Annotated in this window: 203 protein-coding genes, 5 tRNA genes and 2 pseudogenes (1 of these 210 running past the window's edge); 114 read left to right on the forward strand and 96 right to left on the reverse strand. The window is 71.8% G+C overall.

What is annotated here, in order from left to right:
* Positions 1–129 precede the first annotated feature (129 nt).
* The 5 genes from gyrA to ACIBAD_RS16660 all read left to right on the forward strand — a co-directional run bounded on the left by gyrA (position 130) and on the right by ACIBAD_RS16660 (position 5,300).
* Positions 130–2,724 carry a DNA gyrase subunit A gene (gene gyrA, locus ACIBAD_RS16640; protein WP_134072842.1) on the forward strand — a complete coding sequence of 865 codons (2,595 nt, stop codon included), beginning with the start codon at positions 130–132 and terminating at the stop codon, positions 2,722–2,724.
* A gap of 3 nt (positions 2,725–2,727) precedes the next feature.
* Complete coding sequence (locus tag ACIBAD_RS16645) at positions 2,728–3,423, forward strand: DUF3566 domain-containing protein (RefSeq protein WP_398907374.1); 696 nt, start codon at positions 2,728–2,730, stop codon at positions 3,421–3,423.
* A gap of 94 nt (positions 3,424–3,517) precedes the next feature.
* Positions 3,518–3,591: transfer RNA gene (locus tag ACIBAD_RS16650), tRNA-Ile, on the forward strand.
* Between the two features lie 145 nt (positions 3,592–3,736).
* Complete coding sequence (locus ACIBAD_RS16655) at positions 3,737–3,871, forward strand: DLW-39 family protein (protein ID WP_208809277.1); 135 nt, start codon at positions 3,737–3,739, stop codon at positions 3,869–3,871.
* A gap of 121 nt (positions 3,872–3,992) precedes the next feature.
* Positions 3,993–5,300, forward strand: coding sequence for a hypothetical protein (locus ACIBAD_RS16660; RefSeq protein WP_398907377.1), 1,308 nt, complete (start codon positions 3,993–3,995; stop codon positions 5,298–5,300).
* A gap of 92 nt (positions 5,301–5,392) precedes the next feature.
* Here the strand turns inward: ACIBAD_RS16660 and ACIBAD_RS16665 are convergent, their stop codons facing one another.
* Both ACIBAD_RS16665 and ACIBAD_RS16670 read right to left on the reverse strand, forming a co-directional pair.
* The gene (locus ACIBAD_RS16665) at positions 5,393–6,646 is read right to left on the reverse strand and encodes a serine/threonine-protein kinase (RefSeq protein ID WP_398907379.1); all 1,254 of its coding nucleotides are present in this window, start codon (positions 6,644–6,646) and stop codon (positions 5,393–5,395) included.
* A gap of 39 nt (positions 6,647–6,685) precedes the next feature.
* The gene (locus tag ACIBAD_RS16670) at positions 6,686–7,234 is read right to left on the reverse strand and encodes a helix-turn-helix domain-containing protein (RefSeq protein ID WP_398907381.1); all 549 of its coding nucleotides are present in this window, start codon (positions 7,232–7,234) and stop codon (positions 6,686–6,688) included.
* 164 nt (positions 7,235–7,398) lie between these two features.
* On the opposite strand from ACIBAD_RS16670, the gene ACIBAD_RS16675 reads away from it, so the two are divergent.
* Positions 7,399–7,471 (forward strand) — tRNA-Ala (locus ACIBAD_RS16675).
* Positions 7,472–7,553: 82 nt separating this feature from the next.
* On the opposite strand, the gene ACIBAD_RS16680 is transcribed toward ACIBAD_RS16675, so the two are convergent.
* On the reverse strand, positions 7,554–8,078 hold the full coding sequence (locus tag ACIBAD_RS16680; protein WP_134072833.1) for a GNAT family N-acetyltransferase: 525 nt from the start codon (positions 8,076–8,078) through the stop codon (positions 7,554–7,556).
* 138 nt (positions 8,079–8,216) lie between these two features.
* Here ACIBAD_RS16680 and ACIBAD_RS16685 point away from each other — a divergent pair, with 138 nt between their 5' ends.
* Positions 8,217–8,627: a LysM domain-containing protein gene (locus tag ACIBAD_RS16685; protein ID WP_134072831.1), complete on the forward strand. Its 411-nt coding sequence runs from the start codon at positions 8,217–8,219 to the stop codon at positions 8,625–8,627.
* Positions 8,628–8,705: 78 nt separating this feature from the next.
* Here ACIBAD_RS16685 and ACIBAD_RS16690 read toward each other — a convergent pair whose 3' ends face one another.
* Positions 8,706–9,389, reverse strand: coding sequence for a DUF5324 family protein (locus ACIBAD_RS16690; protein ID WP_134072829.1), 684 nt, complete (start codon positions 9,387–9,389; stop codon positions 8,706–8,708).
* A gap of 175 nt (positions 9,390–9,564) precedes the next feature.
* On the opposite strand from ACIBAD_RS16690, the gene ACIBAD_RS16695 reads away from it, so the two are divergent.
* Both ACIBAD_RS16695 and ACIBAD_RS16700 read left to right on the forward strand, forming a co-directional pair.
* Positions 9,565–10,092: a peptidylprolyl isomerase gene (locus ACIBAD_RS16695; RefSeq protein WP_134074486.1), complete on the forward strand. Its 528-nt coding sequence runs from the start codon at positions 9,565–9,567 to the stop codon at positions 10,090–10,092.
* A 128-nt stretch (positions 10,093–10,220) separates the two neighbouring features.
* On the forward strand, positions 10,221–11,096 hold the full coding sequence (locus ACIBAD_RS16700; protein WP_134072827.1) for a rhomboid family intramembrane serine protease: 876 nt from the start codon (positions 10,221–10,223) through the stop codon (positions 11,094–11,096).
* A gap of 142 nt (positions 11,097–11,238) precedes the next feature.
* Here ACIBAD_RS16700 and crgA read toward each other — a convergent pair whose 3' ends face one another.
* Complete coding sequence (gene crgA, locus ACIBAD_RS16705) at positions 11,239–11,493, reverse strand: cell division protein CrgA (protein ID WP_030153143.1); 255 nt, start codon at positions 11,491–11,493, stop codon at positions 11,239–11,241.
* A gap of 91 nt (positions 11,494–11,584) precedes the next feature.
* Here crgA and ACIBAD_RS16710 point away from each other — a divergent pair, with 91 nt between their 5' ends.
* The 6 genes from ACIBAD_RS16710 (at position 11,585) to ACIBAD_RS16735 (ending at position 15,582) form a co-directional block, all read left to right on the forward strand.
* Positions 11,585–12,373 (forward strand): DUF881 domain-containing protein, encoded by a 789-nt coding sequence (locus ACIBAD_RS16710; RefSeq protein ID WP_134072825.1) that lies wholly within the window; start codon positions 11,585–11,587, stop codon positions 12,371–12,373.
* The gene (locus ACIBAD_RS16715; protein ID WP_398907386.1) at positions 12,330–13,142 is read left to right on the forward strand and encodes a class E sortase; all 813 of its coding nucleotides are present in this window, start codon (positions 12,330–12,332) and stop codon (positions 13,140–13,142) included. Before ACIBAD_RS16710 ends, ACIBAD_RS16715 begins: the two co-directional genes overlap by 44 nt.
* Positions 13,143–13,231: 89 nt before the next feature.
* Positions 13,232–13,408 (forward strand): hypothetical protein, encoded by a 177-nt coding sequence (locus ACIBAD_RS16720; RefSeq protein WP_166682066.1) that lies wholly within the window; start codon positions 13,232–13,234, stop codon positions 13,406–13,408.
* Positions 13,405–14,043, forward strand: coding sequence for an aminodeoxychorismate/anthranilate synthase component II (locus ACIBAD_RS16725; RefSeq protein ID WP_398907389.1), 639 nt, complete (start codon positions 13,405–13,407; stop codon positions 14,041–14,043). Before ACIBAD_RS16720 ends, ACIBAD_RS16725 begins: the two co-directional genes overlap by 4 nt.
* The gene (locus ACIBAD_RS16730) at positions 14,040–14,852 is read left to right on the forward strand and encodes a class E sortase (protein ID WP_398907391.1); all 813 of its coding nucleotides are present in this window, start codon (positions 14,040–14,042) and stop codon (positions 14,850–14,852) included. The genes ACIBAD_RS16725 and ACIBAD_RS16730 overlap by 4 nt, the downstream gene beginning before the upstream one ends.
* A gap of 13 nt (positions 14,853–14,865) precedes the next feature.
* Positions 14,866–15,582, forward strand: a complete 717-nt coding sequence (locus ACIBAD_RS16735; protein WP_134072817.1) for a class E sortase — start codon at positions 14,866–14,868, stop codon at positions 15,580–15,582.
* 98 nt (positions 15,583–15,680) lie between these two features.
* Here the strand turns inward: ACIBAD_RS16735 and pknB are convergent, their stop codons facing one another.
* The 6 genes from pknB to ACIBAD_RS16765 all read right to left on the reverse strand — a co-directional run bounded on the left by pknB (position 15,681) and on the right by ACIBAD_RS16765 (position 23,783).
* On the reverse strand, positions 15,681–17,708 hold the full coding sequence (gene pknB, locus ACIBAD_RS16740; RefSeq protein WP_134072815.1) for a Stk1 family PASTA domain-containing Ser/Thr kinase: 2,028 nt from the start codon (positions 17,706–17,708) through the stop codon (positions 15,681–15,683).
* A 215-nt stretch (positions 17,709–17,923) separates the two neighbouring features.
* Positions 17,924–19,399, reverse strand: a complete 1,476-nt coding sequence (locus ACIBAD_RS16745; protein WP_134072813.1) for a penicillin-binding transpeptidase domain-containing protein — start codon at positions 19,397–19,399, stop codon at positions 17,924–17,926.
* Positions 19,396–20,820, reverse strand: a complete 1,425-nt coding sequence (locus ACIBAD_RS16750; RefSeq protein ID WP_134072811.1) for an FtsW/RodA/SpoVE family cell cycle protein — start codon at positions 20,818–20,820, stop codon at positions 19,396–19,398. Before ACIBAD_RS16750 ends, ACIBAD_RS16745 begins: the two co-directional genes overlap by 4 nt.
* A 34-nt stretch (positions 20,821–20,854) precedes the next feature.
* Positions 20,855–22,315, reverse strand: a complete 1,461-nt coding sequence (locus ACIBAD_RS16755; RefSeq protein ID WP_398907395.1) for a PP2C family protein-serine/threonine phosphatase — start codon at positions 22,313–22,315, stop codon at positions 20,855–20,857.
* Positions 22,316–22,456: 141 nt separating this feature from the next.
* Positions 22,457–22,960: an FHA domain-containing protein gene (locus ACIBAD_RS16760; protein WP_134072809.1), complete on the reverse strand. Its 504-nt coding sequence runs from the start codon at positions 22,958–22,960 to the stop codon at positions 22,457–22,459.
* A gap of 10 nt (positions 22,961–22,970) precedes the next feature.
* Complete coding sequence (locus ACIBAD_RS16765) at positions 22,971–23,783, reverse strand: DUF3662 and FHA domain-containing protein (RefSeq protein ID WP_134072807.1); 813 nt, start codon at positions 23,781–23,783, stop codon at positions 22,971–22,973.
* A gap of 292 nt (positions 23,784–24,075) precedes the next feature.
* Here ACIBAD_RS16765 and ACIBAD_RS16770 point away from each other — a divergent pair.
* The 6 genes from ACIBAD_RS16770 (at position 24,076) to ACIBAD_RS16795 (ending at position 29,637) form a co-directional block, all read left to right on the forward strand.
* A tRNA-Leu gene (locus tag ACIBAD_RS16770) sits at positions 24,076–24,158 on the forward strand.
* Positions 24,159–24,465: 307 nt separating this feature from the next.
* Entirely contained in the window at positions 24,466–26,136 is a 1,671-nt protein-coding gene (locus tag ACIBAD_RS16775) for a sensor histidine kinase (protein WP_398907668.1), read from the forward strand.
* A gap of 8 nt (positions 26,137–26,144) precedes the next feature.
* Entirely contained in the window at positions 26,145–26,804 is a 660-nt protein-coding gene (locus tag ACIBAD_RS16780) for a response regulator transcription factor (protein WP_134072805.1), read from the forward strand.
* Positions 26,805–26,896: 92 nt separating this feature from the next.
* Positions 26,897–28,342, forward strand: coding sequence for a DUF2252 domain-containing protein (locus tag ACIBAD_RS16785; RefSeq protein ID WP_398907398.1), 1,446 nt, complete (start codon positions 26,897–26,899; stop codon positions 28,340–28,342).
* Between the two features lie 104 nt (positions 28,343–28,446).
* On the forward strand, positions 28,447–29,256 hold the full coding sequence (locus ACIBAD_RS16790) for a J domain-containing protein (protein ID WP_134072801.1): 810 nt from the start codon (positions 28,447–28,449) through the stop codon (positions 29,254–29,256).
* A 36-nt stretch (positions 29,257–29,292) separates the two neighbouring features.
* Positions 29,293–29,637, forward strand: a complete 345-nt coding sequence (locus ACIBAD_RS16795) for a rhodanese-like domain-containing protein (RefSeq protein WP_134072799.1) — start codon at positions 29,293–29,295, stop codon at positions 29,635–29,637.
* Positions 29,638–29,698: 61 nt separating this feature from the next.
* Here the strand turns inward: ACIBAD_RS16795 and ACIBAD_RS16800 are convergent, their stop codons facing one another.
* The 6 genes from ACIBAD_RS16800 to paaA all read right to left on the reverse strand — a co-directional run bounded on the left by ACIBAD_RS16800 (position 29,699) and on the right by paaA (position 34,665).
* Positions 29,699–30,841: an acyl-CoA dehydrogenase family protein gene (locus ACIBAD_RS16800; RefSeq protein WP_398907401.1), complete on the reverse strand. Its 1,143-nt coding sequence runs from the start codon at positions 30,839–30,841 to the stop codon at positions 29,699–29,701.
* A 110-nt stretch (positions 30,842–30,951) separates the two neighbouring features.
* A complete protein-coding gene (locus ACIBAD_RS16805; protein ID WP_134072795.1) occupies positions 30,952–32,079 on the reverse strand; it encodes a 2Fe-2S iron-sulfur cluster-binding protein in 1,128 nt (375 codons plus the stop codon).
* Positions 32,080–32,565: a 1,2-phenylacetyl-CoA epoxidase subunit PaaD gene (gene paaD, locus ACIBAD_RS16810; RefSeq protein ID WP_134074485.1), complete on the reverse strand. Its 486-nt coding sequence runs from the start codon at positions 32,563–32,565 to the stop codon at positions 32,080–32,082.
* 62 nt (positions 32,566–32,627) lie between these two features.
* Positions 32,628–33,368: a 1,2-phenylacetyl-CoA epoxidase subunit PaaC gene (gene paaC, locus ACIBAD_RS16815; protein ID WP_398907403.1), complete on the reverse strand. Its 741-nt coding sequence runs from the start codon at positions 33,366–33,368 to the stop codon at positions 32,628–32,630.
* A complete protein-coding gene (paaB, locus tag ACIBAD_RS16820; protein WP_053687815.1) occupies positions 33,365–33,649 on the reverse strand; it encodes a 1,2-phenylacetyl-CoA epoxidase subunit PaaB in 285 nt (94 codons plus the stop codon). Before paaB ends, paaC begins: the two co-directional genes overlap by 4 nt.
* On the reverse strand, positions 33,646–34,665 hold the full coding sequence (paaA, locus tag ACIBAD_RS16825) for a 1,2-phenylacetyl-CoA epoxidase subunit PaaA (protein ID WP_398907406.1): 1,020 nt from the start codon (positions 34,663–34,665) through the stop codon (positions 33,646–33,648). Before paaA ends, paaB begins: the two co-directional genes overlap by 4 nt.
* Before the next feature lie 135 nt (positions 34,666–34,800).
* Between paaA and ACIBAD_RS16830 the strand changes: the two genes are divergently transcribed.
* From ACIBAD_RS16830 to ACIBAD_RS16840, 3 genes are read left to right on the forward strand one after another with little or no spacing between them, the layout of a single operon-like run.
* A complete protein-coding gene (locus tag ACIBAD_RS16830; protein ID WP_398907408.1) occupies positions 34,801–35,601 on the forward strand; it encodes a DUF5819 family protein in 801 nt (266 codons plus the stop codon).
* A complete protein-coding gene (locus ACIBAD_RS16835) occupies positions 35,586–36,830 on the forward strand; it encodes an HTTM domain-containing protein (protein ID WP_398907410.1) in 1,245 nt (414 codons plus the stop codon). Before ACIBAD_RS16830 ends, ACIBAD_RS16835 begins: the two co-directional genes overlap by 16 nt.
* Positions 36,827–37,609, forward strand: coding sequence for a TrmH family RNA methyltransferase (locus ACIBAD_RS16840; RefSeq protein WP_134072787.1), 783 nt, complete (start codon positions 36,827–36,829; stop codon positions 37,607–37,609). Before ACIBAD_RS16835 ends, ACIBAD_RS16840 begins: the two co-directional genes overlap by 4 nt.
* Here the strand turns inward: ACIBAD_RS16840 and ACIBAD_RS16845 are convergent.
* Together ACIBAD_RS16845 and paaN are read right to left on the reverse strand one after the other, a co-directional pair.
* Entirely contained in the window at positions 37,593–38,618 is a 1,026-nt protein-coding gene (locus ACIBAD_RS16845; protein WP_398907413.1) for a MerR family transcriptional regulator, read from the reverse strand. The genes ACIBAD_RS16840 and ACIBAD_RS16845 overlap by 17 nt on opposite strands.
* A 92-nt stretch (positions 38,619–38,710) precedes the next feature.
* The gene (paaN, locus tag ACIBAD_RS16850) at positions 38,711–40,393 is read right to left on the reverse strand and encodes a phenylacetic acid degradation protein PaaN (protein ID WP_398907415.1); all 1,683 of its coding nucleotides are present in this window, start codon (positions 40,391–40,393) and stop codon (positions 38,711–38,713) included.
* A 167-nt stretch (positions 40,394–40,560) separates the two neighbouring features.
* Here paaN and ACIBAD_RS16855 point away from each other — a divergent pair, with 167 nt between their 5' ends.
* From ACIBAD_RS16855 to ACIBAD_RS16865, 3 genes are all read left to right on the forward strand, one after another.
* Positions 40,561–42,117 carry a 3-hydroxyacyl-CoA dehydrogenase gene (locus ACIBAD_RS16855; RefSeq protein ID WP_398907417.1) on the forward strand — a complete coding sequence of 519 codons (1,557 nt, stop codon included), beginning with the start codon at positions 40,561–40,563 and terminating at the stop codon, positions 42,115–42,117.
* Positions 42,114–42,704, forward strand: a complete 591-nt coding sequence (locus ACIBAD_RS16860; protein ID WP_030153098.1) for a TetR/AcrR family transcriptional regulator — start codon at positions 42,114–42,116, stop codon at positions 42,702–42,704. The genes ACIBAD_RS16855 and ACIBAD_RS16860 overlap by 4 nt, the downstream gene beginning before the upstream one ends.
* A 186-nt stretch (positions 42,705–42,890) precedes the next feature.
* Positions 42,891–44,516 carry a PKD domain-containing protein gene (locus ACIBAD_RS16865; protein WP_134072779.1) on the forward strand — a complete coding sequence of 542 codons (1,626 nt, stop codon included), beginning with the start codon at positions 42,891–42,893 and terminating at the stop codon, positions 44,514–44,516.
* Between the two features lie 92 nt (positions 44,517–44,608).
* On the opposite strand, the gene ACIBAD_RS16870 is transcribed toward ACIBAD_RS16865, so the two are convergent.
* Positions 44,609–45,190, reverse strand: coding sequence for an Lrp/AsnC family transcriptional regulator (locus ACIBAD_RS16870; protein ID WP_398907420.1), 582 nt, complete (start codon positions 45,188–45,190; stop codon positions 44,609–44,611).
* A gap of 176 nt (positions 45,191–45,366) precedes the next feature.
* Between ACIBAD_RS16870 and pdhA (ACIBAD_RS16875) the strand changes: the two genes are divergently transcribed.
* Genes pdhA (ACIBAD_RS16875) through ACIBAD_RS16885 form a run of 3 tightly spaced genes read left to right on the forward strand, consistent with a single transcriptional unit; the run spans position 45,367 to position 48,811 of the window.
* Positions 45,367–46,503: a pyruvate dehydrogenase (acetyl-transferring) E1 component subunit alpha gene (gene pdhA / locus ACIBAD_RS16875; RefSeq protein ID WP_134072777.1), complete on the forward strand. Its 1,137-nt coding sequence runs from the start codon at positions 45,367–45,369 to the stop codon at positions 46,501–46,503.
* Positions 46,504–46,529: 26 nt separating this feature from the next.
* Positions 46,530–47,498 (forward strand): alpha-ketoacid dehydrogenase subunit beta, encoded by a 969-nt coding sequence (locus ACIBAD_RS16880; protein ID WP_234343255.1) that lies wholly within the window; start codon positions 46,530–46,532, stop codon positions 47,496–47,498.
* On the forward strand, positions 47,498–48,811 hold the full coding sequence (locus ACIBAD_RS16885; RefSeq protein ID WP_398907422.1) for a dihydrolipoamide acetyltransferase family protein: 1,314 nt from the start codon (positions 47,498–47,500) through the stop codon (positions 48,809–48,811). Before ACIBAD_RS16880 ends, ACIBAD_RS16885 begins: the two co-directional genes overlap by 1 nt.
* A 62-nt stretch (positions 48,812–48,873) precedes the next feature.
* On the opposite strand, the gene ACIBAD_RS16890 is transcribed toward ACIBAD_RS16885, so the two are convergent.
* The 10 genes from ACIBAD_RS16890 to ACIBAD_RS16935 form a co-directional block, all read right to left on the reverse strand.
* Complete coding sequence (locus ACIBAD_RS16890; RefSeq protein WP_398907424.1) at positions 48,874–49,851, reverse strand: NAD(P)H-quinone oxidoreductase; 978 nt, start codon at positions 49,849–49,851, stop codon at positions 48,874–48,876.
* 60 nt (positions 49,852–49,911) lie between these two features.
* Complete coding sequence (locus ACIBAD_RS16895) at positions 49,912–51,012, reverse strand: potassium channel family protein (RefSeq protein ID WP_398907426.1); 1,101 nt, start codon at positions 51,010–51,012, stop codon at positions 49,912–49,914.
* Positions 51,000–52,313: a molybdopterin molybdotransferase MoeA gene (locus ACIBAD_RS16900; protein ID WP_398907428.1), complete on the reverse strand. Its 1,314-nt coding sequence runs from the start codon at positions 52,311–52,313 to the stop codon at positions 51,000–51,002. The genes ACIBAD_RS16895 and ACIBAD_RS16900 overlap by 13 nt, the downstream gene beginning before the upstream one ends.
* Positions 52,310–53,173: an NTP transferase domain-containing protein gene (locus ACIBAD_RS16905; protein ID WP_398907430.1), complete on the reverse strand. Its 864-nt coding sequence runs from the start codon at positions 53,171–53,173 to the stop codon at positions 52,310–52,312. The genes ACIBAD_RS16900 and ACIBAD_RS16905 overlap by 4 nt, the downstream gene beginning before the upstream one ends.
* 136 nt (positions 53,174–53,309) lie before the next feature.
* Positions 53,310–53,843 carry a bacterial proteasome activator family protein gene (locus ACIBAD_RS16910; protein ID WP_030857605.1) on the reverse strand — a complete coding sequence of 178 codons (534 nt, stop codon included), beginning with the start codon at positions 53,841–53,843 and terminating at the stop codon, positions 53,310–53,312.
* A gap of 93 nt (positions 53,844–53,936) precedes the next feature.
* On the reverse strand, positions 53,937–56,759 hold the full coding sequence (locus ACIBAD_RS16915; protein ID WP_398907433.1) for an FtsX-like permease family protein: 2,823 nt from the start codon (positions 56,757–56,759) through the stop codon (positions 53,937–53,939).
* Entirely contained in the window at positions 56,756–57,523 is a 768-nt protein-coding gene (locus ACIBAD_RS16920) for an ABC transporter ATP-binding protein (protein ID WP_134072763.1), read from the reverse strand. The genes ACIBAD_RS16915 and ACIBAD_RS16920 overlap by 4 nt, the downstream gene beginning before the upstream one ends.
* A 28-nt stretch (positions 57,524–57,551) precedes the next feature.
* Positions 57,552–58,202: a PadR family transcriptional regulator gene (locus ACIBAD_RS16925; protein WP_134072761.1), complete on the reverse strand. Its 651-nt coding sequence runs from the start codon at positions 58,200–58,202 to the stop codon at positions 57,552–57,554.
* A 107-nt stretch (positions 58,203–58,309) separates the two neighbouring features.
* The gene (locus ACIBAD_RS16930; RefSeq protein WP_398907435.1) at positions 58,310–58,855 is read right to left on the reverse strand and encodes a hypothetical protein; all 546 of its coding nucleotides are present in this window, start codon (positions 58,853–58,855) and stop codon (positions 58,310–58,312) included.
* 190 nt (positions 58,856–59,045) lie between these two features.
* Positions 59,046–60,731, reverse strand: coding sequence for a protein kinase (locus tag ACIBAD_RS16935; RefSeq protein ID WP_398907437.1), 1,686 nt, complete (start codon positions 60,729–60,731; stop codon positions 59,046–59,048).
* Between the two features lie 229 nt (positions 60,732–60,960).
* On the opposite strand from ACIBAD_RS16935, the gene ACIBAD_RS16940 reads away from it, so the two are divergent.
* Positions 60,961–62,535, forward strand: coding sequence for a protein kinase (locus ACIBAD_RS16940; protein WP_398907439.1), 1,575 nt, complete (start codon positions 60,961–60,963; stop codon positions 62,533–62,535).
* Positions 62,536–62,548: 13 nt separating this feature from the next.
* On the opposite strand, the gene ACIBAD_RS16945 is transcribed toward ACIBAD_RS16940, so the two are convergent.
* Both ACIBAD_RS16945 and ACIBAD_RS16950 read right to left on the reverse strand, forming a co-directional pair.
* Positions 62,549–62,965: a pyridoxamine 5'-phosphate oxidase family protein gene (locus ACIBAD_RS16945; protein ID WP_398907442.1), complete on the reverse strand. Its 417-nt coding sequence runs from the start codon at positions 62,963–62,965 to the stop codon at positions 62,549–62,551.
* A gap of 97 nt (positions 62,966–63,062) precedes the next feature.
* Positions 63,063–63,725, reverse strand: a complete 663-nt coding sequence (locus tag ACIBAD_RS16950; RefSeq protein WP_134072751.1) for a response regulator transcription factor — start codon at positions 63,723–63,725, stop codon at positions 63,063–63,065.
* A gap of 326 nt (positions 63,726–64,051) precedes the next feature.
* Between ACIBAD_RS16950 and pdhA (ACIBAD_RS16955) the strand changes: the two genes are divergently transcribed.
* From pdhA (ACIBAD_RS16955) to ACIBAD_RS16975, 5 genes are all read left to right on the forward strand, one after another.
* On the forward strand, positions 64,052–65,275 hold the full coding sequence (gene pdhA / locus ACIBAD_RS16955; RefSeq protein WP_134072749.1) for a pyruvate dehydrogenase (acetyl-transferring) E1 component subunit alpha: 1,224 nt from the start codon (positions 64,052–64,054) through the stop codon (positions 65,273–65,275).
* Positions 65,275–66,255, forward strand: a complete 981-nt coding sequence (locus ACIBAD_RS16960; RefSeq protein ID WP_134072747.1) for an alpha-ketoacid dehydrogenase subunit beta — start codon at positions 65,275–65,277, stop codon at positions 66,253–66,255. Before pdhA (ACIBAD_RS16955) ends, ACIBAD_RS16960 begins: the two co-directional genes overlap by 1 nt.
* A 34-nt stretch (positions 66,256–66,289) precedes the next feature.
* A complete protein-coding gene (locus tag ACIBAD_RS16965) occupies positions 66,290–67,708 on the forward strand; it encodes a dihydrolipoamide acetyltransferase family protein (RefSeq protein ID WP_398907669.1) in 1,419 nt (472 codons plus the stop codon).
* A 120-nt stretch (positions 67,709–67,828) separates the two neighbouring features.
* Positions 67,829–68,761 (forward strand): GNAT family N-acetyltransferase, encoded by a 933-nt coding sequence (locus ACIBAD_RS16970; RefSeq protein WP_398907445.1) that lies wholly within the window; start codon positions 67,829–67,831, stop codon positions 68,759–68,761.
* A gap of 175 nt (positions 68,762–68,936) precedes the next feature.
* Positions 68,937–69,701, forward strand: coding sequence for a hypothetical protein (locus tag ACIBAD_RS16975; protein ID WP_134072743.1), 765 nt, complete (start codon positions 68,937–68,939; stop codon positions 69,699–69,701).
* A gap of 18 nt (positions 69,702–69,719) precedes the next feature.
* On the opposite strand, the gene ACIBAD_RS16980 is transcribed toward ACIBAD_RS16975, so the two are convergent.
* Positions 69,720–70,136, reverse strand: coding sequence for a PPOX class F420-dependent oxidoreductase (locus ACIBAD_RS16980; protein ID WP_134072741.1), 417 nt, complete (start codon positions 70,134–70,136; stop codon positions 69,720–69,722).
* An 84-nt stretch (positions 70,137–70,220) separates the two neighbouring features.
* Entirely contained in the window at positions 70,221–71,441 is a 1,221-nt protein-coding gene (locus ACIBAD_RS16985) for a DUF1266 domain-containing protein (RefSeq protein WP_398907448.1), read from the reverse strand.
* A gap of 292 nt (positions 71,442–71,733) precedes the next feature.
* Between ACIBAD_RS16985 and ACIBAD_RS16990 the strand changes: the two genes are divergently transcribed.
* From ACIBAD_RS16990 to ACIBAD_RS17000, 3 genes are all read left to right on the forward strand, one after another.
* A complete protein-coding gene (locus ACIBAD_RS16990; protein ID WP_398907450.1) occupies positions 71,734–72,891 on the forward strand; it encodes a hypothetical protein in 1,158 nt (385 codons plus the stop codon).
* A 166-nt stretch (positions 72,892–73,057) separates the two neighbouring features.
* Positions 73,058–74,947 carry a C1 family peptidase gene (locus tag ACIBAD_RS16995; protein WP_398907452.1) on the forward strand — a complete coding sequence of 630 codons (1,890 nt, stop codon included), beginning with the start codon at positions 73,058–73,060 and terminating at the stop codon, positions 74,945–74,947.
* Positions 74,948–74,965: 18 nt separating this feature from the next.
* Positions 74,966–75,325 (forward strand): protease inhibitor I42 family protein, encoded by a 360-nt coding sequence (locus ACIBAD_RS17000; RefSeq protein WP_134072732.1) that lies wholly within the window; start codon positions 74,966–74,968, stop codon positions 75,323–75,325.
* On the opposite strand, the gene ACIBAD_RS17005 is transcribed toward ACIBAD_RS17000, so the two are convergent.
* Positions 75,264–76,490, reverse strand: coding sequence for a DUF418 domain-containing protein (locus ACIBAD_RS17005; RefSeq protein ID WP_398907454.1), 1,227 nt, complete (start codon positions 76,488–76,490; stop codon positions 75,264–75,266). The genes ACIBAD_RS17000 and ACIBAD_RS17005 overlap by 62 nt on opposite strands.
* A 145-nt stretch (positions 76,491–76,635) precedes the next feature.
* On the opposite strand from ACIBAD_RS17005, the gene ACIBAD_RS17010 reads away from it, so the two are divergent.
* A complete protein-coding gene (locus ACIBAD_RS17010) occupies positions 76,636–77,301 on the forward strand; it encodes a GntR family transcriptional regulator (protein WP_398907456.1) in 666 nt (221 codons plus the stop codon).
* Entirely contained in the window at positions 77,298–78,605 is a 1,308-nt protein-coding gene (locus ACIBAD_RS17015) for a nitrate/nitrite transporter (RefSeq protein WP_398907458.1), read from the forward strand. The genes ACIBAD_RS17010 and ACIBAD_RS17015 overlap by 4 nt, the downstream gene beginning before the upstream one ends.
* 189 nt (positions 78,606–78,794) lie before the next feature.
* Here the strand turns inward: ACIBAD_RS17015 and ACIBAD_RS17020 are convergent, their stop codons facing one another.
* The gene (locus tag ACIBAD_RS17020; RefSeq protein ID WP_398907460.1) at positions 78,795–79,820 is read right to left on the reverse strand and encodes a helix-turn-helix domain-containing protein; all 1,026 of its coding nucleotides are present in this window, start codon (positions 79,818–79,820) and stop codon (positions 78,795–78,797) included.
* Between the two features lie 145 nt (positions 79,821–79,965).
* Positions 79,966–80,796: a maleylpyruvate isomerase family mycothiol-dependent enzyme gene (locus tag ACIBAD_RS17025; RefSeq protein ID WP_134072724.1), complete on the reverse strand. Its 831-nt coding sequence runs from the start codon at positions 80,794–80,796 to the stop codon at positions 79,966–79,968.
* A gap of 149 nt (positions 80,797–80,945) precedes the next feature.
* Here ACIBAD_RS17025 and ACIBAD_RS17030 point away from each other — a divergent pair, with 149 nt between their 5' ends.
* The 5 genes from ACIBAD_RS17030 to ACIBAD_RS17050 all read left to right on the forward strand — a co-directional run bounded on the left by ACIBAD_RS17030 (position 80,946) and on the right by ACIBAD_RS17050 (position 85,419).
* Positions 80,946–81,725, forward strand: a complete 780-nt coding sequence (locus tag ACIBAD_RS17030) for a carbon-nitrogen family hydrolase (RefSeq protein WP_134072722.1) — start codon at positions 80,946–80,948, stop codon at positions 81,723–81,725.
* Positions 81,726–81,795: 70 nt separating this feature from the next.
* On the forward strand, positions 81,796–82,122 hold the full coding sequence (locus ACIBAD_RS17035; protein ID WP_398907463.1) for a hypothetical protein: 327 nt from the start codon (positions 81,796–81,798) through the stop codon (positions 82,120–82,122).
* Positions 82,123–82,165: 43 nt separating this feature from the next.
* Positions 82,166–82,969, forward strand: coding sequence for a hypothetical protein (locus ACIBAD_RS17040; RefSeq protein ID WP_398907465.1), 804 nt, complete (start codon positions 82,166–82,168; stop codon positions 82,967–82,969).
* Positions 82,970–83,009: 40 nt separating this feature from the next.
* Positions 83,010–83,546 carry a DUF4240 domain-containing protein gene (locus ACIBAD_RS17045; protein ID WP_398907467.1) on the forward strand — a complete coding sequence of 179 codons (537 nt, stop codon included), beginning with the start codon at positions 83,010–83,012 and terminating at the stop codon, positions 83,544–83,546.
* Between the two features lie 34 nt (positions 83,547–83,580).
* The gene (locus ACIBAD_RS17050) at positions 83,581–85,419 is read left to right on the forward strand and encodes an NHL domain-containing thioredoxin family protein (RefSeq protein WP_398907469.1); all 1,839 of its coding nucleotides are present in this window, start codon (positions 83,581–83,583) and stop codon (positions 85,417–85,419) included.
* A gap of 63 nt (positions 85,420–85,482) precedes the next feature.
* On the opposite strand, the gene ACIBAD_RS17055 is transcribed toward ACIBAD_RS17050, so the two are convergent.
* From ACIBAD_RS17055 to ACIBAD_RS17070, 4 genes are all read right to left on the reverse strand, one after another.
* Positions 85,483–86,688: a hypothetical protein gene (locus ACIBAD_RS17055; protein WP_398907471.1), complete on the reverse strand. Its 1,206-nt coding sequence runs from the start codon at positions 86,686–86,688 to the stop codon at positions 85,483–85,485.
* Positions 86,689–86,879: 191 nt separating this feature from the next.
* Positions 86,880–88,172, reverse strand: a complete 1,293-nt coding sequence (locus ACIBAD_RS17060; RefSeq protein WP_134072716.1) for a M18 family aminopeptidase — start codon at positions 88,170–88,172, stop codon at positions 86,880–86,882.
* A gap of 100 nt (positions 88,173–88,272) precedes the next feature.
* Positions 88,273–89,013 (reverse strand): hypothetical protein, encoded by a 741-nt coding sequence (locus ACIBAD_RS17065; protein ID WP_134072714.1) that lies wholly within the window; start codon positions 89,011–89,013, stop codon positions 88,273–88,275.
* Positions 89,014–89,108: 95 nt separating this feature from the next.
* The gene (locus ACIBAD_RS17070) at positions 89,109–90,938 is read right to left on the reverse strand and encodes an acyl-CoA dehydrogenase (protein ID WP_134074481.1); all 1,830 of its coding nucleotides are present in this window, start codon (positions 90,936–90,938) and stop codon (positions 89,109–89,111) included.
* 206 nt (positions 90,939–91,144) lie between these two features.
* Between ACIBAD_RS17070 and ACIBAD_RS17075 the strand changes: the two genes are divergently transcribed.
* The 4 genes from ACIBAD_RS17075 to ACIBAD_RS17090 all read left to right on the forward strand — a co-directional run bounded on the left by ACIBAD_RS17075 (position 91,145) and on the right by ACIBAD_RS17090 (position 94,280).
* On the forward strand, positions 91,145–91,606 hold the full coding sequence (locus ACIBAD_RS17075) for an SseB family protein (RefSeq protein WP_099890461.1): 462 nt from the start codon (positions 91,145–91,147) through the stop codon (positions 91,604–91,606).
* A 107-nt stretch (positions 91,607–91,713) separates the two neighbouring features.
* Positions 91,714–92,673: a winged helix-turn-helix domain-containing protein gene (locus ACIBAD_RS17080; protein WP_134072710.1), complete on the forward strand. Its 960-nt coding sequence runs from the start codon at positions 91,714–91,716 to the stop codon at positions 92,671–92,673.
* A gap of 120 nt (positions 92,674–92,793) precedes the next feature.
* Positions 92,794–93,168 carry a hypothetical protein gene (locus ACIBAD_RS17085; protein WP_134072707.1) on the forward strand — a complete coding sequence of 125 codons (375 nt, stop codon included), beginning with the start codon at positions 92,794–92,796 and terminating at the stop codon, positions 93,166–93,168.
* Between the two features lie 125 nt (positions 93,169–93,293).
* On the forward strand, positions 93,294–94,280 hold the full coding sequence (locus ACIBAD_RS17090) for a pirin family protein (RefSeq protein ID WP_398907475.1): 987 nt from the start codon (positions 93,294–93,296) through the stop codon (positions 94,278–94,280).
* 19 nt (positions 94,281–94,299) lie between these two features.
* Here ACIBAD_RS17090 and ACIBAD_RS17095 read toward each other — a convergent pair.
* The 3 genes and pseudogenes from ACIBAD_RS17095 to ACIBAD_RS17105 form a co-directional block, all read right to left on the reverse strand.
* Positions 94,300–94,703 (reverse strand): annotated as a pseudogene (locus ACIBAD_RS17095) (ABC transporter permease); the annotation flags it as partial.
* Between the two features lies 1 nt (position 94,704).
* Positions 94,705–95,748 (reverse strand): AI-2E family transporter, encoded by a 1,044-nt coding sequence (locus ACIBAD_RS17100; protein WP_134074480.1) that lies wholly within the window; start codon positions 95,746–95,748, stop codon positions 94,705–94,707.
* Positions 95,749–95,820: 72 nt separating this feature from the next.
* The gene (locus tag ACIBAD_RS17105) at positions 95,821–97,965 is read right to left on the reverse strand and encodes a SpoIIE family protein phosphatase (RefSeq protein ID WP_134074479.1); all 2,145 of its coding nucleotides are present in this window, start codon (positions 97,963–97,965) and stop codon (positions 95,821–95,823) included.
* A 136-nt stretch (positions 97,966–98,101) separates the two neighbouring features.
* Here ACIBAD_RS17105 and aspS point away from each other — a divergent pair, with 136 nt between their 5' ends.
* A complete protein-coding gene (gene aspS, locus ACIBAD_RS17110) occupies positions 98,102–99,919 on the forward strand; it encodes an aspartate--tRNA ligase (protein ID WP_134072703.1) in 1,818 nt (605 codons plus the stop codon).
* Between the two features lie 76 nt (positions 99,920–99,995).
* On the opposite strand, the gene ACIBAD_RS17115 is transcribed toward aspS, so the two are convergent.
* Positions 99,996–101,465, reverse strand: coding sequence for a VWA domain-containing protein (locus ACIBAD_RS17115; RefSeq protein WP_398907478.1), 1,470 nt, complete (start codon positions 101,463–101,465; stop codon positions 99,996–99,998).
* 354 nt (positions 101,466–101,819) lie between these two features.
* Between ACIBAD_RS17115 and ACIBAD_RS17120 the strand changes: the two genes are divergently transcribed.
* Positions 101,820–103,913, forward strand: coding sequence for a PhoX family phosphatase (locus ACIBAD_RS17120; RefSeq protein WP_134072701.1), 2,094 nt, complete (start codon positions 101,820–101,822; stop codon positions 103,911–103,913).
* Between the two features lie 114 nt (positions 103,914–104,027).
* On the opposite strand, the gene ACIBAD_RS17125 is transcribed toward ACIBAD_RS17120, so the two are convergent.
* From ACIBAD_RS17125 to ACIBAD_RS17140, 4 genes are all read right to left on the reverse strand, one after another.
* On the reverse strand, positions 104,028–105,332 hold the full coding sequence (locus ACIBAD_RS17125) for a sensor histidine kinase (protein ID WP_398907480.1): 1,305 nt from the start codon (positions 105,330–105,332) through the stop codon (positions 104,028–104,030).
* 16 nt (positions 105,333–105,348) lie between these two features.
* Positions 105,349–106,071 carry a hypothetical protein gene (locus ACIBAD_RS17130; protein WP_398907482.1) on the reverse strand — a complete coding sequence of 241 codons (723 nt, stop codon included), beginning with the start codon at positions 106,069–106,071 and terminating at the stop codon, positions 105,349–105,351.
* A 90-nt stretch (positions 106,072–106,161) separates the two neighbouring features.
* Positions 106,162–108,159: an FUSC family protein gene (locus tag ACIBAD_RS17135; protein WP_134072699.1), complete on the reverse strand. Its 1,998-nt coding sequence runs from the start codon at positions 108,157–108,159 to the stop codon at positions 106,162–106,164.
* Between the two features lie 120 nt (positions 108,160–108,279).
* On the reverse strand, positions 108,280–109,107 hold the full coding sequence (locus ACIBAD_RS17140) for a hypothetical protein (protein WP_134072697.1): 828 nt from the start codon (positions 109,105–109,107) through the stop codon (positions 108,280–108,282).
* Positions 109,108–109,254: 147 nt separating this feature from the next.
* On the opposite strand from ACIBAD_RS17140, the gene ACIBAD_RS17145 reads away from it, so the two are divergent.
* A complete protein-coding gene (locus ACIBAD_RS17145) occupies positions 109,255–109,659 on the forward strand; it encodes a hypothetical protein (RefSeq protein ID WP_134072695.1) in 405 nt (134 codons plus the stop codon).
* Between the two features lie 79 nt (positions 109,660–109,738).
* Here the strand turns inward: ACIBAD_RS17145 and ACIBAD_RS17150 are convergent, their stop codons facing one another.
* From ACIBAD_RS17150 to ACIBAD_RS17170, 5 genes are all read right to left on the reverse strand, one after another.
* Positions 109,739–109,909, reverse strand: a complete 171-nt coding sequence (locus ACIBAD_RS17150; protein ID WP_166681899.1) for a hypothetical protein — start codon at positions 109,907–109,909, stop codon at positions 109,739–109,741.
* A 54-nt stretch (positions 109,910–109,963) separates the two neighbouring features.
* Positions 109,964–110,338, reverse strand: coding sequence for a hypothetical protein (locus ACIBAD_RS17155; RefSeq protein WP_134072693.1), 375 nt, complete (start codon positions 110,336–110,338; stop codon positions 109,964–109,966).
* Between the two features lie 113 nt (positions 110,339–110,451).
* Positions 110,452–111,033 (reverse strand): class F sortase, encoded by a 582-nt coding sequence (locus ACIBAD_RS17160; protein ID WP_134072691.1) that lies wholly within the window; start codon positions 111,031–111,033, stop codon positions 110,452–110,454.
* 275 nt (positions 111,034–111,308) lie between these two features.
* Complete coding sequence (locus ACIBAD_RS17165) at positions 111,309–112,064, reverse strand: CbtA family protein (protein WP_134072689.1); 756 nt, start codon at positions 112,062–112,064, stop codon at positions 111,309–111,311.
* A 30-nt stretch (positions 112,065–112,094) separates the two neighbouring features.
* Positions 112,095–112,307, reverse strand: a complete 213-nt coding sequence (locus ACIBAD_RS17170) for a CbtB-domain containing protein (RefSeq protein WP_030857499.1) — start codon at positions 112,305–112,307, stop codon at positions 112,095–112,097.
* Between the two features lie 189 nt (positions 112,308–112,496).
* Here ACIBAD_RS17170 and ACIBAD_RS17175 point away from each other — a divergent pair, with 189 nt between their 5' ends.
* Positions 112,497–112,949 (forward strand): histidine phosphatase family protein, encoded by a 453-nt coding sequence (locus ACIBAD_RS17175; protein ID WP_398907487.1) that lies wholly within the window; start codon positions 112,497–112,499, stop codon positions 112,947–112,949.
* 3 nt (positions 112,950–112,952) lie between these two features.
* On the opposite strand, the gene pucL is transcribed toward ACIBAD_RS17175, so the two are convergent.
* Entirely contained in the window at positions 112,953–113,870 is a 918-nt protein-coding gene (gene pucL / locus ACIBAD_RS17180; protein WP_398907489.1) for a factor-independent urate hydroxylase, read from the reverse strand.
* Between the two features lie 230 nt (positions 113,871–114,100).
* Entirely contained in the window at positions 114,101–115,453 is a 1,353-nt protein-coding gene (locus ACIBAD_RS17185) for an aspartate aminotransferase family protein (RefSeq protein WP_398907491.1), read from the reverse strand.
* Between the two features lie 137 nt (positions 115,454–115,590).
* On the opposite strand from ACIBAD_RS17185, the gene ACIBAD_RS17190 reads away from it, so the two are divergent.
* From ACIBAD_RS17190 to ACIBAD_RS17205, 4 genes are all read left to right on the forward strand, one after another.
* Positions 115,591–116,487: a sigma-70 family RNA polymerase sigma factor gene (locus ACIBAD_RS17190; protein ID WP_398907493.1), complete on the forward strand. Its 897-nt coding sequence runs from the start codon at positions 115,591–115,593 to the stop codon at positions 116,485–116,487.
* Between the two features lie 472 nt (positions 116,488–116,959).
* On the forward strand, positions 116,960–118,330 hold the full coding sequence (locus ACIBAD_RS17195; protein ID WP_398907495.1) for an FAD-binding oxidoreductase: 1,371 nt from the start codon (positions 116,960–116,962) through the stop codon (positions 118,328–118,330).
* A 131-nt stretch (positions 118,331–118,461) separates the two neighbouring features.
* Positions 118,462–120,627, forward strand: a complete 2,166-nt coding sequence (locus ACIBAD_RS17200) for a restriction endonuclease fold toxin-2 domain-containing protein (RefSeq protein WP_398907497.1) — start codon at positions 118,462–118,464, stop codon at positions 120,625–120,627.
* A 28-nt stretch (positions 120,628–120,655) separates the two neighbouring features.
* Positions 120,656–121,093 carry a hypothetical protein gene (locus tag ACIBAD_RS17205; protein ID WP_398907499.1) on the forward strand — a complete coding sequence of 146 codons (438 nt, stop codon included), beginning with the start codon at positions 120,656–120,658 and terminating at the stop codon, positions 121,091–121,093.
* 88 nt (positions 121,094–121,181) lie between these two features.
* Here the strand turns inward: ACIBAD_RS17205 and ACIBAD_RS17210 are convergent.
* Positions 121,182–121,255 (reverse strand) — tRNA-Gly (locus ACIBAD_RS17210).
* Between the two features lie 486 nt (positions 121,256–121,741).
* Here ACIBAD_RS17210 and dcd point away from each other — a divergent pair.
* Positions 121,742–122,329, forward strand: a complete 588-nt coding sequence (gene dcd, locus ACIBAD_RS17215) for a dCTP deaminase (protein WP_030152916.1) — start codon at positions 121,742–121,744, stop codon at positions 122,327–122,329.
* Positions 122,326–122,826: a phosphoribosyltransferase gene (locus ACIBAD_RS17220; RefSeq protein WP_030152914.1), complete on the forward strand. Its 501-nt coding sequence runs from the start codon at positions 122,326–122,328 to the stop codon at positions 122,824–122,826. Before dcd ends, ACIBAD_RS17220 begins: the two co-directional genes overlap by 4 nt.
* Before the next feature lie 84 nt (positions 122,827–122,910).
* Here ACIBAD_RS17220 and ACIBAD_RS17225 read toward each other — a convergent pair whose 3' ends face one another.
* The 3 genes and pseudogenes from ACIBAD_RS17225 to ACIBAD_RS17235 all read right to left on the reverse strand — a co-directional run bounded on the left by ACIBAD_RS17225 (position 122,911) and on the right by ACIBAD_RS17235 (position 128,215).
* Positions 122,911–123,849, reverse strand: a complete 939-nt coding sequence (locus ACIBAD_RS17225) for a Yip1 family protein (protein WP_134072671.1) — start codon at positions 123,847–123,849, stop codon at positions 122,911–122,913.
* A gap of 1,412 nt (positions 123,850–125,261) precedes the next feature.
* Positions 125,262–127,517: pseudogene (locus ACIBAD_RS17230) on the reverse strand ((Fe-S)-binding protein); the annotation flags it as partial.
* Between the two features lie 110 nt (positions 127,518–127,627).
* Positions 127,628–128,215, reverse strand: a complete 588-nt coding sequence (locus tag ACIBAD_RS17235; protein ID WP_398907502.1) for a sugar transferase — start codon at positions 128,213–128,215, stop codon at positions 127,628–127,630.
* Positions 128,216–128,446: 231 nt separating this feature from the next.
* Here ACIBAD_RS17235 and dnaK point away from each other — a divergent pair, with 231 nt between their 5' ends.
* Genes dnaK through ACIBAD_RS17255 form a run of 4 tightly spaced genes read left to right on the forward strand, consistent with a single transcriptional unit; the run spans position 128,447 to position 132,665 of the window.
* Positions 128,447–130,294: a molecular chaperone DnaK gene (gene dnaK / locus ACIBAD_RS17240; RefSeq protein WP_134072662.1), complete on the forward strand. Its 1,848-nt coding sequence runs from the start codon at positions 128,447–128,449 to the stop codon at positions 130,292–130,294.
* A complete protein-coding gene (gene grpE / locus ACIBAD_RS17245) occupies positions 130,294–130,983 on the forward strand; it encodes a nucleotide exchange factor GrpE (protein WP_398907505.1) in 690 nt (229 codons plus the stop codon). Before dnaK ends, grpE begins: the two co-directional genes overlap by 1 nt.
* 39 nt (positions 130,984–131,022) lie before the next feature.
* The gene (gene dnaJ, locus ACIBAD_RS17250; RefSeq protein ID WP_398907507.1) at positions 131,023–132,210 is read left to right on the forward strand and encodes a molecular chaperone DnaJ; all 1,188 of its coding nucleotides are present in this window, start codon (positions 131,023–131,025) and stop codon (positions 132,208–132,210) included.
* Positions 132,211–132,212: 2 nt separating this feature from the next.
* Positions 132,213–132,665, forward strand: a complete 453-nt coding sequence (locus ACIBAD_RS17255; RefSeq protein ID WP_053692746.1) for a heat shock protein transcriptional repressor HspR — start codon at positions 132,213–132,215, stop codon at positions 132,663–132,665.
* Between the two features lie 55 nt (positions 132,666–132,720).
* Here the strand turns inward: ACIBAD_RS17255 and ACIBAD_RS17260 are convergent, their stop codons facing one another.
* Positions 132,721–133,734, reverse strand: a complete 1,014-nt coding sequence (locus ACIBAD_RS17260) for a helix-turn-helix transcriptional regulator (RefSeq protein ID WP_398907509.1) — start codon at positions 133,732–133,734, stop codon at positions 132,721–132,723.
* 326 nt (positions 133,735–134,060) lie between these two features.
* On the opposite strand from ACIBAD_RS17260, the gene ACIBAD_RS17265 reads away from it, so the two are divergent.
* Positions 134,061–134,375, forward strand: a complete 315-nt coding sequence (locus tag ACIBAD_RS17265; RefSeq protein WP_030299141.1) for a hypothetical protein — start codon at positions 134,061–134,063, stop codon at positions 134,373–134,375.
* A 163-nt stretch (positions 134,376–134,538) separates the two neighbouring features.
* Here the strand turns inward: ACIBAD_RS17265 and ACIBAD_RS17270 are convergent, their stop codons facing one another.
* Entirely contained in the window at positions 134,539–134,952 is a 414-nt protein-coding gene (locus ACIBAD_RS17270) for a pyridoxamine 5'-phosphate oxidase family protein (RefSeq protein ID WP_053692745.1), read from the reverse strand.
* 126 nt (positions 134,953–135,078) lie between these two features.
* Between ACIBAD_RS17270 and clpB the strand changes: the two genes are divergently transcribed.
* A complete protein-coding gene (gene clpB, locus ACIBAD_RS17275) occupies positions 135,079–137,679 on the forward strand; it encodes an ATP-dependent chaperone ClpB (RefSeq protein WP_398907512.1) in 2,601 nt (866 codons plus the stop codon).
* Positions 137,680–137,763: 84 nt separating this feature from the next.
* Here clpB and ACIBAD_RS17280 read toward each other — a convergent pair whose 3' ends face one another.
* The gene (locus ACIBAD_RS17280) at positions 137,764–138,267 is read right to left on the reverse strand and encodes a hypothetical protein (protein ID WP_398907514.1); all 504 of its coding nucleotides are present in this window, start codon (positions 138,265–138,267) and stop codon (positions 137,764–137,766) included.
* Positions 138,268–138,393: 126 nt separating this feature from the next.
* Here ACIBAD_RS17280 and ACIBAD_RS17285 point away from each other — a divergent pair, with 126 nt between their 5' ends.
* Positions 138,394–138,939 carry a YbjN domain-containing protein gene (locus tag ACIBAD_RS17285; RefSeq protein WP_134072652.1) on the forward strand — a complete coding sequence of 182 codons (546 nt, stop codon included), beginning with the start codon at positions 138,394–138,396 and terminating at the stop codon, positions 138,937–138,939.
* A 10-nt stretch (positions 138,940–138,949) separates the two neighbouring features.
* Here ACIBAD_RS17285 and ACIBAD_RS17290 read toward each other — a convergent pair whose 3' ends face one another.
* Positions 138,950–140,038 (reverse strand): hypothetical protein, encoded by a 1,089-nt coding sequence (locus tag ACIBAD_RS17290; protein WP_398907517.1) that lies wholly within the window; start codon positions 140,036–140,038, stop codon positions 138,950–138,952.
* Between the two features lie 364 nt (positions 140,039–140,402).
* Positions 140,403–141,593: a pyridoxal phosphate-dependent aminotransferase gene (locus ACIBAD_RS17295; RefSeq protein WP_134072650.1), complete on the reverse strand. Its 1,191-nt coding sequence runs from the start codon at positions 141,591–141,593 to the stop codon at positions 140,403–140,405.
* Between the two features lie 614 nt (positions 141,594–142,207).
* Between ACIBAD_RS17295 and ACIBAD_RS17300 the strand changes: the two genes are divergently transcribed.
* The 10 genes from ACIBAD_RS17300 to ACIBAD_RS17345 all read left to right on the forward strand — a co-directional run bounded on the left by ACIBAD_RS17300 (position 142,208) and on the right by ACIBAD_RS17345 (position 152,023).
* Positions 142,208–142,750 (forward strand): DUF2617 family protein, encoded by a 543-nt coding sequence (locus ACIBAD_RS17300; RefSeq protein WP_134072646.1) that lies wholly within the window; start codon positions 142,208–142,210, stop codon positions 142,748–142,750.
* 139 nt (positions 142,751–142,889) lie between these two features.
* Positions 142,890–144,530, forward strand: a complete 1,641-nt coding sequence (locus ACIBAD_RS17305; protein ID WP_398907519.1) for a polyamine aminopropyltransferase — start codon at positions 142,890–142,892, stop codon at positions 144,528–144,530.
* A 134-nt stretch (positions 144,531–144,664) separates the two neighbouring features.
* Positions 144,665–145,549: an SRPBCC family protein gene (locus tag ACIBAD_RS17310; RefSeq protein WP_134072642.1), complete on the forward strand. Its 885-nt coding sequence runs from the start codon at positions 144,665–144,667 to the stop codon at positions 145,547–145,549.
* 21 nt (positions 145,550–145,570) lie between these two features.
* Entirely contained in the window at positions 145,571–146,356 is a 786-nt protein-coding gene (locus ACIBAD_RS17315) for an aldose 1-epimerase (protein ID WP_134072640.1), read from the forward strand.
* Between the two features lie 21 nt (positions 146,357–146,377).
* Positions 146,378–146,917, forward strand: a complete 540-nt coding sequence (gene pyrE / locus ACIBAD_RS17320; RefSeq protein WP_030152877.1) for an orotate phosphoribosyltransferase — start codon at positions 146,378–146,380, stop codon at positions 146,915–146,917.
* A gap of 271 nt (positions 146,918–147,188) precedes the next feature.
* Positions 147,189–148,211 (forward strand): class II fructose-bisphosphate aldolase, encoded by a 1,023-nt coding sequence (gene fbaA / locus ACIBAD_RS17325; RefSeq protein WP_030152875.1) that lies wholly within the window; start codon positions 147,189–147,191, stop codon positions 148,209–148,211.
* A gap of 100 nt (positions 148,212–148,311) precedes the next feature.
* Complete coding sequence (locus ACIBAD_RS17330; RefSeq protein ID WP_398907523.1) at positions 148,312–148,725, forward strand: DUF3151 domain-containing protein; 414 nt, start codon at positions 148,312–148,314, stop codon at positions 148,723–148,725.
* A 197-nt stretch (positions 148,726–148,922) separates the two neighbouring features.
* Positions 148,923–149,768, forward strand: a complete 846-nt coding sequence (locus tag ACIBAD_RS17335) for a tryptophan 2,3-dioxygenase family protein (protein ID WP_053692731.1) — start codon at positions 148,923–148,925, stop codon at positions 149,766–149,768.
* Positions 149,761–150,972, forward strand: coding sequence for a kynureninase (kynU, locus tag ACIBAD_RS17340; protein ID WP_398907525.1), 1,212 nt, complete (start codon positions 149,761–149,763; stop codon positions 150,970–150,972). The genes ACIBAD_RS17335 and kynU overlap by 8 nt, the downstream gene beginning before the upstream one ends.
* A gap of 166 nt (positions 150,973–151,138) precedes the next feature.
* On the forward strand, positions 151,139–152,023 hold the full coding sequence (locus ACIBAD_RS17345) for an alpha/beta hydrolase family protein (RefSeq protein ID WP_398907527.1): 885 nt from the start codon (positions 151,139–151,141) through the stop codon (positions 152,021–152,023).
* On the opposite strand, the gene ACIBAD_RS17350 is transcribed toward ACIBAD_RS17345, so the two are convergent.
* A complete protein-coding gene (locus tag ACIBAD_RS17350; RefSeq protein ID WP_398907529.1) occupies positions 151,948–152,424 on the reverse strand; it encodes a hypothetical protein in 477 nt (158 codons plus the stop codon). The two genes, ACIBAD_RS17345 and ACIBAD_RS17350, sit on opposite strands and share 76 nt — an antisense overlap.
* Positions 152,425–152,578: 154 nt before the next feature.
* On the opposite strand from ACIBAD_RS17350, the gene ACIBAD_RS17355 reads away from it, so the two are divergent.
* Entirely contained in the window at positions 152,579–155,350 is a 2,772-nt protein-coding gene (locus ACIBAD_RS17355; protein ID WP_398907531.1) for a PKD domain-containing protein, read from the forward strand.
* A 70-nt stretch (positions 155,351–155,420) separates the two neighbouring features.
* Here ACIBAD_RS17355 and wrbA read toward each other — a convergent pair whose 3' ends face one another.
* On the reverse strand, positions 155,421–156,026 hold the full coding sequence (gene wrbA, locus ACIBAD_RS17360; RefSeq protein ID WP_134072630.1) for an NAD(P)H:quinone oxidoreductase: 606 nt from the start codon (positions 156,024–156,026) through the stop codon (positions 155,421–155,423).
* Positions 156,027–156,138: 112 nt separating this feature from the next.
* Here wrbA and ACIBAD_RS17365 point away from each other — a divergent pair, with 112 nt between their 5' ends.
* Both ACIBAD_RS17365 and ACIBAD_RS17370 read left to right on the forward strand, forming a co-directional pair.
* The gene (locus ACIBAD_RS17365; protein WP_134072628.1) at positions 156,139–156,753 is read left to right on the forward strand and encodes a TetR/AcrR family transcriptional regulator; all 615 of its coding nucleotides are present in this window, start codon (positions 156,139–156,141) and stop codon (positions 156,751–156,753) included.
* Positions 156,754–156,819: 66 nt separating this feature from the next.
* Positions 156,820–158,520: a PKD domain-containing protein gene (locus ACIBAD_RS17370; RefSeq protein WP_398907534.1), complete on the forward strand. Its 1,701-nt coding sequence runs from the start codon at positions 156,820–156,822 to the stop codon at positions 158,518–158,520.
* Positions 158,521–158,582: 62 nt separating this feature from the next.
* On the opposite strand, the gene ACIBAD_RS17375 is transcribed toward ACIBAD_RS17370, so the two are convergent.
* Positions 158,583–159,866, reverse strand: a complete 1,284-nt coding sequence (locus ACIBAD_RS17375) for an adenylosuccinate synthase (RefSeq protein WP_134072624.1) — start codon at positions 159,864–159,866, stop codon at positions 158,583–158,585.
* A 184-nt stretch (positions 159,867–160,050) separates the two neighbouring features.
* Here ACIBAD_RS17375 and ACIBAD_RS17380 point away from each other — a divergent pair, with 184 nt between their 5' ends.
* Positions 160,051–160,857 carry a diacylglycerol kinase gene (locus tag ACIBAD_RS17380; protein WP_398907670.1) on the forward strand — a complete coding sequence of 269 codons (807 nt, stop codon included), beginning with the start codon at positions 160,051–160,053 and terminating at the stop codon, positions 160,855–160,857.
* 85 nt (positions 160,858–160,942) lie between these two features.
* On the opposite strand, the gene ACIBAD_RS17385 is transcribed toward ACIBAD_RS17380, so the two are convergent.
* Positions 160,943–161,446, reverse strand: coding sequence for a GbsR/MarR family transcriptional regulator (locus ACIBAD_RS17385; RefSeq protein ID WP_398907671.1), 504 nt, complete (start codon positions 161,444–161,446; stop codon positions 160,943–160,945).
* 75 nt (positions 161,447–161,521) lie between these two features.
* Between ACIBAD_RS17385 and ACIBAD_RS17390 the strand changes: the two genes are divergently transcribed.
* Both ACIBAD_RS17390 and ACIBAD_RS17395 read left to right on the forward strand, forming a co-directional pair.
* Positions 161,522–162,508: an ABC transporter ATP-binding protein gene (locus tag ACIBAD_RS17390; protein ID WP_134072622.1), complete on the forward strand. Its 987-nt coding sequence runs from the start codon at positions 161,522–161,524 to the stop codon at positions 162,506–162,508.
* On the forward strand, positions 162,505–164,079 hold the full coding sequence (locus tag ACIBAD_RS17395; protein WP_398907537.1) for an ABC transporter permease: 1,575 nt from the start codon (positions 162,505–162,507) through the stop codon (positions 164,077–164,079). The genes ACIBAD_RS17390 and ACIBAD_RS17395 overlap by 4 nt, the downstream gene beginning before the upstream one ends.
* A gap of 34 nt (positions 164,080–164,113) precedes the next feature.
* On the opposite strand, the gene ACIBAD_RS17400 is transcribed toward ACIBAD_RS17395, so the two are convergent.
* Positions 164,114–165,310 (reverse strand): cytochrome P450, encoded by a 1,197-nt coding sequence (locus ACIBAD_RS17400; protein WP_134072618.1) that lies wholly within the window; start codon positions 165,308–165,310, stop codon positions 164,114–164,116.
* 72 nt (positions 165,311–165,382) lie between these two features.
* Between ACIBAD_RS17400 and ACIBAD_RS17405 the strand changes: the two genes are divergently transcribed.
* Positions 165,383–165,553 carry a hypothetical protein gene (locus ACIBAD_RS17405; protein ID WP_398907540.1) on the forward strand — a complete coding sequence of 57 codons (171 nt, stop codon included), beginning with the start codon at positions 165,383–165,385 and terminating at the stop codon, positions 165,551–165,553.
* A 14-nt stretch (positions 165,554–165,567) separates the two neighbouring features.
* Here the strand turns inward: ACIBAD_RS17405 and ACIBAD_RS17410 are convergent, their stop codons facing one another.
* The 6 genes from ACIBAD_RS17410 to ACIBAD_RS17435 all read right to left on the reverse strand — a co-directional run bounded on the left by ACIBAD_RS17410 (position 165,568) and on the right by ACIBAD_RS17435 (position 171,913).
* Positions 165,568–166,227: a response regulator transcription factor gene (locus ACIBAD_RS17410; RefSeq protein ID WP_134072614.1), complete on the reverse strand. Its 660-nt coding sequence runs from the start codon at positions 166,225–166,227 to the stop codon at positions 165,568–165,570.
* Positions 166,224–167,576 carry a sensor histidine kinase gene (locus ACIBAD_RS17415; RefSeq protein ID WP_398907543.1) on the reverse strand — a complete coding sequence of 451 codons (1,353 nt, stop codon included), beginning with the start codon at positions 167,574–167,576 and terminating at the stop codon, positions 166,224–166,226. Before ACIBAD_RS17415 ends, ACIBAD_RS17410 begins: the two co-directional genes overlap by 4 nt.
* An 87-nt stretch (positions 167,577–167,663) precedes the next feature.
* On the reverse strand, positions 167,664–168,344 hold the full coding sequence (locus ACIBAD_RS17420; protein ID WP_398907545.1) for a response regulator: 681 nt from the start codon (positions 168,342–168,344) through the stop codon (positions 167,664–167,666).
* Positions 168,345–168,353: 9 nt separating this feature from the next.
* Entirely contained in the window at positions 168,354–169,697 is a 1,344-nt protein-coding gene (locus ACIBAD_RS17425) for a sensor histidine kinase (RefSeq protein WP_398907547.1), read from the reverse strand.
* Entirely contained in the window at positions 169,690–170,913 is a 1,224-nt protein-coding gene (locus tag ACIBAD_RS17430) for an acyltransferase (RefSeq protein ID WP_134072606.1), read from the reverse strand. The genes ACIBAD_RS17425 and ACIBAD_RS17430 overlap by 8 nt, the downstream gene beginning before the upstream one ends.
* The gene (locus ACIBAD_RS17435; RefSeq protein ID WP_398907549.1) at positions 170,906–171,913 is read right to left on the reverse strand and encodes an alpha/beta hydrolase; all 1,008 of its coding nucleotides are present in this window, start codon (positions 171,911–171,913) and stop codon (positions 170,906–170,908) included. The genes ACIBAD_RS17430 and ACIBAD_RS17435 overlap by 8 nt, the downstream gene beginning before the upstream one ends.
* Before the next feature lie 282 nt (positions 171,914–172,195).
* Between ACIBAD_RS17435 and ACIBAD_RS17440 the strand changes: the two genes are divergently transcribed.
* The gene (locus ACIBAD_RS17440) at positions 172,196–172,678 is read left to right on the forward strand and encodes an HIT family protein (protein ID WP_398907551.1); all 483 of its coding nucleotides are present in this window, start codon (positions 172,196–172,198) and stop codon (positions 172,676–172,678) included.
* A 34-nt stretch (positions 172,679–172,712) separates the two neighbouring features.
* Here the strand turns inward: ACIBAD_RS17440 and ACIBAD_RS17445 are convergent, their stop codons facing one another.
* Both ACIBAD_RS17445 and ACIBAD_RS17450 read right to left on the reverse strand, forming a co-directional pair.
* Positions 172,713–173,201, reverse strand: a complete 489-nt coding sequence (locus ACIBAD_RS17445; RefSeq protein WP_134072600.1) for a MarR family winged helix-turn-helix transcriptional regulator — start codon at positions 173,199–173,201, stop codon at positions 172,713–172,715.
* A complete protein-coding gene (locus ACIBAD_RS17450; protein WP_398907672.1) occupies positions 173,194–173,865 on the reverse strand; it encodes a DJ-1/PfpI family protein in 672 nt (223 codons plus the stop codon). The genes ACIBAD_RS17445 and ACIBAD_RS17450 overlap by 8 nt, the downstream gene beginning before the upstream one ends.
* 255 nt (positions 173,866–174,120) lie before the next feature.
* On the opposite strand from ACIBAD_RS17450, the gene ACIBAD_RS17455 reads away from it, so the two are divergent.
* The 4 genes from ACIBAD_RS17455 (at position 174,121) to ACIBAD_RS17470 (ending at position 179,580) form a co-directional block, all read left to right on the forward strand.
* Positions 174,121–175,494: an aspartate aminotransferase family protein gene (locus ACIBAD_RS17455; protein ID WP_398907554.1), complete on the forward strand. Its 1,374-nt coding sequence runs from the start codon at positions 174,121–174,123 to the stop codon at positions 175,492–175,494.
* A gap of 98 nt (positions 175,495–175,592) precedes the next feature.
* Positions 175,593–176,273 carry a GntR family transcriptional regulator gene (locus ACIBAD_RS17460; protein ID WP_134072596.1) on the forward strand — a complete coding sequence of 227 codons (681 nt, stop codon included), beginning with the start codon at positions 175,593–175,595 and terminating at the stop codon, positions 176,271–176,273.
* The gene (locus ACIBAD_RS17465; RefSeq protein ID WP_398907556.1) at positions 176,270–178,777 is read left to right on the forward strand and encodes a glycosyltransferase; all 2,508 of its coding nucleotides are present in this window, start codon (positions 176,270–176,272) and stop codon (positions 178,775–178,777) included. The genes ACIBAD_RS17460 and ACIBAD_RS17465 overlap by 4 nt, the downstream gene beginning before the upstream one ends.
* Positions 178,778–178,929: 152 nt before the next feature.
* Positions 178,930–179,580, forward strand: coding sequence for a hypothetical protein (locus tag ACIBAD_RS17470; protein ID WP_398907558.1), 651 nt, complete (start codon positions 178,930–178,932; stop codon positions 179,578–179,580).
* Between the two features lie 50 nt (positions 179,581–179,630).
* On the opposite strand, the gene ACIBAD_RS17475 is transcribed toward ACIBAD_RS17470, so the two are convergent.
* The gene (locus ACIBAD_RS17475; protein ID WP_398907560.1) at positions 179,631–180,395 is read right to left on the reverse strand and encodes an SLATT domain-containing protein; all 765 of its coding nucleotides are present in this window, start codon (positions 180,393–180,395) and stop codon (positions 179,631–179,633) included.
* 267 nt (positions 180,396–180,662) lie between these two features.
* Here ACIBAD_RS17475 and ACIBAD_RS17480 point away from each other — a divergent pair, with 267 nt between their 5' ends.
* From ACIBAD_RS17480 to ACIBAD_RS17490, 3 genes are read left to right on the forward strand one after another with little or no spacing between them, the layout of a single operon-like run.
* Complete coding sequence (locus tag ACIBAD_RS17480; protein WP_398907562.1) at positions 180,663–181,007, forward strand: YbaB/EbfC family nucleoid-associated protein; 345 nt, start codon at positions 180,663–180,665, stop codon at positions 181,005–181,007.
* Positions 181,008–181,044: 37 nt separating this feature from the next.
* A complete protein-coding gene (gene recR / locus ACIBAD_RS17485; protein WP_030152816.1) occupies positions 181,045–181,644 on the forward strand; it encodes a recombination mediator RecR in 600 nt (199 codons plus the stop codon).
* Positions 181,637–182,311 (forward strand): DUF5063 domain-containing protein, encoded by a 675-nt coding sequence (locus ACIBAD_RS17490; RefSeq protein ID WP_398907565.1) that lies wholly within the window; start codon positions 181,637–181,639, stop codon positions 182,309–182,311. The genes recR and ACIBAD_RS17490 overlap by 8 nt, the downstream gene beginning before the upstream one ends.
* A gap of 101 nt (positions 182,312–182,412) precedes the next feature.
* On the opposite strand, the gene ACIBAD_RS17495 is transcribed toward ACIBAD_RS17490, so the two are convergent.
* Positions 182,413–183,312 (reverse strand): hypothetical protein, encoded by a 900-nt coding sequence (locus tag ACIBAD_RS17495; protein ID WP_134072586.1) that lies wholly within the window; start codon positions 183,310–183,312, stop codon positions 182,413–182,415.
* A 261-nt stretch (positions 183,313–183,573) separates the two neighbouring features.
* On the opposite strand from ACIBAD_RS17495, the gene ACIBAD_RS17500 reads away from it, so the two are divergent.
* From ACIBAD_RS17500 to ACIBAD_RS17515, 4 genes are all read left to right on the forward strand, one after another.
* Complete coding sequence (locus ACIBAD_RS17500; protein WP_030152812.1) at positions 183,574–184,848, forward strand: aspartate kinase; 1,275 nt, start codon at positions 183,574–183,576, stop codon at positions 184,846–184,848.
* A complete protein-coding gene (locus ACIBAD_RS17505) occupies positions 184,845–185,921 on the forward strand; it encodes an aspartate-semialdehyde dehydrogenase (protein ID WP_134072584.1) in 1,077 nt (358 codons plus the stop codon). Before ACIBAD_RS17500 ends, ACIBAD_RS17505 begins: the two co-directional genes overlap by 4 nt.
* A gap of 169 nt (positions 185,922–186,090) precedes the next feature.
* Positions 186,091–186,903, forward strand: coding sequence for a SigE family RNA polymerase sigma factor (locus ACIBAD_RS17510; RefSeq protein ID WP_134072582.1), 813 nt, complete (start codon positions 186,091–186,093; stop codon positions 186,901–186,903).
* Positions 186,900–187,988, forward strand: a complete 1,089-nt coding sequence (locus ACIBAD_RS17515; protein ID WP_398907569.1) for a hypothetical protein — start codon at positions 186,900–186,902, stop codon at positions 187,986–187,988. The genes ACIBAD_RS17510 and ACIBAD_RS17515 overlap by 4 nt, the downstream gene beginning before the upstream one ends.
* Here the strand turns inward: ACIBAD_RS17515 and ACIBAD_RS17520 are convergent.
* Together ACIBAD_RS17520 and ACIBAD_RS17525 are read right to left on the reverse strand one after the other, a co-directional pair.
* Positions 187,960–188,808 (reverse strand): SURF1 family protein, encoded by an 849-nt coding sequence (locus tag ACIBAD_RS17520; RefSeq protein WP_398907571.1) that lies wholly within the window; start codon positions 188,806–188,808, stop codon positions 187,960–187,962. The genes ACIBAD_RS17515 and ACIBAD_RS17520 overlap by 29 nt on opposite strands.
* Positions 188,809–188,864: 56 nt before the next feature.
* The gene (locus ACIBAD_RS17525; RefSeq protein WP_398907573.1) at positions 188,865–190,658 is read right to left on the reverse strand and encodes a prolyl oligopeptidase family serine peptidase; all 1,794 of its coding nucleotides are present in this window, start codon (positions 190,656–190,658) and stop codon (positions 188,865–188,867) included.
* A gap of 108 nt (positions 190,659–190,766) precedes the next feature.
* On the opposite strand from ACIBAD_RS17525, the gene ACIBAD_RS17530 reads away from it, so the two are divergent.
* The 4 genes from ACIBAD_RS17530 to ACIBAD_RS17545 all read left to right on the forward strand — a co-directional run bounded on the left by ACIBAD_RS17530 (position 190,767) and on the right by ACIBAD_RS17545 (position 193,182).
* Positions 190,767–190,934, forward strand: a complete 168-nt coding sequence (locus ACIBAD_RS17530; RefSeq protein ID WP_166682063.1) for a hypothetical protein — start codon at positions 190,767–190,769, stop codon at positions 190,932–190,934.
* 110 nt (positions 190,935–191,044) lie between these two features.
* Positions 191,045–191,212: a hypothetical protein gene (locus ACIBAD_RS17535; RefSeq protein ID WP_166682062.1), complete on the forward strand. Its 168-nt coding sequence runs from the start codon at positions 191,045–191,047 to the stop codon at positions 191,210–191,212.
* Between the two features lie 87 nt (positions 191,213–191,299).
* A complete protein-coding gene (codA, locus tag ACIBAD_RS17540) occupies positions 191,300–192,595 on the forward strand; it encodes a cytosine deaminase (RefSeq protein WP_398907575.1) in 1,296 nt (431 codons plus the stop codon).
* 32 nt (positions 192,596–192,627) lie between these two features.
* A complete protein-coding gene (locus ACIBAD_RS17545) occupies positions 192,628–193,182 on the forward strand; it encodes a DUF5956 family protein (protein WP_398907577.1) in 555 nt (184 codons plus the stop codon).
* Positions 193,183–193,191: 9 nt separating this feature from the next.
* On the opposite strand, the gene ACIBAD_RS17550 is transcribed toward ACIBAD_RS17545, so the two are convergent.
* The 3 genes from ACIBAD_RS17550 to ACIBAD_RS17560 form a co-directional block, all read right to left on the reverse strand.
* The gene (locus tag ACIBAD_RS17550; protein WP_398907579.1) at positions 193,192–193,956 is read right to left on the reverse strand and encodes a metallophosphoesterase; all 765 of its coding nucleotides are present in this window, start codon (positions 193,954–193,956) and stop codon (positions 193,192–193,194) included.
* A gap of 211 nt (positions 193,957–194,167) precedes the next feature.
* Positions 194,168–194,241, reverse strand: a tRNA-Pro gene (locus tag ACIBAD_RS17555).
* A gap of 101 nt (positions 194,242–194,342) precedes the next feature.
* The gene (locus tag ACIBAD_RS17560; protein ID WP_327132974.1) at positions 194,343–195,281 is read right to left on the reverse strand and encodes a metallophosphoesterase; all 939 of its coding nucleotides are present in this window, start codon (positions 195,279–195,281) and stop codon (positions 194,343–194,345) included.
* 67 nt (positions 195,282–195,348) lie between these two features.
* Between ACIBAD_RS17560 and ACIBAD_RS17565 the strand changes: the two genes are divergently transcribed.
* Entirely contained in the window at positions 195,349–195,810 is a 462-nt protein-coding gene (locus ACIBAD_RS17565) for a GatB/YqeY domain-containing protein (RefSeq protein WP_048477044.1), read from the forward strand.
* Between the two features lie 78 nt (positions 195,811–195,888).
* Here ACIBAD_RS17565 and ACIBAD_RS17570 read toward each other — a convergent pair whose 3' ends face one another.
* Complete coding sequence (locus ACIBAD_RS17570) at positions 195,889–198,195, reverse strand: transglycosylase domain-containing protein (RefSeq protein ID WP_398907581.1); 2,307 nt, start codon at positions 198,193–198,195, stop codon at positions 195,889–195,891.
* A 397-nt stretch (positions 198,196–198,592) separates the two neighbouring features.
* Here ACIBAD_RS17570 and ACIBAD_RS17575 point away from each other — a divergent pair, with 397 nt between their 5' ends.
* The gene (locus ACIBAD_RS17575) at positions 198,593–198,952 is read left to right on the forward strand and encodes a WhiB family transcriptional regulator (RefSeq protein WP_053690983.1); all 360 of its coding nucleotides are present in this window, start codon (positions 198,593–198,595) and stop codon (positions 198,950–198,952) included.
* Between the two features lie 111 nt (positions 198,953–199,063).
* Here the strand turns inward: ACIBAD_RS17575 and ACIBAD_RS17580 are convergent, their stop codons facing one another.
* Together ACIBAD_RS17580 and ACIBAD_RS17585 are read right to left on the reverse strand one after the other, a co-directional pair.
* Positions 199,064–200,308 carry an ArsA family ATPase gene (locus ACIBAD_RS17580; RefSeq protein WP_134074469.1) on the reverse strand — a complete coding sequence of 415 codons (1,245 nt, stop codon included), beginning with the start codon at positions 200,306–200,308 and terminating at the stop codon, positions 199,064–199,066.
* A 35-nt stretch (positions 200,309–200,343) separates the two neighbouring features.
* Positions 200,344–201,324: an ArsA family ATPase gene (locus tag ACIBAD_RS17585; protein WP_398907582.1), complete on the reverse strand. Its 981-nt coding sequence runs from the start codon at positions 201,322–201,324 to the stop codon at positions 200,344–200,346.
* 104 nt (positions 201,325–201,428) lie between these two features.
* Between ACIBAD_RS17585 and ACIBAD_RS17590 the strand changes: the two genes are divergently transcribed.
* The 5 genes from ACIBAD_RS17590 (at position 201,429) to ACIBAD_RS17610 (ending at position 204,402) form a co-directional block, all read left to right on the forward strand.
* Entirely contained in the window at positions 201,429–201,590 is a 162-nt protein-coding gene (locus tag ACIBAD_RS17590) for a DUF4177 domain-containing protein (protein WP_007264966.1), read from the forward strand.
* On the forward strand, positions 201,587–202,057 hold the full coding sequence (locus ACIBAD_RS17595) for a RidA family protein (protein ID WP_030152718.1): 471 nt from the start codon (positions 201,587–201,589) through the stop codon (positions 202,055–202,057). Before ACIBAD_RS17590 ends, ACIBAD_RS17595 begins: the two co-directional genes overlap by 4 nt.
* A gap of 316 nt (positions 202,058–202,373) precedes the next feature.
* Positions 202,374–203,273 carry an NUDIX hydrolase gene (locus ACIBAD_RS17600; RefSeq protein ID WP_134072559.1) on the forward strand — a complete coding sequence of 300 codons (900 nt, stop codon included), beginning with the start codon at positions 202,374–202,376 and terminating at the stop codon, positions 203,271–203,273.
* Positions 203,270–204,115 (forward strand): MBL fold metallo-hydrolase, encoded by an 846-nt coding sequence (locus tag ACIBAD_RS17605; protein WP_398907585.1) that lies wholly within the window; start codon positions 203,270–203,272, stop codon positions 204,113–204,115. The genes ACIBAD_RS17600 and ACIBAD_RS17605 overlap by 4 nt, the downstream gene beginning before the upstream one ends.
* Positions 204,112–204,402 carry a hypothetical protein gene (locus ACIBAD_RS17610; protein WP_398907587.1) on the forward strand — a complete coding sequence of 97 codons (291 nt, stop codon included), beginning with the start codon at positions 204,112–204,114 and terminating at the stop codon, positions 204,400–204,402. The genes ACIBAD_RS17605 and ACIBAD_RS17610 overlap by 4 nt, the downstream gene beginning before the upstream one ends.
* Positions 204,403–204,628: 226 nt before the next feature.
* On the opposite strand, the gene ACIBAD_RS17615 is transcribed toward ACIBAD_RS17610, so the two are convergent.
* The gene (locus ACIBAD_RS17615; RefSeq protein ID WP_003981529.1) at positions 204,629–205,303 is read right to left on the reverse strand and encodes a Crp/Fnr family transcriptional regulator; all 675 of its coding nucleotides are present in this window, start codon (positions 205,301–205,303) and stop codon (positions 204,629–204,631) included.
* Positions 205,304–205,661: 358 nt separating this feature from the next.
* Between ACIBAD_RS17615 and nth the strand changes: the two genes are divergently transcribed.
* The 3 genes from nth (at position 205,662) to ACIBAD_RS17630 (ending at position 208,583) form a co-directional block, all read left to right on the forward strand.
* Positions 205,662–206,456, forward strand: coding sequence for an endonuclease III (gene nth / locus ACIBAD_RS17620; protein WP_398907589.1), 795 nt, complete (start codon positions 205,662–205,664; stop codon positions 206,454–206,456).
* 146 nt (positions 206,457–206,602) lie between these two features.
* Entirely contained in the window at positions 206,603–207,367 is a 765-nt protein-coding gene (locus ACIBAD_RS17625) for an NUDIX hydrolase (RefSeq protein WP_398907592.1), read from the forward strand.
* 13 nt (positions 207,368–207,380) lie between these two features.
* Complete coding sequence (locus tag ACIBAD_RS17630; protein WP_134074468.1) at positions 207,381–208,583, forward strand: MarP family serine protease; 1,203 nt, start codon at positions 207,381–207,383, stop codon at positions 208,581–208,583.
* A gap of 404 nt (positions 208,584–208,987) precedes the next feature.
* Here ACIBAD_RS17630 and ACIBAD_RS17635 read toward each other — a convergent pair whose 3' ends face one another.
* The 5 genes from ACIBAD_RS17635 to ACIBAD_RS17655 all read right to left on the reverse strand — a co-directional run bounded on the left by ACIBAD_RS17635 (position 208,988) and on the right by ACIBAD_RS17655 (position 216,877).
* Positions 208,988–209,947 carry an alpha/beta fold hydrolase gene (locus ACIBAD_RS17635; RefSeq protein ID WP_134072549.1) on the reverse strand — a complete coding sequence of 320 codons (960 nt, stop codon included), beginning with the start codon at positions 209,945–209,947 and terminating at the stop codon, positions 208,988–208,990.
* Complete coding sequence (locus ACIBAD_RS17640) at positions 209,944–210,402, reverse strand: phage holin family protein (protein WP_134072547.1); 459 nt, start codon at positions 210,400–210,402, stop codon at positions 209,944–209,946. The genes ACIBAD_RS17635 and ACIBAD_RS17640 overlap by 4 nt, the downstream gene beginning before the upstream one ends.
* Before the next feature lie 86 nt (positions 210,403–210,488).
* The gene (nhaA, locus tag ACIBAD_RS17645; protein ID WP_398907595.1) at positions 210,489–211,922 is read right to left on the reverse strand and encodes a Na+/H+ antiporter NhaA; all 1,434 of its coding nucleotides are present in this window, start codon (positions 211,920–211,922) and stop codon (positions 210,489–210,491) included.
* Between the two features lie 243 nt (positions 211,923–212,165).
* Entirely contained in the window at positions 212,166–214,163 is a 1,998-nt protein-coding gene (gene acs, locus ACIBAD_RS17650) for an acetate--CoA ligase (protein WP_078988440.1), read from the reverse strand.
* Between the two features lie 212 nt (positions 214,164–214,375).
* Positions 214,376–216,877: a SulP family inorganic anion transporter gene (locus ACIBAD_RS17655; protein WP_398907597.1), complete on the reverse strand. Its 2,502-nt coding sequence runs from the start codon at positions 216,875–216,877 to the stop codon at positions 214,376–214,378.
* Positions 216,878–217,109: 232 nt separating this feature from the next.
* Between ACIBAD_RS17655 and ACIBAD_RS17660 the strand changes: the two genes are divergently transcribed.
* On the forward strand, positions 217,110–218,414 hold the full coding sequence (locus ACIBAD_RS17660; RefSeq protein WP_398907599.1) for a hypothetical protein: 1,305 nt from the start codon (positions 217,110–217,112) through the stop codon (positions 218,412–218,414).
* Here ACIBAD_RS17660 and ACIBAD_RS17665 read toward each other — a convergent pair.
* Positions 218,368–219,480 carry an ATP-binding protein gene (locus tag ACIBAD_RS17665; RefSeq protein WP_398907601.1) on the reverse strand — a complete coding sequence of 371 codons (1,113 nt, stop codon included), beginning with the start codon at positions 219,478–219,480 and terminating at the stop codon, positions 218,368–218,370. The genes ACIBAD_RS17660 and ACIBAD_RS17665 overlap by 47 nt on opposite strands.
* 109 nt (positions 219,481–219,589) lie before the next feature.
* Here ACIBAD_RS17665 and ACIBAD_RS17670 point away from each other — a divergent pair, with 109 nt between their 5' ends.
* Positions 219,590–220,411, forward strand: a complete 822-nt coding sequence (locus tag ACIBAD_RS17670; protein ID WP_134072539.1) for an oxidoreductase — start codon at positions 219,590–219,592, stop codon at positions 220,409–220,411.
* A 525-nt stretch (positions 220,412–220,936) separates the two neighbouring features.
* Here the strand turns inward: ACIBAD_RS17670 and ACIBAD_RS17675 are convergent.
* On the reverse strand, positions 220,937–221,773 hold the full coding sequence (locus tag ACIBAD_RS17675; protein ID WP_398907673.1) for an HAD family hydrolase: 837 nt from the start codon (positions 221,771–221,773) through the stop codon (positions 220,937–220,939).
* Positions 221,774–222,346: 573 nt separating this feature from the next.
* Between ACIBAD_RS17675 and ssd the strand changes: the two genes are divergently transcribed.
* Positions 222,347–223,489 (forward strand): septum site-determining protein Ssd, encoded by a 1,143-nt coding sequence (gene ssd / locus ACIBAD_RS17680; protein WP_398907604.1) that lies wholly within the window; start codon positions 222,347–222,349, stop codon positions 223,487–223,489.
* Positions 223,486–223,733, forward strand: the beginning of a protein-coding gene (locus ACIBAD_RS17685) for a TadA family conjugal transfer-associated ATPase (RefSeq protein WP_134072535.1). Its footprint extends 901 nt past the window's final position; 248 of the gene's 1,149 nt are visible here — the first part of the coding sequence; its start codon is at positions 223,486–223,488; its stop codon lies beyond the right edge, outside the window. The genes ssd and ACIBAD_RS17685 overlap by 4 nt, the downstream gene beginning before the upstream one ends.

The following is a 223,733-nucleotide window of genomic DNA, read 5'->3' on the forward strand; positions in this document are numbered from 1 at the left end:
GTTCTCCGTGCTCATGGGCGAGGACGTCGAAGCACGACGCTCCTTCATCCAGCGCAACGCCAAGGACGTTCGGTTCCTCGACATCTGAGTCGGCCTCCGCTGACCGCCTGAAAGGACTTCTGACCAGCAATGGCCGACGAAACCACCCCCACCGCCGAGAATCCCGCGGAGGAGCAGCCCGTGCTGCGCATCGAGCCCGTCGGGCTTGAGACGGAGATGCAGCGCTCCTACCTCGACTACGCGATGTCCGTCATCGTCTCGCGCGCGCTGCCCGACGTACGGGACGGCCTCAAGCCGGTCCACCGCCGCGTGCTGTACGCGATGTACGACGGCGGCTACCGGCCGGAGAAGGGCTTCTACAAGTGCGCCCGCGTCGTCGGTGACGTCATGGGTACGTACCACCCGCACGGCGACAGCTCCATCTACGACGCCCTGGTCCGCCTGGCCCAGCCGTGGTCGATGCGCATGCCGCTGGTGGACAGCAACGGCAACTTCGGCTCCCCGGGCAACGACCCGGCGGCCGCGATGCGCTACACCGAGTGCAAGCTGATGCCGCTGGCCATGGAGATGCTCCGGGACATCGACGAGGAGACCGTCGACTTCACGGACAACTACGACGGCCGCAACCAGGAGCCGACCGTCCTGCCGGCCCGCTTCCCGAACCTGCTGGTCAACGGCAGCGCCGGTATCGCGGTCGGCATGGCCACCAACATCCCGCCGCACAACCTGCGCGAGGTCGCGGCCGGCGCCCAGTGGGCGCTGGAGCACCCGGACGCCTCGCACGAGGAGCTGCTCGACGCGCTCCTGGAGCGGATCAAGGGCCCCGACTTCCCGTCGGGCGCGCTGGTGGTGGGCCGCAAGGGCATCGAGGAGGCGTACCGGACCGGGCGCGGCTCGATCACGATGCGCGCGGTGGTCGAGGTCGAGGAGATCCAGAACCGCCAGTGCCTGGTGGTCACGGAGCTTCCGTACCAGACCAACCCGGACAACCTGGCACAGAAGATCGCCGACCTTGTGAAGGACGGCAAGATCGGCGGCATCGCCGACGTCCGCGACGAGACCTCTTCGCGGACGGGCCAGCGCCTGGTGATCGTGCTCAAGCGCGACGCCGTCGCCAAGGTCGTGCTGAACAACCTGTACAAGCACACCGACCTCCAGACGAACTTCGGCGCGAACATGCTGGCGCTCGTGGACGGCGTGCCGCGCACGCTGTCGATCGACGCGTTCATCCGCCACTGGGTGCAGCACCAGATCGAGGTCATCGTCCGGCGTACGAAGTTCCGCCTGCGCAAGGCGGAGGAGCGGGCGCACATCCTGCGCGGCCTGCTCAAGGCACTGGACGCGATCGACGAGGTCATCGCGCTGATCCGGCGGAGCAACACCGTCGAGATCGCGCGCGAGGGCCTGATGGGCCTGCTGGAGATCGACGAGATCCAGGCCAACGCGATCCTGGAGATGCAGCTGCGGCGCCTGGCGGCGCTGGAGCGGCAGAAGATCGTCGCCGAGCACGACGAGCTCCAGGCGAAGATCAACGAGTACAACGCGATCCTGGCCTCGCCGGAGAAGCAGCGCTCGATCGTCAGCGAGGAGCTGGCGGCCCTCGTCGAGAAGTTCGGCGACGACCGGCGCTCCAAGCTGGTCCCCTTCGACGGCGACATGTCCATGGAGGACCTGATCGCCGAAGAGGACATCGTCGTCACGATCACCCACGGCGGCTACGTCAAGCGCACCAAGACCGAGGACTACCGCTCGCAGAAGCGCGGCGGCAAGGGCGTACGCGGCACGAAGCTGAAGCAGGACGACCTGGTCGACCACTTCTTCGTGTCCACCACGCACCACTGGCTGCTGTTCTTCACGAACAAGGGACGGGTCTACCGCTCCAAGGCGTACGAGCTGCCGGACGCCGGCCGCGACGCCCGCGGGCAGCACGTGGCGAACCTGCTGGCCTTCCAGCCGGACGAGAAGATCGCCCAGATCCTCGCGATCCGCGACTACGAGGCCGCCCCGTACCTGATCCTGGCCACCAAGGGCGGCCTGGTGAAGAAGACGGCGCTCAAGGACTACGACTCGCCCCGTTCGGGTGGTGTCATCGCGATCAACCTCCGGGAAACCGAGGACGGCGGCGACGACGAGCTCATCGGCGCCGAGCTCGTGTCCGCCGAGGACGACCTGCTGCTGATCAGCAAGAAGGCGCAGTCGATCCGCTTCACGGCGACCGACGACGCGCTGCGCCCGATGGGCCGCGCCACCTCGGGTGTGAAGGGCATGAGTTTCCGCGAAGGTGACGAACTGCTCTCCATGAGCGTGGTGAGGCCGGGTACGTTCGTCTTCACCGCGACCGACGGCGGCTACGCCAAGCGGACGCCGGTCGACGAGTACCGCGTCCAGGGCCGCGGTGGTCTGGGCATCAAGGCCGCCAAGATCGTGGAGGACCGCGGATCGCTCGTCGGGGCGCTCGTCGTCGACGAGACGGACGAGATTCTCGCCATCACGCTCGGCGGTGGTGTGATTCGTACGCGAGTCAACGAAGTCAGGGAGACCGGCCGTGACACCATGGGCGTCCAGCTGATCAACCTGGGCAAGCGCGATGCCGTGGTCGGTATCGCTCGTAACGCCGAGGCCGGTCAGGATGCTGACGAGGTCGAGGAGACCGAGGCAGCCGAAGAACCGGCCGCCGAGGCCGCCGAGGGCACGCAGCCCTCGGCCGGGGAGCACGAGGAGTAAGTCGTGAGTGGAGCCACGGGCGCCGGACCGGCCAAGACTGGGGAGGACGGTACCCGTGGCCCCGCCGCGGAGTCCCCGGACGGGGGCGCCGAGGCCGCCGAGGTCAAGGGGAGGACCGTGACGGACACCCGCAAGCCGAAGCAGGAGAAGGCCGCCGCCGCTGCCGCACCGGCAGCGGCGCCGGCTGCTCCGCCTGCCGCCCGGCCGGCGGAGCAGCCGTACCACCCGCCGCAGGCGTACGCGGCTCCCACGGCGCCGGGCGCGCCGCGGGGCGCCGGGGACGCCGCCACGCAGCGCAAGCCGCGTACGGGGGCCCGTACGACCCCCAGGACGCGCAAGGCGCGGCTGCGGGTGGCCAAGGCCGACCCGTGGTCGGTGATGAAGGTCAGCTTCCTGCTGTCGATCGCGCTGGGCGTGTGCACGATCGTGGCGGCGGCGGTGCTGTGGATGGTCATGGACGCCATGGGCGTCTTCTCGACCGTCGGCGGCACCATCAGCGAGGCGACCGGGTCGAACGAGAGCAACGGCTTCGACCTCCAGTCGTTCCTGTCGCTGCCGCGCGTTCTGATCTTCACGTCGGTGATCGCGGTCATCGACGTGGTGCTGGCGACGGCGCTGGCGACGCTGGGCGCGTTCATCTACAACTTGTCGGCGGGCTTCGTCGGCGGTGTGGAGCTCACGCTCGCCGAGGACGAGTGACCGCGGATTGACCTGCGGGGACTGCCCCGGGGAACGGATTTTGGCGTGACCGTGTCTGTGCGCTAATCTTCAGGAGTCAGCGCGCAGCGCGGATGGGGCTATAGCTCAGTTGGTTAGAGCGCATCCCTGATAAGGATGAGGCCACAGGTTCAAATCCTGTTAGCCCCACAGTGAAGAAGACCCCCAGGCCCTCGGCCTGGGGGTCTTCTTCGTAGGGTCAGTTGAGGGCTTCCCAGGTCACCGAACGGTATCGGTGCCTGTGTATTGTTGGCCGTCAGAAGTCCCCAACGTCAATGAAAGACGAGGTCGCGCGGTGAAGAAGCTGCTCCTGGTCGCACTGGCCGCCATCGGCGGGCTCCTCGTGTACCGCCAGATCCAGGCGGACCGCGCCGAGCAGGACCTGTGGACGGAGGCAACTGACTCCGTGCCCTCTGGTTCCGGTGTGTGAGACCCAAAGCTGATCGCATGAAGCCCCGGCTGCCGCTGCGGCCGGGGCTTTGTGCTGTTCTGTGACGAAAAATTACGTTCTGCAAAGATTTGGCTTGCGCTAGCAAAATCGGGGTGGCGTGATGGGGCGGGTACGGACGACGGTGCTGGTGGGGGCGGCGGCCCTGGGGCTGGCCGGAGGCCTTCCGGGGGCGGTGCAGGCCGCCACGGCGCCCCCGCAGCCGGTGCCGGGGTACCGGGGCGCCGAGGGCGCCGAGCGGATCGAGGGCAGGCCCAGCAGCGCCGACGCCCCGCTCGTGGCGGTCGGGCAGGCCTACGCCGACGCCGTCGGCCCGGGCGAGCGCGTCTACCGGCTCAATCTCGACGACGCATCCAGCGTGTACTTCTCCGCCGTTCTCCAGCCCCCGCGCGGCGCCAAGGTCGGCTACGGCGACGGCCTTGAAGTCGAGATCATGACCAAGGAGGGCCAGCGCTGCCCGAACAACCCGGGCCGGGCCGGCTTCGGCTACGACCCCGTCCCCCTCGGCGCGGTCGCGGTCCGGCGGCTGGAGGAGGACGCCGAATGCCAGGGCGCCGGCGTCTACTTCGCGAAGGTCACCCGCACCGCCGCCAAGGACTCCGACCGGAGCGCGTGGCCGGTGGAACTGCTGCTCCAGCGCGAGCCCGGCCTCGCCGCCGGCAGCGCCCCCACCACCGCGCCCGGTGTCTTGCCCTCGGCCTCACCGACGCTGCCCGGCAGCGAGCCGGTGGCGCGCAGCGGGGGCACCGGCTTCAACGACGCCCGGGCGCTGGGCAGCGGGGTCTGGCGGGACGACCTGCGGCCCGGGCAGACCCGCTTCTACCGGGTCCCGCTCGACTGGGGACAGCAGCTGGGGCTCAGTGCCGAGCTCGCCGGCGCCAGGATGACCAAACCGTACGGGTCGGCCGCGGGCGGGCTCAGCGTCGCGCTGTACAGCCCGTACCGGGGACTGGTCGAGGACAAGGACGTCCCGTACGCCGGCAAGCAGGCGGGCGTCACCCTGCCGAAGACGGCGCCGGTGGCGTACGAGAACCGCTTCTCGGACACCGCTCAGGTGCGGGGTGTTCCGGTGGCGGGCTGGTACTACATCGCGGTGACCCTGGGTGCGAAGGTCGCCGAGTTCACGCAGGACGCGAGCCCGGTGCCGCTGACCCTGCGCATGGACGTGACCGGCGGCCCGGCCAAGGGGCCCGCGTACAAGGAGAGCCTGACCGCGGCCGGGTTCGGGGTCGGCGCGGACGAACGGGCGGCCGCCAAGGACGGGCTCACCGCCCCCGAGGCCGCGGAGGCGGCCGACGGGCGCCGGGTGATGCGGGTGGTGGCGGGTGCGGGCTTCGGCGCGGGGACCGTGCTGCTGCTCGTACTCGGCGGATGGTTCCTGCTGGGCCGGCGTCGGGGGCAGACCGCTTGAGGCGGATGGGATCCGGCTCCGCGTCGGGGCCGGTCCGGGGCTGGTCGGGTCGCTCCGGGGCCGGACCGGGGCCGGTCCGGGTTCGATCCGGGTCAGATCCGGGTCAGTGCCCAGAGGCCCACGGCGAAGCAGAGCAGCGCCGCCGTGAGGATCCCGGCGGCGGCCCGCGCCGACGGCGGGGCGATCCCGGCGGACCGCGGCAGCGCCGCGTCAGGGGTGGCGACGGCGGCGACGGCGGTGGCGGCGGTCGTTCCGGGGGAGCCGGGGGAGCCGGGGATCTCGGGGCGCACCGGCGGTGGGAGGTGGAAGCTCCCCGTCTCCGAAGGCCCGAACAACCCGGCCGGCGGCGGCCCGAACCCCGCCGGGGCGGCCGGTACGGGGGAGGCCGCGTGCGCCGGTGCCGGTGCCGGTACCTGCGCCGGGGGTCCCCCCGCGGTGGGTGCCCCGGGGGTCGCCGCGGCCGTGCTCCGCGGCCCCTGCGGCCCGAAACCGGCGGGGAGCGGACCGAGTTGGTCGAACACCTCCACCGGTTCCTCCCCCGGCGCGGGCGGGGGGAGCAGCTCCACGGCCTCGGCAAGGGCCTTGCGGGCCCCTGTGGCGGTTTTGAACCGGTTCCGGGGGTCCGGCTGGAGGAGGTTCGCGACGACGTCCCAGAGCGCCGCCGGAACGCCCTCGGGGGCGGCGGGGATGCCCTGGGCGAGGAAGTGGTCGAGCAGGGCCCGGGAATCGGGCTTGGCGCCCCGCAGGAGGTAGAGGGCGACCAGCCCGACGGCGAAGAGGTCGGCGGGGAAGTCGGGTTCGGAGCCGAGCAGCTGCTCCGGGGCGATGTAGCCGGGGGTGCCGACCACGTAGTCGGTCTCGGTGAGGCGCGGCTCGCCCTTGCGCATGGAGATGCCGAAGTCGGACAGCCGCAGGTGCGGCCGCCCGGATCCGGTGGCCTCCATCAGGATGTTGGCGGGCTTGACGTCGCGGTGGACGACGCCTTCCGCGTGCACGGCCGCCAGCCCCGACAGGAGCTGGTCGAGCAGCGCGCACACGAAGCGGGGCGGCAGCGGGCCGTAGTCCCCGATCACGTGGGCGAGGGAGCCGCCGGCGACGAGGTCCATCGTGAACAGGACCTTGTCGTCGTCCGCCGCCCAGCTGGCGGGGGCCAGCACGTGCGGGTGGTCGATGCGCAGCGCCTGCTCCCGGACGAACCGCAGCAGGGTGTGGGCGTCGCTCTGCTGCAGGACCTTGGCGGCGACGTAACGGCGGCGCCGGTGGTCCCAGGCCCGCCATACGGCGCCGGCGCCACCGCGCCCGATCGGATCGATCAGCTCGTACCGACCGGCGAAGACCTCACCCATCGCTGCGCCCGTCCCCCGTCTCGTGCGTGCGTACCCGCGTCAGTTCTGGTGGGCCTCGTAGTGGGCGACCGCGTCGGCGGTGCGGCCCGCGCCGTAGACCCGGAGGAACTCTGCCAGTTCGGGATGGCTGGGGGCGAGGGAGTCGGCCGCGTCGATGATGTCGCCGGCCGCGGAGACCGAGCGCAGCAGCGACTGGATCTCGCGGACGACGCGCTTGACGGTGGGTGCGCCCGAACTGGTCGTGGTCTGACCGCTGTTGCCGAGGACGGAGCCTCCCTGGGTCTTCTTGATCTCGTCCATCCGGTCGGTGGCCTCGGCCGCGCTGACGCTTCCGTCCGCCACCTGGCCCGCGAGATCCTGGAGGGCCTGGACGCGCTGCACCACGGCCGGGTTTCCGATCTTGGCCCGCTGGCCGCTCATCAGCTGGGACAGCATGGGCGCCGACAGGCCGAGGACGGCAGCGAGGCGGGCCTGGTTCAAGCCGAGGTCATCTATGAGCCGGCGGAAGAGTGCGCCCAGCGGCTCCCCGTACCAACTGCGCTGAAGCTCTCTGGCTCTGGCCGTGGCCTCTTGCTGAACAGCGTCCACTCTTACTACTCCCCTACTTCGCTGGTGCGAACCTCGCGAGCATCTTACGGAGCGTGGTCGCGTGGCGGGAGCCCCCATAATTTTGCGAGATGCGGGGGTACACCCGGTACTCTGTTCTGCGGAACGGCCACACCTTCACGGGAGGCGGTCGCGTCCATCTTTTCGGGGCTTTAGCTCAGTTGGTAGAGCGCTGCCTTTGCAAGGCAGATGTCAGGAGTTCGAATCTCCTAAGCTCCACAGCACCAGAGGCCACCTGACCAGCGGAAACGCAGGTCAGGTGGCCTCTTTGCGTGGTGCGGTGCGCGCGTCGGCGCCCCGGCTAGAGGTCGATCCAGTACCGGCGCTTGGGACCGACGAGCGTCTCGCGCACGTCCTCCAGGACGCCGCCGCCCCGCTCGATCGTGCGCACCGACCCCGTGTTGCCCGGGTCGCACGTCAGGAGGACCCGGTCCATCCCGAGGAGCCGGGCCTCGTACAGGACCGCGCCGAGGGCCCAGCCCGCCAGGCCGCGGCGGCGCGCGGAGGGCCGGATGCCGTATCCGATGTGGCCGCCGGCGTCGAGGAGGAAGCCGTTGAGGTAGTGGCGCAGGTCGATGGCGCCCAGATAGGTGTCGTCCTCGGTGATCCACCAGTACGTGGCGTGCACGCGGCCCTGCTCGACGGGGCGGGTCCGGTCCCCGTACCCGCGCAGCCGCTCCGTCCAGGCGGCGAAGCCGCCCGGGGTGTCCACGTCGTCCTCCGAGCCGAGTCCGGCGCCGTCCATGTGGGCGTCGGGGCCCCATTCCTCGCGGGCGGCGAGCCAGGAGGCGTGCAGACGGGGGGAGGGCAGGACGAGCTCGGGCATCCGTGGACCCTAACAGCAGGGCGGGCCCGCCCGGGTCCCCCGGTCGGCCCTGTCACAGGGCCGGGCGGCCCCGGCTGTCAGACAGTGGGGGAAGGCACCGAGCCGGGGGGCGACACCACGCCGGAGGCGTACAGACCCATGGGACTCTTCGACTTCCTCAAGTCCGACAAGAAGAAGCACGACGCCGCGGAGAAGGCCGCGGCCGCCGCGTCCGCCGAGTACGCGGCGAAGTACACCGACGCCGTCTCGGCCACCAAGGCCGCCGCCGAGCGGATGGCCGCCGCGGCGCCGCCGAAGCCCGCGCCGCACACCCCGACGCCTGCGTCCGCCGCGCACAAGGCGGTGCCGGCGGCGCCGGCGCCCAAGCCGATGCCGGCAGCCAAGAAGCGTACGTACACCGTGCGGGAGGGCGACTCGCTCTCCGCGATCGCCCGCCGGGAGCTGGGCAACGAGGCCCGCTGGCGCGAGCTCTACGCCATGAACCGGGGCGTGATCGGTTCGAACCCCGACCTCGTCCACCCCGGCCAGGTGCTCACCCTCCCCCAGTAGGCACCCAGGGCGGGAGGGACACGGGAGAGGGCCCGGATCCGACGGATCCGGGCCCTCTCGCCGACTGCGGTCAGCGGCTCACTCCTCCGGCGTGCCGGAGGAGGACTCGCGCTCCTTCGCCGCCAGCTCGTCGTCGAAACTGGCCTGGTCGCGCTCGCGCGACAGCTCCGTGGCGGCCGGCGGTTCGACGAGCCAGTCCGGGTTCGACTGCTGGTCCCACCACCGCCACGCCATGTACGCGGCGCCGGCCACCAAGCCGACCACCGCCGCATACTTGAACGCCCGGCCGGCCCGGCACCGCCGCTCGTGGCGCCTGACCAGCCGCTGGACCTCCTTGGCCGTCACCTGGCCGCGCAGCGCCGCGAGGGCCGCCGTCGACCGGGACGCGGCCTCCTCGGCCACCGGCTGGGCCACCGCCAGCGCGCTCTCCAGCTTCGGCTGCGTGTAGTCGGCCGCCTGCCGCGCCGCGCGGCGCGTGTGGTGCACTGCCAAAGTCGCCGCCCGGTCCACGTTCGGGGGCACGTGCGTGCGGGCCGCCCTCATCCTCGGGTGCAGATGCGCGTCGTACGCCGTACGGGCCTGCCGGGCCGCCTCGGCGGTCGCGTACGAGACCTTCGGCGCCAGCCGCTCGTTCGCCTCGGCCGCGTAGTGCGCCGCGGCTTCCCTGGCGGCCGCTGCGTACGGCGCCACCGCTTCCGCTGCGTGCCTCGCCGTGTCCCTGGCGCTTTCGGCGGCCAGGTGCACGCTGTCCTTGCGGGTCACAGGATCCTCCTCCTCGGTGGCGGACACAGTTCACCTTTCCACCCTTTGTCGGATCATGCCTGCCTTACCGCCGGGCGGCATGCGTGACAGGGCATACGGGTGGAGGATTTCTGTGCCGTGCAGCGCTCCGTGGGAGGATCTGGAACCGACAGTGATGACTATGGAAGGCAGATCCGTGGCCGAGAAGCTCTACGCCACCCTGAAGACCAACCACGGCGACATCGAGATCGAGCTCCTGGCGAACTTCGCTCCGAAGACGGTCAAGAACTTCGTGGAGCTGGCCACGGGCGCCCGCGAATGGACCCGTCCCACCGACGGCCAGAAGACCACCGATCCGCTGTACGACGGCACCGTCTTCCACCGCGTCATCAGCGGCTTCATGATCCAGGGCGGCGACCCGCTCGGCAACGGCACCGGCGGACCCGGCTACCAGTTCGCCGACGAGTTCCACCCCGACCTGGCCTTCACCAAGCCGTACCTGGTCGCCATGGCCAACGCCGGCCCGGGCACCAACGGGTCGCAGTTCTTCATCACCGTCGCGCCCACCGCCTGGCTGACCCGCAAGCACACCATCTTCGGCGAGGTCACCGACAAGGCCAGCCGGAAGATCGTGGACGACATCGCCGGCCTGCGGACGAACCCGCGCACCGAGCGCCCCCTCGACGACGTGATCATCCAGTCCGTCGTCGTCGAGAAGCGCTGACCCCCGAGCCGTCGCCCCGGGAACCTTTCCGCCCCGCCCGTCCGTACTGCATGCGTGGCAACCGATGGGGCCACAGCCGGACGACCGGCGGGGTGCACCGCCCGCCCCGCCGCTGACCGAGGGGACCGATGGACACCGACCGTCTGCCGGGCTGCTACCGCCACCCGGACCGCGACACGGGGATCCGCTGCACGCGCTGCGAGCGCCCCATCTGCCCCGAGTGCATGATCAGCGCCTCGGTCGGCTTCCAGTGCCCCGAATGCGTCCGTGACGGCTCCGGCACGGGGCACGGCCCGGCCGCCAACGCGCCGCGCACCGTCGCGGGCGGGGCGGTCGCCGCCGATCCGCACCTCGTCACCAAGGTCCTCATCGGGATCAACGCCGCGGTGTTCCTGGTGGGCCTGCTCGCGCCGGCGGTCGTCGTCCAGCTGGAGCTGCTCGGACGCTACGTGGAGTACTTCGGCGGCCCCGTGGAAGGGGTCTCCACCGGCCAGTACTACCGGCTGATGAGCTCGGTGTTCCTGCATGTGGAGTGGTGGCACATCGGGGGCAACATGCTGGCCCTGTGGGTGATCGGCGGTCCGCTGGAGGCTGCCCTCGGCCGGGTCCGCTACCTCGCCGTGTTCCTGCTGTCGGGCCTCGGCGGAAGCGCCCTCGTCTACCTGCTGACGGCGCCGAACACCCCGACCCTCGGCGCCTCCGGCGCGGTCTTCGGCCTGCTCGGCGCGACCGTCGTGCTGGTGCGCCGCCTGCGCTACGAGATGCGGCCGGTCATCACCATGGTCGTGCTCATGCTGGTGCTGACCTTCGTGCCCTTCGGCGGCAGCCTGTCCGTGTCCTGGCAGGCCCACATCGGCGGCCTGGTGACCGGCCTGCTGGTCGGCCTGGGCATGGTGGGACCGGCCGCCGGCAGGACGCGCACAGTGGTCCAGTGGGGGACCTGCGGAGCGGCATTCCTGCTGGCAGCGGCGGTGGTCCTGGTGCGTACGGCCGAACTCACCTGATCACACCGGCGTCAACACTCCACAGAGTTATCCACAGATCTTCTGTCTTTTCCTCAGGTGTGGATGACGCTGTGGATAACTCCTGGGGAGAGCTTGTCGGAGCCGGTGCGCCTGTGCATGCCGGCGCGTGATCAGGGGCCGGTCACTTCCACTGCGTGGACACGCCGAACCCCGCAGCGATGAAGCCGAAGCCGACCACGATGTTCCAGTTGCCCAGTGCCTCGATCGGCAGCTGGGTCTCGGTCACGTAGAAGACGACGATCCACGCGAGACCGATCAGGAAGAACGCCAGCATGACCGGGGCGACCCAGCTGCGGTTGGTCAGCCTGATGGTCTGCGCCTGCTTCGCCGGCGGCGGCGTGTAGTCGTCCTTCTTGCGGATACGTGACTTCGGCACGAGGGGCTCTCCTGTCGATGCGCTGGGGACCTTGCCTGCCCCGGGCGTCCGTTAGCGTAGTGGACCTGTGGCGTTGAAGGAGAAGGGTACGTTGAGCAATTCCGACGACTCCTCCGCGGGTCCCCGTCGCCGGGCCAGACCGGTCCGGCTGCTGACGGCCGCCGTTTTCGCCCTGGCCGGTCTCATCTTCGTCACCAGCTTCAACACCTCCAAGGGTACGAACATCCGGACGGACGCCTCGCTCCTCAAGCTCTCCGACCTCATCCACGAGCGCAGCCAGAACAACGCGCTGCTCGAACAGAGCACCGCGGCCGTCCGAGGCCGGGTGGACGCCCTCGCCGACCGCGACGACGGCAGCACCAAGGCCGAGGACGCCAAGCTGGCCGCCCTGCGGACCGCCTCGGGCACCGAGCCGCTGTCCGGCAAGGGCCTCACGGTCACCCTGAACGACGCCCCGCCGAACGCCACCGCCCGCATCCCCAACGTGCCCGAGCCGCAGCCCAACGACCTGGTGATCCACCAGCAGGACCTCCAGGCCGTGGTGAACGCCCTGTGGCAGGGCGGCGCCGAGGGCATCCAGGTCATGGACCAGCGGCTGATCTCCACCAGCGCGGTGCGCTGCGTCGGCAACACGCTGATCCTCCAGGGCCGCGTCTACTCGCCCCCGTACAAGGTGAGCGCGGTCGGGGACCCGGCCGCGCTGCGCAAGGCGCTCGCCGCCTCGCCGGCCCTGCAGAACTACCAGATGTACGTGACGGCGTACGGGCTGGGCTGGAAAGTGGACGAGCACAGGGAGCTGACACTCCCCGGCTACTCCGGCACAGTGGACCTCCACTATGCGAAGCCGCTGGACGCCGCCTCCGCGAGCAGTACGCCGTGACGTCGTACTGCGCCTGGTGGTGCGGACGTTCAGCGAGGTGTGCCTGACGGCGGGCACGCTGATCGTGCTGTTCGTGGCGTACGTCCTGCTGTGGACCGGGGTCAAGGCCGACCGGGCCATGGACGGGGAGATGGCCCGGATGCGCGACCGCTGGGCCTCGGCGGGGGCGCCGGACGCCGCGCCCGCCGCCCCGCAGCAGCAGATGCCGCCCGCCACCACCACCCCGCCCCCCGCCGCCGGCCCGCCCCCCGCCGCCGGCCCGCAGCCCGCGCCGCAGGAGCAGGACCAGCCCGGATACCCGCCGGGCCGGGCCTTCGCCGAGATGTACATCCCGCGCTTCGGCCCGGACTGGAACAAGCCGGTCCTGGAGGGCACCGGCACCGAGCTGCTGAAGAAGGGCCTCGGCCACTACGCGGGCACCGCCCGCCTCGGCGGCACCGGGAACTTCTCGGTCGCCGGCCACCGCCGGACGTACGGCGACCCCTTCAAGGACTTCCCCGAGCTGCGCCCCGGGGACGCCGTGATCCTCAAGGACGCGACCGCCTGGTACACGTACACGGTCCGCGGCGAGCCGCTGCGCACCCTGCCCACCGACATCGGGGTGGTCGACCCGGTGCCGCGCCGGTCGCCCTTCACCGCGCCCGGGCGGTACCTGACGCTCACGACCTGCGACCCGGAGTGGGGCCACAGCCACCGGCTGGTCGTCTGGGCGGAGCTGACCCAGACCCGCACGGTCGCGCAGGGCCGGCCGGAGGGATTGCCGAGCTGACCCACCCGGCCGGGCCGCTGCCTTTAGTCTGTTCGCGTACCGCCCCCGCGGTGCGGTGGTCGATCGTGGACGGATAGGAAACAGACGGCATGTACGGCTGGATCTGGCGGCATCTGCCGGGCAACGCGTGGATTCGCGCGGTGATCTCTCTCGTACTGGTCCTCGGAGTGGTCTTCGTGCTCTTCCAGTACGTCTTCCCGTGGGCCGAGCCGCTCCTGCCGTTCAACGACGTAACGGTGGACGAGGGATCGGGAGCCACTCCGTGAGCGCGCGCATTCTGGTGGTCGACAACTACGACAGCTTTGTCTTCAACCTGGTCCAGTACCTGTACCAGCTCGGCGCGGAGTGCGAGGTGCTGCGCAACGACGAGGTCGAACTCGCCCACGCGCAGGACGGCTTCGACGGCGTGCTGCTGTCGCCCGGACCGGGCACGCCGGAGCAGGCGGGCGTCTGCGTCGACATGGTCCGCCACTGCGCCGACACCGGCGTCCCGGTCTTCGGCGTGTGCCTCGGCATGCAGTCCATGGCCGTGGCGTACGGCGGCGTCGTCGACCGGGCTCCCGAGCTGCTGCACGGGAAGACCTCGCCGGTGGTGCACGAGGGCCTCGGCGTCTTCGAAGGGCTGCCGTCCCCGTTCACCGCGACCCGCTACCACTCGCTCGCGGCCGAGCCGGGGACCCTGCCGGACGTGCTGGAGGTCACCGCGCGCACCGAGGACGGGATCATCATGGGGCTGCGGCACCGGGAGCACGACGTCGAGGGCGTGCAGTTCCACCCCGAGTCGGTGCTGACCGAGTGGGGCCACCGGATGCTCGCGAACTGGCTGGTGCGCTGCGGGGACGCGGGGGCCGTCGAGCGCTCGGTGGGGCTGGCCCCGGTGGTGGGCAAGGCCGTCGCGTGACCGCCGTCGCGCCGTCCGCGCCCACGGAGGGCCGGGCCGCGCGGCGCAGGGCAGCTCAGCAGGCCGCGAAGCGCACGCGGAGGCGGAGCGGGGGCCGACGGCGCAGGCGGCCCGCGTCGGGCGGCCCGGTGGTCGCCCTGAGCCGGCTCGCGGGGGAGCTGTTCATCACGCTGGGCGTGGTGATGCTGCTGTTCGTCGCCTACCAGCTCTGGTACACGAACGTGCTGGCCGAGCGGACGGCGGACGGGGCGGCCGGCTCGCTGCGGCAGAACTGGGAACGGGACCCGGGCGGGGCCGCAGCCCCGCAGGTCTCGGCGTTCGAGCCCGGGGAGGGCTTCGCGATCCTCCACATCCCGAAACTGGACGTGAAGGTGCCGGTCGCGGAGGGGGTCAGCAAGCCGAAGGTGCTCGACAAGGGAATGGTCGGGCACTACGGGGACGGCGCTCTGAAGACGGCGATGCCGGCCGACAAGCAGGGCAATTTCGCGCTGGCGGGCCACCGCAACACCCACGGCGAACCGTTCCGCTTCATCAACCGGCTGGTGCCGGGGGACCCGGTCGTGGTCGAGACGCGGGACGCGTACTACACGTACGAGATCACCTCGTCGCTGGCGCAGACCCCGCCGACGAACGTCTCGGTGATCAAACCGGTGCCGGAGGGCTCGGGCTTCACCGCCCCGGGCCGGTACATCACGCTGACGACCTGTACCCCCGAGTTCACGAGCACCTACCGGATGATCGTATGGGGCAGGATGACCGACGAACGCCCCCGCAGCCAGGGTGCTCCGCCCGCGCTGGCCAGCCCGTAAGGACGAACAAGCAGTGTCACGTGCCGCGTCGCCGCCCCAGAGCCGCAGTGTGCTCGCCGGGTTCCTGAGCCTGCTGGGCGAGTTCCTGATCACCGTGGGCCTCGTCCTCGGCCTGTTCGTCGCGTACTCGCTGTGGTGGACGAACGTGCTCGCGGACCGGCAGGCGTCGGCGCGCGGCGACGAGATCCGCCGGCAGTGGCAGACCGCCCCGGGGGCGAGCGGGGCCGCGGCGCCGGGGGCGCTGGACACCCAGGACGGCATCGGCTTCCTGCACGTCCCGGCGATGAAGAACGGCGAGGTCCTGGTCAAGAAGGGCACGTCGCCGGACGTCCTCGACGACGGCGTGGCCGGGTACTACACGGACCCGGTGAAGGCGGCCCTGCCGTGGGAGGCCTCGGGGAACTTCGCCCTGGCGGCGCACCGGGACGGGCACGGCGCGAAGTTCCACGACATCGACAAGGTGAAGAACGGCGACGCGGTCGTCTTCGAGACGCGGGACACCTGGTACGTGTACAAGGTCTTCGCGGAGCTGCGCCAGACGTCGAAGTACAACGTGGACGTGATCTCCGCGGTCCCGAAGGAATCGGGCCGGACGGCGCCGGGCCGCTTCATCACGCTGACGACCTGCACACCGGTCTACACGTCGAAGTTCCGCTACATCGTGTGGGGCGAGCTGGTGCGCACGGAGAAGGTGGACGCGCAGCGCACGCTTCCGGCGGAACTGCGCTGACGGGCGCCGCGGCGCCGATACGGGAAAGCCCCTGTGAGCGGCTCTGAGGCCGCCCACAGGGGCTTTCCCGTGTCTTTGCGGGTTTGGGGGCGCCGCGACTAGCGCCGGCCGCCCGTCAGGCCGCCGAAGAGCGTCCCGCCGTCATTGCCGCCGTTCTGCTGGCCGGCCACCGTCTGGACGTTGATGACGCGGCCCGCCTCGACCGGGGTGCCCGCCGGCGGGTCGGTGACCATGACGATCGCCCTGTCGTCCGTCGGACCCGCGACGACCTGGAGGCTCAGGCCCCGGCTCGCCAGGTCCGCCTTGGCCTGGGCGACGGTCTTGGTGATCAGCTGCGGGACCTGGGTCTGCTGCGAGGCCTTGGCGATCTGGACGTTGACCGTCGTGCCCACCGCGAGCTGCTCGCCCGGCTGGTACTGCTGCTGGACGATCGTCTTCGGCGCGGCCCCGGGGGAGTCGACCTCCGTCTGGCTGCCCAGCTTGAGCTTGGCGTCGTTCAGCGCCTTGATCGCCTGCTCCCGGGTCTTCCCGAGGAGGTCCGGCATCTCGGCCTTCGCCTGCTCCTTGGCGACGGTCACCGTGACGGTCGAGCCCTTCTGGGCCTTCGCGCCGCTCTTGGGGGTCTGGTCCAGGACGGTGCCGACGGTCCGGTCGGATTCCTGGGTCTTCCTCTCGACCGCGAAGCCCTTGTCCTTGAGGGCCTTCTCCGCGTCCTCGAACTTCACGTTGAGGACGTCCGGCACGGCCACGTCCGGCGCGCCCGAGGAGACCTTGACCTTGATCGTGGAGCCCTTGTCGACCTTCGTGTCGGGCGCCGGGTTCTGCTCGCAGACATTGCCCTTGGGCTGGTTGTCGCAGGGCTGATCGGCTTCCTTCTCGACCTTGAGGCCGACGTTGTCGCCGGTCTTCTGGGCCTGTTCGAAGGTCTCGCCGATGAGCTTGGGCACGTTGGGCCGGTTGTCGGCGTTGCCGCTGAAGAGGGAGCGGCCGATGAGGATCGCGCCGACCAGGACGAGGATGCCCGCCGTGACCAGCAGGATCGTCGAGGCCTTGCTCTTCTTCTGCGGGCGCCGGCCGTGGCCGCCCTGGTCGTAGCCGCCCTGGCCCTGGTCCCCGTACCCGTATCCGCCGTCGCCCGGGGGCATCGGCGGGAGCATGGAGGTCTGGCCGGCGTCGGCCGTGCGCAGGGCGGTGGTGGGCTGGTCGTAGCCCTGGTGACCGTAGCCGTGGCCCTGGTCGGGGTAGCCGTAGCCGGGCGTGCCCATGGCCACGGCGGCCGCGACGGGCTGGCCGTCGAGGCAGGCCTCGATGTCGGCGCGCATCTCGTCGGCGGACTGGTAGCGGTAGTCGGGGTCCTTGACCAGCGCCTTCAACACGATCGCGTCCATCTCGGGCGTGATCTCGGGGTCGAAGTTCGACGGCGGCTGCGGCTCTTCCCGTACGTGCTGGTACGCCACGGCGACCGGGGAGTCGCCGATGAACGGCGGCCGGACGCTGAGGAGTTCGTACAGCAGGCAGCCCGCGGAGTAGAGGTCGGAGCGCGCGTCGACCTGCTCGCCCTTGGCCTGTTCCGGGGAGAGGTACTGCGCGGTGCCGATGACGGCCGCGGTCTGCGTCATGGTCATGCCGGAGTCGCCCATGGCGCGGGCGATGCCGAAGTCCATGACCTTGACCTGGCCGGTGCGGGTGAGCATCACGTTGGCGGGCTTGATGTCACGGTGCACGATGCCGGCGCGGTGCGAGTACTCGAGGGCCTGGAGGATGCCGATGGTCATCTCCAGGGTGCGCTCGGGCAGCAGCTTGCGGCCGGAGTGCAGGAGCTCGCGCAGGGTGGAGCCGTCGACGTACTCCATCACGATGTACGGGATCGAGATGTTGTCGACGTAGTCCTCGCCGGTGTCGTAGACCGCGACGATCGCCGGGTGGTTGAGCGACGCGGCCGACTGGGCCTCGCGCCGGAACCGGGCCTGGAAGGACGGGTCGCGGGCGAGGTCGGCGCGCAGGGTCTTGACGGCGACGGTACGGCCGAGCCGGGTGTCGTGGGCGAGGTAGACCTCGGCCATGCCACCGCGGCCGAGCACGTGGCTCAGCTCGTACCGGCCGCCGAGGCGACGCGGCTCTTCCATAACGTTGCAGCCCTCTCCGTCAGTCCCGACCGCACCCGTGTGTGGTCCGGCGGTGTGCTGTTCGCGCAAAGGCTACCGGCCGATCGTCGGTGATCGGTTCGTGACCACAGGCTGATACCGGACCGGTACCGTACGCTCGGATCTGGGCGGGAACAGTGATGTGGATCACTCCGATTCCGCTCTCGCGCCGCTCTCGGCCACCTTGCGCTCCCCCGTCAGCCCTTGTTCTGGTTCTGCAGAACGGCTTCCATGACGGCCTTCGCCACGGGGGCCGCGAGGCCGCCACCGGTGATGTCCTCGCGGGAGGCCTCGCTGTCCTCGATGACGACGGCGACGGCGACCGGGGAGCCCTTGTCGGTCTTGGCGTAGGAGATGAACCAGGCGTAGGGGCGCTTGGCGTTCTTCTCACCGTGCTGGGCGGTGCCGGTCTTGCCGCCGACCTGGACGCCCTTGATCTTGGCCTTGCCGCCGGTGCCGTTCTCGTTCTCGACGACGTTGACCATCATCTGCTGGAGCTTCTGCGCGTTGGCCGGGGAGAGCGGGCGGCTCATCTCCTGCGGTTCGTGCTTCTCGATGACGTCGAGGTTCGGGGCGGTGAGCTGGTCGACCATGTACGGCTTCATCAGCTTGCCGTCGTTGGCGACGGCCGCGGCGACCATCGCCATCTGGAGCGGGGTGGCGGCGGTGTTGAACTGTCCGATCGCGGAGAGCGAGTTGCCCGGCCGGTCCATGTTCTTGTCGTAGATGCTGGCGAACGCCCGGACGGGGGTGTCGATCTTGTCGTTGTTGAAGCCGAACTTCTGCGCGGTCTCCAGCATCTTGTCCTTGGTCACCTTGTCGGCGACGTTGGCGAAGACGGAGTTGCAGGACACCTGGAGCGCGAAGTTGAGGGACGCCTTCTCGCAGCCCTTGGCGTGGTTGACCATCTCGGTCTTGGTCGTCGGCAGGTAGAACGGATCGGGGGTGTCCGTCGGCGCGTTGATGTCGGTGACGACGCCGTGCTCCAGCGCGGCCGCGGCGGTGACGACCTTGAAGGTCGAGCCGGGCGGGTAGGTCTCGCGCAGGGCGCGGTTGACGAGCTTCTTCTCCGGGCTGTCCTTCAGCTCGACCCAGTTCTTCTCGTCGGCCTTGGAGTTGCCGGCGAAGCTGGACGGGTCGTACGAGGGGGTGCTGACGAGCGCGAGGATGGCGCCGGTGCGCGGGTCGATCGCGGCGACGGCACCGGTCTTGTCGCCGAGCTTCTCGAAGGCGGCCTTCTGGGCCTCGGGCAGCAGCGTGGTGACGACGTTGCCGCCAGCCTTCTTCTCGCCGGTGAACATGCCGATGGTGCGGTCGAAGAACAGCCGGTCGTCGTTGCCGGTGAGGATCTTGTCTTCGAGGGATTCGAGCTGGGTGGAGCCGAAGGCCTGGGAGGCGTACCCGGTCACCGGCGACCAGAGCTGGCCGTCGGTGTAGGTCCGCTTGTACTTGTAGTCGCTGCCGTCGGTGACGGCGGAACCCGTGATGGCCTGGCCGCCCGCGACGATGATGTTGCCGCGCTGGGTGGCGTACTGGGCGATCTGGACCCGGCGGTTCTCCTTGCGGGTGCTGAGTTCGTCGGCCTGGACGTACTGGAGCCAGTTGGTCCGGATCAGCAGCGCGAGGACGAGCAGCCCGCAGAAGATCGAGATGCGACGCAGGGGCTTGTTCATGACGGGCGGACCACCTGGGTCATCTCGGAGTCGGGGGACGGTGCCGGGGCCGGGGCGGGGCGGCGTGCGGTGTCGCTGATCCGGATGAGGATCCCGATGAGGGCCCAGTTCGCGAGGACGGACGAACCGCCGGACGCGAGGAAGGGCATGGTCATGCCGGTCAGGGGGATGAGGCCCATGACTCCGCCGGCGACCACGAAGATCTGCAGGGCGAAGGCGCCGGAGAGACCGATGGCGAAGAGCTTGCCGAAGGGGTCGCGGGCGGCGAGGGCGGTGCGCACACCGCGCTCGATGATCAGGCCGTAGAGCAGGAGGAAGGCCATGACGCCCGCGAGGCCGAGCTCCTCGCCGACCGTGGAGAAGATGAAGTCGGAGTTGGCGGCGAATCCGATGAGGTCGGAGTTGCCCTGGCCCCAGCCGGTGCCGAGGACCCCGCCGGAGCCGAAGCTCATGATCGACTGGCCGACCTGCTCGCAGGCGCCCGACTTCGTGTAGCAGGCGAAGGGGTCGAGCCAGGCGGTGACACGGGCCTTGACGTGGCTGGCGGTCGCGCCGACGACGGCAGCGCCGGCCACGCTCATGACGAGGCCGATGACGATCCAGCTGGTGCGCTCGGTGGCCACGTACAGCATGATCACGAACATGCCGAAGAAGAGCAGCGAGGTGCCGAGGTCGTTCTCGAAGACGAGGACGAGCAGGCTCATCGCCCAGATCATCAGGATCGGCCCGAGGTCGCGGCCGCGCGGCAGGTAGAGGCCCATGAAGCGGCGGCTGGCCAGCGCGAGGGCGTCGCGCTTCACCATCAGGTAGCCGGCGAAGAAGATCGCGATGACGATCTTCGCGAACTCACCGGGCTGGATGGAGAAGCCGGCGACGCTGATCCAGATCTTCGCGCCGAACACGTCGGCGCCGAGGCCCGGGATGACCGGCAGGATCAGCAGGACCAGCGAGGCGGCCATCGAGATGTACGTGAAGCGCTGAAGGGTGCGGTGGTCCTTGAGGAGCAGCAGCACGGCGGCGAACAGGGCGATGGCGAGCGCCGTGTACATCATCTGCCGGGGGGCCGACTCGGAGAACTGGCCGAACTGGCGCTTGGCCAGGTTCTGCAGCCGCTCCGACTGGTCGAGCCGCCAGATCAGGACGCAGCCGAGCCCGTTGAGCAGCGTGCCGATCGGCAGCAGCAGCGGGTCGGCGTACTTCGCGTAGCGGCGCACCACGAGGTGGGCGATGCCGGCGAGGACGGCCAGGCCGCCTCCGTACGCGACCATGCCCGGCGGCAGCTTGCCGTGGATCGACAGGCCCACGTTGGCGTAGGCGAAGATCGGGATGACCACGGCGAACACGAGCAGCAGGAGCTCGGTGTTCCGCCGGCTCGGCAGCTCGATGGCGCCGATGGTGGTCGTGTTGGTGACAACGCTCATGGTGTGGCAGGCCCCCTGTGCCCGCGGGTGTGTACTACTGCTTGCCGCAGAGGCCGACCAGCGACTGCTCCGTGGGAGTCAGGCTGGGGCCGGGTGCCGGTGGGTTCTGCGCTTCCGCGGCGCGGCGCTCCTCGTCCTTCTTGCACGCGGTGACCTGGACGCCGAGTTCGTCGATCTTCTGACGGGCGCCGTCGAGGCTGGTCTCGGTGATGGTGGCCTCGACCAGCTTCCGCTTGAAGGGCGGCAGGTACTTCAGTTCGATGTCGGTGCGGTCGGTCTCCACCTTGGAGAGCTCCAGCGGCCCGAGGTTCTGGCTGATGCCGCGGAAGAGCGCCACGTGCTCGCCCTTGACGCCGATGTAGAACTGCGTCTGGGTCCAGCGGTGGGCGGCGTAGAGCCCGCCTCCGACCACACCGGCGACGATCAGCAGGATCAGGGTGCGGGTGGTCCACTTGCGCCCTTTGCTGCGGCGCCGGCGGGGGTGGTCGTACGTGTCCTCGTAGCGCGAGTCGTCGTCGTACGGGTCGGGTTCGCCGAAGCTGCCGTACGCGCCGCCGCCCTGGCCCTGGTCGGGGTACCCGTAGCCGGGGGCCTCGCCGCTGCCCGGGGGCCCGAAGGCGCCGGCCGGCGGGGGGGCCTGGCGGCCCAGGCCGGAGGCACGGCCCGCCGGGGTCTGCATCGCGTTGCCGTCGAAGAGCTGGTGCTGGTTCTCGGCGACCGCGCCGACGACGACCGGGGTGTCGTTCAGCTGGGCGGCGAGGGTGTCGCCGCTGTCGGTGTCGAGGACGTCCGCGACGATGCAGGTGATGTTGTCCGGTCCGCCGCCGCGCAGCGCGAGCTGGATCAGGGCCTGCACGGTCTCGTGGGGGCCGTGGTAGCCGGCGAGGGTCTCTTCCAGGGTCTGGTGGGAGACGACGCCGGACAGCCCGTCGGAGCAGATGAGGTAGCGGTCGCCGGTGCGGACCTCGCGGATGGAGAGGTCGGGCTCGACGGTGTCACCGCTGCCGAGCGCCCGCATGAGGAGCGAGCGCTGGGGGTGGGTGGTGGCTTCCTCTTCGGTGATGCGGCCCTCGTCGACGAGGCGCTGCACCCAGGTGTGGTCCTGGGTGATCTGCGTGAGGACGCCGTCGCGGAGCAGGTAGGCGCGGGAGTCGCCGACGTGGACGAGGCCGAGGCGCTGGCCGGTCCACAGGAGCGCGGTCAGGGTGGTGCCCATGCCCTCCAGCTGGGCGTCCTCCTCGACCATCACGCGCAGCTGGTCGTTGGCGCGCTGCACGGCGGTGGCGAGCGACGTGAGGATGTCGGAGCCCGGCACGTCGTCGTCGAGCTGCACGAGGGAGGAGATCACCTCGGAGCTGGCGACTTCGCCGGCGGCCTGGCCGCCCATGCCGTCGGCGACCGCGAGGAGGCGTGGACCGGCATAGCCGGAGTCCTCGTTGCCCTCGCGGATCATGCCCTTGTGGGATCCGGCGGCGAACCTCAGGGACAGACTCATGCGCACCTGCCCAGTCGATTCCTCCGGGTACAACCGGTCTCGAGCCACACTGCCCACCCTCCGGTCGGGAGCGCGCTCGGGTCCGTGTCCTGGGTGGTCCGGACTACCGCGGCTCGCTCGCTCCGCTCGCTCATTCTCGTACTACTTCCGCAGCTCGATGACGGTCTTGCCGATGCGGATCGGGGCGCCCGGCGGAATGGGCGTCGGGGTGGTCAGCCGGGTCCGGTCGAGATACGTGCCGTTGGTGGACCCGAGATCCTCGACGATCCACTGGCCGTCACGGTCGGGGTAGATCCTGGCATGGCGGCTGGATGCGTAGTCGTCGTCCAGCACGATCGTTGAGTCATGTGCCCGGCCGAGCGTGATCGTCTGCCCCGCGAGGGCGACCGTGGTGCCCGTGAGGGTCCCCTCGGAGACGACGAGCTTGGTCGGCGCTCCGCGGCGCTGGCGCTGCTGTGGCGGCGCGGCGGCCTGGCGGCCGCCCTGCGCCGGCGCTCCGGACGCGTTCGCGCCGCGGCGCGAGCCGCGCTGCGTGACGCGCGTACCGAAGAGGTCGCTGCGGATGACCTGGACGGCCACGATGACGAACAGCCACAGAACGGCCAGGAAACCCAACCGCATGACCGTCAGGGTCAGCTCTGACATTGCCCCCGCTTCACCCTTCGGCTTGCCGGTAAATGATGGTGGTGCTGCCCACGACGATCCGCGAGCCGTCGCGGAGCGTAGCGCGGGTGGTGTGCTGCCCGTCCACCACGATGCCGTTGGTGGACCCGAGATCCTGGATCGTCGAGGGCGTTCCGGTCCGGATCTCACAGTGCCGGCGCGAGACGCCGGGGTCGTCGATCCGCACGTCGGCTTCGGTGCTTCGGCCGAGTACGAGCGTGGGGCGCGAGATCTGGTGGCGGGTGCCGTTGATCTCGATCCAGTGGCGCCGGTTGGCGCCTCCGGCGGGGACGGGAGCCGGCCCCGCGGCGCCCGGCCGACGCGCGGGTGCGCCCGGGGGCGGTCCGGCCGGCATGGGCGGCGCGGAGACCGGCGGGTAGCCGTAGCCGCCCTGCTGGTTCTGGGGGGCCGCTTGCGGCGCCTGGGAGGTGCTGGAGGCGAGCGTGCGGCTGCGGACCCGGTAGAGCCCGGTGTCGAGGTCGTCGGCCTTCTCCAGGTGGACCTTGATCGGTCCCATGAAGCTGTAGCGCTGCTGCTTGGCGTAGTCGCGGACGAGGCCCGCGAGCTCGTCGCCGAGCTGCCCGGAGTAGGGGCTCAGACGCTCGTAGTCGCCGGTGCTGAGCTCGACGATGAAGTCGTTGGGGACGACCGTCCGCTCCCGGTTCCAGATCGTCGCGTTGTTGTCGCACTCGCGCTGGAGGGCGCCGGCGATCTCGACGGGCTGGACCTCGGACTTGAACACCTTGGCGAAGGTGCCGTTCACCAGACCTTCGAGTCGCTGCTCGAACCGCTTCAGGACTCCCATGGGGCACCTCCTCCGTCGTTGTCGCCCTGTACTGCTTACTGATCGTATCCACGCGTGGCGGATTCGGCTGGTTCCCCCTGGGTCCCATGCGCATGAGTGTTGGTACTCACAAGGGATCGTAGGGGCGCTCAGAGGACAGTGTCCCGCACCGGGAGCGCGGTGCGGGAGGGGCAATCGGACCCGGGTCCCGGGGTGCGGGGAAAGCGATGTGAATCCACCCCGTCCGACGTGCTAATGTTTCGACGTCGCCAGGGGAACGGACCGAAAGGGAAGATCCACTGGGGCGCTGCTCGGGCGAGTGGCGGAACGGCAGACGCGCTGGCTTCAGGTGCCAGTGTCCTTCGGGACGTGGGGGTTCAAATCCCCCCTCGCCCACATCGACGAAACGGTCGTCATCGCGAAAGCGGTGGCGGCCGTTTCGTATTTCCCGTGCTCTGGTGGGGTGTTGATCGCGGGCGGGGCGATCCCGCGCTGTATTCGGGGAGTTGGGGATCCCGGTCCGGTGACGAGTCCCGTCGGAGGGCCTCGGTGACCCGGTCCGGTGACGGGCTTCGTGGCGGCTTCGTGACGGAAGGGCCGTGGGGTCCGCCGGACGACTTTCGTCGGGGAGGGCGCGACGAAAGAGGGCGGCCCGGCGGGGGCGGCGGTGTCTAGGGTCGGGCGCGTGGATGCGACGGCGAGGATGCGGGCGGGCTGGGACTGGCTGAAGGGGCCCGAACCGTGGACCCGGCGGATGCTGGCGGGCGACCTGGTGGTCGCCGGGGTGCTCGCGCTGCTCGGGCTTGGCGTCGAAGAGCTCGACAACGGCAGCGTGGAGCGGATGGCGGCCAGCGCCGCGGCTGTGGTGCTGCTCACGTTGGCGCGGCGCCGGCTGCCGGCCACGACCCTGATCGTCGCGTCGGCGGTGTCCCCGTTCCTGCCCGGCTCGTTCCTGATCACCATCCTGCTGGGCTGGTCGGCAGGGCGCCGGATCGTCGGGGTGGGCCGCGCGCTGACCGCCTTCACCATGGCCTTCCTCGCCGCGGTCTTCTTCGGCGTGGTGCAGGCGTGGTCCGACCAGCGGCCCGTGCTCGTGATCGTGTTCTCCACGCTGATCTTCCTCGCCACGACGGTGATGCCCGGTCTGGCCAGCCGCTACTGGTCGCAGCGCCGGACCCTGCTCCAGGCGCTCCAGGAGCGCAACGGTCAGCTGATGCGCGAGCGCGTGATGGTCGCCGGACAGGCCCGGCTGCGGGAGCGCCAGCGGATCGCCCAGGACATGCATGACAGCCTGGGCCACCAGCTGGCGCTGATCGCCGTGCACACCGGCGCCCTGGAGGTGGACCCGCAGCTCACCGAGCGCCAGCGCGAGGCCGTGGGGGTGCTGCGGCAGGCCTCGGTCGCGGCGATGCACGAGCTGCGCGAGGTTGTCGGGATCCTGCGGGACGGCGTCGAGGCGCCGGTGCCGGCCGAGGAGGCGCAGCCCGCGGCGCGGGGAGTGGCCGGGATCGCCGGGATCGTGGAGACGGCGCGGGGCGCGGGGACCGACGTACGGATGAGCGTGTCGGGTCGGCCGAGGCCGCTGGTCGCGGCGTGCGACCACGCGGCGTACCGGATCGTGCAGGAGGCCCTGACCAACGCCTACAAGCACGCTTCCGGGGCGCCGATCTCGGTGGAACTGCGGTACGAGGACGACTCGCTGGTGGTGGAGATCGCCAACGGGCCGGCGGCGGGGCCGGGCGTCGGCGCGGTGGTCTCGGGCGGGCAGGGGCTCACCGGGCTGCGCGAGCGGGCCCGGCTCGTCGGCGGGATGGTGCACGCGGGCGGGACCGAGGGCGGCGGCTTCCGGGTGGCCGGCGTGCTCCCGTACGGGGCGGAGCCGGCGGGGGTCGAGGACATCGCCGACGACTTCGGACAGCAGGGTCAGGCGCAGGCCCGGGGGTTCGCGGTGGCGCCGCCGCCGATGGACTGGGCGGCCGTGGACAAGGAACTGGCCGTGGGGGGCCGCAGCCGGGCCGGGGGCGTCGCGATGGGCTGTGGGATCGCCTTCGCGGCGGTGGTGCTGCTGGTGATCGTGATCGGGGCCGGGGTGGTGCTGCTCGTGGGCTCGGCGGGCAGCGCGATGATCAACCAGGCCGACTGCGACAAGATCCAGGTGGGCGAGTCGGAGGAGGCGGTCCGCAGGAAGCTGCCCGACGGCGACAGCTTCATGACCGAGGGCCTGGACCGGAAGGGCCCGGAGCGGCCGGCGGGCTCGGACTGTCTGGCACTGCTCTCGTCGGACGACTCGGGGCTGACCACCAATACTGTTTTCCGGTTCTGCTTCAAGGACGGCAAGCTCGTCGACAAGCAGGCGTACCAGGCCGAGCAGTAGGAGCGCGGGTGACAGCCAAGGTGATCCGAGTGGTGATCGCTGACGACGAGCCGCTGATCAGGGCCGGGATCAGGATGATCCTGACCTCGGCACCGGACATCGAAGTCGTCGCGGAGGCGGCGAACGGGCGGGAGGCCGTGGACCTGGCCCGCGCGCACATGCCGGACGTGATGCTGCTGGACATCCAGATGCCGGTGATGGACGGGCTGACCGCGCTCGGCGAGCTGGGGCGGTCCGTGCCGGAGGTCCGGGCGCTGATCCTGACCACCTTCGGGGAGAAGGAGAACGTGCTGCGGGCGCTGGGCTCGGGCGGCGCCGGGTTCCTGCTGAAGGACACGGCGCCGGGCGAGCTGATCGGCGCGGTCCGGGCGGCCGCGGCCGGGGACGCGTACCTCTCGCCGGGGGCGACCCGGCACGTGGTCGACCAGCTGGCCTCGGGGCGGGGCGCGGCGCGCGGCGAGGAGGCACGGCGGCGGGTGTCGGAGCTGAGCGAGCGCGAGCGCGGGGTGCTGGCGCTGCTGGGCGAGGGGCTGTCGAACGCGGACGCGGGCCGGCGGCTTCACATGAGCGAGGCGACGGTGAAGACGTACGTGAGCCGCATCCTCTCGAAGCTGGGCTGCGAGAACCGGGTTCAGGCCGCCCTGCTGGCCAGGGACGCCGGGCTGTAGATACGGTCGGGCCGAATCGATGTTGGTGGGGCCGGGCGGATCGATGCCGCCGGGCCGGGACAGTACGACGGGTACGGGCGGGGGCGGCACGGATGGTGGCGATACCGGAGCAGCGGGTGGCGGAGCCGGCAGGGGCGCTGGGCGCGCCGTCCGGCGGGCGGATCCCGTCCGTCGACGGGTTCGCGCCGCGGGCGGTGGCGGGCTCGCCCAAGGAGGCGGGCAAGGCCCTGCGGCTGCGGGTGCCGCGTTCGGCGCACGCGCTCTTCGAGGCCCCGGCCGGACGGCCGGACGCGGTGCGGGCGGTGGAGGAGTCCAACGTCGGGCGGGTCCCCGAGCTGGCGCCGATACGGGTCGGCCGGATGGCCGCGAACCCCTTCGCGTTCCTGCGCGGGGCGGCGGGGCTGATGGCGCACGACCTGTCCGGCGGCCCGGTGACCGGTGTCGGCGCCCAGATCTGCGGTGACGCCCACGCGGCGAATTTCGGTCTGTACGGGGATGCCCGCGGCCGGCTCGTCATCGACCTGAACGACTTCGACGAGACCGTGTTCGGCCCGTGGGAGTGGGACGTGAAGCGGCTTGCGACCTCGCTGGTCCTGGCCGGGCGGGTGGCCGGCGCGGACGAGGACACCTGTCGGGCCGCGGCGCAGGACGCGGTGGGTGCGTACCGCCGGACCATGCGGCTGCTGGCCAAGCTGCCGGCGCTGGACGCCTGGAACGCCATCGCGGACGAGGAGCTCGTCTCGCACACCGACGCCCGGGACCTGCTGGGCACCCTGGAGCGGGTCTCGGAGAAGGCCCGCAACAACACTTCGGCGCGGTTCGCCGCCAAGTCCACCGAGGCGGGCGCCGACGGGGGGCGCCGCTTCGTGGACGCGCTGCCGGTGCTGCGCCGGGTCGGCGACGGGGAGGCGGCGGCCGTGGCGGCCGCGCTGGGTCCGTACCTGAAGACCCTCCAGGGTGACCGGCTGCCGCTGCTGGCCCGGTACGCCATCCATGACGTGGCCTTCCGGGTGGTGGGCACCGGGAGCGTGGGCACCCGCTCGTACGTGGTCCTGCTGCTGGACCACCGGGGCGAGCCGCTGGTGCTCCAGGTGAAGGAGGCACGGCCGTCGGTGCTGCTGCCGTACCTGCCCGCGCTGGGCTTCGAGAGCGCGGTCGAGGAGCACGAGGGCCGCCGGGTGGTGGCCGGGCAGAAGCGGATGCAGGTGGTCTCGGACATCCTGCTCGGCTGGACCACGGTGGAGGGGCGGCCGTACCAGGTACGGCAGTTCCGCAACCGCAAGGGCAGTGTGGACCCGGCGGCGCTGGCCCCCGACCAGATCGACGACTACGGGCGGATGACCGGCGCCCTCTTGGCCCGGGCGCACGCGCACAGCGCCGATCCGCGGCTGCTGGCCGGGTACTGCGGCAAGAACGACGAGCTGGACGAGGCGATCGCCACCTTCGCGGTGGCGTACGCCGACCGGAGCGAGGCCGACCACGAGCACCTGGTCTCGGCGGTGAAGTCCGGGCGGATCGCGGCGGAGGCCGGGGTCTGAGCCGGTCAGGGCCCCGGCCCGGGGGCACCGTCGCGGGGTCACGGTCGCGGGTCGATGTTTCACGTGAAACATCGACTCGGGCCAACCGGCCGTAGGCTGGCCGGGTGAGCGAGCAGCAGACTGAAGAGACGGGCGACGAGCGTCCCGAGGCGCGCCTGGAGCGGGCCGTTCGGGCCGCCGAGCAGGCGCTGATCGAGTTCGAGATCGCGGTGGAGACCTTCCGGGTGGAGGTGGAGAACTTCTCCCGGCTGCACCACCAGAAGCTCGGCCCGATGTACTCGCGCCTCGACGAGCTGGATGCGCTGATCGCCGAAGCGAAGGCGGAGCGCAGCGGGGACGCCGAGGATCTGCGGCGGGCCCGGGACGCCCGCTCGCTGGTGATGCCGATGCCCGGGGTGGACGAGCTGTTCCACGACTGGATGGATGCGGAGGGCATCTCCGACGACGCGTCGGCGATGCTCACCGACCGGCCGGTGCGGCCCCCGCAGCGGGTGCGGCCGTCGGAGGAGGTACGCCGCCTCTACCGCGAGCTGGTCCGCCAGGCGCACCCGGACCTCGCCCGGGACGAAGCCGAGCGTGAGCGCCGCGATGCGTTCATCGCGCGGGTCAACGCGGCGTACGGGCGGGGCGAGGAGCAGCTGCTGCGCGAGCTGGCCGAGGAGTGGGCGGCGGGCCCCGTGCCGGAGGCCGTACGGCAGCTGAACGAGAGCGAGGAGCTGTACGCCCGGCTGGAGTGGCTGGCGCAGCGCAAGGAGCTGCTGTCTGCGGTGGCGCGCGAGCTGGAGGACAGCGCGATCGGATCGATGCTGCGGATGGCGCCGGAGGATCCGGACCGGCTGCTGGAGGAGATCGCGGAGCAGCTGCTCGCGGATGTCGCGAAGCGCGAGGCGGAGCTCGCCGCGCTCGTTCGATAGGTTGGGACACAGATCTGCGATGAGAGAAGGCGACGTATGAACTTCGGACCGCTTCCCTCGGTGGACGCCGCCGCGGTGCCCTCCGAAGGCTTTGTCCTCGACGTCCGTGAGGACGACGAATGGGCTGCCGGCCACGTGGAAGGTGCCCTGCACATCCCGATGAGCGACTTCGTGGCCCGCTTCGGCGAGCTGACGGAGGCCGTCGAGGACGGCCGCCGCGTGCACGTGATGTGCCGGGTGGGCGGGCGCTCCGCGCAGGTCACCCAGTACCTGGTGCGCCAGGGCATCGACGCCGTGAACATCGACGGCGGCATGCAGGCCTGGGACGGCGCCGGGCGCCCGATGGTCACCGACAACGGGAACCCGGCCTTCGTGCTCTAGGGGTGTCCGCAAGCCCTGCCCGACCCGCGGCGTCCGGGTCTTTCGGCCGGGCCGTCGGCGGTCAGGCGAGGGCGTGGGCGGCCAGCAGGTCGCCCAGCGCCTCCTCGTGCGCGGCGGCCGGGCCCAGCTGGAGCTCCAGCTGCTTCGCCCACGCGTGGTAGCGGTGCAGCGGGTAGTCGGTGTCGGCGCCGAAGCCACCGTGCAGGTGCTGCGCGGTCTGCACGACCCGGCGTACCCCCTCCGAGGCCCATATCTTCGCGACGGCGACGTCCCCGGCGCTCGGCAGCGGTCCGCCGGCTCCACCGGTCGCCGCGTCGAGCCGCCAGGCGGCCTGCCAGAGGGTGACCTCCATGGCGCGCAGGTCGATGTAGCGGTCGGCGGCCTGGACGGCGACGGCCTGGAAGGTGGCCACCGGGAAGCCGAACTGCTCGCGCTTGCCGGTGTATTGGCTGGTCATGGCGAGCACGCCGGTGCCCAGGCCGAGCGCCAGGGCGCAGGTCCCGGTGGCGAGGAGCTGGCGCAGCCGCTCCCAGGCGCCCGGGGTGTCGATGAGGTGGCTCGCGGGCACCCGTACGCCGTCCAGGGTGAGTTCGGCCAGCCGCTCCCCGCTGGTGGACACCTGGTCGGCCAGGGTGAGGCCCTCGGCGGTGCGCGGGACGAGCGCCAGGACGGCCTCCCCCTCCCCGCTGTGGGCCGGTACGGCGATCCAGTCGGCGCCGTGCGCCCACGGGACGGCCGTCTGCACGCCGTCGAGGATCCACCGGGTGCCCTCGCGGCGGGCGTTGACGGAGAGTTCCGCGGGATCGTGGCCGCTGCGGCCGTGTGCGGCGGCGGTGAGGACGAGCGTCCCGCGCCCGGCGCCGGGCAGCAGGGCGGCGGCCAGTTCGGGGCTGCCGTGGGCCTGGACGGCCATGGCGGTGGCGCAGTGCTCCAGCAGCGGAACCCGGGCCAGCACCTTCGCCGCCTCGCGCAGCACCAGGCACAGGGCGATCGCGTCGAGGCCCCCGCCGCCGTGCTCCTCGGCGAGGACCAGGCTCAGCAGGTCGGAGGCGGCGAGCTTGGCCCACAGCTGCCGGTCGAAGTCCTCGGCGACGGCCCCCGGGGTCAGCGCGGGGCTGGGCACGCCGTCCGGGGCGACGTCCGCGAAGACGGCCTTCGCCGCCTCGACGGCGGCCTGCTGCTCCTCGGTGAAGGTGAAGTCCACTGCCTGTCCTCCCGCGCGCACCGGATCCCCGTCAGGCCCGGTCCGGACCTGACGGTGCGTCAAGATAGAGCAAGCGGGGGAAAATGCCCAGGGTGGGGAAACGGGTGGCCTCAGCGGTCGAAGTCGATCTCCACTTCCTCGGTCACCGCGTGCGACTGGCAGGCCAGCACGAACCCGGCCTCCGTCTCCTCGGACTCCAGCGCGAAGTTCCGGTCCATCCGGACCTCGCCCGTGACCAGGAACGCCCGGCAGGTGCCGCAGACCCCGCCCTTGCAGGCGTACGGGGCGTCCGCGCGGTTGCGCAGCACGGCGTCCAGCAGGGATTCGCCGTCCTGGACCGGCCAGGTCCCGGAGCGGCCGTCGAGGCGGGCCGTGACCCGTACGTGGGAGGGGGCCGCGGCGGGGGACGGCGCCGCCGTGTCCTCGACGTGGAAGACCTCCTCGTGGATCCGGGTCCGGGCGACGCCGAGCGTGCCCAGCGCCCGCTCCGCGCCCATGACGAGCCCGTACGGGCCGCACAGGAACCAGCCCGTCACCTCCGCGACGGGCAGCAGCGCGGGCAGCAGGGCCTTCAGCCGCTCCTCGTCGAGGCGGCCGGACGGCAGCCCGGCCTCCTGCTCCTCGCGGGAGAGCACGGTCACCAGCTGGAAGCGGTCCGGAAAACGGTCCTTGAGGTCCGCGACCTCGTCCAGGAACATCGTCGACGCGGCCGTACGGTCGCTGCGGACCAGGCAGAACCGGGCGTCGGGCCGCGCCGCCAGCAGCGAGGCGGCGATCGACAGCACCGGGGTGATCCCGCTGCCGCCGACGATCGCCGCGTAGTGCCCGGCGCTCGGGGCGGCGGCCGGCTCCAGGACGAAGCGCCCGGCCGGGACCATCACGTCCAGCACGTCCCCGGCGGCGATCTCCTTGTGGGCGAACGTGGAGAACTCCCCGCCCTCCACCAGCCGCACGCCCACCCGCAGCGTCGCCGGGCCCGGGCCCGAGGGGGCCGGGGCGGCCGAGCAGATCGAGTACGTACGGCGGACCTCCGTGCCCTCGGGGGTACGGCGGCGCAGGGTGAGGTGCTGGCCGGGGGCGTGCAGGTACTCGCCGCGCAGCTCCTCGGGGACGCGCAGGGTCAGCGCCACGGAGTCGTCGGTGAGCCGGTCGACCGCCGCCACCGTCAGCGGGTGGAAGGCGCCGTGGCGCGCGGGGCGCCCGGAGCCCGACGTGGGCGACGGCGTGGACGCGGCCATCTACAGCTCCTTGAAGTGGTCGAACGGTTCACGGCAGGCGGTGCAGCGGCGCAGCGCCTTGCATGCGGTGGAGGAGAACCGGCTGAGCAGCTCGGTGTCGGTCGATCCGCAGTTCGGGCAGCGGACCGAGAGGGCGACCGGGACCGGCCCGCCGGCCGCGTGCGGGCGGGGCGGGGCGATGCCGAACTCGGCGAGCTTGCGCCGGCCCTCGGCGCTGATGTCGTCGGTGGACCAGGCCGGGGCCAGGACGGTGCGCACCCGCACGTCCGGGATGCCGTGGCCCGTCAGGACCCGCTCGATGTCGGCGGACATGGCCTCGATCGCGGGGCAGCCGGTGTAGGTCGGGGTCAGCGTGACCTCGACGTGGCCGTCCTCGTACATCCGTACCCCGCGCATCACGCCCAGGTCGGCGAGGCTGAGGACGGGCAGCTCGGGGTCGGGGACGGAGCCCGCCAGCTCGGCCAGCTCCGCCTCCAGGCGGGTCATCGCCTCCGGGGCCTCCGGTGCCTTGGGCCCGCCCGCGGGGGCCGCGGCACGGGGCGTATCGGTCACCATGACGCCCCCGGATGGCTGCGGTGCAGGTGCTGCATCTCGGCGAGCAGCCTGCCGAACGACTCGGTGTGCAGGCCCTGGCGGCCCGCCCCGGCGGCCCAGGCGCCGGTGCGCGGGCCTTCGGGGAGCGCGAGCCCGGCCCGCTCCAGGACGCCGCCCACGGCGGCCAGCCAGCGGCCCTCCAGGGCGGCCCAGTCCACGCCGTCGATGCCGTCCACCGGCTGGAACATCTCGCCGGTGTACTTCCACAGCGCGTCCAGGGCGGTCCGCATGCGGGCACGGCTCTCCTGCGTGCCGTCGCCGAGCCGCAGGGTCCACTGCTCGGCGTGGTCGCGGTGGTACGCGGTCTCCTTGACGGCCTTGGCCGCGAGCGGGGCGAACGGGCCTTCGCCGGCGGCCAGTTCCGCGTACAGCTCGTGCTGGTGGAAGGAGAAGTAGAGCTGGCGGGCGATGGTGTGGGCGAAGTCCCCGTTCGGCTGCTCGACCAGCTGGAGGTTGCGGAAGGACCGCTCCTCGCGCAGGAAGGCCAGCTCGTCCTCGTCGCCGGCCATGGACAGCAGGACGCGGGCCTGGCCGAGCAGGTCGAGCGCGATGTTCGCGAGGGCGACCTCCTCCTCCAGGACGGGTGCGTGACCCGCCCACTCACCGAGGCGGTGGGAGAGGATCAGCGCGTCGTCCCCGAGCACGAGGGCGGCCGACTGGACTACGTCAGACTGGACGGCATCGGTGCTGCTCACAGGTGGTTCACCCCCTCGGGGATCTCGTAGAAGGTCGGGTGCCGGTACGGCTTGTCGGCCGACGGGGCGAAGAACGGGTCCCGCTCGTCCGGCGAGGAGGCGGTGATCTCGGCGGAGGGCACCACCCAGATCGAGATGCCCTCGCCGCGCCGGGTGTAGAGGTCGCGGGCGTTGCGCAGGGCCATCTCCGCGTCGGGTGCGTGCAGGCTGCCCGCGTGCGTGTGCGAGAGGCCGCGGCGCGAGCGCACGAACACCTCCCACAGTGGCCAGTTCTGCGTCATACCCCTGCCTCCTCGTTCGTCGCCGTGTTCTGTACGGCGTGCTGTGCGCTGTGCTTCGCCGCGTACGCCGCGGCCGCCTCGCGGACCCAGGCGCCTTCCTCGTGGGCCCGGCGGCGCTGGCCGATCCGCTGTTCGTTGCACGGGCCGTTGCCCTTGAGCACGTCCCAGAACTCCGCCCAGTCGATCGCGCCGAAGTCGTGGTGCCCGCGCTCCTCGTTCCACTTCAGGTCCGGGTCGGGCAGGGTCAGGCCCAGCGCCTCGGCCTGCGGCACGGCGATGTCCACGAAACGCTGGCGCAGCTCGTCGTTGGAGTGCCGCTTGATCCGCCAGGCCATGGACTGCGCGGAGTGCGCCGATTCGTCGTCCGGGGGGCCGAACATCATCAGCGAGGGCCACCACCAGCGGTTCACGGCGTCCTGCGCCATCGCGTGCTGCGCCTCGGTGCCCTTGGACAGGGCCATGAGGAGCTCGAAGCCCTGGCGCTGGTGGAAGGACTCCTCCTTGCAGATCCGCACCATCGCGCGGGCGTACGGCCCGTACGAGCAGCGGCAGATCGGCACTTGGTTGGTGATCGCCGCGCCGTCCACGAGCCAGCCGATCGCGCCGACATCGGCCCAGGTCAGGGTCGGGTAGTTGAAGATGGAGGAGTACTTCTGCTTGCCGGAGTGGAGCTTGTCGAGCAGCTCGTCGCGGCTGGTGCCCAGGGTCTCGGCGGCGCTGTACAGGTAGAGGCCGTGCCCGGCCTCGTCCTGGACCTTCGCCATCAGGATCGCCTTGCGGCGCAGCGAGGGCGCGCGGGTGATCCAGTTGGCCTCGGGCTGCATGCCGATGATCTCGGAGTGGGCGTGCTGGGCCATCTGGCGGACCAGCGAGGCGCGGTACGCCTCGGGCATCCAGTCGCGCGGCTCGACGCGCTCCTCGGCCGCCACAGCTGCGTCGAAGGCCGCCGCGAGCTGTGCCCCGAGGTCAGCCCCGAGGCCTGAGTCCTGCCCCGTTTCCGGGGTCACTGCCACCATCCCGGCCCCCTGCCAGAGATTGTTGACCGCCCGACCGACCGATCGTTCGGTTCGTACTCTTCAATGGTGGGTCGGCGGCCCGTAGGGTGTCAACCTCTGAGGTCAACCCTGTGGACGCCGGATGATCGGGGCGGGATGGAATCGAACGAGCGAGAGCCCGCGGAAGCAGCTGTTCCGCCGCTCGATCCGCCGGTTGATCCACCAGTCGCCGCGGCAGCCGTCCCGTCGGCCCGGCCCCCGGCGGATCCGCCGGTCGAGTCACCGGTCGAGCTGTCGGCCGGCCCGGCGGCCGAGCCGCCCGCCGACCGGGCGGAGCCGGCGCGGGCTCCCGGGATCGCGGGCCTGTCCGCCCCGTACCGGGTCGTCACGGCCCTCGCGCTGGCGGCCGTGGGCCTCGCCGCCTGCGGGCACCTGGCGCTGGTCTTCCTGCACGTCGCCCCGTCCAACACGGTGAGCAAGCAGCACGCGCAGACGGTCGACGACTGGATCTACCCCGAGTTCGAGCAGAACTGGAAGCTCTTCGCCCCCAACCCGCTCCAGCAGAACATCGCGGTGGAGGTACGGGCGGAGGTCCGCACGCCCGGCGGCGCACCGGTCGCCGGCGGCTGGCGCGACCTGTCCGCGCAGGACGGGGCGGCCATCCGGCACAGCCTGCTGCCGAGCCACACGCGCCAGAACGAGCTGCGCCGGGCCTGGGACTTCTTCACCGGCTCGCACGACGAGGACAACAAGCCGATCGGCGAGCGCGGCGACCTGTCGGAGCAGTACCTGCGGCGGATCGCGCTGAACCGGCTCGCGGACGACGGGATCGCCCGGGACGAGATCGTACGGATCCAGCTGCGTTCGGCGACGCGGGCGGTGGCGGCGCCGCCGTGGAGCGACGAGAAGACCGACACCCAGACCTACTACCGGGAGCTGCCGTGGTGGACGGTGTGAGGCGTGCGGCGCCTGAGGCTGCTGCGGGCGCTGCGGGCGCTGCGGGCGCTGCGGGGCCTGCGCGGGCGGCCGCGCGGGCGCGGGCCGCTGCCGCCCGGGCGGTCGCCCGGGTCAGCGGGCGGGCACTGGGCCCGTACCAGAGCGCCGTCGTGCGGATCGGCTTCTCGGGGACCTGGCTGTTCTTCCTGCTGCGCGAGTTCCCGCACCGGGGCGAGCTGTACGGGCCGGAGGGACCCTGGAGCTTCGGGCTGGCGGAGCGGCTGATCGCCTCGAACCACGCCTTCTCGGTGCTGGTGTGGTCGGACTCGGAGCCGTGGTTCCAAGCCGTCTACGCGCTGTCGGTGCTGTCGAGCCTGCTGCTGATGCTGGGCTGGCGGACGCGTGCGACGTCCGTGGTGTTCATGGTCGGGGTGCTGTCGCTGCAGAACCGCAGCGTGTTCATGGGCGACGGCGGGGACAACGTCATCCACCTGATGGCGATGTACCTGGTGCTGATGCGGTGCGCGCAGGTCTGGTCGCTGGACGCGCGGCGCGCGCGGCTGCGGGGGTCGGCCTCGGCGGGGGCGGCCGGGCCGGTGCTGTGGGCCGTGCTGGGCGCCCTGTTCGCGTTCGGCGCGGTGACGGATCGGTTCGGCTACGGCTGGCTGGCCGCCTTCGGGGCGCTGTGGGTCGTGTCCGCGCTGTGGTGGATGGTGGACCGGTACGAGCCGGAGGGCGAGGGGCGGGCGGTCCTGGACGTCCTGGCGAACCTCGTCCACAGCGCGGGGCTGTTGGTGATCATGGCGGAGGTCTGCCTGATCTACGCGACGGCCGGCTGGTACAAGATCCAGGGGTCGCGCTGGCAGGACGGGACCGCGCTGTACTACCCGCTCGGGCTGGACTACTTCACGCCGTGGCCGGGGCTGTCCGGGGTACTGGCGGGGAGCGGGACGGCGGTGATGCTGCTGTCGTACGGGACGGTGGCGGTGCAGGTCGCGTTTCCGTTCACCGTGTTCAACCGACGGATCAAGAACGTGCTGCTGGCGCTGATGATGCTGGAGCACGCGGGGATCGCCGTGCTGCTCGGTCTGCCGTTCTTCTCGCTGGCGATGATCGCCGCCGACGCGGTGTTCCTGCCGACGGCGTTCCTGGTCTGGCTCGGGGCGCGGGTCGCCGCGCGGCGACCCGGCGGCTCCGCTCCCCTACCGGGGCCGACTCCGCAACCGCGGCCCGTACGCTCGGCGGTATGACTGAGCAGCACGGGAGCCGTGACGAGAGCTCCGACGAGAGCGCGCGGCTGTGGCGGCAGGCCGCCGAGCGCGGGGACCTCGTACTCCTCGACGGGTTCCACGCGCTGAAGCACGCCCTGCGGTTCGGGGCCGATGTGCGGCTCGTCGTGGCCGATGACCCCGATGCCGTACGGGCGCTGGCCGGGGAGCTGGCACCGGACGTGGCGGGCGAGGTGGGGCGGCTGGTGCGCGGGGGCGAGCTGCGGGCGCTCGTGAACCGGGTGCATCCCACCGGAGTGGCGGCGCTGGCCGTGCGGCCCGACCGGACCGAAGGGCGGGCCCGGCTCGATCGGCAGCCCCGGACCGCGCCCGTCGTCGTGCTCGACAACCCCCGCAACCTCGGCAACGTCGGCGCCGTCGTCCGGCTCGCGGCCGGGTTCGGCGCCACCGGCGTCGTCACCCGCGGCGATCTCGACCCCTGGCACCCCAACGTGGTCCGCGCCGGAGCGGGGCTGCACTACGCCACCACCGTGGACCGGGTGGAGATCGACACCCTGCCCGCCGGGCCGCTCTACGCGCTCGACCCGGAGGGCGAGGACATCCGCGCCCTCACCCTCCCGGACGACGCCCTGCTCGCCTTCGGCTCGGAGCGGCACGGCATCTCACCCGAGCTGCGCGAACGGGCCGACCACCTGGTCGCCCTGCCGATGCGCCCGCAGGTCTCCAGCTACAACCTGGCCACCAGCGTGGCCATGGCCCTCTTCCACTGGGGCGGGCCGAAGGTCACGCCTCAAGACTGACCGGCATCAGAAGCGAGAACGCGTCCTCGACGTCGGGGCGCAGCAGGACGAGGGGCGCCTTGGGGCCGACGTACTCCAGCAGCATCTCCTCCCCGGCGGCCAGCGCGTCGAGCAGGAAGGCCGGGTTGACCCCGACCCGGTCACCGGTGGGGTCGTCGTCGCCGACGGCCACGCTGTCCGTCAGGGCGAGGACGCACACCTCGCCGTCCTGCGCCCGCAGGGCGCGGCGCAGGGCCGGTACGTCCAGGGTGAGGCGGCGGCCCTCGGGCAGCCGGGTGAGGCGGCGGTAGTCGGGGAACTCCTCGCCGAGGCTCTGCCCGGCGACCTGGCGGCCCTGGGTCTCCAGCTCCACCGTGTCCCCGTCCACGCTGAGGCGGGCCGGGGACCCGTCGGTCAGCAGGGCGCGCATCGCGTCGGCGAGCGGGGTGGGCACGGTCACCTGGACCCGTCCGCCGCCGTGGCCGGTGGCGGACGTACGGGCGACGGCCATCCGGTAGCGGTCCGTGGCCACGAGGTGCAGGGCCCCGCCCTCGATGTCGAAGTGGATCCCGGCGAGCATCGACAGCTCGGGGTCGGTTCCGGCGGCGAAGCGTACGGCGTCCAGCGCGGCCGCGAGTTCGCCGCCCGGCACGGTCAGCCGGGCGGTGGCGGGGGCGGTGGTCATGGAGGTCTCCTGGTGTCCGAGTAGGGCTCGTACCGTGGAGAGTTCCTCGCGTGCTTCGGCCAGCCCGCGTTCGAGCCGGCGCAGATGCCCGTCGAGCAGCCGGGGCACCAGACCGGTTTCCCCGCCTGCCCAGCCGGCCAGCACCAGCCGGACGTCCGCGAGCGGCATCCCCGAGCGCCGCAGCCGGGCAAGCAGCCGTGCCTCGTCGAGCTGCTCAGGCGCGTACCAGCGGTATCCCGTCACCGGATCGACCCATGCCGGTACGAGGACGCCCGCGCGGTCGTAGAACCGCAGGGCGCTCACCCCCATCCCGCTGTCCCGGCCCATCTCGCCGATGCTGCGCATGTCGCTCTCCACACCCACGACTCTGGGACCTCCACCAGGTCGAGGGTCAAGCGGGCCCGGCGCCGCCACGCCGGGCCCGCCCGTCCGCGGCCTCAGGCCTGGCGGCGGATCTCCACCATGCGGAAGCGGTTCGAGACGAAGGCCCCGTCACAGAGGGCCGCGTTCGCCGCCGGGTTGCCGCCCGAGCCGTGGAAGTCCGAGAAGGCCGCGGTCTGGTTGACGTAGACCCCGCCCGTCAGGTTCAGGGAGAGCTGCGCCGACTCCTCCAGGCAGACCTCCTCGATCGCCCGCTCGGTGTCGGCCGACGTGGTGTAGGCGCCGACGGTCATCGCGCCCTTCTCCCGCACCGTGCGGCGCAGGAGGTCCAGGGCGTCCGCCGTCGAGTCGACGGCCACCGCGAAGGACACCGGGCCGAAGCACTCCGACAGGTACGGGGCCTCCGGATCCGGCTTGGACGCGTCCAGCTTCACCATCACCGGCGTACGGACCACCGCGTCCGGGAACTCCGGGTTCACCACCTCGCGCGAGGCCAGTGCCACCTCCCCGAGGCCGGCAGCCGCCTCCAGGCGGGTCTTGACGTCCGGGTTGACCAGGGCGCCGAGCAGCGCGTTGGCCCGGGCGTCGTCGCCGAGCAGGCCGCCGACCGAGGCCGCGAGGTCGGCGACGACCTCGTCGTACGACTTGCGACCGGCATCCGTCTCGATGCCGTCCCGCGGGATCAGCAGGTTCTGCGGGGTGGTGCACATCTGGCCGCTGTACAGGGACAGGGAGAACGCCAGGTTGGAGAGCATCCCCTTGTAGTCGGAGGTCGAGTCGACGACGACCGTGTTGACGCCGGCCTTCTCCGTGTAGACCTGGGCCTGGCGGGCGTTGGCCTCCAGCCAGTCGCCGAACTCCGTCGAGCCGGTGTAGTCGATCAGCTTGATCTCGGGGCGGACGGCCAGGGTCTTGGCGATGCCCTCACCCGGCCGGTCCACGGCCAGCGCCACCAGATTCGGGTCGAAGCCCGCCTCGGCGAGGACCTCGCGGGCCACCTTCACCGTCAGCGCCAGCGGGAGCACGGCGCGCGGGTGCGGCTTGACCAGCACCGCATTGCCCGTGGCCAGGGAGGCGAACAGGCCCGGGTAGCCGTTCCAGGTCGGGAAGGTGTTGCAGCCGATCATCAGGGAGATGCCGCGCGGCACGGCCGTGAAGGTCTTGCCGAGTGCCAGCGGGTCCCTCTTGCCCTGCGGCTTCGACCAGTCGGCCTGGCCGGGGACGCGGGTCTGCTCCTCGTACGCGTAGGCCACCGCCTCCAGGCCGCGGTCCTGCGCGTGCGGGCCGCCCGCCTGGAACGCCATCATGAAGGCCTGGCCGCTGGTGTGCATGACCGCGTGCGCGAACTCGTGCGTCCGCGCGCCGATCCGGGACAGGATCTCGATGCAGACCAGGGCGCGGGCCTCGGGCCCGGCGTCCCGCCAGGCGCCCATGCCGGCCTTCATCGCGGGCAGCAGCACGTCCGGGTCAACGTGCGGGTACTCGACGCCCAGCTCGGGGCCGTACGGGGACACCTCGCCGCCGGCCCAGCCGTCGGTGCCGGGCTGGCCCAGGTCGAACCGGGTGCCGCGGACGGCCTCGAACGCGGCGAGCCCGTCGGCCGGCGCGGTCTCGCCGTAGGCCTTGGGGTGCTCCGGATGCGGGGACCAGTAGGCGCGGCTGCGGATGGCCGCCAGGGCCTGGTCCAGGGTGGACCGGTGCTTGTCGGACAGCAGGGGGACGGTGAGCTCGGCGGCCATCAGGGACCAACTCCTCGTTGAGCCGGGCAAGATCAGGCTGGGTCGCAGACTGAGATCAGGCAGGGGCGGGTGAAGAAGAGCAGACTGGAGTTAGAGTAACCGAACGATCGGTCGGGACAAGAGGGCCCGGCAGGCCTGTGGATAACCCGGTGCGGGAGGATCAGGACATGACAGCAATCGAGCGGGCCCGCACTGTGGCGGTCGTCGGCGCCGGCACCATGGGACAGGGCATCGCCCAGGTCGCCCTCCTCGCAGGTCACCGGGTGCTGATCTACGACATCAACGCCACGCTCGCCGCCGGCGGCGTCGGAATCGTCCAGGACCGCGTCGACCGCATGGCCGCCAAGGGCCGCCTCGACCGCGCCGAGGCCGAGGACGCGATCGGCCGGATCGAAGCGGCTTCCGCCCTCGCCGACCTCGCGGGCGCCGCGCTCGTCATCGAGGCGGTCGTCGAGGACGTCGCCGTCAAGCGCGCACTCTTCGAAACGCTCGAAGAGGTGGTTTCGCCGGATGCCCTGCTGGCGACCAACACCTCCTCCCTCTCCGTCACCGAGCTCGCCGCCGGCCTCGCGCACCCCGGCCGCTTCCTCGGCCTGCACTTCTTCAACCCGGCCCCGCTGCTCCCGCTCGTCGAGGTGGTCAGCGGTTTCGCGACCGACCCGGCCGCCGCCGAGCGCGCGTACGCCACCGTGCTGGGCTGGGGGAAGACGCCGGTCCGCTGCGCCGACACCCCCGGTTTCATCGTCAACCGGATCGCCCGCCCCTTCTACGCCGAGGCCTTCGCGGTGTACGAGGAGCAGGGCGCCGACCCGGCCACCATCGACGCCGTGCTCCGCGAGAGCGGCGGTTTCAAGATGGGCCCGTTCCAGCTGACCGACCTGATCGGCCAGGACGTCAACGAGGCCGTCACCCGCTCCGTGTGGGAGTCGTTCTTCCGGAGCCCCAAGTTCACCCCGTCCCTCGCGCAGCGCCGACTGGTCCAGTCGGGCCGCCTGGGCCGCAAGTCGGGGCACGGCTGGTTCCCGTACGGCCCGGACGCCGAGGTCCCCGCCCCGCACACGGCCGGTCCCGAGGAGGCCCCGGAGAAGGTCACCGTGGTCGGCGACCTCGGTCCCGCCGCCGGGCTCGTCGAGCTGCTGGAAGAGGCCGGGATCGCGGTCACCTCCACCGAGCACGGGGGCCCGTACATCCAGCTGCCCGGCGAGGGCCAGCTGGTGCTCGCGGACGGCAAGACCTCGATCGAGTTCGCCGACGTCGTCTACTTCGACCTCGCGCTCGACTACCGCGGGGCCACCCGGATCGCGCTCTCCGCCGGCGAGGACACCAGCGAGCGGACCCTGGCCGAGGCGGTCGGCCTCTTCCAGAGGCTCGGCAAGAAGGTCTCCGTCATCGGCGACGTGCCCGGCATGATCGTGGCTCGTACGGTCGCGATGCTGATCGACCTGACCGCCGACGCCGTCGCGCGCGGCGCGGCCACCGCCGAGGACATCGACACGGCGATGCGGCTCGGCGTCAACTACCCGCTGGGCCCGTCCGAATGGCACGACCGGCTCGGCCGCGACTGGGCGTACGACTTGCTGCACCACCTCGACGAGCGCTGTCCCGGCGGCCGCTACGCGCCCTCGCTGGCGCTGTTCAAGCTCGGCTACACCGAGGGCGAAGAGGGCGAAGAGGGCGAAGAGGGCGAAGAGGGCTACGAGGGCGCCGCGGAGGAGACTGCATGACCACCGCGAAGCGGGACACCTACACCCCCGAGACGCTCCTGTCCGTCGCGGTCCAGGTCTTCAACGAGCGGGGCTACGACGGCACCTCCATGGAGCACCTCTCCAAGGCGGCGGGCATCTCGAAGTCCTCGATCTACCACCACGTGGCGGGCAAGGAGGAGCTCTTGCAGCGCGCCGTCAGCCGTGCGCTCGACGGGCTCTTCGCCGTACTGGAGGAGCCGGGCGCGGTACGCGGCCGGGCGGTCGAGCGGGTCGAGTACGTCACGCGCCGCACGGTCGAGGTCCTGGTCGCGGAGCTCCCGTACGTGACGCTGCTGCTGCGGGTACGGGGCAACACCCGGACCGAGCGCTGGGCCCTGGAGCGCCGCCGCGAGTTCGACCACCAGGTCGCGGAGCTGCTGAAGGCGGCCGCGGCGGACGGGGACCTGCGGGCGGACGTGGACATCCGGCTGGCCACGCGCCTGCTGTTCGGCATGGTGAACTCGCTGGTGGAGTGGTACCGCCCGCACCCCGGCACGACCGCGGACCAGCTGGCCGACGCCGTGGTCCACATGGCCCTGGACGGCCTGCGGACGGTTCGCGGCTAGCTCCGCGACATGATCCGTACGATCAGGCCGCATATTTTCTGATGAACTGCTGTGCGAACTCTGTACGATGAGCGAGCTTTCGAACGCGTTCAAGCAGTAACAGAAAATGGGGGGCCGGTGCGCAGTCGCCGTCTTGTAGTTTCCGCTGCCGTTGTCGTCGCGGCCAGCGTTGGTTTCATCCCGGGCATGGCCCAGGCGGCCGGTCCGGCCGCGGGCTCGTCCGCACCGGTGGCCAAGGGGGTGTCCGCTCCCGGAGCGGACCTGGCCAAGCTCGGTACGACCGGTGCCAAGACCTTCCACAGCCCGAAGGAGCGCTCGGTCCGCAAGACCCTGCCCGCGGCCAAGGGCAAGGCTTCCGCGAACGCCACCGCGCAGGGCGCGGAGACCGCCGCCGCGGGCAACCCGGAGCTGGGGCTCGTCCTCGACGCCGGCGCCACCTCCGCCCACGGCATCGAACTGCGGGCGCAGGTCGTCAGCGTCCAGGGCGCCACGCTCATGGTGACGTACGACTGGGGCGACGGTTCGACCGACGTCTCCGACGCCTACCCGGGTCAGGAGGTGTCGGCCAAGCACACCTACGCCAAGGTCGGCGAGTACAACGTCAAGGTCACCGTCAAGGACTCGACGAACCAGGTGGAGGTCGTCAACGAGCTCCCGCTGTCGACGCTGGGCGCCGACTTCACCCCGTACGCCCCGACACGTCTCCTGGACACCCGGGACGGCACCGGAGCCCCGCGGGGCATGGTGCAGGCGTACTCCTCGGCCAAGGTGAAGATCGCCGGCAACGGCAAGATCCCGGCGGGTGTCACGGCCGTGGCCCTGAACGTCACCGCGACCAACACCTCGAACCCCGGTCACGTCACGGTGTTCCCCGGTGGCACCACGCGTCCGACGACGTCCAACGTCAACTTCGTGGCCGCGCAGACCGTCCCGAACATGGTGATCGTGCCGGTGGGCAAGGACGGCACCGTCGAGCTCTACAACGGCAGCTGGACGGCGATCGACCTGATCGCGGACATCACGGGCTACTTCACCCGCACCGCGGCCAGCGGCTACACCCCGATCACCCCGGTCCGCGCCGTGGACACCCGTTCCGGCCAGGGCGCGCCCCAGGGCCAGGTCGGGGGCCGCAAGTCGATCGGCGTGCAGCTCGGCGGCTGGTACGTGCCCTCCAACGCCACCGCCGTGGCGCTGAACGTGACCGTCACCAACCCGCGCGAGGCCGGTCACCTGACGGCCTACCCGAGCGGACAGCAGGCCCCGAACACCTCGAACCTGAACTTCACCGCACGGCAGACCGTCGCCAACTCGGTGGTCGTCCCCGTCGGCGCCGACGGCAAGGTCAACATCTTCAACGGCGCCTGGGCGGGCACCGACGTCATCGTCGACGTCGTCGGCTACTACAGCCCCGACAGCTCCGGGGCGTTCATGTCCATGGCGCCGGTCCGCAGGCTCGACACCCGCAGCTGGGGCCAGGGGCCGATGTACGACGGGGGCTACATCTGGATGCCGATGTCCACCCAGGACAAGGGCATCACGGGCGTCGTCCTGAACACGACGGTGACCAACACGAGGGCCGACGGATTCCTGTCGGTCGCGCCGGACCCGAACACCCGGGACGACTACGCCAACGGGAGGGACGTCTGGCCGGCAACGCCCACGGCGTCCACGCTGAACTGGACGGCCGGCCAGACCGTCCCGAACCTGGTCCAGGCGAGCACCGGCAGCACCGGGATCGTCGACTTCTGGAACCGGAGCTGGGACACCGCGGACCTGATCGTCGACATGTTCGGCTACTACGACACGAAGTGACCGTCGCGCAGCCGGCCTCGTGAAGAGCCCCGGGAAGGCCCTCAAGGCCTCCCGGGGCTCTGCCGTTCCCGGGCGTCGGCCCCCGGCGCCCGCTACTCCTCGGAGATCGCCGGGGAGCCGTTCGGTCCGGGGCCGGAATCGAGCAGATCCGTTTCCTCGAACACCAGCAGGGTGCGGGTCGACAGCACCTCCGGGATGGACTGGAGGCGGGTCAGGACCAGCTCGCGCAGCGTGCGGTTGTCGGGGGTGTGGACCAGCAGCAGGACGTCGAAATCGCCGCTGACCAGAGCGATGTGCGCCGCGCCCGGCAGCTCGCGGAGCTTCTCGCGGACGGTGCGCCAGGAATTCTGGACGATCTTCAGGGTGATGTACGCGGAGGCGCCCTGGCCCGCCCTCTCGTGGTTGACGCGGGCCGTGAACCCGCGGATCACGCCATCGTCGATCAGCCGGTTGATCCGCGCGTAGGCGTTCGCGCGCGATACGTGGACCTGCTCGGCCACCGACCGTATCGACGCGCGGCCGTCCGCCTGGAGCAGGCGCATGATCGAACGGTCGATGGGATCCAAGGGGCGCGGAGGGGTCGGCGGGTTCTGTGGGGCCGAAGGCGCACCGCCCGGCGGCACCGGTGCGGAACCCGGCGTGGAACCCGGTGCGGCCATTTGTTCATCCGGCATTGCCCACTGCCTCCCTCTCCTGGACGTCCTGCACCCATCCCAGGGCTCCGGCGCCACTTTGTCCACAGCCTGGAGCCGCCTGTAGCCAAATTGCGCCATCGACCGAACAATCGGTTGGTGAGGCGCCTCACAGCCGAGTCGCCCTGCCCGCTTCCCACGAGGAGGTGTACGCCGCCATGACGGTCCAAGAGCTGCCCGGTGCCGGTGCATCCCACCGCTCCACCCCGCCGCCCGCCTGGAGGCCCCGTACGGATGCCGCCCCGCTGCTCCCGGACCCCGAGCCGTACCGGGTGCTGGGCACACCGGCCGCCGAGAAGCTCGACCCCGAGCTGATGCGCCGCTGCTACGCAGAGCTGGTGCGCGGCCGCCGGTACAACGCCCAGGCCACCGCCCTCACCCGGCAGGGCCGACTGGCCGTGTACCCCTCCACCGTCGGCCAGGAGGCCTGCGAGATCGCGGCCGCGATGGCCCTGGAGGAGCAGGACTGGCTGTTCCCGAGCTACCGCGACACCCTCGCGGCCGTTGCGCGCGGACTCGACCCGGTCCAGGCGCTGACGCTGCTGCGCGGTGACTGGCACACGGGGTACGACCCGCGCGAGTACCGGATCGCCCCCCTGAGCACCCCGCTCGCCACCCAGCTGCCGCACGCGGTCGGCCTGGCGCACGCGGCCCGCCTGCGCGGTGACGACGTGGTCGCCCTCGCCATGGTCGGCGACGGCGGCACCAGCGAGGGCGATTTCCACGAGGCGCTGAACTTCGCGGCCGTCTGGCAGGCCCCCGTGGTCTTCCTCGTCCAGAACAACGGCTTCGCCATATCGGTCCCGCTCGCCAAGCAGACCGCCGCCCCCACCCTGGCCCACAAGGCCGTCGGGTACGGGATGCCCGGCCGCCTCGTCGACGGCAACGACATCGCCGCCGTGCACGAGGTGCTGTCCGAGGCCGTCCGGCGGGCCCGGGCCGGCGGCGGACCGACGCTGATCGAGGCGGTCACGTACCGCATCGAGGCCCACACCAACGCCGACGACGCGACCCGCTACCGCGGTGACGCGGAGGTCGAGGCATGGAAGGCGCACGACCCGGTGGAGCTGCTGGAGCGCGAGCTGACCGCCCGCGGAATGCTGGACGAGGCGGGCATCCAGGAGGCCAAGGACGCCGCCGAGGCGATGGCCGCGACCCTGCGCGAGCGGATGAACGCCGAGCCCGTGCTCGACCCGATGGACCTGTTCGAAAACGTCTACGCGGAGCAGACCGGCCGGCTCCGCGAGCAGGCGGAGATGCTGCGCGCCGAGCTCGACGCGGAGGAGCAGTCGTGACCACGGTGGCCGTGAAGCCGGCGACGATGGCGCAGGCGCTGCAGCGGGCCATGCGCGACGCGATGGCGGAGGACCCGACGGTCCACGTCATGGGCGAGGACGTCGGGACGCTGGGCGGGGTCTTCCGTATCACGGACGGCCTCGCGAAGGAGTTCGGCGAGGAGCGCTGCACGGACACCCCGCTCGCGGAGGCCGGGATCCTGGGCGCCGCGGTGGGCATGGCCATGTACGGGCTGCGGCCGGTCGTGGAGATGCAGTTCGACGCGTTCGCGTATCCGGCGTTCGAGCAGCTGATCTCGCACGTGGCGAAGATGCGCAACCGGACGCGCGGCGCGATGCCGCTCCCGATCACCATCCGGGTGCCGTACGGCGGCGGGATCGGCGGGGTGGAGCACCACAGCGACTCCTCCGAGGCGTACTACGTGGCCACTCCCGGCCTGCACGTGGTGACTCCGGCGACCGTGGAGGACGCGTACGGGCTGCTGCGCGCGTCGATCGCGAGCGACGACCCGGTGGTCTTCCTGGAGCCCAAGCGGCTGTACTGGTCGAAGGCGGAGTGGAACCCCGCGACGCCGGCCGCCGTGCCGGGGATCGGGAAGGCACTCGTCCGGCGTACCGGCACGAGCGCCACGCTGATCACCTACGGGCCCTCGCTGCCGGTGTGCCTGGAGGCGGCCGAGGCGGCGCGCGAGGAGGGCTGGGACCTGGAGGTCGTGGACCTGCGCTCGCTCGTCCCGTTCGACGAGGAGACCGTCGTGGCGTCCGTCCGCCGCACGGGGCGCGCGGTGGTGGTCCACGAGGCGAACGGCTTCGGCGGACCGGGCGCGGAGCTCGTCGCCCGCATCCAGGAGAAGTGCTTCCACCACCTGGAGGCGCCGGTGCTGCGGGTGACGGGCTTCGACATCCCGTATCCGCCGCCGATGCTGGAGAAGCACCATCTGCCCGGTGTGGACCGGATCCTGGACACCGTGGCCCGCCTGCAGTGGGAGAACTGATGCCGCAGGTAATGGAGTTCAAGCTCCCCGATCTCGGGGAGGGACTGACCGAGGCCGAGATCGTCCGCTGGCTGGTCGCGGTGGGCGACGTCGTCGCCATCGACCAGCCGGTGGTCGAGGTGGAGACGGCCAAGGCGATGGTGGAGGTGCCGTGCCCGTACGGCGGTGTGGTCACCGCCAGGTTCGGGGAGGAGGGCACGGAACTCCCCGTCGGAGCACCGCTGATCACGGTGGCGGTGGGTGCGGGGGCGGCCCCGGAGGCGGAGCCCGAGGATTCCGGCTCGGGCAACGTCCTGGTCGGCTACGGGACGGACCACTCGCGCACGGCGCGTCGGAGGCGGGTGCGACCCGGCTCCGCAGCGCCTGCCGGTGCCGCTGCTCCCGCACCCGCTCCCATCGCGACCGCACCCCCGGTGACCGCTCCCGCCGCTCCCGCTCCCCCGGCGACCGGTCCCGTAGCCGTGATCTCGCCGCTCGTGCGCAAGCTGGCGCGGGACCACGGGATCGACCTGCGCGGGCTCAGCGGGTCCGGGCCCGACGGGCTGATCCTGCGCGCGGACGTGGAGGCGGCACTCCGGGCGCCGGAGCCGGCTCCCGTCGCCGCCCCCGCGGCGGCCGCGCCGGCGGGCGAGCGGGTGCCGCTGAAGGGCCTGCGGGGCGTGGTGGCCGAGAAGCTGTCGCGCAGCCGCCGGGAGATCCCGGACGCCACGTGCTGGGTCGACGCCGATGCGACCGAGCTGATGGCGGCGCGGGCCGCGATGAACGCCGTGGGCGGGCCCAAGATCTCGGTGCTGGCGCTGCTGGCCCGGATCTGCACGGCCGCGCTGGCGAAGTACCCCGAGCTCAACTCGACCGTGGACCTCGCGGCGAACGAGATCGTACGGCTGCCGTCCGTGCACCTGGGCTTCGCGGCGCAGACGGAGCGCGGGCTGGTGGTCCCGGTGGTCCGGGACGCGCAGGCCCGCAACCCGGAGTCGCTGTCGGCGGAGTTCTCCCGTCTGACGGAGCTCGCCCGGGCCGGGAAGCTGGCCCCGGCCGACCTCACCGGGGGCACGTTCACCCTCAACAACTACGGGGTGTTCGGGGTGGACGGCTCCACGCCGATCATCAACCACCCGGAGGCAGCCATGCTCGGCGTCGGCCGGATCGTGGCGAAGCCGTGGGTCCACCAGGGTGAGCTGGCGGTCCGCCAGGTCGTCCAGCTTTCGCTGACCTTCGACCACCGGGTCTGCGACGGCGGTACGGCGGGCGGCTTCCTCCGCTACGTGGCGGACTGCGTCGAGTCCCCGGCGGTTCTGCTGCGTTCGCTGTAGCCGGTGCCTGCGGGGCTCCCTCCCCGGAAGGGGAGGGAGCCCCGCGCAGCGGGACCGGCCGGTCAGGTCGTCAGCAACAGCTTGCCCACGTGGGTGCTCGATTCCAGCGTGCGGTGGGCCTCGGAGGCTTCGTCCATCGGGAACGACCCGTGCACCACCGGGTTCACCCGGCCCGCGACCACCAGCGGCCAGACGTGTTCTCGTACGGCGGCGACGATGGCCGCCTTCTCCTCCAGCGGGCGCGCCCGCAAGGAGGTGGCGGTGATGGCCGCCCGCTTCGCCAGCAGCGCGCCCAGGTTGAGCTCCGCCTTCACCCCGCCCTGGAGCCCGATCACCGCGAGCCGGCCGTTCACGGCCAGCGCGTCCAGGTTCCGCGCCAGGTACTTCGCGCCCATGATGTCCAGGATCACGTCCGCCCCGGCGCCGCCCGTCGCGGCCCGGAGCTCCGCCACGAAGTCCTGCTCCCGGTAGTCGATCAGGATGTCCGCGCCCAGCTCCCCGCAGCGGGCCAGCTTCTCCGGGCCGCCCGCCGTCACCGCCACCGTGGCGCCGACCGCCTTCGCCAGTTGGATGGCCATGGTGCCGATGCCGCTGGAGCCGCCGTGCACCAGCACCGTCTCTCCGGGGCGCAGGCCCGCCACCATGAACACGTTCGACCACACCGTGCAGACCACCTCGGGCAGCGCCGCGGCCGTGACCAGGTCCACGCCGACCGGGACCGGCAGCAGCTGGCCCGCCGGGACGGCCACCCGCTCCGCGTACCCGCCGCCGCCGAGCAGGGCGCACACCTCGTCGCCCACCGCCCAGCCGGACACCCCCGGGCCGATGGCGGCGATCCGCCCCGAGCACTCCAGGCCGGGGTAGGGGGAGGCGCCGGGCGGAGGATCGTAGAACCCCTGGCGCTGGAGGATGTCGGCGCGGTTCACGGCGCTCGCCGCGACGTCGACGAGGACCTCGCCCTCGCCGGCCACCGGGTCGGGTACCTCGGCCCAGACGAGGGCCTCGGGGCCGCCGGGCTGTTCGATGGTGATCGCATGCATGGCCCGGAGGGTACGCCAACTCCGTGGCGAATTCGCCGGGCCGCCTCGACCAGAGGCCCCCTAGTCCGCGGGCCGCAGCGTCACCGTCGGCGAGGCGGGCGGCGCCGCCCGCACGATGGTGATGAGACGGTCCGTCAGCTGGAGCGGGCTCGCGTGCGGGTCGTCGTACGCGAGCAGCCGGTGGCCGCGCAGCACGCTCACCACCAGGTCCTCCGTCTCCCGTACGCCCTTGCCGGCCTCGGCCTTCCGCACGGGCCGCTCGATCAGGTCCAGCCCGCTGCCCTGGTGGATCAGGTCCTCCATCACCGTGCCCGCGCTCGGGCTCAGCACCGAGAGCCCCAACAGCCGGCCGGCGGCGCTCGCGCTCGTGATGACGGCGTCCGCGCCCGACTGGCGCAGCAGCGGAGCGTTCTCCTCCTCGCGGACCGCCGCGACGATCTTCGCTCCGCGGTTCATCTGCCGGGCCGTCAGCGTGACCAGTACGGCCGTGTCGTCCCGCTGTGTGGCGATGACGATCTGACGGGCCTTCTGGAGCTCGGCGCGGAGCAGGACATCGGAGCGGGTGGCGTCGCCGACCACTCCGGTGAAGCCCTCCGCGTTGGCCGTGTCGATCACCTTGGCGCTCGGGTCCACGATGACGACCTGGTCCTTGTGGAGACCGGTGGCCAGCAGCGTCTGCAGGGCCGAGCGCCCCTTGGTGCCGAAGCCGACGACGACCGTGTGCTCACGCAAGTTCTTCCTCCAGCGGTTCAGCCGCCACTCTTCCCGGGTCTTCTCGGTCAGGACCTCCAGTGTGGTTCCGACCAGGATGATCAGGAACAGCACGCGCAGGGGAGTGATCAGCAGGATGTTGGTCAGTCGTGCGCTGTCGCTGTAGGGGACGATGTCGCCGTAGCCGGTCGTCGACAGGGTCACCGTGGCGTAGTAGACGCAGTCGAGGAGGTCGACCTGCTCGTTGGCGTTGTCGTGGTACCCGTCGCGGTCGAGCCACACGATCAGGACCGTCAGGAACAGCACGAACAGGGCCATCAGCAGGCGTTTGCCGACCTGCCGGAGCGGCTTCTCCACGACGCGCTTGGGCAGTTTGATGCGCCGTGAGACGAGCTTCTCGTCGGCGGCCCGGGCCATCGCGTCATGGCCGTGGAGTTTCACGTGAAACATCCTCCGGAGACCCATGGCAGATCCAGGATCTCCAGGTCCTGTCCGTCGTGCGCGCCGTGCGGCGGTACGACGGCCAGCCCGTCGGCAGCGGCCACGCCGCGCAGCATCGCAGGACCGTTGTAGCGCAGCGGTACGGCGTGCTCGTCGGTCAGCAGGACGGGCACGAGCCGGGTGTCGTACGGGTGGCCGGGTACGTCGCCCTGCACCGGGACCGTGTACCGCGGCCGCTGGCGGCGGCCGGCCAGGGCGCGCAGCAGTGGTTCGGCGAGGGTCAGCAGCCCGGAGACGGCGGCGAGCGGGTTGCCGGGCAGGCCGACCAGGTGGCGGCCGTCCGTGCGCTCGCCGAGCCGGGCCAGCAGCATCGGGTGTCCGGGGCGTACGGCGACCCCGTCGACCAGCAGCTCGGCGCCGGCCTCCCGCAGGACGGGATGGACGTGGTCGACGGGGCCGGAGGCGGTGCCGCCGGTGGTGACGACCAGGTCGGCCTCGGAGTCCGTGATGGCGGCCAGCAGGGCCTTGGCTCCGGCCGGGTCGTCGCCGAGCCGCCGGCTGGCGATGACCTCGGCGCCGAGCCGGGTGAGCCACGGGCCGAGCATGGGGCTGAGGGCGTCCCGGATCAGGCCGTCGTGCGGGCGGCCTTCGGTGAGCAGCTCGTCCCCGAGCACCAGGATCTCGACGCGGGGCCGGGGCCGGGTGGTGAGCTCGTCGTACCCGGCGGCCGCCGCGAGGCCCAGGACGGCGGGGGTGACGAGGGAGCCGGCGGGCAGCAGCAGGTCGCCGGAGCGGCATTCCTGGCCGCGCGGGCGGATGTCCTGGCCGGTGAGGACGGCCCGCTCGGCGTGGAGCTGGGTGCCGGACTCGCGCGAGTGCTCGCTGCGGATCACGGCGGTGGTGTCGGCCGGGACCCGGGCGCCGGTGGCGATCCGTACGGCCTCGCCGTCGGCCAGCGGCTCCGGGCGGTCGGAGCCGGCCAGCACCCCGCCGCCGGGGCGGACGGTCCAGGGGCCGGGGCCGGCGACGGCCCAGCCGTCCATGGCGGAGCTGTCGAAGGACGGCAGGTCGGTGAGTGCGTCCAGGGACTGGGCCAGCACCTCGCCGAGCGCGTCGGCGAGGGGGACCCGGTGGGTGCGGGGCCGGATGCCGGAGCCCGCGCGGGCGGCGGCCTCCCGGGCCTGCGGCCAGCCGGTGGCGCGGTGGCCGCCGCCGGCGGCGTCGGCGGTGCGGGGGTCGCGGTCGCGGCTGACCAGGGCCAGGGCCTCGTCGAGGGCCTGGAGGGCGTGGTCGGCGTCGGTGGGGGTCATCCTGAGCCGTTCTCTCGGGCTTCGGCCTCGGCTTCGGCGGCCCAGCGCAGGGCCAGCTCGGCGGCCTTGCGGGAAGCCTCGGCGACTGCGGTGGCGGGGTCGGCACCGGCGGCTTCGGCCCGGGCGGCCGCGTAGCCGACCAGGAAGGTGGTCAGGGGGGCGGCGGGCCGGGCGACGCCGTGTGCGGCGTCACGGGCGAGGTCGAGCAGGATCTTGGTGTCGACGGGGAGGTCGATGCCCAGCTCGGTCTTGACGGCGGTGATCCATTGGTCCAGCACGCTTCCATGCTCCCTGATCCGGGCTCGGGCGACCGCGAGATCCTCCCAGGTGTCGCAGTCGAAGGAGGCGAGTGGCGCAGAGTCGGTCACCTTGGCCAGGTCGAGATCGGCGGTGAGGGCGCGCAGGGGGAGGCCGGAGAGGGTGCCGTGCTCCGTCGCCAGGAGGGCGATCTCGCGGCGCAGGGGTTCGGCGCGGTAGGCGGCGACGAGGGGCTGGTCGCGGCCGGCGGGGTCGCGCAGCAGGGCGCCGTCGCCTCCGGCGCGACCCAGCAGCGTACGGACCGTGGCCCGGTCGAGGAACGGCAGGTCGGCGGAGAGGACGAGGACCAGCTCGGCGGTGGTCGCGCGCAGGCCGGCGTCCAGGGCGGCGACGGGGCCGGCGCCGGGCGGGTCCTCCCGGGTCCAGCGGACCGGGCGGCCGGTGGGGCGGCGGCCGCCGACCACGACGGTGGTGGCGGCGTCGGCGCAGGCGTCCAGGACGCGGTCGAGGAGCGCGCGGCCGCCCACGTGGAGGGCGGGTTTGTCCGCGCCGCCGAGTCGTCTCGCGGCGCCGCCGGCCAGGACGATCGCGTCGTAGGTCATACCTGTGAGTATGCGCGGCCCATGTCCGCCGCGGGGAGGCGCACTTGCCAGAGGCCCCTGTACGGGCCCGGGGTCCCGGGGCCGAAGCCCCCGGGACCCCGGGTCCTGGGCCACATCGCTGCCTACCCGTCGCCGCTTACAGGTACGGGCCCGAGCGGATGGCGCCGTGGCCGTCTTCCTCGTCCGTCGGGGCGCCCGGCGGGAGGGCGCGGCGCATCTGTTCCAGCTGGGCCCGCGCGGCCATCTGCTGCGCGAACAGCGCCGTCTGGATTCCGTGGAAGAGGCCCTCCAGCCAGCCCACCAACTGGGCCTGGGCGATCCGCAGTTCCGCCTCGGAGGGGATCGCTTCCTCCGTGAAGGGGAGCGACAGGCGCTCCAGTTCCTCCACCAGCTCCGGAGCCAGACCGTCTTCCAGCTCCTTGACGGACGCTGCGTGGATGTCCTTCAGACGGACCCGGCTGGCCTCGTCCAGAGGTGCGGCGCGGACCTCTTCCAGAAGTTGCTTGATCATGCTGCCGATCCGCATGACCTTGGCGGGCTGTTCGACCATCTCCGTCACCGGGACCTCGCGCGACTCGTCATCGGCGCCGCCGACCGGCATCCCGTCCTGTCCCACGATCAGGCCGGGCGGGGGGCTGTCCTGCGACCGTTCACTCCTCGGCATCTCCATGCCGTCATTCTCTCGCACACCGTCTTACTCACACGGTGTGCCCCCGTACGGGCGTGATCCACCCTGTACGGGGGCGAGAACGCACAGTGACCGTCAGCCCGCTTCGCGCCGCGCCATGGCGCCGCTGGACTTGGTGACCAGCGCGGCCAACAGGGCCGCGCCCAGCGGGACCACGACGAGCAGCCCGCCGAGGGTCTCCCACGGCACCGCGATCGGCACGTACAGCGAGTCGTTCGCGTCGCCGGCCATCTCCAAGAGGTGTTCCGTCTCCCGCCGCTGGACCAGCCGCAGGCCGACCGCCGGCAGGATGCCCGCCGCCGAGCCGAGGACCACGCCCATCAGGGCCACGACGCCGCACTGGAAGCCGCTGAGCGTGCGCCGCACCCGCGGCGGTGCGCCGACCGCCGCCAGGGTCTTCAGATCGGCCTCGGCATCGGCCTGCGCGAGTCCGGTGGCGATGCCGGCCGCGCCGATGGTGACCAGGCCCGCGAAGATGGTCAGGGCCAGCATCGTGATGTCGGCCCCGGCCTGGTAGCCGGCCTCGATGGTGACGGGGGCCTCCACCCCGATCTGGTCGATCCGCTCGGCCATCCGCTGCTTCTGCCGGCTGGTGGCCGTGCCGTCCAGGGTGAAGTACGAGGCGAACGGCAGGGTGGTCAGTCCGGCGCTCTTGGCCGTGCCGGGCGGCAGGACGAGCTCCAGGCCGTACCCCTCGGCGGTGTCGGGAGCCTGGTGGACGGCGAAGACCTTGTCCTCCCCCTTCGGGTCGACCCCCGGCTCGAAGACGTCCTGCTTGTTGTCGATCAGCCGGACGGTGACCTTGCCGTCCTTGACGTTGCGCTTGTCGAAGGAGACGCCCTTGCCCTCCTTCAAGGCGGACGCCGCGCCCGGATCGGCGACCGCGAGCGCCGCCATCAGCTTCTCGTCGGCGACGACCACGGCGAAGTGCGTGGAGTGGCGGTTGTACGTGCACCGCGGGTCCTTGCGCAGCGCCTTCTTCTCCGCGGGGCTGAACGAGTCGATCCCGCCCTTGGCGTCGTAGAGCGGGCAGCGCTGCTCCTTGGGCCGCATGATCTCGGCCCGGCCGCAGCCTTCGGGACCGGTGAAGCGCTCACAGCCGGGCTTGCCGTACGCGATGTAGTCCACGTCCGCCCTTACGGAGAGCGGGAGTTCCTGCGCCAGCGCCTCGCGGACGGCGGGCATGTCCTTGCTGCGGCCGAGCTCGTGGATCGCCACCATACCGGCGCCGTCCGGGAGATCGGCGACGTACTCGTGGCGGGCCTGGATCTCCGCACTGTGCTGGTACGTGGCCACCGCGACGGTGCCGGCGACGGCGGCCAGGACGGCGGCCACGGCGGGAGCCGTACGGCCCCGGTTGCGCACGGCGTCGCGCAGCGCGAGCCGTGGCGACAGCGGCAGCCAGCGCCCGAGCCGCCCGAACAGGCCGACCAGCACCGGGGTGAGGGCGACTATGCCCAGTTCGGCGATGGCGCTGCCGCCCGCGACGACGGTGGAGCCCATCCGGGAGGCCGTGCCGTAGAGGGCGATCGCGGCGCCGGCGGCGAGGGCGATCAGGCCGAGGACGGGCAGCACCCGGTTGGCCCGGCGGACCCCGCGACGGCCGGTCAGCGAGGCCAGCACGGTCTGCCGGGAGGCGGTGACGGCCGGGGCGATCGCCGCCAGCAGACCGGTCAGGACGGCGAGCAGGGCGATGGCGAGGATTTCCAGCGGGCGGAAGGTGAATCCGCCGAAACGCGCGCCGAGATACTCCTCCAGCACCGGCCGCAGCCCCAGGGTGAGGGCGACGCCGAGGACCGTTCCGGTGACCGCGGCCGCGGCCCCGATGACGAGCCCGCCGGAGAGCACGATGGCCCGGATGTGGCGCCGGTCGCCGCCGTTGGCGCCGACCAGGCCGAGCTGGCGGCGCGAGCGCCGGGCGCCGACCGCGAAGGCGGGACCGGCCAGCAGGCAGATCTCCAGCATCGCGAGTCCGACGACCGTGGCCAGGACGGCCAGTTCGGTGGCGGGGAGCCCGTTGTCCGGCTGGTAGTAGCCCAGTTCCTTCTGCTGCACGATGTACGGCACGTCGGACTCGGCGGGCGGGTCGAGCTGCACGGCGCGGGAGACGACCTGCAGGCTCTTCGTGTTGAGCGCCTTGACCATGTTCCACGTGAAACCATCGCCGCCGACCTTCACCAGGTAGGTGTCGGTGGCGACCACTCCGGGGACCCCGGCGGCCTGGAAGGTCTTGTCGAGCGGGGCCAGCAGGGTGCCGGGCGGGGCGAGGATCTCGGTCTTGTTGAGGTCGGACGGCAGCTCGTACGCGCCGACGATCCGGTACCAGGTGTCCGAGCCGCGCGCGCGGAACTCGGAGCCCACGAAGAACCCGGACTCCTTCAGGAAGGCGGTCGTGGTGACGACCTCGCCCGCCTCGCGGGCCGGTCGGCCGCGCTTCATCTCGATCATGCCCTTGACCAGCGGGCTGGTCGCGTCGATCTCCCGCAGATCCGTTTCCAACAGGCCGTAACGCGTACGGATCTTGGTGTGCGCCGTGCTGTCCTTGAGGGACTGGGCACCCGGGGGGATCGCGGAGGTCAGGCGACCGGGGTCCGTCTCGGACCTGGGGTTGTACTTGTCGTAGCCGCCGACGGGCATGGAGTTCTTGCCCTCGACGTCCTGGTAGACGGGCCCGCTCAGCTCCGAGTCCTTCAACCGGGCGTCGGCCGTGCCGATCGCACGGGACACCTTCTGCTCGGGGGACAGCTGGGCGCTGCGCGTGGTGAGATCGGCGGCGCTCACGCCGACGATCGGCAGGGCGATCATCGCCAGGACGAGGGCGCTGCGGCCCTTGGAGCGCCAGGCGTCGCGGCGGGCGATCCGGATGGCCGCGATCCACGCGTGGTACGAGGACTTCACCGGCCGGCCTGCCCGGAGAGCAGGGAGTCGGCCTGGCTGCGCAGGGTCTCGTCGACCACGCTGCCGTCGCGGAGGAAGACCACGCGGTCCGCCCAGGCGGCGAACCGCGGTTCGTGGGTGACGAGGATTCCGGCGGCGCCCGCGTCGCAGCGCGAGCGCAGCAGGGCGAGGACGGATTCGCCGGTCTCGGAGTCGAGCGCGCCGGTGGGCTCGTCCGCGAGGACCAGGCGGCGGTCGCCGACGAGGGCGCGGGCGATGGCCACGCGCTGCTGCTGGCCGCCGGACATCTCATCGGGGAAGCGGTCGGCGAGCCGGCCGAGGCCCATCTCCTCCAGGGCGGCCAGGGCCGAGACGCGGGCCTTGCGGGCGGAGGTCCCGTCGAGTTCCCGGGGCAGGGCCACGTTCTCGGCGGCGGTCAGTGCCGGGATCAGGTTGTAGTCCTGGAAGACGTACCCGATGCTGCGCCGTCGCAGCGCGGCCAGCTGCTTGCGGCTCGCGGTGGTGATGTCGGTGCCTTCGACGACGACGTGGCCGCTGGTGGGCGTGTCGAGTCCGCCGGCCAGGGTGAGCAGCGTGGACTTGCCGGAGCCGGACGGGCCCATGACGGCGACGAGTTCGCCGGGGTACACGGACAGGTCGATGCCGCGCAGGGCGTGCACCTCGGTGGCGCCGCTGCCGTGCGTGCGGACGAGCTTTTCGAGCTGGAGCACCGGCCGTGCGGACGGTGCGGGCGGTATGCGGGGTGCGGACTGCTGGTCGGGCATGGGGGTCCCCCCTGGGACGGTGGTGGCTTCAGCCGCGCGGAGCGCGGAGGGCGCGGGGCTTCGGTGCGGCGGCGGCCGCGGGGGCGCCGGTGTCTGCGGCCTGGGGCGGGGCGGGCTCGGCTCTCCGGTCGGCCGGCAGGGAGAGCCGTACGAGACGTGCTTCGGAGTGGTCGAGCCAGCGGGCCTCGGCCTCGGTCTGGAAGATCAGCTGCTCCAGGACCAGCAGCCAGGCCACGTCGTCTCGTTCGCGGGACTTCCCGCTCTCGATCGCGGCGAGCGCCTGCGCCTTGAGCCGGGTGTAGTCCTGCATCGCCTTGATCGTGGCGTGCCGCTGGGCCTGGATGACGGCGCGGATGTCCACGCCGGGGGCGCCCACGGCCATGGCGAGCTTGATGGACAGCTCGTCACGCGGCGGGTTGGCGCGGTCGACGGGGCGCTCGTACCACTGGTGCAGTTCGGCGCGTCCGGAGTCGGTGATGGCGTAGAGGGTGTGCCCGGCGGCGTCTTCGCCGCCGGGTGCGACGAGGCCGTCGCGTTCCAGGCGGGCGAGGGTGGTGTACACCTGCCCGACGTTGAGCGGCCAGGTGGAGCCGGTGCGGGATTCGAACTCGGTACGCAGCTGAGAGCCGTACCGAGGACCCCTTTCCAGCAGGGCGAGGAGGCCGTGGCGGATTGACATACTCAGTATGTATACCGGGTATGCAGACCTGCGCAACCGTCCTGAGGTGTAGGCCGGAAGGGGGACGCGCGGCCCCGCCTCCCGCTCGGGAGGGGGGTGCGGCGGCGTCAGAGGCCCTTGCGCAACCGCATCCCGAGGTAGCCCAGACCCAGTCCCATCAGGGCGAATCCGGTGCCGAGCGGCAGTATGTGCGCGGCCAGGTCGGCGGCGCGCTCGTTCGGCCCGGTGCCGATCGCGGTGACCACGGGCGGGGGGCTCGGCGGGGGCGGCGGGACCGGCCGCGGGCTGGCCGGCCGGTGGTGCGGGCGTACCGGCAGGGGGCGGGCGGCGAGCACCGTCTCCGGGTTCGCGGGCTCGGCGGCGGGTCGCCCGGGCCGCTCCCGCCCGACTCCGGCGGCGCTGCCGGCGAGCTCCTCGTACGCCTCGTGCGGTACGTCGGCCACGGGGTCGGCGTCGGGGTCGCCGGTCTTCGGCCCGGCGGCGCGGGCCCTGCCGGGGAGGGTCGCGGCGAGGGGCCGGGCGGCCGAGACGTGACCGGCCGGGGACGAGGCGGCGGCGGACGAGACGGAGGCGGCGGAGGCGGCGGGGGACAGCGCGGCGGCGGCCACTGCGGCCCCGGCCAGCCAGCGCTGCGCGCGGAGGCGTTGAGTCACGGGGAGCCCCTCCCGTCCCGAGCAGCCGAGATGTTGTGCTCAGGTTCACATAATGGGGCAAAGCGGGCATCCCGGGCGACTCATCAGGGTCGCCCGGGATGCCGGGTGTGTCGCGAGGAGACCTGCTCGTCCCCCGAGGAGACCTGCTCGTCCCGCGAGGGGGCCGGCTCCTGCAGCGAGGAGGGGGGAGCTACTCCGGATTGCCGGTCGACACGGTCAGCGTGTACTCCGTGCCTTCCTTCTCGATCTTGTCCCCGGGCCGCGGGCTCTGGTCCAGCACGGTGTCCTTGCCGTACACGGCCTCGTCCTTGTCGACGATCTTGTACTTGCCGCCGGAGGCCTGGATGCACGCCTTGACCGAGAGCAGGTTCTTGTAGCGCAGGTCGGGCGCCGTGTACTTGGTGGCGTCGGAGAAGTGCTTGCTCGGGTCCTTGCACTTGGCCGCGTCGATCGTGCGCGAGGGGTCCGGACCCTTGTAGCCGGCCTTGGCCGATCCCGAGGCGGCCGCGGAGGCCCCGGGCGACGCGGCCGTGTCGCCGGTCTTGCCCTTGTCGTCGTCGCCGTTCAGCGAGATCGCCGCGATCAGGCCGCCGACGGCCAGCAGGGCCACCACGATCGCGCCGACGACCACCGGCATGTTCCGCTTGTCACCGCCTCCGCCGGACGGGGTCGTGGGGCCCGTCGGGGAGATGGTGAACGGCGGCGGCGTCTGCGGCGCGTACTGCTGCTGGTGCGAGACCGGCTGCTGCTGCGGCGGGTACGCGTACCCGCCCTGCCCGTGCTGCTGCGCCACCGGCGGCGGGGTGTGCGGCGCGTACGGGGACGGCGCCGGGGTCGGCGCGTACGGCTGCTGCAGGCTCTGCGGCGGCGGCGCCTGGAAAGCGGAGTCCACCGGCGGGAACACGGCCGAGCCCACGCCCGCTCCGCTGGCGCCCGTGTGCGCGCCGGGCACGATGACCGGCGCCCCGGCCTGACCGGCCGACATCACCCGCGCGACCTCGTCGCGCATGGCGGCGGCCGTGGGGAAGCGCTCGTTCGGGTTCTTCTTCAGGGCCCGCGCCACCAGCGCGTCCATCGCCGGGGTGACCGAGCGGTTGATCGAGGACGGAGCGACCGGCTCCTCCTGGACGTGCGCGTACGCGATGGCCAGCGGCGAGTCCGCGTCGAACGGGATCCGACCCGTCAGCAGCTGGAACAGCATGATGCCGACCGAGTACAGGTCGGACCGGGCGTCGACCCCGCGCCCCAGAGCCTGCTCTGGCGACAGGTACTGGGGGGTGCCGACGACCATGCCGGTCTGCGTCATCGAGGTGACCCCCGACTGCATGGCGCGGGCGATGCCGAAGTCCATCACCTTGACGATGCCGCGCTTGGTCATCATCACGTTGCCGGGCTTGATGTCGCGGTGGACCAGGCCCATCTCGTGGCTGACCTCCAGGGCGGCCAGCACGTCGGCCGTCACCTTGAGCGCCTTGTCGGCCGGCATCGCCCCGTACTGGCGGATGTCCGCCTCCAGGACCGAGCCGAGGGGCTGGCCCTCGACGTACTCCATGACGATGTACGGCATCACCGCGGCGTCGCCCGCCCCGGGACCGCTGAACGTCACTTCGCCTTCGCCCGTATCGAATACCGAGACGATGTTCGTGTGCGACAGTTTCGCAACAGCCTGCGCCTCACGGCGGAAGCGCTCGCGGAAGGACTGCTCCCGGCCGAGATCGCTGTGCAGCGTCTTGATGGCGACCTGCCGGTCGAGCGCCGAGTCGTACGCCAAGTAGACGGACGCCATACCGCCCGCACCCAGCAAGTCCCTTAGCTGGTAACGGCCACCGGCCAGAGAGCCGCCCGCGTACTGGCCCTGAGTGCCGTCCTGGCTCATGACTGTTGCTTCCCCTCGGGATGTGTCCCAACGCCTCTGGCTGAGCGCATGTGGCGCCCAGTCTGCCGGAGGGCAAGCACACGTCAAGCCAGGTGCCCGTTCCGTGACCGCGGGGGCACGGCGCGCCATTGTCCGAACGGCGACCTGTTCCGAGGCTGTAGCGTTCATCGGAGCACCCGAAAAGGACCTACCGCTGAGCGGCGGCCGAGAGAGACGACGGCGAGGACTGATGGCACCCGAACCCGAGGGAAACGGCGCCGGGATGGCCGAGGGTCCTGAGCATTGGGGCGCCGGCGGCCTGGTCGGCGACGGCCGCTACCGGCTCACCCACCGCCTGGGCCGCGGCGGCATGGCGGAAGTGTTCGCGGCCGAGGACGTCCGGCTGGGCCGGACCGTCGCCGTGAAGCTGCTGCGCGCCGACCTGGCGGAGGACCCGGTCTCCAAGGCCCGCTTCACGCGTGAGGCGCAGTCGGTCGCCGGGCTCAACCACCACGCCGTCGTCGCCGTGTACGACTCCGGTGAGGACAAGGTCGGCCCCAATACCGTCCCGTACATCGTCATGGAGCTGGTCGAGGGCCGGACCATCCGCGATCTGCTGATCAGCGCCGAGGCCCCGGGCCCCGAGCAGGCGCTCATCATCACCTCCGGCGTGCTCGAAGCCCTCGCGTACTCGCACCAGCACGGCATCGTGCACCGCGACATCAAGCCCGCGAACGTCATCATCACCGAGACCGGCGCGGTCAAGGTGATGGACTTCGGCATCGCGCGCGCCCTGCACGGCGCCCAGTCGACGATGACCCAGACCGGCATGGTCATGGGCACCCCGCAGTACCTGTCGCCCGAGCAGGCGCTCGGCAAGGCCGTCGACCACCGGTCCGACCTGTACGCGACGGGCTGCCTGCTGTACGAACTGCTCGCGCTGCGGCCCCCGTTCACCGGCGAGACCCCGCTGTCGGTGGTCTACCAGCACGTGCAGGACGCTCCGGTTCCGCCGTCGCAGCTGCCGGAGGGCCACCACATCCCGCAGGAGCTCGACGGGCTCGTCATGCGCTCCCTCGCCAAGGACCCGGACGACCGGTTCCAGAGCGCCGAGGAGATGCGCGGGCTGGTCCAGTACGCGCTCCAGATGCTGCACGACCAGGGCGCGAACACCGGCACCTGGAACACCGGTCCGGTCACCATGGCCCTGCCCCACGGGCGCGGCGGGGCGGCGCAGACCACGGCGATGCCGATGGGCCAGACCGGCGGGCAGCAGCCGTACGCGGCGCACGCCACGACCTCGCAGTTCCAGCAGGCGATGGTGCCGCCGCTGAACCCGGACGACGGCTCGGCCTTCCCCGGCGGGGGCGGGTACGACAACCACGGCCACGGCGGCCACGGCGGCCACGACGGCTACGACGACCGCGGCAGCAGCCGCTGGAAGCTGTGGCTGTTCGCGGTGCTGGCGATCATCGCGATCGCGGGCGGCGTGGCGTACGCCGTCAACTCGGTGTCGGGCAACAAGAACAAGGACGACAGCACTCCGCCCGCCGTCCAGAGCTCTTCGAGCGCCCCGTCGAACACCCCGTCCGACCCGCAGGCGACCCCCTCGCACGAAACGCCGTCGACGCGCCAGTCGGACGACTACACGCCGTCGCCGGGCCGCAGCAAGTACACGCCCAGCAGCACTCCGTCGACGTCGACGTCGCCGTCGCCCAGTTCCACTCCCTCGGCGTCGGCCACTCCGTCCAAGACGCCGCCGACGAAGAACCCGCCGACGAAGACCCCGCCGGTCGAAACGCCGAATCCGCTGGACGATCTTTAAGGGAATTCGCAGCTCAGAGGGTGGGCTGATACTCCCTGTCCGGATTTCCGGCCAGGGAGTGCACGGTCACGAACTGGGGCTCGATTCGCATGTAGACGGGGTCGAAGACCGCGCCGTCCACAAAATGCGGAACAGGTCCGAACAGTTCCAGTTCCCGGGTGGCCGGCTCGATGATCTGGGCCGTTCCGGTGAACTGTACGGACCACAGGCGGGGGTCCGCGGAATGGAAGTTGTCGGCGCCGTAGGCCACCACGCTGCCGTTGCACGCCTGGTGGTGGCCGAAGCCCGCGTGCATTCTCAGCACGACGTCGCCGTCCACCACGATGTGGCGGGCGAGGGCGAGGAAGGGCAGCGCGCGCATGCTCGTGGCCACCCTGCCGTACGGCACACGGCGCAGCAGTTCGATGGCGTGGAGTTCCTCCGGAGACATGCGTCCACTCTCCGGTACGGATGCCTCGGCCGAAAAGGGGAGGCCGCCCCGATGATCGGGGACGTTGGTCCCGAATGAACGGACCCGGCGGAGGGAGTCAGGCGCGCTTCTCGGCCTGCAGCCGGGCCACGTACGCCGCGGCCTGGGAGCGGCGCTCCATGCCCAGCTTGGACAGCAGGCTGGAGACGTAGTTCTTGATGGTCTTCTCGGCCAGGTGCAGCCGCTCGCCGATGACGCGGTTGGTCAGGCCCTCGCCGATCAGGTCGAGGATCTTCCGCTCCTGCTCGGTGAGGTTGGCCAGGCGGTCGTCGCCCCTGCCGTTGTTGCCGTCGCGCAGCCGCTCCAACACCCGCGCCGTGGCGACCGGGTCCAGCAGGGACTTGCCGGCCGCGACGTCCCGTACGGCGCTGAGCAGCTCATTGCCGCGGATCGCCTTGAGCACGTACCCCGAGGCCCCGGCCATGATCGCGTCGAACAGTGCCTCGTCGTCCGCGAACGACGTCAGCATCAGGCATTTGATGTCCTCGTCCTGCGAGCGCACCTCGCGGCAGACCTCTACACCGCTGCCGTCCGGCAGGCGCACGTCGAGCACGGCCACGTCGGGACGGGTGGCGGGGATGCGGACCAGGGCGTCCGCGGCGGTACCGGCCTCGCCGACGATCTCGATGTCCTCTTCGACCGAAAGGAGCTCATGGACACCCCGACGTACCACTTCGTGGTCGTCCAGGAGGAATACCTTGATTTTTCCGTCTTCGCGCACGAACTCAGTTTCACACACTCACCCCTTCCCAGCCGTCGTTACCCGGGATAACGTGCCGTTGTCCCGGCCCCCTGCAAGGCTGTGACCAGTGGTTGTTCCCCGCCCGGCGGATTTACTTGGATATCCAAGCAAAAACGCAGGTCAAGTGGGGTTTCGCAGTTATGCGGCGCACTGGGTAACGTGCATTGCGCAGGGCACTTGCCGGGGCACCTGTCACGCCTGAATCCGTACATGACGCGCACCCACCCTTGTGCGCTGGTACAGATCCGGGTGAGCCGCACTGGACCCCGGAGAACCCGGGAGCCGGACCGACGGAGGAGCAACACGTGACCGTGGAGAGCACTGCCGCGCGCAAGCCGCGACGCAGCAGCGGCACCAAGCGGGCGGCAGGCGCGGCGAGCGCCGCCAAGGCCCCCGCTGCCAAGGCTGCCGCCACCGCGCAGAACGCCGAGCCCCAGCTCGTACAGCTGCTGACGCCCGAGGGGGAACGGGTCAACGCAGCGGACAATCCCGACGCCGCGGAGTTCCTCTCCTTCGTCGAGGACATCACCACCGAGGACCTGCGCGGGCTCTACCGCGACATGGTCCTGACCCGCCGCTTCGACGGTGAGGCGACCGCCCTCCAGCGCCAGGGCGAGCTGGGCCTGTGGGCCTCGCTGCTCGGCCAGGAGGCGGCCCAGATCGGCTCCGGCCGCGCCCTGCGCGACGACGACTACGTGTTCCCGACGTACCGGGAGCACGGCGTGGCCTGGTGCCGCGGCGTCGACCCGACGAACCTGCTCGGCATGTTCCGCGGTGTCAACCACGGTGGCTGGGACCCGAACACCAACAACTTCCACCTCTACACGATCGTGATCGGCTCGCAGACGCTGCACGCGACCGGTTACGCGATGGGCGTGGCCAAGGACGGCGCGGACTCCGCGGTCATCGCCTACTTCGGCGACGGCGCGTCCAGCCAGGGCGACGTCGCCGAGGCGTTCACCTTCTCGGCCGTCTACAACTCCCCCGTGGTGTTCTTCTGCCAGAACAACCAGTGGGCGATCTCCGAGCCGACCGAGCGCCAGATGCGCGTGCCGCTGTACCAGCGCGCCCAGGGCTTCGGCTTCCCGGGCGTCCGCGTGGACGGCAACGACGTCCTGGCCTGCCTCGCGGTCACCCGCTGGGCGCTGGCGCGGGCCCGCGCGGGAGAGGGCCCGACCCTGGTCGAGGCGTTCACGTACCGGATGGGCGCGCACACCACCTCCGACGACCCGACGAAGTACCGGCGGGACGAGGAGACGGCGGCCTGGGAGGCGAAGGACCCGATCCTGCGCCTGAAGACGTACCTGCTGGCGAGCGGCGGGGCCGACGAGGCCTTCTTCGAGGCCCTGGAGGCCGAGAGCGAGGCACTGGGCAAGCGGGTGCGCGAGGTCGTGCGCGCCATGCCCGACCCGGACACCATGGCGATCTTCGAGAACGTCTACGCGGACGGGCACGCGCTCGTCGACGAGGAGCGCGCCCAGTTCGCCGCCTACCTCGCTTCCTTCGAGTCGGCCGAGGAGGGTCACTGATGGCTGTCGAGAAGATGTCGATCGCGAAGGCGCTCAACGAGTCCCTGCGCAAGGCCCTGGAGCAGGACCCGAAGGTCCTGATCATGGGCGAGGACGTCGGCAAGCTGGGCGGTGTCTTCCGGATCACCGACGGCCTGCAGAAGGACTTCGGCGAGGAGCGGGTCATCGACACCCCGCTCGCCGAGTCGGGCATCGTCGGCACGGCGATCGGCCTCGCGCTGCGCGGCTACCGGCCCGTGGTGGAGATCCAGTTCGACGGGTTCGTCTTCCCCGCGTACGACCAGATCGTCACGCAGCTCGCGAAGATGCACGCGCGGGCGCTGGGCAAGGTCAAGATGCCGGTCGTCGTCCGCATCCCGTACGCGGGCGGCATCGGCGCGGTGGAGCACCACTCGGAGTCCCCCGAGGCGCTGTTCGCGCACGTCCCGGGCCTGAAGGTGGTCTCGCCCTCGAACGCGAGCGACGCGTACTGGATGCTCCAGCAGGCGATCCTCAGCGACGACCCGGTGATCTTCTTCGAGCCGAAGCGGCGCTACTGGGACAAGGGCGAGGTCGACACCGACGCGATCCCCGACGCCCTGCACGCGGCGCGGGTGGCGCGGGAGGGCTCGGACATCACCCTGGCGGCGTACGGCCCGATGGTGAAGGTCTGCCTGGAGGCGGCGGCCGCGGCGGCCGAGGAGGGCAAGTCGGTGGAGGTCGTCGACCTGCGCTCGATGTCCCCGATCGACTTCGACGGGCTGCAGGCCTCGGTGGAGAAGACCCGCCGGCTCGTGGTCGTCCACGAGGCCCCGGTGTTCCTGGGCACGGGCGCGGAGATCGCAGCCCGCATCACGGAGCGGTGCTTCTACCACCTGGAGGCTCCGGTGCTGCGCGTGGGCGGTTTCCACGCCCCGTACCCGCCGGCCCGCCTGGAGGACGAGTACCTGCCGGGCCTGGACAGGGTGCTCGACGCCGTCGACCGCTCGCTTGCGTACTGAGGAGAGCGTTCCCGTGACGATCCGCGAATTCAAGATGCCCGATGTGGGCGAGGGCCTCACCGAGGCCGAGATCCTCAAGTGGTACGTCCAGCCGGGTGACACGGTCACCGACGGGCAGGTCGTCTGCGAGGTCGAGACGGCGAAGGCGGCCGTGGAGCTGCCGATCCCGTTCGACGGGGTCGTGCACGCGCTGCTGTTCGAGGAGGGCACCACGGTCGATGTCGGCCAGGTGATCATCTCGGTGCAGACGGGTGCGGCGGAGGCCCCCGCGGCCGCCGCTGTCGAGGCCCCCGCCCCGGCGTCGGCTCCGGCTCCGGCCGAGGCCGCCGAGGAGCCGGCCGCCGCCCGCCAGCCCGTCCTGGTCGGCTACGGGGTCTCCCAGGCCTCGACGAAGCGCCGCCCGCGCAAGGCCGTACCGGGCGCGGCAGGCGCGCAGAACGGCACCGCCGCGGTGGCCCTGCCGGCCGTACCTGCCCAGCCGGAGGCGGCTCCGGCTGCCGCCGCCGGGCTGAACGGCACCGGCGCCGGCCACACCGTCGGGGAGCGCCCGCTGGCGAAGCCGCCGGTGCGCAAGCTCGCCAAGGACCTCGGCATCGACCTGGCCTCCGTGGTGCCCACCGGGGAGGGCGGGGTCGTGACCCGCGAGGACGTGCACGCCGCCGCGGCGGCCGCGATCGCTCCGCAGGCGGCCGCGCCCGCGCCGGCCCCGGCCGTGTCGGTGCCCGTCCAGCCGGAGGCGGCGGCCCGGGAGGCCCGGGAGACCCGTATCCCGGTCAAGGGCGTCCGCAAGGTCACCGCCCAGGCGATGGTCGGCTCGGCGTTCACCGCGCCGCACGTCACCGAGTTCATCACCTTCGACGTGACCCGCACGATGAAGCTGGTCCAGGAGCTCAAGGACGACCCGGACCTCGCCGGTCTGCGGATCAACCCGCTGCTCCTCATCGCCAAGGCGGTGCTCGTGGCCATCCGCCGCAACCCGGACGTCAACGCGTCCTGGGACGAGGCGGCCCAGGAGATCGTGCTCAAGCACTACGTCAACCTGGGCATCGCGGCGGCCACCCCGCGCGGTCTGATCGTCCCGAACATCAAGGACGCGCAGACCAAGACCCTCGGCGAGCTGTCGACGGCCCTGTCCGAGCTGGTCGCCACGGCCCGCGAAGGCAAGACCTCCCCGGCCGACATGCAGAACGGCACCATCACCATCACCAACGTCGGCGTCTTCGGCGTCGACACCGGTACGCCCATCCTGAACCCCGGCGAGTCCGCGATCCTCGCGGTCGGCGCGATCAAGCTCCAGCCGTGGGTCCACAAGGGCAAGGTGAAGGCGCGCCACGTCACCACCCTGGCGCTGTCGTTCGACCACCGCCTCATCGACGGCGAGCTCGGCTCGAAGTTCCTGGCGGACATCGCGGCCGTCCTGGAACACCCGCGCCGCCTCGTCACCTGGTCGTAGCGGCACCCGGCCGTAGTACGGCACCCGAAGCCCCCCTCGCCACCGCACCGCGAGGGGGGCTTCGGCGTGAGCGGAGAAAGCCCTGGCCGCGCTCACGGCCCCTCGGCGATGATCACCAATATGAGATTCCGCGCTGCCACCGCAGACCCCGCCGACACCGACCGCGCCCTCGCCTACCCGGCAGACGGTCCCGTCGAGGCCCTGTCCGCCGAGAAGATCCGCGAGGAGCTCGCAGAGAACCGGTTCCGGCCCGAGTGGACCTGGTTCGCCGAGGACGGGGCCGGCGAGGTCCTGGGCCGGGCGCTGTGGTGGGGCCGCGCCGACAGCGAGCGGCCCATCGCGCTCGACTGCCTCCAGATACGGGGATCCGTGGCCGACCCGGCCGCCGTCGCCGCCGGGCTGCTCGCCGCCGGGCACGCCGCCTTCGGGAACCCCCCGCTCTACAACATCTCGCTGCCCGGGGACTGGCGGACCCGCCCCGAGCTCGTCGACGCCGTCGCCTGGCGCCGGAAGGCCGCGTACGAGGCGGGGCTGACCCGGGAGATCGAGCGGCTGCGCTACGAGTGGACCCCGGCCGCCGGGACCGCCGAGCCGACCGGGCGGCTGGTTTTCCGCGAGGGCACCGACGAGGAGTTCCTCGACGCCTTCGTCCGGCTGTCCGCGGGCAGCCTGGACGTGCACACGCGCACCGAGCTCCGCTCGATGGCGGCCGAGCAACTCGCCCGTGCGGACTTCGAGTTCTACCTCGACTGCCCCGGTGAGCGGTCCTGGTGGCGGATCGCCGAGCTGCCGGACGGCACCCTCGCCGGTCTGGCCGTCCCGTCGGCGACCCCGTACCACCGCAACGTCGGGTACCTGGGCGTCGTCCCGGAGCAGCGCGGCCGCGGCCTGATCGACGAGGTGCTGGCGGAGATCACCCGGTTCCACGCCGCCGCCGGCGCCGAGCGCATCACCGCGACCACGGACACCGTCAACACCCCGATGGCCGCCGCGTTCGACCGCGCCGGCTACGAGGTCACGGAGATCCGCCTCGTCCTGGAGCCGGACGCGTAGCCCCCCGTGATCTCTACGACGTCCACGTCGGCGAGCGGGACCCCGTCCCCTTCGGCTTCGAGACCGCCCGGCCCCCCGGCCACCCCCCCCGCCGGAGTGGGGCGAGCCGGGGGCGGCGTACAACATCCTGACGGCGGTACGGGGTAGCCTCCCGGCCGGGGAAGGGGGGTCGGGAGTGGCCATCGCCGAGTTGCAGGTGTACTCCGTCGAGGAGGCCGACGTCACGGGCGGCGTCTGCGTGGTCCGCTGCCTCGGCGGGGTCGCGCGCGCCGGACAGGTCTACGCCGTCGGGGAACTGCGCCTCGGGCTGCGGCGGATCGAGCGGTACGGGCGCACCGTGGCCTTCTTCGACGCGGGGCACGTGGCCAAGGTCCACCTCACCGGAGCCCTGGTCGCGCTGCTCACCCGGGGGCAGGTGCTGACCGCGGTCCCGCCCGGCGGGCACGCGCTGGAGGACATCGAGGCCTGGCTGGCCACCGACCCGCCGCTGCTGGACGAGCCGCATCCGCTGACCCTGCGGACGCTGGCCGTGGGCCGGATGCAGGGGGACTGGCTGCCCGAGGAGACCCGGCTGCGCTGGGGCGCGGTGGCGCTGGCCGCCACGCACCGCAAGGCGGACTGGGAGGGCTCGCACGCGCTGGACCGCGCGGTCGAGGTGGCCGCCGTACGGGGCTACCTGATCGGGCAGTTCGGCCCGGGTCGCGGCGGCGACCCGGCGGCCCTGTGCCGGGACGCGCTGGCGCTGATCGACCTGACCCCGGCGGCGGCGGCCGCGGAGGCCCGCACCTGGCGCGACCTGCCGCGACCCCGCATCCAGCACCTGCGGCGCATCAAGCTCCTGCTGCCCTGGATGGCCCTCGTACGACCCCACCTCGCGGACGGCGACCCGCTCGCGGCGGCGGTCGACGCCTGGTCGGAGGTCCGCCCGCAGCTGCCGTGACCGCGGCCGGACCGGTTGCTAGCCGGCCTTGGCCGCGTTGCCGAGAACCTTGGTCGGGGTGATGCGCACGACGAGGCGGACGTTCTCGGCCGGGGCCTCGGCGTACTCCCGGCCGGCGCCCGGCCCCAGGTACTCCTCCGCGATGCGGACGGCGATCTCGCGGCCCGTGTCCTCGGTGACGGTGGCGGTGCCGCGGATCTCGACGTACATGAAGGGATTGGCCGTGTCGAAGACGGTCAGCCCGACGCGCGCGTCACGTGCGATGTTCCGCTCCTTGCGGCGCCCCTGTTCGGTGGAGATCAGCACGTCGGCGCCGTCCCGGGTCACCCAGACCACCGAACTCTGCGGACCGCCGTCGGGGTTGAGGGTGGTCAGCACCGCCGGGTGCGGGGAGTCGAGCAGCTTGCGTACCGTGTCGTTCAGCGCAATGGTCATGCGGGCGAGGCTAGTTGGGGCCTTCCAGCCCCGTCCAAGGATTCGCCGCTACTGGGGAAAGTCGGGAAGGAGCCGACGCTTCCCCTATTCCCAGGGGATGTTGAGCCAGGGGCTGCCCGGATCGCTCATCAGCGCCTGGTGGGTGGCGGCCATGTCGGTGTACCAGTGCCCGTACTCCTCCTCGTCGAACTGGAGGCAGCGTCCCAGGATGAAGCCGGCGGAGAGGTCCTCCCAGGAGCGGTAGGAGAGCCGGCAGACCCTCCCGGCCCGCACGACGGCGTCCTCGGCTTCCTGGAGCGTGCACAGGCGGGCGCCGAGGCCCCAGCGGGCCATCTGGGAGGCGCGCCCGTAGTCCCAGGCCTCGACGGACCGGACGAACCTGCCCTCGCCGAGGATCCCGTCGGCGCGGAAGCGCTGCTCGTAGCGCGTGATGCGGCCGATGACCCGCTGCACGCCGGCGACCTCCCCTTCCACCTCGGCTGCGGAGCGGGGCCGGGCGACGGTGACGCCCTCGGGGGTGATGCGGGGCTCGGCCGCGCGTTCGGCGTTGGCCCGCAGGGTCGCCTCGGTGGAGTGCCGCCAGTGCTCGATGTCCACCGGCCCGGCGAACTCCTTGGCGAGGGCCGTGCGGATCCGGAGCGTGAACTCCCATACCGCGCTGACCATGTCCGCCGTCAGCAGCCGCTCGGTGCTGACCAGCCACTCCTCGCGGGTGGTGACGCCCCAGTACTCCTTGAGCTTCTCGCGCTCCTTCATGTAGCCCTCGCCGTGGTAGCCCAGGGCGTTCCAGAACAGGCCGTTGCGTACGGAGAGGTGCGCGCCGCAGGCGAGCCCGAACGCGGCGGGGCCGCGCAGCGGGCCCCCGACGTGGAGGGCATGGACCTTGTTCTGCTCCAGGCCGTACGTGGGGGCCCGGTCCCAGTGCGCCTTCCACACGGCGCGGTCGCCGGGGGCGGCGGGGAGGAAGGCCTCGCAGGGGCTGCCGGGGTTGACGGCCAGGTACGGAGGGTCGCCGGGCTCGAAATTGGCGGCGAACCAGGCCAGGCTCTGGCGGGTGAAGACCACGTCGGCGGTGGGGGCGGGCAGCATGCCCGCCGTGTACGCCACGTAGCAGCGGGCGCGGACCTGCGGGAAGTACGCGGGTTGGAGCAGCACCGAGGTGGGGTTCGCGTCCACGTAGCCGCGGGCCATGGGGACGAACAGCCAGGCGCCGGCGAGGGCGTCGAAGTAGGCGGGCCAGTCGTTCCTGAGCTTGGCTTCGTACAGCTCTCGTTCGATGACGCTCGGCGCGATCCAGGTCCCCATGAGGGAAACCCTAACGGGGCCCTCAGACGCCGAGCCCGGCCCGTACGGTCTCGCGCGCACGCTCGGATCACCGGGCGGGACGGTAACTCAGGGTGAGGCTGTCACGAGAGTGCAGCACCGTCGGCGGAGCTGAGCGGGGAATTCATCCGTGCAGGTCGTGGCGGTGGAGGTGGCGGATCGGGGCAGATTTCCGGGATCTGCGGGCCTGTCTCCGGTTGCCGAATGTGACCGGGTGGCGGTGAGTGGACAGGGGCACATCCCCTGCCCCGCGACTCTGAACAGGAGAGAGAACTTGCACCGCATCACCCGCTACACCCTCCCCGCCGCCCTGTGCGTGACGCTGCTGTCCGTTTCCCCCGGTCTGGCCGGTGCGGCCGTCGCCCCGACGCAGCCGTCGGCGCCGGTGGCGAAGAAGGCCATCCCCGGTGCCGAGGCCCTGACCGCGCAGGTGGCGTCCCTGGGGTCCGCCGGCAGTCTGATCACGCCTGTCACGAACTTCCTCGGGGAGGTCCTGAAGTCCCCGGACGGGAAGCTCCCGGAGGCGGACCTGGCCGCCCACAAGCAGAAGATCGACGCGGCGCTCGCCGGTCTGAAGCAGACCTTCGCGGCAGCCGCCCCGGCGGCACCCGCGGCCCCCGCCGTGCCGGAGGCCGTGGCCAAGCCCCCTGCGAACGGGCTGATGACCCCGGTGGTCCTGCCGAAGCCGCCCGCGGACGAACCCCCGGCAGCGGCTGCGAAGCCGCCGGCGGACGCTGCGAAGCCGCCGGTGGAGGCTGCGAAGCCGCCCGTCGAGGCTGCGAAGCCCCCGGCCGAGGCTGCGAAGCCCCCGGCTGAGGCCGCGAAGCCCCCGGTGGAGGCCGTGAAGCCCCCGGCTGAGGCTGCGAAGCCGCCCGTGGAGGCTGCGAAGCCGCCGGTGGAGGCCGTGAAGCCCCCGGCTGAGGCCGCGAAGCCGCCCGTGGAGGCTGCGAAGCCGCCGGTGGAGGCCGTGAAGCCCCCGGCTGAGGCCGCGAAGCCGCCCGTGGAGGTCGCGAAGCCGCCCGTTGAGGCTGCGAAGCCCCCGGTGGAGGCTGCGAAGCCGCCGGTGGAGGTCGCCAAGCCGCCCGTCGAGGCCGCGAAGCCGCCCGCCGAAGCGGCCAAGCCCCCGGTCGAGATGGCCAAGCCGCCCGCCGACGTCGCGCAGCCCGTCACGCTCCCGGCCGTAGCCCCCGTCGTCGCCGCGAAGCCCAAGGCCGTGGACCGCGCCCGTGTGGACCTCGTCACCGCCGCCGTCGACCACCTCAAGGCCTCCGTCGACGAAGTCGCCAAGGCGGCCGGTCCCTGCGGCTGCACCACCAACGCCAAGACCAAGGCCAACGACGTCGTGAACGACCTCGGCACCACCGTGGTCGCCCTGTTCACCGGCCTCGGCCTGCCCGGCATGCCGGCCGCCGCCCCCGCCCCGGCGGAATAGGCCCCATCTCCCCGCCCCCGGCGTCCCTCCGGCGCCGGGGGCGGACGGGCGCCTCGTACGACCCCCCGTGCGACCGCGCGACCGTGCAGACACCCTTGACGCGCCCCGCCGCCCGGTGGACGCTCCCGGGTCTCGCGTACGAACGGTGTCAGCTGGGGGGCCGGTCATGCCGGAGCAGTCTGTCCAGACGGTGGGGGAGCTACGCGCGCAGCTCGTATCGCGGCGAGCGCGCTGGTCCGTCATCGAACATCTCGCCGACGAGGACCCCGTACCCAGGCCCTCCCTCGGCCTGGAACCCGGGTCGAACCTCACGCCCGCCGAGCAGATCGGCGCCGTCGACCTGCGGGCCCTCATCGGCCGCGAAAGCGCCAATCCCCACCTCACCCGCCGCCGCGCCGCCCACGGCCTGTTGCCCGACGCGCCGCCCGCGGGGCTCGGAGCCCGCCCGGCCGCCGTCGACTGGCGCACCCGCTGGGGCTGGCCCTGGATCACCAAGGTCAAGGACCAGGACCCGTGCGGCTCCTGCTGGGCCTTCGGGGCCGCGGGGCTCATCGAGTCCATGGCCCGCATCGAGCACAACGTGTGGGCGAAGCGCTCCGAGGGGGACGTCCACGACGGCCTGAAGTTCACCTGCGGCCAAGGGTCCAACCCCGAGACCGCCCTCGACTGGGTCAAGGACAACGGCGGCCTCGCCGACCCCGACTGCTGGCCCTACTCCCCACCCCCGTCCACCGTCCCGGCCGACCGCCGCGACGCCTGGCGCGCCGAGTACACGCCCAGCTGGGACCGGTCCGGCCGGACCGTCCGGATCACCGACTACGTCCGCCTCGGCGACGTCGAGCAGCAGAAGGTCTGGCTCGACACCGTCGGCCCGCTCACCGCCTGCTTCGACGTGTACGACGACTTCTTCGGCCTCGGCTCCGGCGTCTACCACCGCACGAGCGAGCGCCTCGCGGGCGGGCACTGCGTGCTGGTCGTCGGCTACGACGACGCCGCGGGCTGCTGGCTGTTCAAGAACTCCTGGGGGACGGGCTACCACGTCGGCGGGTACGGGCGCATCGCCTACGGCGAGGTCGACATCGACTACTGGGCCAAGTGCGGCCTGCGCGGCACCAACGTCGACCCGTGGAGCAAGCGCCGCCTGCACGCCGGCAACGTCTACGAGAGCGGCAACGGCCGCGCCCACCGCAATTTCGAGCTGTGCGCCACCGCCGGCGGCGGCCGCCTCCAGCACTGGTGGCGCGAGGGGGACGCCCCCTTCCCGTGGGCCCGCGCCCGGTCGTACGCGAACGACGCCTCCGGCCAGCCCGCCTTCACCGGGACCACGTACAACCGGAACATGGAGTCCCTGCACGTGACCACCGGCGGCCGGCTGCGCCACTGGTACTACGAGCAGTCCGCCGGCGTGTGGCGCGACGGCGGCGCCTTCGGGCCGGGCGACGCCGCGATCGGCTCGACCCCGGCGTTCATCCAGAGCGACTACGGCAGGCCGGGCAACTTCGAGGCGGTCGTCCGCACCGCCGACGGCCGCCTGAACCACTGGTGGCGGATCAACGGCGCCCCCTGGACCTGGAACGACGGCGGCCGCTTCGGCTCCGCCATCGCCCACTTCGGGCCCGCCCTGATCCAGACCCGCAGCCGCCACCTCGACCTCGTCGCCACCCGTACGGACGGCCGGATGCAGCTGTGGTGGCGCGACGACCCGAACGGCTTCGCCTGGCACGCCGGGGAGGTCTTCGGCAGTGCGATCACCTCCGCGCCCTGTCTGATCGAGGCCCAGTACGGGGCGGCCGACGAGGACACCGCCGGGAACTACGAGCTCTGCGCGGTGGGCGCCGGCGGGCGCGTCGAGCACTGGTGGCGCGGAAACGCCTCCGGCTCCCCCTGGAGCCGCAGCGCGGTCTTCGGCCACGACGCGCTCGCCGTCACCGGGATGCTCCAGGGCAGTTTCGGGTTCAACCTGGAGGTCATCGTCCTGCGTACGGACCGGCAGCTGCAGCACTACTGGCGGGACGGGGCAGGCTGGCACGAGGGGCCCGTGATCGGCCCCGCCTGAGCCGGGAGGTCTTCGCGGGTGGAGGTGCGCCAGATCGCCCTCGGCGCCGGTGAGTCGTACGAACTGCGGCTCACCGGGCGGGGGGCGCGCGGGTACGTGTGGACCTGGCAGGTCACCGGCGACGCGGACGCCGTCTCCGTCAGCGATGTGAGCGGGCCCGCGCCGCCCGCGGAGATCCTGCCCGGCGCCCCGCTGGAGCGGACGTACCTCGTCCGGGGCCGCTGCCCGGGCGGGCGGGCCCGGATCCGCTTCGCGCAGATCCGGCCGCCCTACCCGCAGGAGGCCCCGTACGACGAGTTCGTCCTGGAGGTGGAGGTCACGGGCGCGTCCCGAGGGGCCCACGGCGACCAGGGCGACCAGGGCGGCCGCGGGAGCTGAGCGCCCGGTGCTGTACGGCCTCCAGCGGGCCCCGCTCGAAGCGGCGCAGCCAGAGCCGCGACGCGGCGACCAGGACGAGGCCGACCCCCGCCCACAGGCCCATCACCCACCAGGGCCCGCTCCCGCCCAGCCGGTCGGCGAGCCCGAGCCCCATGCCGTAGCAGAGCAGCATGCAGAGCAGGTTCTGGCCGACGTAGCAGGACAGGGCGGTGCGCCCGACGGAGCCGAGGGCGCCGGCCCCCGGGATCCGGAAGCGGTCCAGGGCGCAGCCGATCAGGCCGATGTACCCGACGGCGATCAGCGGGGCGATCCCGTAGCGCCCCAAGGCGAAGAAGTCGGGGCCGCCCAGCGCGGCGGCGGCGCCCAGCGGCAGCCCGAGGCCGAGCCCCCACCGGGCCATCCGGACCCGGATCCGGCGCCCGTCGGCGCTCGCGGCGAAGGCCCCGGCGCGCTGCAGCCGGACCCCGAGGAGGAAGAGGAAGACCAGCAGCCCGAAGGAGAAGACGGGCTCGATGCGCAGCGCGGGGGCGTGGCCGAGCCGGAAGGCGATCTGGTCGAGGTAGCCGCCCTCGGCGTACAGCCGTACGGCGGCCGGCCCGGGGCCCGCGGGAGGGCCGGATTCCGGCCGGGCCAGGTCCCCGAGGGTGACGAGGCCGATCAGGGCCAGGTGCAGTCCGCCGGCGGTCCACATCGCGGCCCGCCGCACCTTCTCGGAGCGGGCCAGCAGCCGGGCCACGAGCAGGGCGGTGACGGCGTACCCCATCAGTACGTCCCAGGCGAAGACCAGGACGAAGTGGACGGTCCCCTCCAGGAAGAGGAAGGCGGCCCGCCGCGGGTAGCGGCCGGGCCAGGGCTCGCCGCGGCGCGCGGCGGAGTCGTACTGGAGGGCCAGGCCCACCCCGAACAGGATCGTCAGCAGGGAGAGGAACTTCCCGTCGGCGAGGAAGCGGAAGACGCTCTCTGCGATGTTAGCGGCGGAGGGGTCGGCGACCGGGTCGGGCGCGGCCAGACCGCCCCGGAGCACGCCCCATTCGGAGCCGGGGGCGGCGAAGATCCAGACGTTGGTCATGAGCGTGCCGAGGATGGCGGCGCCGCGCAGGACGTCGAGGAGGGGCAGCCGGGTCGTCGCGGTCACCCCGGGGGCGGCGAGGGTGGTGTGGGCCATGACTTCAGCGTCCCGGCGGGCGGGGCCCGTTGCGTCCTGCGGCCGGACGAGCCCCGGGTACACCCTTCGATGCAGCGGTGCGGGGCGGCCGTCCACATCCCGGACGGGGCGACCGGTGCACCCTTCATGTATCTATCCTGTGCGCATGCCGCCAGCCGCTCCCCCCGTCCAAGCCCCCGCCACCGCTGCCGAGCGCGTGTACCGGCACGTCAAGCAGGCCGTGTTGGTGGACCGCCGCTACGAGGGCGGCACCCTCCTCACCGAGGGCGAACTCGCCGACGCCGTCGGGGTGTCCCGTACGCCGGTCCGCGAGGCGCTGCTGCGGCTGGAGACCGAGGGGCTGCTGAAGCTGTACCCGAAGAAGGGCGCGCTGGTGCTGCCGGTCTCCGCGCAGGAGATCGCAGACGTCATCGAAACCCGGCTGCTGGTCGAGGAGTTCACCGTACGCAGGGCCGTGCCGGCGCCGCCCGCCCTGCTGGAGCGGCTCGCCGGGCTGCTGGAGGAGCAGCGCCGGCACGCCGCCGAGGGCGACCTCGCGGCGATGATGGCCGCCGACCGGGGCTTCCACGCCGAGATCGTGCGCAGCGCCGGCAACCAGATCCTGAGCCGGCTGTACGACCAGCTCCGCGACCGGCAGCTGCGGATGGGCGTGGCCCTGCTGCACGCGCACCCCGAGCGGGTGGAGCGCACGCTGGCCGAACACGCGGAGATCCTTGGGGCGCTGCGGGCCGGGGACGCGGAGACCGCGGCCGCGGCCGTACGGGGCCACGTGGGCCGGGTCGAGGCGCTGGTGCGGGGGACGGGCCGGTGACCGGCAACGGCGTCTTCCGGGATCCCCCGGGCGGCCGGAAGGCGGTGGCGGTCTGGTCCATCGGCGTCGCCGTCTACTTCGTCGCGGTGATCTTCCGTACGAGCCTGGGGGTGGCCGGGCTGGAGGCGGCGGACCGGTTCCACGTCAACGCCTCGGCGCTCTCGACCTTCTCCATCCTCCAACTCCTGGTGTACGCGGGCATGCAGGTGCCCGTAGGCCTGATGGTGGACCGGCTCGGCACCAAGAAGGTGCTGACGCTGGGCGCGGTCCTGTTCACGGCCGGCCAGATCGGCTTCGCGCTTTCGCCCTCGTACGGGATGGCCCTCGCGGCCCGCGCCCTGCTGGGCTGTGGCGACGCGATGACCTTCATATCCGTCCTGCGGCTGGGCACCCGGTGGTTCCCGGCCCGGCGCGGCCCGCTGATGGCGCAGCTGGCGGGGCTGGTCGGCATGGCCGGCAACCTGGTCTCCACGCTGGTGCTGGCCCCCGTCCTGCACGGGGTGGGCTGGGTCCAGGCGTTCGCGGGCAGCGCGGCGGCGGGCGTGGTGGTCCTGATCCCGCTGGTGCTCTTCCTGAAGGACCACCCGGAAGGCCACGAGCCGCCGGCGCGCGCGGGCGGCGCGGGCTTCGTACGCCGCCAGATCCGGGACTCCTGGCGGGAACCCGGCACCCGCCTGGGCCTGTGGGTGCACTTCACGACGCAGTTCCCGGCGATGGTGTTCCTGCTGCTGTGGGGCATGCCGTTCCTGGTCGAGGACCAGGGGCTGGAGCGGACCACCGCGGCGGGGCTGCTGACCCTGGTGGTGGCGTCGAACATGGCCTTCGGCCTGGTCTACGGCCAACTGATAGGCCGCCGCCAGTCGGCCAGGATCCCCCTGGCCCTGGGCACGGTCGGGCTCACGGCGCTGCTGTGGGCCTCGGCCCTGGCCTACCCCGGCCCCCGCGCACCGATGTGGCTCCTCGTCACCTTGTGCGTCGTCCTGGGCACCTGCGGCCCGGCCTCGATGATCGGCTTCGACTTCGCCCGCCCCGCGAACCCGCCGGAGCGCCAGGGCACCGCCTCGGGTCTGACGAACATGGGCGGCTTCCTGGCCTCGATGACCACCCTGCTGGCGGTCGGCCTCCTCCTGGACGCCACCGGCGACAACTACCGGATCGCCTTCTCGTCGGTCTTCGTGGTGGAACTCCTGGGCCTGAGCCAGATCCTCCGCCTGCGCCCGGCGGCCCTGAGGGCGGAGCGCATCCACCGGCCGGCCGCGCAGAGCCGCCACTCCTCGGACTCCCCGAGCCCGACCCGGGCCTGACCGGCCCGGCGACCCGTCCGCTGCCCGTCCGCCGCAGCCCGTCCGCGGTCCGTCCGCCGCTTGTACCCCGCAGCCCGTCCGCCGTCCGTCCGCCGCTGTCCGCGCCGGGCGGCGGCCCGGCGGGACAGACCCCCGTCCAGTCCCGCCGAAGCCGCCGCTCCGGCACGGCGCGGCCGACGAATGCCGACCCTACGGCGGCACGGCACCCCTGGATGTGCCAGGCGCGCAGGGCTCGTTGATCTTGCGCGCAAGGGCCTCCCGGACCGCCCACTGCCGGAACTCGGTGGGGCTGGCTCCGTACGCCTCCCGGAACGTCCGGCTGAACACGGAGGGGTTGGTGAACCCCCACCGCCTCGCCACCGCGTGGACGGGGTCGGCGAGGAGCCCCGGGTCCGCGAGATCGGCCCGGCACCGCTCCAGCCGGCGCTGCCGGATCCCGGCGGCCACCGTCTCGCCCCGGTCGCGGAAGAGCTGCTGGAGGTGGCGCAGCGAGATGCCGTGCCGGGCGGCGACGGCGGACGGGGACAGCTGCGGATCGCCGAGGTTGTGGGTGATGAAGGCCTCGATCCGTTCCAGCAGGGCGCGGGTGCGGGCTTCGGGCGAGAGGTCGTCCTGGGCGCCGAGCTGCCCGGCCAGGCAGGCGCCGACCAGGTCGTGGGCGACCGTCCCCAGCCGGTTCAGCTCCACCGGACCGCAGTCGGCCGCGTGCGCCGCCAGCGACTGCATGTACTGGGCGAGGATCGCCCCCATGCCGTGGCCGCCCGCGATCCGGTGTGCCAGCAGCCGTTCGACCCGGGCGCCGCGCAGCGGCATCGCATCGCGGGGGAAGGACAGGACGATCGCCCGGACCCGGCCCCCGTCCACGTCCGGGACGGCGTGCGACTCCATCGGCAGCGAGGTGTCCCAGAGCACCATGTCCCCGGTGAACAGACCCGATTCGTTCCGGTTCTGGGCGAGTGACATGGCCCCGTGGGTGACGAGCCCCAGCTGGTACTGCTCGGGATCGCTGCGCCGCACGTGGGCGGCGGTGCGCAGGGAGCGCAGAGAGCTGAACTCGAACGAGGACACCTGCACGCCGCCGAGGTCCAGGACGGACGCCTCGGCCCAGAAGTCCCGGACGCGTTCACTGCGGATCGCCGTGGACACGAGCTCCTGCGCGATCACGTCGGTGAACCAGCCGAGCCGCTCCGCAGCCGGTACTGCGGCGGCCGACATCCTTGACCACACCCCGAAAACCCCCTTCTCCCGCTCTGGCGTTGTCCCGCCCATGACAGGGACGTGACATCGAGGAGAGCGGTTCTCGGCCTTGGTGGGGGCGAAGCGGAAGGGGGCGCCGTGCGCGGCCCGGGCCGCCCGGCCGCTACGGCGTGACGGCGAAGTGGGCCAGGATCGCGTCCGCCAGCTCGGCGTCGCCCTCGACCTTCACCCGGTCCGCGACGGCGCCCGCGCGGACCCGCCCCGCCGCGAGGCGGACGTACGTCTGCCAGTCCGTCGTCAGCGTCACGGCCGGCCCCAGCGAGGGCGTCCCGTCCACCGACCCGCGTCCTTGCGCGTCCACGCGCACCGTCCGCATGAACTCCACGGGCCCGTGCACGTCGATCACGACCGCCGAGTTCGCCGGAGCCCCGGCCAGCTTCGCGACCACCTTGGGCAGCCCGGCCAGCAGGATGTCCCGCGCCACGTACGCCCCCGGCGAGTCCCAGTTCCCGGGCACGCCCAGCGCCGCCCGCAGGTCCTGCTCGTGGATCCACACGTCGAACGCCCGCAGCCGCAGCGCGAACTCCAGGGTCACCTGGTCGCCCAGCGGCCCCCGCACCATGGTGTCCGGATCCCGCTTCTCGTTCCGCAGCTGACGCGAGCGCCGGATGATCGTGTATTCGAGCTCCGAGGTCATCTCCGGCGCGGTGTGGTGCCGCCGCACGTCAACCTGGACCTCCATGTACCGGGTGAACTCGTCGACGACGTGCCGCAGATCCCGCGGCAGCGTGTGGATCGGCCGCGGATCCCCCAGCTGCTCGCACTCGATGCCGATGATGTGTGACACCACATCACGGACGGACCATCCGGGGCACGGGGTCGCCCGGTTCCACTCGCCCTCCGTCAGGGGGAGGACCAGCTCGGATATCGCCTCGATGGAGTGGGTCCACGCGTCGGCATAGGGCTGGAGACTGGGATGCGGCTGGACGGTCAACGGGACCCCTCGCGTGCTGTTCAGTGGCGCGTTTTCTGGAAGCGTGTGGACTGCTTCCAAAACTACGCTGCCGGTGAGCGCCCCGGCAGTGCTTTCGTGTGACGATCGTAGGCCCGAGTTGACGGCTTGAATGCCAGGACGGTGGTACTGTGCGCGCCTCGCTGATCCAAATCGCGGTGTCCGACGGGGAGTCGGTCACCTCACGCCGTGCCCGAGCGGCCGAGCTCGTACGGGAGCAGGCCGGCGCGGACCTGGTCGTGCTGCCCGAACTGTGGACGGTGGGCGCCTTCGCCTACGAGCAGTTCGAGACCGAGGCCGAGCCGCTGGACGGCCCGACGTACGAGGCGATGTCGAAGGCGGCGAGCGACGCCGGGGTGTGGTTGCACGCCGGTTCGGTCGTGGAGCGCGCGGGCGACGGCTCCCTGTACAACACCGCCCTCGTCCTGTCCCCGACCGGCGAGCTGGCCGCCACGTACCGCAAGATCCACCGCTTCGGCTTCGACCAGGGCGAGGCCGTGCTGATGTCGGCCGGGGACTCCCTGACCACGGTGACCCTGCCGGAGCAGGTCCTCGGCATCGCCACCTGCTACGACCTGCGCTTCCCGGAGCTGTTCCGCGGCCTGGTCGACGCCGGGGCCACCACGTTGGTCGTGGCCGCGGGCTGGCCGGCCCGCCGCCGGGCCCACTGGACCCTGCTCAACCGGGCGCGGGCCGTCGAGGACCAGTCGTACGTGCTCGCCTGCGGGCTGGCCGGTACGCACGCGGGCGTCGAACAGGCCGGGCACAGCCTGGTCGTGGACCCCTGGGGCGAGGTCCTGGCCGAGGCGGGCCCCGGCGAGGGCGTCCTCACCGTCGAGCTGGACCCGGCCAAGGTGGCCGAGACCCGCGAGCAGTTCCCGGCCCTGAAGGACCGCCGTCTGGGTCGCTGAGGGACCGTTTGCAACGTGGTGCTCCGGGTAGTCGGACGCGGGAACGGCAAAGCCGAGGAGGGGCGGGAGCATGTCCGAGCGGACCGACGACGCCGAGGCCGTGATCGACGCGGCCCTGGAGCCGCACGAACCCGCCCCCGGCGAGATCGAAGCCCGGGACCGGGTCCGCGCCGCGGCCACCGGCATGACCCACCGCCAGGCGGCGGCCGAGCTGGAGACGGCGCTGGAGGCCGTCGGCGACTGGGCGGACGCCGACGCGTCCGTGCGCGCCGCCGTCGCCGAATGGCAGCGCGTCACCGACCTGACCCTCGACCACGGCGGTCCGTACACCCCGGACACCGACTCCTACGTCCAGGGCCAGCTCGCCGCCCGCGCCCGCCACCGCGACCCCCGCTGACCGGCCGCCCGGGGGTTGCGCGGACCCGCGATAGGTTGCGGCCATGCCCCTGCTCTACGTGACCGACCTGGCGTACCCGGCGCGCGGCCGCCGCTACGGCGACGAGGACATCCTCCTCACCTCCCGGCTGCGCGAGCACTTCCCGCTCGCCCTGTGCCATCCGCTGGACGCGGCGGCCATGATGGCGGACTTCGACGCGGTGATCGTCCGCAACAGCGGGCCGGTCCTGCACTACCAGGAGGCGTACGACGCCTTCCGCGCGGCGGCCCTCGCCGCCGGCACCCGCGTCTACAACCCGCTCACGGGCCGCGGCGATATGGCCGGCAAGCAGTACCTCCTCGACCTGACCGCCTCGGGCCACCCCGTCATCCCCACGATCGACGACCCCGCCGACCTCGCGCTGCTCCCGTCGGTGCCCTCGTACGCGGTGAAGCCCAAGCAGGGCGCGGACTCCATAGGACTGACCTTCACCCCGCACCCTGAGGGCCCGGCGGGGGTGAACCTCATCCAGCCGCGCATCGACTTCGCGTACGAGGTCTCCTTCTACTTCGTCGACGACTCCTTCCAGTACGCCCTCTACGCCCCGGACCCGGCCCGCCGCTGGGAGCTGAAGCCGTACGAGCCCACGGCGGCCGACCTCGACTTCGCCCGCGGCTTCATCGCGTGGAACACGCTGTCGCACGGGATCCAGCGGGTGGACGCCTGCCGCGCCCCCTCCGGCGAGCTCCTCCTCGTCGAGCTGGAGGACCTGAACCCGTACCTCTCCCTGGACCTGGTGTCCCCGGCGGCGCAGGAGGCCTTCACCACCGCTCTGACGGAATCCCTCCGCTCCTTCCTCGCCGTCTGACGGCACGTCCGGTGTCAGAGGGGGATGCCACGCTTCCCCCATGGACAAGCAGACGTTCTGGAAGCTGATCGACACGGCCCGTACGGAGGCCGGTCCGGACCAGGTCGCGGCGCGCGCCTCGCAGTTGCTGGCGCGCTGCCCCGACGGCGAGATAGCCGCCGCCCAGCAGGTGCTGTGGGACCTGCTGGCCGAGTCCTACCGCAGCCCCCTGTGGGCCGCTGCGTACGTGATCAACGGCGGCTGCTCGGACGACGGCTTCGACTACTTCCGCGGCTGGCTCCTGACCCAGGGCGAGGAGGCTTTCGGCCGGGCCCTGGCCGATCCCGACTCCCTCGCGGACCACCCCGCCGTCCGCGAGGCGGCGGCGCAGGGCCTGGAACTGTGGGACGAGGAGGCCCTCTCGATCGCCTGGGCGGCCTACGAATCGGCCACGGGCCGCGAGCTCCCGGCGGACTCCTTCACGATCAGCTATCCCGCCCTGGACCCGACCTGGGACTTCGACTTCGACGACACCGCGGAGACCTCGACCCGCCTCCCCCGCCTGAGCGCCCTCTTCGACCAGGAGGTACGGCCGTGAGGGGGCGTTCGCGGGCGGATGGCAAGCTTGAAGCATGAACGATGCCGCCCCGGCGCACACCCCCGCGCCCCGCCGTGCCCGTCTCCGTGCTCCCGAGCTGGTCGGGAAGGGGGGCTGGCTGAACACAGGCGGGAAGGATCTGAGCCTCGCCGAACTGCGCGGCCGGATTGTCATCCTCGACTTCTGGACCTTCTGCTGCATCAACTGCCTGCACGTCCTGGACGAGCTGCGCGAGCTGGAGGAGAAGCACCGCGACACCGTCGTGATCATCGGGGTCCACTCGCCGAAGTTCGTGCACGAGGCCGAGCACGCGGCCGTCGTGGACGCCGTCGAGCGGTACGAGGTGCACCACCCCGTGCTCGACGATCCCGAGCTGGCCACCTGGAAGCAGTACGCCGTACGGGCCTGGCCGACGCTCGTCGTCATCGACCCCGAGGGCTACATCGTCGCGCAGCACGCCGGCGAGGGGCATGCGCACGCCATCGCGCGGCTCGTGGACGAGCTCGAAGCCGAGCACGAGGCCAAGGGCACGCTGCGCCGCGGTGACGGGCCCTACGTGGCGCCCGAGCCGGTCGCGACCGACCTCCGCTTCCCCGGGAAGGCGCTCGTGCTGCCGGGCGGGAACCTGCTCGTGTCGGACTCGACGCGGCACCAGCTCGTGGAGCTGGCCCCCGACGGCGAGAGCGTCGTACGGCGCATCGGCAGCGGCGAGCGCGGCTTCACCGCCGACGGGTTCAGCGAGCCGCAGGGGCTGGCGCTGCTGCCCGACGGTTCCGTGATCGTCGCCGACACCGTCAACCACGCGCTGCGCCGCTTCGACCCCGCGACCGGCGCCGTCGAGACCGTCGCCGGTACCGGCCGGCAGTGGTGGCAGGGCTCCCCGACCTCCGGTCCGGCCCTGGAGGTGGACCTGTCCTCGCCGTGGGACGTCGCCTGGTGGCAGGGCAAGGTGTGGATCGCCATGGCCGGCGTGCACCAGCTGTGGACCTGGGACCCGGAGACGGGGACCGTCGCGGTCTCCGCCGGGACGACCAGCGAGGGCCTGCACGACGGCCCCGCCCCGGAGGCCTGGCTCGCCCAGCCGTCCGGGCTCGCGGCCGCCGGCGACCGGCTGTGGATCGCCGACTCCGAGAACAGCGCCCTGCGGTACGTGGAACCCGCGGGCGAGGGGGCCGACGGGTACGTCGTACGGACCGCCGTCGGGACCGGCCTGTTCGACTTCGGGCACCGGGACGGCGACGCCGCCCAGGCCCTGCTCCAGCACCCGCTCGGGGTGACGGCGCTGCCGGACGGCTCGGTCGCGGTGTGCGACACGTACAACCACGCGCTGCGCCGCTTCGACCCGGCGACCGGGGAGGTCTCCACCCTGGCCACCGACCTGCGGGAGCCCAGCGACGCGGTGCTGGTCGGCGAGGACATCGTGGTCGTCGAGTCCGCCGCGCACCGTCTGACCCGGCTGCGGCTGCCGGAGGAGGCGGTACGGGTCGACGCGGTCGCCCACCGCACGCAGCGGGCCGCCACCGAGGTCGCCGCCGGCACGCTCCGGCTCGACGTGGTGTTCCAGGCGCCGACCGGGCAGAAGCTCGACACCCGCTACGGGCCGTCGACGCGGCTGCTGGTGTCCTCGACCCCGCCGGAACTGCTGGTGGGCGGCGAGGGGACCGGGACGGACCTGTTCCGGGAGCTGGCCCTGAACCCGGAGGTCACGGAGGGCGTGCTGCACGTCTCGGCGATGGCTGCCTCGTGCGACGACGACCCGGCGAACGAGTACCCGGCCTGCCACGTGCACCAGCAGGACTGGGGCGTGCCGGTGACCGTCACCGCCGACGGCGCCACCCGGCTGCCGCTCGTCCTCGCCGGGATGGACGCCTAGGCATCCGGCGTGACGACGTCGTACGGCCGGGGCCCGCTGGGGTCCCGGCCGTACGGCTTCGGCTCAGCCTTCCTGCCCGTCCTCGTACTCGTCCTCGTCCTCGTTCTGCCCGCGGTCCTCGTCCTGGCCCTGGTCTTCGGGCTTGGCGTGGTCGGTCTTCTGGCCGTTGTCCTCGGGCTTGGCGTGGTCCTCGTGCCGGCCGTGCTCCTCGGGCTTGCCGTGGTCGGCCTCCTGCCCGTGCTCCTCGGGCACGGCGTGCTCCTCGGATTTCTCCTTGCCCTTCTCCACGTCGGCCACCAGCAGGTTCGGGTCGATGCCCGTGAGGAAGGCGCCGCTCGTGACGAAGACCTTGTGGTGGCGGACCGCCACGGACGTGGGTCCGGACAGCCCGTCCTTCCCGGTCAGCACGATGGTGTGGGTGCCATCGGGCCGGACCAGGGCGAGCTCGCTCGCGGTGGTGTTGAGCGCGGCGAGCACCGTCTCGCCGTGTCCGGCGAACGCGAAGTCGTCGATCCCCGTCAGCCCGGTGGCGTGCGTCCTGATCCTCCCCGCGGACCCGTCCCGCTCGACCGGGATCCGCAGCAGCGTGGCCCGGTCGAAGTTCGACACCCAGACCGCGTGGTCGCGCACCTTGATGCCGTTCGCGCCGATGAACGTGGTCGGCTCCAGCGCCGTGCCGGTGGCCCAGGCGGTCACTTCGGGCTCGTCGTCCAGGGAGATGCGCCACACCGTGCCGAGGACGGAGTCCGCGGCGTAGAGCAGGCCGAGGTGCTCGTCGAGGGCGAGGCCGTTCACGAAGCCCCTCGGTGACAGGTCGACGAGCTTGGAGACCTTGCGGTCGGGCGTGATCCGGTAGATGCCGGTCTCGGGCGTTCCGGTGTTGTAGCCGACGTAGAGCGTGCCGTCGTGGGTGCGGACGATCCCGGACACGACGGCGACGCCGAGCAGCGGCGTCTGCGGGTCCGCGACGTCGGGCAGGGTTGCGAGGATCCGCTTGCCGCCGTGCCGGTCCACCCGGACCACCTGCCGGGCGAGGGCGAGGGTCAGATCGGCGGAGCCGTCGGGCTCCAGGGCGATGTTCTCGGGCGTCTGGCCGGCCTCGAAGTCGAAGTGCGCGAGGATCCGCGGGTCCTTGAGGGACAGCGACGCGTCCGGGGACTGCGGCGGCTTCGGAGTGGCGGCCGCGGGGGCGGCCACGAGCAGCGCGAGGGCGACGCCCACGGCGCCCGCGACGCGCGGCATGAGGAAGAGGCGGAACAGGCGGAGCACGGGACTCTCCTTGTCGGCCGGGAAGGACGGAACCCCAGCACAACATGACGGAGTGTCACCATCGGTTCATCACACCGCGTGGCTGCCCGAGATCGACCCGCCCGGCCGAATCCCGCAGCCGGATCCCGCAGCCGGATCCCGCGCCGCCCCCCGGTCCGGGAAGCGGCGCGAGGCGGCCCGTACGACGGGCGTCAGCCCTCCAGGAACGCCACCAGCGCGTTCGCGAGCAGGTACGGGTCGTCCGCACCGCACAGTTCGCGGGCGCTGTGCATCGACAGGATCGCGACGCCGATGTCCACCGTCTGGATCCCGTGCCGGGCGGCCGTGATCGGCCCGATCGTCGTCCCGCACGGCATCGAGTTGTTCGAGACGAACGTCTGCCACGGCACGCCGGCCCGCTCGCACGCCGCCGCGAACACCGCGCGCCCGCTGCCGTCCGTCGCGTACCGCTGGTTGACGTTGACCTTCAGGATCGGACCGCCGTTGGCGCGCGGGTGGTGCGAGGGGTCGTGCCGCTCCGCATAGTTGGGGTGCACGGCGTGGCCGGTGTCCGAGGACAGGCAGATGGTGCCCGCGAACGCCCGCGCGCGGTCCTCGTACGTGCCTCCACGTGCGAAGACGGAACGTTCCAGCACGTTCCCCAGCAGCGGCCCGTCCGCGCCCGTGTCCGACTGCGAGCCGTTCTCCTCGTGGTCGAACGCGGCCAGCACCGGGATGTGGTCCAGCTTGTCGGCGGTCGAGGCGGCGGCCAGAGCCGCGACGCCCGCGTGCACCGAGACCAGGTTGTCCATGCGCGGGCCGGCCACGAGCTCGCGGTCGCGCCCCAGGTACGACGGCGGCTCGATCGAGTGGACCATCAGGTCCCAGCCGGCCACCGAGCCCTGCGGCAGCCCCTCTTCCTCCTCCAGGAAGGCGATGAGGTCGCCCTCCTGGGCGTCGCCCAGACCCCAGATGGGCTGCATGTGGCGCTGCTTGTCGAGCTTGAGCCCTTCGCTGTTGACCGACCGGTCCAGGTGCACGGCCAGTTGCGGGACGCGCAGCAGTGCCCGGTCCACGTTCACCAGCCGCTCGCTGCCGTCGCGCAGGGTCAGCCGGCCCGCGAGGCCCAGGTCCCGGTCCAGCCAGGTGTTGAGCAGGGTGCCGCCGTAGACCTCGACCGCGATCTGCCGCCAGCCCTGTGAGCCCGTGTCAGGCAGCGGCTTGACCCGGAGGTTGGGGGAATCGGTGTGCGCGCCGACGATCCGGAACGGCATGTGCGCGGTCGCGCCCTCCGGGACGAACCAGGCGATGAGCGCGCCGCCGCGCAGGACGAACCGGCCTCCGCTGCCCGAGTCCCAGGCGTCCGTTTCCGACAACTGCCTGAAGCCTGCCTTTTCCAGCCGCTCGGCCGCATTGGCCACGGCGTGGTACGGCGACGGACTGGCCGTCAGGAAGGTCATCAGATCGTCGGTGTGGCCGCGGTCGAAGCGGGCGGGAGAGCTCATGTGGTTCACCTTAACGACGGTCGTGTTCGCCATGGTCGGACTGCGGCGGATAGCCGAAACGCCGGGACCGCGGGCTGTGTGGTCCACTTCCCGGCGGCTTTCAGCCCGGCGGGCGCTCGAATCTGCGCTGCAGCTGCCTGCGCTCGCCCCGGCGGATGCGCGGGAGCATCTCCGGGGTCGTCGCGGAGCGCTGCGCGCGTCTCTTGCGTCCGGCGCAGAAGATACAGGCCTCACCGGGCGGCGCGTCCGGGTCGATGGGTGCGCCGGGGTGCTCGGAGCAGCCGGAGGCGTTGCGCGGCCGGGACAGCTCGCGGGCCACGATGAACGCCCGGTGGAGGTCGTCCGCTATCCGGACGAACTCTTCCGCGGGGGAGGAGAAGCCCAGGTGGAAACGGCGGTCCTCGACCGTACGGAGGTGGTCGCGCAGGGCCTGCAGCGTGTACGGGGGATCCGGCACGGGATAGCCCAGCCGGCGCTGCTCCCCCGCGGGCGGGGCGGCCGCCGCGGCGCGGGCGCCCTGGGCGCGCAGCCCGAGGCGGCGCCGGTTGTTGCAGATCAGGCAGCGGCCCCAGCCGTCGGGCGCCTCTGGGTCCAGGGCCCCGTTGGGGTGCTCGGGGCAGCCGGTGTAGCTCTTGGCGGGCGCGAGCCCGGCGGCCGTCTGGAAGGCGGTGTAGAGGGCATCGGCGACGGCCTCGTACTCCGCGGGGTGGGCGCCGTCGTACAGCTCCCGCAGATGGTCGCCGAGGCTGCCCAGGGCAGCCTGCAGCTCCTTGAGGGCGTACGGCCGCCCGGTCGGGACGGAGTACCCCCTGCTGTGGCTGTGCTGCTCTGCCGGACTCATGCCTACGAGCGTCCCACGAACCACCGACAACCTGTGAATGCCGACGGCCGGGCCCCTCTGCGGGGGCCCGGCCGTCGGGCGGATGGGCGCAAGGGCTAGAACGCGGCCTCGTCGAGCTCCATCAGGGAGTTGTCGACGGCCTCGGCCAGCGCGCGGGCCACCGAGACGTTCGGCAGCACCTGCGAGGCGAAGAACTTCGCCGCCGCGATCTTGCCGGTGTAGAAGGGGACGTCCTTCGAGGGGGCGCCGGCGGCCAGCTTCTCGGCGGCCACGGCCGCGCCCTTGAGCAGCAGGTAGCCGACGACCACGTCACCGGACGCCATCAGCAGGCGGGTGGTGTTCTGGCCGACCTTGTAGATGTTCTTGACGTCCTCGCCCGTGGCGGTGAGGTCGACGATCATCTGGCCGACGATGGCCTCCAGGTCCACGGCGGCCTTGGCGAGCGCGTCGCGGGCGCCGGCCAGCTCCTCGCCGCCGACGGCCTCGGCCAGGAACTTCTTGATCGTCTCGGAGAGGACGTTCAGGGAGGCGCCCTGGTCGCGGACGATCTTCCGGAAGAAGAAGTCCTGGCCCTGGATCGCCGTGGTGCCCTCGTAGAGGGTGTCGATCTTGGCGTCGCGGATGTACTGCTCGATCGGGTATTCCTGCAGGTAACCGGAACCGCCGAAGGTCTGCAGCGACTGCGCGAGCTGCTCGTAGGAGCGCTCCGAGCCGTAGCCCTTCACGATCGGCAGGAGCAGGTCGTTCAGGCCGATCTCGGCGGAGGCGTCCTCGCCCGCGGCCTGCTTGAGCTGGATCGCGTCCTGGACGGAGGCGGTGTACAGCACCAGGGCGCGCATGCCCTCGGCGTACGCCTTCTGCGTCATCAGCGAGCGGCGCACGTCCGGGTGGTGCGTGATGGTGACCTTGGGGGCCGTCTTGTCCATGAAGTTGGCCAGGTCCGGACCCTGCACGCGCTCCTTGGCGTACTCCAGGGCGTTCAGGTAGCCGGTCGAGAGCGTCGCGATGGCCTTCGTGCCGACCATCATGCGGGCGAACTCGATGATCATGAACATCTGGCGGATGCCGTCGTGCTTGTCGCCGATCAGCCAGCCCTTGGCGGGGTGCTGGTCGCCGAAGGTCATCTCGCACGTGTTGGAGGCCTTGAGGCCCATCTTGTGCTCGACGTTCGTCGCGTAGACGCCGTTGCGCTCGCCCAGCTCGCCGGTCTCCCAGTCGAAGTGGAACTTCGGGACGAGGAAGAGGGACAGGCCCTTGGTGCCCGGGCCGTGGCCCTCGGGGCGCGCGAGGACGTAGTGGAGGATGTTCTCCTCCATGTCGTGCTCACCGGACGTGATGAAGCGCTTCACGCCCTCGATGTGCCAGGAGCCGTCCTCCTGCTGGATCGCCTTGGTGCGCCCCGCGCCCACGTCCGAACCGGCGTCCGGCTCGGTGAGGACCATGGTGGAGCCCCAGCGCTTCTCGACCGCTATCTGGGCGACCTTCTTCTGCGCCTCGTTGCCCTCTTCGAAGAGGATGCCGGCGAACGCCGGGCCGGAGGAGTACATCCAGATGGCCGGGTTCGAGCCGAGCAGCAGCTCCGCGTAGGCCCAGATGAGGGAGCGGGGCGAGGTGGTGCCGCCGATCTCCTCGGGCAGGCCGAGGCGCCAGTACTCGGAGTCCATGAAGGCTTCGTAGCTCTTCTTGAAGGACGCCGGGACCGGCGCGGTGTTGGTGGCCGGGTCGAAGACCGGCGGGTTGCGGTCGGCGTCCGCGAAGGATTCGGCCAGCTCGTTCTCGGCGAGGCGGGCGATCTCGGACAGGACGCTCTTGGCGGTCTCGGTGTCCATCTCACCGAACGGTCCGGTGCCGTACAGCTTGTCGCGGCCGAGCACCTCGAAGAGGTTGAACTCGATGTCGCGGAGATTCGACTTGTAGTGCCCCATGGCGACGGCTCCGTTAAGGCTCGGGAAGACAGGTTCCTCGTACATACCAATCGGTAACGTCATGATGCTACCCGTGGGTAATAAGACGCAACCCCCGATGTGGCGACTGTGACCAGGGTCAAGCCGCGCACCGGCCGGCGGCCGGACGGGAACCCTGGCGGGAATGCGCGTCCACGGGGTCGGGGCCGCTCGGTAGGCTTCGCCCCATGTACGGCTACGACCAGAACGTGAGCGCAGGGCAGCAGCAGTACGCCGCCCCGCAGCAGATGGCCGGCGGGTACGGCGAGCAGCCGCTGTACCCCGAGCCCTCGCCGCCGTCGCTCGCCGACGCGGTGCGGGCCTTCACGACGGGGTCGCTGTCCGCCGAGGACTTCCAGCAGATCTTCGCCACGTCGAAGGTCTACTGCCCGCGCGGTGAGACCCCGGGCTTCCTGGCGCTGCACAACACGCAGCAGCCGGTGATCCCCATGTTCACCACGCTCAAGGAGCTCCGCCGGTACGCCGGCAAGGAGTCCAAGTACTTCGTGATCACGGGCGCCGAGGTGATCGACCTGCTGCCGACCGGCTACGGCTTCGTCCTCGACATGGAGGGCGACCACCGCATGGTCTTCGATGCGAAGGCCGTGGAGCAGATGGTCGACTACGCGATGCGCCGCATGTACGGCTGACGCGCACGGCTGAACGCACGGTTGTACACGCACGGCTGAACGCACGGTTGTACACGCACGGCTGAGCGGCCGTTTCCGGCCGGTGCGCCAAGGGGGCGGGCGGGGCGATGCTGCGGGTGCACTTCACGGCCGAGGACCTGCTGAACGTCACGTTCGCGGCCGAGCCCTCCCCCCTGGTGGAGCTGTCGATGGCGCTGATCGCCTGGCAGCGCGTGGACGAGCAGGCGGTTTTCGGCCGCTGGCGCAGCCGGGTCGGCCGGGAGTTGCCGGACCGGGCGCGCCCGCTGCTCGACCTGCTGCGGCCCGACGGCGACAACCCGCAGTTCCTCGAACCCCTGGCGCTGAGCCTGGAGGAGGGGCTGGCCGCCGTACGGGCCGCGGGCCCCCTGCTGACCGCCGGGCAGCTGCACCGCACCGCCGCCCGCGCCCCGGGCCCGGCGTCCTGGCTGCGCGCGCTCTGGGGGCAGGACCGCGAGGCGTGGGACCTGCTGGACGGCGCGATCCGCTGCGCGTACGAGGCGGTGGTGGCCCCGCAGTGGCCGCGGATACGGCAGTCCTTCCGGGCGGACGTCGCCTGGCGCACGCGGCTGCTGGCCGCCCACGGCATCAAGGCCTGCCTGGCGAGCGTCCATCCGGCGGCGGCCTGGTCGCAGACCGCTTTCGAGGTGGCTCTGGATCCGGACTACGAGGTCCGGCTCGGCGGCGCCGGCCTGGTGCTGATGCCCTCGGCGTTCTGGACGGGGCGCCCGCTGCTGGCCGGCCAGCCGGACGGGTCGCACGTCCTGCACTACCCGGCGCTGACCCCGCTGCCCCTGGCCGGGCCGGAACGGGCGCAGGGCGCGCTGGACGCGCTGCTGGGCCGGACCCGCGCCGCCGTACTGCACCTGCTGGTCGAGCGGCGGACCACGAGCGAGCTGGCCCGGGACCTGGACATCAGCCTGCCGTCGGTCTCGGAGCACACGCGGACGCTGCGCGCGGCCGGGCTGATCACCACGGAGCGGGACGGCAAAGCGGTCCTCCACTCGGCCACGGGGCTCGGCGTGGACCTGCTGCGCAGCGGCGGCTGACGGCCGCCGATCCTTTCGGGCACGCCCGAAAGGATCGCGCCCGGCGCCCGGGGTCCCCAACATCGGTGCTGCGGGGGAGAGCACGGGGGCCCCGCTCCACTGACGGACCAGGGAGACGCGATGTCACGCATATCGATCCGCACGAAGCTCGCCGCACTGGCGGCCACCGGGGTGCTGGCGCTGGGCACGGGGGTCCTCGCGGCAGCCCCGGCGCAGGCTTCCGACCACACGGTCGACGGGTGCCGTTCCGGGTTCGCCTGCATCTACACCGAGGGCCTCGGCTCGCACACGGTGGAGTGGGCCCGGGACGTCGCGGGCACGTACAACCTCAGCAACATGAACCACGAGCGCTGGGTCCTCAACAATCAGACCGGGAACTGGAAGTTCCGGCTGTGCACGGGTTACAACGGAACCGGCAGCTGTGAGTACATGCCGATCGACAGGTGGCAGTGGCGGGACATCACCCCCATCAACTCGGTCATCGTTTCGCCGTAACCGCATACGCACAGGTGACAGGCTCAGGGCCCCGGGGGAATGTCCCCGGGGCCCCTTCTGTTCTGTGGGGTGTGGCAGAAAGTTCGAGTTTCAACTAAACTCGACGCCAGAAGGAGGTTCCGACCATGCCTGCAGTGACTGTGGAGAACCCGTTGGCGCTCCCCCGCGTCGCCGAGCCCGCTCAGGAGACCGCCGCCCGCAAGGTGCTGGCCGTCACGACCGCCCCGGGCGGGTTCGAGGGCGAGGGGTTCCCGGTGCGCCGCGCGTTCGCCGGGATCAACTACCAGTACCTCGACCCGTTCATCATGATGGACCAGATGGGCGAGGTGGAGTACGCGCCGGGCGAGCCCAAGGGCACCCCCTGGCACCCCCACCGCGGCTTCGAGACCGTCACGTACCTGATCGACGGGACCTTCGTCCACCAGGACAGCAACGGCGGCGGCGGAGTCATCAACGGCGGTGACACCCAGTGGATGACCGCCGGCTCCGGCCTCCTGCACATCGAGGCCCCGCCGGAGTCCCTCGTCGTGTCCGGCGGCCTCTTCCACGGCCTCCAGCTGTGGGTGAACCTCCCCGCCTCCGACAAGATGATGCCCCCGCGCTACCAGGACATCGGCGGCGGCCAGGTCCAGCTCCTGTCCACCCCCGACGGCGGCGCCCTGCTCCGCGTCATCGCCGGTGACCTGGACGGCCACGCCGGCCCCGGCATCACCCACACCCCGATCACGATGATCCACGCGACCGTCTCCCCGGGCGCGAAGGTCACCCTCCCGTGGCGCGAGGACTTCAACGCCCTCGCGTACGTCATGGCCGGGCGCGGCAGCGTCGGCGCCGACCGGCGGCCCGTCCACACCGGGCAGACGGCGGTCTTCGGCGAGGGCGGCTCGATCACGGTGCGGGCGGACGAGTCCCAGGACGCGAACACCCCGGACCTGGAGGTCATCCTCCTCGGCGGGCGCCCCATCCGGGAGCCGATGGCGCACTACGGGCCGTTCGTCATGAACAGCCGGCAGGAGCTCCAGCAGGCCTTCGACGACTTCCAGGCGGGCCGTCTGGGGACCATCCCCACCACCGCCCGGGAGCGCTCGAAGTCGGCGGACCAGCACTCCTGACCGCCCCCCTGCGCCGCCGGCGGCGCAGGGCCTCCGCCGGTTGCGTACAAGAGGCCCGCCACGCCGGGTACAAGCCGGCCAGGACCCCGGTGACCAGTCCGATCAGCGGCGCCACGGCGCCGGTGGGCGGCGGCGTCACCGGGGTCCGGTCGCGCCGCGCCGACACGCCGCACGGTCGGGGTGCCGGGCGTGGCCGCGCCCCCCAGGGCCCGTCACGGCCCGATCTCCCCGGTCCGCTTCCAGCACCGCGACGAGCGTGGTGTCGGCGGGGCCGACCGCCCCGATCACCAGGCAGACCGCCGCCGACAGCCGGAACAGCCGGTCCAGGTCCGAAGTCACCCCCGCCCGCAGCGTCTTCGGGTCGGGCGGTGGCGCGGGCGTCAGCCGGTCGGGATGGCCCGGGCGCAGGGCGAGCGGGACGTCGCTACTCGGCGGGCTCGGCCCCGGCGTACCGCCCGCGGATCTCCGACACCACACCGAATGCCGCGGCGGTCAGCGGTACGGACAGCAGCATGCCGAGGATCCCGGCGACGCTGGCTCCGGCGGTGATGGCGAGCATGACCACGGCGGGGTGCATCTGGACGGTCCGGCTCTGGATCACGGGCTGCAGGACGTGCCCCTCCAGCACCTGTACGGCGAGCACCACGCCCACGGCCCACAGGCCGATGATCCACCCCCGCTCGGCGAAGGCGACGAGGACGGCCACGGCGCCGGAGATGAAGGCGCCCAGGTACGGGATGTACGCGCCGACGAACACCAGGGCGCCGAGGCCGACGGCGCCGGGGACGCGGAGCACGAGCAGCCCGACCGTGATGCAGACGGCGTCGATCAGCGCGATGAAGGTGGTCCCGCGCATGAAGCCCTGGACGGCGTCGAAGGCGCGGCGGGCGATCGCCTCCGCGGTGTCGCCGGTGGCGCGGGGCGCGAGTGAGCGCAGGGTGCCGGCGACGCGGTCCGAGTCGCGCAGGAAGAAGAACATCAGCAGGAGGGCGAGTACGGCGGTGGCGAGCATCTCGCCGACGACGCTGATGCCGGTGATGACGCCGGAGGCGGCCGTACCGCCGAACTTCGCCAGCAGCTCCTTGGCGTTCGAGGCCAGGTCCTCCAGGGAGGTGCCGGCGGGCCCGAAGCGCTCGGCGAGGTCCTGTCCGGCCTGCTTGAGGGAGTCGAGGATCTGGTCGCCGGTGCTGATCAGGGCGTGGACGACGACGTACCCGGCCCCGCCGAAGACGGCGACCACGGCGAGGCAGGTGAGCGCGGCGGCGAGGGAGCGGTGCACCCCCACCCGTACGAGGCGCCGGTGCATGGGCCCGAGCAGGGCGGCCCCGAGCAGCGCGAGGAGGACTGGCGTGACGGCGGTCTTGAAGGTGATGCACAGCCACACGCCGACGGCGGCCACGCCGGTGACGAGCAGGGCGACCGTGCACCAGGCGGCCAGCCGCCTGACCGGCGGGGGAAGCAGAGTCAGCACCCGTGCATCCAACCACGGCACTCCGGTGCCGCCCTGCCGCCGGGGCCCAGCCCTCCCCGTCGCCGGGGTTCAGTCTTCCTTGGCCTGTTCGTCCATCTCGAACCAGATCGACTTGCCCTCGCCGCGGGGGTCCACGCCCCAGGTGTCCGCCAGCATCTCCATCAGCAGGACGCCCCGTCCGCTCGACGCCATCTCGCCGGGGTGCCGCTTGTGCGGCAGTTCGTCGCTGGAGTCCGCCACCTCGATGCGCAGCCGCCGCGTCCCCAGCTCGCCCACCGCCTCCGCGACCAGCAGCGCGTCGCCGTCCGTGTGCATGAGGACGTTCGTGACCATCTCGGAGACCATGAGCACCGCCGAGTCCACCTGTTCCCCGTCCGCCCAGTCGTGCAGCAGCTCCCGGATCTGGCGGCGCGCACCCGCGATCCGCTCCGGCTCGGCCTGCGCCACGGTGAGCATCGTGCGGCGCGCCGGTCGCACCGGGTGCGCCGCCGGGGCCCCGCAGCCGCAGTCCACACCCTCCCGGCACAGCAGGACGACGGCTATGTCGTCCTCGCGCCGGTCGGCCAGCGGGCCGGTGGTGTGGTGCGAGGAGGGCCCGTGCACCGCCTGGACCAGCAGGTCGGCGAGCTTCTCCAGGCCGTCGGAGCCGTGGGTCCCGTCCGGCTCGTGCGTCTCGGCCTCCAGGATCGCCCGCAGCCGCGCCCAGCCCGTGTCCAGGTCGTGGCCGCCGGTCTCGATGAGCCCGTCGGTGCAGAGCATCATCGTCTCGCCGGGCTCCAGCGTGAAACGCGTCGTCGGGTAGTCCGTGTCCGGGACGATGCCGAGCGGGAGGCCCCCGGCGGTCGGGCGCATCAGCACCGTGCCGTCCGTCATCCGGATCACCGGGTCCGGGTGGCCGGCGCGGGCCACCTCCAGCAGTCCGGTCGCCGGGTCGCACTCCACGTACAGGCAGGTCGCGAAGCGCGGGCTGTGGAAGTCGGAGTCCTCGTACGCATCGGTGATGCCGGCCAGGAAGCGTGAGGCGCGGGAGAGCACCGCATCCGGCCGGTGGCCCTCGGAGGCGTACGCGCGCACCGCGATCCGCAGCTGGCCCATCAGCCCGGCGGCCTGTACGTCGTGCCCCTGGACGTCCCCGATGACCAGGGCGAACCGGCCGGACGGCAGCGGGATCATGTCGTACCAGTCGCCGCCGACCTCCAGCCCGCCGCCGGTCGGGACGTACCGCGCGGCGATCTGCATGCCCGGGATGTCGGGGCCCAGCGTCGGCATCATCGACCGTTGCAGGCCGGAGGTGAGCTCCCGCTCGGATTCGGCCACGCCCGCCCGCTGGAGGGCCTGGGCCAGCATCCGGGCCACCGTGGTCAGGACGGACCGCTCGTCCGGGGAGAAGGACACCGGGTGCTTGAACGCGGCCATCCAGGCGCCCATGGTGCGCCCTGCGACGATCAGGGGGAGGAAGGCCCAGGAGATCCGTCCGAAGCGCTGGGCGAGCGGCCAGGTGGCCGGAAAACGCCTTTTGTACTCCTCGGGGCTGGGGATGTAGATCGCCCGGCCCGTACGGACGACCTCGGCCGCCGGGTAGTCCGTGTCCAGCCGCATTTCAGTGAAGGGGGCCTCGTCCCCGGGGCCGTGCCCGTGGTGCCCGATGATCGACAGCCGCTCTCCGGCCACCCCGAAGACGGCCAGCCCGTCGGGGCTGAAGCCGGGCATCGACAGCGAGGCGGCGACGCGCAGCACCTCCGCCGTGGAGCGGGCCTCGGCGAGAGCGCGCCCCGCGTCCAGCAGGAACGCCTCGCGCGAGCGCCGCCAGTCGCCGGTGATCGGGGTGTGCGCGGCGGTGGTGCCGGGCTGCGGCTCGGCTATCTCCTGGATGGTGCCGATCAGCTCGTAGTCGACGCGCCCCTCGGCGGACCGGTTCTCCACGGGCTTGGAGCGGCTGCGTACGGTCCGCAGCACCCGCCCGTCCTCGTCCATGATCCGCAGCCGGGCCTCCGCGAGGGTGTCTTCGGCCACCGCGAGGTTGACGATTCCGTTGATCTCGTTCCAGTCCACCGGGTGAAACCGCGACCGTACGACGACCTCCGGGAGCACGACGGGCTCCGCGGGCAGCCCGAGCAGCCGGGCGGCCTCGCTGTCGAGGGTGACCGTCCCGGAGGCGTTGTCCCAGCGCCACAGGCCCGTCGCGATGGCGGCCAGGACGTCCTCGGTGCGCACCCGGTCATCTTTACAGGTCATCCCCCCGCCGTGCCTGTTCACGGGGGCTGCCGGGCACGCCAGCACGGTCCCCGGCCCGGACGGTAACCTTGTGAGGGTTGAATCCACCCTGGTATCGCGAAGAACTGGATGACTGATGCATCGGTACAGGTCCCACACCTGCGGCGAGCTCCGCGCCTCTGACGTCAACGCCGACGTCCGGCTGAGCGGCTGGCTGCACAACCGTCGAGACCTGGGCGGCATCCTCTTCATCGATCTGCGCGACCACTACGGCATCACGCAGCTCGTCGCCCGCCCCGGCACCGCCGCGGCCGCCGTCCTGGACAAGCTCTCCAAGGAGACCGTCGTCCGCGTCGACGGCAAGGTCGTCTCGCGCGGCGCCGAGAACGTCAACGCCGACCTGCCCACCGGCGAGATCGAGATCGAGGCCGTCGAGGTCGAGGTGCTCGGCGCGGCCGCCCCGCTGCCCTTCACGATCAACACCGACGACGGTGTGAACGAGGAGCGGCGCCTGGAGTACCGCTTCCTCGACCTGCGCCGCGAGCGCATGCACCGCAACATCATGCTGCGCTCGGCCGTCATCGCGGCGATCCGCTCCAAGATGGTGGCCCTCGGCTTCAACGAGATGGCGACCCCGATCCTCACGGCGACCTCCCCCGAGGGCGCGCGCGACTTCGTCGTCCCGTCCCGCCTGAACCCGGGCAAGTTCTACGCCCTGCCGCAGGCCCCGCAGCAGTTCAAGCAGCTGCTGATGATCTCGGGCTTCGACCGGTACTTCCAGATCGCGCCGTGCTTCCGCGACGAGGACGCCCGCGCCGACCGCTCGCCGGGCGAGTTCTACCAGCTCGACGTCGAGATGTCGTTCGTCGAGCAGGAGGACGTCTTCCAGCCGATCGAGCGCCTGATGACCGAGCTCTTCACCGAGTTCGGCAACGGCCGCGAGGTCACCTCGCCGTTCCCGCGGATCCCCTTCCGCGAGTCGATGCTCAAGTACGGCAACGACAAGCCCGACCTGCGCGCCAAGCTGGAGCTCGTCGACATCACCGACGTCTTCGAGGGCTCGGAGTTCAAGGCCTTCGCCGGCAAGCACGTGCGTGCGCTGGCCGTCCCGGACACCGCCGCGCAGCCGCGCAAGTTCTTCGACGGCCTCGGCGAGTACGCGATCTCGCTGGGCGCCAAGGGCCTGGCGTGGGTCCGCGTGGGCGAGGACGGTGCGCTGACCGGCCCGATCGCCAAGTTCCTCACCGAGGAGAACGTCAAGGTCCTCACCGAGCGCCTGGGCCTGGTCCCCGGCCACGCCGTGTTCTTCGGCGCGGGCGAGTTCGACGAGGTCTCCAAGATCATGGGCCCGGTCCGGGTCGAGGCCGCCAAGCGCGCCGGCCAGTTCGAGGAGAACGTCTTCCGGTTCTGCTGGATCGTCGACTTCCCGATGTACGAGAAGGACGAGGAGACCGGCAAGATCGACTTCTCGCACAACCCCTTCTCCATGCCGCAGGGCGGCATGAAGGACCTGGAGGAGAAGGACCCGCTCGACATCCTGGCCTGGCAGTACGACATCGTCTGCAACGGCATCGAGCTGTCCTCCGGCGCCATCCGCAACCACGAGCCCGAGGTCATGCTGAAGGCCTTCGAGATCGCCGGTTACGAGGCCGAGACCGTCGAGCGCGAGTTCGCCGGCATGCTGCGCGCCTTCCGCCTCGGCGCCCCGCCGCACGGCGGCATCGCCCCGGGCGTCGACCGCATCGTGATGCTGCTCGCCGACGAGCCGAACATCCGCGAGACCATCGCCTTCCCGCTGAACGGCAACGCGCAGGACCTGATGATGGGCGCGCCCACGGTCCTGGAGGAGTCCCGCCTGCGCGAGCTGAACATCGCGCTGCGCAAGCCGGTCGAGACGAAGGCGGCCGACGCCAAGCCGATCGCGGAGGCCGTCCACCCGGACGCCGCGCGGTAATCGCCCGTACGCACGACGAGGGGCCCGGGATCCATCGGATCCCGGGCCCCTCGTCGTGCGTGGGCGGCTACAGGGCTCAGAAGCTCTGGAGCAGTCCCTTGGCGAGCGCGGCGGAGGTCAGTTCGACGGGGGCCGGGCCGGCGTGGAAGAAACCGGCGTTCTCGGCGTCCAGCTTGCGCAGGAAGTCGAAGGCCTTGGCGTCGTGGTCGCCGAAGGCGACGAACTGCCAGTACACGCCGGGTGCCGAGGCCGCGGCGTCGGCGAGGGCCTGCTTGGCGGGCCGGACGCTGTCGGGGGCGCCGTCGGTCTGGAACACGACGAGGGCGGGGTGGTCGCCGCCGTCCTTCTGGTGGCGTTCGAGGACCTGCTCCACGGCGCGGTGGTAGCTGGTGCGGCCCATGTGCCCGAGTTCGGCGTGCCGGGTCTCCACCCAGGCGGCGTCGTGGGTGTCGAGGGTCAGGTCGGCCGTCCCGTCCACGTCCGTGGAGAAGAACACGGTGTGCACGGTCGCCTCGCCGTCGAGGTGTGCGGCGAGGGCGAGGGCGTGGTCGGCGAGGTGCTGGGCGCTGCCGTCCTTGTAGAACGGGCGCATCGATCCGGACCGGTCCAGGACCAGGTACACCTTGGCCCGCGCACCGGCCTTGCCCTTGCCCCGGAGCACCTGCCCGGCCGCCTTGTACGCCGCGGCCACCCCGGGAGCCGCCCGCTTCACGTCGGCGAGCGCGTGGGCCGGCCCCTCGGGCTCGGCCACGGGGGCTTCGGCTTCGGCGGCGACGACTTCGGCCTCGGCCTCGGGCTCGGCGACGACCTCGGCCACCGGCTCCGCCCCGGGCTCGATGACGACCACCTCGGCCACGACTTCGTCGACCGGATCGGCCTCGATGGTCTCGGCGACCGGCTCCGCCTCGACCTCGACGATCTCGGCGACCGGCTCCGCCTCGACCTCGACGATCTCGGCGACCGGCTCCGCCTCCGTCTCGGTGACGACCTCGGCTGCGGGCTCTGCCACGGCCACGACCTCGACGGCGGTTTCGACCTCGACCTCGACCTCGGGCTCCGTCGCTTCGGCAGCCGGCTCCGCCGCCTGGGTCTGCGCGTGGGCAGCCAAGGGTTCCACGACGACGTCGGGTTCGGGCTGTGCCTCCGGCTCAGCCGCGACCTCGGCCACCGGCTCCGCCTCGGGCTCCGCGACGACCTCGGCCGCAGGCTCGACCTCGGGCTCCGCCACCACCTCGGGTTCGGCCTCGGCCGCGACGACCTCGGCGGCAGGCTCGGTCTCGGGCTCCGCGACGACCTCGGCCACCGGCTCAGGCGCAGGCGTCTCGGCCGCGACCGCCGCAGGCTCCGGCTGGGGGCGCCGCGCCTGCTCCGGGACCGTGGGGTCCGGGGCCGTAGCGGTGAGAAGCGTTCCCGGTTCGCGGTCCCGCGGAGCGGACTGCGGGGGAACCGTCGGATTGTCGAAGGAGGCGGCGACCAGCTCGGCCGCCACGTCCAGGGGGGTCCGTTCCGCCTGGCTCGGGACGGCGGCCGAAGTGGCGTCCGTCATCTCCGGAACCGGCTCGGCAGACCGTCCGAACACCTTGCGCAACAAGCTCCGAATACCCATGGGCCAGGCCTTTCGCATGAGTGCGTGCGTCATTTGTCCGTGCTGCGCGGTTGATCCCTGCCCAGAGTGGACACGTAAGGTTATCGGCCGCTTGGCTGGAACTTCGGCAGGGGCGCCCTTCGTGGCGCCCGGCCCGCCCAGCACACACCCCATCTTGCCGAACTCCCGCACCGACGTGCCCGGTTCACCGGGCGTTCATTCCAGCGCCGCCGCTTCGGCGCAACCCGCGCCTACCGTCACGGCTTGGATTCGACCGACATGCTGTCGGCACCCGTGCATCTACGGAGGAAACTCGTGCGCAAGCTTCTGCCGCTCATAGGCAACTCGCATGGGGGCGGCCGGTCCGCCCTCACCTGCCGCTACCGCTGCGGCGACGCCTGCTTCCACGAGGTGCCGAACAAGAGCGACAACGAGTACGTGGGCGACGTCATCGCCCGCGCCTACTCGCGCCGCTCGATGCTGCGCTCTGCCGCCGTCGTCACGGTCGCGTCCGCCGCCGGTACCGCGATCACCCTCGGCGGCAACGGCTCCGCGGCCACCGCCGCCCCCGCCGCCGACGCCCAGGGCGCCGCAGCCGACGCAGGGGGCGCCCGCGGTCTGCGCTTCAAGGCCATCGCGCCGAACACGGACGACCGTGTCACCGTCCCCGAGGGCTACGAGCAGAACGTGGTCATCCGCTGGGGCGATCCCATCGTCAAGGGTGCTCCCGGGTTCAACGCGGACAAGCAGACGGCCGCCGCCCAGGCCGGTCAGTTCGGCTACAACAACGACTTCCTCTCGCTGCTCCCGCTCGGCGGTGACTACGAGCGCCAGCAGCTCCTCGTGGCCAACCACGAGTACACCGACGAGATCCTGATGTTCAAGGGCTACGACCCGGCGAACCCGACCCGCGAGCAGGTCGAGATCGCTTGGGCCGCGCACGGCCTCGGCGTCGTCGTGGTCCAGGAAGACCACCGCAGCGGCAAGCTGACCGCGGTCAACCGCCACCAGCTCAACCGCCGCCTCACCGCGACCAGCGAGTTCAAGCTCACCGGTCCGGCCGCGGGCAGCGCCCTGGTGAAGACCTCCGGCGACCCGACCGGTACCAAGGTCCTCGGCACGCTCAACAACTGCTCCGGCGGCACCACCCCGTGGGGCACCACCCTGCACGGCGAGGAGAACTTCAACCAGTACTTCGCCAATGCCGGCCAGGTCGCCGACGCCACCGAGGCCGCCCGCCTGAAGCGCTACGGCGTCACCGCCGGCGCCAGCGAGCGCAAGTGGGAGCGCTTCGACAAGCGCTTCGACGTGCTCCAGGAGCCCAACGAGTCGCACCGCTTCGGCTGGGTCGTCGAGCTCGACCCGTACGACCCGCACTCCACTCCGCGCAAGCGCACCGCGCTGGGCCGTTTCAAGCACGAGGGCGCCCAGCCCCGCCTGACCGAGGACGGCCGCCCGGTCGTCTACATGGGCGATGACGAGAAGTTCGACTACTTCTACAAGTTCGTCTCCTCGAAGCAGATGAAGAAGGGCGATTCGCGCGCGGCGAAGGAGCACAACCTCACGCTGCTCGACGAGGGCACTCTCTACGTGGCCAAGCTGACCGGTGACTCCCCGGCCGCCGAGTTCGACGGCACCGGCAAGCTGCCGTCCGACGGCCAGTTCGACGGCTCCGGCGTGTGGATCAAGCTCCTCACCTCCTCCCCCTCCGGCAATGTCTCGCACGTCGAGGGCATGACCGCCGAAGAGGTGGCCGTCTTCACGCGTGAGGCCGGCGACAAGGTGGGCGCCACCAAGATGGACCGCCCCGAGGACATCGAGCCCTCGCCGCGCACCGGCCGCGTGTACGTCGTCCTCACCAACAACAGCGACCGCGGCAAGGCCGGCAAGGCCGGTGTGGACGAGGCCAACCCGCGCAACGTGAACAAGCACGGCCAGATCCTGGAGCTCGCCGAGAACTTCGACGACCCGGCCGGCGACGGATTCGCGTGGCGCCTGTTCCTGGTCGCCGGTGACCCGAAGGACCCGGCCACCTTCTTCGCCGGCTTCCCGAAGGAGAAGGTCAGCCCGATCTCCTGCCCGGACAACGTGACCTTCGACCCGCACGGCAACCTGTGGATCTCCACGGACGGCAACCAGCTCGGCTCCCACGACGGCCTGTTCGGCGTCGCCACCGCCGGTGAGCGCCGTGGTGAGCTGAAGCAGTTCCTGACCGTCCCCCGCGGCGCCGAGACCTGCGGTCCACTGGTCCAGGACAAGCGCGTCCTGGTCGCCGTCCAGCACCCGGGCGAGATCGACGGGGCGTCCGTCGAGAAGCCCCAGTCGGTGTGGCCCGACGGCCCCGGCAAGATCGTCCGCCCGGCGGTGGTGTCCGTCTGGCGCAAGGACGGCAAGAACATCGGCGTCTGATCGGGCCCGTAGGCACGTCAGTTGACCGATTGAATCCACCGGGGCGGTGGGTGTTTCACGTGAAACATCCACCGCCCATGGGCGTTTCGCGCAAATAGTTCCTTTCGGAGGGGCTCAGTTCGCGCCCATCAGGCGTCCGACGGGGAGCCTGAGCGTGGTCACCGCCCCACCGTCGGGTGCGTTGGCGAAGCTCAGAGTGATCTCCAGGACCGCCGCCTGGCCGACCACGATGGTCAGGCCCAGCCCGTGGCCCCGGCCGCGGCCCGGATCCCCGGTGCGGAACCGCTGCGGGCCCTGCTCGATCAGTTCGGGCGGGTAGCCGGGCCCGTGGTCGCGTACGACCACCACCGGGCCCTCGACGGTCACCTCGACCGGCGGTGCCCCGTGTTTGTCGGCATTGACCAGCAGGTTGGCCAGGATCCGGTCCAGCCGCCGCCGGTCGGTGAGCACCACCACGTCCCGGACGACCCGTACGGAGGCCTCCAGGCGGGTCGCCGCGACGGCTCGCCGTACCGCCCCGCCGAGTTCCACCCGGGCCAGGTCGGCTCGCTCGACACCCGATTCCAGCCGGGAGATCTCCAGCAGGTCCTCGGTGAGCAGGTGCAGGGCCTTGAGCCGGTCGTTGATCATCTCCTTGGGGCGTCCCTCCGGCAGCAGCGCGGCCGCGGCTAGCGAGCCGGTGAGGGGGGTGCGCAGCTCGTGGGCGACGTCCGCGGTGAAGCGCTTCTCCGCCTCGATCCGCTCCTGGAGGGAGCGGGCCATCGAGTCGAGTGCCTGCGCGACGTCCCGTACCTCGTCGCGGTAGCGCGGCCTGCGCCGGCTGCCGTCTTCTGCGGAGTCGGCCGTGCCCTCCGCCCCGTCCCCGCCGTCCTGCTCTGCGGGGAACCCCACCCGCGCGTCCAGGTCTCCGGCGCTGATCCGGCGGGCCACGGCGGCCGTGGTGGTCAGCCGGCGGCTGATCCGGTCGGCGAGGAACAGGCCGGCCAGGGCCACGACTCCGGCGGCGAGCGCGGCGGAGGCCAGGATCGCGGTGTCGACGTCCCGCAGCCTGTGGCGGGTGCTCTCGTACGGGAGCCAGACGGCGAGGGCTTTGTCGTCGGCGGGCGCGGCGGCCCACATGACGGGTTTGCCGGCGTGCTCGCCGACCATGCTGCCGGTGCCTCCCCGCGCCACGAGCCTCCGCAGCTGCTCGGGGAGCTCGGGCGGGTCCAGGACGACGTTCACGTCACCGTGGGAGGTGCCGTACTGGTACTGGGCGAGGGCGTAGTCCAGGTCCCGGTCCACGTCCTTGCGGACCTCCCCGACGATCTGCCGGGCGACCACGTTGTGCACGAGGATCCCGAGGACCGCCGCGACGGCGCAGCACACGGCCGTGGTGGTCAGGGCGATCTTCCAGCGCAGACTGCTCGTCGCCCGCATGGCGGCCCGGCCCCTCTCAGCGCCGGCTCGGAGAGGCGCACGGGGTGGAGCCGTCCTTCGTCCCGGGGCACTCGTCGAGGGTGAGCTGGGAGAGGTTCATGATTCCGGCTTTGGGGTCCCACACGTAGTCGGAGACGGAGACCTTCTCCGGGTTCGAGGTCGGCTCGCGGACCGCCAGGTGTTCGGCGGCCACCTCCACGCCCTCCAGCACCCCGCGCCAGGCCAGGATCCGGGCGATCGATCCGTCGTCCTGGACGGTGTAGACGCGCAGTTCGCTGACCCGGCCGTCGACGTCGAGGGCGGTGATCAGCTCGTCGCGGCCGTTGCCCGTCACGTCGTGCAGCACCGCGGGCCGCACCGGGCAGTGCGGACCTCCGTCCACAGCCTGTGTACAGAGCGCGAGCCGCTGCACGGCCCGGGGGTCGACGAGGCGCCCGGTCCCGCCGTCCTGGGCGGTGGCGGCGGTGATGTCGGCCCGTACGACCTCCACCGCGTTCACACCCCGCATGCTGAGGCCGGCGACCTTGGGCAGCCCCGGTACCACGGCGGCCGTACCCGGCTCCTGGCCCGGGCCGGGCGGGTCCGGGTGGATGTCCGCCCACAGGGACTGCGGTGCGTGCACCGTGCCCAGGTCGCCGTCGTCGCGCAGCCCGTCCACATCGGCACACCCGGACGCCGCCGCGAGGACGGCGGCGAGGACCGGGGCCGCTGCGCGGCCGCGCCGGTGGAGGGGCCTCATGCACCGATGCTCCCCCGCCGGGGCCGCGCGGGCCCGGCCCCGGGGCCGTTCGGGTGACGCACGAGAGCCGGCCCGCGGGGCGGCCCCGCGTCAGTGCTCGTCGGCAGCGATCGCGCGGGCCGCGGCGAGTTCGTGGCGCACCGGGGCCAGGACGGAGGTCTCGTCCCCGGGCGGCAGCGCCGCGGGACGCAGCTGGGTCGGCGTCCGGACCCTGCGCACCCCCTCGGCGAGGGTCCGCAGATCGGCGATGACGATCGCCACCTCCTCGGCGCGGGGGGCTTCGGCTCCGTGGTTGACCCGGACCCGGGCGGCGGTGGTCGCGTCCACGATCCGCTCGACGGCGACGACCAGCGGCCACCAGGCTGCCGCCCGGGCCCCCGTCGGCGGGGGTTCGGTCAGCGCCCGTTGGAACTCGTTGCGTACGCCGGACATCTCGCGGTAGATCCGCCGCCGGGCCTGGAGCCGCGCGGTCCGCGCCGCCCGCTGCCCGGCTTCCGTCTCGGGATGGGATCCGAAGGCCCGCTCCACGTAGCGGGCCGCGTCGTCCACGGTGTCGGCGAGCCGGTCGCCGATCCGGGTGTGCCAGCTCTCGGGCCACAGCAGATAGCCGGCGACCAGGGTGATGGCGCAGCCGATCAGGCTGTCCAGCAGCCGGGGCCGGATCAGGTCGAAGCCCTGGTGGTTGAGGAGGTCCGAGAGCAGCAGGATCACCGGGGTGATCGCGGCCGTCTGGAAGGCGTACCCCTTGGTGGAGAACACGGGGATCAGCGCGGCGAGGACCATCATCACCGGTACGTCCCACCAGCCGCGCGGTACTTCGGCGAGCACGGCGGCGGCGATGACCAGGCCGGCCGCCGTGCCGAGGGCGCGCAGTACGGCCCGGGAGAACACCGAGCCGAAGTCGGGCTTGAGGACGAAGGTGACGGTCAGCGCGACCCAGTACGACCGCTCGACCGGCACCACGGAGACCAGCGTCTGGGCGAGTCCGATGCACAGGGCGAGGCGCAGCCCGTACCGCCAGGAAGCGCTGGACAGCATCATGTCGCGCACGGCCCGCCGGGCGCGGACCGTCAGCGCGGCGGGCCGGCCGAGCCGGTCGTCGACGTTGTGCAGGTCCGGATCGGGCAGGTACACGATGGCCGCGGCGTGCCGCACTGCCGCGTCGAGGGCCCGTTCGGCGGGGGTGTCCGGCGCGGGCAGGTCCAGTACGGGCTTTCCGGTGCTGCCGTGTTCCACGGCCTGTGCCAGGTCCCGTACGGCCGCCGGGATCTCGGGCGGCAACGCCCTGCCCCGCAGGTGCATGGCGGGGGCGGCCTCCACCAGCGGGATCACCACGTTCAGCTGGGCCAGCATCCGTACGAGCGCGGGACTGCGGCCGTGCACCCGGGCACGGCGGCCCAGGACCAGGTCGTAGGCCTGGTTCAAGGCGTGTGTGACCTGCCGGCGGCGCTCGTCGTAGTCCGGTCCGCCCGCGGCTTCCAGCGCGTCGGCGAGCGCCCGGTAGGTGGCCGCCACGGCGACGCGCTCCGGCTGCCGCCCGCGCAGCGGCCAGCCCAGCAGGGTCAGCAGCAGGACGAACAGCCCGCCGGCGCTGAGCAGCAGCGGGGCCGTCCACCAGGGCTGGGGGAGCGGCAGGCCGGCGCCTACCACGGCGTTGAGGAGCAGCAGCAGTCCGGACACGGACGCGACCGTGCCGATCGAGGAGATCATCCCGGAGACGAGGGCGATCAGGGTGAGGACGCCGACGGCGAGCCAGCCGTGGCCGAAGACCAGGGTGCCCAGGGCGACTCCGACCGCTCCGAAGAGCTGCGGCACGGCGATGTTCAGGAGCCGCATCCGGTAGGCGTCGGCGGTGTCGCCGATGACCCCGGACAGGGCGCCCATCGAGACGAGGGCCCCGTACTCGGGCTCGTTCAGGGCGAAGCCGACGGCGAGAGGGACGGCCATCGCGATCCCGGCGCGCGCGGCCGCGGCCCAGGGGATGGGGGCGGCGCTCGGCCGCAGTCCCTTGAGCAGCCAGGCGGGCGGAGCCAGCGGACGGTGCCGGGGGCGCCCGGAGGGTATCTGTTCGGTGCGTTCGGTGCTCATTCAGCTTCCGTGCGGCCGCTCGTGAATCGGTTCTTCTGCGCTGTTCCGGGGTCTTGCGTTCTTCTTGGGTCCTTCTCGTGTTCTTCTGGGGCGTTCTGCGCGCGCCGGTACGTTCCGAGCTTATGGGGTGCGGCGGCGTCGGCCCGTCAACCAGGCGGCGAGTGCGGCGGCGAGCCCGATCGCCAGCACCACCCAGGCGGTGGTGCGCAGGAACGCGGTGAGCGCGTCGTACACCGCCGCGGCGGCAGCCCGGTCGATGTCCGCCGGCAGATCGTCGAGGGTGAGCCGGCGGCAGACGGCCACCGCGATCCACAGCAGTACCGCGCCGACGGCGATCCCCAACCCGGTGGCGATCACGGCGCGGCGCCGGTGGACGGCGACGGCGATCGCCGTGGCGGCGAGCACCACGGTCAGCACGGGGAGCCAGAGGCCGGCGATCTGCAGCATGCGGAAGCCTTTCCGGAGCGCGCCGAGGTCGTCGTACTCCATGACCTTCACCGATACGTGGGTCACCGGGATCCGGTCGGCGAACGGCACGCCGTCGGCGACGAGGTCCCCTTTGACCTGCGCGATCACGGGCGCGAGATCGATGGAGACGGCGTCGCCGTCACCGGTGGTGAGCGCCTTGAGGAAGGCGGCGTGAGCGGCGCGGTTGGCGGCGTCCCAGGCGGTGCGGTAGGCCGGGGTGCCGGCGAAGGAGCGCAGTGCCTCGCCGAGCAGGGCATCGACCCCGCCCTGGAAGGGCCCGGCGTCGATCTGTCCGGCGAGGGCGCGGCCCGCCTGGCTGACGACGACGCCTTGGACGGCGGGGTCGTCGGCCAGTGGGGACATCGCCGCGGTGTACCGGTCGGCGTCGCCCAGCTCGCGGTCCGCCCAGTACGCGACGGCACTGGCGGGCACGAGGAGGGCCACCAGCACGATGAGTACCGCCGAGAGGAAGGTGCGCACGTCACCAGGGAAAGCCGCTGAGGCGAGCGGCGCGAGCGGTGTTGCTGCGGGCGGGTGGCGGTCGGGTTCCGGGTGCTGATCCGCTGATCCACTTGCCGGTCCGGAGCGGCGGGTGTGCCCTGGAGGATGGGAGAGAGGAGCCCTGTCATGGCACATGCGGCACCCACCGCCCCGAGGCGGCACTGGCAGGCGACCGGTACGGACGACGTGATGAAGGGCCAGCTGACGCGGGCGCTGCTCCTCGGACTGGTCTACGGCGTCTGGGCGGCGTACATGAAGCGCGACACGGGCGCCGTCGATGCGGGAAACGTCCTGTACGGCATCCTCTGCGGCGCCGTCTTCGCCGGCATCATGTTCACCCTTGCCCGCTTCGGCCCGCGGTTGATGCGGGAGCTGCACGCCACGGCGTACGGCGCGTTCGGCGGGATCGCGGTGGGCTATCTGTACAGCCTGGCCGACCACTCCATCCTCCGCTCGTGCTGGGTCGGCTTCATCACCGGCATCGGCATCGGGCTGGCGGCGTTCTACCGCTACCACACGCGCGAGCCCTGAGCCGGCGGCAGACGGCCGCCCTGAGCGCGGCAGGCGCCGGTTCCCCGCACGGGACCGGCGCCTGCGCGTGTCGGGCGGCTCAGCCCTCGGACGGGGCCTCGGAGCCGGTGACCGGGGCGGTCACCGTGGCGGCCGCGGGAGTGTCCTCGCCGTCGGCCCCGCGGATCGGCGGCTTGGGCGCCGTCGGGGTGTGGCGGGTGGCCTCGGCGCGGAGCATGGCGTTCAGGGCGGTGTACGGGTCGATGGGCATGCCGGAACCTCACGTGTTCGGGTGTGTGGGGGTGTGCGCTGCTGCTCGGCCCGCTCAGCAGCGCAGGACCACACTCCGCTCTGTCCACGCGGACGGCATCGGCCCGTCCGTCCCGTAGGCATCGGCGCGTACGGCCTGATCGGTGTGTTTCACGTGAAACACCGGACGCGGCAGCCGGTGTACTCCCGGCAGCCCGCGCACGACGAGCCGTACGGCGATCCGCACTTCGGGATCCGCGGCCGGATCGGACTCCCCCTCGGCGGGGGTGCCCGGCTCGCTCGGCGTGCCGGAGGCGGTGCGTTCGACCGCGGCGGCCGCCGCCGCGGCCGTCGTGACGGCGGGACCGGACGCGAACAGGCACAGCAGGACGACACAGGCTGCCGTAAGGGCCCTGGCCAGTGCCGTGCGTGCGTACCGCGTCCCGCTCATGCGAGGGGTCTGCCCCGACACGCCGGACCACTCCCCGATCGGGCCGGAGAAGCCCCCGACCGGGGGACGAAGACACCCCCCTCGGATGACGGGAAGGAGCGGCGGCGGCCGACTCAGCCGGTGCGGCGCTGGCCCGTCAGCCGGGCCAGAACGGTGGTCTCACCGCTGACCAGCCGGAGTTGGGCGCGCCCGGGCCGCTGCCCACGACCGCGGACCCCGGCGGGCGAGACCCGGTCGACTGTGAACACGGCGGTACGGCGGTCCGCACGCGCGATCTCGACGGTCAGCCCCCGCCGCAGCTCGGCGAGGCGCAGATCGGCGGCGGTGACCACGGCGGTGCCGGCCGAGCCCGGGGCCGGGCTTTCGTGGTCCCAGGCGGCCTCCTCGGCGTCCCCGCCCAGCGGCAGGTCGACGCCCAGGCTCGGGATGCGCAGCCGCAGCGGCCGCGAGACCCGCAGCGGCTTGATGGCGGCGGCGCGGGCGGGTCGGGCCCCCTTGCCCGGTGCGTGTTGCCCGGCATGCTCCAGCTGCTCGACGAGCCGGCGGTGGCCGGACAGACCCAGCGCGCGGGAGGGCAGCGCGTCGGCGGCGGTGGCCGCCGCGGGCCGGGCACCCTCGGTGCTCCGCAGCATGCCTACGCCGGCTCCCAGCAGAGCCACCGTCAGCACGCCGACCACCCACTTGGCGCGGGGCATGGAATTCCCTCCCGGTCCGATCCCCGGCTCCGGCGGCCGGGACTACTGAGAGCAGTGGACCCCCTCCTTGCCCGTCAGTACCGCTTATAACGCCGGAGACTGACGCCACGTCACAGGCGTGTCGCCGCTCCGTCGCGGGCGTCTTCCCAGCTGGCGACGGGTAAGCCACCGCCATTCCGTGGATTGCGCAAGATACGACCGAACGAGTGGACCGTGGAAAGACCGCGGCCCCGGCCGCCGGGGGCGGTCGGGGCCGTGGATTGCCGGGTTGGGCGTCAGCTCGCGGGCTGCGGCTCCTGCCGGGGTGCGGCGGCCGGGGTGAGGGAGCGTTCGGCGAGGACGCCGAAGGCCAGACCGAAGGTCGTCCACATCACGGCCTGGATGGCCAGGGTGGCGAGGCGGAACTGCCAGATCAAGGCGGCCGGGAAGTCCGCCGGGACCTCGTTGACGCCGGGCAGGGACGCGTAGGCGATGGCGACCGCCGCGACGAAGGCGACCGAGGCCGCGATCGACGCGTTCCAGTTCCCGAGCTTGGGCGCCAGGCGCCGGCCCAGGATGAGCGCGGCCGCGGACAGCAGCACGCTCAGCGCGATCATCAGGACGTAGAGGGTGGTCCTCCGGACGACGGTGTCGGGGTCTCCGACGGCCGGCGGGTTGGAGGGGTACTTGAGGAACGGTACGAGGTTCAGTGCGACGAACAGGCCGCCCGAGACCAGCAGGGCCGTGACCCGCGGGCCGAAGCGGCCGATGCGGCCCAGGGCGTAGCAGAAGACGAGCGCGGCGATGCCGCCGAGCGCGATCCCGTACAGCAGCGTGCCGGTGCCGAGGCCGGCCGTGGCCTGGAGGGCCCGGCTGACCGGGGCCGCCTCCTCGCCGTGGTCGTGGGCGGCGTGGCCCGCTTCCTCGATGGCGATGGCCGCGTCGACCTTGGACTCACCCAGGACGTACGCGACGAGGAAGGCGGCCACGCCTGCGAGCAGACCGGCCAGCATGCCCCGGACCAGCAGGACGCGGGGGGAAATGGGGTTCATGGTTCGGCTCTTCCCTCGCTGAGGTGGAGGTCAGTGGCAGGGGAAGCCGAGGAGGTGGCGGCCGTCGTGCATCCACTCGTGGACGGTGTCGCCCTCGAAGAGCGCGGTGGCGCCCTGCTCGGCACCGACGAGGTAGAGCAGGACCAGCATCAGGACGCCGACGAACACGGCCCAGGGGGCGAGCGCGGAGAGCGAAATCGGGGCGACGGCAGGGGCCGTCGTGGGCACGGCGGAGTGAGCCATGGCAGTACCTCCAGAGGGAACACGCGTCCCGGTCAGTGGTGCTCGCGACGACATGGCGGGTCTGACTTTCCTCCCCCTCCGGGAGGATTCACAGTGGCGCGACCGTGCCGGATTTTCACCGGTACTTCCGTCATACCGTCGTCTTTTTTAGGTTGTCGTCCGAGACCGTACCGCGTTTACGCTCCCCTTATGAAGAGTGCCGTGGTACGAGTTCAGTTCGTCACACGTCCGTTCGACGCCGCCTCACGACAGATTCGTTTCGCCCCCGGTGCCCCCTGCCCGGGCTACGAGGGCCTGCGCGGCCCCGACACGGGGGAATGGGCGGGCCGGACCCTGGACGAGGTCTCCGCCGAGGATCCGGCCGCCGTACAGCGATGGCTGACCGACCCCGGCTACGCGCCGCCCGGAGGGGAGTCCGTCACCGAGCTGGTCGCCCGCGTGGGCACCGCACTCGCCGGCCTGGCCCCCGGCACGCATCGCGCCGCGGTCGACCAGGCCGTCGTACGGGCGGGCGTGGTGCACGCGCTGGAGCTGCCGGCCGCCGCGTTCTGGCGCCTCGACGTACGGCCGGACACGGTGACCACTCTCACCGGGCGGCTCGGCAGGTGGAACCTCCAGCTCGGCCTACCACTCGACGAGTAGCCGCTACGCGGCGATCCAGTCGCTCGTCGCGATCACCGGCTGCACGCCGTCGCGGTGGATGGTGCCCTCGATCAGGCCGTACATCCGGTCCGCCGCGAAGTAGACCTCGTTGTCGTTCTTGAGGCCGAAGGGCTCCAAGTCGACGAGGAAATGGTGCTTGTTGGGCAGGTTGAGGCGTACCTCGTTGACCCGCGGGCAGTGGTCGAGCACCCGCTCGGCCATCTGGTTCAGGGTCTGCTGGAGCGAGTACGAGTACGTCTCGGCGAACGCCTCCAGCAGGTTCTTGCGGACCTTCTTGTACGACTGGTCCCAGTCGAACGCGGCGTCGTCGGCGGCCAGAGCCGAGTGGGCCCAGCGTGCGGTGACCTTGGTCGCCAGGATGCGGTCGTACGCCTCCTGCAGCGTCGTGTACTTGTCCTTGATGTAGCCGTGGAACTCGGAGTTCGTCGAGTTCATCACGGTCAGGTCCTTGAGACCCGAGATGACCTGGAGGCCGGTCGTCTCGCTGTACGTGATCTGCGCCGTGCGCACCTCCTGGCCCTTGCGGACGAAGGAGTGCTGCTCCTTGCGCGTCGGGACCGGGATCCGCTCCCAGGCGTACTCCTCGATCCGGATCTGCGCCTCGCGGATCGGCGACTGGGAGGAGACGAAGTGCTTGGCGAGCAGGATGCCGAAGGCTTCGGGCGAGGCGATGCCGTGCTCCTTGCCGAAGGCGTACACCGTGTTCTTGGTGGTGTCGGTCGGCAGGCAGTTGGCGTTGTCGCCGGTCAGGTGGACGTCGCGGAACTCGCCGCGGAGCGCGACGGAGACGTTGAGGTCGCGGATCTCGTGCCACGACCCGTCGGATCCCTTGCGGGTGACCTTGACGATGCGGTTCTCGGCCTTGCCGTACTGGTTCTGCGCGAGGACGTGCTTGCTCATGGCTGTATTCCTTCGGGTACACGGAGTCCGACTGACTGGATCCCGTACGCCCGGCGTCCAGCGGTCGGCCCGCTCCCCGCCGTTCGGTCACGGAGGACCGCCCCGGGACTGACGTGCATCCCGGTCCGTAGGTGCTCTCTCGGATTCCAGCACGTTCACGTGGTGTTCGGAACGGCGCGGAACGTCCAAGACAGGCGCCCACGGATTGGGCGACCGTATGTCCGTGCAGGTCAGGCCATGTGCGCGTCCGCCACGGACAGGGCCTCGTCGAGGATCTGCAGGCCCTTGGCCACATCCTGCGGGCCGATGTTGCAGGGCGGGGCGACGTGGATGCGGTTGCCGGCGATCAGCGGCCACAGCCCGCCCTTCTTGCAGGCCGTCCCGAACTCGGCCATCGGCGCGTTGTCCGCCCCGGCAGCGTTGTACGGGACGAGCGGCTCGCGCGTCTGCCGGTCCCGTACGAGCTCCAGGGCCCAGAAGGTGCCCAGACCGCGGACCTCCCCGACCGACGGGTGCCTCTCGGCGAGGGCACGCAGGCCCGGCCCCAGCAGCTCCGCGCCGGTGCGGGCGGACTGCTCGACGATGCCCTCCTCCTCCATGACGTTGATCGTCGCCACGGCCGCTCCACAGGCCAGCACGTGCCCGGAGTACGTCAGCCCTCCCGGGTAGGGCCGGCGCGCGAAGGTCTCGGCGATGGCGGCCGAGATGGCGACCCCGCCGAGCGGGACGTATCCGCTGGTCACGCCCTTGGCGAAGCAGATCAGATCGGGGGTGACGTCCCAGTGCTCCGAGGCGAACCACTTTCCGGTGCGGCCGAAGCCGACCATGATCTCGTCGAGGATGAAGACGATGCCGAAGCGGTCGCAGAGCGCCCGGACCCCGGCGAGGTAGCCGTCCGGGTGGACGAGCACGCCCGGAGCGCCGCCGACGGTCTCCAGGATGATCGCGGCGATGGACTGCGGGCCCTCGAAGACGATCGTGTCCTCAAGGTGGCGCAGCGCGCGCTCGCACTCCTCGGCCTCGGTGGTCGCGTAGAACGGCGAGCGGTAGGTGAACGGACCCCAGAAGTGCACGACGCCGGCGGTCGCGCTGTCGTTGCCGAAGCGGCGCGCATCGCCGGTCAGGTTGATCGCGGTGGAGGTGGCCCCGTGGTACGAGCGGTACGCGGACAGCACCTTGGGCCGGCCGGTGTGCAGGCGCGCCATCCGTACGGCGTTCTCGACGGCCTCGGCGCCCGCGTTGGTGAAGAAGATCTTGTCGAGGTCGCCGGGCGTGCGTTCTGCGATCAGCCGGGCCGCCTCCGAACGCACGTCGACGGCGAAGCCGGGGGCGACGGTGCAGAGCTTGGCCGCCTGCTCCTGGATGGCCGCGGTCACCTTGGGGTGCTGGTAGCCGATGTTCGTGAAGACGAGGGCGCTGGAGAAGTCGAGGAAGCGGTTGCCCTGGTAGTCCCAGAAGTACGAGCCCTCGGCCCCGGCCACGGCGAGCGGGTCGATGAGCTCCTGCGCCGACCAGGAATGGAAAACGTGCTTCCGGTCGGCGTCTTTCACGGCGGCGAGCGCGTCGGCGGCTTCTGCGTTCATGTCCCGAGCGTAGTTGTCCATGATGTGGACCCCTGGGAGGGTCGGACGCTGTTTCACGTGAAACACCGCTCTGGCGCTGCGCCATCCGGTTAGCGTCTTTGTGTGCATTTGACGATCGCGACGCGAGGACGTGACAGGTGAGCGAGCAGGACACCCTGGCCCGGCGCTTCGAGGAGCACCGCCCCCACCTGCGGGCCGTGGCCTATCGGATGCTGGGTTCGCTCAGCGAGTCCGAGGACGCCGTACAGGAGGCGTGGCTGAAGCTCAGCCGCGCGGACGTCTCTGCGGTGGAGAACCTGGGCGGCTGGCTGACCACCGTCGTCGGTCGGGTGTGCCTGGACATGCTGCGCTCGCGGACCTCGCGGCGCGAGGATCCGCTGTACGACCAGGACGGGCACGTACGGTTGCCCGACCCCGTCGTGACGGGGCTCTCCGGCATCGACCCGGAGCGGGAGGTACTCGTCGCCGACTCCGTGGGCATCGCCCTGCTGGTCGTCCTGGAGACGCTGGCCCCGGCCGAGCGGCTGGCCTTCGTCCTGCACGACCTCTTCGCGGTCCCCTTCGACGAGATCGCCCCGGTGCTCGGCCGTACCGCCGCCTCCACACGGCAGCTCGCCAGCCGCGCCCGGCGCCGGGTCGAGGGCGCCGCGCCCACCCCCGACCTCGATCTGGTGCGCACCCGCCAGGTCGTGGACGCCTTCCTCACCGCCGCCCGCGGCGGCGACCTCGACGCACTCGTCGACCTCCTCGACCCGGATGTCGTGGCCCGCTCCGACGGTGGCACGCTGCGCCCCAGCGCGGTCCGGCGCGGTGCGACCGACGTCGCCTCGAACGCGATCACTTTCGCCCGCTTCGCCGCGGCCGCCGTCCCGGTCCTGGTCAACGGCCTCCCCGGGGCACTTGCGATGGCGGAGGGCAAGCCGGTGTCGCTCATGGCGTTCACCGTGAGGGACGGGAAGATCGTCGCGCTCGACATCCTCACGGACCCCGAGCGCCTCGCGCAGATCGACCTGGGCCCCACCCAGGACGCCTGACAGGCGGGTTGGGGCGCCGCGGATGCCGCGCCCGATGACGGCTTCGTCGACCCACAGGACGCCCGCGGTCAGGACGCTGCCGAGGATCGCTGCGGCGGCCATCAGGCGGGCAGCGGCGGCGTGTTCGGTCTCCGGCTGGATGACCAGGAGGTCCCAGGAACGACGGGCCGGCGGGTGGGGTTCACGGTGACGCGGGTGACGCGGCACCCAGGGTTCCTCAAGGGCGGCGACAGGCGCCGGAAGCTCGACCGCGGAGCACGGCACGCGGACGCGCTACACCTCCTCGGCCGCTGATCCATGGGAACCGGCGCCGACCGGGGCTGCACCGGGGCGGACCGGGGCTGCACCGGGGCCGACCGGGCGGCCTCCACGTATCTCGGGTTGAGGCTTCACGCCATCGGCGTAGCGTGAAATGGAAGTGAAGCCCAGTGACAGGGCGCGCGACGGGGTACAGGCACGAGGAGCAGTTGCTATGGGCAAGCTCTCGATCGAGCAGTTGCGCGAACGCGTCCGCGGGGTGGTCACCACCCCTGACGACGAGGCCTATGACGAGGCACGCAAGGTCTACAACGCCATGATCGACAGGAGGCCGGCCGCCGTCGTGCACTGCGCCAACGCGGGTGACGTCATGGCCGCGGTCGATTTCGCACGGGAGAACGAGCTCGATCTGGCGGTGCGCGGCGGCGGGCACAGCGTGCCCGGCTTCGGCACGTGCGACGGCGGCGTCGTAGCCGACCTCTCCGGAATGCGCGGCGTAAGAGTCGACCCCGCGCGGCGGACGGCGCGTGCCGAAGGCGGCGCGACCTGGGGTGACTTCAACGCGGCGACGTACCCCTTCGGCCTGGCCACGACCGGGGGGATCATCTCGACCACGGGCGTCGGCGGGCTCACCCTCGGTGGCGGCATCGGCTATCTCTGCCGCGGACTCGGGCTGAGCTGCGACAACCTGATCTCCGCCGACGTGGTGACCGCGGACGGGCAGCTGCTCGTCGTGAGCGAGGACGAGCACGACGACCTCTTCTGGGCCCTTCGCGGCGGTGGTGGCAACTTCGGCGCGGTGACCTCGTTCGAGTTCCGGCTCAGCCCCGTCAAGGACATCTACGGCGGGCCGATGCTCTTCGAACTGGAGGACGGCGCGACCGTACTGCGCTCCTACAGCGAGTACATCGCCGATGCGCCGGAGGAACTCGGCGCCTTCCCCGCCTTCCAGCTGGCCCCGCCGCTCCCGTTCATCCCGGAGAACCGGCACGGCGAGCCCTTCGTCCTGATCGTGTCGTGCTGGGCCGGGCCGCTGGAGGAGGGGCAGCGCGCCCTCCAGGCCTTCCACGACTTCGCGCCGGTGGTCGCAGAGCACGTCGGACCCATGCCGTACCCCGCGCTCAACAGCGCCTTCGACGCGCTGGTACCGCCCGGCCTCCAGCATTACTGGAAGGCCAACTTCGTGACCGAGCTCAGTGACGCCGCCATCGCGGCGCACTTGCAGCACGGGCCACGGCTGCCGGCCCTGAACTCGACGGTCCACATCTACCCCATCAACGGTGCCTGCCACCGCGTGGCACCGGAGGCAACGGCCTTCGCCTACCGCGACGCCTCGTTCGCCACCGTCATCGCCGGGATGTGGCCCGACCCCGCGGCCAACGAGGCCAACACCGCTTGGGTGCGCGACTACTACGACGCGATCGCCCCGCACTCGGAGGAAGGCGGGTACGTCAACTTCATGGCGGACGACGACCAGGACCGGATCAGGGCCAACTACAAGACCAACTACGACCGCCTCGTCGAGGTCAAGCAGAAGTACGACGCAGGAAACCTGTTCCACCTGAACCAGAACATCAAGCCCTAGCGTCAGCCCGAGGAGGTCGGGCATCCAGTCCGCGTAGAGGTGGCGTACCGCGGTGAAGGGCGCAGGTGCTGAGCCGGCTGCTCGTCCGTCTTGCCGACGGCGTTGTCAGTGCCCGCCTCTAGGGTGCCGGCATGGCGACATTCCGGTCCGGTTTCACGCTCTGGCGCATGGTCCAGGCAGCACGGGAACTCACGGAACATGCGGGCGTACAGAGGCGCATCGACGCGGTACTGACCATCATGGGGGGCCTCGGCGGGACGTACGGCAAGGGCAGACCGCTGGTGGACGGCTTGGAGGACGTCGCTCAAGAGGCGCTCCTGCACGAGGACCTCGAGTTGGCCCGGCGCTTTCAACGGTTCGCCGCCTACGCCGGAGGGGAGCTCTTCCTCGAAGTCTTGGAGAACTACTACGACGAGGAGGCTCGGCAGCGCAGCGAGGAGTACATGCGGCGGATGGTGGCCATGGCCGCCGAGCGGGCGGTGGCCGCCTTGGACGTCCTGTGCGAAGAGAATCCCGCCGCGACTGCCGCCGATGCCCGTGCCCTGTTCAACGGCATCGCACGGTCCACCGACTACCTGGGGCTCGGGACGGGGGAGGGCGGGATCCAGTTGTCCCCCACGTACCTGAACCGGTTGCAGGAGTACGGGCACATGGAGATGGTCCTCCGGAATTTGCCCCGACCGGCCTCCGGGCCCCAGAGCCGGATCGGGGCACACCTGTACGGTTTCCAGGGCGTCCAGGCATCAGGAGGGGGAGCCTTGGAGTTCGAACACCGGGCAGAGGATTTCGTCAACGCGTCCTGGTCCATGGTGGACCTGAGAGACCTCATCTACGACATGTTGGGTCTGCTGTTCACCGAACTGAGTCAGCACGGCGGCATGGCGGGGGATGACGGAGCTGGGCGTGCGTTCGCCGCCGTGTACAAGCCGGCGGTGGCGACCGTCTTCGCGTCGGCGGGCCATGCACACCAGGTGATGGCAAACGGAGCCAGCACCCTCCTCAAAGCGGCCGAGGACTTCGTTCGGCAGAACAGTGAGATTGCCACGTCGTTCCTCAATCAGAGCCCGGCCGCCCCCAGTATCGGGGCGCAGCCGTCCGGTCCGGACTGCAATCCGCGTGCCAGCCACAAGGCAGAGGATCTTCCCGAGGTCGTAGGGGAGACGAGTTGGACCGACCAGTACCTTCTCGACAAGCGCTTCCACGGGCAGCGCGACAAGCTGCGCAAGACAGCAGCTGTCTGGAACTCGGCCGCGAAGATCCTCGAAGACGCCTACTGGGACTCCGGGACTGCGTGGAAGACCGCGACCACCAACCAGCAGGGCGAGACCGCCACCGCAGTGGAGGACTTCTTCAAGCTGTTCGTGGGCAAGACCCCACCGCCCAGTGAAGTGGGTGGTGAGGAGACGCTGATGGCCAACCTCCCCACAGCCTGCCGCATGATCGCCAATGCCTGCGAGGCGTATGCAGACCACATCGACACTGCCTTGAAGCGCATCCCGGAACAGGAGAACCTCATCACGGGGGACAGCCTGCTCCCCTGGGACCGACCCCGTCTGGGCGGTGACGGTCACGACGGCGGGCTGCACGAGCTCGTCTCCGGTGACATGCGCATCGCGAGCCTGGGCAAGATCCCGCCCGCCATGGACAGCTCCCAGGCCCGCGTCCCCATGCCACAGCCCGATGGAGGCGGTTTCCTGCCGTCGCTGCCGCCCTTCCTGGCACCATTCGCCCGTGTACCTCTGCTGGTCCCGGTGGCCTACCGCCCCGCGAACGGGCCACGAGTGCAGCCGATAGCGCCCCCGGCGCCTCCCAATCCGCGGTTCCCTCCCCTCACGGTGCCGCAGCAGCAGAACTTCCAGACCTGGCTGAACTCGCTGCGTGCGGGGGACGTCTCGGGCGGCAAGCCTGCTGAAGTCGCCTATCAACTGCGGGTGGCCGGCTATCCCGAGTACGAAGTGCCCATCGCCCCCGGTACGGGCAAGGGCACCACGCTGATGGTGGATGGCTTCCGCGACAGCGATGGCATGGCAGTCGAGGCCAAGTACGTCAACAACCCGGGCAAGAAGTGCTACCGGTCGCTCGAAGAGCTCCGTGCCAACCACCAGACAGGGAAGAAGGAGTTCCTCTTCGACCCCGACCGGAACGAGTTGCAGAAGTACGCCGCCGCACTGAAAGATCCCCGCAACACCGAGATGCGCGGTGTGGAAACGGTCACGAACAATCCCGACTCAGTCGCCTACTGGCGCGTGATGATGGCGGCATACGGCGTCAAGGGCTATGCCCGCTACGTTCCCTGACCCACTCTGCCCGCCAAGGAGTACAACCGTGGACGCGTCCCAGCTCGCCGAACTGCGCACCATGTACGTCTTCACCCCCCTAGAGGGCCAGACGTGGGGGCTGACGTACGACAGCCTGAAGGCCAGACTCCTGGAGCGCGATCCGGACGAGTTCATCCGGATGCAGGAGGGTGGGCAGATCCGAGGGTCGGCCATGCACTACGGCATCACCCTCGAAGGAGAAGAGCTGGAAGGGTACGCGCGGGTCCGACCCGAGGGCATCTCGATCCTCGACTCCACGGCCCAAGCGGCTGCGAACTTCGTCGGCTGGCTCCGGGAGCACGTTGTCCCGGAGGGTGTGGCGATGACGTTCAACACGGCATGGGGGCTGGAGGAGGACCTGCCCGACGCCACAGTCCCCGAAGTGACGCGGCCCCGGCTCGTTGCGGCCTTCCTCGCCCACCTCGAAGCCACCGGCCTGGAGTGAGGGGATCGCGCGTGAGGATCTGGCACGGGAAGGGTAGAGAGGTCTAGGCAACACAAAAGCCCCGGGTCGTTGACCTGGGGCTTTGCAGTGGAGCGGATGACGGGAATCGAACCCGCGCTATAAGCTTGGGAAGCTCATGTTCTACCATTAAACTACATCCGCGTAGCGTTCCAGTTGCCTGGAGCGGTATCTTTGGACACTCTACCCCATGATCGACCCCCGGTGAATCGGCCGCGGGGTCGTCGTTGTTTGTGGCGTGCACCGAGGTTCGTGGGGGCGGGAGTTGGGGCGTAACGTACCCCTGCGCGGCGGCGCGGGAGCGGTGCTGGAGTGGCGGCTGGAGCGGGTCGCGATCATCCCCTAATGTGGCGATTCGTCGCAGTACGGCAGGTTGGGGAAAGGGACTCGATGGAGAACACCGTCGTCCGTTGTGCCGAGGGGCACGTTTTCAGCACCGCTTCGTTTCCGCTGCAGCACCTCGGTGCCGGCCGGATCGGGCCCGGGCGGCTGTTGCGGTGCCCGCGGTGTGCGCGGCTGAGGCACGCCGTGCCCGTCGGGGTGACGGCCGTCAAGCGCTAGACGGTCCGAGAGGCGCGCGGGGCCGCTCTCGATTGGGGGTGGTCCGCGCGCACTGCGTATCCTCGGGACGTGCTTCTCTCAGACAAAGACATCCGGGCCGAGATCGACAGCGGACGGGTTCGCATCGACCCGTTCGAGGAATCGATGGTGCAGCCCTCCAGCATCGATGTACGTCTCGACCGCTTTTTCCGGGTGTTCGAGAACCACCGCTACGCCCACATCGACCCCGCCGTCGAGCAGCCCGACCTGACCCGCATGGTCGAGCCGGAGGGCGACGAGGCCTTCATCCTCCACCCGGGCGAGTTCGTCCTCGCCTCGACCTACGAGGTCGTCTCGCTGCCCGACGACATCGCCTCCAGACTGGAGGGGAAGTCCAGCCTGGGCCGCCTGGGGCTGGTGACGCATTCGACCGCCGGGTTCATCGACCCCGGGTTCTCGGGGCACGTCACGCTTGAGCTGTCGAACCTCGCCACCCTCCCGATCAAGCTGTGGCCCGGAATGAAGATCGGGCAGCTGTGCATGTTCCGGCTCAGCTCGCCCGCCGAGTTCCCGTACGGGAGCGAGCGGTACGGATCGCGGTACCAGGGCCAGCGCGGCCCGACGGCTTCGCGTTCCTTCCAGAACTTCCACCGCACCCAGGTGAGGCACGAGGCATGAGCGACGTCGTACGAGAGAACCTGAACTACGAGGGATTCGGGCGGGCGGTGCGGGAGCTCGCGCAGACCATCGCCGATGACGGCTACGAGCCCGACATCATCCTGAGCATCGCCCGGGGCGGCGTCTTCGTCGCCGGCGGTCTGGCGTACGCGCTCGACTGCAAGAACATCCACCTGGTGAACGTCGAGTTCTACACGGGCGTCGGGACCACGCTGGAGATGCCGGTCATGCTGGCGCCCGTGCCCGAGGCGATCGACTTCACCGACAAGAAGGTCCTCATCGCCGATGACGTGGCCGACACAGGCAAGACGCTGAAGCTCGTCCACGACTTCTGCCTGGGCCACGTCGCCGAGGTCCGGTCCGCCGTGATCTACGAGAAGTCGCACTCGCTCGTGAAGTGCGAGTACGTGTGGAAGAAGACCGACGAGTGGATCAACTTCCCGTGGTCGGTCGAGCCGCCCGTGGTGAAGCGAGAGGGTCAGGTCCTCGACGCCTGACATCACACACGTGGAAAAGGGCCCCGGCGCGTCGTGCGCCGGGGCCCTTTCCCGTCGTCGTGGGGCGTGGGCGGGTCGCGGGTACTACAGCGTGCCCAGCTTGATGATCGACAGCAGCGCGACCAGCTGGATCGCGGACGCGCCCAGTGCCTTCGGCCACGGCAGGTCGTGCGACTTGCTGACGAGCGAGGTGAACAGGGCTCCGGCCGCCACCCACGTGGCCCAGCCCAGCACCTGCACGAACAGGTTGTCCCCGCCGAGGAACACGGCGAAGAGCAGGCGCGGGGCGTCCGTGATGGACATGACCAGCATCGACAGGCCCACGGTCGGCTGCCACGCGCCGTCGCCGCCCAGCTGGCGGGCCAGGGTGTGCGTGACGGCGCCGAGGATCAGGCCGCAGATGACGAAGGCCACGCCGGCGCTGAGGACGATCGGGACGGCGTTGGCGAGGGTGGCGTTGATGACGTCCTTGCGGGCGTCGTCGAGGCCGAAGACCGCGAGCAGGCCGTACAGGAAGGTCACGATCAGAGCCGGGCCCCAGACGGCGTAGTCGCGCATCTGCAGGAACGTCGGCCCCGGCCGCATCACGATGCCGCGCAGGAGTTCCTTCCACGGCAGCCGCGGGCCCGTCGGAGCGGCGGCCGCGGCGCCCGCGTGGTACGTCGCGCCCTGGCTGTACGGGTCCTCGCCGTACGCGAAGACCTGGGTGTGCCCCGGGTTGTCGTTCGCGTACGAGCCGCCGCCGGGGCCGCCGGGCCCGCCGTGTCCGTACGGGGGCTGCTGCTGGCCGTACGACTGGCCGTGCTGCTGGCCGTACGGCTGCTGCTCGTGAGGGTCGAAGTACTCGGGCTCGCCGTGGCCTCCGGCGGCGGGCTGCTGAGGCCACTGCTGCTGGGGAGGGTAGGGCTGCTGGCCGTACGGCGCCTGCGGCGGTTGCTGCTGCTGACCGTACGGCTGCTGCCGCGGGGGTTGTTGGGGAGCGCGGTTGTTGTCCCGGCCGCGTCCGATCCTGAATCCAGCCACGTGATCGAACGTACCTGGTCCCGGGGGGCGTGGTGGGCGGGCTGCCGGAATAGGGGCCCTTTGCGGCTGAGCTGTGACATCCCCTAGGGGATCCCGAATGTGCTGGTCTGGGATGGTTTTGGTGAGTTATTTGGTCAGTGGGGCGTCTGCGGGGGTTAGTTATATCTCCGCCGGAATGCGTAGATATCGGTTCCGTAGCTTCGTATGTGTCGCCGCCGCCGCCGTCGCGGCGACGCCGCCGATGAGGCATGAGCCACGAGTACGAGAAGAGCCCCCACATGCGCAGCACCGTACGTCGGCAAGCGCGTCGAGGTCTCCGTGCCGAACGGGAACCTGCTCGGGACGATCGACCTGACGACGGGAAGCGCGTGAAGTTCCGTCGTCATCGAGGGGAAGGGCGGCGGGAGCAGCTGGGCGTACGGGTTCGACGGGAAGCTGATCGAGAAGTACGTCGCCGAGCGGTCGAAGGCGGCTGCGAAGCCGGCGGGGGACCGGGTGATTCCCAAGGGCGGAGTGAAGGCCGGGGCGGAGAGTGTCGGTACCGGGGCCGGGGCCGGGCCCGGGGCTTCGACGGGGGACGCGCCGATGCTGGTCGCCGCGGGCGGGGGGATGGCCGCGGTGGGGGCGGCGGGCTGGGCTTCGCTCTGCTGAAGCGGGGCGGGCCGACCAGTCCTGACGGGGTGGGACGGCGTGGGCGGCGTGGGGCCTTTCCCTCACCCCGCCCCTTCCCGAAACCGGGGGCTGCGCCCCCGCCCCCGAAACGCCGGTACGGCCGGTCCCCTGGGCAGGGGACCGGCCGTACCGGCGTCTTCGCTGCGGGCGGCGGGCGGCCTGCTCAGGCCGCCGCCCCGCCGGGCCTAGGCCTTGGCCTCCGGCTTCGCCTCGGCCTCAGTCTCGGCCGACTCAGGCTTGGCCTCGGCCCCAGCCGTGGCCTCCGCCTTCGGCTCGGCCGCCTTCGGCTCCGCCTCGGACGCGCTGGCGGCTTCGGCTTCCGGCTTCGCCGGGGCCTCGGCCGTCGCCTCGGCGTCCGCCTCGGTCTTGGCCTCGTTCTCGGCGTCCGCGTCAGCCTCGGCGCCGGCCTCGGGCGCAGCCGCAGCCTCGGCTTCCGCCGCAGCCGCAGCCGCAGCCGTAGCCGCAGCCTCTGCCTGCACGTCTGCGTCCGGCTCGGCCGCGGTTTCCGCCTCCGGCTTCGCCTCGGCCTCAGCCTCAGCCTCAGCCTTGGCCTTCGCCTCGGATTCAGCCTCCGCCTCGGCCTCCGGGTCGGCTTCGGCCTTCGCGTCCGCTTCCGCCTTGGCCTTCGCGTCCGCTTCGGCCTTCGCCTTGGCCGCGGCGTCCGCCTCGGCCTTCGCCTTCGCCTTCGCGTCCGCCTCGGCCTTCGCCGCTGCCGCCTCCGCTTCGGCTGCCGCCGCCGCTTCTTCCGCCGCCAGGGCTTCCGCCGCCAGTTCGGCTTCCGTCGGGGCCGGGGCCTTGACCGACTCCAGGAGCAGCTGGGCCACGTCCACGACCTGGACGGACTCCTTCGCCTGGCCGTCGTTCTTCTTGCCGTTCACCGAGTCCGTCAGCATGACCAGGCAGAACGGGCAGGCCGTCGAGACGATGTCCGGGTTCAGGGACAGGGCCTCGTCCACGCGCTCGTTGTTGATCCGCTTGCCGATGCGCTCTTCCATCCACATCCGCGCGCCGCCGGCGCCGCAGCAGAAGCCCCGCTCCTTGTGGCGGTGCATCTCCTGCTGGCGCAGCCCCGGCACGGCCGACATGATCTCGCGCGGCGGCGTGTAGACCTTGTTGTGCCGGCCCAGGTAGCACGGGTCGTGGTACGTGATCAGGCCGTCCACCGGGGTGACCGGCAGCAGCCGGCCCTCGTCGATCAGGTGCTGCAGCAGCTGCGTGTGGTGGATGACCTCGTACTCGCCGCCGATCTGCGGGTACTCGTTCGCGATCGTGTTGAAGCAGTGCGGGCAGGTGGAGACGATGCGCTTCGCCGACTTCGGCTTGCGCGTCGACTCGTCCTCGTCGTCCTCGCCGAACGCCATGTTCAGCATGGCCACGTTCTCCTGGGCCAGCTGCTGGAACAGCGGCTCGTTGCCCAGGCGGCGCGGGGAGTCACCGGTGCACTTCTCGTCGCCGCCCATGATCGCGAACTTGACGCCCGCGATGTTCAGGAGCTCGGCGAAGGCCTTCGTGGTCTTCTTCGCCCGGTCCTCCAAGGCGCCCGCGCAGCCGACCCAGTACAGGTAGTCGTACTCCGACAGGTCCTCGGCGTCCTTGCCGACGATCGGGACCTCGAAGTCGACCTCCTTGGTCCACTCCACGCGCTGCTTCTTGGCGAGGCCCCAGGGGTTGCCCTTCTTCTCCAGGTTCTTGAGCATCGTGCCCGCCTCCGACGGGAACGCGGACTCGATCATCACCTGGTAGCGGCGCATGTCGACGATGTGGTCGATGTGCTCGATGTCGACCGGGCACTGCTCGACACACGCACCGCAGGTCGTGCAGGACCAGAGGACGTCCGGGTCGATGACCCCGTTCTCCTCCGCCGTGCCGATCAGCGGGCGCTCCGCCTCCGCCAGCGCCGCCGCGGGAACGTCCGCCAGCTGCTCCGGCGTCGCCTTCTCCTCGCCCTCCATGGTCTTGCCGCCACCCGCGAGCAGGTACGGCGCCTTGGCGTGGGCGTGGTCGCGCAGCGACATGATCAGGAGCTTCGGGGACAGGGGCTTGCCCGTGTTCCACGCGGGGCACTGCGACTGGCAGCGGCCGCACTCGGTGCAGGTGGAGAAGTCGAGGATGCCCTTCCAGGAGAACTGCTCGACCTGGGAGACGCCGAAGACGTCGTCCTCGCCCGGCTCCTCGAAGTCGATCTCCTTGCCGCCGCTGGTCATCGGCTGCAGCGCGCCCAGCGCCGTCGAACCGTCCGCGTTCCGCTTGAACCAGATGTTCGGGAAGCCGAGGAAGCGGTGCCAGGCGACACCCATGTTGGTGTTGAGCGAGACCGTGATCATCCAGGTGAACGACGTGACGATCTTGAGCGCGGCGAAGAAGTACGTCAGGTACTGGACCGTGCTGAGGTCCAGCCCGTCGAACGCGGCGATCAGCGGGTACGAGGCGAAGAAGCCCGGCTCCCAGCCGTCGACCCCGTGCTGGACGCCCTCCAGCGCGCGCAGCGTCATGATGCAGACGCCGACGATCAGGATGACGGCCTCGACGAAGTACGCCTGGCCCGTCTTGGAGCCCGCGAAGCGGGACTTGCGGCCCGCCGCGCCCGGCCGGCTCAGCTGCCGGATCACGATCAGGGTCACGATGCCGAGGACGGTCATCAGGCCGAGGAACTCGGTGAAGATCTCGTACGGCAGCCAGTCGCCGATGATCGGGATCAGCCAGTCGGCCTGGAAGAGCTGGCCGAAGGCGTTGACGATCGTCAGCAGCAGCGAGAAGAAGCCCACCGCCACGAACCAGTGCGCGACGCCGACGATGCCCCAGCGGTTCATGCGGGTGTGGCCGAGGAACTCCTTGACCAGGGTGATGGTGCGCTGCGTGGGATCGCCGGTGCGGGTGCCCGCGGGCACTGGCTGGCCGAGGCGCACGAAGCGGTAGATCTGCGCGATGGCGCGGCCGAACAGCGCGACGGCCACCACCGTGATGACCAGCGACACGATGATCGCGGCGAGTTGCATGGAAGGGCTCCTCGGGCGGCACTTACTAAGCGGTAACTTATGAAGTCAAGGCTTGAGGTTACCCATTCCCCGCGCCGCAATGTAGGTGGGCGAGCGGTGATCTGTGTCGCTCAGGCATGCCTGTGTCGGAAGGCCGCCCGAGGGGTCTGAGCCAGGATCGCGAGATCCATCCCCAACCAATGGCTCTCCACATAGTGCCGGTCCAGCAGTGCCATCTCCTCCCAGGGTAGGTCGGATCGCGCGCTGACCTGCCACAATCCGGTCATACCGGGCCGTACGAGGAGCCGGTCGGCCCGGTCCGTACGCGGTTCCGGGCGCGGCCCGACCAGTGACATCTCGCCGCGCAGCACGTTCAGCAGCTGGGGCATCCCGTCCAGGGCGCACCGCTCCAGCGCCTTCCCCAGCCGGCCCGCCCCGTCCGTGCGCAGCCGCCAGGTCAGGAACGGCCTTCCGGCCAGCCCGGCCGCCGGCTCCCGTACGAAGACCCGCCCGCCCTGGGCTGCGTACAGCACGGCGGCGGTGACCAGCAGCGGCAGCGCGAACAGCCCGGCCAGCGCGGCCGCCCCGAGGAGGTCGGCCACCCGCTTCGCCGACGGGCCCGGCGGGCGCCGCAGGGCGGGCCGGCCCGTGTGCGGGCTCGCCGGGCGCCGTCGTACGAGGTGCCGGATCGGGGGGAGCGTGAGCGGCGGCAGCGGCATGGGGGCACCCTGCATGCGCCTCCGGCGGTTTCGGCGGTGGCGCGCAGCGGGCCACCCCAGCATCGCCCGCTCGGCCCCCGGGGAGCCGTGGCCGGGCAGGGCTCCCCGGGGCCGCCGTGAGCGTAAGAACCGGATAAAAGTTGAGCCGACTCCACTCACCTCTGTTGACGGCGGCCGGGAGATGCGGCATGGTTGAGTCTGTTCCACTCAAGTCAGCTGGAGGAAATCAAAATGGCACGTGCGGTCGGCATCGACCTGGGCACCACTAACTCCGTCGTCAGCGTTCTCGAAGGCGGCGAGCCCACCGTCATCACCAACGCCGAGGGCGCCAGGACCACGCCGTCCGTCGTCGCCTTCGCCAAGAACGGCGAGGTCCTCGTCGGCGAGGTCGCCAAGCGTCAGGCGGTCACGAACGTGGACCGCACCATCCGCTCCGTCAAGCGCCACATGGGCACTGACTGGAAGATCAACCTGGATGGCAAGGACTTCAACCCGCAGCAGATGAGCGCCTTCATCCTGCAGAAGCTGAAGCGCGACGCCGAGGCCTACCTGGGCGAGAAGGTCACGGACGCGGTCATCACCGTCCCGGCCTACTTCAACGACTCCGAGCGCCAGGCGACCAAGGAGGCCGGTGAGATCGCGGGCCTGAACGTCCTGCGCATCGTCAACGAGCCGACCGCCGCCGCCCTCGCCTACGGCCTGGACAAGGACGACCAGACCATTCTCGTCTTCGACCTCGGTGGCGGCACCTTCGACGTGTCGCTCCTGGAGATCGGCGACGGCGTCGTCGAGGTCAAGGCCACCAACGGTGACAACCACCTCGGTGGTGACGACTGGGACCAGCGCGTCGTCGACTACCTGGTGAAGCAGTTCGCCAACGGCCACGGCGTGGACCTCTCCAAGGACAAGATGGCGCTCCAGCGCCTGCGCGAGGCCGCCGAGAAGGCGAAGATCGAGCTGTCCTCCTCCACGGAGACCACGATCAACCTGCCCTACATCACGGCTTCCGCCGAGGGCCCGCTGCACCTGGACGAGAAGCTCACGCGCGCCCAGTTCCAGCAGCTGACCGCGGACCTCCTGGACCGCTGCAAGACCCCGTTCCACAACGTCATCAAGGACGCCGGCATCCAGCTGTCCGAGATCGACCACGTGGTCCTGGTCGGCGGCTCCACCCGCATGCCGGCCGTCGCCGAGCTCGTCAAGGAGCTCACCGGCGGTCAGGACGCCAACAAGGGCGTCAACCCGGACGAGGTCGTCGCCATCGGCGCCACCCTCCAGGCCGGTGTGCTCAAGGGTGAGGTCAAGGACGTCCTGCTCCTCGACGTGACCCCGCTGTCCCTCGGCATCGAGACCAAGGGCGGCATCATGACCAAGCTCATCGAGCGCAACACCACGATCCCGACCAAGCGGTCCGAGATCTTCACGACGGCCGAGGACAACCAGCCGTCCGTGCAGATCCAGGTCTACCAGGGCGAGCGCGAGATCGCGGCGTACAACAAGAAGCTCGGCATGTTCGAGCTGACCGGCCTGCCCCCGGCCCCGCGTGGCGTCCCGCAGATCGAGGTCTCCTTCGACATCGACGCGAACGGCATCATGCACGTCACGGCCAAGGACCTCGGCACGGGCAAGGAGCAGAAGATGACCGTCACCGGCGGCTCCTCGCTCGGCAAGGACGAGGTCGACCGCATGCGCCAGGAGGCGGAGCAGTACGCGGACGAGGACCTGCGCCGCAAGGAGGCGGCCGAGTCCCGCAACCAGGGCGAGCAGCTCGTCTACCAGACGGAGAAGTTCCTCAAGGACAACGAGGACAAGGTCCCGGCCGAGGTCAAGACCGAGGTCGAGGCGGCCGTCGCCGAGCTGAAGGAGAAGCTCAAGGGCGAGGACACCGCCGAGATCCGCACCGCGACCGAGAAGCTCGCCGCGGTCAGCCAGAAGCTCGGCCAGGCCATCTACGCCGACGCGCAGGCCGCCCAGGGCGCAGCCGGTGCCGCGGGTGACGCGGGCCAGGCCAAGCCGGAAGACGACGTCGTCGACGCCGAGATCGTGGACGAGGACAAGCCGAAGGGCGGCGCTGCCTGATGTCGGAGGAGACCCCGGGTTTTGAGGAGAAGCCCGAAGTCCCCGCCGACGGCACGCCTGACGACGCCGCCGAGTCGAAGGCCGCAGCTTCCTCCAAGGAGGAGGCCGCGGCCCCGGCCGGGGACTCAGCAGCAGCACAGTCCGCCCAGTCCGCCCAGGACAGCGGTACGGCTCTGCTGGCGCAGCTGGACCAGGCCCGCACCGCGCTCGGCGAGCGCACCGCGGACCTCCAGCGGCTCCAGGCGGAGTACCAGAACTACCGCCGCCGGGTCGAGCGGGACCGGATCGCCGTCAAGGAGATCGCGGTCGCGTCCCTCCTGACGGAGCTGCTCCCGACCCTGGACGACATCGGCCGGGCGCGGGACCATGGCGAGCTGGTCGGCGGCTTCAAGTCGGTGGCCGAATCGCTGGAGACCGCCGCGGCCAAGATGGGGCTGCAGCAGTTCGGCAAGGAGGGCGAGCCCTTCGACCCGACGATCCACGAGGCCCTGATGCACTCGTACGCGCCGGACGTCACCGAGACGACCTGCGTGGCGATCCTGCAGCCGGGGTACCGGATCGGCGAGCGCACGATCCGCCCCGCGCGGGTCGCGGTGGCCGAGCCCCAGCCGGGCGCGGCCCCCAAGTCCGAGTCGGCCGAGGCCGATGCGTCTTCGGACAAGGACACGGATGCCCCCGACAAGGGCTGATGTTGAACCAGTAGCGGTACGAGAGGAGGGACACCGGGGATGAGCACGAAGGACTTCGTCGAGAAGGACTACTACAAGGTCCTCGGTGTCCCGAAGGACGCCACCGAGGCCGAGATCAAGAAGGCGTACCGGAAGCTCGCCCGCGAGTTCCACCCGGACGCCAACAAGGGCGACGCCTCGGCCGAGGAGCGCTTCAAGGAGATCTCCGAGGCCAACGACATCCTCGGCGACGCCAAGAAGCGCAAGGAGTACGACGAGGCCCGCGCCCTGTTCGGGAACGGCGGTTTCCGGCCCGGTCCCGGCGGGGGCGGCTCGTTCAACTTCGACCTGGGCGACCTCTTCGGCGGCACCCAGCAGGGTGGCGGCGCGGCCGGCGGCTTCGGCGGCGGCGGCGGTCTGGGCGATGTCTTCGGCGGACTGTTCAACCGCGGCGGCGCGGGTGGCCCCGGGACCCGTGTCCAGCCGCGCCGCGGCCAGGACATCGAGTCGGAGGTCACCCTCTCCTTCACGGAGGCGGTGGACGGGGCCACGGTCCCGCTCCGGATGTCCTCCCAGGCGCCCTGCAAGGCCTGTTCGGGCACCGGCGACAAGAACGGCACGCCGCGCGTGTGCCCGACCTGCGTCGGCACCGGCCAGGTGTCGCGGGGCAGCGGCGGCGGCTTCTCGCTGACCGACCCCTGCGCGGACTGCAAGGGCCGCGGCCTGATCGCCGAGACCCCGTGCGACGTCTGCAAGGGCAGCGGGCGGGCCAAGTCCTCCCGCACCATGCAGGTCCGGATCCCGGCGGGCGTCTCCGACGGCCAGCGGATCCGGCTGCGCGGCAAGGGCGCTCCCGGCGAGCGCGGCGGTCCCGCCGGTGACTTGTACGTGGTCGTCCACGTCGGCGGCCACCCGGTGTTCGGCCGCAAGGACGACAACCTGACGGTCACCGTCCCGGTGACGATCTCCGAGGCCGCCCTCGGCGCCGACATCAAGGTCCCGACCCTGAACGGCCCGCCGGTGACGCTGAAGCTGCCGCCGGGCACCCCCAGCGGCCGCACGATGCGGGCCCGCGGCAAGGGAGCGGTCCGCAAGGACGGCACCCGCGGAGACCTGCTGGTGACGGTGGAGGTCGCCGTTCCGGCCTCGCTGTCGGACAAGGCCCGCGAGGCGCTGGAGATGTACCGCGACGCGACGGAGTCGGAGGACCCGCGCGCCGTGCTGTTCGAGTCCGCGAAGGGAGCATGATCATGGACGGCCGTCGCAGGAGCCATTACCAGCTCAACGACGACACTCCCGTGTACGTCATCTCGGTGGCCGCCCAGCTCTCGGGCCTGCATCCGCAGACCCTGCGCCAGTACGACCGGCTCGGCCTGGTCTCCCCGGACCGGACGGCCGGCCGCGGCCGGCGCTACTCGGCCCGCGACATCGAACTGCTCCGCACGGTGCAGGCGCTGTCCCAGGACGAGGGCATCAACCTGGCCGGGATCAAGCGGATCATCGAGCTGGAGAACCAGGTCGCGGCGCTCCAGCAGCGCGTGGCCGAGCTCTCGGCGGCGGTGGACGGTGCGGCGGCCGTGCTCCAGCAGCGCGAGGCCCAGGTGCACGCCTCGTACCGGCGAGATCTGGTCAAGTACCAGCCGCCGGTGCCGGGCAACGCCCTGGTCGTCTGGCGCCCCGCGCCGAAGCGACAGAGCGACTGACGGCACGTCGGGCAGTAGGGGCCCCGTCCGGGATTCCGGGCGGGGCCGGCCCGTTTCAGTCGCCCTCGTCCTCCAGGATCCCGGAGCGGGCGATGAGGAAGCCGAGCTGGGCCCGGCTGCCGCTGCCGAGGGTGCTGGCGAGCTTCGCGATGTGCGCGCGGCAGGTCCGTACGTTCATGCCCAGCCGGCGGGCGATGGCCTCGTCCACGTGGCCCTCGATGAGGAGCTGCGCGATGGTGCGCTGCACGCCCGAGATGCCCCCGCGGGTGTGCTGGTACGTGACTTCCTCCTGGAGCGGCACCGCGCGGTGCCAGAGCTGCTCGAACACCTTGATGAGGTAGTCCACGAGCCCCGGGTGGCGCAGCTCCAGGGCGACCTGGCGGTCGTCGCTGGCCGGGATGAAGGCGACGGTCCGGTCGAAGATGATCAGGCGCTCGAAGAGCTCCTCCAGCGTGCGCACCTCGACCTTGCCCGCCTTGAGGAGGTCGACGTACGCGAGCGTGCCGCGGCTGTGCCGGACGGTGTGCTGGTAGAGGGTCCGGATCCGGACACCGCGGTCGGTCAGCGGCTGGTCGCGCTCCAGGGCCTCGGTGAGCTCCAGGCTGGGCCGGGCGCCGCCGGGCTGGATGGTGAGCATCTCGGTGTGGCACTCGGCCGTGGCGAGGTTGAGGGCGGCGTTGATGGGGTCGAAGCCCTCAAGGACCGTGATGGCGTGGGTGCTCGCCGGATTCTGCGCACTGATGGCGAGAAACGGCTCGAAAGCCTCGGACAGTTCGAGTGAGTCTCGGCGCCTGTCGCGGATCTCGCGTTCGATCGGATGCAGCCGCTGTGCGAGTGCCACCGCCGGTGGAACCGGACGGAGGGAATTAACGTCATCAGGATCTGGCTGCAACAACGCCAGATCGAGCAGGCAGGGTGCCGTTTTGACATCCCCACGTGCGATACGTCCCGTGCGCAGCGCGCTCGTGTAGAGCCGTGCCCCCTCGCCGCACAGCTCGGTGACCGAGTGGGGATGTGTCGCTTTTGTTCTGTTTGTGGTCAAATCTCCACCCCCCAGGGTCCTGAACATGCAAGAACATGATGCATCGTCCCTGTGGCAGCGACGTGCCTGAATGAGCCATCGTCTGACAGGCGGGGGAGAGGATTTCATCAAGTGAGGACGAAGCCGACCATGAACAAGAGAATGCTTCGCTCGGCGCTTGCCACCGTCATCTTCTCGGCTGTGGCCGGTCTGGGACTTGCCGGGGTCACCCTGGGGGGAGCTGAAGGGGGTGCCGCAGACCTCCAGGCGGCGCCGCTGGAGGACAGCGGATGGCGCGCGGCACCGTTGGACAGCGGATGGCGCTCCAACCCCGCAGACGCCGAAACCGGCGCCGTTGGCGTGGAGAGCGCGGCATGACCCCCGACGACCGCGGTTTCCGTCGCGAAATGGCCTCTGCCTACCGCTCCGGCTGGCAGTTCATCGACCTCGCCACCGCCATCCCCCACCCCGGCGACTCGCTGATGGTCACCCTGTTCGGACAGCCCATCGTCATCACGCGCGAGGAGGACGAGGACGTCCGGGCGTACCGCTGCCTGCGCCGCCCCCGCGGCGCGCCGCAGCCCGTCCGCTGCGAGGTGCGCTACGGAATGGTCTTCGTCAACCTTGATCAGCGCGACCACCAGCTCTTCGAACCCGATATCACCACCGCCACCCCCCGCAGTGCCTGAAGCGATTCCCCCGTCGTTGCAGATCGCTCCAGGTGCTTCCCCCACACAACGGCGCCATCGTGGACCTGACCACGATGGCGCCGTTGTGATGTCCGCGTCCAGTGCTTGAACCGGACAAGGTGAAAACCGAACCGTCCCGCCGACCCAAGCCGCCGGCGCCCGCTCAGGCCCGGCCCATCGCGCGGTCGAGGGTGATCTCCAGGACGACCCGGTCCGGATTGGGCGACGGCGTCCGCCCGTAGCGCTCCGCGTAGCGCGCCACCGCCTCGGCGACCGAGGCCTCGTCCGTGCGGACCACCGCGTGCCCTTCCAGGGTCGCCCAGCGGCGCCCCGCCATCTGGCACACCGCGACCCGCGCCGGGCCCGCCTGAGTCCCCTGCGCCGCCAGCACGTTGCGGATCTTCTTGCTGTTCTTGTTGCTGATCACCCGGGCCAGGCCGGCCTCCGGGTCGTACGTGACGCCCACCGGCACCACGTGCGGGGTCCCGTCGGGGCGCGGGGTGGTCAGCGTGCAGACGTGCCGCTCCCGCCAGAAGGCGAGGTACTCGGGCGTCGGGTTGAGTACGTCGAGAGCCATGGCCCGAGCGTACGGGAGGGCAGCGATTCTGCCCTTGAGTGGAATAGACTCAACTTTGCGCACGCTGCAATACTCAAAGAGCGGGACCAACCCTGTGTCCGACCTGTCTGAGAGGAGAAGTCGCACGTGGATGCCGAGCTGACCAACAAGAGCCGGGACGCCCTGAACGCCGCCACCAGCCGCGCCGTGAAGGACGGGCACGCGGACCTGACCCCGGCGCACCTGCTGCTGGCCCTGCTGGCCGGCGAGGAAAACGAGAACATCACCGACCTCCTCGCGGCCACCGAGGCCGACCAGGCGGCGGTCCGCAACGGTGCCGAGCGGCTGCTGGCCGTCCTGCCCAGCGTCACGGGCTCCACGGTCGCGCCCCCGCAGCCCACCCGCGAGCTGCTCGCCGTACTCGCCGAGGCCGACCAGCAGGCCGGGAAGCTCGGCGACGAGTACCTCTCCACCGAGCACCTCCTCATCGCGATCGCCGCCAAGGGCGGCGCGGCCGGTGAGGTCCTTTCCACGCAGGGCGCGACGGCGAAGAAGCTGCTGGACGCCTTCGAGAACGCACGAGGAGGACGGCGGGTGACCACCCCCGACCCCGAGGGCCAGTACAAGGCCCTCGAAAAGTTCGGCACGGACTTCACGGCAGCGGCCCGCGAGGGCAAGCTCGACCCGGTCATCGGCCGCGACCAGGAGATCCGGCGCGTCGTCCAGGTCCTCTCGCGCCGTACGAAGAACAACCCGGTGCTGATCGGCGAGCCGGGCGTCGGCAAGACGGCCGTCGTCGAAGGCCTGGCGCAGCGCATCGTCAAGGGCGACGTGCCCGAGTCCCTGAAGAACAAGCGGCTGGTCTCCCTCGACCTCGGTGCGATGGTCGCGGGGGCGAAGTACCGCGGCGAGTTCGAGGAGCGGCTGAAGACGGTCCTCGCGGAGATCAAGTCGAGCGACGGCCAGATCATCACCTTCATCGACGAACTGCACACGGTCGTCGGCGCGGGCGCCGGCGGGGATTCGGCCATGGACGCGGGCAACATGCTCAAGCCCATGCTGGCCCGCGGCGAGCTGCGCATGGTCGGCGCGACCACCCTCGACGAGTACCGCGAGCGCATCGAGAAGGACCCGGCGCTGGAGCGGCGCTTCCAGCAGGTGCTGGTGGCGGAGCCGTCCGTCGAGGACACGATCGCGATCCTGCGCGGGCTCAAGGGCCGCTACGAGGCCCACCACAAGGTCGTCATCAACGACAGCGCGCTGGTGGCCGCGGCGACCCTCTCCGACCGCTACATCACCTCCCGCTTCCTGCCCGACAAGGCCATCGACCTGGTCGACGAGGCCGCGTCCCGCCTGCGCATGGAGATCGACTCCTCGCCGCTGGAGATCGACGAGCTGCAGCGCGCGGTCGACCGCCTGCGCATGGAGGAGCTGGCGCTGAAGAACGAGTCCGACCCGGCCTCGATCGAGCGCCTGGAGAAGATCCGCAAGGACCTGGCCGACAAGGAGGAGGACCTGCGGGGCCTGACCGCCCGCTGGGAGAAGGAGAAGCAGTCCCTCAACCGCGTCGGCGAGCTCAAGGAGCGCCTGGACGACCTGCGCGGCCAGGCCGAGCGCGCGCAGCGCGACGGCGACTTCGACACCGCCTCCAAGCTGCTCTACGGGGAGATCCCGACCCTGGAGCGCGAGCTGGCGGAGGCCACCGAGGAGGAGGAAGAGGCCTCCAAGACCGGAACCTCCAAGTCCGCGATGGTCAAGGACGAGGTCGGCCCCGACGACATCGCGGACGTGGTGGGTGCCTGGACCGGCATCCCGGCGGGCCGTCTGCTGGAAGGCGAGACGCAGAAGCTGCTGCGCATGGAGGACGAGCTGGGACGCCGCCTGATCGGCCAGAGCGAGGCCGTACGGGCCGTCTCGGACGCCGTACGCCGCACCCGGGCCGGCATCGCGGACCCGGACCGGCCGACGGGCTCGTTCCTCTTCCTGGGCCCGACGGGCGTGGGCAAGACGGAGCTGGCCAAGGCGCTGGCGGACTTCCTCTTCGACGACGAGCGGGCCATGGTCCGCATCGACATGTCGGAGTACTCGGAGAAGCACTCCGTGGCCCGCCTGGTCGGCGCCCCGCCCGGATACGTCGGCTACGAGGAGGGCGGCCAGCTGACCGAGGCGGTCCGGCGCCGTCCGTACTCGGTGGTGCTGCTGGACGAGGTCGAGAAGGCGCATCCGGAGGTCTTCGACATCCTGCTCCAGGTCCTGGACGACGGCCGCCTCACGGACGGCCAGGGCCGCACCGTGGACTTCCGCAACACGATCCTGATCCTGACCTCGAACCTGGGCAGCCAGTTCCTCATGGACCCGGCGACCTCCCCGGAGGAGAAGCGCGACCGGGTCCTGGACGTGGTCCGCGCCTCGTTCAAGCCGGAGTTCCTCAACCGCCTGGACGACTTGGTGGTCTTCTCCGCGCTGGACGCGGAGGAGCTGGCCAGGATCGCCGAGCTGCAGATCGCCGGCCTCGCCAAGCGCCTGGCGCAGCGCCGCATGACCCTGGACGTCACCCCCGGCGCCCTGGCCTGGCTCGCCGACAAGGGCAACGACCCGGCCTACGGCGCCCGCCCCCTGCGCCGTCTGATCCAGACGGCGATCGGCGACCGCCTCGCCAAGGAGATCCTGGCGGGCGAGGTCCGCGACGGCGACACCGTCCGCGTCGACGTGGCGGGCGAGGACCTGATCGTCGGAAAGGCCCTCTGAGCTGCGCCGGTGCGGCTCCGGCGTGCTCCGGAGCCGCCTGAGGGCGCCGGTCCCCGGGCGCCCCGGCCGCCACGGGCCGGGGCCCTACCCCTCGTGCGCGACGAACCGGATCAGGACGTCGTACCCCGCCTGCTGCTCGGCGCTGATCTCCACCCGCCGCGCCAGCCCGGGCACGGCGTCGGGATGGTCGACGGTGATGCACCGGTCCCCGGCCTCCGGGTCGTACCCCGGCCCCGGCTCCGGGCAGAGCGCCGGCCGCCCCCGGCGGCCGTGCTCCTGCGCCTGCGGGAAGGCGGCGGCCAGCCACGTCTCCAGCCCGGCGCGGTTCATCCGGAACGATCCGGTCACGGTGGTGTCCGGCCGGTCGGCCCGCTCGCACCGCCCGCCCCGGGCCCCCTCCGGCAGGCTCCCGCGGGCGAACTGCAGGGCCTGCGCGCAGTCGGTCCCCCTCTTGTCCTCCCGGCCGTCCGAGTGGTTGGCCCAGCCGTCCGGGACCAGCTCCGGGCCCACCAGCCAGGCGCTACCGATGACCAGCGGCGCGGCCAGTGCCACGACCGCGAGCCGCGATGGGCGGGTACGTCCTGCCATATGTCCCCCGGTCGCTCTTATCAGCGGCTTACTCCTGTCCGCCCTGCGCGGATCGTACGTGCGGGGGTGGACAGGGGGTGGGAGCAATGGGGGAGGATGACGTTATCCGCACGAAGGGAAATCACGGTGAGCATCGACCCGGCCTCGATTCCGAACTTCGGAGGGCAGCAGCCCGATCCGCAGGCCACAGGACCGGCGGGCCCCGTCGTCCCCGACCAGGATCTGGTCAAGCAGCTGCTGGAGCAGATGGAGCTCAAGTACGTCGTCGACGACGAGGGTGACCTCGCGGCGCCGTGGGAGGAGTTCCGCACGTACTTCATGTTCCGCGGCGAGGAGGAGCAGCAGGTCTTCTCGGTGCGGACCTTCTACGACCGTCCGCACGCGATCGAGGACAAGCCCGCGCTCCTCGAGTCGATCGACGACTGGAACCGCCGCACCCTGTGGCCGAAGGTCTACAGCCACACGCACGACGACGGCTCCGTCCGCCTGATCGGCGAGGCGCAGATGCTGATCGGCACCGGCGTCAGCCTGGAGCACTTCGTCTCGTCCACGGTCAGCTGGGTCCGCGCCTCCATCGAGTTCGACAAGTGGCTCGTGGAGCAGCTCGGACTGGAGAAGGAGATCGACTCCACCGACGGCGCAGCCGACGACGAGGAAGGCGACGACAACTAGTCGCCCCCGGTCACAGCGGTACGCGGGCGACCAGCAGCAGGTACAGCCCGTAGCCGTACGAGAGCCCGGCCAGCCCCGCGGTCACAGCGACCGCGGAGCGCGGCCGGGCTCGCGCCATTGCGGCCGCGACCGGCAGGAGCAGCGGGAACGCCGGCAGCAGGAAGCGCGGCTTCGACTCGAAGTAGCCGGCCCCGCCGTAGGCGATCAGCAGCAGGACGGCGGTGTAGACGAGCAGCGCCGGCGGCATCCGGTCCAGCAGCAGGAGCACCGCCAGGAACCCGGCGGCGGCGAGGATCGCCACGGTCACGACGGTGGCGAGCGGTACGTGCCCGCCGGTCAGCACCCGCCATACGCTGCCCGTCGTGTCCGAGCCGAAGTCGAAGCGGGAGCCCCAGCGCCGCTGCACGGTGAAGTACCCGGCCGGGTCCCCCGTGCGTATCCCGACGGCGAGGACGTACGCGGCCCAGCCCGCGGGGGCCAGCAGCGCGGCCGCCCACACCTCGGGCGCGCGGGACCTCCGGACGAGCAGCGCGTGCACCGCGACGGCGGTCACGGCGGCGGCGACGGCGATCCCGGTCGGGCGGGTCAGCCCGGCGAGTATCGCGAGGCCCGCGGCCCACAGCCAGCGCCGGCGCAGTACGGCGTACAGGGCCCAGGCGCCCAGTGCGGCCAGCAGCGGTTCGGTGTAGGCGAGGGTCAGCACCACGGAGTGCGGGGTGGCCGCCCACAGCGCCACCAGCAGCACCCCGGCGCGCCGGCCGAGCACCAGCTCCCCGACCCGGTACACCCCGGCGGCGGCCACCGCGGCGGCGGTCCAGGCCACCAGCAGCCCGGCCCAGGGGGTGGCCCCGGCCAGCCGGACCAGCAGCGGGTACAGCGGGAAGAAGGCGTAGTCGCTCTGGACCAGCCCGGACCGGGCCCACATCTGGGTGCGGCCGTATCCGTGGACGGCGATGCCGAGGTACCAGACGGAGTCCCAGGAGTACCCGAGCACGCGGACGGGGCTCCGCCCGGCCCACCACGCCCCGACGGCGAGCACCACCGCCCCGCCCACCCGGACGGCGGAGAAGACCCCGAGCGCGACGAGGGCCGCGGGCACCCTGCCGGTCCGGAGTCCCTGCGGCCGCACGGAAACCGACACACTGCCCGTCGCCGTCATGAACCCCGTCTTTCCCGAGCTGCGTGTGGAAGCCGTCCGGACGAGGAGGGCCTCGGGCACCCTAAAGCTCACGGCCTGCCGGGGGGCGTGAATGGCCCCGGAAACTCCGGTGAACTCGGAGCCGCCCGAACCCGGAGCCGCCCGAACCCGGAGCCGCCCGAACTCGGAGCCGCCCGAACTCGGAGCCGCCCGAACTCGGAGCCGCCCGAACCCGGAGCCGCCGAACCCGGGCCGCCCGAACCCGGGCCGCCCGAACCCGGGCCGCTCGAACCCGGGGCGGTCCGGCCCCGGACGGGGGCCGCCCTCAGAGCCTTCGCAGCCGGGCGGCGGCCTCCTCGAGGACCTCGGTCTTCTTGCAGAAGGCCCAGCGGACCTGGGTGGCGCCCGCCGCGCGGTCGTCGTAGAAGACCTGGTTCGGGATGGCGACGACGCCGCAGCGCTCGGGGAGGGCCCGGCAGAAGGCGAGGCCGTCCTTCTCGCCGAGCGGGGTGATGTCCGTGGTGATGAAGTACGTGCCCTGCGGGCGGAAGACCTCGAAGCCCGCGGCCGTGAGGCCGCCGGCGAGGATGTCGCGCTTGGCGGCGAGGTCAGCGCGGAAGTCCTCGTAGTAGGCGTCGGGCAGCTGCAGGGCCTCCGCGATGGCGTACTGGAAGGGCCCGGAGGAGACGTAGGTCAGGAACTGCTTCGCCGAGCGGACCGCCGAGACGAGCTCCGGCGGGGCGGTGATCCAGCCGACCTTCCAGCCCGTGAACGAGAAGGTCTTGCCGCTGCTGGAAATGGTGACCGTGCGCTCGCGCATGCCGGGCAGCGAGGCCAGCGGGAGGTGTGCGCCCTCGAAGACCAGGTGCTCGTAGACCTCGTCCGTGACGACGAGCAGGTCGCGCTCCACCGCGAGTTCCGCGACCGCCGCGAGCTCGGCCGCCGTCAGGACCGTGCCCGTCGGGTTGTGCGGGGTGTTCAGCAGGAGCAGGCGCGTGCGCGGGGTGACCGCGGCGCGCAGTTCGTCGAGGTCGAGGGTGAACGCGCCGGCGTGCGGGCGCAGGGTGACCGGGACGCGGGTGGCGCCGGCCATCGCGATGCAGGCCGCGTACGAGTCGTAGTACGGCTCCAGGGCGATGACCTCGTCGCCCGGTTCGAGCAGGGCGAGCAGGGAGGCGGCGATGGCCTCCGTCGCGCCCGCGGTGACCAGGACCTCCGTGTCGGGGTCGTACGACAGGCCGTAGAACCGCTGTTGGTGCCGTGCGACCGCGGTGCGCAGCTCCGGGATGCCGGGGCCGGGCGGGTACTGGTTGCCCAGGCCCGTCAGGACGGCGCGGGCGGCGGCCTCGGCGATCTCGGCGGGGCCGTCTGTGTCGGGGAAGCCCTGGCCGAGGTTGATCGACCCGGTGCGGGCGGCGAGGGCCGACATCTCCGCGAAGATCGTCGTGCCGAAGGACGCGAGGCGGCGGTTCAGGAAGGGGCGGCTGCCGCCCACGGGTGCGCTCATGGGCGTCATCCTGCGGGGAACCTCTGGAGTTGCTCAAGTGTGCTTTGGCCCGGGTGGCCTGCGGGCATCTCCCCTTCACACCCGGGGGGACCGGGCGATGAACGGGGGTTCGAGCTCATGTCTGTTTTCGGTTGGGTGCTTGCCGCGCTGGTCGTCGTGTGCTTCGTGGCTCTGGTCAGGAAGGTGGCCCGTGCCTGGACCGGTGCCGATTCCGGCTCGGGTTCCGGTTCCGGTTCGGGCTCCTCGTGGTGGGTGGGCGGGGACGGCTCCTCCGGCGGGTGTTCGAGCGGTTCCTCCTGCGGTTCGTCCTCGTCCTGCGGCGGATCCTCGTCCTCCTGCGGCGGTGGAGGCTGCGGTTCCAGCTGACCCGGGACGGCTGCCGCCACCTGCGGGGGGACGCGTGGGTTGAACACGTGAACTGTGTAGCCCCCGGGGGGATGTAAACCCAATCAAGTTGGGTAAAAACGCTGTGAGTGCCGTGCCTTTCATGATTCCCTCGGTTGAGTAGACCAGTCCTCGGACCTCCCTGGACTTCCTGTGGACCCGTGCCGGTGTCCCCCCACCCGTTGACTACCGCTGGCGGGCCCCGGCCCCTCTCCCTCGCGCGTTTGCGGAGCCGACTCATGCTCACGACCCTCCAGACCACCTACACCGACACGCGTGCCGCCGATCTGGCCTGGGCCCTGGGTCGGGACCGACTGCCCGCCCTGGCCGTACTGAACCTCGAACTGACGGGCGCGAAGCTGGAGTTGCGCCTGCTCGGCGCCTCGCACCAGGTGCTCCTGGAGGAGGGTGGGGTGCTCTGTTCGGAGACGGTCGCCTGCATGCCCGGCAGCCGTACGCCGCTGCCGCTCGGCGTGGCCAAGCGGATGGGCGACTGGGACTACGAGTTCGCCGCGCGGGTCGAGACCCTGTCGCAGGGCTCGTTCGCGGGGCGGGCGCAGGAATTGCTCGCACTGGTCTCGGATCACCCGAACGGGTTGGCCGGAACCTTTCCCGGCAGCCCGTACGCCTTCACCGCCATGCTCGCGCAGCGCTACGAGGGCCAGGTGCGCTGGCGGACCTGGCACGCGTACCCGCAGGAAGGCCAGTTGGTGGCCACTCGTACGAGGGTCGGCGCGCGCGTGGGCGCACCGGCCGGAGCTTTTGAGCCCGCCGCACGGTAGTGCCGGACTGGGCTGGGCCTTCCGGCGCGCGGGCGATGCGAGCGTCCCCACGCGGTTACGCCAACCGGCTGGAACGGTGCGCCACTTACACCCATGTGGGTGACGGGATGTGAGTGGGTGGTGACGTACGGTTCGCTGCATGATCGACCGTTCCGTCCCGCGCCGGGTGCTCCCGGCTCCGGAGCCGCGGGGCGTGGCGACCCTCCCGGCCGCCCTGCCCGTACGGCCCCGGACCGGCCGACTCCTCGTCCTGGCCACCGTGTTCGTCTGCGCCGCCTGCGGCCTCGTGTACGAGCTGGAGCTGCTCGCCCTCGGCTCCTACCTCATCGGCGACTCCGTCACCCAGGCGTCCGTCGTGCTGTCCGTCATGGTCTTCGCGATGGGCGTCGGCTCCCTGCTGGCCAAACGGCTGCGCAGACGGCCCGCCCTCGGATTCGCCGCCATCGAGGCGGGCCTCGCGCTGCTCGGCGGGCTCTCCGCGATGTCGCTGTACGCGAGCTTCGCCTGGCTCGGCGAATCGCGGCCCGCGCTCGTGGCCTTCTCCTTCGCGATCGGCGTGCTCATCGGCGCCGAGATCCCGCTGCTGATGGTCCTCATCCAGCGCATCCGCAGACAGGACGCGGGCTGCGCCGTCGCCGACCTGTTCGCCGCCGACTACGTGGGCGCCCTCGTCGGCGGGCTGGCCTTCCCCTTCCTGCTGCTGCCGCTGCTCGGCCAGCTGACCGGCGCCATGCTGACCGGCACCGTCAACGCGGTCGTCGGCGCGGGCCTCGTCCTGTGGCTGTTCCACCGCGACCTGAGCCGCCGCTCCCGCTGGCTGCTGATCGCCGCGCACCTCACCGTGCTCGCCGTCCTCGCCTGCGCGACCGTCCTCGCCGACGACTTCGAGCGGGTCGCCCGTCACGCCGTCTACGGCGCCGAGGTCCGGGTCGCGCGCCAGACCGGCGTCCAGGAGCTCGTCCTGACCGGCCCGGCCACCGGCTCCCCGCGCTCGCTCGACCTGTTCCTCGACGGCCGGCTGCGGGTCAGCGGCTACGACGAGTACCGCTACCACGAGGCCCTAGTGCACCCCGCGATGACCGGCCCGCACACCCGTGTCCTGGTGCTCGGCGGCGGCGACGGGCTCGCCGCCCGCGAGGTGCTGCGCTACCGGGACGTCGTCTCCGTCACCGTGGTCGAGCTCGACCCCGGCGTGGTCCGGCTCGCCCGCACCGACCCGATGCTGTCCGCGCTCAACGGCAGGGCGTACGAGGACCCCCGGCTCGGGGTCGTCACGCAGGACGCGTTCCGCTGGCTGCGCGGGCCCGCCGCCCGGGACCGGTTCGACGTCATCGTCTCCGACCTCCCCGACCCGGGCATCACCCCGAGCACCAAGCTGTACTCGCAGGAGTTCTACGGCCTCGCCGCGCGGGCCCTGCGCCCCGGCGGGCGGCTCGCCGTGCACGCGGGACCGCTGGCCACCCGCCCGCGCACCTACTGGACGGTCGAGGCCACCCTGCGGGCGGCCGGCCTGCGCACCGCGCCCTACAGCGCCGGCGGGCGGCTCTCCGGTTTCGCCGCCGGCCCCGACCGCAGCCCCGGCACCTCGGATGCGCCGCCGCAGGACTGGGGCTTCGTACTGGCCGGCCGGGAGCGGGTCCCCGAGCTGCGGGTGGACCGGGACACGCCGTGGCCGCGCTCACTGTCCACGCAGTCCCTGCGGGACGCCGCGCGCGACGCCGAGCGGACGCGGGTGGCGGGCCTGCCGCCGTCGACGCTGCCGCACCCGAGGTATTCGTGAGGACCGGCCATTCGTGAGCACCAGCCGGTCCGTAAGCACCAGCCGGTCCGTGGGCACCGGCCATTCGGAGGTACCGGCCATTCGTGGGTGCCGGACCGGGTACGGGAGGGTCTCCCCTCGGTAGGCTCGACCACATGGAGCATCAGGTGTTCGTTCCGGTACCGGCAGACGACCTCCGCGCCGTGCTGCGCGACCCCGCCCGGCTGGCCCGCTGCGTTCCAGGGCTCCAGCAGGACGCCGACGCGGCCTCCGGGCCCGTGTCGGGCCGCCTCAAAGTGCGGGTCGGCGGGAACACCGTCACCTACCGCGGAGCCCTGACCGTCACCGAACGGGATCCGGACCGCTTCACCGTGGCCGGCGAGGGCACCGAGATCCGCGGCAGCGGCACCGTCAAGCTGGCGCTCGCGCTGCTGCTGACCCCGGCCGACGACGGGACCCGGCTGGAGTTCGCCGCCGAGGGCACCGCCGACGGACGGGCCGCCGCCTTCCCGCCGGAGGCCACCGCCACCGCCGTGCGCCGGCTGCTGGACCGGGCCGCCGAGCAGCTCGCGGCGCTGGCGGCCGGAGCGGGGGAGCCGGTGACCGATGTCATCGCCGAGGCGGAGGAGGCCGAGGCCGGCACGGACGGGGAGGGCGGGGAGGACGGCGGTGTCACCGACGAGGTCACGGCGTCCGTCTTCGACACCGAGGTGCCGCCCCCGTCCCTGGACCCCTTCATGGACGGCGACTTCGAGGGCCTTCCGGAGCTCGACCGGATCGGGGAGATCGGCGACATCGGGGACGTCGACGAGTTCGCCGCCGCCGCGCAGCCGCCCGCCGAGGCCGCCCACGCCCGCCGCACCATGATCGGCCGCAGCGCCGAGGAAGTGGACCACGCGCCGCCCCGCGGCCGCTACGCCCCGGTCCCGGCCCCGGCGGCGTCGGGCGCCGGCGCCAGCCTGCGCTGGATCGCCCCGGCCGCCGCCCTGGCGCTGGCCTCGGCGGTCGTCGTCGGCCGAGCGCTGCGACGGCGCCGCTGACCCGTCGTTAGAGTCGGGCGCATGAGTACGCAACTGAGCGCGGGCGGCGCCGAGGTGACCGTCGACCAGGAGAACGGCTGCCGGATCAGCAGCCTGCGCATCGACGGCACGGAGCTGCTGCGCCAAGGGGCGCATTTCGGCGCGTTCCCCATGGTGCCGTGGTGCGGGCGGACCGCGAACGGGCGCTTCTGGGACGGCGGAGTCCTCCGAGAGCTCCCGCTCAACCACCCCCCGCACGCCATCCACGGCTTCGGCCGGGAGCACCCCTGGCGCCGGGTCCGCGTCGGTGACACCGAGGCGGCGTTCGTCTACGACCTCGCCGACCCGTGGCCCTGGCCCGGCCGGGTCACCCAGACCGTGGAGCTGACCGCCGAGGGCCTGACGCTCTCCATGGGCGTCGAGACGTACGGCGACTCCTTCCCGGCCCAGGCCGGCTGGCACCCCTGGTTCCGCCGCAACCTCGGCACGGGCGAGGACGTGCGGCTCGACTTCGAGGCCGAGTGGCAGGAGGAGCGGGACGCCGACCACATCCCCACCGGGCACCGTGTCGCCCCCCAGCCCGGCCCCTGGGACGACTGCTTCGGCATGCCGAACGGCGTGGACGTCACCCTCACCTGGCCCGGCGCGCTGGAGCTCAAGGTCCGCAGCCGCGAGGAGTGGGTGGTCATCTACGACGAGGAGTCCGAGGCCGTCTGCGTGGAGCCCCAGTCCGGTCCGCCGAACGGCCTGAACAGCCTCCCGCGCCTGGTCACGCCCGTCGACCCGCTGGAGATCTCCACGACGTGGACGTGGCGCCGGCTCGGTTAGCGCGCCTTTAAGCTCGGGGGCATGACTGATGTACGCGATGCGCTTCTGCAGCAGATCAAGGACAAGGCCGTCGTGCACGGCAAGGTGATCCTCTCTTCCGGCAAGGAGGCCGACTACTACATCGACCTCCGCCGGATCACCCTGGACGGCGAGGCGGCCCCGATGGTGGGCCAGGTCATGCTCGACCTCACCGCCGACCTGGACTTCGACTGCGTCGGCGGTCTGACCCTGGGCGCCGACCCGGTCGCGACCTCGATGCTGCACGCCTCCGCCGCGCGCGGCGGACGCCTCGACGCGTTCGTGGTCCGCAAGGCGCAGAAGGCCCACGGCATGCAGCGCCGTATCGAGGGCACCGACGTGAAGGGCAAGCGCTGCCTGGTCGTCGAGGACACCTCCACCACCGGCGGGTCCCCGCTGACCGCCGTCGAGGCCGTCCGCGAGGCCGGCGGAGAGGTGGTCGCCGTCGCCACGATCGTGGACCGCGGTGCCGCGGACGCCATCGCCGAGGCGGGCCTGCCGTACCTCACCGGCTACCGGCTCGCCGATCTCGACCTGGGCTGACTCCGTACCCGAGCCGATCCCGCCCGATCGCCGTTGATCTTGTTCGGTCTCGCATGCTGACCCCCGCAGAACTGGTGACTTAGGTCCCCGGGGCTCCGGGCACAGGTCCTGACCTGCTCTTTCCCGGTCGGGCGGAGTGTTTCACGTGAAACGGTCCACCCGGCACGGGTGGAGTGTCGCGCGGAGTCTGGAAAGATGAGCGCGACGGTTACGTCGCCCCCAGGTCAGGGCCAGCAATCGCACACTCCCCGCACATCCAAGGAGCGGACAGATGCCCATCGCAACCCCCGAGGTCTACAACGAGATGCTCGACCGGGCGAAGGCAGGCAAGTTTGCCTACCCGGCGATCAACGTGACCTCGACCCAGACCCTGCACGCTGCACTGCGCGGCTTCGCGGAGGCCGAGAGCGACGGCATCATCCAGATCTCCACCGGTGGTGCGGAGTTCCTGGGTGGCCAGTACAAGAAGGACATGGTCACGGGCGCGGTCGCCCTGGCCGAGTTCGCGCACATCGTTGCCGCGAAGTACGACGTCACCGTCGCGCTGCACACGGACCACTGCCCCAAGGACAAGCTGGACGGCTACGTCCGCCCGCTCCTTGAGGTGTCCGCCGAGCGCGTGGCCCGTGGTCTGAACCCGCTCTTCCAGTCGCACATGTGGGACGGCTCCGCCGAGACCCTGGCGGACAACCTGGCCATCGGCCAGGAGCTGCTCGCCAAGGCCGCCGCCGCGAAGATCATCCTCGAGGTCGAGATCACCCCGACCGGCGGCGAGGAGGACGGCGTCACCCACGAGATCAACGACGAGCTGTACACCACCGTCGACGACGCGATCCGCACCGCCGAGGCCCTGGGCCTGGGCGAGAAGGGCCGCTACCTGCTGGCCGCCTCCTTCGGCAACGTGCACGGCGTCTACAAGCCGGGCAACGTCGTCCTGCGTCCCGAGCTGCTGAAGGACCTCCAGCAGGGTGTCGGCGAGAAGTACGGCAAGACCAGCCCGTTCGACTTCGTCTTCCACGGCGGCTCCGGCTCCTCCGAGCAGGAGATCGCCACCGCGCTGGAGAACGGCGTCGTGAAGATGAACCTCGACACCGACACCCAGTACGCCTTCACCCGCCCGGTCGCGGACCACATGTTCCGCAACTACGACGGTGTCCTGAAGGTCGACGGCGAAGTCGGCAAGAAGTCCACCTACGACCCGCGCACCTGGGGCAAGCTCGCCGAGGCGAGCATGGCCAAGCGCGTCACCGAGGCGTGCGCGAACCTGCGCTCGACGGGCACGAAGCTGAAGTAGCACCCGCCGCACCCCGGCGTCGAAGGGCTCGGTCCACCGTCTCGCGACGGAGGACCGGGCCCTTCACCGTGAGTGGGGCCCGATACCCCAGACTTGGGGCATGTCCATTCACCAGAACCTCCTCGGGGGCCCCGCCCCCACCCACCTCCCCGACGAGCCGGGCCGCGAGGCCATCGCCGCGGGCACGCCCGCCGTCGAGGTGGCCGCCGCGCACCCGACCTCCTCCCTCGCCTGGGCGGTCCTCGCCGACGAGGCGTTCGCCGCCGGCCGCACCGTCGAGTCGTACGCGTACGCCCGTACGGGCTACCACCGCGGCCTCGACGCCCTGCGCCGCGCCGGCTGGAAGGGCCACGGTCCGGTGCCGTGGGAGCACGAGCCGAACCGCGGATTCCTGCGCGCCCTGTACGCCCTGTCCCGCGCCGCCGGGGCGATCGGCGAGAAGGAGGAGTACGAGCGCTGCTCGACCTTCCTGCGCGACTCCTCCGAGACGGCCGCGGACGTCCTCGGCGCCTGAGCCGCATCCGGACGGCCGGGGCCCCGCGCGCGGGGCCCCGGCATGCCGTAGTGTCCGAAAAACACCTGTGACCCCGGTCACACCCCAATAGAGGGAGCCCGGCAACCGGTCCTATGATGCGAGCAGGGGACCGGGGCTCCACTCACCCATCGGAAGGGGCGGACCGCTACCCGGAAGCACGTGTCGAGGAGACAGCGATGTCGAACACCCTTGATGCCTCCGGAGCCGGTTCGGACACCCCGAACCTCGACTTCGCCGGCACGACCCCGTACGAGGACTACGTCCAGGCGGACGTCCTCACCCACCTCCAGCACCTCCGCTCGGACGACCCGGGCGAGATGGTCTTCCTGGTGACGACCCAGGTCATGGAGCTGTGGTTCACGGTCATCGTCCACGAATGGGAGACGGCCGCGAAGGCCCTCCGCGAGGACAGCATCCCCGTCGCGATGGATGCGCTGAAACGATCCCTCCGCGAACTGGAGGCCCTCAACGCCTCCTGGCGCCCGCTCGCCCAGCTCACCCCGGGCCAGTTCAACGCCTACCGCGCCGCCCTCGGCGAGGGCTCCGGCTTCCAGTCGGCGATGTACCGCCGTATGGAGTTCCTGCTCGGCGAGAAGTCGGCCTCCATGCTCGTCCCGCACCGCGGCGCCCCGCGCGTCCACGCGGAGCTGGAGAAGGCGCTCCAGGAGCCCAGCCTGTACGACGAGGTCCTGCGCCTGCTGGCCCGCCGCGGCCTGCCGGTCCCGCAGGCGGTCCTGGAGCGCGACCTCTCCCGGCGGTACGAGCCCTCGCCTGAGGTCGAGGCCGTCTGGACGTCCCTGTACGCGGACCCCGACGCGCAGCTCGACCTCCACCGCCTCGGCGAGGTCCTCACGGACGTCGCGGAGCTCGTGTGGCGCTGGCGCAACGACCACCTGGTCGCCACCCGCCGGGCGATGGGCGCCAAGACCGGCACGGGCGGCTCGGCCGGCGTGACCTGGCTCGAAAAGCGCGCCACGAAGAACGTGTTCCCGGAGCTCTGGACGGCCCGCAGCCATGTCTGACGCGAACGGGAAGTTCCCGGCGGACCTCGCGGCCCGCGCCGCCGCCCTCGACACCGCCGACGAGCTCGGCAAGCTCCGCGACCGCTTCACCCTCCCCGACGGCGTCGTCTACCTGGACGGCAACTCCCTGGGAGCGCTGACGACCGGGGTCGCGGCCCGCATCGCCCAGGTCATCACCCACGAGTGGGGCACGGAGCTCATCCAGTCCTGGAGCTCCGGCACCTGGTGGACCGCCCCTGAGCGGATCGGCGACAAGCTCTCCCCGCTCATCGGCGCGGCCCCCGGCCAGACGGTCGTCGGCGACTCCACCAGCGTCAACCTGTTCAAGGCCCTGGTCGGAGCCGCCCGCCTGGCCCGCCCCGGGCGCACGCAGATGCTGGTCGACGCCTCCACCTTCCCCACCGACGGCTACATCGCCGAGTCGGCCGCCCGGATGACCGGCCTCACCGTCGTACCGGTCGACCCCCCGCACGCGGCCCAGGCGATGGGGGAGGAGACCGCCGTCGTCCTCCTCAACCACGTCGACTACCGCACCGGCCGCCTCCACGACCTCCCGGCCCTCACCGCGGCGGCCCGCGCCGCCGGGGCCGTCACCGTCTGGGACCTCTGCCACTCGGCCGGCGCCCTCCCCGTCGGCCTCGACGAGCACGGCGTCGACCTCGCGGTCGGCTGTACGTACAAGTACCTGAACGGCGGCCCCGGCTCCCCGGCGTACCTCTACATCGCCGCACGCCACCAGGGAGTCTTCGACTCCCCGCTCCCCGGCTGGAACGGCCACGCGGACCCCTTCGCGATGACCCCGGACTACACCCCGGCCGCCGGCGCGGTGCGCGGCCGGGTCGGAACCCCGGACATCCTGTCCATGCTGGCCCTGGAAGCGGCGCTCGACGCCTGGGACGGGGTCTCGGTGGAAGCCGTACGGGCCAAGTCCCTCGCCCTGACCGACTTCTTCCTGGAGTGCGTGGCCGCGTACGTCCCGGCCGGGAAGGTCGAGTCGGTCACCCCCGCCGAGCACGACCGGCGCGGCAGCCAGGTCTCGCTGCGCACCGAGAACGCCCGCGCGGTCATGGACGACCTGATCTCCCGCGGCGTGATCGGGGACTTCCGCGCCCCCGACGTCCTGCGCTTCGGTTTCACGCCGCTCTACGTCGGTTTCGCCGACGCGGAGCGTGCTGCCCGGACACTGGGTCACATTTTCGGGTGATGTAGGGGCGAAACGTCACGGCAACCGGGCGGGCGGGGCTTCGGCTCCGTCCGCCCCCGCACATCCCGGCCACGGCCCCCGCCCACCACCGACACTCCCGTTCCGGCCTGATACGGTCCCGCTCTGCCGGAACACCAGTCCCACGCGTTACCGAGAGGTTGAGCCGATGACGGACCCCGCAGTCGAACGGGACGCCGCCGAGGCCGCCTCGGCCTTCGCCCACCCGCCGGTCGCCCCGGACTCGACGGGGGCGTACGGGGACCACCCCGACCACGTGATCGACTTCTACGCCCCGCGCGGCGAGACCGCCACCGGGTCGGTCCCGCTGGTGGTGCTCCTGCACGGCGGCGCCTGGCGCGCCCCGTACGACCGGCACCACATCACCCCGCTCGCGGACTTCCTGGCCCGCCGGGGTTTCGCCGTCGCCAACGTCGAGTACCGGCGCGGAAGTTCCCTGCCACGCCAGAACGCCGAGGGGCACGTGGCCGGCCGCTGGCCGGAGACCTTCGACGACGTGGCCGCCGCGATGGACGCCCTCCCGGTGCTCGCCACGGCCCACCTCCCGCAGGCGGATCCGCGCCGTACCGTCATCACCGGGCACTCCGCGGGCGGCCACCTCGCGCTGTGGGCGTCGGCCCGGCACGTCCTGCCGCCCGAGTCGCCGGCCGCCTGGAGGCTGCCTTCGCCGCCGCTGCTGCGCGGCGTGGTGGCGCTCGCCCCCATCGCGGACTTCGTGGCCGCGGAGGAGCTGGGCGTGTGCGGCGGGGCGTCCGCGCAGCTGCTGGGCGGCGCCGACCAGTGGGCGGAGCGGCTGCCGTTCGCGGATCCGGCGGTCCTGCTGCCGACGGGGATCGCGACGGCCGTCGTCCACGGCCGGGAGGACATCGTGGTCCCGTCGTCGGTGGCCGAGTCGTACGTGGCCGCGGCGGCGAAGGCCGGGGAGACCGTGGGCCTGACCCTGCTGGACGGGGTCGGTCACTTCCCGCTCATCGACCCCGCGGCCGACGCCTGCGCGGTGGTGGCCGAGGAGATCTCGCAGCTCGCCTGGTAGAGGCCGGCGGCGCGGTACAGCAGCAGCGCGTGCACGAACCGGTCCTCGCGCGTGGGCGGACACCGCCAGGCCAGCGGCCAGGCGCCTTCGAGGGCGGGGACCGGGATGTACGTGGTCCGGCGCGGCCCCGACGCGAGCCGCGTGAATCCGGGTGGCCAGGCCCGGTACGCGGCGCCCCCGACCGGGATCAGGAAGTAGACGGGCCGCCGCCCGTTGGCCTGGACGACGATCGGCCCGGGATCGCCGCCGGTGAGCGTGACGAGGAGATCGGCGAGATCCCGTCCCATGTCACCGTCCACACGTACGGCGTCGAACATCACCCCTGCCTTGCGAATTCCGATACCGGCGGCCGGAATCCAGCTGGGCATGCGGGAGTTGGGCGAGTGACTTGCAGTGCTCATGGAGCAAGCGTGACGGTTCAGGTCCCCCGTTTTCCAGGTATCGGACGTGATAGGCGAGAAGTCCGCCAGTTCGGCGCCGAACTGAAGTGACATCGGCTTTCGGACAGCAGAAGATGGTCTCCTTGGTCATCTTTCCGCAAAGGAACCCCTGCTGGTGCGTCCCACTCGTACGACTGTCCTGCTGACCGCAGGTCTGGTCACACTCCTCGGCATACCGGCAGCCACGGCCGCCGATGCCCCCGACACCCTCTACGTGAGCAATCACGACGATTCCGGTTGCTCCGACGGGGGATCCGGCTCCCAGGCCGCGCCGTTCTGCACGATCGCGGCGGCCGTCAAGGCCGTACGGCCGGGCCAGACCGTGCGGATCAAGCCGGGCACGTACGACGAAGCCGTCACGATCGACCGCTCCGGCGAACCCGGCAAGCCCATCGGTTTCGTGCCCGACGCAGAGGCAGGTTCTCCGGCGCGGGTGAGCCTCCGCTCCGGCCGGGGTCTGACCATCAGCGGTGCGTCCCACGTGGTGGTCCGCGGCATCACGGTCGCCGCGCCCCTCCAGGTCGGCCGGTCCGGCGATGTCGAGCTGGACCGGATCACCGCCGGCGCGGGCCGGGACGTCCCCGGGGGCAACGGGGTCGTGGTCGGCGACGGAAGTGCCGACGTGCGCATCACCCGCAGCTCACTGCAGGGCGTCCGGATCGACGGCGGCTCGCGGAACACCGTGCTCGCCCGCAACGTGATCTCGGGCATCTCCGCGGCCGCGCTCAGCGTCACGGACGCGCCCGGCAGTGTCGTCACCAACAACACGCTCCGGGGCGTCTGTTCGGCCACCCTCGCGCTCGGCGGGAACTCGACCGGATCGGCCGTGTTCAACAACGTGGTCTTCACCTATGCCCGCACCGGGTACTGCACCTCGGACGATGCGCGCAACCCGTTCCTGGTGGCGCAGAGCGCGACGGCGGGTACCCGAGCCGACTACAACCTGATCGCCGGCAGCGCGGGACCCGAGCCGGCGTACAGCTGGGCCGGTGGCGCGTACAAGGATCCGGCCGCCTTTCAGGCCGGCACCGGGCAGGGCGCGCACGACATCCTGACCCCGTCGTCCGCGGGCGTCGGCCCGGTGGACGGCTCTCCGACCATCGACTCCGCCGACCCGACGGCGCCGGGCGTACTGCCCACCGACTTCAGCGGCTATCCGACCACGGACGACCCGCGGGTCCCCAACACCGGCCGTGACGGCGGGTACCTCGACCGCGGCGCCTACGAGATCCAGGACGGCCTGAGCAGCGCCACGATGTCGATCGACCAGAGCTGGGCGCCGGTCGGGACCAAGGTGGAGGTGAAGGCCGCGTCGGACAGCAAGTGGCCCTCCACGATGAGCTACCGCGTCGACTTCGGCGACGGGACGCAGCCGGTCGTCACCCAGCAGGGCAACGAGCCCCAGGCCCTCGCCTCGCACACCTACGGCAAGCCGGGCGACTACGTGGTCAAGGTGACGGCGGTCAACGCCGCCGGCCGGACGGCCGCCACGGAGAAGCCGGCCAAGGTGACCGCCGCCGACAAGCCGCTGGCCGCGGACTTCACCGCCTCGCCGGTCCTGCCGACCTCGGACAGTCCGGACGAGCACGTCCCCCCGCTGACCATGGGGCTCGACCTGAAGTCCACGGTGGCGCCGTGGCCGGTGCAGAGCGCGCTGGTCGACTTCGGCGACGGCAACGGCAGCTTCGAGTCGCGTGACTACAGCTCCCCCGGGCAGCACACGTACACCACGCCGGGCGAGTACAAGGTGACGGTCAAGCTCCAGGACGTCAAGGGCGCCACGTCCACGGTGAGCAAGACCGTGCGCGTGGACTACCCGGCGTCCGGCTACGTCGCCACCGAGCCCTTCCGCATCGTCGACACCCGGACCTACCTCTGGTCGCTGCGCGGCGGGGAGCCCTGGTCCACGCGCCTGCCGGCGGGCGGGGCGCTCTCGGGCGGCATGACCGCGGCGGTCCTCAACGTGACCGTCACCGGCGCGAGCGAGGACACCCACCTCAGCGTGTCGCCGAACCGCCAGGACCGTCCCGCGACCTCGAACGTCAACGTCCGGGCGGGCGGTACGTCGTCCAACACGGTGACCGTTCCCGTCGGTTCCGACGGCTCCGTGTGGTTCCGGCTCAACTCCGGTGAGGCGAAGCTGATCGTCGACTTCGTCGGCTACTACCAGCCGAACACCGGGCAGCGCTTCAGCCCGGTCACCCCGACCCGTCTCGCCGACACCCGGACGGGGGCGGGCGGCGCGCTGGCCGGCGGCCAGACACGCACCGTCAAGGTCGCCGGTGTGGGCGGGATCCCCGCCGACGCCACGGCGGTCGCGCTGAACCTGACCGGCACCGGGGCGACGTCGGACACGCACGTGATCGCCTACCCGGACCCGGCGAAGCGGCCCGTGACGTCGAACCTGAACCCGGAACCGGGCAAGGACAAGTCCAACCAGGCCATCGTGCCGGTGGGTCCGAACGGGACGATCACGCTCTACAACAACGCCGGTTCCACGCACCTGGTGGTGGACGCGGTGGGCTACTACGGCAAGGACGGCAAGGCCCTCTTCACGCCGATCGTCCCCAAGCGCCTCGGAGACACCCGGGTCACCGGCAAGCTGGCCCCGGGTGCGACCACGACCGTGGCCGGGCTGCCGTCCGACGCGGTGGGCGCGGTGCTGAACGTGACCGCGACCGACACCTCCGCCGCCGGCTTCCTGACCGTCCACGGGTACGGGAGCGCACGTACGGACGCGAGCAGCCTGAACACGCTGCCCGGCCTCACCGTCCCGAACCACGTCACGACTCCGGTCGGGGACGGCAAGGTGAACGTCTTCAACAGCTGGGGCGGCAGCAACCACGTGATCACGGACCTGCTCGGCTACTTCACCGAGAGCCGCTGACCCGACCCGACCCGACCTGACCTGACCTGCACGTCCGGAGCCGGCCATTCCTGGAATGGCCGGCTCCGGCCTATTCGGCGGTGGCGGCCAGGCGGGCGGCGAACGTGGCGAGGCGCTCGCCCTGGTAGCGGGCCGCGGTCAGGGTCTCCTCGCTGACGGCGCCGCTGCCGCCCGGGTGCGAGGTGCCGTACGGGTTGCCGCCGGCGCCGTAGACGACCGGGTCGGTGTAGCCGGGCGAGACGATGACCGAGCCCCAGTGGTGGAACGTGTTGTAGAGGGCGAGCAGCGTGGACTCGTTGCCGCCGTGCGCGTTGTGGGCGCTGGTGAAGCCGGTGGCCGGCTTGTCGGCGAGTGCGCCCTGCTGCCAGATGCCGCCGGTGGTGTCGAGGAACTGCTTCAGCTGGCCCGCGATGTTGCCGTACCGGGTCGGCGAGCCGATCGCGTAGGCATCGGCCCAGGTGAGGTCGTCCAGCGTGGCGATCTCGACGTCCTTGGTGTCCTCGACGTGCCGGCGCCAGGCCGGGTTGGAGTCGATGGCCGCGTCGGGGGCGAGCTCGGGCACCCGACGCAGGCGGACTTCGGCGCCCGCCTTCTCGGCGCCTTCGGCGACGGCCTTCGCGAGCGCGTGGACGTTTCCGGTGGACGAGTAGTAGATGACCGCGACCTTGGCACTCATGGTGGGACTCCTTGGCGTGACCGCAAGCGGATGGCTATCCGTTTCGCTTCGACAGGCGAAAGTAAAGCGGATAGGTATCCGATTGGCAAGGGTGGTCCGGTAGCCTCTGGATATGAGCCGCATCGAACTCCCGGTCACGGGCCAGGCCCCGCCCGAGCGCGCGGACGCCGCCCGGAACAGGCGGAAGATCCTGGACGCGGCGGCGCAGCTGGTCGCCGAGCAGGGGCCGGGCGCCGTGACGATGAACGCCGTCGCCCACGCCGCGGGGATGGGGGTCGGGACGGTCTACCGCCGCTTCGGCGATGTGAGCCGGCTGCTGTTCGCGCTGCTCGACGAGGACGAGCGGCGCTTCCAGGAGGCCTTCCTGAGCGGGCCGGCCCCGCTCGGCCCCGACGCGCCTGCCGACGTACGGCTGCGCGCGTTCCTGCACGCCCTGGCCGAACGGCTCGTCGGGCAGCGGGCCGTGATGGCGGTCGCGGAGGCCGCCTCGCCGGGCGCGCGGTACGAGAGCGGCGCGTACCTGACCATGCACACGCACGTCGCGATGCTGCTCCGCGGGGCCCGCCCGCAGGAGGACGCCCCGGTGCTGGCGCACCTGCTCCTCGCCCCGTTCGTCCCCAGCCTCTTCGAGCACCTCACCGCCCGCGAGGTCCCGGTCGACCGGATCAAGGCGGCCATCGACGCCCTGCTCGGCTCCGGACGAGAAGCCAGTGGATCAAGCCGCTGACACGTCTGTACGCTGAACGGGATTTCGAACCCGTTCAGGGTTCTGCACCAGACCAAGGGGGGTACGGTGCACCGTCGCCGTCTCATGTTTTCCGCCGCCCTCGTGGCAGCGGGCGTAGGCCTCTTCTCCGGCCCGGCCGTAGCGGCCGGTCCCGTCGCTCCCGCCGGCCACGGCGTGGCCGCGACGACCGGGGGGAACCCGGGCAAGGGAGGGCCGCTGCCGGGCGGCAAGACCTTCTCCAGCCCGGCCGAGCGCACGGTCCGCACATCGCCGGCCGGATCGGCAGCCCGGACCGGGGCGGCCGCGCAGGCGCAGCGCGCGTCGGGGGACGCGTACCTCGCGATCGATCTGGAGGCCCACGGCCCGACCGCGCACTCGATCGAACTGCGGACCATCGTCACCAGCGAGGGCGCCGCGCTCGACGTCACCATCGACTGGGGCGACGGCGCCGCGGACCAGGTCGCCGTCACCAGCTCCGGCTCCGACCTCCGGTACACCACGCACAAGTACGCCAAGGTCGGGAAGTACCCCGTCACGGTCACGGTGAAGGACACCACGCACGGGGTCCAGGCCGTGAACCGGCTCGACTTCGTCACCTCGGGCAGCGAGTACACCGCGCACGCGCCGACCCGGCTGCTGGACACCCGCGCCGGCATCGGCGCCGCGCAGGCCAAGGTCGCGGGGCGGGGCTCGGTGGCCCTGAAGGTCGCCGGCGTCGCCGGCATCCCCGCCGGGGCCACCGAAGTGGTCCTCAACGTCACCGCCACCAACGCCGCGGGAGCGGGCCACGTCGTGGTCCAGCCCGGCAAGGACGGCTTCGAGACCGGGTCGAACCTGAACTACGCCGCGGGGCAGACCGTTGCGAACCAGGTGATCGTGCCGGTCGGCGAGGACGGGTCCGTGCGCCTGGTCAACGGCGGCTGGGACTCGGTCGACCTGGTCGCGGACGTCACCGGCTACTTCACGGCGTCGGTCGCCAGCGGCTACACCACCCTGAACCCGGTCCGTGCCGTCGACACCCGCGAGGGGATCGGTACGGCGAAGGGGCAGGTGCCCGGCTACGGGAGCTTCGGGGTGGACATGGCCGGGCGCGGGGGCGTCCCGAAGGGTGCCACCGCCGTGGCGCTCAACCTGACGGCCACCAATCCGCGGGCGGCCGGCCACCTGACCGCGTACCCGAGCGGGCAGGCGGCGCCGTCCACGTCGAGCCTGAACTTCTCCGCCGGTCAGACGGTCGCCAATTCGGTGATCGTGCCGGTCGGCCCCGACGGGAAGATCACCATCCGCAACGGCAGCTGGGACCGGGCCGACGTGGTGGCCGACGTGGTCGGCTACTACAGCACCGACAGCAGGGCGGCCCTCGTGTGCCTCGGGGGCCCGTACCGGGTCCTGGACACCCGCATCGACAGCTGGGGCCGCAAGGCGGGCCCGGTGCCGGCCCGCACGATGCTCCCCGAGCGGTTCGACGCCGATACGACGAACTCCGACATCGACGGCTGGGTGCTGAACACCACGGTCACCAACACCACCGGGGCGGGCTTCCTCTCGGTCACCGCCGACCCGAACACGTGGCCCGACTACGTGAAGGGCAGCGCGGTCACGCCGCAGCGGCCCGTCTCCTCGTCCGTGAACTGGACGGCGGGTGCGACCGTGCCGAACCTGGTCCAGACGTCCGGGGGCAAGGGCGGCATCATCGACTTCTGGAACCAGGGCTGGCAGGACATCGACCTGATCGTCGACCTGATCGCCTGGTACCAGACCAGCTAGTCCCCGAAACGTGAGAGGGGCGGTGCGCCGTGTGGCGCACCGCCCCTTTCACGTGGCGGTTCCTAGAGGAACGAGTTGATCTCGATCGTCTCGGTGCGGCCGGGGCCGACGCCGATCGCGGAGATCGGGGCGCCCGACATCTCCTCGAGGGCCTTCACGTACGCCTGGGCGTTCTTCGGGAGGTCCGAGAACGTCTTGGCCTTGGTGATGTCCTCGGACCAGCCGGGGAGGTTTTCGTAGATCGGCTTCGCGTGGTGGAAGTCCGTCTGCGAGTACGGGAGCTCCTCGACGCGCTTGCCGTCGATCTCGTACGCGACGCAGACCGGGATCTGCTCCCAGCCGGTCAGCACGTCCAGCTTGGTGAGGAAGAAGTCCGTCAGGCCGTTCACGCGGGTGGCGTAACGGGCGATCGGCGCGTCGAACCAGCCGCAGCGGCGGTCACGGCCGGTGGTCACGCCGCGCTCGCCGCCGATGCGGCGCAGGTCCTCGCCGTCCTGGTCGAACAGCTCGGTCGGGAACGGGCCGGCGCCGACGCGGGTCGTGTAGGCCTTCAGGATGCCGATGACTCGGCTGATCTTCGTCGGGCCCACGCCGGTGCCGGTGCAGGCGCCGCCGGCGGTCGGGTTCGAGGAGGTGACGAAGGGGTACGTGCCGTGGTCGACGTCGAGCAGCGTGCCCTGGCCGCCCTCGAACAGCACGACCTTGTCCTGGTCGAGCGCGTCGTTGAGGATCAGGGTGGTGTCGGCGACGTACGGCTTGATCTGCTCCGCGTACTGGAGCATCTCCTCCACGATCGCGGCGGCCTCGATGGCGCGGCGGTTGTAGAGCTTGGCGAGGAGCTGGTTCTTGCCCTCCAGCGCCGCTTCGACCTTCTGGGTGAGGATCGACTCGTCGTACAGGTCCTGGACGCGGATGCCGATGCGGTTGATCTTGTCCGCGTACGTCGGACCGATGCCGCGGCCGGTCGTACCGATCTTGCGCTTGCCGAGGAAGCGCTCGCCGACCTTGTCGAGGGTCACGTTGTACGGCGTGATGAGGTGGGCGTTGCCGCTGATGAGCAGCTTGGAGGTGTCGATGCCGCGCTCGTTCAGGCCGCGCAGCTCGGAGAGCAGGACGGCCGGGTCGACGACGACGCCGTTGCCGATGACCGGGGTGCATCCGGGGGACAGGATGCCGGAAGGGAGAAGGTGCAGCGCGTACTTCTGGTCGCCTACGACGACCGTGTGGCCGGCGTTGTTGCCGCCCTGGTAGCGCACCACATAGTCAACGGATCCACCGAGCAGGTCGGTGGCCTTTCCCTTGCCCTCGTCACCCCACTGAGCTCCGAGCAGCACAAGAGCGGGCACAGGCGTACACCTCTTCCGGATGGGGCATGTCCAAGGTCAGGGGGCGTACGACGATGTACACCGCAGGCTGAGCCGTCGGACCGGTACCCCGGAATAGACGAAGGCCCTGGCGCAATAGCGCAAGGGCCTCTTGCACAAAGATGCTACCCGAGGAAGGACCGAGGTGTCGGCTCCAGAGCCCACCATGAGCCATGCGGGCGCGCCGGTAGGCGGCCTGCTCGTGCTCGTCGACCCGGTCGCCCGCCGTCTTGACGGCGAGTCCGTGCGGATCGCGAAGGATGTTCTGTCGGCGGGGGCTGCGGCGAAAATCTGCCTCCCGGACTCGCGGGAGGAGTTTGCGCGGGCCCTCGCCCGCCGGGGCCATCGGCAGCCGGTGATCGTCGGCGACGACCGGGCGCTGGTACGGGCCGTGGGGCTGTTGCACCGTGAGCGCGGGCTCGCGGACGGGGCCGTTTCACTGATTCCGGTGGGGCAGCTGGGGCAGCTGGGGCTGGCGCGGTCGCTGGGCGTTCCGCTGTCCGCGGTGGCGGCGGCGCGGTCGGTGCTGGACGGTGCCGTACGGACGCGGGACCTGCTGGTGGACGACAGCGACGGGGTGGTGCTCGGGGATCTGCGGATCCCACCCGTCCGGGCGGCCCCCGGACCCTCGGGGCCGTCGGTCCGGAGCGCCTACCGCTCGCTGGTGCGGACGCTGGTCCCGTCGGGGCCCCGGGCGGGGCACCGGCTGCGGGTGGAGGCGGACGGGCAGGTGCTGGTGGACGTGGATCGGGCGGTGGAGGACCTGCGGATGGTGCCGGTGTCGTCCGGCGGGGTGGCGGAGGTGACGGTCCGGCTGGTCGGCGGAACCTCGCTGCGGGTGAAGGCGGCGTCGTTGACGGTGTCGGGCTCGGACTTCCGCTACCGGGCGGACGCGCTGGTGGCGGGCCCGGTCCGGCGCCGTACCTGGACTCTGCGGCCGGGGGCCTGGGCGCTGACGCTGCCGCGGGTGTAGCGGCGGGGGGAGCGACGGGAGGGGTGCTGCGGCGGCAGCGGCGCGAGGGGCGCCGCGGCGCTCACTGCGGGATGCGGCCGCGGCCTCACGGGTTCGGGAGGTCCAAGGTGGCCCGGTGGGCCCGCCAGCGGTCCATCATCGCGTGCATCTCGCCCTGCAGGAACTCGAAGAACGCCGCCGTCTCCGCCATGCGCGCGCCGGCCGGGGTGTCCGTGCCGACTCCGGCCGCGCCGTCGCGGAGGGTCTTCTCGAAGAGGTTCAGCACCTGGTCCCGCCGGGTGAACGTCTCGTACCAGAGCTCGTTGTGCAGGACGTACCGGTCCCGCCGGGAGCCCGGCTCCCGCTCCCGGCTGACCATGGTCACCTGCGTCAGGTAAGCCACCGCCCCCGACACCGCCGCCGGGCTGATCCGCAGCGCCTCGCTCAGCTCCGCCGAGGTCATCGATCCGCTGTCGCTCGCGAGCAGCTGCGCGAAGACCCGCGAGGCCATCCGCTGCATGCCCGCTTCGGTCAGCTGCGCGGCGAACCGCTCCACGAAGCGCGAGACCGCCGCCTCGTCGCTCCGAACGTCCTGCGCCCGTGCATCCATGTCGTCCGCCACCCTCCTGACTTTATACGTTTCCCTAGCTTCACAAGTTTGTGAAAGTAGCGTACGTTCAGAATCATGACGAAGGCAATCAGCGTCGCCGGACTCCACAAGGCGTTCGGCCGCACCCCCGCACTGGACGGTCTCGACCTCGCGGTCGCCACCGGTGAGGTCCACGGCTTCCTCGGCCCCAACGGCTCGGGCAAGTCCACCACCATCCGGGTTCTGCTGGGCCTGCTGCGCGCCGACTCCGGAACCGCCGAGCTGCTCGGCGGCGATCCCTGGGCCGACGCCGTGCAACTGCACCGCCGCGTCGCCTACGTCCCCGGCGACGTCACCCTGTGGCGCAACCTCTCCGGCGGCGAGGTCATCGACCTCTACGGGCGGCTGCGCGGCGGGCTGGACCGGACCCGGCGCGCCGAGCTGATCGAGCGGTTCGAGCTGGACCCCACCAAGAAGGGGCGTACCTACTCCAAGGGCAACCGGCAGAAGGTCGCGCTCGTCGCCGCCTTCTCCTGCGACGCCGAACTGCTCATCCTCGACGAGCCCACCTCCGGGCTGGATCCGCTGATGGAGGGGGTCTTCCAGGGCTGCGTCGCCGAGGCGCGCGCCGCCGGGCGGACGGTGCTGCTCAGCTCGCACATCCTGAGCGAGGTCGAGACCCTCTGCGACCGGGTCAGCATCATCCGCAAGGGCCGCACGGTGGAGACGGGCACGCTGGCCGATCTGCGGCACCTGACGCGTACGTCGATCAGCGCCGAGCTCGCCGGCCCGCCGAACGGCATCGCGCACCTGCCGGGCGTGCACGACGTGGAGGTGCAGGGGCTGAAGATCCGGCTCCAGGCCGACACGGACAAGCTGGACGCCGTACTGCGCTCGCTCGCCGACTCCGGGGTGCGGTCGCTGACCGCGACCCCGCCCACGCTGGAGGAGCTCTTCCTGCGGCACTACGCGGACGACACGGACGACACGGACGGTGTGGGCGGCGCGGGCGCAGCGGGCGACGTGGGCGGCGCGGACGGCAACGGCGGTAGCGCGAGCGTGAAGGCGGGCGTGTCGCGATGAAGGACCAACTGGCCGGCACCGGCCCGCTGCTGCGCCTCGCACTCCGCCGCGACCGCGTGATGATGCCGGTCTGGATCATGGTCGTGGCGCTGCTGGTGCTCAGCCTGCCCGCCTCGCTGGAGTCGGTGTACGGGACGGCCGCCGAGCGGGCCCGGCTGGTCACCACGATGAACACCAACGGCTCGCTGCGCGCCCTGTACGGGCCGGTCTTCGGCGACTCGACCGGCGCCCTGACCGCATGGCGCGGCGGGGTCTTCGCGGGGGTGCTCGCCGGGATCATGAGCTTGGTCATCGTGGTCCGGCACACCCGCGAGGAGGAGGAGACGGGCCGTCAGGAGATGCTCTCCGCCGCGATGGTGGGCCGCCGGGCCCCGCTGACGGCCGCGCTGCTGGCAGCCTTGACGGCCAACGGGCTGGCCGCGCTGCTGGTGACGGCCGGGCTCGCCGGACGCGGGGCGGGCGGTGCGCTCGCCCTCGGGCTGGGCATCGGCGCCACCGGGATGCTGTTCGCGGCCCTGGCCGCCATCGCGGCGCAGCTGACCGAGAGCGCGCGGCTCGCGAAGGGGCTCACGGGCGCGCTGCTCGGCGTGGCGTTCGTACTGCGCGCCGCCGGAGACGCCGGGAGCGCCGGGGGTTCGAGCGCGCTGACCTGGGTGTCGCCGCTGGGCTGGCTGGAGCACGTACGGGCCTTCGCGGACGAACGCCCGTGGGTGTTCGCCCTGTTCGCGTCGGCCGTGGCGGTGCAAGTGGCGGCGGCGTACGCGCTGGCCGGGCGCCGCGACGTCGGCATGAGCTTCCTGTCGGCCCGGCCGGGCCCGGCGGAGGGCCGGCTCGGCAGCGCGGGGGCACTGGCCTGGCGGCTCCAGCGGGGGAGCCTGATCGGGTGGAGCCTCGGGTTCCTGGCGGCCGGGGTGGTCTTCGGCGGGATGACGGACGGGGCCACGCAGCTGGTCGGCGACAACGAGCGGACCCGCGAGATCATCAAGCGGATGGGCGGGCAGAGCGGGATCGCGGACGCCTTCCTCGCGACGATGGCCGGGATGCTCGGCATGACCGCCGCCCTCTACATCGTGTCGGCGGTGCTGCGGCTGAGCGCTGAGGAGTCGGGGCAGCGCGCCGAACCGCTGCTCGCGAACGCCGTCGGCCGGCTGCGCTGGGCCGGCGGCCACCTGGCGGTGGCGTTCGGCGGCTCGGCGCTGATCCTGCTGCTGGCGGGGCTGGGCCTGGGGCTCGGGCACGGCCGGGACGTGGGCGCGGCGGTCGGCGCGACGCTCGCCCAGCTCCCGGCGGTCTGGGTGATCGGCGCCTTCGCGGCCCTCCTGCACGGCGCCGCCCCCCGGTGCGCGGTGGCCGCCTGGGCGGTGGCCGGGGGTGCGCTGACGCTGGGCTGGATCGGCCCGGCGATGAACCTCCCGCAGGCCGTCCTGAACCTGTCGCCCTTCGCCCACCTGCCCAAGCTGCCGGGTGCCGAGGCCCTGGCCTGGGCCCCGCTGCTGGTGCTGACCGCGCTGGCGGCGGCCCTGCTGGCGGCCGGCCTGACCGCGCTGCGCCGCCGGGACCTGGCCGTGTAGTACTCCGCCCCGGACCGTCGGACTGACCGAACTGTCAGAACTCCACGAGGAGTTCGTCCAGACCGCGGATGACGTACCCGTCCCGCCACCGAGGCTCCCGTACGAGCTTCAGCGGCGGGACTCCGTCTGCCAGCAGGGCCCCGAACGAGGCGGTCAGCTCCCGCCGCGCGAGCGGGGCGCCGAGGCAGTAGTGGATCCCGGCGCCGAAGCTGAGGTGCGGATTGTCGGCCCTTGCGAGGTCCAGGTCGTCGGGCCGTTCGAACCGGGCGGGATCCCGGTTCGCGGACCCGAAGAGCAGCGCGACCTCGGCTCCGCGCGGGATGACGGTGTCACCGATACGGATGTCGTCGAGTACCCAGCGTTCGAACATCTGGAGGGGAGTGTCGTAGCGCATGAGTTCATCCACAGCTGTGGACAACTTTTCGGGATCGAGCGCGGCGAGCTGCTCGGGGTGGCGGAAGAGGGTCCACCAGCCGTTGACGGTGGTGTTCACGGTGGCCTCGTGGCCGGCGTTCAGCAGGAGGACGCAAGTGGAGATCATCTCCTGCTCGCTGAGCCGGCCCTCCTCGTCGTGGGCGGCGATCAGGCCGGAGATCAGGTCCTCGCCGGGCTGCTTGCGCCGTTCGGCGATCAGCTCGCGCAGGTATGCGCTGAACTCCACGCTCGCGCGGACCGCCCGCTGCGCGGTCTCCTCGTCCGGGCGGAGCTCGTACATCCCGCAGATATCCGCCGACCAGGGCCGCAGCAGGGCCCGGTCCACCGCCGGGACCCCGAGCAGCTCGGCGATCACCGCCACGGGCAGCGGCTCGGCGACGACGGTGAGCAGGTCCCCGCCCCCGTCGGCGAGGAGTTGCCCGGCCAGCTCCCGGGCGAGCCGGTCCACGGCGGGCGCGAGCTGCTCCACGGTGCGCGGGGTGAACGCCTTCGACACCAGGCGCCGTACGCGCGCGTGGGCGGGATCCTCCAGGTCCAACAGGCCGTTGTCGTTGAGGACGTGGAAGGGCTCGTGGCCCGGGGGCGGGGCCTCCCGGCCGAACTCCTCGTGCGAGAAGCGGTGCAGGTAGGTCCGGCCCAGCCGGCGGTCGCGCAGCAGCGCGCTCACATCGGCGTAGTGCGGCACGAGCCACTGCCCGGTGGCCTCCCACCACAGCGCCCGCCCCTGCTCCCGCAGCTCCCGGTAGGCAGGGTAAGGATCGGCAACAAACGCGGCGTCCCACGGATCAAAGCCCATCCCCGAAGCCTAGGGGCTGTGCCATGAGCGTGTGTGACGTGCCGTCATGTCGCGTGCCCGTGCCCGTGCGCGGTGCCCGGCAGACGGATTCGCCAGGACTCCACCGCCCCGGCAAGGCCGACGACGATCTTCGACATTGCCCTCGCCCGGGCCGGAAAGCGCGTCGCCGCCGGAGAGTGCGACCAGCCGAGGGCGGGCCGCGACATCTGCCTGGACCGGTACGAGGCCGACTCCCCGTACTGACCGGACGGCCGCGGCTATGCCGGAGTCACCAGGCGGGTCTCGTAGGCGAACACCGCGGCCTGGGTGCGGTCGCGCAGGCCCAGTTTCACCAGGATGCGGCTCACGTGCGTCTTGATCGTCGACTCCGCGACGATGAGCCGGTCCGCTATCTCCGCGTTGGAAAGCCCCTGCGCGATCAGCACCAGCACCTCCGTCTCCCGCTCCGTCAACTCCCCTGCCCCCGCCGGATCCGCCAGCTTCGGCGGGGCCGACAGCTTCGAGAACTCAAGGATCAGCCGCTTGGTGACCGTCGGCGCCAGCAGCGCCTCACCGGAAGCCACGACCCGCACCCCGTCGGCGAGCTGCCGGGCCGAGGCGTCCTTGAGCAGGAACCCGGAGGCCCCGGCCCGCAGAGCCTGGTACACGTACTCGTCGAGGTCGAAGGTCGTCAGGACCAGCACCTTCGCGTCCGTGTCGGAGGCCACGATCTCCCGCGTCGCCTCCAGCCCGTTCATCACCGGCATCCGGATGTCCATCAGCACCACGTCAGGCCGCAGCGCCGCCACCTTGGCGATGGCCTCGCGGCCGTCCACCGCCTCGCCGACCACCTCGATACCGTCCATCGCGTTCAGCAGGACGGAGAAGCCCTCCCGGACCATCATTTGGTCGTCGACGATCAGCACCCTGATGGTCATGCCGACTGCCCTGCGCCCTGCGCCGCGTCCTGCGCCTCGCCCTGCCGTCCGCGCACCGGTATGAACACCGCCACCTCGTACCCGCCCGCACCGGTCTCGCCGGCCGTCATCTCACCCTCCAGCATGGCCACCCGCTCCCGCATCCCGGTGATCCCGTGCCCCGCACCCGGCGAGGGCCGCACATCCGCGGTCGCCGCCGCATTGACCACCCGTATGCCCAACCCGCCCAGTACGTACGAGACCTCGACCGACGCCGGCGCCCCCGGCGCATGGCGCAGGGTGTTGCTCAGCGCCTCCTGGATGATCCGGTACGCCGACAGCTCCACGCCCGGCGGCAGCTCCCGCACCGACCCCGTCACCGTCTTCTCCACGCTCAGCCCGGCCTCCCGCACATTGGCCAGCAGCCCGTCCAACGAGGCCAGCGTCGGCTGCGGGGCGTCCGGCGCCTCGTAGTCCGCGGAGCGCACGACACCCAGTACCCGGCGCAGCTCCGTCAGCGCCGCCACCGCGTTCTCCCGGATGGTGGCGAACGCCGCCTCCAGCTCCGGCGGCGGGTTCTTCACCCGGTACGGCGCTGCCTCCGCCTGGATCGCCACCACCGACATGTGGTGGGCCACCACGTCGTGTAGCTCCCGCGCGATCGTCGTCCGCTCCTCCAGCAGCGTCCGCCGGTCCCGCTCCACGGCCGTGACCTCCTGCTGCGCGCTGACCTCCTCCTCCGCTTCCCTGCGTATGTTGCGGACCGTCACCACCAGCAGCGAGACCGCCAGGACGAAGGCCATCGGCATGATCTCGACGGGCTCCCCCCGGCCGAGCACGACCGGTATCCCGAGCCCGACCCCCAGGGTGATCAGCCACATCCAGCCCGCCGCCCGGGGCCTGAGCCGCATCGCGGCGAACGTCACCGTTGCCAGGTAGGAGACGAAGGCGCCCGGCGTCCAGGGCCACACGTCGTTCATGCCGGAGCCGACCACCGCGAGCGCACCGCTGGCGGCTATGGCCGCCCAGAACGCCCCCACGGGCCGCGCCAGGGTCATCAGCACCGGCGTGGCCGCGACCAGCCCCATCACGAGGGAGCTGCTCGGTACGACGTACTCCCCGCTGGTGGTGGACGTCAGCATCACCACGAAGAACGCGGCGAACCCGACGACCGCATGCGGCAGATATGCCATGTACGGCCGTATCCGCCCGGGCAGCCGCCGCGTCACCGGACCGTCGGTGCGCATCGGCGCCAGCGGCCGGTACGCGAAGGCGTCCGTGATCAGATCCTGGCGCAGGCTCTGGAACAGGCCGGAGGCCATCCGGAACTCAGGGGTCCGGGGGTTCGCCCGGGAGGTCGTCTCGGTCATACCCACACCGTAGGTCGGCCGCCCCCTCGTCCGCGTCGCCGCTGAAGGGGATATCCCGGCCTCCCCCTCAAGTACTACCCGGGGCACTCAGTAGCCCGCTGGACGGACCAGACCCGTCTCGTACGCGAACACCGCGGCCTGGGTGCGGTCCCGCAGGCCCAGCTTCACCAGGATCCGCCCCACATGGGTCTTCACGGTCTGCTCGGCCACCACCAGGTGCGCGGCGATCTCCGCGTTGGACAGCCCCTGCGCGATCAGCGACAGCACCTCCGTCTCCCGCTCCGTCAGCTCGTCGATCCGCGCCTTCGAAGGCGCCCGCGGCGCCCCCATCCGCGAGAACTCCGTGATCAGCCGCTTGGTGATGTTCGGCGACAGCAGCGCCTCGCCGGCCGCCACCACCCGGACCGCCTCCGCGAGCTGGTCGGCCGACGCGTCCTTCAGCAGGAACCCCGAGGCCCCGGCGCGCAGCGCCTCGTACACGTACTCGTCGAGGTCGAAGGTGGTCAGCACCAGCACCTTGACGGTGGAGTCCGGGGCGGCGGTGATGATCGAGGTGGCCTCGATGCCGCCCATCCCGGGCATGCGGATGTCCATCAGGACCACGTCCGGCCCGAGTCCGGCGACCTTGGCCACCGCGTCGGCCCCGTCCACGGCCTGGCCCACGACCTGGATGTCGGGCTGGGCGTTGAGGAGGACGGTGAAGCCCTGCCGGACCATCATCTGGTCGTCGGCGATCATCACCTTGATCGGGCCGGCCGGAGTGCTCATGCGTCCTCTTCAGTCCTTCTTCGTCTCGGGATCCATCGGGAGCACGGCGCTCACCTCGTAGCCGCCGCCGGGGCGGGGGCCGGCGGCGAGTTCGCCCCCCAGCATGCCCGCCCGCTCACGCATCCCGAGCAGACCGTGCCCGGCGCCGTGCGAGGGCGGGGCCGGCCGGGTCGGGGCGCTGTTGGCGATGCACAGGTGCAGCTCGCACGGCCCGTACGCGATACCGACCTCGACCCGCGATCCGGGCGCGTGGCGCAGGCAGTTGCTCAGCGCCTCCTGCACGATCCGGTACGCGGTGAGCTCGACGCCCGGGGCGAGGGGCCGCCGGATGCCCGCGATCTCGGTGGTGACGGCCAGGCCGGCGCTGCGCACGTTGTCCACGAGGCCGTCCAGTTCGGCGAGGGTGGGCTGCGGATGGTGCGGGTTCGCCGGGTCGTCCGGCTGCTCGGAGCGCAGCACGCCCAGCACCCGCCGCAGTTCCGTCAGGGCCTCCAGCGCGTTCTCCCGGATGCCCGCCAGGTTCTCCTTGAGCTCCTCGGAGGGGTTCTCCACCAGGTGCGGGGCGACCTGCGCCTGGATGGAGATCACCGACATGTGGTGGGCGACGACGTCGTGCAGCTCGCGGGCGATCCGGTTGCGCTCCTCCAGCAGGGTGCGCTGGGCCCGCTCCTCCTCGGTCAGCGTCTCCTGTTCGACGAGCTTGCCGCGGGCCAGGCGGGTGGCCCGCAGGGCGTACCCGAGCAGGCCGACGAAGCCGAAGAGGAGAGGTGCGGCCACGATGCTGCTCTGGCTGTGCTCCGGTTTCAACAGCAGCTCGGCCAGACCGGTCAGCCCGATGGGGACGGCGATCGCGGCGACGGTCACCCGGGGCGGCACCCGCAGGGCCACCAGCAGCAGGACGGGTGCGAACGCGAGGAGCCCGGAGGGTATCCAGGGCCAGGTCTGGTCGGGGCCGACGTCGTCCCGGATCGACCAGGCGGTCACGCCCGCGGCCAGCAGGCCGAACCACCATCCGCCGATCGGGCGGAACATCGCGAGGACGATGGACGTGCCGGTCAGGAGCCCCGCCAGCAGCGGGATGCCGCCGTAGTCGTTGTAGTTCTCGCCCATCTGCTGCGCGGTGAGGAACCCGAAGAAGACCGCGGCGTAGATGACCACTGCGTGCGGCAGCCGGGCCAGCCAGCGGGGCCGGGACATCCGGGGCAGCGGGTCCCGCTCGACGGTGAGCAGGTCCTGGGCCAGGGTCCGCAGGATCCGGGCCCCTGGCCCGGTGGTCCTGGCGGAGTCCGCTTGCGCTTCCACTTCCATGGCGGGCGGCTCGCTCTGCTCGTTCACGCCGTCCAGCCTAGGCATGGTGGATCACCTTTTCGGACGCCCGCAGGGTGCGGGCCGTGGTCCGGGAGCCCGTGACCGCACCGGAGACCGTCCGGGAGGACGTGGCCCTCTTCGGCCGCCCGGCCTGCTCGTACGTACGGAACGCGGTCCAGCAGACGCCCAGTGCGGCGGCGAACACCGGCAGCCACAGCAGCCGGGCGGCTATCCACAGCGGGGAGTCGGGCACGGTGTGCAGCCCGGGGAGATCGGCGGGGGCCAGCAGCCCCAGAGCGGTGACGGCCATCATCGCCGTCTGGTGCCACAGGAAGATCGTCATCGCGGACAGGTTCATCAGCGCCACCTTCGCCCAGGCCCGGGGCCGTCGCACGGCCCGGTCCAGCGGCCCGCGGAGCAGCAGGGCCAGCCCGCACTGGGCCAGGCCGAAGGCGACGGCAGCCAGAGTCGGCGGGTTCAGGTTCGATATCGGGGCTCCGGGGACGCCCACCATGGACGCCGGATACCCGCCCCAGAGGACAAGCCCGGCGGTGGCTGCGGCGCCGCCGCCGAGCAGCAGGGCGGCCGGGGTGCGCCGGGCGAACGCCCCGCGGGACCATGCGGCGCCCAGCGAGAACGGGACGAGCCAGCCGGCGGCCACATTGACCCAGCCGATCCACTCGGGCCCGCCGAGGCCGAACCGCCACACGTCCACACCGGCCACCACGGCCAGCGGCCACAGCGGGCTCAGCCGGGCCACGAGCGGCGTGGCGGCGGTGAGCACGGCGAACACGAGGAGGAACCAGAGCGGGGAGAGGACGAGCTTGACCAGCGTCTGGACGGTGCTCGGCTCGGCGCCGCCGAGCAGCATCCCGACCGACGTCACCGCCCACAGGGCGAGCACCGCGGCGACCGGCCGGAACAGCCGCGACAGCCGCTGCCCGACCCACACCCCGTAAGGGACCCCGCGCTCGCGCGCCGAGGCGTGACCGCGGGCGGCGACATGGCCACCGACCAGGAAGAACACGGACAGCGTCTGGAACACCCAGGACACCGGAGCCAGCCACGGCAGGTGGGCCAGCGGACTGGTGGTGCTCAGACCGCCGTTGGCGGTGGTCAGCGCGGTCACCAGCCAGTGGCCCAGCACCACGCCGAGGATGGCGAAGGCCCGTAAGGCGTCCACGGTCCGGTCCCGGTCGGCGGGCGTCCCGGCGTCGATGCGGTCTGCGAGGGCGGACCAGCGGGCGCGGAGCTCAGGCATGGGGAGCCTCCAGGGCGGTGCCGAGGACGATGCGGGTCAGGCTGTCGAGGGACGCGGTGCCGGGCTTGAGGTAGTCGCTGTGCCCGCCGGGGCCGGCCGCGAAGAGCCGGGCCCCGAAGGCCGGGTCGACGGGGTCGGTGCCGAAGCCGACCCCGCCGAGGCGTACATGGGGGACATGGCCGATCCAGTCGGCCCCGCCGCGCCCGGCCCAGACCCGGGCCCCGGTCGGGAGTTCGGCGGCAGCGGAGGCTCCCGTACCGGGGCTGCCGAACAGGGCCATGTCGGTGACTTCGGGGCCGGTGCGGGTCCGGGCGCAGACCACGGACCCGTACGAGTGGCAGAGCAGGGAGAGCCGGGCTCCGGGCGCGGCCGTACGTCCCAAGCGGTCGAGGAAGGGGCCCAGTTCGGCGGCCGCCGCATCCGCCCGGTCGGCGGTCAGGACGGTCGCGCTGACCGTGCCGGGGGTGTCGTACCCCAGCCAGGCGACCACGGCGGAGCGCGGATGCTCGACCTGGAGGCGCTGCTGCAGGGCGACGGCCCCGGCGCGGAACCGCTGGTAGGTGTCCAGCTTGGTGTCGGAGCCGGGCACCAGGACGGCGACCCGGTCGGCGCTCGCCAGATCGCCGAGCACCTCGACGGCCCGGCCCTTGCCGCGGCCGTCGAAGGCGAGGAACCGGGCGGTGCCCTCCGCCTCCATGGCGTGCAGTTTCGCTGCGCGCCCGGTGCGGCCCGCGTCCTGCGCCATGCGGGCCGCCTCGGCGAGGTCGGCGCGGTGGGCGGCGTACCGGTCGGGGAGCGCGGCGTGTTCGGCGAGTACGGCGGGCGCCGGAGCGGGGACGTCGGGAGAGGCGGCGGCCGACACGGGGAGCACGACGGCCGCCGCGACGAGCCCGCCCAGCAGGGTGCGCCGCAGCCGGCCGCGCTGCTGCCGTTCGGCGGGGCGTCGTCGTTCGAGGCGCCCATCGGGGCGTCCATCGGGGCGTCCTGCGGCGCGGGTCATGGCGGGTCCCTCTTCCTTCGCACGGTTCCGGAGGCGGCGCTGTCCGCGTCATCTCCGGTTCCGAAGTTAGGAATTGGGGGGCATCGTCGGCGTCCCGCTGCAGAGCCCCCTTTCCGCGTGGCTCTCAGGTATGACAGGGCAGACCTGAGAGCCACGCCCGAAGAGGACCGCCATCCCCCGGACCCGTACCCGGGGATGCGTCCTCAAGGCCGTGGACTAGGTCGTGCCTTTGGGATCGGGCCGCCGCGCCACGATCCGAAAGACGGGGCCCAGGGTCCCGGGATGACCAACGGAGACTGGCGCAACGACCGCATAGGCAGCGCGCATCGGGGCGAGAACCCGACCGTGCTGCGCCGCCTCGACCAGGGTTTCGCCGTCATCGGGGACCGGCAGTTCCTCCCCGGGTACGCGGTCCTGCTGACGGACGACCCGTCAGGGACCCGGCTCTCGGACCTGCCGCAGGCGCGCCGGACGGCGTACCTCGGCGACATGGAGCGGCTCGCCGAGGCCGTCGAGCGCGCCTGCCGGCGGCTCGATCCGGGCTTCCGCCGGGTGAACATCGAGATCCTGGGCAACTCCGATCCGTACCTGCACGCCCACATCTGGCCCCGCTACGACTGGGAGCCCCCGGAACTGGTCCGCGTGCCGGTGTGGCGGTACGAGCAGGAGGAGTGCTGGCGGGGCGACCGCCACGCGCTGGGCCCCCGCCACGACGGCCTGCGCGCCGCCATCGGGGAGGAGCTGGACTTGCTCGCGGCGGGGTAGGCCGTACTTCCCGACCGGCCGGGCAGGCATCCCTCTACGGCGTCGCCGCCCCGTCGGCCAGCAGCGCGTCCAGGGCCTTCGTGAGGCGGTCCAGGACCTCTACCGTTTCCGTGAAGGCCGCCTCGCCCAGTTCCTGCGCGAGGCGGTTGGCCAGGACGGCGTGGGCCGGGGTGATGCGGGCCACGGCGGCACGCCCCTCCTCCGTCGGGCGGAGCAGTTTCGCGCGCCGGTGGGCCGGGTTCGGGACGTACTCCGCGAGGCCCTTGGCCGCCAGCAGGTCCGCGATGCGCTGGACGCTCTGCCGGGTGATGCCCATGGCCCGGGCGATCCCCGCCACCGGTAGCGGCTCCTGGAGCACCGCGCCCAGCACCTGCCACCAGGCCGCGGTCAGCCCGGCCGGTCTGGCCAGTTCCTCGGAGATCGCGAGGAAGCGGCCGTTCAGGCCGAACACGCCCAGGGCGGTGCGGCTCAGCAGGTCCTGCCGGGCCCGCACCGGCGAAGGAGAGGACGGGGCGTCAGGCATCGCCGCGCTCCCCCGCCGCCATCAGCACCGGGAACGCGCTCGCGTCAGAGTCGTGGAACAGCCGGTACCAGGCGTCCAGGACCTCCGGCCCGTAGACGTCGAGCCGGGCGAAGACCTCCCGGGCGAAGGCCACCGGTTCCGTCGGGCCCGCCGTGATCAGGTCGCCGTCCGTCACCGCGTCGGCCTCGACGTAGCGCCCGGCGCCCGCGTAGCCCGGCTGCGCCGCGAGGTAGCCGGCGGCCGCGCTGGTGTGGGCGTACGCGTCGAGCAGGCCTTCGCGGGCCAGGCCGGCCGTGGCTCCGCAGATCGCCGCGACCGGGACCCCCGCCGCCAGGAACTCCCGCGCCTTCGCCGCGAAGGGGGCCAGGTCGTCGCCGGAGTCCCAGAGCGAGGCGCCGGTCAGGATGAGGAGGGAGGAGTCCTCGGGCGAGAGGTCCGCGAGGGCCAGGTCGGGCTGGATGCGGACGCCGCCCATGGTCGTGACGGGCGCTCCGGCGGCGAAGCCGACCGTACGGACCCGGTGGCCGCGCTGGGTCAGGTGCGCGGTGGTGTGGCCGGTCTCCCAGTCCGCGTACGTGTCGTACACCGCGAGGTGGACCGGCCGGGTGGACGGAGTGGGGGGAGTGGACGGAGCGGAGGGAGCGGTCGTCCCGTTCGTCGTCATCTTCATCGCCTCTTCCATCGGTATGACAGTAGGCTGTCACTTCGACAGTGTGCTGTCAATCACTCCGATCCGCGATCCGCGATCCGCGATCCGCGATCCGCGATCCGCGATCCGCGATCCGATGGGTGATGCATTCCGCGAGGCCGTTCCGCCACCCGTTCCGCATTCCGTGCCGACAGACTGCCGAGGCCCGGCCCCCACCCGCATACAGTCCGCCGATATCCCCTCCCACCTGGGCACTCTTAGCGTGGCCGCATGACCCCTCACGTCACCACGGGCGACACCGCCGCCGCCGGCGCGGCCGTCAAGGCCGCCGACCGCGCCCACGTCTTCCACTCCTGGTCCGCCCAGGCCCTGATCGACCCGCTCGCCGTCGCCGGGGCCGAGGGGTCGTACTTCTGGGACTACGACGGCAACCGCTACCTCGACTTCTCCTCCCAGCTGGTGAACACCAACATCGGCCACCAGCACCCCAAGGTCGTCGCCGCGATCCAGGAGCAGGCCGCCCGGCTCTGCACCCTCGCGCCCGGCTTCGCCGTCGACGTCCGCTCCGAGGCCGCACGCCTCATCGCCGAGCGGACCCCGGGCGACCTGGACAAGGTCTTCTTCACCAACGGCGGCGCCGAGGCCGTCGAGAACGCCGTCCGCATGGCCCGTCTGCACACGGGCCGGCAGAAGGTGCTGTCGACGTACCGCTCGTACCACGGGGCCACCGCCGCCGCGATCAACCTGACCGGCGACCCGCGCCGCTGGCCCTCCGACACGGCCGCCGCCGGGGTCGTGCACTTCTGGGGCCCGTTCCTCTACCGCTCGCCGTTCCACGCCGCCACCGAGGCCGAGGAGTGCGAGCGAGCCCTCGCGCACCTCGCCGACACCATCGCCTTCGAGGGTCCGGCGACCATCGCCGCGATCATCCTGGAGAGCGTGCCGGGCACCGCCGGGATCATGACCCCGCCGGCCGGCTACCTCGCGGGCGTACGCGAGCTCTGCGACCGCCACGGCATCGTGTTCATCCTCGACGAGGTCATGTCCGGCTTCGGCCGGACCGGCAAGTGGTTCGCCGCCCAGCACTGGGACGTCACCCCCGACCTGATCACCTTCGCCAAGGGCGTGAACAGCGGGTACGTGCCGCTCGGCGGCGTCGCCATCTCCGGCGCCATCGCCGAGACCTTCGCCACGCGCCCCTACCCCGGCGGCCTGACGTACTCCGGTCACCCCCTGGCCTGCGCCGCCGCCGTGGCGACGATCAACACCATGGAGGAGGAGGGCGTCGTCGAGCACGCCGCCCACCTCGGCGCGAACGTGATCGGCCCGGCACTCGCCGAGATCGCCGAGCGGCACCCGTCGGTCGGCGAGGTCCGCGGCCTGGGCGCGTTCTGGGCGCTGGAGCTCGTACGGGACAAGGAGACGCGCGAGCCGCTCGTCCCGTACAACGCGGCCGGGGCCGACAACGCGCCGATGGCCGAGTTCGCCGCGGCCTGCAAGGCCTCCGGCCTGTGGCCCTTCGTCAACATGAACCGGACGCACGTCGTGCCGCCGTGCACCATCACGGAGGCGGAGGCCAAGGAGGGCCTGGCCCTGCTGGACGAGGCGCTGACGGTCGCGGACCGGCACACCACCGCGGCCTGACGGCGGCGTCCGCTCAGGAAACCGCCGACGCTCGATCGGTTTCGGCCTCGCTGTCTGGCCTAAGGTGTCCGAAAGTTCACTGAAGGAGACGGACCCCTATGTCAGGCAGCGGCGCTGTCACCCGCAACACACTTCGCCAGCAGATCGCCGACGCGCTGCGCGACGAAGTGCTGGCGGGACGCCTGCCACCGGGCACCGAGTTCACGGTCAAGCAGATCGCCGAACAGTACGAGGTCTCCGCGACCCCCGTACGCGAGGCGCTGGTCGACCTCGCGGCCCAAGGGCTGCTGGAATCGGTCCAGCACCGGGGCTTCCGCGTGCGCGTCTTCTCCGTGGACGACTACCGGGGCATGATCGAGGCCCGTACGCTCATAGTGGACGGGATCTTCCGGCGGCTCGTCGAGCGCGGCACCGCGCCCGGCTCCGGCGAAATGCTGGTGTCGGTGCGCCGTCGTGCCGAGGAGGCGTGCAGGGCCGCGCAGAGCGGTTCCCTCGAAGTGCTGATCGGCTACGACCTGCGCTTCTGGAGGGAGCTGAGCGGGCTGGTCGGCAACACGTACATCTCGGATTTCCTGCACCGCATCCGAGTGCAGTGCTGGGTCTTCGCCGTACCGCACCTGAAGGCGGCCCCGGATCTGCACACCGGACTGTGGTCCGGCCACAACGAGCTGGTGGACGCGGTGACGCGGGCCGACGCCGACGAGGTACGCAGGCTCGTGTACGCGTACAACCAGCACGGGCTGGACTGGGCCGCGGGCCTGAAGGCGGTCGGCGCATGACCGACACGACCGCAACCGGCGAAGCCGCAGCGGCCGAAGCCCCCGATGCCGCTGGAGCCCCCGAAGTCCCCGCAGCCCCCGCAGCCCCCGCGGTCCCCGAAGAGGCCGAGGCCCCCCGAGCCGCCCCCGCCTGGCTCGGCGCCGTCGGACTCTCGGTCGTCATCCCCGCCCACGACGACGCGCACCGGATCGGCCCGACGCTCGACGCCTTCCGCGCCCACCTCGACGCCCGCCTCGGCAGCGGTCCCGGCGACTGGGAGCTCGTCGTCGTCGACGACGCGTCCACCGACGCCACCGCCGCCCTCGTCGAAGCCGCGGCGGCCGACGAGCCCCGGATCCGGCTGATCCGCTCCGAGGACCACCGCGGCAGCGGCGCCGCCCTGCGCGCCGGAGTGCTCGCCTCCGCCGGGGATCGGGTGCTGCTCGCCGATGCCGGGCTCAGGACGCCGCCGACCGGGCTGGACCGGCTGGAGCAGGCCCTCGGCGAAGGGGGCCAGAGCACGGCTGCCGCCCTCGGCCGGTCGGGAAACCGCCTGGTCCGCGCCCTGGGCATCCCCGGGATCCCGGGTTTCCGCACCGGCACCTGCGGCTTCGCCCTCTTCGACGGGGACCGGGCGCGGGCCGCCTTCGGCGCCTCCGCCCTCGACGGCCCGGCCATCGACGCCGAGGTGCTGCGCTGGATGCGCCGCCAGGGCTGGCAGGTGGCCGAGGTCCCGGTGCGCCGTACCCCGGACCGGGCAGGACGCCCCCGGCGCGCCGCCGGCGACCGCCGCCGCGCGCTGGCGGAGCTCTTCCGGCTGAACGCCGGCGGCCTGGCCGTCGCAGCCGTCTTCACCGCCCTCTCCGCGTACGTCTTCCACGGCCTGTGGGCGAACCTCGACGGCCGCTACCTCAAGGACGCGCTCCAGGACCAGAACCAGTGGGAGTGGTTCGTGGGCGTCGCCACCGACAACATCACCCACCTGCGCAATCCGCTCTTCACCACCGCCCAGGGCATGCCCGACGGCGTGAACCTGATGGCCAACGCCACCATGCTCGGCCTGACCGTCCCGCTGATCCCCGTCACGGTCCTGTTCGGGGAGACGGTCACCTTCGCGCTCGTCCTCACGCTCGGCATGGCCGCCAGCGCCTGGACCTGGTACTGGCTGATCCGCCGCCGCCTCGTGCAGAGCCGCTGGGCCGCCGCCGCGGGCGGGGCGCTCGCCGCGTTCGCGCCGCCGATGGTCTCGCACGCCAACGGCCACCCGAACTTCGTCGTCCTCTTCATGCTCCCGCTGATCATCGACCGGGCGCTGCGCCTGTGCGAGGGGCGCAACACCGTCCGCGACGGGGTCCTGCTCGGCCTGTTCGCGACGTACCAGGTCTTCCTCGGCGAGGAGCCGCTGCTCATCGCCGCGCTCGGCATGCTGGTCTTCTCGCTGGCGTACCTGCTGGTCGACCGGCCGCGCGCCCTGGCGGCCGCGCGGCCGCTGGGCCGGGGCCTGGCCGTCGCCGCCGGCGTCTGCGTGCCCCTGCTGGCCTTCCCGCTGTACTGGCAGTTCTTCGGCCCGCAGAGCTACCACTCGGTGCTCCACGGGGACAACGCCGGGAACAGCCCGCGCGCCCTGGTCGAGTACGCCGCCCGCTCGCTCTTCGGCGACGCCGAGACGGCCGGGCGGCTCTCCCTGAACACCACCGAGCAGAACGCCTTCTACGGCTGGCCGCTGCTGGCGCTCGGCGTTGCGGTGTGCGTGTGGATGTGGCGCCGCAGGGTCGTCCGGGCGCTCGCGATCACCGGCGCCGCGGCCCTGGCGCTGTCCCTAGGGCCCTGGGTGCCCGTCCCGCGTACGGACGTCGTGCTGCCGGGGCCGTGGCGGCTGATGGTGAAGCTGCCGCTGTTCGAGTCGGTGATCGAGGGGCGCGTGGCGATGGTGTGCGCCCCCGTGCTGGGCGTGCTGATCGCGCTCGCGCTGGACCGGATCGTACGGACGCGCACGCGCGAGCTGCGCACGCTCGGCCTGCTCGGGGTGGCGGCGGCGCTGATCCCGGTGCTGCCGCTGCCGCTGGCCGTACGGGAGCGGGCGCCGGTGCCGGCGTTCATCACGTCGGGGGCCTGGAAGGACTACGTCAAGGACGGCGAAGCCCTCGTTCCGGTACCGCTGCCGGACCCCGGGCAGGCGGACGCGCTGCACTGGCAGGTCGAAGCGGACTTCGGCTTCCGGCTGGCCGGGGGGTACTTCAACGGCCCGTGGGGGCCCGACCGGATCGGCATCTACGGGGCCACCCCGCGCCACCTCTCGAACCTCCTGCGGGACGTCCGGTACGGGGCGCAGCCGCCGGAGATCACCCCGCAGTGGCGGGAGCAGGCCCGGCAGGACCTGGAGTTCTGGAAGGCGGGCGCGGTCGTGCTGCCGTTCCAGGACCGGGGGGTGGAGCTGCGGGACATGATCAGCGAGCTGCTGGGCCGGCAGCCGCTGAAGGTGGAGGACGCATGGGTCTGGAGGGTGGGGCCGGGGCAGGTGTAGCGGGCGGCTCCGGCGCGGGTCGCACCTGATGGGGGCCGGTTCGCGCCGCGGGTTCGCCCGGGGTTCCGCCACAGGTTCTGCGCAGCCCTTCGCGGAGGGTGTTCGGAGCACTACTCTGGCCGGATCGGCGGCATCGACTGATCGGAGCCCGCGTGGCCTGTGACCTGTGGTTGGTCCCCCTTGTCGACGTGCTGTGCCACAGCCCCGACAACCCGTTCGCGGAAGAGATCGCCTCGTACGACAAGGCACTGGGCGAGGCGGGACTGCCGTCGGTGCCCGTGTTCGCGTACATGCCGGGCCTGAGCGGGGACGTGGCCCCCGTGGCAGGCTTCGACTACGACGCCCTGCACTTCCTGCGGCGGGCGTACCTGCTGCAGATCTGCGGCCTGCCGGTGACGCCGGTGGACGAGCTGGGCGGGGACTACGAGCAGCTGCTGGAGATGTTCGAGTCGACGGCGCAGCAGTCGCACCTGGTGTGGCACTACGACCATGCCGGGGCGTACGTGCCGGTCGATTTCGCGGCTCCGCTGGCCAATGAGGAGCTGTTGGCCGGGGGCGGCCCGCTGGGGTCGGCGCAGGGGCTGCTGCGCGAGCTGACGGTGGTGGCGCCGGCGATCGGGATCGACCCGGGGAATCCGCCGGTGGCGCCGGCGGCGCCGGGCCGGCCCACGTCCCTGGAGGAGCCGGCAGGGCCCATCCCGTACGACGAGAGCCCCTTCGCGCGGGAGCGGCACGTGTGGCTCGGGCTGCACGCCGCCGCGACGCGGTGCCTCGGCCAGGGCTCGATGATCATCTTCAGCTGACCGGCCGGGTCGGGGGTCCGCCCCCGACCCCTCGCACGCCGGCGGCCCGGTCAGCGGGGCTGTTCAGGGGGGCGTTGGCGGGGCATGTTGGGGCGGGTACCCGGGGGGAGGGGGAAACGGGTCGGGGGGAGGCCCCCCTCGGCCCGGGAGGACGGGGAGCCGAGCGACTGCATCACCAGCGGCGCCGGCCCCGACGAGAACTCCACCATCCACTCCGCGGTCTCCGAACGCACCAGCTCCGTCACGTCCTCCGAGAAGCGGCGCAGCACGGTCAGGCACCGCTCCGCCGCCTCGCTCGCCGTGCCCTCCGTGGGCCCCAGGACCTCCCGTACGTTCTCCGAGGCCCAGTCGAACTGGAGCGTCTGCAGACGGCGCTGCACCGCCTGCGCCGTCGCCACGTCCCGCATCCAGCCCGACGTCAGGCCGAAGAACCGGTCGCAGGCCAGGCACGCCGCGGCCAGCAGCAGCGCGAGGTACCCGTACGGGGCCGCGCCCGGCCCGGCCCCCGTCAGCTCCAGCAGCGGAATCGAGGCCCCGGTCACCGCCCCCGCCGCCGCGCCGATCCGCAGCACCCGCGCGCCCCGGCGCTTCCAGGCCCGGTCGGACAGGTACCACTCCGCGGTGCGCAGCGCATCGGCCTCGACCCGCCGGTAGAGCTCGTCCAGCCGCTCGGCCGGCTCGCCCCAGTCCCCGAGGGGGAACGGTCCGCCGGTCAGATCGCCCGCCGCCATCGGTCCGCTGCCCTCCTCCCGGGAGTCCCGGGGCTCCCGGGGATCCCGGGGTGGCCCGTCGGGCTGCATCTCCGGCTGGCTCACCCGGCACTCCCTCTGCCTGCGCTGACGTGTGGTGGTGCGCGTGTGCGCAATGATGCGCATGCTCTTCCTACCTTCGAATGGCTGCCGATGGGCGGCGAATCCCCGGTTTTCCGCCTGCAAGGAGGTCTCCATCAGGTACGCGCACGCCCCGTCTCTCACTCGAAAGAGTTGGTCCTCACGGCGTAGGGCGCGCCGCGCGGGGAGCACGTAGGCTCGGATTGACCAAGCCGACCCGGTCTTGGACCAACGTGACGGAGTGAGTGACCCGTGATTCCCGGTGGTGGCCAGCCCAACATGCAGCAGCTGCTCCAGCAGGCCCAGAAGATGCAGCAGGATCTCGCCGCGGCCCAGGAGGAGCTCGCGCAGGCCGAGGTCGAGGGCCAGTCCGGCGGCGGCCTGGTGAAGGCGACCGTCACCGGTTCCGGCGAACTGCGCGCGCTGGTGATCGACCCCCGGGCCGTGGATCCGGCAGACACCGAAACACTCGCCGACCTGGTCGTCGCCGCGGTACAGGCGGCCAACGAGAACGCCCAGGCGCTCCAGCAGGAGAAGCTCGGCCCGCTGGCCCAGGGCCTGGGCGGCGGCAGCGGCATCCCCGGCCTCCCGTTCTAGTCCTCCATCCGACCCCCACAGCGAAAGAAGGCAGTCCGTGTACGAAGGCGTGGTCCAGGACCTGATCGACGAACTGGGCAGGCTGCCCGGCGTCGGGCCCAAGAGCGCGCAGCGGATCGCCTTCCACATCCTGCAGGCCGAGCCCACCGACGTCCGCCGCCTCGCGCACGCGCTGCTGGAGGTCAAGGACAAGGTCCGGTTCTGCGCGGTCTGCGGGAACGTGGCGCAGGAGGAGCGGTGCAACATCTGCCGCGATCCGCGCCGCGACACCACGGTCATCTGTGTGGTGGAGGAGCCGAAGGACGTCGTCGCGATCGAGCGGACCCGCGAGTTCCGGGGCCGGTACCACGTCCTCGGCGGCGCGATCAGCCCGATCGAGGGCGTCGGCCCGGACGACCTGCGCATCCGCGAGCTGCTGGCGCGCCTCGCGGACGGGGAGGTGACCGAGCTGATCCTCGCCACCGACCCGAACCTTGAGGGCGAGGCGACCGCCACGTACCTCGCCCGCATGATCAAGCCCATGGGCCTGAAGGTCACCCGCCTGGCCAGCGGGCTCCCCGTCGGGGGAGATCTGGAGTACGCGGACGAGGTCACGCTCGGGCGGGCCTTTGAAGGAAGGCGACTTCTCGATGTCTGACGCAACGCTGCACGCCCTGGCCCAGGATCCGGACGACTTCGCCGCGTCGATCGCGGACCAGATCGGATCCTTCATCGTCGCGGTCACCGAGGTGGCCAAGGGCGAGGACCCGGACAGCGCGGTGCCCTTCCTCCTCCTGGAGGTGTCCCAGCTGCTGCTGGCGGGCGGCCGGCTGGGCGCGTACCAGGACGTCCTGCCCGACGAGCGGTACGAGCCCGACCTCGGTCCGGAGCCGGACGTGGACGACCTGCGCGAGCGGTTCGCGATCATGCTGGAGCCGGTCGACGTCTACTCCGAGGTCTTCGACCCGTACGAGCCGCGCAAGGCCCCGGTGGCCCACCGGATCTCCGACGATCTGGCCGATGTGGTCGCCGACCTGCGGCACGGGCTCATCCACCACGAGTCGGGCCGCGTCACGGAGGCGCTGTGGTGGTGGCAGTTCTCGTACTTCACCAACTGGGGCCCGACGGCCTCGGCCACCCTGCGCGCCCTCCAGTCGCTGATCGCGCACGTACGGCTGGACCAGCCGCTGGAGGCCCTGGACGGCCTGGACACCGACGAGGACCTGGCCGAGGACGACCTCGCCGAGCAGGCGGGCCGGGTGATGGCCGAGGAGCTCGGCACGATCGGCCGCGGCCCGGCCCGTCGGCCGGTCGGCGAGCTGTAGCCGTCACGGCCGTCACACTGAGCCGTCGCATCACTGAGCCGTCACATCACTGAGGGGTCCGTCCGGCGTCCGGCCGGGGGGACCCCTCGGTGTGTCGGGGTTCAGGAGCAAGTCAGCTTGAACGTCGCCTGGTTGGAGGCCATGCCGCTATTGGGCTTCAGAATCGTGACCTTTTCCCAGCCGTCGACGACGGTGCCGGCCGCGCCTCCTCTGTTCCACTCGTCGGTGACCGTCTTGGTCCCCGCCGCCTCGAAGGTGACGACCTCGGGCGATGCCGTGGCGCCGTCGCTCCGGTCCCAACGGTAGATGACCTGACCGGCCCCCTTGGACGTGATGGTCGCGGTGAAGACGATCTTCGTCAACGGGGCGCAATTCACCGATCCGCTGGCCGGGGCCGCCGCCGCGGACACCGAGGCGACATCCGCCGGTGACGTGTTGGGCTCCTGCGGCTTCGTCCCGGTCCCGCAGAACGCCTTGAGCGCCTCCGCGGAGCCGTCGGTGTAGCCCTTCTCGTAGTTCGGGTCGACGGCGGTCAGGCCGGGTGCCTTCGGCTTGGTCTCGCAGCTGGCCTTGGTCTGGTCGAAACCGGCCTTGCGGCCCGCGGCGTACTGCTCTTCGGGCGTCTTGGACTTGTCCGTCTCGCCGGCCGGCTTCTCCGGCGATACGCACTTCACCGTGCCGCCCTGGCCCGCGGCGGCGCTGTACTGGCCGTAGGGCAGGTGCTTGGCCTGGAAGTGCCCCGAGTTCGACACGCCGACCGTTCTGCTCTGACCGCCTTCGGAGGTGACGGTGACCTTCTTGGACCCGTTGAATCCGGAGCCCGTGAGCGTGTAGCGGGCGGTGCCGTCCGACTTGCCCCCGCTCTTCACGAGGGAACACTGGCCGGCCTCGGGGGCGGCGGCGGTGCCCGTCGCGGCTCCGGATGCTGCGGCGGCCGGGCCGAGGGCCACGGACGAGGCCAGCAGGGGAGCCAGGAGTGCGATGCGACGCGTGCGGTTCATCGTTCTTTCCTCCCGCCGGGTTACGACGTTCTTTCCTCCCGCCGGGTTACGACGCGAGACAGGGTGTGGGAAAGGAGGGCCCCTTGCGTGGCATGCCGTAGCTCATTTTACGCGGGAAGGCCTCGTCGGCCACAGCGGAAGCCCGTCCGACATGATCACGGGGTGAACGGGATGTCTCATGATGTGGTACGCGTCGGCCGCATCGCGGTCGCTCGTTACACTGGCCCGCGACCGCAGTACTGGATTGAGCGAGGAGCGCACGTGGGCCTTGTCGTGCAGAAGTACGGAGGCTCCTCCGTAGCCGATGCCGAGGGCATCAAGCGCGTCGCCAAGCGGATCGTGGACGCCAAGAAGAACGGCCACCAGGTGGTCGTCGTGGTTTCCGCGATGGGCGACACGACGGACGAGTTGATCGATCTCGCCGAACAGGTATCCCCGATGCCTGCCGGGCGTGAGTTCGACATGCTGCTGACCGCCGGAGAGCGCATCTCCATGGCCCTGCTGGCCATGGCGATCAAAAACCTGGGCCACGAGGCCCAGTCGTTCACCGGCAGCCAGGCCGGCGTCATCACCGACTCGGTCCACAACAAAGCGCGCATCATCGATGTCACGCCGGGCCGTATCCGCACCGCGCTGGACGAGGGCAACATCGCCATCGTCGCCGGCTTCCAGGGCGTGTCGGCGGACAGCAAGGACATCACCACCCTCGGCCGGGGCGGCTCGGACACGACCGCCGTCGCGCTCGCCGCTGCGCTGGACGCCGAGGTCTGCGAGATCTACACCGATGTCGACGGCGTCTTCACCGCGGACCCCCGCGTCGTGAAGAAGGCCCGGAAGATCGACTGGATCTCCTCCGAGGACATGCTGGAGCTCGCCGCCTCCGGTTCCAAGGTGCTGCTGCACCGCTGTGTCGAGTACGCACGCCGATACAACATCCCGATCCACGTCCGCTCGTCCTTCTCGGGACTGCCGGGCACCTGGGTCAGCAACGAGAATCCGCAAGGGGACGAGCAGGTGGAGCACGCCATCATCTCCGGAGTCGCTCATGACGTCTCCGAAGCCAAGATCACGGTCGTCGGCGTTCCGGACAAGCCGGGCGAGGCCGCGGCGATCTTCCGCGCGATCGCGGACGCCGAGATCAACATCGACATGATCGTGCAGAACGTGTCCGCCGCGTCCACGGGCCTGACGGACATCTCCTTCACCCTCCCCAAGACCGAGGGCCACAAGGCCATCGACGCGCTGGAGAAGGCCAAGGGCGCCATCGGCTTCGACTCCCTGCGCTACGACGACCAGATCGGCAAGATCTCCCTGGTCGGCGCGGGCATGAAGACGAACCCGGGCGTCACCGCCTCCTTCTTCCAGGCGCTGTCCGACGCGGGCGTCAACATCGAGCTGATCTCGACCTCCGAGATCCGCATCTCCGTCGTGACCCGCCAGGACGACGTCAACGAGGCCGTCCGCGCCGTGCACACGGCCTTCGGCCTCGACTCCGACAGCGACGAGGCGGTCGTCTACGGAGGCACCGGACGATGACCTCGACCCGGTCGGCCCCGGCCCCGGCGCTCGCCGTGGTCGGGGCGACCGGAGCAGTCGGCTCCGTGGTGCTCCAGATCCTGTCCCAGCGGGCGGACGTCTGGGGCGACATACGCCTGATCGCCTCCGGGCGCTCGGCCGGCCGCATGCTGGCCGTGCGCGGGCAGGAGTGCGAGGTGCTCGCCCTCACCGAGGACGCCTTCGAGGGCATCGGCCGGGGCGACGTGGTGCTGTTCCTGACCCCGGCCGAGATCTCCGCCCGCTGGGCCCCTGTCGTCGTCACGCGCGGAGCCGTCGCCGTAGACCAGTCCGCGGCCTTCCGCGAAGACCCCGAGGTGCCGCTGGTGGTGCCCGAGGTCAACGCCCAGGCCGTACGGATGCGCCCGCGCGGGATCGTCGCGGGCCCGGACTGCGTCACCGCCGCGATGATCGCGGCCCTGGGCGCGCTGCACGCCGAGTACGGGCTGGCCGACCTGACGGTGTCCTCGTACCAGGCGGCGAGCGCGGCCGGCCGGGCCGGCTCCGACGCGCTGCGCCGCCAGCTGTCCCTGGTCGCCGGGACCTCCCTGGGCGAGCAGACCGGGGACGTGCGCCGCGCCGTGGGCGAGGACGCGGGTCCCTTCGCGGCCCCGCTCGCGCTGAACGTGGTGCCGTGGTCCGGCGAGCTGCGGGACGGCGGCTGGTCCTCGCACGAGCTGGCGGTACGGGCGCAGACCCGCCGGGTCCTGCACCTGGACGCGCTGCCCGTGGCGGTGACCTGCGTGCAGGTGCCCGTACTGACCGGGCATTCGCTGAGCGTACGGGCGCGGTTCGAGGCCGAGGCGGACGCCTCGCACGCCCGGGAGATCCTGGAGGCCGCGCCCGGTGTGGTCGTGGTGGACGATCCGGCGGCCGGAGAGTTCCCGACCCCGGTGGACGCCGCGGGAACGGACCCCGCGTGGGTGGGGCGGCTGCGGGCCTCGCTCGACGATCCGCGCTCTCTGGAGTTCTTCGTCTGCGCGGACAACCTCCGCAACGGGGCCGCCCTGAACGCCACTCGGATCGCGGAACTGATCGCTGGTGAATTCGCGTAATTCACTTTGTAGGATCAGTGCTGATCCCTTGATCAAGGTGATGGCCTGACTGCCGCCTGGACGGGCGGGGCAATCAGGAAGAGCGGGTACGCATGAGGGCAATCGGGATTTCGCCGGTGAGGCGGCCTCACGCGTACAACCCTGGTGGGGGGACGCGTGTCCAACTGGCGTGGCAGAGGCACTTCTCGACTTCGCCGTCGTACCGGCGCGCAGCGCACCCGGTGCGCCGCTCCGGCCTTCCCGTGTCTGCGCCCCCGGCGGGTTCCCGGTGATCCTTCCCGTTCCGCCGGCCGCAGCGCCGCTCGCCGTGCCCTCCGCCGTACCGATCCGGGGCGGCCGAGTGCCCGCGCCCCGCGATAGCGCGGAGGCCGCGGGCAACGGGGAGGAGGCGTCCGCCCGGTCAGCCGTCGCCGCGTCGGCGTCCGCGTCCGTATCGGCGTCCGCTGCCGTCGCCGCGTCCGCGGACGCCGAGCCGGTGGTCGTCGCGGGCACCACGGTCGACCACCTCACCGAGACCTACCAGGCCCACTACCGCTCGCTGCTCGGCCTGGCCGCGCTGCTCCTCGACGACACCGCCTCCTGCGAGGACGTCGTCCAGGAGGCGTTCATCCGGGTCCACTCGGCGCGCAACCGGGTTCGCGATCGGGACAAGACACTGGCGTATCTGCGCCAGACCGTCGTCAACCTCTCGCGCTCCGCGCTGCGCCGCCGCATCCTCGGCCTCAAGCTGCTCTCGAAGCCGATGCCGGACATGGCCAGTGCCGAAGAGGGCGCGTACGACCAGCTGGAACGGGACGATCTCATCAAGGCGATGCGCGGACTCCAGCGGCGTCAGCGCGAGGTGCTGGTGCTGCGGTACTTCGCGGACATGACGGAGGCCCAGGTCGCCGAGACGCTCGGCGTCTCACTCGGCTCGGTCAAGGCGTACGGATCGCGGGGCATTGCCGCGCTGCGGGTGGCGATGGAGGCTGCGCAGTCATGAGGGACGACCACACGCCGCCGGGCGCGGCGGGCGAGGAACAGGCGCTGCGGAGCCTGCTGCAGGGAGCCGTCGAGGGCCTGCAGCCCGCCGAAGGCGCGCTGGAGCGGCTGCGGCACGCCGTCCCCGTACGCAGGACCCGCAAGCGGCAGGCCCTCGTCGGGGCCGCGGCGGCCGCGCTGCTGGCCGGTACGGCCATCCCGGCGGCCCTGCACCTGCACATCACCGGCGGTGAGGGGGCCGCCGCCGACCACTCCGCCATGGCCGGGCACGGCGAGCAGCCCGGGACCGCGGCCGCCGGCGGCACCTCCGACCCGCACCAGAACGGCGCGGGAGCGCAGCCGCAGCCGGGCAAGGCCCCCGGGAAGGGCGCGGAGAGCGGCGGCGCCGGCGAGCGGCCCGACCCGCAGGAGCGCGGCGCCCCGACGGGCGGCACGGCCGGCCCGGACACCGCGGCCGCCACGGCCGGGGCCGGCACGGGCCCGCAGCCCCCGGTGGCGGCGGCGCCCGGCGTGCCCGGGTGCAGCGCCGAGCAGCTCGGGGTGCAGGGCAGCGCCAAGGCCCCGGAGGCCGACGGAAAGGTCTACGGCAGTTTCAAGGTCACCAACGTCTCGACCCGCGGTTGCACGGTCATCGGTCCGGACACCGTGACGGCGGCCTCGGTGTCGGGTTCCGCGCCCGGCCGGTCCTCGGGGGTCACCGTGGTCGGCCACACGGCGGGGGATCCGGCGGCCGGACTGCCCGACCCCTCGGCGGAGACGCCGCTGCTGCTGCTCCAGCCGTACACGGCGTACGAGGTCCGCTTCGCGTGGGTGCCCTCGGCGCAGTCCTGCCCGGCGGCCACGCCCGATCCGGTGACCAAGCCCCCGGCCGGCGCCCCGGACAGCGGGCAGGGCACGGCGGCCCGTGCCACGGGCCCCGAGCCGGAGACCGACAGCAAAACCCCGGAGCCGACCGGGGTGGAGGTGACGCACACGCCGCACACCGCGCCGCCGGGTGCGCCGACCACGCAGACGACGATCCCCGCGGCCTGCGGGGGGACGGTCTACCGCACGGGCGTCATTCCGCTGGACGCGCCGAAGCCGTAGCCGTGCCTGTAGCCGTGGCCGAAGCCGTGGTCTCGGCCGCGGCGGGCTCCGCCGACGGGCCGGCGGTCCGCGGCAGCAGCCCCGCCTCGGCATCGCGCAGCGTCTCCACCTCGCGGCGGTAGAGCCGGAACCACATGAACAGCACGAACGCGGCGAAGACGAACCACTCGCCGGTGTAGCCGAGGTTCTGGAAGGCCTTCAGGTCCAGCCCGGTGTTGCTCGGCGCCTGCGCGGGCACCGGGGTCAGCCCGTCGGCCGGGGTCTGCACCGTCAGCCAGGCGTCGTACAGCTCGTACGGCACGAGGTTGACCAGCGAGGCCGCACCGATCACCCCGAGCTGTCCGGCCGGCAGCCCGCCGTCGGCGTACACGCCCTTGCTGGTGGAGCTCTCCGAGGCCTGGAGCGCGCCCGTCACCTCGACCCGTCCGGTCGGCGCGGCCGGGGCCTTCGCCGCGTCGGCCCTGCCCGGCAGCCAGCCCCGGACCACCGGGACGGCCTTGCCGGAGTCGGTCCTGAGCAGGGTCAGGACGTAGAAGCCGCTCTTGCCGTCAAGCCGGCGCTCGGGCACGAGCAGCTGCTCGGCGTACTCGCCGGAGGCGGACGCGAGGCGTCCGGAGGTCTGCTTGTCCACCGGGAGCAGCGACTCCAGCGGCGCGGCGGCCCCGGCGGCGGGCCGTCCGCCGGTCGCCTCCTTGTGGCTGTCGACGCGGTCCTCGAACCGGCCGAGCTGCCAGGTCCCCATGAACAGGCAGACGGGAACGGCGAGCGCGACGAAGACGTTGATCCCCCACCAGCGCGGGGTCAGGAGAAACCGGTGCACCCCACCACCGTACGGGGGGTGCACCGGATCACCGGGGCCGGGGCCGCCGCCGCGGCCTACCGGGGCAGGTGCTTCTGTACGAACTCCAGCTCCATCCGGACCTGCTTGATCCGCTCCTCCACGACGAGCGAGCCGTGCCCGGCGTCGTACCGGTACACCTCGTGCACCGCCCCGCGCGCCGCCAGCCGCTCGACGTAGTTCTCGATCTGACGGATCGGGCAGCGCGGGTCGTTGAGACCCGCCGCGATGTGCACGGGGGCCTTCACCGCGTCGACGTACGTGAGCGGGGAGGACGCCTCGAAGCGGTCCGGGACCTCCTCCGGCGTGCCGCCGAAGAGGGTGCGGTCCAGGGACTTCAGCGCCTCCATCTCGTCGTGGTACGCCGTGACGTAGTCGGCGACGGGTACGGCGGCCAGGCCCACGGCCCAGGCCTCGGGCTGGGTGCCGAGCCCCAGCAGGGCCAGGTAGCCGCCCCAGGAGCCGCCGGAGAGCACGAGGCGCGCCGGGTCGGCGAGGCCGGAGGCCACCGCCCACTCCCGGACGGCCGCGATGTCCTCCAGCTCGATCAGGCCGACGCGGTGCTTGAGGGCGTCCGTCCACTCGCGGCCGTAGCCGGTCGAGCCCCGGTAGTTGACCCGGACCACCGCGAAGCCGTGGTCCAGCCAGGCCGCGGGGGTCGCCGCGAAGGCGTCGCTGTCGTGCCAGGTCGGACCGCCGTGCACCTCGAAGATCGTCGGGAAGGGCCCTTCCCCGTGGCCCGCGGGCCGCTGCGCCAGCGCGTGGATCCGCCCGCCGGGGCCCTCCACCCACACGTCCTCCACCGGCACCGAGCCGGGCGGCCGGAACCCGGGCGGGTCCAGGACGACCCCGCCCGCGGTGGACCGCACGGCCGAGGGCTCGGCCGCCGAGGACCACTGGTACTCCACGGTGCCGTCCGGCCGGGCCGTCGCACCGGAGACCGTGCCGGGCGGGGTCTGCACCCTGACGAGCTCCCGCGCGGCCAGGTCGTAGCGCCAGAGCTCGCTGCGCGCCTCGAAGCTGTGCGCGATCAGCAGTGCGGAGCCGTCCGGGTACCACTCGGCGCTGACGTCGCCCGGCAGCTCGATCGCGAGGTCCTGCTCGGCGCCGGTGGCGACGTCCCAGACCATCGGCTCCCAGCGGCCGCGCCGCTGGTGGCCGACCAGCAGCCGGGTGTCCCCGGCGACCGGCGCGAAGCCGAGCACCTCCAGGCCCAGCTCCACCGTGCCGCCCCGGGAGTCGTCGAGCTCGGCGACGGTGGCCCCGTCGAGGGTGACCACGCGCAGCGCCGAGTGCATGGCGTCCCCGTGCTCGATGTGCTCGATCGCGATCAGGGTCCCGTCGTGGGAGAGGTCGCCGACGCCGGCCGACTCCCGGTGCCGGTAGATCACCGCGGGCTCCGCGGCGCCCGGCCGCACCACGTGGATCGTCGTGCCGTCCTCGTCGGTGGAGCGGCCGACGACCGAGGTCCCGTCGCGGCCGATGGCGAGCCCGGCGGGATACGAGGGCTCCAGCCCGGGGGTGGCCGGCTCGTCGGGGCCGCCCCGGAAGGGCTGGCGCACCCAGGTGCCGAACTCGTCGCCGTCGGTGTCGGAGAACCACCAGATCCACTCGCCGTCGGGCGAGAGGGTCCCGTCGGTGGTCCCGTTGGGCCGGTCGGTGGCCTGCCGCTGGCTGCCGGTGGCCCGGTCCCAGGCGTAGAGCTCGTACGTCCCGGTGGCGTTCGACACGAAGAGCGAGCGGTCCGGAGCGTCCTCGGCCCAGTCGGGCAGCCCGACGCGCGGCGCGCGGAAGCGCTTCTCCCAGTCGGGCACGGCCGTGTTGTCAGTCATACCCCCCATGTAACCCGATTGGCGCTGTCGAATGGTCGGGGTGGACGGGAGGAGGCAGCGTGGGCGGGGCCCAACCCAGCCCTTTTCCAGTTCCAGTGAGGAGTGATCATGGCGAACAAGCGCAAGGAACAGACTCACGAGGACCGTCGGTCGTCTGAATCCGGGATGCCGAGCAAGCCGGCGATGCTGGTCGAGGACGTGCGCGAGGCGCAGACGCTGGCCATGAAGGAGGACCGGATGCGCGAGCAGCAGCGCCGCAAGGGCGGGCGCGGCTGACCCTCGCTCCGGATGCCGCCTCCTGCGAACGGGGGGACAGTGAGGACGTACGCCCTCTGATGCGTCCCGATGTCCCGATGTGTCCCGATGTGTCCCGAGGAGGAGTGATCATGGCCAAGAAGGCTCGTGCCGGCACGTCACAGGCCGCGGAGCGCGAGCGGGAGCGGGCGAAGAACACGGCGGCCGAGGCGCGCGCGAAGGCCGCGGTCAAGGACGTGCAGTCCCTCTCCGCGAAGACCCGGGGCATGCAGCAGAAGGCCCAGGCCAAGCGCGGCTGAGCCGCTGCCCTGCCGGCCGATCGCGATGCACCGGTCGCGGCCCGCGGTTTCCCCGGAAACCGCGGGCCGCGGTCGTAGGGTGGCCGCATGCGGATGATCGTCCGGGGCGCCCGGCTGCTGCACACCGAGGGCCTGCACGACGTCGAGGTCGCCGAGGACGGGCGGATCGCGCGGGTGGTCCCGTACGACGACCAGAAGGAGCCGCCGGCCACCGGCGTGCTGATCGAGGCGCACGGCGGGCTTCTCTGCGCCCCCTTCGTCGAGCCGCACATCCATCTGGACACGGCCCTGACCGCCGGGGAGCCGCGCCCGAACTCCTCCGGGACGCTGTGGGAGGGCATCGCCTGCTGGAGCGAGCGCAAGCGGACCCTGACCCGCGAGGACGTCATCGCGCGGGCCGTGCAGGTGCTGCGCTGGCAGGCGGCGCAGGGCGTGCTGCACGTACGGACGCACTGCGATGTCACCGACCCCGCGCTCACCGCACTGGACGCGCTGCTGGAGGTCCGCGACCGGGTCCGGGACTTCATGACCCTGCAGATCGTCGCGTTCCCGCAGGAGGGCATCGTCTCCTTCCCGGACGGCGAGGCGCTGCTGCGCGAGGCGGTCGCCCGCGGCGCCGACGTGGTCGGGGCGATCCCGCACTTCGAGGACACCCGGGAGGACGGGGTCGCGTCGCTGGCCACCGCCTTCGCGGTGGCCGAGGAGCACGGCCTGCGCGTGGACGCCCACTGCGACGAGATCGACGACGAGCAGTCCCGGTTCGTGGAGGTGCTGGCCGCGCTCGCACTGCGCACGGGGCTGCGGGAGCGGGCGACCGCCTCGCACACGACGGCGATGGGCTCCTACGGCGGTGCGTACAGCTTCAAACTCCAGCGGCTGCTGTCCCGCTCCGGGATCAACCTGGTCTGCAACCCCTTCGCCAACCTCAACCTCCAGGGCCGCTTCGACGGCTACCCCAAGCGGCGCGGCCTCACCCAGGTCAAGGAGATGCTGGCGGCGGGGGTCAACGTGGCCTTCGGCCACGACGACGTGATGGACCCGTGGAACGCGCTCGGCACCGCCAACCCGCTCCAGACCGCCCTCGTCGGGCTGTACGCCTCCCAGCTCACGGGAGCGGACGAGGTCCCGGTGGCGTTCGAGATGGTGACGGAGCGCGCGGCGCGGGTGCTGGGCCTGACGGAGGCGGAGTACGGGATCTCGGAGGGCGCCCCCGCCTCCTTCGTGCTGCTGCCGGCCGAGACCCCGGCCGAGGCGGTCCGACGCCAGGTCCGGCCGCGGTACGTGGTCGCGCGGGGGACCGTACTCGCCGAGACCCCGCCGGCGCCGACCCGGCTGAACTGGCCGGGGGAGCCGCCGGCGGAGGTCGACTTCCGCCGGTCGTAGGCCGGCGCCCGCTCCGGCGGTAGCCTGCGCGCATGTCGTGGGACGAGGACGGAACACCGCACCCGCTCGCGCTGCGCCGCACCGGCCGCAGCGAACAGGAGCCGGACCGGCTGCCCGAGGTACGGGAGCTGGAGGTGCTCGGCTGGGAGCCCGCGCCCGAGGACACGCTGTGGGTGTTCCTCCCGTACGTATGGCCCCCGGCGGCCCGGACCTGGATCCCGGACCGGTCCACCCACTGGGCGGTCGAGACCCGGCTGGACGGCCACGGGCACATCACCGACGTGGAGGCCGCCCCGCTCGCGGACCCCGATCTGCACGACCTCGACTGGGAGGCCGAGGAGGTCCTCATGGCCCTCGGGCTCCCGCGCCGGCCGCCGGGACGCCTGTGGCTGCTGCGTCCGCTCGGCTCCCTGCCCACGCTCGGCGCGGTCCTCGACCACCTCCGGGCGGCCGCGCGGGAGCGGGCGGTGGAGGTCCGCCCCTCGGCCGCCTTCCTCACCCTGGTCCGCACCGAACTCGCCGCACTGGCCGCCGAGTCCGAGTCCGAGTCCGGGACCGGAACCGGTCCCGAAACAGCCTCCCCTTGACCTTCGGCGTCAGTGGTCGTCGTGGTACGGCCGGCCGAGCGTCCTGTAGTGGGTGACCAGCCGGCGCCGGTCGTCGAGCACGTGGAAGGCCAGCGCCGGCGCCGGCTCGTGGTCCACGGCGGGCCGCCCCTCGAAGGGCAGCGGGACGGTCGAGGCGACCCCGGGCGCCACGAGCAGCGGGCGCCCCGCGAACGTCGTGGCCGCGGCCACGTGCGCGTGACCGCACAGCAGGGCCACGACCTGCGGGTGCCGCTCCAGCACCGCGGCGAGGCGCTCCTCGCCGAACTGCCGGACCCGGTCCACGTACGGGGTGTGCAGGTCGACCGGCGGGTGGTGGAAGCAGACGAAGACGGGCAGCTCCCCGCCCTCGGCGGTCAGCGTCTCGTCCAGCCAGCCCAGGGTCAGGTCGCTGAGCAGGCCCTCGTCGCTGTCCGGGACCGTCGAATCGCACAGCAAGAAGACGGCTCCGGGCGTGCGGGCGACCTGGTTCAGCTCCTCGTCCACGGGCGCCGCGTCGAGCAGGCCCGCACGGAACGCCCCCCGCCGGTCGTGGTTGCCGGGCAGCACCAGCACCGGATAGGGCAGGTCGAACAACTTGCGGGCCTGCGCGTACTCGTCCGCCGCCGCATGGTCGGCGATGTCACCGGAGACCAGCACGGCGTCGACGGGGCCGGGCATGTCGCGCAGGTAGTTCATGACCGTCAGGGCACGCTCCGTGGCGCGCTCCGAGAGGTCCAGGTGCAGATCGCTGACGTGGGCGATGACGGTGGTCACTGCGGTTCGTCCCTCCGGGCTTCGGCGCCGCGGCCTGGACGGGCCCCGACCTAGGCGTCGGCGTGCGCCGAAGCTACCCACGGAACCGCGCCCCCACCCCCGCCGCGCGGACCCACCAGAACCCGGCCGCTGGTCACGCAGTTGGACACCCGAACAAAACAGGTCGGCCCCCTACTCGCATGAGTAGGGGGCCGACCTGGTATTTCAGCTGTCGGGGTGGCGGGATTTGAACCCACGACCTCTTCGTCCCGAACGAAGCGCGCTGCCAAGCTGCGCTACACCCCGATCGCCGCCTTGCAGCGGTTGCTGTCCTGGCGACATCGATTACTTTAGCGGACCCTCGGCCGGAGACGAAATCCGGTTTTCGCGAGGGGGTGCCGGGGGCGCTACGCCTTCGGGGTCAGCGTCAGGAGCGTGGCTTCCGGGGGGCAGGCGAAGCGGACCGGGGTGTAGCGGTTCGTGCCGCAGCCCGCCGAGACGTGGAGGTAGGCGCGGTGCCCGTCCGCCTCGTGCGTGGAGAGCCCCTTCACCCGCTTCGTGTCCAGGTCGCAGTTGGTGACGAGCGCCCCGTAGAAGGGGATGCACAGCTGCCCGCCGTGCGTGTGCCCCGCCAGGATCAGCGGGTAGCGGTCGGCCGTGAAGGACTCCAGGACCCGCAGGTACGGGGCGTGCACGACCGCCATCGAGAAGTCGGCGTCCGCCTCCGGCCCGCCCGCGACCCGCTCGTACCGGTCCCGCTTGATGTGCGGGTCGTCGAGTCCGGTGAAGGCGAGCTCCAGGCCGGGCAGTTTCAGGCGTCCGCGCGTGTTGGTGAGGTTGACCCAGCCCGCTGCGTCGAAGGCGTCCCGCATCTCCTCCCACGGGTTGTGCACGGCGCCGACGACCGGCTTGTTGCCGTTCAGCCCGTGCCGGCCCTGGACCTTCTCGATCAGGTAGCGCCCGGGGTTGCGCAGCCGCGGCCCGTAGTAGTCGTTCGACCCGAAGACGTACACCCCGGGGAAGGACATCAGGGGGCCCAGGGCGTCCAGTACCTCCGGAACACCCTCGGTGTCCGAGAGGTTGTCCCCCGTGTTCACCACGAAGTCCGGTCGCAGGCCGGCCAGCGACTGCAGCCAGGCGCGCTTCTTGTGCTGCCCGCCGACCATGTGGATGTCGGAGACCTGCAGCACGCGCAGCGGGCGCATCCCGGCCGGGAGCACCGGAACGGTGATCCGGCGCAGCCGGAACGACCGCGCCTCGAAACCGGCGGCATAGGCCACACCGGCGGCCCCTACCGCCGCGATCGAGGCCGTGACCTTCAGGGGTACTCCGTAACGCGCACGCATGGCCCCATCGTCGCAGACGCGGAAAACCGGCGGGCGCCACCAGCCCTCCACCTGGCAGACTCAGGTCATGACCACGCTCAAGGCCAAGCTCCAGGAAGACCTCACCACCGCCATCAGGGCGCGCGACGAGCTGCACTCGTCCACGCTGCGCCTGACCCTCGCCGCCATCACCAAGGAGGAGGTCGCGGGCAAGGAGGCGCGCGTGCTCTCCGACGACGAGGTCCTCAAGGTGATCGCCAAGGAGGCGAAGAAGCGCCGCGAGGCCGCGGAGGCCTTCGCGCAGGGCGGCCGTCCCGAGCAGTCCGCGCGCGAGACGGCGGAGGGTGAGTTCCTCGACACCTACCTGCCCAAGCAGCTCAGCGACGAGGAGCTCGGCGCGATCGTGGCGCAGGCCGTCGAGGAGGCCAAGGCCGCGGGTGCCGAGGGGCCGCGGGCCATGGGCGCCGTCATGAAGATCGTGAACCCGAAGGTGGCCGGTCTGGCGGAGGGCGGCCGCGTCGCCGCCGCCGTCAAGAAGCACCTCGCATAGACGTGCACGCATGAATGAACGGAGGGCCCCGCCTGCGCGCTGCGCGGGCGGGGCCCTCCGTTCATCCACTCATGTCCGCTAGTCCTCAAGGCCGCCGATCACGCCGCCCGGGAACGGGTCGGTCGGGGTTCCACCGCCGGTCGCGCCGGCCGTCGCCCCGCCGGTGGCGCCGCCCGTCGCGCCTCCCGTGGCCCCCGCCGCCGTCTGGCCGCCGGGGCGGCCGCCGGGCTTGCCGTCGCCGCCCGGCTTGCCGGGCTTCCCCGGCTTGTTCGGGTTCGGGTTCGGGGTGCTGGGGCGGCCGCCGCCCGTCGGCGCGCCGCCGCTCTCCGGGATGCCGACCGTGGTGAAGCTCGGAGCCTCCCGGCCCGACAGCGCGCCCGAGACCGCCTGCTTCCAGATCGGACCGGGCAGCCCGCCGCCGTAGACCTTGTCGTAGTACTGGCCGCCGATGGTGATGTTCTCCATCGACACCTGCTTGGCGCCGCCCGAGCCGACCCACGTCGCGCCGGCCATGTTCGGCGTGTACCCGACGAACCAGGCGTTGTAGCGGCTGTCGGTGGTGCCCGTCTTGCCCGCGTTCTGCCGGTCCGTCAGACCCGCCGCGGTACCCGTACCGGAGTCGATCACGCCGAGCAGCAGCGTGTTGACGGTGTCGGCGGTCTTCTCGCTCATCACCCGGTCGCACTGCGACTTCGGCACCGCCAGCGCCTTGCCGTGCGCGTCGGTGATGGACTCCAGGGCGACGGGGGTGCAGTACACGCCGCGGTTGGCGAAGGTCGCGTACGCGTTCGCCATGGTCAGCGGGGACATGCCCTCGGTGCCGAGCGCGATCGCCGGGACCTCCGGCAGCTTCGTCCCGTCGGCCGGGATCACGCCGAGCTTGGTGGTCATCTCGGTCACGGGGCACAGCCCGTTCTCGGAGATCATCTCCACGAAGTACGTGTTGACCGACTTGGCCATCGCGTCCTGCATGGCGTACGGGCCGCGCTCGGACTCCGACTCGTTCTCGACCCGGTCGTGGGAGGTGTTGACCCAGGGCTTGTCGCCGCAGGTCTCCACCGGGCTCGGGTACTCCATGTCGTGCGGGGACGGGTACGTCTTGCCCGGGGACACGCCCTTCTCCAGGGCCGCGGCCGCGACGAACGGCTTGAAGGTCGAACCGGTCGGGAAGCCGAAGTTCGATCCGCCCATCCGCTTGTCGACGGAGAAGTTGATCTGCGTCTCGTTCTTCCCGAAGCCGTACGGCTTGGACTGGCCCATGGCGAGGACCCGGCCCGTACCCGGCTGCACCAGGGTGACGGCCGTGGCGACCTTGTCGTCCTGGTTGACGTGGTCCTTGATCGACTCGTTGACGGACTCCTGCGACTGCGGGTCCAGCGTCGTCCGCACGGTCAGGCCACCCTGGTTCCAGAGCTTGGCCCGCTCCTCGCGGGTCTTGCCGAACACCGGGTCGGTCAGGAACGTGTTGCGCACGTAGTCGCAGAAGAAGCCCGCGCCCTTGACCGCGGTGATGCAGCCGTTCTTCGGCCGCGTCACCTTCAGCGTCACCGGCTTCTTCTTCGCCTCGTCCGCCTCTGTCTGCGAGATGTCCTTCATGTCGGCCATCCGCTGGAGGACGACGTTCCGGCGCTTCATCGCCTCCTGCGCGTCGTTCACCGGGTCGAACCGGCTCGGCGACTGCACCACACCCGCCAGCAGGGCCGACTCGTCCAGGGTCAGGTCCTTGGCCGGCTTGCTGAAGTAGCGCTGGGCGGCGGATTCGATTCCGTACGCCTGCTGGCCGAAGTACGTGATGTTGAGGTAGTTCTCGAGGATCTTCTTCTTCCCGAGCTCCTCCTCGACCTGGATCGAGTACTTCAGCTCGCGGATCTTGCGGCCGAGGCTCTTCTCCTGCGCCTCGCGCACCTTGGTCTCGTCATCGCCGGCTTCTTCGACGAACACGTTCTTCACGTACTGCTGCGTCAGCGTGGAGGCGCCCTGCGCGGCCCCGCCCTCCTGCGCGTTGCGGTTGACCGCGCGCAGGATGCCCTTCGCGTCGATCGCGCCGTGCTCGTAGAAACGCGAGTCCTCGATCGCGACGATCGCCTTCTGCATGTACGGGGAGATGGCCGTCAGCGGCACCACCTGCCGGTCCCGTGAATAGACCGTGGCGATCAGGCCACCTTCGGCGTCCAGAATCGTCGTACGCTGGCTCAGCGGCGGTGTCTTGAGATTGGCCGGGATCTCGTCGAATCCCTCGACCGTTCCCTTGGCGGCGAGCCCCAGGGCGCCTGCGCCCGGGATCGCGATGCCGGCCAGCACAACTCCGGAGAGAACGGACACCCCGAGGAACTTGGCGGCCTGCTGCGGCCCCGTGAGCCCGGCGCCCGAGCGCTTCTTTCCCATGGAGGGCAGCCTACGTTCTCATTCGCCGGACACGCGCGAATGCCTTGGCCTAAGCTGTCCTCAACTGTCACAGCAGTGCGGTGCGACATCAACCCCCCGGCTTGATTTTCACCCTTCCCGAATGGGGTGGACTCATGTCCGAATCTCGCCCTTCACTCTGACGGTCTCTCGCCCGCGGTCCGCCGATTCCACCCGAATTGCCGGAATGGTCGGGCATGTCGCCGGATCACTCCGTCGGGTGATCTGCCGCTTACCCATAGTCCGTTCGGACCATTCAAGATTGGGCCCGTCGGGGGTGTTGCACTGTCCCCGCCTTCCGTAACGTCCTCAACTGGCAGCGGTGAATATGCCGCTACCGCCGTGGGGGAGCCTCGATTCGGGAGAGGACGGCGCCGGGATGGGCTGGGTTACCGACTGGAGTGCGCAGGCAGCCTGCCGCACTACCGATCCGGATGAACTGTTCGTTCAAGGAGCGGCACAGAACAGGGCCAAGGCGGTGTGCACCGGGTGTCCGGTGCGGACCGAGTGCCTGGCCGACGCGCTCGACAATCGTGTCGAGTTCGGAGTATGGGGCGGAATGACCGAGCGGGAGCGTCGCGCACTGCTGCGCCGGCGTCCCACCGTCACCTCGTGGCGACGGCTGCTCGAAACCGCTCGCACGGAGTACGAGCGCAGTACGGGCATCCTCACCGTGGACGTCGACGCGGACATGGCGGAGATCGACGTTCCGTACGAGACGTACGCGGCAGCGGGGTAGGCCAGGGCCCCCTCGCGCGGTCCCGCGTACGACTGCCTCCGCACCCGGAGGACCGCTCGTACGCAGGCGTCCGTTGTAGGCGTACGTCGTAGGCATCCGCCCTACGAACGCCTACGCTCCGGCCGGCACCCCGGCCGCGAGTCGCTCTCCGATGGCCCGCAGCCCGGCGAGGTCGTGCACATCGCCGGGCAGGGCGGCCACCTCGGCCACCGCCACCTCAGGGTGCAGTGAGGTGAAACGATCGCGTGTGCGCTGTTCGCGCGCGATCACCTGCATCCGCTCGGCGTGCAGACGCAGCAGTCCTGCGGTGATCTCGTCCACATCGGCTCCCGCCGCGTCGGCGTCCGCCGCTTCGGCCTCCGCGGCCGAGTCACGAAGTCCAGCATTCCCGGACTCCTGATCGACAATGCCGCCCTCTTCAAGATTCTCTGCGGCGGCCAACGCCCGCTCCGCGGACAGCTGATCGGCACCGCTGCCGTGCACCCGGTTCAGTACGAGCCCGGCCAGCGGCATCTTCTCCGCGGCCAGCCGCTCCACGAAGTACGCAGCCTCCCGCAGCGCGTCCGGCTCGGGCGCCGCGACCACCAGGAACGCCGTACCCGGAGCCTGGAGCAGCCGGAACGTCGCGTCCGCGCGGGTGCGGAACCCGCCGAACATCGTGTCCATCGCCGCCACGAACGTCTGTACGTCCTTCAGCAGCGAGGCGCCCATCAGCTTGCTGAGCGTGCCGGTCATCAGGGACATGCCGACGTTGAGGAACTTCATCCCCGCCCGGCCGCCGACCTTCGCCGGAGCCATCAGCACCCGGATGAACTTTCCGTCCAGGAAGGACCCCAGTCGCTTCGGCGCGTCGAGGAAGTCCAGCGCGGACCGGCTCGGCGGGGTGTCCACGACGATCAGGTCCCAGTCGTCGCGGGCGCGCAACTGTCCCAGCTTCTCCATCGCCATGTACTCCTGCGTGCCCGCGAAGCCGGCCGACAGCGACTGGTAGAAGGGGTTGGCGAGGATCGCCTCCGCCCGCTCGGCGTCCGCGTGCCCCTCGACGATCTCGTCGAAGGTCCGCTTCATGTCGAGCATCATGGCGTGCAGTTCGCCGCCGTCCGCACCGTCGACCCCCTGCACCCCCTTCACCCTGCGCGGGGTGTTGTCCAGCGAGTCGATCCCCATCGACTGGGCGAGCCGCCGCGCCGGGTCGATGGTCAGCACGACCACCTTCCGCCCGCGCTCCGCCGCCCGTACGCCGAGGGCCGCGGCGGTCGTGGTCTTGCCGACCCCGCCCGCGCCGCAGCAGACGATGATCCGCGTCCCGGGATCGTCCAGTAGGCGGTCCACGGGCAGCCGCCGCGGAGCGTCCATGCCGGCGCCGGTCCTCGTTCCCGTCGTGGCCTCGGTCATTCGTCGCCCGCCTGCTTCCGCAGCTCCGAGGCCAGCTCGTAGAGCCCGGCCAGATCCATCCCCGCGCCCAGCAGGGGGAGTTCGTACGTCGGCACGTCCAGCTGCTCCAGTACGGTGCGCTGCGCGCGCTCCAGCTCCACCCGGCTCGCGTGCTCGGCGGCCTGCGCGAGCAGCGGGTCCACCAGCCGCTCCGCGAGCCCCCCGCGTCGCGCGCCGCCCAGGCCCGCCCGGGACAGAGCCTTGGCCACGTCCGCCCGGCGCTCGCCGGCGGCGCCGCGCAGGGTGTCCTCGTCCAGGTGGTGCGGCCGCACCATGTTGACGACTACCCGCCCGACGGGCAGTCCGGCCTCCTCCAGCTCGGCGATGCCGTCGGCGGTCTCCTGGACCGGCATCTCCTCCAGCAGAGTGACCAGGTGGACGGCCGTCTCCGGGGACTTGAGCACCTTCATGACGGCCTGCGCCTGGTTGTGGATCGGCCCGAACCGGGCCAGTCCCGCCACCTCGTCGTTGACGTTCAGGAACCGGGTGATCCGCCCGGTCGGTGGCGCGTCCATGATCACGTGGTCGTAGACGTAGCGCCCGGCCTTGTCCTTGCGCCGGACCGCCTCGCACGCCTTGCCGGTCAGCAGGACGTCCCGCAGGCCGGGCGCGATGGTCGTCGCGAAGTCGATGGCGCCGAGCTTCTTGAGCGCGCGGCCGGCGGAGCCGAGCTTGTAGAACATCTGGAGGTAGTCGAGCAGTGCGCGCTCGGCGTCGATGGCCAGGGCGAAGACCTCCCCGCCGCCCGAGGCGACGGCGATCTTCCGCTCCTCGTACGGGAGCGCCTCGGCGCCGAAGAGCTGCGCGATCCCCTGCCTGCCCTCGACCTCGACCAGCAGCGTCCGTCTGCCCTCGCGCGCGAGGGCGAGCGCGAGTGCCGCGGCGACCGTGGTCTTTCCGGTTCCGCCCTTGCCGCTGACCACCTGGAGCCTGCTCACAGCGTCTGAGCCTAACCACTCGCCCCTCGGGCCGCGCATGAGCCTCCCCCAACCAACCTTCGGCCGGGCGGACCCCCGCGCCGTCACGCGTTACGCTCGCCCCCATGACCAAGAAGTTCGAATACGCGACGGTCCCGCTGCTGGTCCACGCCACCAAGCAGATCCTGGACACCTGGGGCGAGGACGGCTGGGAGCTCGTCCAGGTCGTGCCCGGGCCGAACAACCCCGAGCAGCTCGTGGCCTACCTCAAGCGGGAGAAGGCATGAGCGGCGTCGTCGAGGCGAAGCTGGCCGAGCTCGGCCTGACCCTGCCGGACGTCGTCCCGCCGCTCGCCGCTTACCAGCCGGCCGTCCGGTCGGGCGCGTACGTGTTCACCGCGGGGCAGCTCCCGATGGTCCGCGGCAGCCTGCCGACGACCGGCAAGGTCGGGGCGGAGGTCTCCGCGGAGGAGGCCAAGAAGCTGGCCGCCGTCTGCGCGCTGAACGCCCTGGCGGCGGTGAAGTCCGTGATCGGCGACCTCGACAAGATCGAGCGCGTCGTGAAGGTGGTCGGCTTCGTGGCCTCGGCCCCGGACTTCACGGGCCAGCCGGGCGTGCTGAACGGTGCGAGCGAGCTGCTCGGCGAGGTGCTCGGCGAGAAGGGCGTCCACGCCCGCAGCGCGGTCGGCGTGGCGGTCCTCCCGCTGGACGCCCCGGTCGAGGTCGAGCTCCAGGTCGAGGTTTCCGCTTCCTGACGCGCGGCACCTCTTCCCGGCGCCGCACTGCTTCTCGACGCGCCGCTCCGTTCCCTGACGCGCCGCACCGTTTCCTGCCGCGCCGCACCGTTTCCTGACGCGCCACTCGCGCGCTTCGGCCCTGGCGGGCCTCACCGGCTTCGTGCCGCTGCGCCGGACTCCGTCCGGCGGCCCGCCAGGGCCGTTTCCGTTCCGCCGGGGCCGTTCGCGTTCCGCCGCCTCCAGCCCGTCCGGCGTTCGGGGACCGGGTCGGGGCGGCACGGCCGTCCGTCCGGTGGCTCTCGAACATCGGGCCGGATACCCGTAGCATCCCGTCATGCCGAATGGTCAGTACGGTCAGCAGCAGCCCCCCGCCGGAGGCCAGTGGTACCCGCCGGAGTGGCCCGACCGCATCCGCGCGCTCATGGCCGGTTCCCTCGTTCCGGTGGAACCCCGCCGCGCCGCCACCGTCATGCTGCTCCGCGACACCTCCGCCGGACCCGTCGTGCACATGCTGCGCCGCAAGGCCTCCATGGCCTTCGCGGGCGGCGCGTACGCCTACCCCGGCGGCGGGGTCGACCCCCGCGACGAGGACCACCTCGTCGGCTGGGCCGGCCCTGGCCAGGACGACTGGGCCGCCCGTCTCGACACCGACCCCCGCACCGCCCAGGCGATCGTTTGCGGCGCCGTCCGCGAGACCTTCGAGGAGGCCGGCGTCCTGCTCGCCGGCGAGTCCCCCGACACGGTCGTCGGCGACACCACCGGCGACGACTGGGAGGCCGACCGCGTGGCCCTCGTCGCCCGCGAGCTCAGCTTCGCCGAGTTCCTCGACCGCCGCGGCCTGCTGCTGCGCTCCGACCTGCTCGGCGCCTGGGCCCGCTGGATCACCCCGGAGTTCGAGCCCCGCCGCTACGACACCTGGTTCTTCGTGGCCGCCCTCCCCGAGGGCCAGCGCACCCGCAACGCCTCCACAGAGGCCGACCGGACCGTCTGGATCCGCCCCGCGGAGGCCGCGGCCGGCTACGACAAGGGCGAGTTGCTGATGATGCCGCCCACCATCTCCACGCTGCGCTCGCTGGAGCCGTACGGGAGCGCAGCCGGCGCCCTCGCCGCGGCCGCCGCCCAGGACCTGACCCCGGTACTGGCGCAGGCCACGCTGGAGAACGGCGAGCTGGTGCTCAGCTGGCCCGGCCACGACGAGTTCACCAAGCACGTCCGCCCCGGAGGCACCCCGTGACGAATGCGGCCGCTCTGCCCGGACAGCCCCGAGGAATCGTTACCTCAGGGCCCGCCACCGCCCGCGCGGTCAACATCCTGGCCCCCAACGCCTCCGCGATGACCCTGGACGGCACCAACACCTGGCTCGTCTCGGAGCCCGATTCCGCGGAAGCCGTCGTCATCGATCCCGGCCCCCTGGACGAGGCCCACCTGCGCGCCGTCGTGGAGATGGCCGAACAGGCCGGCAAGCGGATCGCGCTGACCCTCCTCACCCACGGCCACCCCGACCACGCCGAGGGCGCGGGCCGGTTCGCCGAGCTCACCGGTACGAAGGTCCGTGCGCTGGACCCCGCCCTGCGCCTCGGCGACGAGGGGCTCGGCGCCGGGGACGTGATCCGCACCGGCGGCCTGGAGCTGCGCGTGGTCCCGACCCCCGGCCACACCGCCGACTCGCTCTGCTTCCACCTGCCCGCCGACCGCGCCGTGCTGACCGGCGACACGATCCTCGGCCGCGGCACCACCGTCGTGGCCCACCCCGACGGGCGCCTGGGCGACTACCTGGACTCGCTGCGCCGACTGCGCTCGCTGACGGTCGACGACGGCGTGCACACGGTGCTCCCGGGCCACGGGCCGGTCCTGGACGACGCCCAGGGCGCGGTGGAGTTCTACCTGGCCCACCGGGCGCACCGGCTCGCCCAGGTGGAGACGGCCGTGGAAGACGGGTTCACGACCCCCGAGGCGGTCGTCGCGCACGTCTACGCGGATGTGGACCGCTCGCTGTGGCCGGCCGCGGAATGGTCCGTACGAGCGCAGCTGGAATACCTCCAAGATCACGGGCTGATCCCGGGGGGCCCCGAATGACCATGCTGTTCCTGCTGCTCGCGCTGATCGCCACCGCTTCGTGGATCACCTCGACGGTGACCTTGCGCATGAAGGCCCTGGAGCGGCGCTCGGATCGGCTGGAGCGGCGTCTCGGCCTGCTCCTGGACCATTTCGGGATCGTGGAGCCGGAGCCGGCCGGGCTGGACGAGGTACGGGCGCTCGCGCGCGACGGCCGTACGGTCGAGGCCGTCCGGGTCTATCGGCGGATCACCGGGGCCGACCTGCTGGAGGCGAAGCAGGCGGTCGAGGCCCTGAGGGCCGTCTGAGCGCCACATCCGGGGACGACGCCGGGGACGGCGACCTGGGGACGACGGCCCGGAGACGGCCGCCCGGAGCCAGCCGTCCGGAGACGATCATCCGGAGCCAGCCGTCCGGAGCCAGCCGTCCGGAGCCAGCCGTCCGGAGCCAGCCGTCCGGAGACGGCCGTCCGGAGACGGCAGAGGGGCCCCGCCCGACCGGGCCAGGACCCCTCCACTCACACCAGAACCGCGGTCAGCGGGACCGCTTCGCCAGCCGCTCCACGTCCAGCAGGATCACGGCGCGGGCCTCCAGGCGGAGCCAGCCGCGGCCCGCGAAGTCCGCGAGGGCCTTGTTGACCGTCTCGCGGGAGGCGCCGACCAGCTGGGCCAGCTCTTCCTGCGTCAGGTCGTGCACGACGTGGATGCCTTCCTCGGACTGCACGCCGAAGCGGCGCGACAGGTCCAGGAGGGCGCGGGCGACGCGGCCCGGGACGTCGGAGAAGACCAGGTCGGACATCTGGTCGTTGGTCTTGCGCAGGCGCCGCGCCACCGCGCGCAGCAGCGCGGTCGCGACCTCGGGCCGGGCGTTGAGCCAGGGCTGGAGGTCGCCGTGGCCGAGGCCGAGCAGCTTGACCTCGGTCAGGGCCGTGGCGGTGGCGGTACGCGGGCCGGGGTCGAAGAGCGACAGCTCGCCGATCAGCTCGCCGGGGCCGAGGACGGCCAGCATGTTCTCGCGGCCGTCGGGGGAGGTGCGGTGGAGCTTCACCTTGCCCTCGGTCACGACATACAGCCGGTCGCCGGGGTCGCCCTCGTGGAACAGGGCGTCACCGCGTGCGAGGGTCACCTCGCCCATGGAGGCGCGGAGCTCCGCGGCCTGCTCGTCATCGAGCGCCGCGAAGAGCGGGGCGCGCCGCAGAACGTCGTCCACGAGTCTCTCTCCTATGTCGACCAGCTCAGGGGGACCTGGTCCCCCATTTTGCCGGACGGCTCAAACAGTGCGATCAATCACTACCTAGGATGCCGGACGTACGCGTGTGCTGTGCGGTGAGAGGCCAATCAGAGTGGTGTTACCTGAGGTCCAGGCGGGTGTCAGCGCCCGGCCTTAGGCTGGTCGGGTGTCCAACAAGCCGGTGAGAGCACAGGCCAAGGGGTCCGCAGGAGTGACGGGCGGGCCCAATTCAGCTGTGGGCGAACAAGCCCCCGAGAAGACGCCCCGGAAGCCCCGGAAGGCCCAGCCGAGCCTTCAGGGCAAAGCTTCGGCCAAGAAACCGGAATCGCATCTGGCGATGGTGCGCCGGGCCCGCCGCATCAACCGCGAGCTGGCCGAGATCTATCCGTACGCCCACCCCGAGCTCGACTTCCGGAATCCCTTCGAGCTCCTGGTCGCCACGGTCCTCTCCGCGCAGACCACCGACCTGCGCGTGAACCAGACGACCCCGGCCCTGTTCGCCGCCTACCCGACCCCCGAGGACATGGCCGCGGCCGTTCCCGAGGATCTGGAGGAGCTCATCCGGCCGACCGGGTTCTTCCGGGCGAAGGCGCGGTCCCTCCTCGGCCTCTCCCAGGCCCTGCGGGACGACTTCGGCGGGAACGTGCCGGGCCGGATCGAGGACCTGGTGACGCTGCCGGGAGTCGGCCGGAAGACGGCCAACGTGGTGCTCGGCAATGCGTTCGGAGTCCCGGGGATCACCGTGGACACCCACTTCGGCCGACTGGTGCGCCGCTGGAAGTGGACCGAGCAGGAAGACCCGGAGAAGGTCGAGGCCGAGATCTGCGCGATCTTCCCGAAGAGCGAGTGGACGATGCTCTCGCACCGCGTCGTCTTCCACGGCCGCCGGATCTGCCACTCCCGCAAGCCCGCCTGCGGAGCCTGCCCGATCGCCCCGCTGTGCCCGGCGTACGGGGAGGGCGAGACGGACCCGGAGAAGGCGAAGAAGCTGCTCAAGTACGAGAAGGGCGGCCAGCCCGGCCAGCGGCTGAGCCCGCCGCCCGACTATCCGGGCCTCCCGGCGCCGCCGCTGGGCGCCGACCCGGCGGCCCCGGCCGACGCGGCTGCGTCGGCCGCCCCCACCGCCTCCTGAGCACAGGTCGGGGAGCGGAACCGAACGGAGCACGGCCGCGGGCCGCCGCACGGCGGCCCGCGGAGGAACGAATCCGGCCCGGAGCTGCGTTGTCCCCCTATCGGGACGGCGACGGTGGTCGGCGACGGCAGGGAGCAGGGGTGCCTATGACGCGCGGAGCGCGGGACGAGAGCGGCGTGGCCCAGGCGGCCGCGCCGCCGCAGCAGGGCGAGTCGCACGTCCCGTACGAGGGCGGGCGCGCCGGCACTCCGTACGTGAGCACCCAGGGCCTGCCCGGGTGGCTCGGCCCCGTCGTCGAGGCCGCGGCGACGGTCCGGCCGACCCAGCTCAGCCGGTTCCTGCCGCCCGAGGACGGCCGCGGCCGCCAGTCCGCCGTGCTGATCCTCTTCGGCGAGGGCCCCCGCGGTCCCGAGCTGCTGCTCATGGAGCGCTCCGGAACCCTGCGCTCGCACCCCGGCCAGCCCTCGTTCCCCGGCGGCGCACTCGACCCCGAGGACGGCGATCCGCACACCATCGGCCCGCTGCGCGCCGCCCTGCGCGAGGCCGAGGAGGAGACCGGGCTCGACCCCTCCGGCGTCCAGCTCTTCGGCGTGCTGCCGCGCCTCTACATCCCGGTCAGCGAGTTCGTCGTGACCCCGGTCCTCGGCTGGTGGCGCGATCCGAGCCCCGTCGGCGTCGTGGACCCGGCCGAGACCGCCCGCGTCTTCACGGTTCCCGTGGCCGATCTCACGGATCCCGATCATCGGGTCATGGCCGTCCATCCGATGGGCCACCTGGGCCCCGCTTTCACCGTCGAATCGGCTCTGGTCTGGGGTTTTACCGCCGGAGTGATCGACCGGCTCCTGCATTTCGCCGGGTGGGAGCGCCCCTGGGACCGTTCGAGGCAGGTCCCGCTCGACTGGCGCGCATGAGACGGTGACCCTCGTGAACGTGCTGGACATCCTGTTGCTGGTCGCCGCCGTGTGGTTCGCGATCGTCGGCTACCGCCAGGGGTTCGTCGTCGGCATCCTGTCGGTGATCGGCTTCCTCGGCGGTGGTCTCATTGCCGTGTCCCTGCTCCCGCTGGTCTGGGACCGGGTGACCGACAACGGCACCCAGGTGTCCACCACGGTCGTGGTGATCGCCGTCGTCGTCATCATCGTCTGCGCCTCGATCGGGCAGGCCTTCACCACCCACCTGGGCAACCGCCTGCGCCGCCACATCACGTGGTCGCCGGCGCGCGCGCTCGACGCGACCGGCGGGGCCCTGGTCAACGTCGTCGCGATGCTGCTCGTGGCGTGGCTGATCGGCTCGGCCCTCGCCGGGACGTCACTTCCCACCCTGGGCAAGGAAGTCCGCAACTCCAAGGTGCTGTTGGGCGTGTCGCGGGTGCTGCCCGCGCAGGCCAACACCTGGTTCTCGGACTTCAGCTCCACCCTCGCGCGCAGCGGCTTCCCGCAGGTCTTCAGCCCGTTCTCGAACGAGCCGATCACCGAGGTGAAGGCGCCCGACCCGGCGCTCGCCCGCAGCCCCGTCGCCGAGGCGGCCAAGCGCTCGATCGTGAAGGTCGTCGGTACCGCGCCGAGCTGCAGCAAGGTCCTGGAGGGCACCGGATTCGTCTTCGCGCCCGGCAAGGTCATGACCAACGCGCATGTCGTCGGCGGGGTCGGCGAGCCGACCGTGCAGATCGGCGGCGAGGGCAAGCTCTACGACGGCAAGGTCGTGCTCTACGACTGGGAGCGCGACATCGCCGTCCTGGACGTGCCCAAGCTGAAGGCGCCCGCGCTGGAGTTCACCGACAAGGACGCGGCGAGCAGCAGTGACGCGATCGTCGCCGGCTTCCCGGAGAACGGCGCGTACGACGTCCGCGCGGCGCGCGTCCGCGGCCGGATCAACGCCAACGGCCCGGACATCTACCACCGCGGCACCGTCCGGCGCGATGTCTACTCCCTCTACGCGACCGTCCGCCAGGGCAACTCCGGCGGCCCGCTGCTGACGCCCGACGGCAAGGTGTACGGGGTCGTCTTCGCGAAGTCGCTCGACGACCCGAACACCGGGTACGCGCTGACGGCGGACGAGGTCCGCGACGACATCCGGATCGGGAAGGCCTCCGACCGGCGGGTCGACAGCCAGGGATGCGCCCTGTGAGGCCCGTACGGGCCTGGTCCGCACGGGTCCGTTGATCCGTATGGATCCGGGTGGGCCCGTACGGACGGGGCGCGGCCCCGGCTACGTCCGTGGATGCCGCAGGCGCGCCGAGACCCAGCGGGCCCGGCGGCGCAGGATGCGCGGAATCCCGAGTCGGGGGTCGTGGCCGTCCCGGCCCGTCCTCCCGTGCGTGCCCGGCGTCGCTGCCGGGCGGCGTTCGCGTGCGGTGTCACCGTAGTCGTGCGTCCAGCCCATACAACGAGCTGTGCCCGGGCCCCAAGGTCGGTAATCCCGTCCGGAGCGGCCAATTGGCCTATGCGCCGGGCAATTGAATGTTCGTAGGACAGTAGTACTGACAACTGGTCAGCTGTTCCGCTGGCGCCCCGTCAGTTCGGCGGTACGGTTCAGCGGTCCGGCTCAGGGTCCTTCAGCCAGTTGACCAGCTCGGTCGAGAAGGCCGCCGGATCCTCCTCGTGCGGGAAGTGCCCGAGGCCGTCGAACAGCCGCCACCGGTACGGGGCTTCGACGTACTCCCCGGAGCCGGCCGCGCTCCGGGTCCGCATCACCGGGTCGAGCGATCCGTGCAGGTGCAGCGTCGGCACGCGCACCGGCCGCCTCATCCGGCGGTTGAACTGGAGCCCGTCCGGCCGGGCCATCGACCGCATCATCCAGCGGTACGGCTCGATCGAGCAGTGCGCGGTGGACGGGATGCACATCGCACGCCGGTACACGTCGAGGTCCTCGACGGCAGGCGGCAGCGGACCGGACCAGTCCCGGATCAGTTCGGCCACGAGCGCCCCGTCGTCGGCGACGAGCTGCCGCTCCGGGATGAACGGCCGCTGGAAGCCCCAGATGTGCGAACTCGCCCGCGTCTGGCCGAAGTCGGACAGCATCGCCGAGCGCCAGCGCCGCGGGTGCGGCATCGAGGAGACCACGAGCCGGCGCACCAGCTTGGGCCGCATCACGGCCGCGGTCCAGGCGAGGTAGCCGCCGAGGTCGTGTCCCACGAGGGCGGCGTCCGGCTCGCCGAGGGACCGTACGACCCCGGTGATGTCGAGCGCCAGGTTGGCGGGGTCGTAGCCGCGCGGGGTGCGGTCGCTGCCGCCCACCCCGCGCAGGTCCATCGCGACCGCCCGGTACCCGGCGTCGGCGAGCGCGGTCAGCTGGTGCCGCCACGTCCACCAGAACTGCGGGAAGCCGTGCAGCAGCAGCACCAGCGGCCCGTCGCCCATCTCGGCGACGTGGAACCGGGCCCCGTTGGCCGCGACGTCCCGGTGGGTCACCGCTCGCCCGCCGGGCACGTCGATCCTGACCGCCGTCGCGGCGGTGGGCGGAGTGCTGGAATCCGGTGAGGGCGCTGTCATGAGGACGAGCGTGCCACACCCACGGCCTGGTCACTCACCGGCCGCGGATGCGGCTTGACGGTCGCGACGACCGCCGCGGTCTCCTTGACCGAGGCGATGGTCTTCTCCGGCGGCTTGACCTTCTTGAACTTCGATACGGCGATCAGCGCCAACAGGCCCGCGAGCAGCAGGAACGCCACGCCGACGATGAGGAACGACCAGGCCAGCCCGAGCCCGAGGTTGTGGATCCCGTACGCCGCGGCGAAGCTCAGCACGGGCAGGGAGAACAGGGCGAACACTCCTGCGATCCCGATGGCGGTGCCGCCGATGCCCGCGCGCTTGACGTCCTGGCGGATCTCCGCCTTGGCGAGGGCGATCTCGTCGTGCACCAGGGCGGACATCTCGGCGGTGGCCGAGGCGACCAGCTGGCCGAGTGTGCGCTCGGCTCCTTGCGCCCCTTGGTCCACTGCGCTCATCGCTCTCTCCCTCTGTCTTCTGCCGTCGTCTGCTGTCGACGCCCTGCGCGGCGGCTGTCCTTCGCCCGTCACGGCGTCAGTTCAGATCATGCCGGACGGTCGCCCTCGGCGCTGGACCCGGTGGTCGCTTCGAGCGCGGCGTCCGTGGCCGCCTCAGCCTTGCGGCGGTGTTCCGCGGCCTTGGCCTCGTAGATCTTCGCCATCCGCAGGTGGTACTCCGGCTTGTCCTGCTCGTAGATGTCGGGAATGCCGTCGAGGTCCTCGTCGCGCTCCTCGTCCTCGGTGAGGGCCTGGTACTTGCGGTTGCGGAGCTTGAGCAAGACGCTCGCGACGACGGCGGCGATGAGGGAGCCGAACAGGACGGCGGCCTTCACCTCGCCGGTGAGGGTCTGGTCGCCGGTGAAGGCCAGTTCGCCGATGAGGAGCGAGACGGTGAAGCCGATGCCGGCGAGCGAGGCGACGGCGAGTACGTCGGGCCAGGCCAAGTCCTCGTTGAGCGAGGCGCGAGTGAAGCGGGCGGCCAGCCAGGCGCCGCCGAAGATGCCCAGGGTCTTGCCGACGACCAGGCCGAGGACGACGCCGAGGGTTTCGGGCCGGGTGAAGACCTGGGCGATGGCGTTGTCGGAGAGCGAGACCCCGGCGGAGAACAGGGCGAAGAGCGGGACGGCCAGGCCGGCGGAAATGGGCCGGACGAGGTGCTCGATGTGCTCGCCGGGGGAGGTGTCCTCTCCCTCCTTGCGGGAACAGCGGAGCATCAGGCCCATGGCCACGCCGGCGATGGTGGCGTGGACGCCGCTGTTGTACATCAGGCCCCAGATGACCAGGGCGAGCGGGACGTACACGTACCAGCCGTGGACGCCCTTGCGGAGCAGGAACCAGAAGACGACCAGGCCGAGGACCGCGCCGCCGAGGGCCGGGAAGTCGATCTCGCTGGTGAAGAACACCGCGATGATCATGATGGCGAAGAGGTCGTCGACGACGGCGAGGGTCAGCAGGAAGGCGCGCAGGGCGGACGGCAGCGAGGTGCCGATGACGGCCAGGACGGCCAGGGCGAAGGCGATGTCGGTGGCGGTGGGGACCGCCCAGCCGTTCATCGAGCCGCCTCCGGCGGTGTTGACGAGTACGTAGACCAGGGCGGGCACGGCCATGCCGCAGACGGCGGCGATCACCGGGAGGGCGGCCGCCTTGGGGTCGCGCAGATCGCCCGCTACGAGCTCGCGCTTGAGTTCGATGCCGGCGACGAAGAAGAAGATGGCCAGCAGCCCGTCGGCGGCCCAGTGCTGGATCGAGAGGTCCAGGCCGAGGGAGGCGGGGCCGATGTGGAAGTCGCTGACTTCGGTGTAGCTGTCGGAGAGGGCGGGGATGTTGGCCCACACCAGGGCGGCGATGGCGGCCACGAGCAGGAGGACACCGCCGACGGTCTCGGCGCGCAGGGCGTCGGCCACGAAGCGCCGCTCGGGCAGGGAGAGCCTGCCGAGGAACTTGGGGCTGTGGCGGTCGGTGGGGCTGGGCGCGGCCACGGGAGGCACCTCCGGGGTGGGTTGGACGGCATGGCGAAGCTCGTTGCCGACCAGACTTCCCGGCGCACCCTGTGGACTACATTCTTTACGCTTCTCATACTTTACAGGGTTGCGCGAGGATGTATCCGGCGATCTTCACTTTATGTGCGAAAGGGGCATCCGGCGCGATGCGCCGGATGCCCCTCGTCACTCGGTCGGCGCGGTGCGCGCCCGGTCCTGGCCCGGTACCGGCCCGGTCCTCGCTCAGTCTTCGCTGGAGGCGGACGGCAGCTTGCTCTGGATCAGATCCATCACCGAGGAGTCGGCCAGCGTCGTGACGTCGCCGACCGCGCGGTCCTCGGCGACATCGCGCAGCAGACGCCGCATGATCTTGCCCGAGCGGGTCTTCGGCAGCTCCTGGACGGGAACGATCCGCTTCGGCTTGGCGATCGGGCCCAGCGTGGCGCCCACGTGGTTGCGCAGCTCGCCGACCAGGGTGTCGGTCTCCGAGGCGCTGCCGCGCAGGATCACGAAGGCAACGATCGCCTGGCCGGTGGTCTCGTCCTTGGCGCCGACCACGGCCGCCTCGGCGACCGACGGGTGGGAGACGAGCGCCGACTCCACCTCGGTGGTCGAGATGTTGTGGCCGGAAACCAGCATCACGTCGTCCACCCGGCCGAGCAGCCAGATGTCGCCGTCCTCGTCCTTCTTGGCGCCGTCGCCCGCGAAGTACTTGCCCTCGAAGCGGGACCAGTACGTGTCGACGAACCGCTGGTCGTCGCCCCAGATGGTGCGCAGCATCGACGGCCACGGCTCGGTGAGGACCAGGTAGCCGCCACCGCCGTTCGGCACCTCGTGGCCTTCGTCGTCCACGACCGTGGCGCCGATCCCGGGCAGCGCGCGCTGCGCCGAGCCCGGCTTGGCTTCGGTCACGCCGGGCAGCGGGGAGATCATCATGGCGCCGGTCTCGGTCTGCCACCAGGTGTCCACGATCGGGCAGCGGTCACCGCCGATGTGCTTGCGGTACCAGATCCAGGCCTCGGGGTTGATGGGCTCGCCGACCGAGCCCAGCACGCGCAGGCTCGACAGGTCGAACTTCGCGGGGATGTCGTCGCCCCACTTCATGAACGTGCGGATCGCCGTGGGCGCGGTGTAGAGGATGGTGACGCCGTACTTCTGCACGACCTCCCAGAACCGGCCCTGGTGCGGGGTGTCCGGCGTGCCCTCGTACATCACCTGGGTGGCGCCGTTGGCGAGGGGACCGTAGACGATGTACGAGTGCCCGGTCACCCAGCCGATGTCGGCGGTGCACCAGTAGACGTCGCTCTCCGGCTTGAGGTCGAAGACGGCGTGGTGGGTGTACGCGGCCTGCGTGAGGTAGCCGCCGGAGGTGTGCAGGATGCCCTTGGGCTTACCCGTGGTCCCCGAGGTGTACAGGATGAACAGCGGGTGCTCGGCGTCGAAGGCCTGCGGGGTGTGCTCGGCGGACTGGCGTCCGACGATCTCGTCCCACCAGACGTCGCGGCCCTCGGTGAACGCGGTGTCCTGGCCGGTGCGCCGTACGACGAGCACGTGCTCGACCTGCGGGCACTTGGCGACGGCCTCGTCGATGGCGGGCTTGAGGGCGCTGGGCTTGCCGCGGCGGTAGCCGCCGTCGGCGGTGATGACCAGCTTGGCGTCGGCGTCCTGGATGCGGGAGGCCACGGCGTCGGCGGAGAAGCCGCCGAAGACCACCGAGTGCGCGGCGCCGACGCGGGCGCACGCGAGCATCGCGACGACGGCCTCGGGGATCATCGGCAGGTAGACCGCGACCCGGTCGCCGGCCTGGACGCCCAGCTCGGTGAGGGCGTTGGCGGCCTTGGAGACCTCGTCCTTGAGTTCGGCGTAGGTGATCGCCCGGCTGTCGCCCGGCTCGCCCTCGAAGTGGATGGCTACGCGGTCGCCGTTGCCGGCCTCGACGTGCCGGTCCACGCAGTTGTACGCGACGTTCAGCTTGCCGTCGGCGAACCACTTGGCGAAGGGCGGGTTGGTCCAGTCGAGCGTCTCCGTCGGCTCGGTGTCCCAGGTCAGCCGCCGTGCCTGCTCGGCCCAGAAGCCCAGCCGGTCCGCGTCGGCCTGTGCGTACGCAGCCCCTGTGACGTTGGCGGCGGCGGCCAGGTCGGCGGGAGGAGCGAATCGGCGCTCCTCCTTCAACAGGTTGGCCAGGCTTTCGTTGCTCACGACATCTCCCTTTCCCAGGGTGTCCGTTGTGTCCCCGGGCATAGCTCATCAGTCAGCGGCCCTGGTGACAAGGGGTAGCCGAAAATTGGTTTAGACCTATATCACAGCCGGGCGGATGCGCAGAGTGGCCCCTCCCCGCTGCAGGGTGCGGGAAGGGGCCACTCCGTGACACGGATACCGGAGGGTACCGGTTCGTTCGCATCCATGATCCGGATCTGCCGGGCACGGCGATTCGGTCATCATCCGGTCATCTTTCAGGCGTGCTGCCCGACGTGCTGTCCGGCGGGCACTTCGGCGTGCTGCCCGGTGTGGTGGCCGGCGGGCGGTTCGGCGTGCTGTCCGGCCTGGTGGCCCACGCTGTCGAAGACGCGGCAGTCGAAGAAGTCCTCGCCTTCCGACAGCAGGTACGCCTGGGCCTCGCCCACGTGGAAGTACATCCCGTGCAGCTCCAGCGTGCCCTCCGCGAGCCGCCGGGCCACCGACTCGTGCGCCCGCAGGTGCTCCAGCTGCTGCACCACATTGGTCAGGCACAACTGCTCCACGGCATCCGCCGGGAGCCGGCCCGCGATCCGCGCCCAGGCGTGGTGGCGGCTGGCCATCCGCTCCAGGCTGGGCAGCCCGTGCCGCAGCCACCGGCGCAGCGGGGTCATCGGGGCCCCGGGTGCGGAGTTCAGCAGCGCCTGCATGGCCCCGCAGCCCGAGTGCCCGCACACCGTGATGCTGTCCACCTTGAGCACGTCCACCGCGTACTCGATGGCCGCCGCGACCGAGTCGTCCGCGGCCTCGGCGCCCGGCAGCGGAACCAGGTTGCCGACGTTGCGGACCGTGAACAGGTCCCCGGGGCCGCTGGCCGTGATCATGCTGGTGACCAGGCGGGAGTCCGCGCAGGTCAGGAAGAGCTGCGAGGGGCGCTGCCCCTCCCGGGCCAGTCGGGCCAGCTCTTCGCGGACGTGCGGTGCGGTGTCCCGCTGGAAGGCGCTGATGCCGCTGGCCAGTTGGCCGGCGCCGCGGCGGCGCGGGGCAGGGGCCGACGCCTCCGCGACCTCCAGGGCGTCGGGAGCCGCGGCCGCGCCGGGGATCGTAGGCTCGGCCGCCGGCCGGTGGTCGCAGTGATTCATCCACGGGGTCCAGGGGCGGCAGCACTGGTGCCCGCCGCGATGGCCCCCACGGTGGGGGCGCTGCTCGACACGGTCGGCCCGGTGTCCCTGGTGTCCCTGGTGGGCCAGGTGGGTCCGGTTGGCGCGGTCCGCTCCGGTCATCCGGGTGGTGGAGCGGCCGGTGACCTCCAGCGAGCCGCCGTGCACCAGGTGGGCGTGCTGCCAGTCCTGGAGCGTCTCGTACGCCGCGTGGTCCATGAACGAGCCGTCCAGCTCCACCACCACCCGCCCGCCGGGCGGGATCTGGTTCAGCACCCGGCTCAGCCGCGGCACCGCGAGGAAGGTCAACTGCCCGCGAGCGCACACCCGGTGGACCCCGTCCTGTACCTCCATCGTGATCCGGGTCCGGGCCAGCCGGTGCAGGACCATCGCGACGGCGACCGCGATGCCGATGGCCACCCCCTCCAGTACCCCGCCGAGGACCACTGCCGCGATCGTCGTCACGTACACCGCGATCTCGCGGTGCCGGGTGACCGTCCGCAGATGCGTGGCGTTGACCATTTGCACGCCCAGCGCCATCACCAGGGCGGCCAGCGCGGCGAGCGGGATCAGGTCGAGAGCCGGGACGAGGAGGGCGGCCGCGAGCAGGATCCAGAGCCCGTGCAGCATGACCGACCGGCGGCTGACGGCCCCGGACTTGACGTTGGCCACGCTCCGGACGGCCCCGCCCGCGACCGGCAGCCCGCCCAGCAGTCCGGAGAGCACGTTCGCCGCACCCTGGCCGCGCAGTTCCCGGTCGAGGTCGGCGCGCGGCGGGCGGTTGCCCGTACGCCGCTGCGAGGCGATCAGCTTGTCGGTGGCGACCGCGGACAGCAGGGATTCCACGCTGCCGACCAGGGTGACCGTCAGGACGGCCGCGACGATGCCGAGGACCGGGCCCTCGGGCAGCTCGGGCAGGGCGTGGCTGCGCCAGGACGGCAGGTCCACCCGGGGCACGCTCAGCCCGGTCAGCGCGGCGAACGCCGTGGCCGTGGCCACGGCGGCCAGCGCGGCCGGCACCTTGCGCAGCGCGAGCCCGATCCGCCCGGGCAGCCGCGGCCAGCCGAGCAGGACGACCAAGGTCAGGGCGCTGACGCCGAGCGCGGCCGGGTGCAGCTGCGCCAACTGATCCGGCAGGCCGAGGACGTTGGCGAGGGCGGAGCTCTGCGGGGTGCCGCCGAGGACGATGTGCAGCTGGGCCAGCGCGATCGTGACGCCGACGCCCGCGAGCATGCCGTGGACGATGGCCGGACTGACCATGAGCGCCGAGCGGGCGGTGCGCAGCGCGGCGAGCCCGAGCTGGCAGCAGCCGGCGAGCACGGTGATGGCGCAGGTCGTGCGCCATCCGTAGTGCTGGATCAACTCGGCGGTGACGACCGTGAGTCCGGTCGCGGGCCCGCTCACCAGGAGGGGCGTGCCGCCCAGGCGCCCGGCCACGATCCCGCCGACGGCCGCGGCGACCAGGCCCGCCTGGAGCGGGGCGCCGGTGGCGAGCGCGATGCCGAGGGAGAGCGGCAGGGCGATCAGGAAGACGGTCAGGGAGGCGGAGAGGTCGGCATGGAGATCGGCGCGGTGCCCCTTGCGCGGTGCGCCGTGGGCCGGGGGGGAGGTGGCTGTCATAGGTCCCGTCTCCTCTACGGAGGGATGAAGCGGCGGGAGTCTCAACACTCAGTAAATGAAAGGTAATGGAGAGTAAAGGATCGAGGGAGGGAATGGGCGCAAATGGACTAGAAATTAACGCCCAGGGGTGATTAAGCATTTTGTACGGCTTGTCACATCATCCTCACGGCGGACCGCATGGGACGTTGCGGCGCGGAAGACCCGCGATGGAACTGCGAGGAGAGGTGGACGGATGATCGCCGCCAAGAAGAAGATCGCCGGCGGCCTGGTCGCCACGGCGCTGGTGCTGGGCGTCGCCGGGTGCAGCACCTCGGAACCCGCCAAGCCGTCCCCCGGGAGCCCGAACGGCAAGAAGGGACCGGCCCCCGAGGCCGCACCCGGGAGTGTCAACCGGCTCATCGGCGACGGCTCGACGGCGTACACGGGTGCGCAGCCGAACGTGCGGAAGCCGGAGAAGCTGAAGCCCGGGGAGAAGCCGCCGCAGTTCGTGGTGTTCTCGTGGGACGGGGCCGGCGAAGACAGTCAGAAGCTCTTCTCGCACTTCCGTGAAGTCGGCAAGAAGTACAACGCCCGGATGACGTACTTCCTCAGCGGCGTGTACATGCTCCCGGAGGAGAAACGTTCCCTCTATACGGCTCCGCAGCACGAGCCCGGCCGCTCCGACATCGGTTTCGGCGATCTCCAGGGCGTCAAGGACACGGCCGCGCAGGTCCGCGGGGCCTGGCTTGAGGGCAACGAGATCGGCACCCACTTCAACGGCCACTTCTGCGGCCCCGACGGCGGTGTCGGGACCTGGTCCGTCCCGGAGTGGAAGAGCGAGATCAACCAGGCCAAGTCGTTCGTCAAGAGCTGGAAGACCAACACGCCGGACCTCAAGGGCATGGAGCCGCTCCCGTTCGACTACGACAAGGAGCTCATCGGCGCCCGCACCCCCTGCCTCGAAGGCCAGAAGAACTTCATGCTGGCGGCCAAGGACATGGGCTTCCGCTACGACTCCAGCGGCATCAGCAAGCAGATCTGGCCGAAGAAGACGGACGGGCTCTGGGACGTCCCGCTGCAGCTGGTGCCCATGCCGGGCCGTGCCTTCGACACGCTGAGCATGGACTACAACTACATGGTCAACCAGTCCGGTACGACCACGCAGGGCGACCCCTCGCAGCACGCGTACTGGGGCGAGCAGATGCGCGAGGGCCTGCAGCAGGCCTTCGACCGGGTCTACGCGGGCAACCGCGCGCCGCTGATCATCGGCAACCACTTCGAGTCCTGGAACGGCGGCACGTACATGAAGGCCGTCGAGGACTCCATCGAGTCGATGTGCACGCAGAAGGAGGTCCGCTGCGTGCCGTTCCGCGAGCTGGTCGACTGGCTGGACGCCCAGGACCCGAAGGTCCTGGAGTGGATGCGCGGCCTGGACGTCGGCGAGGCGCCCAAGGAGGGCTGGACGAAGTTCCTGACGGCGGGGCCGCCGGCCAAGCCGGCCGCCCCCGCGGTCAAGCCGGCTGAGGAGTCGGCCGAAGAGGGTTCGAGCGAGGACTGACGAGGTCGGGGCCGGCCGGCCCGTCGGGGTCCTGGACCGCCGGCCCGTCGAGCTCTTGGCCGGTCGGCCGGTCGAGGTCCTGGACCGCCGGCCCGGCGTCGACGCTCTCCCGCAGGACGAAATCGGGGTCGACCTGGGCAGCCAGGTCGGCCCCGGTCTTGGCGTTGCCCCAGCTCTCCGCGTTCCGCAGGTGGAAGTGGACCATCTGCGCGGTGTACCGCTCCCAGTCGCGGTCGGCGTACGAGTCGTCGGCCGCGTCCTGGAGGGCCTGGAGGGCGAGCCGGTTGCTCGCTTCGAGCAGCTCGAACGCCGCCGGGCGGCCCTTCTCCATCGCCCGTACCCAGTCGGAGTGCCCGACGGTGACGAGCAGGTCCTCCCCGACCTCGTCCTGGAGGAACTCGATGTCGTCCGTGCCCTGCACCTTGTTGCCGACGACCTTGAGCGCGACCCCGAAGTCCCGCGCGTACTCCTTGTACTGGCGGTAGACGGAGATGCCCTTGCGGGTCGGCTCCGCGACCAGGAAGGTCATGTCGAAGCGGGTGAACATGCCCGAGGCGAAGGAGTCGGAGCCCGCGGTCATGTCGACGACGACGTATTCGTCGGGGCCGTCGACCAGGTGGTTGAGGCAGAGTTCCACCGCCCCGACCTTGGAGTGGTAGCAGGCGACCCCGAGGTCCGACTCGGTGAACGGGCCCGTCGCCATCAGCCGCACGGGCTCCCCGTCGAACATCAGCGTGCGCGCACAGGCCTCGTACACCGGGTTGTCCTCGGTGACCCGCAGCAGGCGCGATCCGGCGCCGGGCGGGGTGGTCTTGATCATCGTGTCGGCGGAGGCGATGCGCGGGTTGGAGCCCCGCAGGTACTCCTTGATCAGGGGCAGGTGCGCGCCGAGGGCGGGCAGCGCGGCGGCCTCGTCCTCGCCGAGTCCGAGCGCGGCGCCCAGGTGCTGGTTGATGTCGGCGTCCACCGCGACGACGGGGGCTTCATTGGCTGCGAGGTGGCGGATGAAGAGGGAGGACAGGGTCGTCTTGCCGCTGCCGCCCTTTCCCACGAAAGCGATCTTCATGTTCACCAAGAGTAGCGGCCTTGTCGCTTTACGTGTTGCTGCTAAGTGAAGAAGACCACTCCAAGGAGGGGTCGGTGCTATGGAGGTGAAGTGCGTAGGCTCCCTACTTATGAGTAGCGCTTCTGACCCGCTGACCGCCCTGGGTTCGCTCCCGGGCGTAGCCGAATCCGTGGATTCCGTACGCAAGGCCGTGGACCGGGTCTACGGGCACCGGGTCATGCGCCGGCGCAGCGGGGAGATCACCTCGGAGGCGGCGCTGCGCGGCGCGCGCGGCAGCGCGGCGCTGTCCGGTGCGGACTGGGCGCTGGAGGAGGTGCGCCGCCGCACCGACTTCGGGGCGGAGGCGGAGGCGCGCACGGTGGGCGCGGCGCTGCGCCTGACGGCGGAGGCCGGGCAACTGCTGAGCATCTGGCGCCAGTCGCCCCTGCGGGTGCTGGCGCGCCTGCACCTGGTGGCGTCGGGGTCGACGGCCGACGGTGACGTGGTGGGCCGGCCGCGGCTGGCGGGCGAGCCGGTGGACGAGCCCTTCGTCACCCAGCCGCTGCCGAGCGCGGAAGAGGTGGCGGGGCGGCTGGACGGCCTGTCCCGGCTGATCATCGCGGGCGGCTCCGCCCCGGCGCTGATCACGTCGGCGGTGGTGCACGGCGAGCTGCTGGCGCTGCGTCCGTTCGGCTCGTACAACGGGCTGGTCGCGCGGGCGGCGGAGCGGATCGTGCTCATCAACAGCGGCCTGGACCCGAAGGCGATCTGCCCGGCGGAAGTCGGCCACGCGGAGCAGGGGCGGGACGCGTACCTGGCGGCCTTCGACGGCTACGTCTCGGGAACGGCGGAGGGGATGGCGGCCTGGATCGCGCACTGCGGCCGCGCGATCGAGCTGGGCGTCCGCGAGTCGACGGCGGTCTGCGAGGCGCTGCAGCGGGGTGCGGCGTAGCCGCTCTCCCGCGCGGGGGCTGCCGCACAGGGTTGCGGCGACACCGTCTTGCTTTGGTGTCGCCGCTGGCATTTACGCCGAGTTACCAAGCGTCCTCGATGGTTGCCCATCAGGCCGGGGACTTTGCCCGTCACCTGGTGCGGCTGGCCCGTAATCGACGGGTCGACGTCGCGTGGGTGCTCGGCGCTCATGCTTCGGTCCGTGGGCCTTACTGCGTTTAAAGATGATCCTCTCGGATGTTCTTTGGTCTCGCGGGCCGTTGACTCCTTTGTACTCCGCTTAGCTGACAAGCGGAACCCCTACCCACTTTTTTTACTTTCCTGGGCGCTGTAGGGCGAACCGGACAGTGGTAATCGCCGCAGTTCAGGCATTTGCCCACCCGGGGGCCCGGACGCGGGCCGGGCCCCCGGGTGGGGTATTCAGCCCCGGGGCCGGGGCCGAGGTGCTGGGGGCTGGGGGCCGGGGGCCGGGGTCGGCCCCGCGTCCGCCGTCCCGGCCGGAGTCGGGGCGGCGGCGCACGAAGGGTCAGGCGGACGCGGCGGCGGCCGATGCGCCGGCCCGGCGCCGACTGGCGTACCAGACCAGTCCCGCGGTGGCGGCGGCCGCGCCCACGGCCGCCGCAGCCACCAATGCCGGGCGCGCCGGCATGGACAGTCCCGGCAGCCGCTGCTTCAGGCGCACCGGCCGGTTGAACACCAGCACCGGCCACTCCCGCGCCACCGCCTCCCGCCGCAACGCCCGGTCGGGGTTGACGGCGTGCGGGTGCCCGACCGCCTCCAGCATCGGGATGTCCGTCACCGAGTCGCTGTACGCGTAGCACCGCGCGAGGTCGTACCCCTCGGACTCGGCGAGCTCCCGCACGGCCTCGGCCTTGGTCGGCCCGTACGCGTAGTACCCGACCTCGCCCGTGAAGCAGCCGTCCTCGCCGATGACCATGCGCGTCGCGACGACCCGGTCCGCTCCGAGCATCTCGCCGATCGGCTCGACGACTTCGGCGCCGGACGTCGACACGATGACCACGTCGCGGCCGGCCGTGTGGTGGGCCTCGATCAGGGAGGCGGCCTCGTCGTAGATCAGCGGGTCGATCAGGTCGTGCAGGGTCTCGGCGACGATCTCCCGCACCTGCTGGACGTTCCACCCCTTGCAGAGGGAGGACAGGTACTCACGCATCCGCTCCATCTGATCGTGGTCGGCGCCGCCGACCAGGTAGATGAACTGGGTGTAGGCGGTACGCAGCACGGCGCGGCGGTTGATGAGGCCGCCCTGGTAGAAGGACTTGCTGAACGTCAGAGTGCTTGACTTCGCAATGACCGTCTTGTCCAGGTCGAAGAAGGCTGCGGTGCGGGGCGACGAGTGCGGCAAGGGCTGGATTTCCACGCCCCGAGCATATGCGCCCACCATTCGGCGTAAGGTGTGGCGCGTGGGTTTGCCTGAGAAGGCTCTCGGGTACACCATGGAAGTCACGGATCGTTCGCGACCGTGCTAACCCGGTCTGGCTCCTCCCCCCCCGAGTCGGACCGTGGGGACGACCCCCGCTCTCCCCCCCGGCGGGGGTCGTCGCATGTCCGGACGCGGTTTGCGTCCCTGCCTTCGGCCCTAAGTGACCATTCCTGCAGCCCCCCTTCTTCGGCGGGCCCTGCGTGGCGAAGGCCCTCACCCCTCCAGACTCGTGACGGTGCGTAGTGGTTCCGCCGCGCTCTGGAACTCACCTGTTGGGGTGATGAAGTTATTCACAGGGCTCCCGCTGTCCACAGTTTTTGACCAAGATCCACTTCCTTTTCCGGACGGCCCCATGGTGATTCCGGCCGCGAAGTCCGCGGCGCCGGGATTTGCAGTGAGAAGGGGGCGGAGATCGTGGCTGGATCGAAGTCGTGTGAAGTGCCGGATCGCGCGGAAGCAGGCGGAATCACGCCATTGGGGGCCCAGGGCGGGGCCGTGCCCGGTGGCGGGCGGCCGCTGATCATCACGGAGGACCCGCTGCTGCTCGACGATCTGCTGCGGTTGTGCGCGGCCGCGGGCGCCGAGCCGCACGTGCACCATGCGGTGCCCGAGCAAAGCGGAGGCGGTGGCGGCGGAAGCGGCGGGAGGGGCGAGGGCGGTTCCGCAGCCGCCCTGGAGACCGGCGGGGGCGTCGGATGGGAGTCCGCGCCGCTCGTGCTCGTCGGGGATGATGCCGCCCGCCGGGTGCGCGGCGCTCCACGCCGGGGCGGGGTGCTGCTCGTCGGCCGGGACCTGGACGACCCCCTCGTCTGGCAGCGGGCGGTGGAAATCGGCGCCGAGGAGGTGCTCCGGTTACCCGACGCCGAGCCGCGGCTCGTCGACCGCATCGCCGATGTGGTGGAAGGAGCCGGGAAACCGGCCCTCGCCGTCGGGGTGATCGGCGGCAGCGGCGGGGCCGGAGCCTCCACCCTCGCGTGCGCACTCGCCCTGCGCGCCGCCCGCGCTGGGGAGCGGACCATCCTCATCGACGGGGATCCGCTCGGCGGCGGCATGGACGTACTGCTGGGCGGCGAGAACGCCGAGGGGCTCCGCTGGCCCGACTTCGCGGGCTCGCGGGGCCGGGTGGGCGCCGGCGCGCTGGAGGAGTCCCTGCCGGAGCTGCACGCGCTCCGGGTGCTCAGCTGGGACCGCGGGGACCGGGTGGTGGTGCCTCCCGCGGCGATGCGGTCGGTGCTGGCGGCCGCGCGCCGCCGGGGCGGGGTGGTGGTGGTCGACCTGCCCCGGCGGGTGGACGAAGCCGTGGCCGAGGCCCTGGCCCAGCTGGACCTGGTGCTGATGGTGGTGCCGGGCGAGCTGCGGGCGGTGGCCGCCGCCGGCCGGGTCGCGGCCGGAGTGCGGATGGTGGCCCGGGACGTCCGCGTGGTCGTACGGGGCCGCTGCCCGGGCGGGCTCGACGCCGAGGCGGTGGCCGGCCTGCTGGGGGTGCCGCTCGCCGGGGAGGTGCCGGTCGAAGTCGGGCTCCCGGGACGGGTCGCCGAGGGGGAGCCACCGGGCGGCCAGGGGCGGGGCGCGCTGGCCCGCTTCTGCGACGGCTTCTGGCGGCGGGCGCTCGGCCCCGCTCAGGGGGTGGCGGTATGAGCGCCGTACTCCTCGACGCGGTGCGGCAGCGGCTCGCCGAGAGCGGGGCGGAGCCGACCCCGGCCCGGGTGGCGGCGGCCCTGCGGGCGCAGGGCCGACTGCTGGGCGACGCGGAAGTGCTCGGCGTGGCCGCCGAGTTGCGGTCCGAGCTGGTCGGGGCCGGACCGCTGGAAGCGCTGCTCGCCGACCCGGAGGTCACCGATGTCCTGGTGGCCGCCCCGGACCGGGTGTGGGTGGACCGCGG

It is taken from the genome of Streptomyces sp. NPDC051109 (assembly GCF_044455885.1).
Taxonomy (GTDB): domain Bacteria; phylum Actinomycetota; class Actinomycetes; order Streptomycetales; family Streptomycetaceae; genus Streptomyces.

Excerpts from the sequence above, each read along its gene's own strand:
- gyrA (WP_134072842.1), top strand. The coding sequence starts at position 130 with ATGGCCGACGAAACCACCCCCACCGCCGAGAATCCCGCGGAGGAGCAG.
- ACIBAD_RS16660 (WP_398907377.1), top strand. The coding sequence starts at position 3,993 with ATGGGGCGGGTACGGACGACGGTGCTGGTGGGGGCGGCGGCCCTGGGG.
- ACIBAD_RS16665 (WP_398907379.1), bottom strand. The coding sequence starts at position 6,646 with ATGGGTGAGGTCTTCGCCGGTCGGTACGAGCTGATCGATCCGATCGGG.
- ACIBAD_RS16680 (WP_134072833.1), bottom strand. The coding sequence starts at position 8,078 with ATGCCCGAGCTCGTCCTGCCCTCCCCCCGTCTGCACGCCTCCTGGCTC.
- ACIBAD_RS16685 (WP_134072831.1), top strand. The coding sequence starts at position 8,217 with ATGGGACTCTTCGACTTCCTCAAGTCCGACAAGAAGAAGCACGACGCC.
- ACIBAD_RS16700 (WP_134072827.1), top strand. The coding sequence starts at position 10,221 with ATGGACACCGACCGTCTGCCGGGCTGCTACCGCCACCCGGACCGCGAC.
- ACIBAD_RS16715 (WP_398907386.1), top strand. The coding sequence starts at position 12,330 with ATGCGAAGCCGCTGGACGCCGCCTCCGCGAGCAGTACGCCGTGACGTC.
- ACIBAD_RS16720 (WP_166682066.1), top strand. The coding sequence starts at position 13,232 with ATGTACGGCTGGATCTGGCGGCATCTGCCGGGCAACGCGTGGATTCGC.
- pknB (WP_134072815.1), bottom strand. The coding sequence starts at position 17,708 with ATGGAAGAGCCGCGTCGCCTCGGCGGCCGGTACGAGCTGAGCCACGTG.
- ACIBAD_RS16745 (WP_134072813.1), bottom strand. The coding sequence starts at position 19,399 with ATGAACAAGCCCCTGCGTCGCATCTCGATCTTCTGCGGGCTGCTCGTC.
- ACIBAD_RS16750 (WP_134072811.1), bottom strand. The coding sequence starts at position 20,820 with ATGAGCGTTGTCACCAACACGACCACCATCGGCGCCATCGAGCTGCCG.
- ACIBAD_RS16755 (WP_398907395.1), bottom strand. The coding sequence starts at position 22,315 with ATGAGTCTGTCCCTGAGGTTCGCCGCCGGATCCCACAAGGGCATGATC.
- ACIBAD_RS16760 (WP_134072809.1), bottom strand. The coding sequence starts at position 22,960 with ATGTCAGAGCTGACCCTGACGGTCATGCGGTTGGGTTTCCTGGCCGTT.
- ACIBAD_RS16765 (WP_134072807.1), bottom strand. The coding sequence starts at position 23,783 with ATGGGAGTCCTGAAGCGGTTCGAGCAGCGACTCGAAGGTCTGGTGAAC.
- ACIBAD_RS16775 (WP_398907668.1), top strand. The coding sequence starts at position 24,466 with ATGCGGGCGGGCTGGGACTGGCTGAAGGGGCCCGAACCGTGGACCCGG.
- ACIBAD_RS16785 (WP_398907398.1), top strand. The coding sequence starts at position 26,897 with ATGGTGGCGATACCGGAGCAGCGGGTGGCGGAGCCGGCAGGGGCGCTG.
- ACIBAD_RS16795 (WP_134072799.1), top strand. The coding sequence starts at position 29,293 with ATGAACTTCGGACCGCTTCCCTCGGTGGACGCCGCCGCGGTGCCCTCC.
- ACIBAD_RS16805 (WP_134072795.1), bottom strand. The coding sequence starts at position 32,079 with ATGGCCGCGTCCACGCCGTCGCCCACGTCGGGCTCCGGGCGCCCCGCG.
- paaD (WP_134074485.1), bottom strand. The coding sequence starts at position 32,565 with ATGACCCGCCTGGAGGCGGAGCTGGCCGAGCTGGCGGGCTCCGTCCCC.
- paaB (WP_053687815.1), bottom strand. The coding sequence starts at position 33,649 with ATGACGCAGAACTGGCCACTGTGGGAGGTGTTCGTGCGCTCGCGCCGC.
- paaA (WP_398907406.1), bottom strand. The coding sequence starts at position 34,665 with ATGGTGGCAGTGACCCCGGAAACGGGGCAGGACTCAGGCCTCGGGGCT.
- ACIBAD_RS16830 (WP_398907408.1), top strand. The coding sequence starts at position 34,801 with ATGGAATCGAACGAGCGAGAGCCCGCGGAAGCAGCTGTTCCGCCGCTC.
- ACIBAD_RS16840 (WP_134072787.1), top strand. The coding sequence starts at position 36,827 with ATGACTGAGCAGCACGGGAGCCGTGACGAGAGCTCCGACGAGAGCGCG.
- ACIBAD_RS16845 (WP_398907413.1), bottom strand. The coding sequence starts at position 38,618 with ATGCGCAGCATCGGCGAGATGGGCCGGGACAGCGGGATGGGGGTGAGC.
- paaN (WP_398907415.1), bottom strand. The coding sequence starts at position 40,393 with ATGGCCGCCGAGCTCACCGTCCCCCTGCTGTCCGACAAGCACCGGTCC.
- ACIBAD_RS16855 (WP_398907417.1), top strand. The coding sequence starts at position 40,561 with ATGACAGCAATCGAGCGGGCCCGCACTGTGGCGGTCGTCGGCGCCGGC.
- ACIBAD_RS16860 (WP_030153098.1), top strand. The coding sequence starts at position 42,114 with ATGACCACCGCGAAGCGGGACACCTACACCCCCGAGACGCTCCTGTCC.
- ACIBAD_RS16865 (WP_134072779.1), top strand. The coding sequence starts at position 42,891 with ATGGCCCAGGCGGCCGGTCCGGCCGCGGGCTCGTCCGCACCGGTGGCC.
- ACIBAD_RS16870 (WP_398907420.1), bottom strand. The coding sequence starts at position 45,190 with ATGCCGGATGAACAAATGGCCGCACCGGGTTCCACGCCGGGTTCCGCA.
- pdhA (WP_134072777.1), top strand. The coding sequence starts at position 45,367 with ATGACGGTCCAAGAGCTGCCCGGTGCCGGTGCATCCCACCGCTCCACC.
- ACIBAD_RS16880 (WP_234343255.1), top strand. The coding sequence starts at position 46,530 with ATGGCGCAGGCGCTGCAGCGGGCCATGCGCGACGCGATGGCGGAGGAC.
- ACIBAD_RS16885 (WP_398907422.1), top strand. The coding sequence starts at position 47,498 with ATGCCGCAGGTAATGGAGTTCAAGCTCCCCGATCTCGGGGAGGGACTG.
- ACIBAD_RS16890 (WP_398907424.1), bottom strand. The coding sequence starts at position 49,851 with ATGCATGCGATCACCATCGAACAGCCCGGCGGCCCCGAGGCCCTCGTC.
- ACIBAD_RS16895 (WP_398907426.1), bottom strand. The coding sequence starts at position 51,012 with ATGTTTCACGTGAAACTCCACGGCCATGACGCGATGGCCCGGGCCGCC.
- ACIBAD_RS16900 (WP_398907428.1), bottom strand. The coding sequence starts at position 52,313 with ATGACCCCCACCGACGCCGACCACGCCCTCCAGGCCCTCGACGAGGCC.
- ACIBAD_RS16905 (WP_398907430.1), bottom strand. The coding sequence starts at position 53,173 with ATGACCTACGACGCGATCGTCCTGGCCGGCGGCGCCGCGAGACGACTC.
- ACIBAD_RS16910 (WP_030857605.1), bottom strand. The coding sequence starts at position 53,843 with ATGGAGATGCCGAGGAGTGAACGGTCGCAGGACAGCCCCCCGCCCGGC.
- ACIBAD_RS16920 (WP_134072763.1), bottom strand. The coding sequence starts at position 57,523 with ATGCCCGACCAGCAGTCCGCACCCCGCATACCGCCCGCACCGTCCGCA.
- ACIBAD_RS16925 (WP_134072761.1), bottom strand. The coding sequence starts at position 58,202 with ATGTCAATCCGCCACGGCCTCCTCGCCCTGCTGGAAAGGGGTCCTCGG.
- ACIBAD_RS16935 (WP_398907437.1), bottom strand. The coding sequence starts at position 60,731 with ATGAGCCAGGACGGCACTCAGGGCCAGTACGCGGGCGGCTCTCTGGCC.
- ACIBAD_RS16940 (WP_398907439.1), top strand. The coding sequence starts at position 60,961 with ATGGCACCCGAACCCGAGGGAAACGGCGCCGGGATGGCCGAGGGTCCT.
- ACIBAD_RS16945 (WP_398907442.1), bottom strand. The coding sequence starts at position 62,965 with ATGTCTCCGGAGGAACTCCACGCCATCGAACTGCTGCGCCGTGTGCCG.
- ACIBAD_RS16960 (WP_134072747.1), top strand. The coding sequence starts at position 65,275 with ATGGCTGTCGAGAAGATGTCGATCGCGAAGGCGCTCAACGAGTCCCTG.
- ACIBAD_RS16965 (WP_398907669.1), top strand. The coding sequence starts at position 66,290 with ATGCCCGATGTGGGCGAGGGCCTCACCGAGGCCGAGATCCTCAAGTGG.
- ACIBAD_RS16970 (WP_398907445.1), top strand. The coding sequence starts at position 67,829 with ATGAGATTCCGCGCTGCCACCGCAGACCCCGCCGACACCGACCGCGCC.
- ACIBAD_RS16980 (WP_134072741.1), bottom strand. The coding sequence starts at position 70,136 with ATGACCATTGCGCTGAACGACACGGTACGCAAGCTGCTCGACTCCCCG.
- ACIBAD_RS16985 (WP_398907448.1), bottom strand. The coding sequence starts at position 71,441 with ATGGGGACCTGGATCGCGCCGAGCGTCATCGAACGAGAGCTGTACGAA.
- ACIBAD_RS16995 (WP_398907452.1), top strand. The coding sequence starts at position 73,058 with ATGCCGGAGCAGTCTGTCCAGACGGTGGGGGAGCTACGCGCGCAGCTC.
- ACIBAD_RS17005 (WP_398907454.1), bottom strand. The coding sequence starts at position 76,490 with ATGGCCCACACCACCCTCGCCGCCCCCGGGGTGACCGCGACGACCCGG.
- ACIBAD_RS17010 (WP_398907456.1), top strand. The coding sequence starts at position 76,636 with ATGCCGCCAGCCGCTCCCCCCGTCCAAGCCCCCGCCACCGCTGCCGAG.
- ACIBAD_RS17020 (WP_398907460.1), bottom strand. The coding sequence starts at position 79,820 with ATGTCGGCCGCCGCAGTACCGGCTGCGGAGCGGCTCGGCTGGTTCACC.
- ACIBAD_RS17035 (WP_398907463.1), top strand. The coding sequence starts at position 81,796 with ATGTCCGAGCGGACCGACGACGCCGAGGCCGTGATCGACGCGGCCCTG.
- ACIBAD_RS17040 (WP_398907465.1), top strand. The coding sequence starts at position 82,166 with ATGCCCCTGCTCTACGTGACCGACCTGGCGTACCCGGCGCGCGGCCGC.
- ACIBAD_RS17045 (WP_398907467.1), top strand. The coding sequence starts at position 83,010 with ATGGACAAGCAGACGTTCTGGAAGCTGATCGACACGGCCCGTACGGAG.
- ACIBAD_RS17050 (WP_398907469.1), top strand. The coding sequence starts at position 83,581 with ATGAACGATGCCGCCCCGGCGCACACCCCCGCGCCCCGCCGTGCCCGT.
- ACIBAD_RS17060 (WP_134072716.1), bottom strand. The coding sequence starts at position 88,172 with ATGAGCTCTCCCGCCCGCTTCGACCGCGGCCACACCGACGATCTGATG.
- ACIBAD_RS17065 (WP_134072714.1), bottom strand. The coding sequence starts at position 89,013 with ATGAGTCCGGCAGAGCAGCACAGCCACAGCAGGGGGTACTCCGTCCCG.
- ACIBAD_RS17070 (WP_134074481.1), bottom strand. The coding sequence starts at position 90,938 with ATGGGGCACTACAAGTCGAATCTCCGCGACATCGAGTTCAACCTCTTC.
- ACIBAD_RS17075 (WP_099890461.1), top strand. The coding sequence starts at position 91,145 with ATGTACGGCTACGACCAGAACGTGAGCGCAGGGCAGCAGCAGTACGCC.
- ACIBAD_RS17080 (WP_134072710.1), top strand. The coding sequence starts at position 91,714 with ATGCTGCGGGTGCACTTCACGGCCGAGGACCTGCTGAACGTCACGTTC.
- ACIBAD_RS17085 (WP_134072707.1), top strand. The coding sequence starts at position 92,794 with ATGTCACGCATATCGATCCGCACGAAGCTCGCCGCACTGGCGGCCACC.
- ACIBAD_RS17090 (WP_398907475.1), top strand. The coding sequence starts at position 93,294 with ATGCCTGCAGTGACTGTGGAGAACCCGTTGGCGCTCCCCCGCGTCGCC.
- aspS (WP_134072703.1), top strand. The coding sequence starts at position 98,102 with ATGCATCGGTACAGGTCCCACACCTGCGGCGAGCTCCGCGCCTCTGAC.
- ACIBAD_RS17115 (WP_398907478.1), bottom strand. The coding sequence starts at position 101,465 with ATGACGGACGCCACTTCGGCCGCCGTCCCGAGCCAGGCGGAACGGACC.
- ACIBAD_RS17125 (WP_398907480.1), bottom strand. The coding sequence starts at position 105,332 with ATGCGGGCGACGAGCAGTCTGCGCTGGAAGATCGCCCTGACCACCACG.
- ACIBAD_RS17130 (WP_398907482.1), bottom strand. The coding sequence starts at position 106,071 with ATGAGGCCCCTCCACCGGCGCGGCCGCGCAGCGGCCCCGGTCCTCGCC.
- ACIBAD_RS17135 (WP_134072699.1), bottom strand. The coding sequence starts at position 108,159 with ATGAGCACCGAACGCACCGAACAGATACCCTCCGGGCGCCCCCGGCAC.
- ACIBAD_RS17145 (WP_134072695.1), top strand. The coding sequence starts at position 109,255 with ATGGCACATGCGGCACCCACCGCCCCGAGGCGGCACTGGCAGGCGACC.
- ACIBAD_RS17150 (WP_166681899.1), bottom strand. The coding sequence starts at position 109,909 with ATGCCCATCGACCCGTACACCGCCCTGAACGCCATGCTCCGCGCCGAG.
- ACIBAD_RS17155 (WP_134072693.1), bottom strand. The coding sequence starts at position 110,338 with ATGAGCGGGACGCGGTACGCACGCACGGCACTGGCCAGGGCCCTTACG.
- ACIBAD_RS17160 (WP_134072691.1), bottom strand. The coding sequence starts at position 111,033 with ATGCCCCGCGCCAAGTGGGTGGTCGGCGTGCTGACGGTGGCTCTGCTG.
- ACIBAD_RS17165 (WP_134072689.1), bottom strand. The coding sequence starts at position 112,064 with ATGAACCCCATTTCCCCCCGCGTCCTGCTGGTCCGGGGCATGCTGGCC.
- ACIBAD_RS17170 (WP_030857499.1), bottom strand. The coding sequence starts at position 112,307 with ATGGCTCACTCCGCCGTGCCCACGACGGCCCCTGCCGTCGCCCCGATT.
- ACIBAD_RS17175 (WP_398907487.1), top strand. The coding sequence starts at position 112,497 with ATGAAGAGTGCCGTGGTACGAGTTCAGTTCGTCACACGTCCGTTCGAC.
- pucL (WP_398907489.1), bottom strand. The coding sequence starts at position 113,870 with ATGAGCAAGCACGTCCTCGCGCAGAACCAGTACGGCAAGGCCGAGAAC.
- ACIBAD_RS17185 (WP_398907491.1), bottom strand. The coding sequence starts at position 115,453 with ATGAACGCAGAAGCCGCCGACGCGCTCGCCGCCGTGAAAGACGCCGAC.
- ACIBAD_RS17195 (WP_398907495.1), top strand. The coding sequence starts at position 116,960 with ATGGGCAAGCTCTCGATCGAGCAGTTGCGCGAACGCGTCCGCGGGGTG.
- ACIBAD_RS17200 (WP_398907497.1), top strand. The coding sequence starts at position 118,462 with ATGGCGACATTCCGGTCCGGTTTCACGCTCTGGCGCATGGTCCAGGCA.
- ACIBAD_RS17220 (WP_030152914.1), top strand. The coding sequence starts at position 122,326 with ATGAGCGACGTCGTACGAGAGAACCTGAACTACGAGGGATTCGGGCGG.
- ACIBAD_RS17235 (WP_398907502.1), bottom strand. The coding sequence starts at position 128,215 with ATGCCGCTGCCGCCGCTCACGCTCCCCCCGATCCGGCACCTCGTACGA.
- dnaK (WP_134072662.1), top strand. The coding sequence starts at position 128,447 with ATGGCACGTGCGGTCGGCATCGACCTGGGCACCACTAACTCCGTCGTC.
- grpE (WP_398907505.1), top strand. The coding sequence starts at position 130,294 with ATGTCGGAGGAGACCCCGGGTTTTGAGGAGAAGCCCGAAGTCCCCGCC.
- dnaJ (WP_398907507.1), top strand. The coding sequence starts at position 131,023 with ATGAGCACGAAGGACTTCGTCGAGAAGGACTACTACAAGGTCCTCGGT.
- ACIBAD_RS17255 (WP_053692746.1), top strand. The coding sequence starts at position 132,213 with ATGGACGGCCGTCGCAGGAGCCATTACCAGCTCAACGACGACACTCCC.
- ACIBAD_RS17260 (WP_398907509.1), bottom strand. The coding sequence starts at position 133,734 with ATGTTCAGGACCCTGGGGGGTGGAGATTTGACCACAAACAGAACAAAA.
- ACIBAD_RS17265 (WP_030299141.1), top strand. The coding sequence starts at position 134,061 with ATGACCCCCGACGACCGCGGTTTCCGTCGCGAAATGGCCTCTGCCTAC.
- ACIBAD_RS17270 (WP_053692745.1), bottom strand. The coding sequence starts at position 134,952 with ATGGCTCTCGACGTACTCAACCCGACGCCCGAGTACCTCGCCTTCTGG.
- ACIBAD_RS17280 (WP_398907514.1), bottom strand. The coding sequence starts at position 138,267 with ATGGCAGGACGTACCCGCCCATCGCGGCTCGCGGTCGTGGCACTGGCC.
- ACIBAD_RS17295 (WP_134072650.1), bottom strand. The coding sequence starts at position 141,593 with ATGACGCCCATGAGCGCACCCGTGGGCGGCAGCCGCCCCTTCCTGAAC.
- ACIBAD_RS17300 (WP_134072646.1), top strand. The coding sequence starts at position 142,208 with ATGCTCACGACCCTCCAGACCACCTACACCGACACGCGTGCCGCCGAT.
- ACIBAD_RS17305 (WP_398907519.1), top strand. The coding sequence starts at position 142,890 with ATGATCGACCGTTCCGTCCCGCGCCGGGTGCTCCCGGCTCCGGAGCCG.
- ACIBAD_RS17310 (WP_134072642.1), top strand. The coding sequence starts at position 144,665 with ATGGAGCATCAGGTGTTCGTTCCGGTACCGGCAGACGACCTCCGCGCC.
- ACIBAD_RS17315 (WP_134072640.1), top strand. The coding sequence starts at position 145,571 with ATGAGTACGCAACTGAGCGCGGGCGGCGCCGAGGTGACCGTCGACCAG.
- pyrE (WP_030152877.1), top strand. The coding sequence starts at position 146,378 with ATGACTGATGTACGCGATGCGCTTCTGCAGCAGATCAAGGACAAGGCC.
- fbaA (WP_030152875.1), top strand. The coding sequence starts at position 147,189 with ATGCCCATCGCAACCCCCGAGGTCTACAACGAGATGCTCGACCGGGCG.
- ACIBAD_RS17330 (WP_398907523.1), top strand. The coding sequence starts at position 148,312 with ATGTCCATTCACCAGAACCTCCTCGGGGGCCCCGCCCCCACCCACCTC.
- ACIBAD_RS17335 (WP_053692731.1), top strand. The coding sequence starts at position 148,923 with ATGTCGAACACCCTTGATGCCTCCGGAGCCGGTTCGGACACCCCGAAC.
- kynU (WP_398907525.1), top strand. The coding sequence starts at position 149,761 with ATGTCTGACGCGAACGGGAAGTTCCCGGCGGACCTCGCGGCCCGCGCC.
- ACIBAD_RS17345 (WP_398907527.1), top strand. The coding sequence starts at position 151,139 with ATGACGGACCCCGCAGTCGAACGGGACGCCGCCGAGGCCGCCTCGGCC.
- ACIBAD_RS17350 (WP_398907529.1), bottom strand. The coding sequence starts at position 152,424 with ATGAGCACTGCAAGTCACTCGCCCAACTCCCGCATGCCCAGCTGGATT.
- wrbA (WP_134072630.1), bottom strand. The coding sequence starts at position 156,026 with ATGAGTGCCAAGGTCGCGGTCATCTACTACTCGTCCACCGGAAACGTC.
- ACIBAD_RS17365 (WP_134072628.1), top strand. The coding sequence starts at position 156,139 with ATGAGCCGCATCGAACTCCCGGTCACGGGCCAGGCCCCGCCCGAGCGC.
- ACIBAD_RS17380 (WP_398907670.1), top strand. The coding sequence starts at position 160,051 with ATGAGCCATGCGGGCGCGCCGGTAGGCGGCCTGCTCGTGCTCGTCGAC.
- ACIBAD_RS17385 (WP_398907671.1), bottom strand. The coding sequence starts at position 161,446 with ATGGATGCACGGGCGCAGGACGTTCGGAGCGACGAGGCGGCGGTCTCG.
- ACIBAD_RS17390 (WP_134072622.1), top strand. The coding sequence starts at position 161,522 with ATGACGAAGGCAATCAGCGTCGCCGGACTCCACAAGGCGTTCGGCCGC.
- ACIBAD_RS17395 (WP_398907537.1), top strand. The coding sequence starts at position 162,505 with ATGAAGGACCAACTGGCCGGCACCGGCCCGCTGCTGCGCCTCGCACTC.
- ACIBAD_RS17400 (WP_134072618.1), bottom strand. The coding sequence starts at position 165,310 with ATGGGCTTTGATCCGTGGGACGCCGCGTTTGTTGCCGATCCTTACCCT.
- ACIBAD_RS17410 (WP_134072614.1), bottom strand. The coding sequence starts at position 166,227 with ATGACCATCAGGGTGCTGATCGTCGACGACCAAATGATGGTCCGGGAG.
- ACIBAD_RS17415 (WP_398907543.1), bottom strand. The coding sequence starts at position 167,576 with ATGACCGAGACGACCTCCCGGGCGAACCCCCGGACCCCTGAGTTCCGG.
- ACIBAD_RS17420 (WP_398907545.1), bottom strand. The coding sequence starts at position 168,344 with ATGAGCACTCCGGCCGGCCCGATCAAGGTGATGATCGCCGACGACCAG.
- ACIBAD_RS17425 (WP_398907547.1), bottom strand. The coding sequence starts at position 169,697 with ATGCCTAGGCTGGACGGCGTGAACGAGCAGAGCGAGCCGCCCGCCATG.
- ACIBAD_RS17430 (WP_134072606.1), bottom strand. The coding sequence starts at position 170,913 with ATGCCTGAGCTCCGCGCCCGCTGGTCCGCCCTCGCAGACCGCATCGAC.
- ACIBAD_RS17435 (WP_398907549.1), bottom strand. The coding sequence starts at position 171,913 with ATGACCCGCGCCGCAGGACGCCCCGATGGACGCCCCGATGGGCGCCTC.
- ACIBAD_RS17440 (WP_398907551.1), top strand. The coding sequence starts at position 172,196 with ATGACCAACGGAGACTGGCGCAACGACCGCATAGGCAGCGCGCATCGG.
- ACIBAD_RS17445 (WP_134072600.1), bottom strand. The coding sequence starts at position 173,201 with ATGCCTGACGCCCCGTCCTCTCCTTCGCCGGTGCGGGCCCGGCAGGAC.
- ACIBAD_RS17450 (WP_398907672.1), bottom strand. The coding sequence starts at position 173,865 with ATGACGACGAACGGGACGACCGCTCCCTCCGCTCCGTCCACTCCCCCC.
- ACIBAD_RS17455 (WP_398907554.1), top strand. The coding sequence starts at position 174,121 with ATGACCCCTCACGTCACCACGGGCGACACCGCCGCCGCCGGCGCGGCC.
- ACIBAD_RS17460 (WP_134072596.1), top strand. The coding sequence starts at position 175,593 with ATGTCAGGCAGCGGCGCTGTCACCCGCAACACACTTCGCCAGCAGATC.
- ACIBAD_RS17465 (WP_398907556.1), top strand. The coding sequence starts at position 176,270 with ATGACCGACACGACCGCAACCGGCGAAGCCGCAGCGGCCGAAGCCCCC.
- ACIBAD_RS17490 (WP_398907565.1), top strand. The coding sequence starts at position 181,637 with ATGTCTGACGCAACGCTGCACGCCCTGGCCCAGGATCCGGACGACTTC.
- ACIBAD_RS17495 (WP_134072586.1), bottom strand. The coding sequence starts at position 183,312 with ATGAACCGCACGCGTCGCATCGCACTCCTGGCTCCCCTGCTGGCCTCG.
- ACIBAD_RS17505 (WP_134072584.1), top strand. The coding sequence starts at position 184,845 with ATGACCTCGACCCGGTCGGCCCCGGCCCCGGCGCTCGCCGTGGTCGGG.
- ACIBAD_RS17515 (WP_398907569.1), top strand. The coding sequence starts at position 186,900 with ATGAGGGACGACCACACGCCGCCGGGCGCGGCGGGCGAGGAACAGGCG.
- ACIBAD_RS17525 (WP_398907573.1), bottom strand. The coding sequence starts at position 190,658 with ATGACTGACAACACGGCCGTGCCCGACTGGGAGAAGCGCTTCCGCGCG.
- ACIBAD_RS17530 (WP_166682063.1), top strand. The coding sequence starts at position 190,767 with ATGGCGAACAAGCGCAAGGAACAGACTCACGAGGACCGTCGGTCGTCT.
- ACIBAD_RS17535 (WP_166682062.1), top strand. The coding sequence starts at position 191,045 with ATGGCCAAGAAGGCTCGTGCCGGCACGTCACAGGCCGCGGAGCGCGAG.
- codA (WP_398907575.1), top strand. The coding sequence starts at position 191,300 with ATGCGGATGATCGTCCGGGGCGCCCGGCTGCTGCACACCGAGGGCCTG.
- ACIBAD_RS17545 (WP_398907577.1), top strand. The coding sequence starts at position 192,628 with ATGTCGTGGGACGAGGACGGAACACCGCACCCGCTCGCGCTGCGCCGC.
- ACIBAD_RS17560 (WP_327132974.1), bottom strand. The coding sequence starts at position 195,281 with ATGCGTGCGCGTTACGGAGTACCCCTGAAGGTCACGGCCTCGATCGCG.
- ACIBAD_RS17565 (WP_048477044.1), top strand. The coding sequence starts at position 195,349 with ATGACCACGCTCAAGGCCAAGCTCCAGGAAGACCTCACCACCGCCATC.
- ACIBAD_RS17570 (WP_398907581.1), bottom strand. The coding sequence starts at position 198,195 with ATGGGAAAGAAGCGCTCGGGCGCCGGGCTCACGGGGCCGCAGCAGGCC.
- ACIBAD_RS17575 (WP_053690983.1), top strand. The coding sequence starts at position 198,593 with ATGGGCTGGGTTACCGACTGGAGTGCGCAGGCAGCCTGCCGCACTACC.
- ACIBAD_RS17580 (WP_134074469.1), bottom strand. The coding sequence starts at position 200,308 with ATGGACGCTCCGCGGCGGCTGCCCGTGGACCGCCTACTGGACGATCCC.
- ACIBAD_RS17590 (WP_007264966.1), top strand. The coding sequence starts at position 201,429 with ATGACCAAGAAGTTCGAATACGCGACGGTCCCGCTGCTGGTCCACGCC.
- ACIBAD_RS17595 (WP_030152718.1), top strand. The coding sequence starts at position 201,587 with ATGAGCGGCGTCGTCGAGGCGAAGCTGGCCGAGCTCGGCCTGACCCTG.
- ACIBAD_RS17600 (WP_134072559.1), top strand. The coding sequence starts at position 202,374 with ATGCCGAATGGTCAGTACGGTCAGCAGCAGCCCCCCGCCGGAGGCCAG.
- ACIBAD_RS17610 (WP_398907587.1), top strand. The coding sequence starts at position 204,112 with ATGACCATGCTGTTCCTGCTGCTCGCGCTGATCGCCACCGCTTCGTGG.
- nth (WP_398907589.1), top strand. The coding sequence starts at position 205,662 with ATGGTGCGCCGGGCCCGCCGCATCAACCGCGAGCTGGCCGAGATCTAT.
- ACIBAD_RS17625 (WP_398907592.1), top strand. The coding sequence starts at position 206,603 with ATGACGCGCGGAGCGCGGGACGAGAGCGGCGTGGCCCAGGCGGCCGCG.
- ACIBAD_RS17635 (WP_134072549.1), bottom strand. The coding sequence starts at position 209,947 with ATGACAGCGCCCTCACCGGATTCCAGCACTCCGCCCACCGCCGCGACG.
- ACIBAD_RS17640 (WP_134072547.1), bottom strand. The coding sequence starts at position 210,402 with ATGAGCGCAGTGGACCAAGGGGCGCAAGGAGCCGAGCGCACACTCGGC.
- acs (WP_078988440.1), bottom strand. The coding sequence starts at position 214,163 with ATGCCCGGGGACACAACGGACACCCTGGGAAAGGGAGATGTCGTGAGC.
- ACIBAD_RS17655 (WP_398907597.1), bottom strand. The coding sequence starts at position 216,877 with ATGACAGCCACCTCCCCCCCGGCCCACGGCGCACCGCGCAAGGGGCAC.
- ACIBAD_RS17660 (WP_398907599.1), top strand. The coding sequence starts at position 217,110 with ATGATCGCCGCCAAGAAGAAGATCGCCGGCGGCCTGGTCGCCACGGCG.
- ACIBAD_RS17665 (WP_398907601.1), bottom strand. The coding sequence starts at position 219,480 with ATGAAGATCGCTTTCGTGGGAAAGGGCGGCAGCGGCAAGACGACCCTG.
- ACIBAD_RS17670 (WP_134072539.1), top strand. The coding sequence starts at position 219,590 with ATGAGTAGCGCTTCTGACCCGCTGACCGCCCTGGGTTCGCTCCCGGGC.